Annotated in this window: 162 protein-coding genes, 1 pseudogene and 1 other annotated feature; of the genes and pseudogenes, 72 read left to right on the top strand and 91 right to left on the bottom strand. The window is 58.4% G+C overall.

The genetic code is table 11. From position 1 onward, the window contains the following. The 3 genes from ACE1BR_RS10105 to sohB all read right to left on the bottom strand — a co-directional run. Positions 1-483, bottom strand: a 483-nt coding sequence (locus ACE1BR_RS10105; protein ID WP_374869881.1) for an MFS transporter, incomplete at its 3' end; no start/stop codon positions are given. A gap of 148 nt (positions 484-631) precedes the next feature. Next, positions 632-1,852 carry an MFS transporter gene (locus tag ACE1BR_RS10110; RefSeq protein ID WP_374869883.1) on the bottom strand — a complete coding sequence of 407 codons (1,221 nt, stop codon included), beginning with the start codon at positions 1,850-1,852 and terminating at the stop codon, positions 632-634. A gap of 180 nt (positions 1,853-2,032) precedes the next feature. Further along, positions 2,033-3,040 (bottom strand): protease SohB, encoded by a 1,008-nt coding sequence (gene sohB, locus ACE1BR_RS10115; RefSeq protein ID WP_374869884.1) that lies wholly within the window; start codon positions 3,038-3,040, stop codon positions 2,033-2,035. Between the two features lie 222 nt (positions 3,041-3,262). Between sohB and ACE1BR_RS10120 the strand changes: the two genes are divergently transcribed. Then, the gene (locus tag ACE1BR_RS10120) at positions 3,263-4,018 is read left to right on the top strand and encodes a YciK family oxidoreductase (protein ID WP_374869886.1); all 756 of its coding nucleotides are present in this window, start codon (positions 3,263-3,265) and stop codon (positions 4,016-4,018) included. A gap of 174 nt (positions 4,019-4,192) precedes the next feature. Continuing rightward, a complete protein-coding gene (locus ACE1BR_RS10125; RefSeq protein WP_374869888.1) occupies positions 4,193-5,092 on the top strand; it encodes a LysR family transcriptional regulator in 900 nt (299 codons plus the stop codon). 6 nt (positions 5,093-5,098) lie between these two features. Here the strand turns inward: ACE1BR_RS10125 and ACE1BR_RS10130 are convergent, their stop codons facing one another. After that, the gene (locus ACE1BR_RS10130) at positions 5,099-6,271 is read right to left on the bottom strand and encodes an MFS transporter (RefSeq protein ID WP_374869890.1); all 1,173 of its coding nucleotides are present in this window, start codon (positions 6,269-6,271) and stop codon (positions 5,099-5,101) included. A 192-nt stretch (positions 6,272-6,463) separates the two neighbouring features. On the opposite strand from ACE1BR_RS10130, the gene ACE1BR_RS10135 reads away from it, so the two are divergent. Next, positions 6,464-7,609 (top strand): MalY/PatB family protein, encoded by a 1,146-nt coding sequence (locus ACE1BR_RS10135; RefSeq protein ID WP_374869892.1) that lies wholly within the window; start codon positions 6,464-6,466, stop codon positions 7,607-7,609. A gap of 81 nt (positions 7,610-7,690) precedes the next feature. Continuing rightward, complete coding sequence (locus ACE1BR_RS10140) at positions 7,691-9,118, top strand: TAXI family TRAP transporter solute-binding subunit (RefSeq protein WP_374869894.1); 1,428 nt, start codon at positions 7,691-7,693, stop codon at positions 9,116-9,118. 124 nt (positions 9,119-9,242) lie between these two features. On the opposite strand, the gene ACE1BR_RS10145 is transcribed toward ACE1BR_RS10140, so the two are convergent. Then, the gene (locus tag ACE1BR_RS10145) at positions 9,243-10,157 is read right to left on the bottom strand and encodes a LysR family transcriptional regulator (protein ID WP_374869896.1); all 915 of its coding nucleotides are present in this window, start codon (positions 10,155-10,157) and stop codon (positions 9,243-9,245) included. 171 nt (positions 10,158-10,328) lie between these two features. Between ACE1BR_RS10145 and ACE1BR_RS10150 the strand changes: the two genes are divergently transcribed. Together ACE1BR_RS10150 and ygjK are read left to right on the top strand one after the other, a co-directional pair. Then, positions 10,329-11,585, top strand: coding sequence for an adenylosuccinate synthetase (locus ACE1BR_RS10150; RefSeq protein WP_374869898.1), 1,257 nt, complete (start codon positions 10,329-10,331; stop codon positions 11,583-11,585). 297 nt (positions 11,586-11,882) lie between these two features. After that, the gene (gene ygjK, locus ACE1BR_RS10155; protein WP_374869900.1) at positions 11,883-14,360 is read left to right on the top strand and encodes an alpha-glucosidase; all 2,478 of its coding nucleotides are present in this window, start codon (positions 11,883-11,885) and stop codon (positions 14,358-14,360) included. Between the two features lie 235 nt (positions 14,361-14,595). Here the strand turns inward: ygjK and ligA are convergent, their stop codons facing one another. The 3 genes from ligA to ACE1BR_RS10170 form a co-directional block, all read right to left on the bottom strand. Further along, complete coding sequence (gene ligA, locus ACE1BR_RS10160) at positions 14,596-16,602, bottom strand: NAD-dependent DNA ligase LigA (RefSeq protein WP_374869902.1); 2,007 nt, start codon at positions 16,600-16,602, stop codon at positions 14,596-14,598. Between the two features lie 99 nt (positions 16,603-16,701). Beyond that, entirely contained in the window at positions 16,702-17,862 is a 1,161-nt protein-coding gene (zipA, locus tag ACE1BR_RS10165) for a cell division protein ZipA (RefSeq protein WP_374869903.1), read from the bottom strand. 15 nt (positions 17,863-17,877) lie between these two features. Further along, complete coding sequence (locus tag ACE1BR_RS10170) at positions 17,878-21,252, bottom strand: AAA family ATPase (RefSeq protein ID WP_374869905.1); 3,375 nt, start codon at positions 21,250-21,252, stop codon at positions 17,878-17,880. A gap of 226 nt (positions 21,253-21,478) precedes the next feature. Between ACE1BR_RS10170 and cysZ the strand changes: the two genes are divergently transcribed. Together cysZ and ACE1BR_RS10180 are read left to right on the top strand one after the other, a co-directional pair. Continuing rightward, positions 21,479-22,243, top strand: coding sequence for a sulfate transporter CysZ (cysZ, locus tag ACE1BR_RS10175; protein WP_033136123.1), 765 nt, complete (start codon positions 21,479-21,481; stop codon positions 22,241-22,243). Positions 22,244-22,389: 146 nt separating this feature from the next. Further along, entirely contained in the window at positions 22,390-23,004 is a 615-nt protein-coding gene (locus ACE1BR_RS10180) for a trimeric intracellular cation channel family protein (protein WP_005338456.1), read from the top strand. A gap of 84 nt (positions 23,005-23,088) precedes the next feature. Here the strand turns inward: ACE1BR_RS10180 and ACE1BR_RS10185 are convergent, their stop codons facing one another. The 4 genes from ACE1BR_RS10185 to ACE1BR_RS10200 form a co-directional block, all read right to left on the bottom strand. Continuing rightward, positions 23,089-23,340, bottom strand: coding sequence for a DUF3862 domain-containing protein (locus ACE1BR_RS10185; RefSeq protein ID WP_374869908.1), 252 nt, complete (start codon positions 23,338-23,340; stop codon positions 23,089-23,091). A gap of 47 nt (positions 23,341-23,387) precedes the next feature. Continuing rightward, complete coding sequence (locus ACE1BR_RS10190; protein ID WP_374870154.1) at positions 23,388-23,933, bottom strand: DUF882 domain-containing protein; 546 nt, start codon at positions 23,931-23,933, stop codon at positions 23,388-23,390. Between the two features lie 164 nt (positions 23,934-24,097). After that, positions 24,098-25,582: a murein L,D-transpeptidase gene (locus tag ACE1BR_RS10195; protein ID WP_374869910.1), complete on the bottom strand. Its 1,485-nt coding sequence runs from the start codon at positions 25,580-25,582 to the stop codon at positions 24,098-24,100. 79 nt (positions 25,583-25,661) lie between these two features. Further along, on the bottom strand, positions 25,662-26,426 hold the full coding sequence (locus ACE1BR_RS10200) for a substrate-binding periplasmic protein (protein ID WP_374869912.1): 765 nt from the start codon (positions 26,424-26,426) through the stop codon (positions 25,662-25,664). A 327-nt stretch (positions 26,427-26,753) separates the two neighbouring features. Between ACE1BR_RS10200 and ACE1BR_RS10205 the strand changes: the two genes are divergently transcribed. From ACE1BR_RS10205 to ACE1BR_RS10225, 5 genes are all read left to right on the top strand, one after another. Beyond that, positions 26,754-27,299, top strand: coding sequence for a hypothetical protein (locus tag ACE1BR_RS10205; RefSeq protein WP_374869914.1), 546 nt, complete (start codon positions 26,754-26,756; stop codon positions 27,297-27,299). A gap of 53 nt (positions 27,300-27,352) precedes the next feature. After that, a complete protein-coding gene (locus ACE1BR_RS10210; RefSeq protein WP_374869916.1) occupies positions 27,353-28,372 on the top strand; it encodes a glycosyltransferase family 2 protein in 1,020 nt (339 codons plus the stop codon). After that, positions 28,369-28,740, top strand: a complete 372-nt coding sequence (locus tag ACE1BR_RS10215) for a GtrA family protein (RefSeq protein ID WP_184155631.1) — start codon at positions 28,369-28,371, stop codon at positions 28,738-28,740. The genes ACE1BR_RS10210 and ACE1BR_RS10215 overlap by 4 nt, the downstream gene beginning before the upstream one ends. After that, positions 28,740-29,906 (top strand): hypothetical protein, encoded by a 1,167-nt coding sequence (locus ACE1BR_RS10220; RefSeq protein ID WP_374869918.1) that lies wholly within the window; start codon positions 28,740-28,742, stop codon positions 29,904-29,906. Before ACE1BR_RS10215 ends, ACE1BR_RS10220 begins: the two co-directional genes overlap by 1 nt. A gap of 227 nt (positions 29,907-30,133) precedes the next feature. Next, entirely contained in the window at positions 30,134-32,245 is a 2,112-nt protein-coding gene (locus ACE1BR_RS10225) for an alpha-amylase (protein WP_374869920.1), read from the top strand. 75 nt (positions 32,246-32,320) lie between these two features. On the opposite strand, the gene ACE1BR_RS10230 is transcribed toward ACE1BR_RS10225, so the two are convergent. Then, a complete protein-coding gene (locus ACE1BR_RS10230) occupies positions 32,321-32,947 on the bottom strand; it encodes a glutathione S-transferase (protein WP_374869922.1) in 627 nt (208 codons plus the stop codon). A 170-nt stretch (positions 32,948-33,117) separates the two neighbouring features. On the opposite strand from ACE1BR_RS10230, the gene ACE1BR_RS10235 reads away from it, so the two are divergent. The 5 genes and pseudogenes from ACE1BR_RS10235 to ACE1BR_RS10255 all read left to right on the top strand — a co-directional run bounded on the left by ACE1BR_RS10235 (position 33,118) and on the right by ACE1BR_RS10255 (position 36,772). Continuing rightward, the gene (locus tag ACE1BR_RS10235; protein WP_181222817.1) at positions 33,118-33,762 is read left to right on the top strand and encodes a response regulator transcription factor; all 645 of its coding nucleotides are present in this window, start codon (positions 33,118-33,120) and stop codon (positions 33,760-33,762) included. A 31-nt stretch (positions 33,763-33,793) separates the two neighbouring features. Then, a pseudogene (locus tag ACE1BR_RS10240) lies at positions 33,794-33,868 on the top strand (DNA-binding response regulator); the annotation flags it as partial. 113 nt (positions 33,869-33,981) lie between these two features. Then, positions 33,982-34,563, top strand: a complete 582-nt coding sequence (locus ACE1BR_RS10245; protein ID WP_374869924.1) for a TetR/AcrR family transcriptional regulator — start codon at positions 33,982-33,984, stop codon at positions 34,561-34,563. Positions 34,564-34,634: 71 nt separating this feature from the next. After that, a complete protein-coding gene (locus ACE1BR_RS10250) occupies positions 34,635-35,513 on the top strand; it encodes an alpha/beta hydrolase (protein ID WP_374869926.1) in 879 nt (292 codons plus the stop codon). A gap of 113 nt (positions 35,514-35,626) precedes the next feature. After that, a complete protein-coding gene (locus tag ACE1BR_RS10255; RefSeq protein ID WP_374869928.1) occupies positions 35,627-36,772 on the top strand; it encodes a patatin-like phospholipase family protein in 1,146 nt (381 codons plus the stop codon). A gap of 32 nt (positions 36,773-36,804) precedes the next feature. Here ACE1BR_RS10255 and ACE1BR_RS10260 read toward each other — a convergent pair whose 3' ends face one another. After that, on the bottom strand, positions 36,805-38,757 hold the full coding sequence (locus ACE1BR_RS10260; protein WP_374869930.1) for a cation:proton antiporter: 1,953 nt from the start codon (positions 38,755-38,757) through the stop codon (positions 36,805-36,807). A gap of 129 nt (positions 38,758-38,886) precedes the next feature. Between ACE1BR_RS10260 and ACE1BR_RS10265 the strand changes: the two genes are divergently transcribed. After that, positions 38,887-39,789 (top strand): diguanylate cyclase domain-containing protein, encoded by a 903-nt coding sequence (locus ACE1BR_RS10265; RefSeq protein WP_374869932.1) that lies wholly within the window; start codon positions 38,887-38,889, stop codon positions 39,787-39,789. Between the two features lie 92 nt (positions 39,790-39,881). Here the strand turns inward: ACE1BR_RS10265 and tilS are convergent, their stop codons facing one another. Further along, a complete protein-coding gene (gene tilS / locus ACE1BR_RS10270) occupies positions 39,882-41,240 on the bottom strand; it encodes a tRNA lysidine(34) synthetase TilS (protein ID WP_374869935.1) in 1,359 nt (452 codons plus the stop codon). Between the two features lie 205 nt (positions 41,241-41,445). On the opposite strand from tilS, the gene ACE1BR_RS10275 reads away from it, so the two are divergent. Next, on the top strand, positions 41,446-43,479 hold the full coding sequence (locus tag ACE1BR_RS10275; RefSeq protein ID WP_374869937.1) for a M13 family metallopeptidase: 2,034 nt from the start codon (positions 41,446-41,448) through the stop codon (positions 43,477-43,479). A 120-nt stretch (positions 43,480-43,599) separates the two neighbouring features. Further along, on the top strand, positions 43,600-44,037 hold the full coding sequence (locus ACE1BR_RS10280) for a PliI family lysozyme inhibitor of I-type lysozyme (protein ID WP_374869939.1): 438 nt from the start codon (positions 43,600-43,602) through the stop codon (positions 44,035-44,037). Positions 44,038-44,097: 60 nt separating this feature from the next. On the opposite strand, the gene ACE1BR_RS10285 is transcribed toward ACE1BR_RS10280, so the two are convergent. Next, positions 44,098-45,573: a PLP-dependent aminotransferase family protein gene (locus ACE1BR_RS10285; RefSeq protein ID WP_374869941.1), complete on the bottom strand. Its 1,476-nt coding sequence runs from the start codon at positions 45,571-45,573 to the stop codon at positions 44,098-44,100. 125 nt (positions 45,574-45,698) lie between these two features. On the opposite strand from ACE1BR_RS10285, the gene ACE1BR_RS10290 reads away from it, so the two are divergent. Beyond that, positions 45,699-46,964: a 4-aminobutyrate--2-oxoglutarate transaminase gene (locus ACE1BR_RS10290; RefSeq protein ID WP_374869943.1), complete on the top strand. Its 1,266-nt coding sequence runs from the start codon at positions 45,699-45,701 to the stop codon at positions 46,962-46,964. A 297-nt stretch (positions 46,965-47,261) separates the two neighbouring features. Beyond that, positions 47,262-48,503 carry an aromatic amino acid transport family protein gene (locus ACE1BR_RS10295; protein WP_374869945.1) on the top strand — a complete coding sequence of 414 codons (1,242 nt, stop codon included), beginning with the start codon at positions 47,262-47,264 and terminating at the stop codon, positions 48,501-48,503. A gap of 135 nt (positions 48,504-48,638) precedes the next feature. Here ACE1BR_RS10295 and pdxY read toward each other — a convergent pair whose 3' ends face one another. From pdxY to ACE1BR_RS10330, 7 genes are all read right to left on the bottom strand, one after another. Beyond that, on the bottom strand, positions 48,639-49,499 hold the full coding sequence (gene pdxY / locus ACE1BR_RS10300) for a pyridoxal kinase PdxY (RefSeq protein WP_374869947.1): 861 nt from the start codon (positions 49,497-49,499) through the stop codon (positions 48,639-48,641). 93 nt (positions 49,500-49,592) lie between these two features. After that, positions 49,593-51,725, bottom strand: a complete 2,133-nt coding sequence (locus ACE1BR_RS10305) for a lysine decarboxylase CadA (RefSeq protein WP_166463379.1) — start codon at positions 51,723-51,725, stop codon at positions 49,593-49,595. A gap of 77 nt (positions 51,726-51,802) precedes the next feature. Beyond that, on the bottom strand, positions 51,803-53,137 hold the full coding sequence (gene cadB / locus ACE1BR_RS10310) for a cadaverine/lysine antiporter (RefSeq protein ID WP_374869949.1): 1,335 nt from the start codon (positions 53,135-53,137) through the stop codon (positions 51,803-51,805). A gap of 722 nt (positions 53,138-53,859) precedes the next feature. Then, entirely contained in the window at positions 53,860-55,395 is a 1,536-nt protein-coding gene (cadC, locus tag ACE1BR_RS10315; RefSeq protein ID WP_374869951.1) for a lysine decarboxylation/transport transcriptional activator CadC, read from the bottom strand. A 398-nt stretch (positions 55,396-55,793) separates the two neighbouring features. Continuing rightward, entirely contained in the window at positions 55,794-56,438 is a 645-nt protein-coding gene (locus ACE1BR_RS10320) for a lactate utilization protein C (RefSeq protein ID WP_374869953.1), read from the bottom strand. Further along, the gene (locus tag ACE1BR_RS10325; protein ID WP_374869955.1) at positions 56,439-57,863 is read right to left on the bottom strand and encodes a LutB/LldF family L-lactate oxidation iron-sulfur protein; all 1,425 of its coding nucleotides are present in this window, start codon (positions 57,861-57,863) and stop codon (positions 56,439-56,441) included. It abuts the gene before it with no gap. Continuing rightward, the gene (locus ACE1BR_RS10330; protein WP_374869957.1) at positions 57,856-58,617 is read right to left on the bottom strand and encodes a (Fe-S)-binding protein; all 762 of its coding nucleotides are present in this window, start codon (positions 58,615-58,617) and stop codon (positions 57,856-57,858) included. The genes ACE1BR_RS10325 and ACE1BR_RS10330 overlap by 8 nt, the downstream gene beginning before the upstream one ends. A gap of 286 nt (positions 58,618-58,903) precedes the next feature. Here ACE1BR_RS10330 and ACE1BR_RS10335 point away from each other — a divergent pair, with 286 nt between their 5' ends. The 4 genes from ACE1BR_RS10335 (at position 58,904) to ACE1BR_RS10350 (ending at position 62,452) form a co-directional block, all read left to right on the top strand. Beyond that, positions 58,904-59,809 carry a LysR family transcriptional regulator gene (locus ACE1BR_RS10335; RefSeq protein WP_374869959.1) on the top strand — a complete coding sequence of 302 codons (906 nt, stop codon included), beginning with the start codon at positions 58,904-58,906 and terminating at the stop codon, positions 59,807-59,809. Positions 59,810-60,101: 292 nt separating this feature from the next. Further along, positions 60,102-60,956, top strand: coding sequence for an ATP-binding cassette domain-containing protein (locus tag ACE1BR_RS10340; RefSeq protein WP_374869961.1), 855 nt, complete (start codon positions 60,102-60,104; stop codon positions 60,954-60,956). Continuing rightward, complete coding sequence (locus ACE1BR_RS10345; RefSeq protein ID WP_374869963.1) at positions 60,872-61,837, top strand: ATP-binding cassette domain-containing protein; 966 nt, start codon at positions 60,872-60,874, stop codon at positions 61,835-61,837. Before ACE1BR_RS10340 ends, ACE1BR_RS10345 begins: the two co-directional genes overlap by 85 nt. 75 nt (positions 61,838-61,912) lie before the next feature. Then, positions 61,913-62,452 carry a GNAT family N-acetyltransferase gene (locus tag ACE1BR_RS10350; protein WP_374869965.1) on the top strand — a complete coding sequence of 180 codons (540 nt, stop codon included), beginning with the start codon at positions 61,913-61,915 and terminating at the stop codon, positions 62,450-62,452. Positions 62,453-62,503: 51 nt separating this feature from the next. Here the strand turns inward: ACE1BR_RS10350 and yjeH are convergent, their stop codons facing one another. Next, positions 62,504-63,784 carry an L-methionine/branched-chain amino acid transporter gene (yjeH, locus tag ACE1BR_RS10355; RefSeq protein ID WP_374869967.1) on the bottom strand — a complete coding sequence of 427 codons (1,281 nt, stop codon included), beginning with the start codon at positions 63,782-63,784 and terminating at the stop codon, positions 62,504-62,506. A gap of 88 nt (positions 63,785-63,872) precedes the next feature. After that, complete coding sequence (locus ACE1BR_RS10360; RefSeq protein ID WP_374869969.1) at positions 63,873-64,772, bottom strand: LysR family transcriptional regulator; 900 nt, start codon at positions 64,770-64,772, stop codon at positions 63,873-63,875. A gap of 156 nt (positions 64,773-64,928) precedes the next feature. Here ACE1BR_RS10360 and ACE1BR_RS10365 point away from each other — a divergent pair, with 156 nt between their 5' ends. Further along, positions 64,929-65,969 carry an MBL fold metallo-hydrolase gene (locus tag ACE1BR_RS10365; RefSeq protein WP_374869971.1) on the top strand — a complete coding sequence of 347 codons (1,041 nt, stop codon included), beginning with the start codon at positions 64,929-64,931 and terminating at the stop codon, positions 65,967-65,969. A 67-nt stretch (positions 65,970-66,036) separates the two neighbouring features. On the opposite strand, the gene ACE1BR_RS10370 is transcribed toward ACE1BR_RS10365, so the two are convergent. Further along, positions 66,037-67,329, bottom strand: a complete 1,293-nt coding sequence (locus ACE1BR_RS10370) for an HAAAP family serine/threonine permease (RefSeq protein WP_374869973.1) — start codon at positions 67,327-67,329, stop codon at positions 66,037-66,039. Between the two features lie 494 nt (positions 67,330-67,823). Here ACE1BR_RS10370 and ACE1BR_RS10375 point away from each other — a divergent pair, with 494 nt between their 5' ends. Continuing rightward, a complete protein-coding gene (locus tag ACE1BR_RS10375) occupies positions 67,824-68,762 on the top strand; it encodes a LysR substrate-binding domain-containing protein (protein WP_374869975.1) in 939 nt (312 codons plus the stop codon). A 73-nt stretch (positions 68,763-68,835) separates the two neighbouring features. Beyond that, positions 68,836-70,248 (top strand): MATE family efflux transporter, encoded by a 1,413-nt coding sequence (locus ACE1BR_RS10380; protein WP_374869977.1) that lies wholly within the window; start codon positions 68,836-68,838, stop codon positions 70,246-70,248. Positions 70,249-70,410: 162 nt separating this feature from the next. Here the strand turns inward: ACE1BR_RS10380 and tyrS are convergent, their stop codons facing one another. Continuing rightward, complete coding sequence (gene tyrS, locus ACE1BR_RS10385; protein ID WP_374869979.1) at positions 70,411-71,610, bottom strand: tyrosine--tRNA ligase; 1,200 nt, start codon at positions 71,608-71,610, stop codon at positions 70,411-70,413. Positions 71,611-71,719: 109 nt separating this feature from the next. On the opposite strand from tyrS, the gene ACE1BR_RS10390 reads away from it, so the two are divergent. Together ACE1BR_RS10390 and ACE1BR_RS10395 are read left to right on the top strand one after the other, a co-directional pair. Beyond that, entirely contained in the window at positions 71,720-73,048 is a 1,329-nt protein-coding gene (locus tag ACE1BR_RS10390; RefSeq protein ID WP_374869981.1) for a peptidoglycan DD-metalloendopeptidase family protein, read from the top strand. Between the two features lie 107 nt (positions 73,049-73,155). After that, the gene (locus tag ACE1BR_RS10395) at positions 73,156-74,274 is read left to right on the top strand and encodes an anhydro-N-acetylmuramic acid kinase (protein ID WP_374869983.1); all 1,119 of its coding nucleotides are present in this window, start codon (positions 73,156-73,158) and stop codon (positions 74,272-74,274) included. 202 nt (positions 74,275-74,476) lie between these two features. Here the strand turns inward: ACE1BR_RS10395 and ACE1BR_RS10400 are convergent, their stop codons facing one another. Further along, the gene (locus ACE1BR_RS10400; RefSeq protein ID WP_374869985.1) at positions 74,477-76,279 is read right to left on the bottom strand and encodes a sulfatase-like hydrolase/transferase; all 1,803 of its coding nucleotides are present in this window, start codon (positions 76,277-76,279) and stop codon (positions 74,477-74,479) included. 1,011 nt (positions 76,280-77,290) lie between these two features. Here ACE1BR_RS10400 and ACE1BR_RS10405 point away from each other — a divergent pair. Then, a complete protein-coding gene (locus tag ACE1BR_RS10405) occupies positions 77,291-78,556 on the top strand; it encodes a RidA family protein (RefSeq protein WP_374869987.1) in 1,266 nt (421 codons plus the stop codon). Positions 78,557-78,736: 180 nt separating this feature from the next. Here the strand turns inward: ACE1BR_RS10405 and ACE1BR_RS10410 are convergent, their stop codons facing one another. Both ACE1BR_RS10410 and tkt read right to left on the bottom strand, forming a co-directional pair. Continuing rightward, positions 78,737-79,135 (bottom strand): hypothetical protein, encoded by a 399-nt coding sequence (locus ACE1BR_RS10410; protein ID WP_374869989.1) that lies wholly within the window; start codon positions 79,133-79,135, stop codon positions 78,737-78,739. A gap of 283 nt (positions 79,136-79,418) precedes the next feature. Continuing rightward, on the bottom strand, positions 79,419-81,410 hold the full coding sequence (gene tkt / locus ACE1BR_RS10415) for a transketolase (RefSeq protein WP_374869991.1): 1,992 nt from the start codon (positions 81,408-81,410) through the stop codon (positions 79,419-79,421). Positions 81,411-81,759: 349 nt separating this feature from the next. Between tkt and metK the strand changes: the two genes are divergently transcribed. From metK to gshB, 5 genes are all read left to right on the top strand, one after another. Then, positions 81,760-82,911: a methionine adenosyltransferase gene (metK, locus tag ACE1BR_RS10420; protein ID WP_374869993.1), complete on the top strand. Its 1,152-nt coding sequence runs from the start codon at positions 81,760-81,762 to the stop codon at positions 82,909-82,911. 68 nt (positions 82,912-82,979) lie between these two features. Next, on the top strand, positions 82,980-83,507 hold the full coding sequence (locus ACE1BR_RS10425; protein ID WP_374869995.1) for a SprT family zinc-dependent metalloprotease: 528 nt from the start codon (positions 82,980-82,982) through the stop codon (positions 83,505-83,507). 73 nt (positions 83,508-83,580) lie between these two features. Next, a complete protein-coding gene (locus tag ACE1BR_RS10430) occupies positions 83,581-84,285 on the top strand; it encodes an endonuclease (protein ID WP_374869997.1) in 705 nt (234 codons plus the stop codon). A gap of 115 nt (positions 84,286-84,400) precedes the next feature. Then, positions 84,401-85,132, top strand: a complete 732-nt coding sequence (gene rsmE, locus ACE1BR_RS10435; RefSeq protein ID WP_335815036.1) for a 16S rRNA (uracil(1498)-N(3))-methyltransferase — start codon at positions 84,401-84,403, stop codon at positions 85,130-85,132. 120 nt (positions 85,133-85,252) lie between these two features. Then, positions 85,253-86,206 carry a glutathione synthase gene (gene gshB, locus ACE1BR_RS10440; protein WP_374869999.1) on the top strand — a complete coding sequence of 318 codons (954 nt, stop codon included), beginning with the start codon at positions 85,253-85,255 and terminating at the stop codon, positions 86,204-86,206. 89 nt (positions 86,207-86,295) lie between these two features. Here the strand turns inward: gshB and ACE1BR_RS10445 are convergent, their stop codons facing one another. Next, positions 86,296-87,921: a methyl-accepting chemotaxis protein gene (locus tag ACE1BR_RS10445; protein WP_374870001.1), complete on the bottom strand. Its 1,626-nt coding sequence runs from the start codon at positions 87,919-87,921 to the stop codon at positions 86,296-86,298. Positions 87,922-88,049: 128 nt separating this feature from the next. On the opposite strand from ACE1BR_RS10445, the gene ACE1BR_RS10450 reads away from it, so the two are divergent. After that, on the top strand, positions 88,050-88,604 hold the full coding sequence (locus ACE1BR_RS10450; RefSeq protein WP_374870003.1) for a YqgE/AlgH family protein: 555 nt from the start codon (positions 88,050-88,052) through the stop codon (positions 88,602-88,604). Between the two features lie 43 nt (positions 88,605-88,647). Then, on the top strand, positions 88,648-89,070 hold the full coding sequence (gene ruvX / locus ACE1BR_RS10455) for a Holliday junction resolvase RuvX (protein WP_005343821.1): 423 nt from the start codon (positions 88,648-88,650) through the stop codon (positions 89,068-89,070). Positions 89,071-89,127: 57 nt separating this feature from the next. Here the strand turns inward: ruvX and dtpB are convergent, their stop codons facing one another. From dtpB to ACE1BR_RS10480, 5 genes are all read right to left on the bottom strand, one after another. Next, positions 89,128-90,633, bottom strand: coding sequence for a dipeptide/tripeptide permease DtpB (gene dtpB, locus ACE1BR_RS10460; RefSeq protein WP_374870005.1), 1,506 nt, complete (start codon positions 90,631-90,633; stop codon positions 89,128-89,130). 575 nt (positions 90,634-91,208) lie between these two features. After that, positions 91,209-92,180, bottom strand: a complete 972-nt coding sequence (gene yidZ, locus ACE1BR_RS10465; protein WP_374870007.1) for an HTH-type transcriptional regulator YidZ — start codon at positions 92,178-92,180, stop codon at positions 91,209-91,211. A 792-nt stretch (positions 92,181-92,972) separates the two neighbouring features. Further along, a complete protein-coding gene (locus ACE1BR_RS10470) occupies positions 92,973-93,296 on the bottom strand; it encodes a Bor/Iss family lipoprotein (RefSeq protein WP_374870009.1) in 324 nt (107 codons plus the stop codon). Positions 93,297-93,771: 475 nt separating this feature from the next. Further along, positions 93,772-94,734, bottom strand: a complete 963-nt coding sequence (yidZ, locus tag ACE1BR_RS10475) for an HTH-type transcriptional regulator YidZ (RefSeq protein ID WP_374870156.1) — start codon at positions 94,732-94,734, stop codon at positions 93,772-93,774. An 18-nt stretch (positions 94,735-94,752) separates the two neighbouring features. Beyond that, on the bottom strand, positions 94,753-95,925 hold the full coding sequence (locus ACE1BR_RS10480; protein WP_374870011.1) for an MFS transporter: 1,173 nt from the start codon (positions 95,923-95,925) through the stop codon (positions 94,753-94,755). 535 nt (positions 95,926-96,460) lie between these two features. Here ACE1BR_RS10480 and ACE1BR_RS10485 point away from each other — a divergent pair. From ACE1BR_RS10485 to ACE1BR_RS10495, 3 genes are read left to right on the top strand one after another with little or no spacing between them, the layout of a single operon-like run. Beyond that, on the top strand, positions 96,461-97,381 hold the full coding sequence (locus ACE1BR_RS10485; RefSeq protein WP_374870013.1) for an AAA family ATPase: 921 nt from the start codon (positions 96,461-96,463) through the stop codon (positions 97,379-97,381). Further along, positions 97,381-98,376 carry a DUF58 domain-containing protein gene (locus ACE1BR_RS10490; RefSeq protein ID WP_374870015.1) on the top strand — a complete coding sequence of 332 codons (996 nt, stop codon included), beginning with the start codon at positions 97,381-97,383 and terminating at the stop codon, positions 98,374-98,376. The genes ACE1BR_RS10485 and ACE1BR_RS10490 overlap by 1 nt, the downstream gene beginning before the upstream one ends. Continuing rightward, complete coding sequence (locus ACE1BR_RS10495; protein ID WP_374870017.1) at positions 98,363-100,336, top strand: transglutaminaseTgpA domain-containing protein; 1,974 nt, start codon at positions 98,363-98,365, stop codon at positions 100,334-100,336. Before ACE1BR_RS10490 ends, ACE1BR_RS10495 begins: the two co-directional genes overlap by 14 nt. 46 nt (positions 100,337-100,382) lie before the next feature. On the opposite strand, the gene ACE1BR_RS10500 is transcribed toward ACE1BR_RS10495, so the two are convergent. Continuing rightward, positions 100,383-101,813, bottom strand: a complete 1,431-nt coding sequence (locus ACE1BR_RS10500; protein WP_374870019.1) for an alanine/glycine:cation symporter family protein — start codon at positions 101,811-101,813, stop codon at positions 100,383-100,385. A gap of 709 nt (positions 101,814-102,522) precedes the next feature. Between ACE1BR_RS10500 and tal the strand changes: the two genes are divergently transcribed. Both tal and ACE1BR_RS10510 read left to right on the top strand, forming a co-directional pair. Next, entirely contained in the window at positions 102,523-103,473 is a 951-nt protein-coding gene (gene tal, locus ACE1BR_RS10505) for a transaldolase (RefSeq protein ID WP_374870021.1), read from the top strand. Between the two features lie 159 nt (positions 103,474-103,632). Then, the gene (locus tag ACE1BR_RS10510) at positions 103,633-103,815 is read left to right on the top strand and encodes a DUF3545 family protein (RefSeq protein WP_374870023.1); all 183 of its coding nucleotides are present in this window, start codon (positions 103,633-103,635) and stop codon (positions 103,813-103,815) included. A 310-nt stretch (positions 103,816-104,125) separates the two neighbouring features. On the opposite strand, the gene accA is transcribed toward ACE1BR_RS10510, so the two are convergent. The 17 genes from accA to rpsB all read right to left on the bottom strand — a co-directional run bounded on the left by accA (position 104,126) and on the right by rpsB (position 123,440). Further along, a complete protein-coding gene (gene accA, locus ACE1BR_RS10515) occupies positions 104,126-105,076 on the bottom strand; it encodes an acetyl-CoA carboxylase carboxyl transferase subunit alpha (protein ID WP_374870025.1) in 951 nt (316 codons plus the stop codon). A 15-nt stretch (positions 105,077-105,091) separates the two neighbouring features. After that, entirely contained in the window at positions 105,092-108,571 is a 3,480-nt protein-coding gene (dnaE, locus tag ACE1BR_RS10520; protein ID WP_374870027.1) for a DNA polymerase III subunit alpha, read from the bottom strand. A gap of 38 nt (positions 108,572-108,609) precedes the next feature. Beyond that, on the bottom strand, positions 108,610-109,200 hold the full coding sequence (gene rnhB / locus ACE1BR_RS10525) for a ribonuclease HII (RefSeq protein WP_374870029.1): 591 nt from the start codon (positions 109,198-109,200) through the stop codon (positions 108,610-108,612). Positions 109,201-109,320: 120 nt separating this feature from the next. Then, on the bottom strand, positions 109,321-110,460 hold the full coding sequence (gene lpxB, locus ACE1BR_RS10530) for a lipid-A-disaccharide synthase (RefSeq protein ID WP_374870031.1): 1,140 nt from the start codon (positions 110,458-110,460) through the stop codon (positions 109,321-109,323). After that, positions 110,453-111,244, bottom strand: a complete 792-nt coding sequence (gene lpxA, locus ACE1BR_RS10535; protein ID WP_374870033.1) for an acyl-ACP--UDP-N-acetylglucosamine O-acyltransferase — start codon at positions 111,242-111,244, stop codon at positions 110,453-110,455. The genes lpxB and lpxA overlap by 8 nt, the downstream gene beginning before the upstream one ends. A 5-nt stretch (positions 111,245-111,249) precedes the next feature. Further along, the gene (gene fabZ, locus ACE1BR_RS10540; protein ID WP_374870035.1) at positions 111,250-111,711 is read right to left on the bottom strand and encodes a 3-hydroxyacyl-ACP dehydratase FabZ; all 462 of its coding nucleotides are present in this window, start codon (positions 111,709-111,711) and stop codon (positions 111,250-111,252) included. Between the two features lie 24 nt (positions 111,712-111,735). Further along, positions 111,736-112,755, bottom strand: a complete 1,020-nt coding sequence (gene lpxD / locus ACE1BR_RS10545) for a UDP-3-O-(3-hydroxymyristoyl)glucosamine N-acyltransferase (RefSeq protein ID WP_219263302.1) — start codon at positions 112,753-112,755, stop codon at positions 111,736-111,738. Between the two features lie 3 nt (positions 112,756-112,758). Further along, positions 112,759-113,271, bottom strand: a complete 513-nt coding sequence (locus ACE1BR_RS10550) for an OmpH family outer membrane protein (RefSeq protein ID WP_005338563.1) — start codon at positions 113,269-113,271, stop codon at positions 112,759-112,761. 149 nt (positions 113,272-113,420) lie between these two features. Continuing rightward, positions 113,421-115,952: an outer membrane protein assembly factor BamA gene (bamA, locus tag ACE1BR_RS10555; RefSeq protein WP_374870037.1), complete on the bottom strand. Its 2,532-nt coding sequence runs from the start codon at positions 115,950-115,952 to the stop codon at positions 113,421-113,423. 34 nt (positions 115,953-115,986) lie between these two features. Then, entirely contained in the window at positions 115,987-117,339 is a 1,353-nt protein-coding gene (rseP, locus tag ACE1BR_RS10560) for a sigma E protease regulator RseP (RefSeq protein ID WP_374870039.1), read from the bottom strand. Continuing rightward, positions 117,339-118,532, bottom strand: a complete 1,194-nt coding sequence (ispC, locus tag ACE1BR_RS10565) for a 1-deoxy-D-xylulose-5-phosphate reductoisomerase (RefSeq protein WP_374870041.1) — start codon at positions 118,530-118,532, stop codon at positions 117,339-117,341. Before ispC ends, rseP begins: the two co-directional genes overlap by 1 nt. Continuing rightward, positions 118,532-119,389, bottom strand: coding sequence for a phosphatidate cytidylyltransferase (locus tag ACE1BR_RS10570; RefSeq protein ID WP_374870043.1), 858 nt, complete (start codon positions 119,387-119,389; stop codon positions 118,532-118,534). Before ACE1BR_RS10570 ends, ispC begins: the two co-directional genes overlap by 1 nt. 27 nt (positions 119,390-119,416) lie before the next feature. Beyond that, entirely contained in the window at positions 119,417-120,193 is a 777-nt protein-coding gene (gene uppS / locus ACE1BR_RS10575) for a polyprenyl diphosphate synthase (RefSeq protein WP_374870045.1), read from the bottom strand. A 72-nt stretch (positions 120,194-120,265) separates the two neighbouring features. Next, positions 120,266-120,823, bottom strand: a complete 558-nt coding sequence (gene frr, locus ACE1BR_RS10580; RefSeq protein WP_374870047.1) for a ribosome recycling factor — start codon at positions 120,821-120,823, stop codon at positions 120,266-120,268. A 96-nt stretch (positions 120,824-120,919) separates the two neighbouring features. Further along, positions 120,920-121,654: a UMP kinase gene (gene pyrH, locus ACE1BR_RS10585; RefSeq protein ID WP_374870048.1), complete on the bottom strand. Its 735-nt coding sequence runs from the start codon at positions 121,652-121,654 to the stop codon at positions 120,920-120,922. 71 nt (positions 121,655-121,725) lie between these two features. After that, positions 121,726-122,607: a translation elongation factor Ts gene (tsf, locus tag ACE1BR_RS10590; RefSeq protein ID WP_374870050.1), complete on the bottom strand. Its 882-nt coding sequence runs from the start codon at positions 122,605-122,607 to the stop codon at positions 121,726-121,728. Between the two features lie 104 nt (positions 122,608-122,711). After that, on the bottom strand, positions 122,712-123,440 hold the full coding sequence (rpsB, locus tag ACE1BR_RS10595) for a 30S ribosomal protein S2 (protein ID WP_033137946.1): 729 nt from the start codon (positions 123,438-123,440) through the stop codon (positions 122,712-122,714). Positions 123,441-123,810: 370 nt separating this feature from the next. Between rpsB and map the strand changes: the two genes are divergently transcribed. From map to ACE1BR_RS10615, 4 genes are all read left to right on the top strand, one after another. After that, positions 123,811-124,599: a type I methionyl aminopeptidase gene (map, locus tag ACE1BR_RS10600; RefSeq protein ID WP_182933682.1), complete on the top strand. Its 789-nt coding sequence runs from the start codon at positions 123,811-123,813 to the stop codon at positions 124,597-124,599. 87 nt (positions 124,600-124,686) lie between these two features. Further along, positions 124,687-127,323 (top strand): bifunctional uridylyltransferase/uridylyl-removing protein GlnD, encoded by a 2,637-nt coding sequence (glnD, locus tag ACE1BR_RS10605; protein WP_374870053.1) that lies wholly within the window; start codon positions 124,687-124,689, stop codon positions 127,321-127,323. Positions 127,324-127,496: 173 nt separating this feature from the next. Next, positions 127,497-128,324 (top strand): 2,3,4,5-tetrahydropyridine-2,6-dicarboxylate N-succinyltransferase, encoded by an 828-nt coding sequence (dapD, locus tag ACE1BR_RS10610; protein ID WP_033116099.1) that lies wholly within the window; start codon positions 127,497-127,499, stop codon positions 128,322-128,324. A 127-nt stretch (positions 128,325-128,451) separates the two neighbouring features. After that, positions 128,452-128,835: a DUF3461 family protein gene (locus tag ACE1BR_RS10615; protein WP_005303475.1), complete on the top strand. Its 384-nt coding sequence runs from the start codon at positions 128,452-128,454 to the stop codon at positions 128,833-128,835. A gap of 255 nt (positions 128,836-129,090) precedes the next feature. On the opposite strand, the gene ptsG is transcribed toward ACE1BR_RS10615, so the two are convergent. The 6 genes from ptsG to ACE1BR_RS10645 all read right to left on the bottom strand — a co-directional run bounded on the left by ptsG (position 129,091) and on the right by ACE1BR_RS10645 (position 135,440). Continuing rightward, a complete protein-coding gene (ptsG, locus tag ACE1BR_RS10620; protein ID WP_374870055.1) occupies positions 129,091-130,521 on the bottom strand; it encodes a PTS glucose transporter subunit IIBC in 1,431 nt (476 codons plus the stop codon). 422 nt (positions 130,522-130,943) lie between these two features. Beyond that, positions 130,944-131,870: a MalM family protein gene (locus tag ACE1BR_RS10625; protein WP_374870057.1), complete on the bottom strand. Its 927-nt coding sequence runs from the start codon at positions 131,868-131,870 to the stop codon at positions 130,944-130,946. A 152-nt stretch (positions 131,871-132,022) separates the two neighbouring features. Further along, complete coding sequence (locus ACE1BR_RS10630) at positions 132,023-133,261, bottom strand: maltoporin (protein WP_111899949.1); 1,239 nt, start codon at positions 133,259-133,261, stop codon at positions 132,023-132,025. A 529-nt stretch (positions 133,262-133,790) separates the two neighbouring features. Next, positions 133,791-134,231, bottom strand: a complete 441-nt coding sequence (locus ACE1BR_RS10635; RefSeq protein WP_374870060.1) for a flavodoxin — start codon at positions 134,229-134,231, stop codon at positions 133,791-133,793. 103 nt (positions 134,232-134,334) lie between these two features. Then, positions 134,335-135,108, bottom strand: coding sequence for a tRNA pseudouridine(65) synthase TruC (gene truC / locus ACE1BR_RS10640; RefSeq protein WP_374870062.1), 774 nt, complete (start codon positions 135,106-135,108; stop codon positions 134,335-134,337). Beyond that, positions 135,105-135,440 carry a YqcC family protein gene (locus ACE1BR_RS10645; protein WP_033137937.1) on the bottom strand — a complete coding sequence of 112 codons (336 nt, stop codon included), beginning with the start codon at positions 135,438-135,440 and terminating at the stop codon, positions 135,105-135,107. The genes truC and ACE1BR_RS10645 overlap by 4 nt, the downstream gene beginning before the upstream one ends. Before the next feature lie 276 nt (positions 135,441-135,716). On the opposite strand from ACE1BR_RS10645, the gene ACE1BR_RS10650 reads away from it, so the two are divergent. The 5 genes from ACE1BR_RS10650 to ACE1BR_RS10670 all read left to right on the top strand — a co-directional run bounded on the left by ACE1BR_RS10650 (position 135,717) and on the right by ACE1BR_RS10670 (position 138,932). Continuing rightward, on the top strand, positions 135,717-136,757 hold the full coding sequence (locus tag ACE1BR_RS10650) for a DUF3549 family protein (protein WP_374870064.1): 1,041 nt from the start codon (positions 135,717-135,719) through the stop codon (positions 136,755-136,757). A 110-nt stretch (positions 136,758-136,867) separates the two neighbouring features. Further along, a complete protein-coding gene (locus ACE1BR_RS10655) occupies positions 136,868-137,167 on the top strand; it encodes a DUF3301 domain-containing protein (RefSeq protein ID WP_374870066.1) in 300 nt (99 codons plus the stop codon). A 359-nt stretch (positions 137,168-137,526) separates the two neighbouring features. Next, the gene (locus ACE1BR_RS10660) at positions 137,527-137,763 is read left to right on the top strand and encodes a DUF2789 family protein (RefSeq protein WP_042058408.1); all 237 of its coding nucleotides are present in this window, start codon (positions 137,527-137,529) and stop codon (positions 137,761-137,763) included. Positions 137,764-137,846: 83 nt separating this feature from the next. Next, positions 137,847-138,143, top strand: coding sequence for a DNA-binding protein (locus tag ACE1BR_RS10665; RefSeq protein WP_374870069.1), 297 nt, complete (start codon positions 137,847-137,849; stop codon positions 138,141-138,143). Between the two features lie 3 nt (positions 138,144-138,146). Continuing rightward, positions 138,147-138,932, top strand: coding sequence for a Zn-ribbon-containing protein (locus ACE1BR_RS10670; protein ID WP_374870071.1), 786 nt, complete (start codon positions 138,147-138,149; stop codon positions 138,930-138,932). A gap of 111 nt (positions 138,933-139,043) precedes the next feature. Here the strand turns inward: ACE1BR_RS10670 and syd are convergent, their stop codons facing one another. Continuing rightward, positions 139,044-139,592, bottom strand: coding sequence for a SecY-interacting protein (gene syd, locus ACE1BR_RS10675; protein WP_374870073.1), 549 nt, complete (start codon positions 139,590-139,592; stop codon positions 139,044-139,046). A gap of 189 nt (positions 139,593-139,781) precedes the next feature. On the opposite strand from syd, the gene queF reads away from it, so the two are divergent. The 7 genes from queF to ACE1BR_RS10710 all read left to right on the top strand — a co-directional run bounded on the left by queF (position 139,782) and on the right by ACE1BR_RS10710 (position 148,929). Continuing rightward, positions 139,782-140,630: an NADPH-dependent 7-cyano-7-deazaguanine reductase QueF gene (gene queF / locus ACE1BR_RS10680; RefSeq protein WP_374870075.1), complete on the top strand. Its 849-nt coding sequence runs from the start codon at positions 139,782-139,784 to the stop codon at positions 140,628-140,630. Between the two features lie 133 nt (positions 140,631-140,763). Further along, complete coding sequence (locus tag ACE1BR_RS10685) at positions 140,764-143,043, top strand: hypothetical protein (RefSeq protein WP_374870077.1); 2,280 nt, start codon at positions 140,764-140,766, stop codon at positions 143,041-143,043. An 83-nt stretch (positions 143,044-143,126) separates the two neighbouring features. Beyond that, a complete protein-coding gene (locus ACE1BR_RS10690; protein WP_374870079.1) occupies positions 143,127-144,743 on the top strand; it encodes a diguanylate cyclase in 1,617 nt (538 codons plus the stop codon). Between the two features lie 148 nt (positions 144,744-144,891). Next, positions 144,892-146,247, top strand: a complete 1,356-nt coding sequence (ppnN, locus tag ACE1BR_RS10695) for a nucleotide 5'-monophosphate nucleosidase PpnN (protein WP_270794684.1) — start codon at positions 144,892-144,894, stop codon at positions 146,245-146,247. 139 nt (positions 146,248-146,386) lie between these two features. After that, positions 146,387-147,187 carry a flap endonuclease Xni gene (xni, locus tag ACE1BR_RS10700; protein ID WP_374870081.1) on the top strand — a complete coding sequence of 267 codons (801 nt, stop codon included), beginning with the start codon at positions 146,387-146,389 and terminating at the stop codon, positions 147,185-147,187. A gap of 159 nt (positions 147,188-147,346) precedes the next feature. After that, positions 147,347-148,354, top strand: a complete 1,008-nt coding sequence (locus tag ACE1BR_RS10705) for an isocitrate dehydrogenase (RefSeq protein ID WP_268011936.1) — start codon at positions 147,347-147,349, stop codon at positions 148,352-148,354. Positions 148,355-148,470: 116 nt separating this feature from the next. Further along, entirely contained in the window at positions 148,471-148,929 is a 459-nt protein-coding gene (locus tag ACE1BR_RS10710; protein ID WP_374870084.1) for a hypothetical protein, read from the top strand. Between the two features lie 81 nt (positions 148,930-149,010). Here the strand turns inward: ACE1BR_RS10710 and rlmM are convergent, their stop codons facing one another. From rlmM to dinB, 6 genes are all read right to left on the bottom strand, one after another. Further along, positions 149,011-150,105 carry a 23S rRNA (cytidine(2498)-2'-O)-methyltransferase RlmM gene (gene rlmM / locus ACE1BR_RS10715; protein WP_374870086.1) on the bottom strand — a complete coding sequence of 365 codons (1,095 nt, stop codon included), beginning with the start codon at positions 150,103-150,105 and terminating at the stop codon, positions 149,011-149,013. Then, a complete protein-coding gene (locus tag ACE1BR_RS10720) occupies positions 150,098-150,484 on the bottom strand; it encodes a DUF423 domain-containing protein (RefSeq protein WP_058052208.1) in 387 nt (128 codons plus the stop codon). Before ACE1BR_RS10720 ends, rlmM begins: the two co-directional genes overlap by 8 nt. 51 nt (positions 150,485-150,535) lie before the next feature. Further along, positions 150,536-151,165, bottom strand: coding sequence for an alpha/beta family hydrolase (locus ACE1BR_RS10725; protein ID WP_374870088.1), 630 nt, complete (start codon positions 151,163-151,165; stop codon positions 150,536-150,538). Then, a complete protein-coding gene (locus tag ACE1BR_RS10730; RefSeq protein ID WP_042058376.1) occupies positions 151,158-152,078 on the bottom strand; it encodes a transcriptional regulator GcvA in 921 nt (306 codons plus the stop codon). The genes ACE1BR_RS10725 and ACE1BR_RS10730 overlap by 8 nt, the downstream gene beginning before the upstream one ends. Before the next feature lie 284 nt (positions 152,079-152,362). Further along, positions 152,363-154,504 (bottom strand): methyl-accepting chemotaxis protein, encoded by a 2,142-nt coding sequence (locus ACE1BR_RS10735; protein ID WP_374870090.1) that lies wholly within the window; start codon positions 154,502-154,504, stop codon positions 152,363-152,365. Positions 154,505-154,574: 70 nt separating this feature from the next. Further along, positions 154,575-155,630, bottom strand: coding sequence for a DNA polymerase IV (dinB, locus tag ACE1BR_RS10740; RefSeq protein WP_374870158.1), 1,056 nt, complete (start codon positions 155,628-155,630; stop codon positions 154,575-154,577). A gap of 133 nt (positions 155,631-155,763) precedes the next feature. On the opposite strand from dinB, the gene ACE1BR_RS10745 reads away from it, so the two are divergent. Further along, positions 155,764-155,970 carry a hypothetical protein gene (locus ACE1BR_RS10745; protein WP_374870092.1) on the top strand — a complete coding sequence of 69 codons (207 nt, stop codon included), beginning with the start codon at positions 155,764-155,766 and terminating at the stop codon, positions 155,968-155,970. A gap of 114 nt (positions 155,971-156,084) precedes the next feature. Here the strand turns inward: ACE1BR_RS10745 and ACE1BR_RS10750 are convergent, their stop codons facing one another. Then, the gene (locus tag ACE1BR_RS10750; protein ID WP_374870094.1) at positions 156,085-156,645 is read right to left on the bottom strand and encodes a DJ-1 family glyoxalase III; all 561 of its coding nucleotides are present in this window, start codon (positions 156,643-156,645) and stop codon (positions 156,085-156,087) included. Between the two features lie 29 nt (positions 156,646-156,674). Then, positions 156,675-157,616, bottom strand: a complete 942-nt coding sequence (locus ACE1BR_RS10755; RefSeq protein ID WP_374870096.1) for a ketopantoate reductase family protein — start codon at positions 157,614-157,616, stop codon at positions 156,675-156,677. 199 nt (positions 157,617-157,815) lie between these two features. Between ACE1BR_RS10755 and ACE1BR_RS10760 the strand changes: the two genes are divergently transcribed. Continuing rightward, the gene (locus ACE1BR_RS10760; RefSeq protein ID WP_005338634.1) at positions 157,816-158,298 is read left to right on the top strand and encodes a YajQ family cyclic di-GMP-binding protein; all 483 of its coding nucleotides are present in this window, start codon (positions 157,816-157,818) and stop codon (positions 158,296-158,298) included. Between the two features lie 112 nt (positions 158,299-158,410). Here ACE1BR_RS10760 and ACE1BR_RS10765 read toward each other — a convergent pair whose 3' ends face one another. The 5 genes from ACE1BR_RS10765 to ACE1BR_RS10785 form a co-directional block, all read right to left on the bottom strand. Next, positions 158,411-159,253 carry an outer membrane protein OmpK gene (locus tag ACE1BR_RS10765; protein ID WP_374870098.1) on the bottom strand — a complete coding sequence of 281 codons (843 nt, stop codon included), beginning with the start codon at positions 159,251-159,253 and terminating at the stop codon, positions 158,411-158,413. Between the two features lie 156 nt (positions 159,254-159,409). Beyond that, positions 159,410-160,789 carry an MFS transporter gene (locus ACE1BR_RS10770; protein WP_374870100.1) on the bottom strand — a complete coding sequence of 460 codons (1,380 nt, stop codon included), beginning with the start codon at positions 160,787-160,789 and terminating at the stop codon, positions 159,410-159,412. Positions 160,790-160,964: 175 nt separating this feature from the next. Beyond that, entirely contained in the window at positions 160,965-161,540 is a 576-nt protein-coding gene (locus ACE1BR_RS10775; RefSeq protein ID WP_374870102.1) for a peptidylprolyl isomerase, read from the bottom strand. 2 nt (positions 161,541-161,542) lie between these two features. Then, positions 161,543-162,127, bottom strand: coding sequence for a YajG family lipoprotein (locus ACE1BR_RS10780; RefSeq protein WP_374870104.1), 585 nt, complete (start codon positions 162,125-162,127; stop codon positions 161,543-161,545). Between the two features lie 18 nt (positions 162,128-162,145). After that, on the bottom strand, positions 162,146-163,279 hold the full coding sequence (locus ACE1BR_RS10785; RefSeq protein ID WP_374870106.1) for a methyltransferase: 1,134 nt from the start codon (positions 163,277-163,279) through the stop codon (positions 162,146-162,148). Between the two features lie 204 nt (positions 163,280-163,483). On the opposite strand from ACE1BR_RS10785, the gene ACE1BR_RS10790 reads away from it, so the two are divergent. From ACE1BR_RS10790 to nqrM, 9 genes are all read left to right on the top strand, one after another. Continuing rightward, entirely contained in the window at positions 163,484-163,798 is a 315-nt protein-coding gene (locus tag ACE1BR_RS10790) for a BolA family protein (RefSeq protein ID WP_374870108.1), read from the top strand. A 448-nt stretch (positions 163,799-164,246) separates the two neighbouring features. Next, positions 164,247-165,590, top strand: coding sequence for a Na(+)-translocating NADH-quinone reductase subunit A (locus ACE1BR_RS10795; protein WP_374870110.1), 1,344 nt, complete (start codon positions 164,247-164,249; stop codon positions 165,588-165,590). A 3-nt stretch (positions 165,591-165,593) separates the two neighbouring features. After that, positions 165,594-166,823 (top strand): NADH:ubiquinone reductase (Na(+)-transporting) subunit B, encoded by a 1,230-nt coding sequence (locus tag ACE1BR_RS10800; protein WP_374870112.1) that lies wholly within the window; start codon positions 165,594-165,596, stop codon positions 166,821-166,823. Continuing rightward, positions 166,813-167,601, top strand: a complete 789-nt coding sequence (locus tag ACE1BR_RS10805) for a Na(+)-translocating NADH-quinone reductase subunit C (RefSeq protein WP_374870114.1) — start codon at positions 166,813-166,815, stop codon at positions 167,599-167,601. The genes ACE1BR_RS10800 and ACE1BR_RS10805 overlap by 11 nt, the downstream gene beginning before the upstream one ends. Beyond that, positions 167,594-168,226, top strand: coding sequence for an NADH:ubiquinone reductase (Na(+)-transporting) subunit D (locus ACE1BR_RS10810; protein ID WP_374870116.1), 633 nt, complete (start codon positions 167,594-167,596; stop codon positions 168,224-168,226). Before ACE1BR_RS10805 ends, ACE1BR_RS10810 begins: the two co-directional genes overlap by 8 nt. Positions 168,227-168,229: 3 nt before the next feature. After that, positions 168,230-168,826 carry an NADH:ubiquinone reductase (Na(+)-transporting) subunit E gene (gene nqrE / locus ACE1BR_RS10815; protein WP_374870118.1) on the top strand — a complete coding sequence of 199 codons (597 nt, stop codon included), beginning with the start codon at positions 168,230-168,232 and terminating at the stop codon, positions 168,824-168,826. A gap of 32 nt (positions 168,827-168,858) precedes the next feature. Continuing rightward, positions 168,859-170,082: an NADH:ubiquinone reductase (Na(+)-transporting) subunit F gene (gene nqrF, locus ACE1BR_RS10820; RefSeq protein WP_374870120.1), complete on the top strand. Its 1,224-nt coding sequence runs from the start codon at positions 168,859-168,861 to the stop codon at positions 170,080-170,082. Positions 170,083-170,085: 3 nt separating this feature from the next. After that, positions 170,086-171,123 carry an FAD:protein FMN transferase gene (locus ACE1BR_RS10825; protein ID WP_374870122.1) on the top strand — a complete coding sequence of 346 codons (1,038 nt, stop codon included), beginning with the start codon at positions 170,086-170,088 and terminating at the stop codon, positions 171,121-171,123. A gap of 9 nt (positions 171,124-171,132) precedes the next feature. Beyond that, entirely contained in the window at positions 171,133-171,357 is a 225-nt protein-coding gene (gene nqrM, locus ACE1BR_RS10830; RefSeq protein WP_005338668.1) for a (Na+)-NQR maturation NqrM, read from the top strand. 73 nt (positions 171,358-171,430) lie between these two features. Here nqrM and ACE1BR_RS10835 read toward each other — a convergent pair whose 3' ends face one another. From ACE1BR_RS10835 to ACE1BR_RS10915, 17 genes are all read right to left on the bottom strand, one after another. After that, positions 171,431-171,994, bottom strand: a complete 564-nt coding sequence (locus ACE1BR_RS10835) for a DUF3833 domain-containing protein (protein ID WP_374870124.1) — start codon at positions 171,992-171,994, stop codon at positions 171,431-171,433. 14 nt (positions 171,995-172,008) lie between these two features. Further along, positions 172,009-172,551, bottom strand: coding sequence for a chalcone isomerase family protein (locus ACE1BR_RS10840; RefSeq protein WP_374870126.1), 543 nt, complete (start codon positions 172,549-172,551; stop codon positions 172,009-172,011). Further along, complete coding sequence (locus ACE1BR_RS10845; protein ID WP_374870160.1) at positions 172,508-172,726, bottom strand: TIGR02450 family Trp-rich protein; 219 nt, start codon at positions 172,724-172,726, stop codon at positions 172,508-172,510. The genes ACE1BR_RS10840 and ACE1BR_RS10845 overlap by 44 nt, the downstream gene beginning before the upstream one ends. Next, complete coding sequence (locus ACE1BR_RS10850; protein WP_374870128.1) at positions 172,726-173,202, bottom strand: DUF2878 domain-containing protein; 477 nt, start codon at positions 173,200-173,202, stop codon at positions 172,726-172,728. Before ACE1BR_RS10850 ends, ACE1BR_RS10845 begins: the two co-directional genes overlap by 1 nt. Positions 173,203-173,204: 2 nt before the next feature. Further along, positions 173,205-174,461 carry a class I SAM-dependent methyltransferase gene (locus ACE1BR_RS10855; RefSeq protein ID WP_374870130.1) on the bottom strand — a complete coding sequence of 419 codons (1,257 nt, stop codon included), beginning with the start codon at positions 174,459-174,461 and terminating at the stop codon, positions 173,205-173,207. Continuing rightward, complete coding sequence (locus tag ACE1BR_RS10860) at positions 174,461-175,243, bottom strand: DUF1365 domain-containing protein (RefSeq protein ID WP_374870132.1); 783 nt, start codon at positions 175,241-175,243, stop codon at positions 174,461-174,463. Before ACE1BR_RS10860 ends, ACE1BR_RS10855 begins: the two co-directional genes overlap by 1 nt. Then, positions 175,240-176,499, bottom strand: coding sequence for an NAD(P)/FAD-dependent oxidoreductase (locus ACE1BR_RS10865; RefSeq protein WP_374870134.1), 1,260 nt, complete (start codon positions 176,497-176,499; stop codon positions 175,240-175,242). The genes ACE1BR_RS10860 and ACE1BR_RS10865 overlap by 4 nt, the downstream gene beginning before the upstream one ends. Then, positions 176,496-177,230 carry an SDR family NAD(P)-dependent oxidoreductase gene (locus ACE1BR_RS10870; RefSeq protein ID WP_374870136.1) on the bottom strand — a complete coding sequence of 245 codons (735 nt, stop codon included), beginning with the start codon at positions 177,228-177,230 and terminating at the stop codon, positions 176,496-176,498. Before ACE1BR_RS10870 ends, ACE1BR_RS10865 begins: the two co-directional genes overlap by 4 nt. Continuing rightward, positions 177,227-177,655: a nuclear transport factor 2 family protein gene (locus ACE1BR_RS10875; protein ID WP_374870138.1), complete on the bottom strand. Its 429-nt coding sequence runs from the start codon at positions 177,653-177,655 to the stop codon at positions 177,227-177,229. The genes ACE1BR_RS10870 and ACE1BR_RS10875 overlap by 4 nt, the downstream gene beginning before the upstream one ends. A 1-nt stretch (position 177,656) precedes the next feature. After that, positions 177,657-179,078 (bottom strand): deoxyribodipyrimidine photo-lyase, encoded by a 1,422-nt coding sequence (gene phrB / locus ACE1BR_RS10880; protein ID WP_374870139.1) that lies wholly within the window; start codon positions 179,076-179,078, stop codon positions 177,657-177,659. After that, positions 179,075-179,962, bottom strand: coding sequence for a MerR family transcriptional regulator (locus tag ACE1BR_RS10885; RefSeq protein ID WP_374870140.1), 888 nt, complete (start codon positions 179,960-179,962; stop codon positions 179,075-179,077). The genes phrB and ACE1BR_RS10885 overlap by 4 nt, the downstream gene beginning before the upstream one ends. A 69-nt stretch (positions 179,963-180,031) precedes the next feature. Then, a complete protein-coding gene (locus ACE1BR_RS10890; RefSeq protein WP_374870142.1) occupies positions 180,032-180,979 on the bottom strand; it encodes a YbgA family protein in 948 nt (315 codons plus the stop codon). A gap of 181 nt (positions 180,980-181,160) precedes the next feature. Next, a complete protein-coding gene (locus tag ACE1BR_RS10895) occupies positions 181,161-181,817 on the bottom strand; it encodes an autotransporter (protein WP_374870144.1) in 657 nt (218 codons plus the stop codon). Between the two features lie 189 nt (positions 181,818-182,006). Further along, entirely contained in the window at positions 182,007-182,579 is a 573-nt protein-coding gene (locus tag ACE1BR_RS10900; RefSeq protein WP_374870146.1) for a DUF3157 family protein, read from the bottom strand. A 103-nt stretch (positions 182,580-182,682) separates the two neighbouring features. Continuing rightward, the gene (locus ACE1BR_RS10905; protein ID WP_374870148.1) at positions 182,683-183,519 is read right to left on the bottom strand and encodes a hypothetical protein; all 837 of its coding nucleotides are present in this window, start codon (positions 183,517-183,519) and stop codon (positions 182,683-182,685) included. Positions 183,520-183,598: 79 nt separating this feature from the next. After that, positions 183,599-183,877: a DUF6482 family protein gene (locus ACE1BR_RS10910; RefSeq protein WP_374870150.1), complete on the bottom strand. Its 279-nt coding sequence runs from the start codon at positions 183,875-183,877 to the stop codon at positions 183,599-183,601. Positions 183,878-183,895: 18 nt separating this feature from the next. Beyond that, on the bottom strand, positions 183,896-184,507 hold the full coding sequence (locus tag ACE1BR_RS10915) for an HAD family hydrolase (protein WP_374870152.1): 612 nt from the start codon (positions 184,505-184,507) through the stop codon (positions 183,896-183,898). A 170-nt stretch (positions 184,508-184,677) separates the two neighbouring features. Then, positions 184,678-184,799, top strand: a sequence feature (Phe leader region). Positions 184,800-184,939 lie beyond the last annotated feature (140 nt).

Consider the following 184,939-nt stretch of genomic DNA (forward strand, 5'->3'; position numbering starts at 1 on the left):
CCCCACCATCACCCCAATCAGTGGACCCACCCCTGCCCCCACGTTGAGCAGAAAGTAGCGCAGGTGCTGGGCCAGTTCCCGCGCCTCCTTCTCAGGCAGCAGATCCCCCATCAACGCCTTGCCCGGGATATCGATAAAGGCGTAGGAAAGGCCAGAGCCGAACACCCCCAAGGCGATAAGCCAGAGGGAGTGACCCAAGCCAAGCAGCAGATAAGCACCACACGACAAGAGACAGCCGAGCAGCAGTATGGCGCGTCTGCCGATCTTGTCGGAGAGCCACCCCACGTAGAAGCCGATAAGGCAGGAGAGCACAGCCGCCACCCCGAGCAGCATCCCGATACCGGAGGCGGAGAGGTCATACTCCCGATACAACAGGATGGAAAGGAAAGGCCAGACCATGAAAAAACTGGTTCGCACCATAAAAGTCCCCAGAATGACGATCCAGACCAGAAGGGGAAATTGCCTGAGGGTATTCCATGGCATAACAAAGCTCCGTGGCACCTGGGCCAGTTTATAAGTGATATAGAGGGGCAAACCGCACCAAAAAGAGTCTCAATAGGAGCAGCTCTTATCGCCAAGAGGAAACCATCTCCGGCATCTGGCAGGTCGCTATTACAGGAACGGAAGGTGCTCACACCACCTTGCCAGTCTCTTCCTTGTGTCGTGTACGATAACGGGAACCAGATTCATACAGCGAGAAGGTGACCACACAGAGTACGGCCATCAGCATATAGAGCCATGACCCACTCCACCGCTCGATGATCCAGCCCCCCAGCAGCGCTCCTGCCGCGCCCCCCAGCCCCGCCAGTGCACTGGCACCAAAGTAGCTGCCCTTGAGATGAGACGGTGCCATCTGGTCGATCAACACGTTGAGCAGTGGAAAGAGGATGGTCTCGCCGATACTGAGCAGCACCACGGCGGCAAACCAGTGGCTGCGCACATGTGGATCCCCTGCGGCAAACAACAACTGGGCCGCCAGAAAGAGTGCCATACCGATATGGAGCCGCACCCGCACCGGCCAACGCGATAACAACCGCAGCAACGGAAACTGCAGCAGCACCACAGTCAGCGCATTGGTCGCCACCAGCAGGGCGATCAACTCTGCCACCTGCGGCATACCGGCCCGGGTCAGATACTGCACCAGCGGTGAGTGAAACTGGGAGTAAATCAGCACCATCAAGAGGTTGGCCATCACCAGCAGCAGAAAAGCCCGATCTGCCAGCAATACCTTGATGGCATCCCGCAGCCCTGGCCCCGCCGCACCCGGCTTGCCACTGTGGCCAGCCTGGCGAAATCCCCAGCCAAAAGCCACTCCCAGCAACAGATAACTCACCACCAGAAACAGGAAGGTCTCCTGCTGGGCATTGATCCCCAGCGTCACCCCGAGCAACGGCCCCAGCGCAGCGCCAAGATTGAGCAGGAAATAACGCAGATGCAGTGCCAACTCTCGCGCCTTGGCCGAATCCAGACTGTCGGCCATCAACGCCTTGCCGGGAGCATCAATGAGCCCCGACGAGAGGCCACTCCCCATCACCCCGACCCCAAGCCACAACACGGTGTGGGAGAAGCCGAGCAGACCGAAACAGAGCATGGCGACCAGACAACCCGCCAGCAGAATATTGCGCCGCCCGAAACGATCAGATAGCCAACCGCCATAGAAGCTCACCAGCGTGGAGAGGGCCATCGAGCTCCCCAGCAGCAGGCCTATAAGACTCGCCGAGAGGGCGTACTCCCGATAGAGCAGAATGGAGAGAAACGGCCATACCATGTAGTAACTGGTACGCACCATAAAGGTACCCAAAATGACGGTCCAGACCAGCGGGGTAAATTGCCTGAAAGTGCTCCATGGCATCGGCATGCTCCGAGACCCGATGGGGCCAACAATAAATAAGGGGAAGCCTTCTGTTGTAACAGAGGGCTTCAATAGAAACAATGCTCGTTCGCCATTGAGACACAACGGGATGCAAAAAAGCCAGCCGGGTTACCCCGACTGGCCTCGCTCACGCGTATTACACCCGTTACGGGTAAATGTTCAGCGCCACGGGCTCTGTTGCCACAGACGACCCAGCCCGGCCTCCAGCGCCTGAGCACCCTGCTGTCCCAGCTTCTGGGTCAGGCTTTTGGGTTTGCGATAGCTGATACCGACCACCTTGTGGTGGCTGGCCTGTGCCAGCAGATAGTCATCGCTGGTACAGAGGGTATCCACCAGACCCAATCCCTTGGCCTGGCTCGCCAGCCAGTGCTCGCCGGTCGTGACCTGATCAATATCGAGTTGCGGTCTGTGCTCGGCTACGAACCCCTTGAACCGCTCGTGGATCGCCGCCAACTCCTCGCGAAACTTCTCACGGCCCAGATCGTCGTTCTCGCCAAACATGGTGATGGTGCGCTTGTATTGACCAGCGGTGTGCATCTCGAACTCAATGTCATGCTTTTTCAGCAGCTTGTTGAAGTTCGGCAACTGGGCAATGACCCCGATGGAGCCGACGATGGCAAAGGGAGCAGCCAGGATCTGATCTGCCACACACGCCATCATATAGCCGCCACTGGCAGCCACCTTGTCGATGGCCACGGTGAGCTTGATCCCCTTGTCGCGCAACCGCTGCAACTGGGAGGCCGCCAGGCCATAGCCATGTACCACGCCGCCACCGGATTCGAGGCGCAGCAGCACCTCGTCACCAGGTTGGGCCACGCCGATCACCGCGCTGACCTCTTCGCGCAGGGAGGCAACCTCTTTGGCATCCATGCTGCCGTTGAAATCGAGCACAAACAGGCGACTACGCTCATCACCCGCCTTGGCACGCTTTTTCTGCTCCTCTTTCTGCTGCTTTTCCAGCTGCTTGCGCTCCACCTTGCTGGCCAGCGTGCTCTTGAGCCGGAACTGCCCCTGCTCCAGCTCGCTCGAGAGATCGGTCACCACCAGCTCACCCTTGCGGGCCTTCGGCTGGCGGCTGCTGACGATCACCAGGATGATGGCGCCGATGGCCAGCAGGAAGGTCACGGTCTTGGCCAGAAACAGGCCATATTCGGTCAGAAATGTCACGATGGACTCCACAATGGATCGGTTTTCGTCACATTCTAGGGAGTTTGGCGTATGTGCGCAAAAAATCGCAGCCAGCGCCCGGAAAAACCAACCTGACCATCACAATCTCTCTATTTTCTTCACATTTTTCTTGCCGCTGGCTGGCCAAACTGGCGCACGGATCAGTACACTTGGCGCCGATTGCCATGCACTTATGGCCAGAATTTGTTAACAGGAGTTGTCATGCTCGATTATCAGGCACCAAGCGATCTGCTCAAGGATAAAGTCATTCTGGTCACCGGTGCTGGCGACGGGATCGGTCGTGAAGCCGCCCTCACCTACGCCGCCCACGGTGCCACCGTGATCCTGCTCGGCCGCACCAGCGCCAAACTCGAAGCCGTGTATGACCAGATTGAAGCGGCAGGTTATCCGCTGCCCGCCATCGTGCCGGTGGATCTTAAAGGGGCCACCGCCGCCCACTACCGCGGCATGGCCGACACCTTTGCTCAGCAGTTTGGCCGCCTCGACGGCGTGCTGTTCAACGCTGGTCTGCTCGGAACGCTCTCCCCGTTTGAACACATTCAGGAGAAGGAGTGGGACGAGGTGATGCAGGTCAACGTCAAATCGGAATTCCTGCTGACCCAGGCGCTGCTGCCACTCATTCGCCAGAACGCCAAGGAGCAGGGCGATGCCTCCATCGTCTATACCTCCTCCAGCGTGGGGCGCAAGGGGCGCGCCTACTGGGGTACTTATGCCATCTCCAAATTCGCCATCGAGGGGATGATGGAAGTGCTGGCCGACGAGCTGGAGAATACCGGCGTGCGGGTCAATACCCTCAACCCGGGTGGCACCCGTACCAAGATGCGGGCCAGCGCCTTCCCGGCGGAAGATCCCATGAACCTCAAGACCCCGGCCGATTTGATGCCGCTCTACCTTTACCTGATGGGGCCTGACAGCCGCGGCAAAACCGGTCAGACCTTTGTGGCCCAGCCAAAATAGACAAACGGCACAGCCAACAGAGGTAACTGGGGAGAGCCGACATAAACCGGAACGTGGCCCACCCCAAATAAATCAACAAAATAACCAGAGTATTGTGCGACAGGGGTTAAATTGAATAGGGAGCTGATGCTCCCTGTTCGAACCCCTGACCCCTATCTCCAATCAGGTTGAACTATGTTTCGTCCCAAAAGCACGTTTGAGCAATGGCGGATCTTTCAGGCGGTGGTCGACTGTGGCGGCTACGCCCAGGCGGCAGAAGCACTGAACAAGAGCCAGTCCTCCCTCAATCATGCGGTTGCGAAGTTACAGCAGAGTCTGGGGGTCCCCTTGCTGGAGGTGCGTGGCCGCAAGGCGGTGCTGACCCCGGCAGGAGAGATATTCCTCAAGCGGGCTCGCCAGTTGAGCCAGCAAGTAGAAGAGCTGGAGAATCTGGCCAACAACCTGGAGCGACAGTGGGAGCCGCAGATCAACCTCTATGTCTCGGCGTTGCAGCCAAGAGATCGTCTCTACCGGGCGCTGGCCCACTTCTATCCCCGCAGTCGGGGTTGCCGGGTTAACCTGCACGAACGCATTCACTGCCATTTCAACGCCCTGCAGCCGGGGGATCTGATGCTCTCCGAACACCTGCCCGGTGATCGCACCGGCCTGTTGCTGGACGAGGTGTGTCTGCTCCCCCTGTGTGCGGCAAGCCATCCGCTGGCAAAAGCAGGGAACGGGATCAGCAACGATAAGTTGGCCAGTTACAACCAGCTCAGCCTGCATCCCCCCATTCACCGCTCGGTGGACTGGAACGATGCGGATGACACCGGCTGGAAGGCCACCCACTATCACGAGGTAATTGCCATGCTGCACCTCGGCCTCGGCTATGCCTGGCTGCCACGCCATCTGGTGGCGCGGGATATGGCAGAGGGCTCGCTGGTACAGCTGGATCTGGAGAGCGGCAACGAGCGCCACCTCTATACCTATCTGCTGACCCTTTCCGCCGAAGCACTGGGCCCCGCGACCGAACTGCTGCTGCGCTGCCTGCGCAACGAGTATCAGGGCGAGCAGCCACAGTCCCGACCAGAGAAGTAACCCCCGTCAGACGTTGGGCACCCGCCAGCAGGCCGCCAGAGCCACCAGCGCCAAGACCAGCGCCACCATAAAGACCCCGTGGAAACTCCACACCTCGGCCACCACACCGGCAATCGCCCCCGCCATGATGGAGCCGGTGCGGATACTGTTGGCAAACAGGGTGGTCGCCACCCCTGCCCGCCCCGGCATCAGATCCTGGAAGTAGGACATGCCAATCCCCGCCACGATACCGATGAAGATGGCGTTGAACAGTTGCAGGGAGATCAGGGCGTATTGATCGGTGAGCGTCACCAGACCGGTGTAAAAAGCGGCTCCGGCCAGTACAGCCAGCAACATCATGGGGCGCTTGCCAAAGCGAGCCGTGTAGTAACCCGCCAGCAGCATGAAGGGGATCTCGAGAGCGGCCGCCGTCCCCATCAAGATACCGGCAAGCTTCTCGTCCATCCCCAGCTCACGGGTGATATAGAGCGGCATATTGATGAGATACATGCTGTTGCAGGTCCACATCAGGGTGGAGGCGATAAAGAGCGCCCGTACCGCCGGATCCCGCCAACTGCTGACCCGCTCAACCTCCTCGGCCAGGGTGGGTAGCGGCAGGGAAGGCAACCAGCGCCACACGACAAAGGCGCACAGCAAATAGGCTAGCGCGGAGGCGAGATACATCAGTTCGAAGCCATAGCCGATGGCCAGTGCGAAGGCGATGGGCGGGCCGATGACCCAGGCCAGCGAAAACTGGGCCCGCATCACCGAGCTGAACATATCCGCCCGCTTGTTGCGGATGTCGGAGTACTCCCGCGCCAGCGCAAACAGCTGGGGGCTGGCAGTGGCGGCCAGCGCCGCCAGCATGACCCCCAGACTTGCCAGCAGCCAGTAGTTGCGGTTCCAGGCAAACAGCAGCGAGAGTGCCACACCGGCAAAGCAGCAGCGCAGGATCAGCCGCTTGCGCTCCCCTTTATTGTCGGAGCGATGGCCCAGCCACTGGCTGACCAGAATGCCCACTACCGCGTTGATGGTATAGAAAAGCCCGACCAGAAAAGGGCGCACCTGCACCTCTTCGGCCAGAAACAGGCTCAAGGTTGGCACCTGCAGCGCAACCGCAACCCCGGTCATAAAGGTCACGGCCAAAAACGAAAGAGAAACAGGGTCCGGGCGTTTGATCGCCGTTATCGACAAGCTCATAGGGTTACCACTGATTGGGAGGGAAGTACGGGCCAACGCGCGGCAACCGTATAAAATAGCGGCATTTATCTTATGCCAATATCAAGATCAGGCTCAAGGATTGCATCAGGTGATATGAGAGGGCATGCGCCTTGCGAGGGAGGCCGCGACCCCGTAGAGTGAAAGCCCATTCGGCCAGCACAAGGAGTTCGCATGTTTGATTTTGATCGGGAAATAGACCGCAGTGGCACCATGAGCCTGAAATGGGACAAGTACAAGGGTCAGGACGTGCTGCCCATGTGGGTTGCTGATACCGACTTTGTCTCTCCACCATCCGTGATTGAGGCGCTCACCCAGCGGGTCGCCCACGGCATTTTCGGCTATTCACGCCCCTCGCCCCGCCTGATCGAACTCATTATCGAACGGATGGCTGCCCGCTATGGCTGGACCATCCAGCCGGAGTGGTTGGTCTTCCTGCCCGGCGTGGTGCCGGGGCTCAACCTCGCCTGCAAGGCGTGGAGTCAGCAAGGCCGCGGTATCATCACTCCCAAGCCTGTCTACTACCCCTTCCTGCTGGCCCCCGGTTTCAACGACCGCCCACTGCTTACCGTCCCCATGATTGAAAAAGAGGGGCGCTGGGTGCTGGATCTGGCAGAGCTGGAGCGGCAAGCCCCCTCGGCGGATCTGCTGCTGCTCTGCAACCCTCACAACCCGGGCGGCACCATCTTCACCCGTGACGAGCTGCTGGCCATAGACGCTATCGCCGCCCGCCACAATCTGGTGATCTGCTCCGATGAAATCCACTGCGATCTGCTGCTGGATAAAAACGCCCGCCACATCCCCTATGCCGCCATCAGTCCGGAAGCGGCCGAGCGCTGCGCAGTGATGATGGCCCCGAGCAAAACCTTCAATATTGCAGGTCTCTGCTGCTCCTTTGCCGTGGTGCCCAACGCCCGTCTGCGCTTCCGCTTGCAGCAGGCAATGCGTGGCATCAGCGCGGACGTTAACCTGCTGGGCTTCGTGGCCGCCGAAGCGGCCTACGAGGGTGGCGAACAGTGGCTTTGCGAGCAACTCGACTATCTGACGGCCAACCTGGCCCTGATCCAGCAAGCGGTTGCCCGTTGGCCCGGCGTCAAACTGGCCAGCCATCAGGCCACCTATCTCGCCTGGATCGATGTAAGCGCCCTTGATCTTGCCGATCCGGTCGCCTTCTTTGAACAGGCCGGGGTCGGCCTCTCAGCGGGGGCCCAGTTTGGCAATGGCCAGTTTGTGCGGCTCAACTTTGGCTGCACCCGGGCTCGCCTTGCCGAAGCACTGGCACGGATGGAGCGGGCGATCCTCAGCCACAGCAAGCCCTAACCAGACAACAGCGGGATGGGCAACTCCCATCCCTTTTACCCGGCGTCATCAGCCAGCGGTCAACCCAGGCAACGGTCAATTATGTCTCTACGGATTTTGCGTCACCTTCTGCTCCCTCTCTGTGCGCTATCTGCCCTGCACCCTGGCAGCAGCCAGGCACTGACCATAGGTACGGGCCCGCTTAATGGCGTCTACTACCCCACCGGAGGCGCCATCTGCCGGGTGCTCAATACCGACCATGCCCTGCATGGCGACAGCTGCACCGTCCAGAGTACCCGTGGCTCGATGGCCAATCTCAAGGCGTTGAACAAGGGCGAGGTACAGCTGGCGCTGGTGCAGTCCGATGTACTGCATCACACCCTGCATGGCACCGGCCCCTTCAGCGGGCAAGGGGCCAACCACCAGCTGCGCAGCCTGTTTCGTCTCTATCAGGAGTCGCTAACCCTGTTGGCCGCCCCCGATAGCGGCATCACTACGCTGGCGGATATCGAAGGGAAGCGGGTCTATCCGGGCAACCCCGGCACGGGTGAAAGGACCACCAGCCAGGCCCTGATGGCGGCCATGGGGTGGCAGCCCGGACAATTTAAAGCCTACCAGCTCAAATCACCCGCTACACCGCTGGAGGGACTGTGTGATGGCTCTCTGGATGCAGCCTTCGTCGTCGAGGGACACCCCAGCTTATCCATTGGCGATTTGATTAGCCGCTGCAAGGTACGCCTTATCCCCATCGAAGGGGAGCAGGTCGACAAGCTGCTCAAGCAACACCCCTACTATCAGCGCAGCCGCATCGCTGCCAACCTCTATCCGGGTCAACTCACCGCCATCAACAATATCGGGATGAGTGCCGAACTGGTGGCGCTGGCCAGCCTGCCGGACCCCATAGTGCGAACCGTGCGCGACACCCTGCTGGCCAGGGTCAAGCAGTTCAGTCGGTTGCATCCGGCCCTGAGCAAAGTGACTCCCGAGCAGTTACAAGCCCAAACCGAGCTGCCTCTGCATCCGGGCATGTCGGATCAGCCACCAGAGCCGTTGCCACTGACCCCCGAGCAGTTAACGCCGGAACAATTGACGCCAGAGCAGTTAGCTCCGGAGCCATCGACCTCAGATGCGGCACCAACAGCGGCGCAGGTGAGTGCCGCCACCGGGACGACAATACTTCCCGCAGCCCCCTCCGATGCCACCGCGACCAGCAGTGCGGCGATAACGCCAGAGGCAACCCCCTTACCCGAAGCCTCTCTTGAGGTCACCCCTGAGGTGATTGCGCCATCTACCGAGGTTGAGAGTGAGGCCAGCATAGCCCCCTCTGCCTCTTCCGCGGCGTCAACGGCTCCTGCACCATCGGCAGCACTCTCGACTCAATTGCCGCAGACCGCCTCTGCGGCCAGCGAGCCACAAGAGCAGAAGCCCCTCCCTGCCAGCAACGCGGCGACAGGCGAAACCCCACAGCAGGATAAAGCCGACACGGCTCTATTACCCGCCACCAGCGCAGCCACGCCGCTGCAACCCTGAGTGATCAGCACCAACAAATGCATCAGGGCAGCCTCGGCTGCCCTGATTGTTTACGTGCGTTCGATAGTGGCGCAACTGATGGTGGCGCAATCACCTTGATTGGCCTGCTCACCTTGCCACCCGGCTACGGCTCCAGCCCTCTGGTCAGATAGGGATTGGGTTTCTGGATCTCCTCCTCCACCCAGTGCAGCAACTGCTTGATAGCCCGCGACAGCACCTGATTCTGGCGCACTACATAACCCAGGCTGGTGCAGGGAAAATCGCTCAGGCTGGTGACCGGCGCGGTGAGATTGAGGCGCGGATGCAGGGAGAAATCCGGCACGATGGCAACGCCAAAGCCCGCCTCGGCCCAATCCAGCTGGGCATCGACACTGCCCACCTCCATGATGCGATAAGGGGGCAATGTCAACAGCGGCAGAGAAGGGTCGATGAGCGCCCGAGTGCGAGTGTCATGGCCCAGCAGGATCAGGGTCGGTTCGTCGAGGGGATCGCTCTCTCCCGCCACCGCCCGCGCCTGCCAGCGGGCGAGGCCATGACCGAGCGCACACCAGGTCACCTGCTGCAACTCGGTATAAAAGAGCGGCTCGCTGCGTTTTTGCGCCATCACGAAGCCCAGATCAGCCCTGCCCGCCTTGACCAGCTCTGCGGCCTGATCCGAAGTGGTGTTGAACAGAGTGAGATCGATGCCGGGGAACTCCCGCTTGAAGCGCTGAAACGGCTGGATCAGCAGCAGGCGCGAGATGATGTCGCTGGCGGCAATAGCCAGGGTGCCCTGACTGAGCTGGTTGAGTGCATTGAGATCGGACTGACAGAGCTGCAACTCGGCGATGGTGCGCTCGGCACTTTGCAGCAGCCGCTCCCCCGCCTGAGTCAGGCGAAACGGGCTGCGCTCGATCAGCCGCACCCGGGTCGCCTGCTCCAACCGCTTGATATGCAAGCTGACATTGGGCTGGGTCATGTGCAGCTCGGTGGCGGTCTGGCCAAAATGTTGCAATCTGGCCAGGGTGACAAAGGTTTGCAGCCAGTGAATATCCAGCATAAGAGTCCCTCAACCCGCTATTGGTGCGGGGCTGCACGGTAAAATCGGGCGACTTGTCGCTTAATTGGCCACGATTATATGTTTCTCTTATCGGAATTATAAAGATAATTAATTTTTCTAATCCGCAGCAGACTCCTAGGATGGACGCCTAACGTCTTAGGAGAAAGAGTCATGTCGTCTATCGTAGTCGTAGGTGCTAACTGGGGTGATGAAGGCAAAGGCCGCATCGTTGATTATCTGGCAGGTCAAGCTGGCGCCAGCATTCGCTTCCAGGGCGGCAACAACGCTGGCCACACCGTGGTCAACGATCTTGGCACCTTCAAGCTGCATCAGGTTCCGAGCGGTGTCTTCAACCCGGATTGCCTGGTTGTCCTCGGCCCGGGCATGGTGATCAGCCCCGAGAAACTGACCGTCGAACTGGATGAAGTCAAAGCCTCCGGCGTGACTCCGAAGCTGGCCATCTCTGACCGCGCAACCCTCTGCCTGCCGCTGCACGCACTGGAAGATACCCTGGAAGAACAACGTCTGGGTGACGGCGCCTATGGCTCCACCCGTCAGGGCATCGCTCCCGCCTACGGCGATCGCGTGATGAAGAAAGCGATCCTGGTCGGCTGGCTGAAACAGCCGGACGTGCTGGTCGAGCGCATCCAGTTCATGCTGGACTGGAAACTGCCGCAGATGAAGGCGCTGTATCCCTCCTTCGAATTCGCCCAGACTGCCCAGGAGATGGCCGACTGGCTGCTGGAAGTCTCTGCACCGTGGATCGACTCCGTTTGCAACGTCAGCATGCCGCTCAAAGCGCTGCAGGCTGAAGGCAAGACCCTGCTGTTCGAAGCGCAACTGGGTGCTGGCCGTGACCTGATCTATGGCGAATACCCCTGGGTCACCTCCTCTCACGTCTCTGGTGCCTACGCCGGCATCGGTGGCGGCCTGCCGGGCCTGCGTCCGGAGCGCATCATCGCTGTCGCCAAGGCGTTCAGCACCTCCGTCGGTACCGGCACCCTGCTGACTGCCATGGAAAATCAGGACGAATTCCGCAAGATCGCCAACGAGTTCGGCGCCACCACCGGTCGTCCCCGTGACGTAGGTTACTTTGATGCCGTTGCCACCAAGAACGGTGTCGAGCTGCAAGCGGCCAACGAAGTTGCCCTGACCAAGCTGGACTGCCTGACCGGTCTGCCGGATCTGAAAATCTGCGTGGCTTACGAAGGTGCCCACACCGAGAACCCGATTTGGCCGCAAACTGCCGGTCTGAAGCCGGTCTACGAAGTGATGGAGAGCTGGAGCGAAGACATCACTGGCTGCCGCACCTTCGAAGAGCTGCCGCGCGCTGCCCAGCAGTACGTGCTGCGCATCGAAGAGCTGCTCGGCGTACCGGTTCCGATGGTTTCCGTCGGCCCGGGCCGTGACGAGATGATCCTGCGCTAAGCCGCACCTCTCATCGTCAAACAAAAACCGGCATCAATGATGCCGGTTTTTTATTGCCCGCAATATAAAGAATCGCCAGATTGGCTGGTCAACCTCAAGTAAAACATTACTAAATATAAATCTTGTGTAACCTGATGTAACCCGGTGATCCCGCTCACATCACCCCCTCTTCATAGTGTGATCTCGCCCCAGCGCCGCCCATTCCCGATGCCATACAATGGCCAAGCAAACGCTTTCACTAAAAATACGCGTAATAAGCGCCTCTTTTTAACCTACAAAAATGGAATTGGAGCGAACATGTTTCGTAAAAGTTTACTTTCCCTTGCCCTTGGTACAGCCCTGTTTGGCCTGACCGCCTGTAATGACAACGAAAGCGATGCCACTACGGCAGCAAGGCCGGAACAGGCGATCCAGTACAAAGACGTGATCGACCGCCGGGGAACACCGACCCAATTCCGCGACTTTGACAGCTACTCCAACCTCAAATACAACCCGCTGCTCGATCTGGGCGCCTGGCACGGCTTCCTGCTGCCAGCCAGCGACAAGGAGTGGGGGGGATTCACCGGCCCCATGGTCATCTCGGAGGAGTACAGCCTCTTCTTCGCCAGCGAGTTGGACAAACTCACCCTGAGCGATGCGAACGGTCGGGCTTTCCCGCTCACCAGCGCCAACAAGCAGGAGGTGTACGCGATACCGGGCGCACTGGTACAGCGCTTCGAGTTCGAGCCGTTCACGCTGGAGCTGGAGCTGCGCTACGGCGATGCCCGCACGGCGCTTATCCGCACTCGGCTCGTCAACCAGACCGATGCGCCGCTCACCCTCAACCTCAACTGGCAAGGGGAACTGCTCAACCAGTGGGATACCAAGAGTACGATCGCCGATCAATATCCCGACTGGACCCGCACCATCAGCCAAAACGATCAGGGAGTCGAGTTTCAATTCGGCAAGCTGCGCAGTACCTGGAACATCATGCAGAGCGGCAGCGCTCGCTACCGCATCGAGCGGACCCTGCCAAGCCGCACCACCCTGGACGAAAAGGCACTGGGCTACCAAAGCGAAGCCACCATCCAGCTGGCGGCCAAGGGGAGCGAGGATATCTATACCCTGCAGAGCTACCTCCACTCCGCCGAGGATGCCAGCCGCTACCAGCAGAGCCGCCAGGCCCTGCTGGCCAACCCGGCGACCTACTTTGCCGACTCCGTACGCCGCTGGGAAGGCTACCTTGCCGATGGACTCTCCAATAAGGGGATCCCGGAATCGGAACGACGCATCGCGGTCAAAGCGATGGAGACCCTCAACGGCAACTGGCGCTCACCAGCGGGCGCCATTCTGCACGACGGGGTGACCCCTTCCAATACCGCTCGCTGGTTTGATGGCGTCTGGGCCTGGGACAGCTGGAAGCACGCCTACGCCATGGCTCATTTCAATCCGGAAGTGGCCAAAAACAACGTACGCGCCATGTATGACTATCAGATCCAGGCCGATGACCCGGTCCGTCCACAGGATGCTGGCATGGTGATCGATGCTGTCTTCTACAACAAGCAGGGGGATCGCGGTGGTGATGGCGGCAACTGGAACGAGCGCGACACCAAGCCGCCCCTCTCTGCCTGGGCTATCTGGGAGATCTACAGCGCCACCAAGGACAAGGCATTCATTGCCGAGATGTATCCCAAACTGCAGGCCTATCACGACTGGTGGTATCGGGCACGTGACAACAACCGCAACGGCATCATCGAATATGGCGCGACCAAGCACGTCGAACATAACGACGAGTACGGCAATATCACCTTCAAGGTGCAGTACGCCAACAGCACCCCGCCAGCCCTGACAAACACCTGCACCCCCGAGGCTAAAAGCTGGTTTGCTTGTAGCGGCATGTCGCTCTACCGGCAGGTATTGAGCGTTGGCGGCTACAGCGATATGGATATCGGTGCCCAGCACGGCGCAGGCTGGGAGTCCGGCATGGACAACGCCGCCCGCTTCGGCTTTATCGAACCGGGCCAGCTGCAACGCTATGCCGACAAGACCTATGGCGGAGATTTGGCCAAGGCGCGTCAGGACTGGAACGTCTTCTTCTTTGAAAACCATCAGGACAATGGCGATCTCATCGGCTTCTCCATCGATCAGGAGTCGGTGGAGCTGAACGCCTTCCTCGCCAAGGAGAAACGCATTCTGGCCGATATGGCCGACCTGCTTGGCAAATCGGACGAAGCGAGCCGCTACCGCGATGGCGCCACCCGGCTCGCTGGCTACATCAACAGCTGCATGTTTGATGAGGCCTCCGGCTTCTATTACGACCGTCAGATCGCCACAGGCGATGTGGCCGACAGCAACGGCTGCGTCGGCAAGTTGCTAACCGCCCGCGGTCGTGGTCCGGAAGGGTGGAGCCCGCTCTGGGCCGAGGTGGCGGATAAGGAGAAGGCGGCGCGGGTGCGCGAGGTGATGCTCAACGCTCAGGAGTTCAACACCAAAGTGCCACTCGGCACGGCGGCGCTGACCAACCCGGCCTACGACCCCGACATCTACTGGCGCGGCCGGGTCTGGCTGGATCAGTTCTACTTCGGGGTAAAGGGTCTGGAGAACTACGGCTATCGCAGCGATGCCCAGATGCTGGTCAACAAGCTGTTTGCCAACGCCGAGGGGCTGGCGGGCAGCGGCCCGATCCGCGAGAACTACAACCCGGAGAGCGGTGCCATGCAAGGAGCCAGCAACTTCAGCTGGAGCTCGGCACACCTCTACATGCTCTACCGCAATTTCCTCAAACCACAGGAATAAATCCAGGGCCAAGATGCAACAAGCCTTCAGCTGGACGCATCAGGTAACGTTGTATGAAGTCGGCATTCTGAGTGTCACTGCAATCGGCATTCAGAATGCGGCTTGTACGGCTATTTTTCCCTGAATATGATGGCCAAGCATCCACTCTTATTCCCCAAAAATGAATATTGCGGAGATAAAAAACAACCCGGCATACATGCCGGGTTGTTTTTATCAGATGGAAGCGACGCCAATCCTAGCCTTGCAGTGCCTGCTGCAACTCCTCTTCGGTCCAGATGGTGATGCCGAGCTCCTGCGCCTTGGTCAGCTTGGAGCCAGCGGCTTCCCCTGCGACCAGCACATCGGTCTTGGCCGATACCGAACCTGCCACCTTGGCCCCCAGCGCCTGCAGTGCCGCCTTGGCATCGTTGCGCGACAAGGTAGTGAGAGTACCGGTCAGCACGAAGGTCTTGCCGGCAAAGGGCTGATCGCTTGCCTCTTTCTTCTCGATGGCTGGCCAGTGAATACCGGCGGCCAGCAAGGCTTCCAGCACCTCCACGTTGTGGGGCTGACGCAGGAAGTAGTAGACATGCTTGGCTACCACATCCCCCACATCGGCCACCGTTAGCAGTTGCTCCACCGAAGCAGCGCGCAGGGCATCCAGGGTAAGAAAGTGATTGGCCAGATTGAGGGCGGTCGCCTCCCCCACTTCGCGGATCCCCAAGGCAAACAGGAAGCGCGGCAGGGTGGTGCTCCGGGCCGCATCGATGGCCGCCACCAGATTGAGGGCCGATTTTTGCCCCATCCGCTCAAGACCTGCCAGCTGGATGGCGTTGAGGCTGAACAGATCGGCAGGAGTCTTCACCAGTCCTTTGTCCACCAACTGTTCGACAATCTTGTCGCCAAGGCCATCCACATCCATGGCGCGACGGGCGGCAAAGTGCTTGATCGCCTCCTTGCGCTGCGCCTCGCAGAACAGGCCGCCGGAACAGCGGGCAACCGCTTCTCCCTCCAGTCGCTCGACGGCAGAGCCACAGACCGGACACTCGGTCGGAAAGAGGATCGCACGGGCATCGCTTGGGCGCTGCGCCTCCACCACGGCAACGATCTGCGGGATCACGTCACCGGCACGACGCACGATCACGGTATCGCCGATCATCACGCCGAGCCGTTCAATCTCGTCGGCATTGTGCAAGGTGGCGTTGGAGACGGTGACGCCGCCGACAAACACCGGCTTGAGCTTGGCCACCGGGGTCACGGCGCCGGTCCGACCGACCTGAAACTCAACGTTCTCAAGCTCCGTCATCTCCTCCTGAGCCGGGAACTTGTGAGCAGTCGCCCAGCGCGGCGCTCGGGCCACAAAGCCCAGCTCCTCTTGCAGCGCAATGGCATCCACCTTGTAAACCACACCGTCAATCTCATAGGGCAGCTCGCCACGGCGAGCCAGAATGTCATCGTGGTACGCCTGACAGCCAGCCGCCCCCTCTTTGAGCTTCACCTCAGGACTGAGCGGCAGCCCCCACGCTTTGAGCTGGTTGAGACGACCGAAATGGGAGTCACCCAACAGCTCGCCCCCCACGCCCACACCATAGGCGTAAAAGCTCAGGGGACGGCTGGCGGTGATGCGTGAATCGAGCTGACGCAGGCTGCCAGCGGCGGCATTGCGCGGGTTGACGAACACCTTCTCGCCTGCGGCCAGCGCCTTGGCGTTCATCGCTTCAAAACCGGCCTTGGGCATAAAGACTTCGCCACGCACCTCAAGCCGCTCGGGCCAGCCTGTGCCACGCAATGTGAGCGGAATGGCCTTTATGGTGCGCACGTTTTCAGTGATCTCCTCACCGGTGGCACCATCGCCCCGGGTGGCAGCCTGCACCAGCTGACCATCCACATAGAGCAGGCTCACCGCAAGACCATCGAGCTTGGGCTCGCAGCAGAAGGTGAAACGCACCTCACGCTTGAGGCGATCGCTCATCCGCTGTTCGAACGCCTGCAGCTCTTCGCTGCTAAAGACGTTGTCCAGACTGAGCATGGGGATCTCGTGGCGTACCTGACTAAAGGCAGTCAGCGGCTGGCCGCCGACCCGTACGCTGGGGGACGCTGAGGTTTTCAGCTCGGGGTGGTCAGCCTCCAGCGCGATCAGCTCGCGCATCAGGCGATCATATTCGGCATCCGGTACAGTCGGGTTATCCAGCACATAGTACTGATGTCCGTATTCGGTAAGCAGTTCACACAATTGACGGTGGCGGGAGAGGGTTTCGCTCATGAAAAAGTCTCGAAGTGTGATTGAAAATTCGGCCCGGGGTAGAAACAAAAATGCGGTACCAGGGTACCGCACTTTGATTCATTCGACCCGCATGGCGTATTAGTCGCGGCTGGCCTCGTAGGCTGCCAGCTCATGACGGTAACGGGCGATAGTCTCGTCGCTCAGCGGGCTGCGCTCCATATCGGTCAGCATCGCATCGAGATCGCTGGCCAGCTGATCGGCTGCCTGCAGCATGTCCTCGAAGGCAAACGCGGCATTGCTGCGCAGCGGCAACTGCATGAACAGGGAGACACCCGGCGTAGTAAACTGCTCCATCCGGTACGGGTTGAAGGTGCCCGGCTTGACCATGTTGATCATGGAGAAGAGCACTTCACCCTTGCCATTGGCATCTTCGTGCCGGTGGAAGATATCCATCTCGCCAAACTTGAAGCCCAGCGCCATCAGGGAAGAGAGCAGGGTCGCCCCTTGCAGCTCGTGGCCCGGACGGCCCATCAGGTTGATGACATAGACATCCTGCCAGATCTTCTCGACCGGCTGGGCAGCTGCGCGCGGCTCTTCGACGGGCGCTTCATAGACCGGCTCCTGGTAAGCAGGCTCTGGCACCACATGACGGGGCTGCGGCTGGTATTCCTGCTCGGCAGCACGCACCGGTTCGGCACGCACGCTTTCGCTGCGAGCAGCCTCGGGGCGGACACCGAATGTCGGTGCAGTCGCATAAGCGGGCTCGACCAATGGCTCCTCATCCAGCGACTGCATCATGGGCTCACGCTGGGGACGGGAACGGTAGACCGGGGTGCGACGATTGACCTGCGCAGGTTTACGCACCGGCGCGGCGGGTGCCTCGTCAATCTCCTCAGGCAGCGGTTCATCGAACGCTTCCTCTTCTTCATAGACAGGAGGCGGCGGGGGAACCGGACGGGCAGCAGGCTTGCGCACAACGGGTGGCGGCAGATCGTCCTCGTCATCTTCATCATCAAAGTCGGGCACAGCGGGGCGACGAGCAAGCTCCGGCTGGCGGCTCTCCTCGCTACGCAGCTTGGGCTCGGCACGACGGCCTGCACTGACCACACGCACCTGACCGATGCCATCGCTGTCGAAGGCATCGTTATCACGATCCCGCGACTTGGAGTCCATCCGTCCAATCGGTTTCTCTTTGATCGGTGCCTGACGATTCTTTCTGTTGCTCCACAACCCGTGAATGAGCAATGCCGCGATGGCAATACCGCCCAGGGCAACCAAGATGTAACGCAATTCCTGCATTAGCTGCTTCTCTTTCTAGTTTTGCTCAGCCAAAGCGACGGCTTCACCGATATCGACTGACACAATGCGCGAAACCCCAGGCTCTTGCATCGTGACGCCAACCAGCTGCTCAGCCATCTCCATGGAGACCTTATTATGACTGATGTAAACGAACTGTACTGTGCTCGACATCTCTTTGACAAGAGAACAGAAGCGACCGACGTTCACTTCATCGAGCGGTGCATCCACCTCATCCAGCAGGCAGAAAGGTGCCGGATTGAGTCTGAAGATGGCAAAAACCAGCGCAAGCGCAGTTAACGCCTTCTCCCCCCCGGAAAGCAGGGCAATGGTAGCATTCTTCTTACCCGGAGGTCTCGCCATGATGCTCACTCCGGCCTCCAAAAGATCATCGGAGGTAAGCTCAAGCCAGGCACTGCCCCCACCGAACACTTTTGGAAACAGGGATTTTAAATCTTCATTGACCTTATCGAAAGTATCCCGGAACCGTATTTGTGTCTCTTTATCAATTCTTTTAATGGCTTGGCTCAGGGTTTCCAGCGCTTGCTCGAGATCCTGACACTGATTTTCGAGATAAGTTGAGCGCGTTTTGGCCTCTTCGTACTCTTCCAGTGCTGCCAGGTTGATGGCACCGAGTGCCTCCACCTGCCCCTCCAGGGTCTGGATCTCCTGACGCAACTTGCCCCGATCAGCGGCAATAAGCACCGCCTGATCGAGATCCACCAGCCGAACTCCCAGCTCTTCGAACTGTTCGTGCAGCCCCTGTCGACGGGTGAGGTTGCGTTCGCGCTCAAGGCGCAGGGTCGCCAGCTTCTCTTGTATCTGCACCAGCTGTTTGTGATCGGCGCTTCTGGCCTGCTCCAATTCGCTTAACTGGCGCTCCAGTTCACTCAGTCGCTGATGACAGTCGAGCTGCTGCGCCTCCAGATGACGCTGCTCGGCCAGCAGTGGCGCCAGATCCGGCACCGCCTCGCTATCCGGCCCCTTGAGCCCGGCCAGCTCCAGTCCAAGTCTTGCCAGCTCCTCTTCACCCAGCGCAATCAGCTGGCGCAGATTGCCTTGCTCAAGTTGCAAACGCTGGCAGACCGCTTGTTGCTGCTCGCGGCGCAAACGTGCCTCGTCAACCGCCCGCTCGCAGCGGGTCACCCGCTCCTGAGCGACCTGCAACCCTTGTGTCAGCGGCTCCCCCTGCTCCTGCAACTCGGCAAGGCGCGCCTCATCGAGTTCCAGCTGTTCACGGGCACTGGCCAGCCGCTCTGCCTCTTCAGCCTGCTCCTGATCGAGCCGGATCAGCTCTTCGCCGAGCTGGCCGAGCCGCTGCAACCGCTCCTGCCGTTGCCCCTGTTGCAGGCTCCAGGCTTCACGCAGTTGTTGCCATTTCTGCTCTTGCTCGCGCAAGGTTCGCTGCGACAACTCCTGCGCAGTGGCAAGCTGGGCGCGCCGCGCATCGGCGGCGACAAGTTGCCCGCTCAGCTGTACCAGCCCTGCGGCCACCTTCTCCTGCTCGGTATGCAACCGCTCACGCTCACCGAGCAGCGCCATGGTGCCAAGCGCCGCCCCCTGTCCAATATCCGCCCAGTTCGGCCCCAACCAGTCGCCGGCAGGAGTCAGTACCGACTCACCGGCTGCAAGGCTCGGTTGGCGGGCCAATGCGGCCTCCCGGCTCTCGACCAGCCAGATGGCATTGAGGAAGGCAGGAATATGCTCGCCGCCCAGTTGCGCCGCCAGGGTACCGGCAACCGCCGGTTGCGCCGGGCCAATCCAGAGTCCCTCTTGCGCCAGATTGCACTCATCCGCCGGGGTCGCGGTGAGCCAGCGGCCCAGCACTTTATCGAGCGCCGGTGCCCACTCGGGGGCAACGTGCAGCCGATCGGCCAGGGTCGCCCCCTCCATCTGCTCCCCGAGGATCTGATCCAGGGTCGCCAGCCGCGCCTCCAGCTCCCGCTGCAGGCTCAACTGCTGGCCATGCTGCTGCTTGAGTTGTTCATGGGCGTCGACCGCCTGCGCCAACTGCTCGGCCAGCTCGCCATTGGCGGCCCGCGTCAGCTCCAGCTGACCGCTCAAATCATCGAGGGCCGGTTGCAGGTCATCGGCCTCTGCGCCGAGAGGGCCAGCGCGTTCATCCTCCAGCTTGAGACGGGCCAGCCGGGTCTTGGCTTGCAGCTCCTGCAGGCCGCCCAATCGGGTGCGGGTCTGGTTGAGCTGGCCCTGTAACCCGGCCAACTGTTGTTGCCACTGTTGCTGCTGCAGACGGGCCTGCTCCAACCCTTCACTGGCCTGCTGGCGAGCCTCCTGCTGTTCGGTGAGCAACTGCTCACACTGTTCCAGTCGGGCGCTCTCCTGTTCAGCGCGCAATACTCCTTCGGTCAGCTGATCCTGCTGGCTGGCCAACTGCGCCTTGCGAGTGGCGATCCGCTCGCCCAGCACCTGCGCACGGGCTTGCCAGTCGCGCCCCAGTTCACTCTGGTGCAGCTGTTGTTGCTCAAGGCGGGCGATGGCCTGGCCGCCGAGAAAAATCTGCTGCTGGCGGCTCGCCTGCTCGGCTTGCGCCTCCTGCCTGGCAACCGACAGGGTGACGTGGCGTCCCTCGTCGGCGGTGCGCTTGGCATCAAGTGCCGCCAGCGCCTGCTCGGTCTGTGCCAGTTCTGTTTTGGCCTCGCCGAGGCGCGTCTCCAGCGCCCACAATTCGGAGCCAATCAACTCGGCGCGAGCGGCGCGCGAACGACTCTTGAGCTGTTTGTAGCGCTCGGCCGTTTCAGCTTGGGATTTGAGGTGCTCGAGGCGCGAACCCAGCTCGCCGCGAATATCACCGAGGCGCTCCAGATTCTCCTGGGTGTGGCGAATGCGCTGCTCGGTCTCGCGGCGCCGCTCCTTGTAGCGGGAGACCCCGGCCGCCTCCTCCATAAAGAGCTTGAGATCGGCTGGGCGCGACTCCACCAGTCGGCTGACGGTGCCCTGTTCGATGATGGCGTAGCTGCGGGGGCCCAGGCCGGTACCGAGGAAGAGATCGGTGACATCCTTACGGCGGCACTTCTGGCCGTTGATTTGATAGTGGTTGGAGCCGTCGCGCAGCACTTCACGGCGCACCGAGATTTCGGTAAAGCGGCCGAACTCGCCGGGCACCCGGTTGTGGGGATTGTCGAACACCAGCTCGACCGAGGCACGCCCGTGCGCACTGCGGTTGATGGAGCCATTGAAGATGACATCGGTCATGTTCTCGCCGCGCAGATGGCGGGCAGAGCTCTCCCCCAGTACCCAGCGCACCGCGTCGATAACGTTGGATTTACCACAGCCATTTGGGCCCACCACGGCGGTCATGTCTGCCGACAGTTCGATGCGGGTCGGCTCGACGAACGACTTGAAGCCGGCGAGTTTGATCAGTTTCAGACGCATGGCGACCTGTATCAGTGGCTAAATAAAGAGGAGGCGGGCAGGTGACTTTACCAAATCCAGACCCGGCTTTGTTTGTAATATGCAGGCATCATCCCCATCCAATGCCCGGTTTTCCATCGCAACGGCAGTCGCCACGGCACGAAATAAGGAATAGTCGGCGACTTTACCAAATCAAAGGCTTGTTTGTAATATGCTGGCAGTTCTCCCATGCATAGATGGAGCTCACATGAGCCAATCACCCCATATGGTCAAAGATTCAATCAGCGGTGCAGACTATTTCCTGCGCGGGTTTTCCCTTATTCGTCAGCCAGGCATTCGCACCTTTGTGCTGATCCCCCTGCTGGTCAACTTCGTGCTGTTTGCCGGGGCCTTCTATGCCCTGCTGCTACAGCTCGATGGCCTGTTCGCCTGGCTCCATCAGCAGATCCCCGCCTGGCTCGACTGGCTGGACTATCTGCTGTGGCCCATCGCCCTCATCACCATACTGGTGGTCTTCTCCTTTATCTTCAGCTCGGTTGCCAACTGGGTAGCCGCCCCCTTCAACGGCCTGCTGGCGGAAAAGGTGGAGCAGATCCTCACCGGCCAGCCCGCCAATGACAGCGGCATGCTGGATATCGTCAAGGATGTGCCACGCACCTTCGGCCGCGAATGGACCAAGCTGAAGTATTACCTGCCCAAAGCCATCGGCTGCCTGATCCTGTTCCTGATCCCGGTGGTAGGCCAAACCCTGGCGCCGGTGCTCTGGTTCCTGTTCAGCGCCTGGATGATGGCCATCCAGTATGTGGATTATCCGTTCGACAACCACAAAATCGGCTTTATCACCATGCGCGATGCCTTGAAACAGCGCCGTGGCAAATGCCTGAGCTTCGGCGCCCTAGTTACCCTCTTCTCCGCTATCCCGGTGGTGAACCTCTTTGTTATGCCGGTCGCCATCTGTGGCGCCACCGCCATGTGGGTTGATCACTACCGACAGGAGCAGTTAGGCCGCTAACCCTTGAACATTGATTAGAAAAAGGCACCCGAAACGGTGCCTTTTTACTGATTAGCATGAATTAATCTAATGTGTATATTGGATTACTTGTCCCATATAAAGCGAGTTGGTAGGATGCTGGCCTTTCTCGTTCCCTGGGATATCTCATGTTACATGCACTCTTCTTGGTCGGCCTGGTGGCTGAAGGGATGACCGGCGCGCTGGCCGCGGGTCGGCGACGGATGGATCTGTTTGGGGTGGTGATCATCGCCTCGGCGACGGCCATCGGCGGCGGTACCATTCGCGATGTACTGCTGGGCCACTATCCGCTGCTCTGGATTGAACATCCGGAATATGTGCTGCTGGTTGCCGCAGCTGCGATGGCTGGCGTGGTCTCCGCACCGCTGATGCGCTATCTCGGCAAACTGTTCATGGCCCTCGATGCCCTGGGACTGGTGGTCTTCTCCATCTTCGGCGCAGCTCGTGCGCTGGATATGGGTCACGGCGCTGGCATTGCCTGCATCATGGCAGTGGTGACCGGGGTATTTGGCGGAGTGCTGCGAGACCTGCTCTGCCAGCGTATTCCGCTGGTATTTCGTCGCGAACTGTATGCCGCCATTTCGCTGATCACCGCAGCCCTCTACTGTCTGGCGCTGGATCAGGGGTTACCCACCAACTGGGCCGCATTCGGCTCAATCGGGATCGGTTTTGTGCTGCGACTGCTGGCAGTTCGCTTCAAGTGGGGGCTGCCCACCTTCAACTATCAGTACGCCACCCACTGAGTACGCCAGTTTCTGGCCAGGTGGCATGAATTGCGAACAACAAAAAAGCGCCCGAATGGCGCTTTTTTGTTGCGGCTCTGTGGCTCAGTTAATGCCTTCCGAGCTGAAGAAGGTCGCCTTGTCGGCGATAAAGCGGATCTTGATATTCTTCCCTTCCCCACCCCAGATGCAGCTGGTGGTACCGAGTGCATCGTCACAACGCTCCGCCTTGCCAAGGATGACGCTGGCTTCAGCGTAACTCATCCCCATTTTCAGCTGGTCGTAATTTTCACGGTTGAGCTTGCTGCAACCGGTCAAAAGCAGGGCGATCAGGCCGCCAATCACTATCTGTTTCATCGCTATCTCCTCACTGAAGCGAAGAGCTTGGCAGCTTGCTCAGCCGTTTACCAGCTGCGGACCGGGCCGGTATCAAGGTGCACAAAGTTATCATGAGGATAGTAACCGACACCGCCCACCTTCAGATTGAGGGCTGCTTTGCGCAGATGGGCCAGTTGCACGCCCGGGATCCGCACATCTACCGCCTGGCCAAGAGTGTGGTAGCTGTGCTTGGCCACACCACGACTCTTGTGGCGCTTCTGGCGATTGGTCGCCGGTGCACGATAACCGGATATCAGCTGGATTTCGCTGCGGCGGCCCAACTTGTGCTGCAACAGAAACAGCTGATCAAACAGCTTCTTGTCGATGTTGAACACTTCATTGCGCCGGTAATCGCGGAAGATGTGGTTAAGCTCGGCCAGCCCGTCATTGAGGTAGTGGCCATTTTCCCAATAGCTGGCACGCACACGCTCACCGGTATTGAGATTGAAGAAACTGAGTTCACGCCCGCTGGTACTGCGGCTTGCCAGGGCGGGGAAGGAGACCAGCGAGCTACCCAGCAGGCAGCCAGCACCCAGCAGCAGACGACGTCGACTTATCTCTTGTTCCAGCATAAGGGGTCCGTCCATCGCAGATTCAAGCGAAAAATGTTGAATGAGATCACTCAATGAATTCGATACAGGCGTTTGAAACTACCCTTCAGCAGGGGGCAATGTCAAACCACAATCGCCCATAGAAAAGCCCGGCACAGGCCGGGCTTGTTACTCTGTGGCTGGGATCACAACAGACGGCTCTGGAAACTGATCCGATCAAATCCGTAGATGTCGTTGCGAAGTTGCTGACGACCTTCATCATCGATCCAGCTGCTCCAGTAGACGGTAAAGACCGGGATGGGCTTGGTGAGCGGCAGCCACTTGGTCTCGCTCTCTTTGAGGATGGAGGCCACTTTGTCCGGCTGATAGCGAGAGTCCGCCAACAACAATTCTGCCAGATCATCGGCATGCTCGACCCGGATACAGCCCGAGCTGAAGGCGCGAGCTCCCTGCTCAAACAGAGACTTGCGGGGGGTCGAATGCAAATAGATCGCCTCATTGTTGGGCAGGTAGAACTTGTAGCGCCCCAGGGCATTGTGATCGCCCGGCTTTTGCCGCAGACGATAGGGGAAACCCGCTGCCAGCGCCTGTCGCCATCCCTCTTCGGTAAACTGCACCGGATTGCCCTCACCATCGATCACTTCAAACTGTTCCCGATTCAGATAAGCAGGATCGCGACTCAACTTGGGCAAAATATCCTTGCTCAGAATGGAGCGCGGCACATGCCAGGAGGGGTTGAGCACGATGGAGCGAATTTCGCTGGAAAGGATGGGGGTGGCACGCTGTTCCTTGCCAACAATCACCCTGCTGGTGAACACCTCGTTGCCGGACTCCACCACGCTCAGACGATAATCAGGGATATTGACCAGCACATAACGGCTACCGGAGAGCTGATCCACCAGATCGCGCCGCCACAGGTTGCGTAGCAACAGACTGGCACGCACTTGTGGGCCGGTATTAAGCCAGGAGCGCGTCTGACGACCTATGATGCCGTCAGCCGTAAGGCCGTGACGACGCTGAAACTGCTTGATGGCCTGCTCGGTATCACCATCATAAATGGCATCACCATGCAATGGAGCACTATCGCCCAACTCGTTGAGCATGGTACGAAGCTGAGCCAAAGCCGTCGAGCTCTCCCCCGCCCTCAATGTCGGCATATCGAGGGTGGGCCACTTGCTGGCCATCGGCATCGCCAGCAGCGCGTGCACCTTGGCCCGCACCGCTTCGTATTCCGCCACCTGAGGACGCAGCGATGTCACCTGCGCCAACAAGTCATCGCCAGCTGGTGCAATAGCGACCGGCCGGTTCAAGTCCAGCTTGAGGGTCTTCATCTGCTCGCGAGAGACCAGATCCATGGCTCGCCAGGCGTGCTGAAAACGAGCCAGTTTGGCAAAGACCTCGTCATAGATGGCGCCACGCTTGGCTGCCGGTGCTGCCTGCAGCCGCTTCCACAACGTGAAGAAATCGGGATGGAGCTGGGCCAATACGGCCTCTTGCAACTGTTGCTCCAGCTCGATGCGGGCCTGTTCTGCCCGACTGCCCTGATACCACTCATGCCGCGTTTCACTGGCAGCCACCACCACGTGTGATTCGGCTGCATGTACCACGCCCGCGGGCAAACATCCCAGCCACATCAGGTTGGCAAGAGCCAGCCAATACTTCATCCCCATGGACACCTCAAAACGGTTTATGCACTTGGTCAGACCCTATGGTCAGGCCGCTCATGATGCGTGAATGGCTATTACTTTGCTAGTTCCCCGGGGCATAGCGCCGCAAGATAATGTCATACTCGTCGCTGGCCTGAAATTCCGCCAATGCCTGGTTGAAATGCTGCAAAAATTGCGGAGAGATACTTCGCTTGCTCATCATGAAAAAGCCTGGAGATTCATATACCACCATGGGGTGATATGAGAACTGGCCGCTCATCCCCTCCTTTTTGAGGCCACTGGGGGTCGCCAGCATGTCACCGAGGAATCCATCAATCCGTCCACGAGCCAACTTCTCGTAATTCTGTTTGTCGCTCACCGCACTCACTTGGCTGGCATAACGGCTGAGCAAAGCCATCACCTCATCACCGTAAAAATACTCCTTGGTGATCCCCAGCAGATATCCCTTGGCAAGCCAACTCGCCAGATCCTGCTCCTGATAATGGCTGCCCTTGCGGACCCACAACAAAGTCCGCCCCGGATTATAGGGGGATGAGAAATAGGCATAACGGCTGCGCTCTTCGTTGATGTTGGCTTCCATCGCCATATCAACACGACCGAACTCCAGTTCATGGAGTATTCGCTTCCAGGGCAACTCCAGGTAGTCGATTTTGCAGCCCATCTTGGCAAGCACCGCAGAGAGCACCTCGGCAGCATAACCCCGCACCTGCGAGGGGGAGTCCGCCTCGTAATAGTGATAGGGAGGCCAGTTATCGAAACCAACCTTGATGGGAACGGGACAAAGGCTGGCTGCAGAGGCTAACGGAGCCCAGCTGGCAAGCAGCCACACATAAAATAACCTCTTCATAAGTCGTCCTTGACAAAAAGATGCGCCATCATAAATCGGCACCTGCAAAATGGCGATAGACCCTGCATCACAGCCAACATCCGCAAGAATATGACGCAGCAAATTGCCAGTGCCTTACTGTATGCCAAGCCTAGCCCTACCTTTGTAATCAGCAACTTCCCGCCTGTTAGGATTATCAATAACAAAGAGCGCAACGTTTGGCGCAGAGGGCAAAAGGGGTTAATATGTGACCAAATATTTTTTTGTGATCCACTATGCTTTTTTTGCAATTGGATTAGCATATGCGCGACATCAGCCTACCAATTCCTGTCAGGCGTAGAGAGTGATATGACGTATAAAAAGTTTGGTTTTCTGACCGCCATCCTGGCGCTGAGCGGTTTCTATCTTTACACCCTCTATCTGGCGGCTCACCCCAACGTGAGCTTGGCCTACAAACTCTATTATCTGGAAGGCAAGACCCGCTTCTGGGAACACAACTCCAGCATGACCTATCAGCCAGGTAACGAGCTCAATCTGACCAAGCCGAGCCGTTTCCTCTCCAGCGAAGGCTGGGCCAAGAAGCCGAGCGATGAAGGCACCCAGCTGAGCGGTAAGGGCGGCCTCTACTTCGTGCTACCCAAACAGGCTGCCAATCCGGAAGAGCTGACTATCCACGCGCGCGTCAACAGCCCGCAAGCCGGTGCTCTGTTGCAGGTTGCTCTGGGTCACGACTTTACCACCACGGTCAAACTGGCCAAGGCGGGGATTAATGAAATCCGGCTCAGCCTGCCGGGGGATTCACTCACCGCAGATCCCAAGCGCCCCAATTTTCTGGCGCTCTCGGCACCAACCCCCATCAACGTTCAGTCGGTGCGTTTGACCGTTGCCCAATGATATTTGCGCTGAATACCGTTTTATAAAAACAACTATCCAATAAGGACGTTCTTATGTCGTATCCAGATTTTCGACTCTCTCTGGTCGTTCCCGTTTACAACGAGGAAGAGAGCATCGATGCCTTCATCAACGCGATAGACAACGAACTGGCCCCGCTGAAAGACCAGCTTGAGATTGTATTTGTCAACGATGGCAGCCGTGACCGCACCCGTGAAGTGGTCGAACAGGCCATCGCCCGCGACCCGCGTGTGACCCTGGTCAACCTGGCACGCAACTTCGGTAAAGAAGCTGCCCTGACAGCCGGTCTGCACCAGGCCAAAGGGGATGCCATCGTGCCGATGGACGTGGATCTGCAAGATCCCCCCGCCCTGATCCTGGAATTCGTCAAACTGTGGCAGACCGGTGACTATGACACCGTCTACGGCATCCGCGTCGATCGCAGCGCTGACACTCCGATGAAACGCGTGACGGCCGGTGGCTTCTACCGCTTCTTCAACGCCCTCTCCACCAGCACCAAGCTGCCGGAAAACGCCGGTGACTTCCGCCTGATCGACCGTCGCGTGGTCGAAGCGATCAAGCTGCTGCCGGAGCGCAACCGCTTCATGAAGGGTCTGTTTGCCTGGGCCGGTTTCCGTGCCGTTGGCGTCCCCTACGAGCGCCCTGCCCGTCACGCCGGTGAAACCAAGTTCAACTACTGGAAACTGTGGAACTTCGCCCTCGACGGTCTGCTCAGCTTCTCCAGCTGGCCGCTGCGGGTCTGGAGCTATGTGGGTGTCGGCGTCTCCTTCGTCGCCTTCCTCTATATCCTCAAGATCGTCACCCAGGTGGTCTTCTTCGGCATCGATGTGCCCGGTTACGCCTCCCTGATGTCCGTGGTGCTGTTCCTCGGCGGTATACAGCTGTTGTCCCTCGGCATCATCGGCGAGTACATCGGCCGCATGTTTGTGGAAGTGAAACAGCGCCCGGTCTACCTCATTGAAGGGATCTATGGCCAGTATGCCAAGCAGGATGCGGCCAAGCCGCAGAGCGCAGCAAGCAACCCGCAAGAGCAGCAGGAGCAAGCGCCTCAATGATCTCCCGCGAGGAATTCTGGCGGCTGGTACGTTTCGGTTTTGTCGGCGGGGGGGCAACCCTCGTCGACCTTGGCACCTCCATCGCCCTGTTTCATACCTGGCCAACCATCTCGGAGCACCTGGTCACCACGCTGGCCTTTGCCATTGCGTTCTGGTTCTCCTTCTTCGGTCACCGCTACATCACCTTCCAGAAGCAGGGAGCCGCCAGCAAGTTTCTGCTGGTCGCCCTCTTCTCGCTGGTGGTGCGTAACCTGATCCTGAGCGGCCTGCTGTTTGCGGGGCTCTCCGGTCTGCTACCGGTGGTCATCGCCACCCTGACCGTTACCGTCCTCACTTACGTTCTCTCTCGCGTCTGGGTTTTTGCCTGATGAATGATATGACCAATACTGCCCCGCTCACCGGGGCTGCACTCCCCTATCGCCCGTCACTGCGTATCAGCGGCCGTGACTGGCTGATGATCATCGCCGCCTTCATGCTGAGCCGGATAGCGCTGTATGGCATGGGCTACTTCGGTGTCCAGCTCTATGGCTCCCCCGATATCGGCCCGCTGCAGGCCTATTGCCAGTTCGACTGCGTCTGGTTCCAGCGCATCATCGAAAACGGCTACGACCTCTACCCGCGCTGGCTGAGCAAGGGCAATGCGGCCAACTGGGCCTTTATGCCGCTCTATCCGATGGTCTCCGGTGCCATCTCCAACCTGTTCAATGTCGAGAGCCTGATCGGCCTCATCATTGTGGCCAACGCCTCCTTCTTCGCCAGCCTGCCGCTGATGCTGCTGGTGCTGCGTCAGCTCAAGCTGGGTGACGATACCGCCCGCTTCGGCGTCTGGCTGCTCGCCTTCTCCCCCTTCTCCGCCTATTTCGTCTCCGGTTATACCGAGTCAACGTTCATGGCACTGATGCTAGGGATGTTCCTGTTCGCCTATCGGGAACAGTGGCTGATGGTTGCCGTGCTGGGGGTCTGTATCTCCGGTACCCGCAACCTGGGCGTGATGATGGTGTTCCCGGTGCTGATCCTGGCACTGCAAGCCTACGGCTGGCGGGAGTTTTTCCGCTTCACCGAGCGCGCCTTCAAGGTAGTGTTCACCCTCTGGATGATCCCGTTTGGCCTGTTTGCCTACATGGTCTACCTCTATCACCTGACCGGCGATGCCATGGCCTTCAAGCACATTCAGGTGGCGTGGGGTCGTTACATGGACAGCCCGCTGGACTGGTGGCTGAGCGGTTTCGAGCTGGGCGGCCGCAAGGCTTACCTCTCCATCATGGTGATCTTCGGCTGGTGTCTGAACGGGTACCTGTTCAGCCAGAAGCGCTGGGCCGAAGCGACCCTGATGTTCATCTGCTGCACCATTCCGTTGATGACCGGCCTCAACGCCATGCCACGCTACATGTTCGGGCTCTACCCGACCTTGCTGGCCATCATTCTGCTGACCCATCGCTGGCCTGCCATCCGCCCGGCGGTGCTCTGTCTGAGCGGCATGGTTGCCTCCTTCATCGCGGTGGCCTTCGTCAACTTCAAGTTCTTCACCGTCTGATGTAACAACGATGCCTGAAACGCCAAATGCCGGTCACCTGACCGGCATTTTTTATGGCCGATACTTTTTATCGACAGAGCCCCACCTCCTTCCCGTCACACTTTCCTCGCCTTGAAAACGTAACCATTTGAACTGATGTCACAAATCAGCATTTTGCCGATCCAAGGCTCTCTTTGCTGCTCCTAGAATGGGCCCTTGTCCGAACTGCCCTGCTCAAGGAATGGCTTATGCGTCGCGCTCCCAACTTATCCCCTCTCTGGCTCGCCCTGCTGGCCAGCCCTCTGCTGATCGGTCAGGCCATGGCCGCCCCGGAGGTACACCTCTATGTGGATGGCCAACCGGTGGCAACTCCGATCGCACTGGACAAGGGGACGGTCGAGCTGACCCACACCCTCACCAAGGGGAGCCACCAGATCCGCATCAGCGATGCAGGCAACAGTTGCGGCACCAGCTTCGGCCCGAGCGAGGCCAAACCGCTCCCCTTCGGTACCGCCCAGCCGATGGACAAGTGCAACAAGGGGCAGAACTTTAACCTGCGAGTAATGCTGGCGGGGGAGTATCAGTTCACTTTCAACCCTGATACCCCCAGCCTCAAGGTGCTGCGAGCAACCAAGAAGATCGAATTCAAGCGCCAGCCGCCAGAGGAGTCCTGCATCAGCTGGGATGGCGGCCCGGTCACGGTGTCGCTGAAAGGGGTCTGGCCCGACGGCACCCGACTGCGGGATGCCTACTCGAAGCAAGAGGCGGTGGTCAAACAGGGCAAGCTGACCCTGACCCCGGTCAAGGAGAGCGGCGGCCTGCTGCTGCTCGAGCCAGTCAAGGCGGCCAAACCGGCGCCCTTCAGCTGGGATCAGGCGAACGTCTATTTCCTGCTGACCGATCGCTTCAACAACGGCGATCCCGCCAATGACCACAGCTTCGGCCGCCAGAAGGACGGTCAGGATGAAGTGGCCACCTGGCACGGCGGCGACTTCAAGGGGTTAACTGCCAAGCTCGATTACATCAAGCAGCTCGGCATCAACGCCATCTGGATCACCCCCATGGTGGAGCAGGTGCACGGCTTTATCGGCGGTGGCGAGCAAGGCAACTTCCCCTTCTACGCCTACCACGGCTACTGGGCGCTCGACTTCACCAAAATCGACCCCAACTACGGCGACGAGGAGAGCCTCAAGACCCTGGTGGACGAGGCACACAAGCGCGGCATGCGGATCATCCTCGACGTGGTGATGAACCACGCCGGTTACGCCACTCTCGCCGACCTGCAAGATCTCGGGCTCACCGAGCTGACCCAGAACAGCGGCAAACTGCCGACCGTCTGGAACCAGTGGCGCCCGAGCGGTGGCCTCAACTGGCATGGCTACAACCAGTTCATCGACTATCAATCGCCAGCGTGGAACAAGTGGTGGAGCGGTGACTGGGTACGCGCCGGCCTGCCCGGCTACCCGCAGCCGGGCACCGATGATGTGACCGGCTCGGTGGCGGGGCTGCCGGACTTCCTCACCGAATCGACCAAGCCAGTTGGACTACCGCCACTGCTGGCCGCGAAAAAAGACACCCGCGCCAAGGCGCTGCCCAACGCTAGCGTGAGCGACTACCTGATCGCCTGGCACACCGACTGGGTGCGCCGCTTTGGCATCGACGGTTTTCGGGCCGACACCGTCAAGCATCTGGAGCCCGAGGTATGGGCCCGCCTCAAGCAGGCTGGCACCGCCGCCCTCAAGGATTGGAAAGCCGCCAACCCGACCAAAAAGCTCGACGACCTCCCCTTCTACATGGTGGGCGAGGTGTGGGATCACGGGGTCGCCAAGGATTTCTGGTATCAGAACGGTTTCGACTCGCTGATCAACTTCGACTACCAACGCGAGTTCGCTCTGCCCCAGGCCCAGTGCATGGCGGGCGCCGAACCCACCTACGCCAGCTACGCCAGCCGTATCAATCAGGATCCCGAGTTCAACGTGCTGAGCTATATCAGCTCCCACGACACCAAGCTGTTCTTCGGCGATTATCAGGATGTGCCGCTACAGCGCAGAGTAGCCAACAGCTTTATGCTGCTGCCGGGCGGCATCCAGATCTACTACGGTGACGAGTCCGGCCGCGGGCTGGCCAAGGATGGCGGGGTGTTCGATCAAAGCTTGCGCTCGGACATGAACTGGCAGGAGCTGGCCAGTGGGGACAAGGCAGAACTGGTCAAGCACTGGCAGCGGCTCGGCCAGTTCCGCGCCGCCCATCCGGCAGTGGCTGCAGGCAGCCATCAGAAACTCTCGGATGCCCCCTACGCCTTCGTGCGGGAGAAGGGGGATGACAAGGTGGTCGTGGTCTTTGCCGGTCGGCAGAAGTAACCCTGAAGCCACATTCACCAGCAACAGAGAGGGGAGCCAGTGGCTCCCCTCTCTCGCTTATCCATCTGCCACGGTTCACTGTGACTGACGCGCCGCCACCGGCCACTGCAAGCGCGCCTTGAGCAGGGTCTCCTGCCACAAGGGCCAGGCCAGCAACGCCTGCTGATAAACTCCGGCCTGACCGGGCAACAGGATACCGTAGCTGGCCAGCCGATAGGCCATCACGGCATAGAAGGCATCGACAATGCCCGCCTCGCCAAAGTAAAAGGGACCCCGCGCCTGCGACCAGATCTCCTGCAAGCGAGCCAACTCGCCGACCGCTTCCACCGGGGGATCTATATGGGTTGGCGCGCCAAGGAAGAAGGGGAGCAGAGAACGGATCTGCCGAAATCCCGCGTGCAGCTCGGCGCAGAGACTGCGAGCCAGTGCCCGCTCGGCCAGCGAAACAGGATAGAGCTGGCGGTCGGGACAGAGCTCGTGCACATATTCGGCGATGGCCAGCGAGTCGTGAACCCGCACGCCGTCGTGTTCGAGCCAGGGCACCAGCCCGGCCGGTGCCAGCCGCTTGAGCCTCGTCAACGACTTGGCATCCTCCAGATCGAACACCTGCTCCTGCCACGTCAGCCCGCTCATGGCGAGCACCAGTGCCGCCCGCATCGCCCAGGTGGAGCCAGTGCCCACCGTCAATACCAAGGATCCCATCTCTTGCCTCCTGCATGAGTTGTTTGCGACCAGCCGGTCTGCCCTGATGGCAATACATCCGATGGTCGCTTCACATTTGCGCACCGGCGGGTTTGACCCTCTTGGTGAGCGATGCTAGTTTGATTTTTCAAAACAATCAGTTAGCAACAATGTGAGCCATTAACCGAAATATGGACAGCCAATTTACCATCGTCATCGCAGATGACCACCCCCTGTTTCGGGGCGCCCTCTACCAAGCGGTGCACATGGCAATCAACGACGCTCAATTACTGGAAGCGGACTCCATCGACAGCCTGACCAGCCTGCTCGGCGAGCACCCCGAGGTTGACCTGCTGCTGCTCGATCTCAAGATGCCGGGGGCCAATGGCTTCGAAGGACTGGCCCACCTGCGCGGTCAGTATCCCGACCTGCCCATCGTGGTGGTCTCCGCCTCGGAAGATACGGCCATCATCCAGCAGGTATTGCGGCTCGGCGCACTCGGTTTCATCCCCAAATCAGCACCAATGAAGGAGCTGGTCAATGCCCTCAATACGGTGATCGGGGGGGATAACTGGGTGCCGGAAGGCATCTCGCTCCATCCCGAATCGGAAGATGGCCCCGATTTCGCCAGCAAGCTGGCCAGCCTTACCCCTCAGCAATACAAGGTGCTGATCATGCTGCGCGATGGCAGCCTGAACAAGCAGATCGCCTGGGAGCTCAATGTCTCCGAAGCCACCATCAAGGCGCATATCACCGCCATCTTCAGAAAACTGGGCGTCAAAAACCGTACTCAGGCGGTCATTGCCCTGCAGCAGCTCGATATCAAGGAGAGCTGAGCCCTCCAATCAGGCCCATATCACCACAACCTTCCGCAAGCTCGGGGTCAAGAACCGCACTCAGGCGGTCATTGCCCTGCAGCAGCTCGATATCAAGGAGAGCTGAGACCCGCGCGCAGCGAGACATTCAAGATGAGGTAGCCAGCCGTGCTGGCTATTTGTTGCTCGACAATTAGCACGATCGTACTTTATGCTGCCAGCGCCAACGAGGAGAGAGCGATGAGCAAGGGGCGCCTGACCCGGGAAAACATTTTGCAGACTGCCTTTGAACAGGCGAGCCTGCAAGGGCTGGAGAGCCTGACCATCGGCTCGCTGGCCAATGCCTGCGAGATGTCCAAAAGCGGCCTGTTCGCCCACTTCCACTCTCGCGACAATCTGCAGATCGCCGTACTGGAGTACGCCGCCGAAGTGTTTCGGGCACGGGTGATCCAGCCGGTACGCCAGCAGGAGCACCAGAGCCAGCACGACAAGCTGATCGCCCTGCTGCAGGCCTGGCTGGCCTGGAACCAGAGCTTCGCCGGTCGCTGCATGTTCCTCGATGCCTGGACTTCGGCGCAGGAGGGTGAGGTGCAGCAGGCCGCCCGCCAACTGGTGCGCTTCTGGCTCGACTATCTGGCTCGCCAGGTGACACAGGGACAGGTAGAGGGGGAGTGGCGCGAGGGGATGGATCCCTGGCGTGCCGTCTACCGCCTATATGGCCTCTATCTGGCGGATCAGGTGTTCAACGCCCTCAATCTGTGTCAGGATCCGGCCCGCCACTTCTGGCCCGAAGTGGAAGATCTGCTCGCCAGCTGGCGCTGATCTCCTGGCAATCCTTTTTTAAAACCGACAAAAAAGCACGACCGTTCGAACATAAAAACTACAGGATAACCATGAGCAGCAAGATCTACTTCAACACCCGCCGCTTCAGCCCGAGCAAATGGCTGCTGGGGATCGGCACCCGGTTGCACCACAGATTCGCCCCCACCCATGCCAAGCGCACCGCCAGCAAGTTGCTGCTCACCCCCCAGCGCAACCAGCGGGACGGCAGCGAACCTGCCGGTCTGGTAAAACAGGCCGTTCATACCAGCGAAGGGGGGCTGATGAGCTATCGGCTCGGTCAGGGGCCACTGTGGCTGCTGATGCACGGCTGGTCCGGCAGCGCCAGTCAGTTCTATCCGCTGATGAGCCATATCGCCGCCCAGGGTTTCACCGCCATTGCCTACGATCAGCCGGCCCACGGCCAGAGCGCAGGCAGCACCGGCCACCTGCCCCGCTTCGTGCGCGCCTTCGACGAACTGGCGACCAGGTTGGCCAGCGAAGTGGGCCCGCTGCACGGGGTCATCGCCCACAGCATGGGGGGCGCAGTCACCCTCTCCAGCCATCAGCCGGGTATCGATACCCTGCCGCTGCTGTTGATTTCGCCGGTACTCGACTATGTGCCCCAGCTCTACGGCATGGTGGCACGATCCGGCTACTCCATCCGGTTGTTTGATGCGGTGGTCAAGGAGATTGAACAGGAGTACCAGCACCCCTTGAGCACGGTCGATCCGCTGGGCCGACTCGCCAGCCGCAGCGGCGCGGCGATGATCGTGCACGACGAGGAGGACAGATTTGCCCCCCACGACGACTCCCTGCGGGCCAGCCAGGATGGTCATACCCGGCTGGTGAGTACCCGGGGTCTGGGCCATGGTCGTATCCTCGCCAGCGCCCCGGTATTCGCCGCCTTCGATCAGCTGGCGCGGCCGGAAAATCCTCACCGCGCCCTTTGACAGGGGACCATGAAAAAAACGGGCGAGCGCCCGTTTTTATATTTGATACAGCGCCTTATAGTTAACTTGTCAGTGGGAACGCCCCTCTCGGGCCAACAATAAGGCGCCAGCATATGGCCAGACCCAATACAGCGTTGTTGCTCACCGGTGGCGGTGCTCGCGCCGCCTATCAGGTCGGTGCCCTCAAGGCGATTGCGGAGCTATACCCGCGCAATCTCGGCATCCCTTTTCCCATCCTGTGTGGCACTTCGGCGGGGGCCATCAATGTCACTGCGCTGGCCTGTTACGCCTCCTGCTTTCATCTGGGGGTACGCAAGCTGGAGTGGGTCTGGCGCCGCTTCGAGACTCACCACATCTTCGATTTTCACCCTGGTCGACTACTGTGGCGGCTGATGTACGAAGGCTCGGCGGGGCTGATCAATCCCCACACCAACCACGCCTTTCACCTCTTTGACAACGCGCCGCTGCACCGCCTGCTGGATCAGCTCATCGACTACCATCGCATCGATGACAATATCCTCTACGGCAGTCTGGAGGCGCTGGCCATCACCGCATCGGATTATGATGACGGTCTCTCCACCACCTTCTTTCAGGGGCGGGCCGACCACCATCCGTGGGAGCGGGCCAGACGGCGCGGGGTGCGCACCCTGCTCACTTCGGATCATCTGCTCGCCTCCTCGGCACTGCCCTTTGTCTTTCCGGCCACCCACATCGGCGAGAAATTCTATGGCGATGGCTCTATCCACCAGCTGAGTCCGCTCAGCCCCGCCATCCATCTGGGGGCGGAGCGGATCCTGCTGATCACCCTGGATCCACCGGCGCACTCGGCGCCGACTCATCATCATGGCCATCTCACCAGCTCCAATATCGCCAGCCACCTGCTCGATACCGTCTTTACCGACACCCTCAACTCCGATCTGGAGCGGCTGTGGCGCATCAACCAGACTCTGGACCTTATCCCGGAGCGGGAGCGCAATCGGCTGAAGCTGAAACGGGTGGAGACCTGCGTGCTGAAACCGAGCCAGGATCTCGACACCATAGCGCTGGCCTACCTGCGCAAGCTGCCGCTGCAGCTGCGCCGCCTGTTGCGGGTGCTGGGGGTGAAGGGGGATGAGACCAGCAGTCTGGCCAGCTTTCTGATGTTCTATCCGGGTTACTGCCAGCAGTTGATCAAGCTGGGCTATCAGGACACCCTCAAAGAGCAGGAGCGAGTGGCCGCCTTTCTCGATATCGAGGTACCACCTACAGAGAGGATATAAGCGAAGGACAAGCAAGAAGGAAGCAAGAGGATTCAGTACCCCTCCAGCAGGCGCTGCTCCGCCTGCTCCATCGCCACCACGGTACCGAACAGAATTAGCCGATCTCCGGCCGCCAGCACCAGCTCGGGTCTGGGCTCCAGCGTCTGCTCGCCGCGCTGGATCTCCTTGATCCTTATCTCCTCCAGAGGTAGCTCTCGCACCTCACGCCCCACCGCCCATGCCTGATCGTGCAGCAACAGCGGATGAAGGCGTTCCAGCAGCTGATCCGCTTCCAGATTGCTGGCGCTCTGATCTCCCCAATAGAAGCCATGTAAAAACCGATACTGGCTGCTGCGCTCGTGTTCCATGCGCCGGATCACCCGACCGATGGGGATGTCGCAATTAACCAGCAGGTGGGAGACCAGCATCAGAGCCCCCTCTTGGGATTCGGGGATCACCTCAAACGCCCCCGCCTGCTTGTACTGCTCCAGAAAACTGTCATCCCGGGTGCGCACCAGCACCTTGAGCTCCCCCGCCAGTTCGCGGATCAGCGCCAGCATCGCCTCGACCCGCTTGCGGTCGTCGAAGGTGATGATCACCAGTCGGGCCCGCAGCAAACCGGCAGCCAGCAGGATATCGCGGCGACTGGCATCGCCAAAGGCCACCTGCTCACCCGCCAGCTTGGCCTCGCTCACCCGCTCGGGGTCAAGGTCGAGCGCCAGAAACGGGATCTCTTCAAGCTTGAGAAAGCGGGCGCAGGTCTGCCCGGCCCGACCAAACCCGGCGATGATGACGTGCTGATTTTTGCTTAACCCCGACTGGGCGACCTCGGAGCGGGTCAGCAGTGCCGGATCGGTCAGAGTGCGGGCCAACGAATGGGCCTGGGTCACCAGCCAGGGGGTCATGGCAATGGAGATGATACCCATGCCGATCAACCGGGAGACCAGTTGCTGATCCAGCAGACCGTGGTGCAGGGCCAGCGCCAGCAGCACGAAACCGAATTCCCCCACCTGACTCAACATGATGCCTGCGGCCATGCTGTCGCGCTTGCGCTCCCCCATCAGTCGTCCGGCCAGCAATACCAGCAGGGATTTGCACAGCACCAGCAGCACGACACAAAGCAGCACCTGCCACCATGCCTGCGCCACCAGCACCCAGTCCATGTTCATGCCGATGGTGATGAAAAAGAGCCCCATCAACACGTCGCGAAAGGGCTTGATGTCCACCTCCAGCTGATGACGATAGTGGGACTCTCCCAGCATCATCCCCGCCAGAAAAGCCCCCAGCGCCATAGACAGCCCCAGCGAGTAGGTCATATAAGCAGCGAGCAGCGCCACCAGCAGAGCGCTCAATACGAACAGCTCATCGGAACGAGCCCACGCCACCTCGTGAAACAGCAAAGGCAACAACCATTTGCCTACAGCGAGCAAACTGAACAGGGCGAACAGCCCCTTGAGAGTGGCCCAGGAAATCTCTGCCAGCAGTGCACTGCCCTGCACCTCGGGTTGGGCCAGAATCGGGATCATCACCAGCAGGGGCACCACCGCCAGATCCTGAAACAGCAACACGCTCACTCCCAGCTGGGCACGGCGGGTATGGAGCTGCTTCTGCTCACCGAGCTGCTTGATCACTACCGCCGTGGAGGAGAGCGCCAGCGTCCCCGCCACCACCAGCGACTGTGCCAAACCCAGGCCCCACCACCAGGCGATAGCGAAGAAGAGCAGGGAAGTAAGCAACACCTGCAATCCCCCCACCCCCAGCACCAGCAACCGCATCGCCAGCAGCTTGGGGAGGGAGAACTCCAGCCCCAGTGAAAACATCAGGAAGACGATCCCGAGCTCGGCGATGGTCTGCATGATCGATTGACCGGTCATCACCGCCAGTCCGTGCGGGCCGAGCAACACGCCGGCAATAAGGTAAGCGAGGATCACCGGCAGCCCGAGGCGCCGGAAAGTTGCCACCAGCAACACGGCGGCGAAGAGCAGGATCAGCAGGTCTGTGTACAAATTTTCCCCTCCTTTTTATCGACTTAAGTCTAGTCAGCCGATCCTTTGGTCAGGAAACATATATTGGGCATGCCAATTGCAGAGAAAAAGGTCAGTAAGAGCAGCAGTCAGGTACACAGGTGGAAGACCATGGAAAATACCTCCTCACTTAATGGCTTTAGCCATGGCATCGAACAGTGGGTTCGCCAGATGGAGCGGCTCACACCGTTGCCAAGCGTTGAGCGCAGTCAGTTGCTGGAGCAGCTGTTGGGACAGAGCGATCTCGACAGCCTGCTGACAACTTTTGCCGATCGAGCGGCAAGAATTGTCAGGATCCATGGCCTCTATCTCGATTGTGGCCAACCTCATATGCTGATCCAGCACCAGCCGCTGGCCACCCTCAACGTGTACAACTATCCGTTCGAGCTGCGCGGTCAGCACGGCCAGTTGCTGGGTCAGCTCAACTACGAGCTGGAACATCCCCTCAGCGGCAGCCAGCAACGGGTACTGATGCAATACCATCAGCTGCTCTGCCTGCTGCTGCCTCTCTATCTGCGGCTGGAAAAACTGGATCAGCAGGTACGACTTGATCACCTGACCGGACTTGGCAACCGCTCCTACTTTGACGAGGCCATCGGTCGCGCCATCGAGCAGCATAGCCGCGAGCATCATGGGCTGGTACTGGTGTTGCTGGATCTCGATCGCTTCAAACAGATTAACGATACCTGGGGCCACCCGGTGGGGGATCTGGTGCTCAGCCGGTTTGCCCAACTGCTCAAGGGGTGTATACGCAACACGGATCAAGCCTTCCGGCTCGGAGGAGATGAATTTGCCCTGTTGCTGCAACCGGCAGATCCCGAAGCATGGCGCCCGGTCTGGTTGCGACTGCAACATATGCTGATGACCAACAAGGAGCTAAGTACCTTCTCGGTCGGTTGCTCTCTTGGCGCCGCCAGTTGGCAATCAGGTATCGATGTCCGTAGCCTCTACGAAGCCGCTGACAGCCACCTCTACGCCCGTAAAAAAGCAGGCAGGGCGACTCTTCACGAATAATCCCGAACTCTTCTTTGCTCCGGCACATGCAAACCATGTGACCGGAGCTTCTTTTTTTGGCGGGGCTAACGCCCGCTCACTCCGATATCAAGTCAGGCAAGATCCTGCTCGGGCAGGATGGGGGCAGCATCGCGTCCTTGCCAGTGGCACACCAGTCCGGCCCCCTGCGCCATAAAACCGTCGCAAACAAAGAGTCCCACCACCGCCGCCACCTGCTCGCCATAATAGAGGATCGGGATGCGCCCCCGCTGCCATGAGGGCACGCCATACTCTTGCAGCAACTTCTTCATCCGCCGACTGCCACCACGTCCCACCGGCTTGAGCGGGATCCCGGGCGCCACCTGAAAGCGCACCGAAAGCGGCTCATCTTGCCGGGGGGCTCGCAGCAGCCCCTCCCCCGCCTCCTTCCAGCGTACCACCAGCGCACCCAGTCCGTCTGGCAGGGTCAGTGGCTCACCCGGAGTCAGCGGCAACATGTGATGGCAAGGATGCAAATCAGGACTAACCAGATAGAGCCGCTCCTGAAAACGACGGCAGCTCTGACGCCCCCAATTGAGCTGGGGATTGGCATCCCCCCGCGCCAGCGCCACCTCCTGCCACAGCAGGGCAAGCTGCTCACGGGAGGGCATCTCGCCCCCCTGACGGCGGATCCAGTAGCGCAGCAAATTGTTGCGCCGGGTGGGTGAGAGGTCGTGGAGCGGGCCAATATGGAGCGCCTCCCCCTCGCCCGCCAGATGCCAGTCACTTTCGGCCAGCTCATCCAGCAGCGCCTCCTGCTCGGCGCACAACGCCATGCTGCGTGCCGCCGTCTGGGCCATGGCGGGCCAGCGCGCCTTGAGCTGGGGAATAAGCTGCTGGCGCAAAAAGTTGCGATCATAGCTCACGTCCTGATTGCTCTCATCCTCCACCCAGCCAAAGGGGAGAGTCGTCGACGCTTCGGCCAGTTCGGCGCGACTGATATCGAGCAGCGGGCGCAGCAACAGGCCACCGGCAAAGGGCTGGCTTGGCAGGATCCCCGCCAGACCGCGCAAACCTGCACCGCGCTTGAGGGCCAGCAGCAGAGTCTCCAGCTGATCGTCCTGATGGTGGGCGGTGAGCAGCCACTCCCCCTCCCCCATGTGCGCCATCAGCCGCTGATAGCGAGCCGTGCGCGCCTGTGCTTCCAGACTCTCGCCATTGCCACGAGCAAGGGTCACCCGCTCGACGATGAGCGGCACCGCCAACTGCTGACACAGGGCTCCACAGTGAGCAACCCACTCATCGGCATGGGGGCTGAGACCGTGGTGTACGTGCAACGCCCGAAGCGGCAGGTCATGTTCGCGAGCAAACTGCGCCGCAAGTACCAGCAGCAGGGTGGAATCGAGGCCGCCGCTAAAGGCCACCAGCAGGCGAGTTGAACCTTCCGGCGCAGGCATAGTCTGACAAAAGCGAGAATAAAGATGAGAAATCATAGGCTTCCCCAAAACGGACCGGCCGATCTTAGCAGAGTCACGCCTGGCAAGCTTCCCCCTGACAATCAGGGGTTCGCTTGGTGCCAATCATCCTGGCAATGCCACTTGCACCGATACGGCAACCCACCCTAGAGTAGGGCTCGCCTGCGCAGACCCGAGGGCTCTCAGGCAGGGAAGCAAACAACTCGAATTGGAATCAAACAAGATGAACAATAAGAAAAGCATACTGGCTGGCCTAATCGGGCTGGTCCTGCTGGCTGGCTGCAGTCAGGCACCGCAAGAATCCCCCAAACACTCCGGACTGGCGCTGGCCAATATGGACACCCGGGTCAAACCCGGCGATGACTTCTTTCGCTATGTGAATGGCAAGTGGCTGGCTACCGCCAAGATCCCCGACGATCGCCCCGCCGACGGTGCCTTCTACATGCTGCGGGACAAATCCCTCGCCGACGTGCGAGTGCTGGTCGAGGGGCTGGCAAAGGAAGATGCCGCCACCGGTACACCGGCCCAGCAGATCCGCGATCTCTACGCCAGTTATCTGGACCAAGCGGGCCGTGATGCCAAAGGGCTCACCCCGCTGGCACCGGCCCTTGCCGACATAGAGAGGATCCATGATCAGGCCACATTGGCCCGCGCGTTTGCGCAGGCAGGCAAACAGGGTGGCGGTGCGCCGTTCGGTATCGGGATCGATGCCGATGCCAAGGCCCCCGACCGCTATGCGGTCTACCTCTATCAGGGTGGCCTGGGGCTGCCGGATCGGGACTACTACCTCAAGCAGGATCCTGAGAGCCAGGCCCTGCGCCAGAAGTACCAGCAACATATCGCTGGCATGCTGAGTCGCCTCGGCGAATCTGACCCGAGCGGCAAAGCCAATCGTATTGTTGCCCTTGAAACCCGGCTCGCCACCATCCAGTGGGACAACGTGGCCCTGCGAGATCGGGAGAAGAACTACAACAAGCGCCCCGTCAGCGAGCTGGCACGTTTAGCCCCTCACCTCGACTGGCAGGCCTATCTCGATGCGGCTGGCATTGCCGCTCAGCCGGAGCTCATCATCGGTCAGCCAACCTATCTGAGCGCACTGGATCAGGTGATGGCCCAAACCCCCATCGCCGACTGGCAAGCCTACCTCAAATGGCAGTTGCTGACCGACTACGCCCCCTATCTCGACAGCGAGACCGACAAGGCCAATTTTGCCTTCTACGGCACCACCCTGAGCGGCACGCCCAAACAACGCGCCAGCTGGGAACGGGCCCTCGGCGTACTGGACAACCATCTGGGTGAAGCGGTCGGCCAGCTCTATGTGGCCCGTTACTTCCCGCCAGCGGCCAAGGAGCGGATGGAGCAGCTGGTGGAAAACCTGCGCACCGCCTATCGCCAGAGCATTGAAGAGCTGGACTGGATGTCGCCGGAGACCAAGACCCAGGCACTCGAGAAACTGGCCAAGTTCCGACCCAAGATCGGCTATCCGGACAAGTGGAAGGATTACAGCGCCATCGCCATCAAGCCGGATGATCTGGTAGGCAACCTTCAGCGTTCACAGGCATTTGAATACGCAGATAATCTGGCCCGACTCGGCAAACCGGTCGATCGGGAGGAGTGGCACATGTCGCCGCAGACGGTGAACGCCTACTACAACCCGAGCAACAACGAGATCGTCTTCCCGGCGGCCATTTTGCAGCCCCCCTTCTTCGACATGACAGCAGATGACGCAGTCAACTATGGCGCCATCGGCGGAGTCATTGGCCACGAGATGGGCCACGGTTTTGATGATCAGGGGGCAAAATCCGACGGCGACGGCATGATGCGCGACTGGTGGACGCCCCATGATCTCAAGGAGTTTCGCTTCCGCACCAGCCGGTTGGTGGCCCAGTACAACCGCTTCGAACCCATCAACGGCCAGTTCGTCAACGGCCAGTTCACTCTGGGCGAGAACATCGGCGATCTGGGCGGCCTCACCATCTCCCACAAGGCCTACGAGCTGTCGCTGGATGGCAAGGAGGCACCGGTGCTGGACGGCTTCACTGGCGAGCAGCGCTTCTTCCTCGGCTGGGCGCAGGTGTGGAAAGGGATGTATCGTCCCGAGCTGATGCAGATGCTGCTGCGCTCCGACCCCCACTCGCCACCCGAGTACCGGGTCAACGGCGTGGTGCCGAACATTCCCGCCTTCTACGAGGCATTCAACATCCAGCCGGGGGACAAGCTCTATCTGCCGCCCCAGAAACGGGTGAAGATCTGGTAAAGCACGCCTCTTGTGAGGCATAACAGAGGGGCGGATGCCATGTGTCGGCACCGCCCCATCTCCATACGTTGACGTCAGTGAACGGCCATGCCGCTCACCGCAGTAACAAGGGTAACGCCTATGAAAACCTTGCTGATGACACTCGGTCTGCTCACTCTGCCCTTGACCGGCCAAGCAGCGGAGAGCTTCTTCAAACAGCTGACACTCCCCTCCGGTCAGGTAATCACGGTGGCCGAAGGACGCGGCGAACCCGCCTCCATCGGCAGCTACGATGTGCGCCTCTACTCCGGCGCCAATCCCCAATTCCCGCTGGATCAGTTCATCGATGGCAAGGTGCTGCCGCGCGATGGCTCCATCAAGGAGCTGAAATTGCTGGATCTCAACGGCGACAAGCAGCCCGAGCTGGTGGTCATCATGGAGAGCGCCGGCAGCGGCGGCTACCTGAGTGCCGACGCCTTTACCATCAGTGGGCAGGAGGGGCTCGACACCTTCAACCATGTCGAGGGACTCGGGCCCAAGGAGGATGTGATCGAGGCGCTCAAAGATCCCAAGGACTGAGCGCCCCACCCACTGCAACGGGCCACAGCGATAACCACACTGCCGAAAGCGTGAATACGCTCAGACGCGACCAGCGTGGAGACACTCCAGCAAGATGTTGAATGCCGTGGCCATCTCCTCTTCCGGCACAGAGGCAAACCCCATCAACAAACCACGCCGATCCGTTGGCAACATGTAATAACGCGACAATGGCCGCACCAGCACGCCTCGCTGGTTGGCCGCTGTCGCGATGGCGACATCATCAGCCTCTGCAGGCAAGTTAAGAACCAGATGCAAACCGGCATTGCTGTTGAATCTGCCCAGCGCCTTTTTTCCCAAATGTTGCTCAATCAAGGAGGTGAGAAACCCGCGCCGCCTGGCATACAACAGCCGCATACGCCGAATATGAGCCGTATAGTGGCCCTCCCGAATAAATTGCGCCAAGGCACTCTGAATAATCAGATGACCACCGCGATAAAGCTCACTGTGGGCTGATTTCAACTCGTTCATCAACGGCTTTGGCAACACCACATACCCCAATCGCAGGGCCGGATAGACAGTTTTACTGAAAGTGCCGATATAAATGACCGGAGCATCTGCCTCCAGTCCTTGCAAGGCAGGGATCGGCTGACCGGAAAAGCGAAATTCGCTGTCATAATCATCTTCCACGATCCAGCCACCTGCTGCTCGCGCCATGCCCAGCAAGCGCTGCCGACGGGACAGACTCATCACGGAGCCCAGCGGATACTGGTGGGAAGGGGTGACGAAGATCAACCGTGGCCGCCCGGTCACTTGCTCAGGTGGCACCATGCCTGCCTCATCCACCGCCATCGGGCAGATATTCACATTATTGACCCGCAAAATATTGCGAATACCCCAATAACCTGGCTCTTCAATCCAGGCATCGTCCCCCGGATTGCACAACATGCGGGTGACCAGATCGATAGCTTGATGCACCCCTTCGGTTATCAGGATCTGCTCTGGTTCACAGTGAACCGAGCGCGATACGCGCAGATAGTCCACTAACGCGCGCTGCAACTCCGGGCTCCCGCCCTGATTGCTGTAGGTCAGACATTGCACGGTCGGCTGGCGGCTGATATGAGCCTGGATCTTGCTGAGAATATGATGGGGGAATGCATTGACATCCGGGACGCCGGGGATAAATACCCCCCATTGTGCCGGACAGGCACTCGCATGTTGCAACAGCAAAGTACCCCGTTGCGACAATTCGGCTCGCGGTGGCTCAGCGCACACCCCAATCGGCGCAATGGTGGCAGACAAGCAACGGTCTGGCACGATTTCCGCGACGAAAGTGCCACTTCCCTGACGTGAATATACATACCCTTCAGCCTGCAACTGCTCATAAACCGTTAACACAGTGTTACGTGACAACCCCAGCTCTTGTGCCAGATCCCGCGACGCCAGCAGACGGCTGGCGGGAGGCAGGCTACCGTCCAGAATAGAGGTGCGAATGGCGTTATAGAGTCTCTTATGCAGCTTGTCAGCAGGCTGTTCACCGAGACGCTGCAGCAACAGGTCACCACTTAATGTGTGCAATTGGCCCTCTGAATTAATCAAAATTGGCTCTGGATTATAGAGCCACACCCTGTGTAAATAAAGACAACTGTTTCACCAGTGTTAACAATTTAACTTTCGCGCTATCTGAAATATGGAGAAAACTGATGCAAAATGCAGAACTGAATCAACGACGTCTGGCGGCTACCCCGCGCGGGATTGGTGTGATGTGCAGCTTTTACGCAGAGCGAGCCGACAACGCGACCTTGTGGGATGTGGAAGGCAATGAGGTGATCGATTTTGCATCAGGGATTGCCGTGCTCAATACTGGCCACCGTCACCCGAAGGTGATCGCCGCCATTGAGAAACAGTTGAAATCATTCACCCATACCGCTTACCAGATTGTGCCTTACGAGAGCTATATCTCGCTGGCAGAACGGATCAACGCCTTGGCCCCCATCGAAGGCATTTGTAAAACTGCCTTCTTCACTACCGGGGCAGAAGCCGTCGAAAATGCCGTCAAGATTGCCCGTGCGTACACCGGTCGCCCGGGTTTGATCACCTTTGGCGGGGGCTTCCATGGCCGCACCTACATGACCATGGCCCTGACTGGCAAAGTGGCCCCATACAAATTGGGTTTTGGCCCCTTCCCCGGCTCGGTATTTCACGGCCAGTATCCCAATGCGCTCTATGGCGTAAGTACCGAAGATGCCATACAGAGCCTGGAGCGCCTCTTTAAAGCCGACATCGACCCGCAACAGGTTGCCGCAATTGTGCTGGAGCCGGTTCAGGGGGAAGGTGGCTTTAACATTGCCCCGGCCGAGTTCATGCAGGCGCTGCGCTCATTGTGCGATCAACATGGCATCTTGCTGATTGCAGACGAGGTGCAAACCGGATTTGCCCGCACTGGCAAACTGTTTGCGATGGATCACTATGCGGTAAAACCGGACCTGATCACCATGGCGAAAAGCCTGGCAGGTGGCATGCCGTTATCTGCCGTGGCGGGCCGTGCTGATGTGATGGATGCTCCGGCTCCGGGTGGACTGGGTGGCACTTATGCCGGTAACCCGTTAGCTGTCGCCGCCGCGCTGGCCGTGCTGGATGTGATAGAAGAAGAACAGCTGTGCCAGCGGGCACAACGCCTCGGCCAGCACCTTGTGGAGACCCTGCAACAGGCCCGCAACCACTGCCCGGCCATTGCTGATATTCGGGCGCGAGGTTCCATGGTCGCCGTGGAGTTCAACGACCCGGCGACCGGAAAACCCTCTCCGGAGTTTACCCGCGAGGTACAGCAAAAAGCGCTGGAGGCTGGCCTGCTACTGCTCAGTTGCGGTGTAAACGGCAACGTGATCCGTTTTCTGTATCCACTGACCATTCCCGATGACCAGTTCAATCAGGCACTGGCGATCTTGTCGCGCATCCTGAACCAATAACCGTCATCCCCTGACAAACACCCACTCCCGACCTGCGACAAACAGCGTGCCTGCTTAATGGAGGGTTGCGTACCGAAGAGTCTGGAATATGACATGGCAGGCGTTAACCGCACGCTGATTTCCGACGACATGGCCCCGGCTGGTGACCTCACACCATCGGGGCCATGGGGGAAAGATTGCGGGTCGGCATCGACGAATATCTGGCACTTGAATACCAGCATATCGATGCAAGCAGTTAACCCTGACGATGCCACTAGTCACCGATGGCCCATGCCATCGCAGCTCAAAGGATGAGTTATGTCTTACGAAAATACCTGTATTTCTCCGGCAATGGCCGGGGAGCAGGCTTCTGCTCCCGCGAAATCACTGAGTTTCATCGAAGGCGTGGCAATGATTGTCGGCACCAATATCGGCGCTGGCGTGCTTTCCATTGCTTACGCGTCCAGCAAGGCAGGCTTTTTACCCTTGCTGTTCTGGCTGGTACTGGTTGGTTGCCTGACGACGATCACCATGCTGTACGTGGCTGAATCAACCCTGCGAACCCGCGACCATCTGCAACTGACCGGACTTGCCCAACGATATGTTGGTCACTATGGATCCTGTCTGATGTTTGCCTCGGTCTGTGTCAACAGCGTGGGGGCACTCACCGCCTACATGACCGGCAGCGGGAAATTATTGCAATCGCTGTTCGGTATTTCCCCGGCTCTTGGCAGCCTGTTATTTTTTATTCCGGCAGCGCTGGTGCTCTACCTGGGCCTGAAAGCAATCGGCCGTGGCGAAAAATTTATCAGTATTGGCATGGTCGTCATGCTCACAGTGCTGGTTGTAGCCTCCTTGTTGAAAGAGTCTGCCGAGATGCGCCATCTGCTGGATGGCGACTGGCGCTTTATGGTCCCGGTCTTCAACGTGGTGGTGTTCTGCTTCTCGGCTCAATATATTGTCCCCGAGATGGCTCGCGGCTTTGGCGATAAACCCGCGCAACTGCCCAAGGCCATTATCGTTGGCATGATCACGACATTTGTCATGCTGGCCGTCGTGCCCATGTCGGTCATTGTGCTCGGGGGGCAGGAGAATATATCCGATGTAGCCACCATCTCCTGGGGCCAGGCATTGGGGGAGTGGGCATTTTTCTCTGCCAACCTGTTTGCACTGTGCGCCATGCTCACCTCGTATTGGGGATTGGGCGGCAGCTTTCTAACCAATATTTTCGACAAATTCCAGCTGGGTGATGATGAGCAGCCACTCAAGCGTTTTGGGGTGTTATGCTTGGTGGTAATACCGCCGCTGTTTTTGGCTTATGGTGGTCTGGTCTCTTTTGTCAATGCACTCTATTTCGCCGGCGTATTCAGTGGCGTCATTCTGTCGGTCATGCCGATGCTGATTTTACGCGGGGCACGCAAACAGGGCGATCAAGTGCCACTCTGGCAATGTAACTGGATCACCCACCCCTTTTTACAGGCCAGCATTGTACTGCTCTATTTGGGTAGCGCCGTTTATGCCATCGCTTCACTATTTGGTTACTTGCCAGCGGGTTGGTGATTGCACGGTTAAAACAGGCAGCAGCCATCATGGCGGGTACGTCCAATAACCTTTAACCTTCTGGCGCCCTTGTCCGCATGTTGCGAGGCTGGACAGCAAACGGGGTTGCTTTGCCACAGCTCACCGCTTGCGCAATCAGAGGCGAGTCGCCCGCATGACAACCTGTGGCAGCGCCAGCTCATGCTGGGCCGCCACCAGTTGCAGCTCGTAGGCCCCCGCCAGCCAGGTCTGGGCCAATACCGCATCGACGCTGGCGTTGGTGCGCTCGAACGCCGCCACCGGGGTGCAACCGGCCAGCAGATTGGCCAGCATGGTGGCGCTCAGCTGATCGCCCACTCCGATGGGATGGCGAGCAAAGGGGTAGAGCGGGCGGGAGAGGTGAAACGTCCCCTCCTCGCACACCAGCAACATTTCGAAGCGGTCCATGGCAAACCCGGCCTTGCCCAGATGCTTGACCATCACCAGCTTGACCCCTTGTGCCCGCAGCTGCTGGCACGCCTCCACCGCCTCTGGCACATTGCGGATATCGCGGCCGGTGAGCTGTTCCAGCTCCAGCAGGTTAGGGGCCAGTATATCGGCGCAGGAGATCGCCCGGTTTTTCAGAAAATCGGCGACGCCGGGTGCCACTATGCACCCCTTGTCGGGATGACCCATTACAGGGTCACAAAAATAGAGGGCGTTTGGATTGAACGCCTTCAGTCTGGCCACCGCCGCCAGGATCTCCTCCCCCTGCTCGGCCGAGCCAAGGTAGCCGCTCAGCAACGCATTGCACTGTGCCAGTACGCCAATTTCCGCCAGCCCGTCCACCAGCTGGGCGATATGCCCCGCAGGCATCACCATCCCCTGCCAACCGGCGCTGTACTGGGTATGGTTGGAGAACTGCACCGTGTTCATCGGCCACACTTCGATGCCGAGGCGACGCATGGGAAATACGGCGGCGCTGTTGCCAGCACAGCCAAAGACTACGTGGGATTGAATGGAGAGCACTCGCTTCATGGTTGGCGACTCACGCAATAAGAACAGGAATTCCGGAGGGAAAAACGGGCCTTGCGGCCCGTTGTTGTCACTTTCGACTGTTGTCACTGTCGATTAACGCAGCACCTTGACGGTGTAGCTGCCATCGGCCTGACGATAGAGGCCGTGGATGTCGGTCTCGAAGCCCGGGTAGTGGGCACCGATCTCGCACAGCATCTCGAGGAACTCGAGCACTGGCAGAGAATCCTTGGTCACCATCTCGCCCGGCAGCACCAGCGGTACTCCCGGCGGGTACGGCAGGATCATGTTGGCGCTGATGCGGTCAACCATGTCACGCAACGGCACCTCTTCCAGATTGCCAGCCAGCTCCTGCTGCCAGGCGGCGTGCGGGGTCATCTTCATCTCCGGCAGCACGTCGAACGCCTTGAACATCAGCTCCGGCAGACGGTACTTGCTGGTCAGGTCATGAATCCGCTGCGCCAGCTCCTGAATGCGCATCCCTTCGTAGAAGCTCGGGTCTTCACGATAGAGGCTCGGCAGGATGCTCTTGATGGTCAGGTTCAGGTCATAGCCACGCTTGAACTCGGTCAGGGCGCGCAGCAGCTGCATCGCCTTGGACTGATCGATACCGATGGAGAAGAGGAACAGCATGTTGTACGGGCCGGTCTTCTCAACCACGATACCGCGCTCGTCCAGGAACTTGGAGACCAGAGAGGCAGGGATGCCCTTCTCCAGCAACTGGCCGTCACGCCCCATCCCCGGAGTCAGCAGGGTGACCTTGATCGGATCCAGGTACATGTGGTCATCGTCGATGCCGTTGAAACCATGCCAGTCATCTTTCGGATCCAGCTTCCAGCACTCGACGGTGTCGATGTTGTCCGGCTGCCATACGTCGAAGAACCAGCCTTCGCTCTGATCACGCAGACGCTTGATCTCTTTGCGGAAGGAGATGGCGCGATCGATGGAGTCCTTGATCAGACGCTTGCCGGTGTTGCCACGCATCATGGCGGCGGAGATCTCGGTCGATGCCACGATGCCGTACTGCGGCGAGGTGGAAGTGTGCATCATGAAGGCTTCGTTGAAGGTCTCTTCCTCCACGTCACCCTTGATGTGGATCATCGAGGCCTGGGAGAAGGCCGCCAGCAGCTTGTGGGTGGACTGGGTTTCGTAGAACACCTTGCCCGGCATCGCTTCACCGCTCATGCCGCACTTGCCTTCATAGATCGGGCTGAAGTTGGTGTAAGGCACCCAGGCACTGTCGAAGTGGATGTAAGGAGTATCCAGCGCTTCCTTGATGAAGCCGGTGTTGTAGAGCAGGCCATCATAGGTGGAGTTGGTGACTACGGCGTAACGGGGAGCCTGGGCACCCGGCGTCGCAGCAACCTTGGCAGCGATGGTGTCGCGGCTGAATTCGCTCTGCGGGATACCACCCAGAATGCCGTAAGCATTGCGGGTCGGACGGAAGTAGATCGGGGTCACGTCGTTCATCATCATCAGGTGAGTGAGCGACTTGTGGCAGTTACGGTCAACCAGCACAGTGCTGCCGGCTGGCGCGGAGTACATGCCGACGATCTTGTTGGCAGTGGAGGTGCCGTTGGTAACGATATAGGAGCGATCGGCGTTGAAGGTACGGGCGATGTACTCTTCGGCTTCCTTGTGCGGACCTGAGTGATCCAGCAGGGAGCCCAGCTCCGGCATGGAGATGGAGACGTCGGCCTTGAACGCGTTCGGGCCGTAGAAGTCATAGAAGATGCTGCCGGCCGGGCTCATCTGGAAGGCGGTACCGCCCATGTGACCCGGAGTACAGAAGGTGTATTTACCCTCTTCCACGTACTTGAACAGCGCCTTGGTAAACGGCGGCAGCAGGGCGTTTTTATACTCTTCGGTGGCCTGACCCATCTTGAGGGCGATGTCATCAGCCATGCCGAGACGGTACTCGAAGAAGTGCACGTTCAGACGCAGGTCGGTCAGGTGAATATCCAGGGTGGACTGGTCGTTGGCGAAGGCGAAGATCGGCAGCTTCTCGTTGCGATCGTGGATCTCCTTGCACAGGCCCAGCGAGTATTTGTCCCAGTCGAAGATGGCGCCGCAAACGCGGGGGTTCTTCTCAATCAGCTTCAGCAGATCGGCCACATCGACCGGATAAACAACCTCAAAGCCCTTGCGCTCGAGGGAGGCTTGCAGCTGGCGAATGGGTTCTTCTTTAAAGAAAACGCCCAGGTGGTTGAGGATGGCAATGATATTCATCGTAATGCTCCACACGTAAAGGGGCGCTCTCCATCAGGGATGGTGAGTGAAGAGCGCTCGGAAGATAAAAGGGGGATTTAGTTGCTGGGCTGTTCGTTCAGCAGTGCATCGTGCTGACGCAGACCCAGTTTTTTGGCGTAGAACATCAGGATGATGAGCGACACCACGAAGGTAGCTGTGAGGTTGGAACCCTTGGCACCCATCAGGGCTACCAAGCAGAAGACGCAGGCCACACCGGAGAAGATCATCGCGCCGATGCTGCGGGAGGTCATGCCCTCAAAGCGGATCAGGTTAATGCTGGAGTAGAAGTAGGGCAGCATGGTCAGCAATACCGCATCGGTGGTCAGCACGTTGAACAGATCGGCAGCGTGAGCGGACTGGGAGGTGAAGGCGGTCAGGCCGATCATCAGGGCAGTCATCTTGAGGGAGCCGAGGATCAGACCCTTCTTGGCCACACCGTTCTGGTCCAGTTCGCCGTAGATTTTCGGGAAGTTGCCATCATTGGCTGCACGCTTGCCCGCCTCGCCCACCAGCATCATCCAGGAACCGAGCGAGGTGAAACAGGCCAGGGCAGTGAAGGCGGAGACGAACGGAGCAGTCCAGCTGCCGAAGATGGCAGAAGAAGCCATGGCAAACGGGGCGCCGGAGGCGGCCACTTCACCGGCCGGGAACATGCCGCTGATCACCTGGGTAGAGAGGATGTAGATAACCCCCGCGATACCGGTACCCAGCATGGTGGCGAGCGGTACGGTGCGCTTCGGATTCTTCACCATGCCGGAGGAGACGGCGGCAGACTCGACGCCGACGAAGGACCACAGACAGATCAGCACGGCGCTGATGACGGCATGCAGATCGCTGCCGCTGGTAGTGTTCCAGTTCTGGCTGTAAATCGCGGAATCAAAGTGACCCCAGCCCACCAGCGCTGTGCCCACCACCGGCAGCAGGATCAGCACCAGACCCAGAGTACAGAGTCGGCTCACCCAGCTACCGCCAAGCAGGTTGACGAAAGTGAAGACCCAGACCGCCGCGATGGTGGCGATAGCTGCCGGGATCGGATCGTTGAGGATCGGGAAGAAGACCGAGAGGTAGGAGACGCCGGTAATGGCGATGGCCAGGTTACCGATCCAGTTGGCATGGTAGTAAAGCACACCGGTCTGGAAACCGAACACCGGAGAGATCTCGCCAGCGTAAGCAATGGGGCCACCCTCTTGCGGGTTCTTGGTAGCGAGGCGGGCAAATACGAAGGCGAGGCCCATGGCGCCTACCAGACAGATTGCCCAGCTAAAGACAGAGATGGAACCGATGGTGGCCAGTGCGGAAGGCAGCAGCGCAATACCACTCCCCATCATGTTGCCGGCCACCACACCTGTACAGGCGATAAGGCCAATCTTCTTGCTCGTATCTTGGGACATAAGATCTCCGGTTCTATAAAAGGTCGGGTCGTCACATACACATTTGGCGGAATGCCCCGCCAAAGAATGGGCACAGACTAGGCCTCTCATCCCCGAAAAACATAAGGAGCAGCTAACGGATAAAAATATGAGCCAACTTTTTTTGACGCCATTACCAATTAGATAAAAATCATTTAAAAACAGCACCTTGACGGTAGTGCATAGAGTTTTCCTGATAAAACCTTGATATCCGGCGAGCCAGTTTGGCGTTCTTGATAAGCCCCTTATCTCGCCGTCTTGATATTTTTCCTGATAACTCGCCGGATAAAGGGTCTCGCATAGCACCGACCACATCGTACCTGCCACATCCTTCGCGCACTCATGCCATCTCCAATAGCCACAATGGGCATGAGCATCGGCGCATATCGCCTCCACCGGTATCTGCCCGCGCTATCCCACCCGAGGTCGGCACAGCCCCCCCTGCGCACGCCCAACCCAGCGCGCCCAACAGGCAGCGGTTCTCCCGGGGGTCAGTGCCGCACAAGAAACTGCCACAGGGCAATATGGCCGGGGATAGCGGGCCAGATGGACAAGAGAGGAGAACAACCAGCAGATCAGCAGGGCGGCGAGTCAGTTCGATAGCTGCGCTGCGACAGGCCACAAAACAGCACAGGCCGCCCAAAGGCAGCCTGTGTGGGGGCCAGCCAGCACGACGCTGGCGGGCAAGTTGGTTATCAACGGGATTAGAAGAGCTTCACTTTGCTCTGACCCAACGCATTGAACAGTGCCGGAGCAAGGGTTTCCATATTGCTGTAGAAACCGAGTTGCTGGCAGAGCAGATAGGTCTGCTCGGTTGCCTCCATCAGGAAGGCCTGACTGTAGGCATCCCCCGCTGCCTCGGGGCGGCCATCCAGCTCCGCCAGCTTGCCCTGCAATATGTAGTAGAGCACCGAGCGACCGCGGCTTGCCGTCTTCTCCAGCAGATAGTCGGCCTGTTGCTGCTGACTGTTGAGAATGGCCTGCAGCGTCAACGCCTCCCACACCCGAGCAGGCAGCATACCGCTGTTTTGTACCACTCGGGCAAGGTGGGTGCCGATATCCTGCAGCCGTTCACTCTCGGATTGCCCTGCCAGCGTAGCCAGCGCCTCGCCAGCCAGATAGCGCTCCGCCAGCAGCAACGCTTGATCCGGCTGTGTGAGCAACGCCTGATCGAGCAGCTCGATGCCGCGCTTGAGCGCCACCGGATCCCGGCTGTTGATATAATACTGGGCCTCCATCATCGCCATCAGCGAGGCATCGTCGGTGGGCCAGCCGATACCCGGCTCGGCATCCGGCTGATCGAGCGCCCGCATCAGATCCCGGCTGCTCGCCTGCAGCACGCTATGCACGTTGTGGCGGCTGAACTGGTACTGATGGCTGAACAGTACCCGGTTGGTGTTGATGTTGCGGTACTCCAGATCGAGGTAGGTGCCTCGTGGCTGGCGGGTGACCCGCACGCTCAGCTCCTTGCCGGGCATAATGCCCCCCATCAGGTTGGTGGCACCATATTGCACCCGCAGCGGCGTGGCAGCGGCCACCTCCCCCATCAGGGCGCGGGTAATGCCGTCGGCAAGGCGCACGTTCTCGTTGTTGTCATCCATGCCGGAGTGAAAACGAAACACAAGCAGATTGGGATCCAGCATGGCATGCACCTGGGGGCTGGTGTGCTGATAGCCAAGCAGGCTGACGATGGTGACCAGCACGACCACCACGAATATATCAAAACCGATCAGCTTCCGGCGGCTGCGGGCATCCTTGGCATGGTTGGAAATGGCCCGGGTCAGTGGCCCGGCCGGGAAGGGGGTCACGGCCATTTGCGACTCGTCGACATCATCGAGTTCGGGCAAGCTCCCCTCGCAGAGAGTCGTATTGGGGAGAGGTGCAGGCGGCTCGTCAGCGCTCACCGCAGAGGGATCCTGCAGCGGGCGAACCGGCGCCACCAGCTTGTAGCCGCGCTTGGGCACGGTGACGATATAGTCGGTCGCATCGGTACGACCATCTTTGAGGATCTTGCGCAGCTCGAAGATGGACTGGGTCACCACCTGATCGGTCACCTCGGCGCCATCCCACACTTCGTTGATCAGCGCATCGCGACCAAACACGATACCGGCATGACGAGCGAGAAACCGCAGCAGATTGACCAATCTGGGTTCGAGGTAGACCTCGCGGTCGGGGCGGCACAACATGTTGTCGTCCACGCTCAGGGTCCAGTCATGGATCTCAAAAACCGATTCGCTCATGATTCACTCGCTACAGATGGTGACAATGCTCGATGAGAGTGACGCAGAACCTGGGCTGACTGAACGGAACAAGGCGCTGTCACCCAGAGGCGACAGATGAAAAGAGAACCGGAACAGTAACATCGCTGTGAGTCAGTCTGGCCAGGCCATCCTGTTTACGTCTGAAGGGCATCCTTGCGGGCATTCCGACCACCGGGATCGGAAAGCAGCACTTTAAGCAAAACGGGAGATGGATCCCACTTTTTTTGGCTATAAATCGCCGCTGAGTTGATCAGGCTCAGGTGATTTAGCAAAAAACGCGCCAATTGGTGCCAAGTGGGTAATGACAAAATAGCAGATAGCGGGGGAATGCCCCGCTATCTGGCTAGCAGCCTGGCTTTGCCAATAGCAAAGCAGGATCAGCAGTCCGCAATCACCACCACCAGCAACCGGCTTGGACCATGGGCACCATAGGCGAGGGTGCGCTGAATATCGGCCGTTTTGGAGGGGCCTGAAACCAGCAACAGATTGGTGGGCATGGCTTGCTGCCAAGCACCCTCTGCAACCCGATCGGCAAAGTTGTCGGAGATCGCCGAGGCGGCCAGCAACGCAATGTGGCAAGGGGGCACCAGCGAGAGGGTGCGCGGCTCGCCCTGATCGGGCCACAGCAACAGGGTTCCGGTATCGGCAATCGCCCCCAGGGTGTGAGTGATCCCCACCTGACAGGTCTCAAACAGGATATCTTTCCACTGTTCGAACGGACCATTGGGCACCAGCACATCTCGCCCGATACAGGCCCGTTGCACTGCGGATTCCCAGCGCCCGCCCCGACCAATTACCAGATGCTCGAACCCCTCCTGCTCCAGCCAGGCAGCCAAACTCTCGGCCAGCGTCGCCTCGGTCACGGTCAGAAGTTCGGCATGGGCCGCAGCAATGGTGGAGCAAAAACGGGTCAACCGCTCCTCGTCACTCGCACCGCGCCACGGACGCCAACCATGGGGCTGCAACGGCTGCGGCTCGACCACGCCGCGCAAGCGGTTCAAAATTGTCTCTCTGCTCGACATCTATTTCTCCTTGCGACGGCGCATGATCTGATTAAGGCTCACCGGAGCCGGTTTTGGCGCCTCGCGGCAAGAGGTCCAGGGCCCCAGATTGCTTGGCATGAGACCCCGTAACTTGCCCGCCATCCCCGCTGCGGTGTGATAGAGGCGAGGATGCGTCGCAGCAAATGCAAAGCCCCCCATCGCCATCTTCTCGATCCGGCTACCAGCCACCCCCTGCCCGCGCAGTGGTTCATGGGCCTTGAGTGCCTGATGTTTGGCATCGTGACGCAGCCGCTGCAGCAGATCCGGAATGGGGATCCGCACCGGACAGACATCGGCACAGGCGCCGCACAGCGTCGAGGCCGTCACCAGATCGCTGGTCTGCTCCAGCCCCAGCAGATGGGGTGAAATGATTTTGCCAATCGGGCCCGGGTAGACGGTGCCATAGGCGTGTCCGCCAATACGGGTATAGACGGGGCAGTGGTTCATGCAGGCCCCGCAGCGGATGCACTGCAGCGTCTTGATCAACTCCTCGTCACGGTAAGCCTGACTGCGGCCGTTATCGAGCAGCACCAGATGCACTTCATCCGGGCCGTCGAGTTCACCCTCCCGACGGGGGCCATTGATCATATTGAAATAGGTGGTGATCCGCTGCCCGATGGCCGAGCGGGTCACCGCGCTATAGAGCGGCGGCACATCGGCCAGCCACTCCACCACCTTCTCGATACCGGTGATGGCGACATGCACCTTGGGCACAGTGGTACACATGCGACCATTCCCCTCGTTCTCCAGCAGACAGAGGGTTCCGGTCTCGGCCACCGCAAAGTTGACACCGGAGAGCCCCATGCGAGCCGTGCGAAAATGCTCCCGCAGCACCCGCCGTCCGGTCTGGATCAGGGAGTCCACATCGGTGGTCGGGGTGAAGCCATCGAGATTCGCGGCGAAGGTATCGCTCACCTCCTGCTTGTTCTTGTGGATCGCGGGCATGATGATGTGAGAGGGGGTATCGCCATCAAGCTGAACAATAAACTCCCCCATGTCGGTCTCGAGGCAGTTCACCCCGTGGCGAGCCATCTCGTGGTTGAGCCCCACCTCCTCACTGACCATGGATTTGCCCTTGACCACGGTCGGTGCGGCGTGGCGCTTGGCAATATCCAGGATGATGCGGTTCGCCTCGGCCCCATCGACCGCCCAGTGCACCTGAATCCCATTTTTCTTGCAGTTGGCCTCAAGCAGCTCCAGCAACGCCGGCAGCTTGCTCAGACAACGCTGACGGATCTGCTCGGCCGCATCCCTGACCGCGGTTTCCTCTGCGGGATCAGGAAATGCCTCGCGACGCTTGTCGCGCAGATAGTCCATGGCACCGCGAAAGTTTTCGCGCAGCACCGGATCAGCCAGCGCCGCCTTGGCCTGGCCATGGAAACGCAGCGGAGAAAAATCAGCCATGGGTCACCTCCGGTTCACTGTGGTGCAGCAGAAAGCTGGCCAGATGGAGAGCAGGCAGATGCTGCCCCTGATAGGCAAGCGATCCCTTGATATTGAGCAGGCAACCCCAGTCGGCACTCACCAGCACCTTGGCTCCCGTGGCCAGCAGATGACGACTCTTGTCCTCGACCATCGCCTTGCTGATATGAGGGTGACGCACCGCGAAGGTGCCACCAAAGCCACAGCATTCGCTCTCATAATCCTGCTCGCACAGCTCAACCTGCTCCAGCTGGCCAAGCAAGGCTCGGGCCGTGGTATGCACCTGCATCTCGCGCCGCGCAGAACAGGAGGTATGCATCACGATCTTGGCGGCCTTCACCCCATGCCAGCGCACGCGGCAGACCTGAACCAGAAACTCGGTCAACTCGAATACCCGGTCACAAAACGCATTCACCTCGGCACTGCCCGGGAAAAGACGGCGATAGTCATGATGCATCATGCCGCCGCAGGAGCCCGACAACACCACCACCGGCCAGGGCTCGGGGAACAGCGCCATCTGGCTGGTCGCCACCTGGCGCGCCTCATCTTCATAACCCGAGGTATAGGCAGGTTGACCACAACAGGTCTGCTTCTCGACAAAATGGACCCGGATACCTTCGCGCTCCAGCAGCGCAATCGCATCGAGACCGGCCTCGGGATCAAACATATCCACCAGACAGGTGGCATAGAGATAGACATCGGTTGGCTTGACCGGATAGATCCGCCTTACATTCATCAACGGCACTCCTTCACTAGCAACAACAGCAACACATCCGGCGGACGGTCGCAGTGGGACGGGGCCAGTCCGGCGGCCTGCGGACAACAGGGACGCGGCAGGGGTCTGTTGGAGAACGTCTATCGACCACCTGCCGCACCGCTGTCATCTCTTATCGGGGCATCCCGCCCGGAGGAGATATAACGAGCACATCAGATACATGGTTAATGCGGAAACGACCTTACTCTGTTCATTTTTTGCGATATATGGAAATAATGAATAACATTTGTTCCAAAAAGTGTCATATATGGCCAGTACAGACGACTTGATCCTGTTCGCCCAAGTGGTTGAATGCGGCTCGTTCAGCAAGGTTGCAGAACAAAATTCCCTTACTAATTCAGCAGTTAGCAAACGCATCGCTCGTCTGGAAGAGGAGCTGGGGGTGCAACTGCTCTACCGGACGACCCGCCGCCTGACCCTCAGCGAGGCGGGCAAGACCCTCTATCAGGGTGCCAGAAATGTGAAGGCTGCCGCATTTGACGCCTTCAATACCGTCGTCGGTTTTGGCGAAAATATCAGCGGACATCTGCGCATGTCTGTGCCGACCATCTCGGGGGAGCTGTTACTGGCCGATACCGTGGCCGAATTTTGTTCCCTGCATCCGGGCCTCACCGTCGAAATGTCCCTCGACAATCGCTTCGTCAATCTGCTGGAAGAGGGGTTCGATCTGGTGATCCGCACCGGCCATCTGGAGGACTCCAGCCTGATCGCCCGCCATATCCTCGACTCGCAGTGGGTGATCTGCGCAGCGCCTGCCTATATCCGTCAGTTCGGTTGGCCCAAAGCTCCGGAAGAGCTGCAGCAGCACAACTGCCTGCGCTACGCCTACCAAAGCAGTGGCGCCTCGGAGTGGGAGTTCAAGGGGGGGCGAGGCAACTACATGGTTTCGGTCTGCGGCAACTTCTCGACCGACAACGCCAGCGCACTGCGCAAGGCGGCTCTGGGCGGGCGCGGCATCGTCTATGTGCCACGCTGTCTGGTCTATGACGATTTGATGGCCGGGGATTTGGTCGATCTCTTCCCCGAGCAGGTGGGCAAGCGGCTCGGTGTCTACGCGGTCTACCCTTTCACCCGCCAGCCACCACGCAAGATCCGCCTGCTTATCGAACATATCCGCCAACGTTATCTGGCCATCGAGCACATCTTCATCTGAGAGGCTCACAGACCGTCTTCAATTGCAGCGCGGTTCGGCAGTTCATATAATCGACGCACCGTGCCATAACAAAACACAAGGAGGTAAAAAATGGTTATCCAAGCGTGTCCGATGTTCTCGGCTCGCCTGTTCGGCACATTCGCCTGCTCTTGCCTGCATACCATCGCGCTGCGATAGCGGGTTCGAGCAAAGCCGACTCCCCTCCATACCGAGACTTTTCTCGACTCTGCCGTTGTCGCCAGCGCTCCTGATGACAGGGATTTCCGATCCCGCGATTTAAGAGAGCAAGAGCATGACAACCCTGATGAGTACCCATTCCCTGCAGATGAGTGCGGGGCACCTTCCGTTATTTGACCATATCGAACTCGGCATTCGTGCAGGCGATAGGCTCGGCCTTGTCGGTGCCAACGGCTGCGGCAAGAGCACATTGCTGACGCTGCTGGCGGGCGAGCGCACGCCTCAGGCCGGTCGGATCGTGCAGGCCGCCGCCTGCCGCTGCGAGTTCGTGGCCCAGCAACTGCCCGCCAGGCTTTCAACCCTCAGCACCCGCGCCGTGCTGTTTGACGCGCTGGCCAATGACCCCGCCGCCGAATGGCAGGTGGATAAGCTGCTGGCCGAGCTGCAGCTGGAGGCCCAGGCCGCGCTGCCGGTCAGTGCCCTGAGCGGCGGCCAGCACAGCCGGCTGCAGATAGGCCGCGCCCTGCTGCGCCAACCCAATCTGCTGTTGCTTGATGAGCCCAGCAACCATCTGGATCTGCCCGCCCTGCTCTGGCTCGAACAGTTTCTGCTGGGCTGGCGCGGCGCCTTCGTGCTGGTCTCCCACGACGGCCGTCTGCTGGACCGGGTCACCGAGCAGACCCTGATCCTGCGCGATGGCCAGTTGCACCGCTTCGCCCTGCCCTGCAGCCAGGCGCGGGCGATGCTGGCCGCCGAGGATGAGCAGGCCCGCCTGCGCCGGGCCGACGAGCAAAAGGAGATCGACCGTCTGAGCGCCAGCAGCAAGCGCCTCGCCATCTGGGGGCGGGAGCTGACAACGAGAAGCTGGTGCGCCAGGCCAAGTCCATGGAGAAACGCATCGCCCGCCTGCAGGAGGAGCAGAGCCAGGTCGCGGCGCTGGCCCCTTGGCGGCTCGAGCTGCGCGGAGTGAGCCTGCCTGCCGACACGCTGCTGCGACTGGAGGCCCTCGACGTATCGCCAGCGCCAGCATTGCCGCCGCTGCTGCGCGCCGAAGGGCTCTGGCTGCGGGCGGGAGACAAGGTCGCCCTGCTCGGCGCCAACGGCACCGGCAAGTCCTCCCTGTTGCGCCAGTGCTGGCGCGAGCTGGCCACGCAGAGCCCGCAGACAGGCTGGTACTGCCACCCCGGTGCCAGCATCGCCTATTACGATCAATCCCTGCAGCAGCTGGCTGACGACGCCCCCCTGATTGACGCCCTCTACCCGCTCGCCCCTCTGCCAGAGCCCACGCGGCGTCAGGCGCTGATCCGGGCGGGCTTCCCCTATGCCCGCCACGGCCAGCAGGTGCACACCTTGAGCGGAGGCGAGCGGGCACGGCTGCTGTTTCTCGCCCTGTCGCTCGGCAGCCACCATATGCTCTGGCTCGACGAACCCACCAACCACATGGATCTGGCGGGCAAGGAGGAGCTGGCCGAGGCCATTGCCGCCTTCCCCGGAGGCGTGTTGCTGGTCTCCCACGATCGGGAGCTGATCGAGCGCAGCTGCAACCGCTTCTGGTTGATCAGAGACGGCCGCATCCAGGAGGCTCACAGCGCTGAGCGCGCCTATGCCGAACTGCTGGACGCAGAGGTCTCGCCTCTGCAACCGACCAGCGATACGCAAACAGCCGTGCACCTCCGCTCTACCTGCCAAGGGGAGGATGAAGAGATGCTGCTGGCACGCTGGTATGAGCTCGACGCCCTGCTCACCGCCGATCTGGCCCGCAAGCCGCGCCACCAGACTCCGCGCCTGCAACAGCAGTGGCGTGACGAACTGCGGCAGCTAAGCGGTTTGCTGGGCTTGAGCCATCGCTGAGCCATACCGCCATACCTCTGTACAACCGCTTACTGACACGGGTGGCCAGCGTTGGCCACCCACAAGGAGAAGAGAATGAACACACTGCAAGGGGACGTCATCCGGCTCGACCCTGTGATGGATGCCGACCTGCCCCATATCTACCGCGGCCTGTCGGATCCACGGGTCGTCGCCTATTACGGCGTCAGCTACAACAGCCTGACCGCGTGCCAAGCCCAGATGGAGTGGTATGCCGAGCTGACCCGCACCGGCCGCGGCGCCTGGCACCTCGTTCGCGACCGGCACACGGGCGAACCGCTGGGCGCCATCGGCTACAACGATGCCGACCCGACTCACCGGCGAGCCGAGCTGGGCTACTGGCTCTATCCCGAGCATTGGGGCAAGGGGGTGATGAGTGCGGCGCTGCGGCTGTGGCTGCCGCTCACTTACCGCACCACCGAGCTGCACCGGCTGGTAGCTGTGGTGGAGGAGCCCAACCTCCCCTCCGCCCGCCTGCTCGAGCGGGTCGGCTTTCACTATGAAGGCACCGCGCGGGAGTGCGAACGCAAGGGGGATAGCTTCATCTCCCTGCGCCACTACGCCATCTTGCGCAGCGACCTGCCCGCCAGCCTGTAACCAGCAACAAAAGCCCCGCACCTGGGGACTGCGGGGCTTTTTGTCGGTCGGCTACTTGATGGCGCAGACACCCTCATCGGACGCCGAGCGGCGGCGTCTGCGCCGCCACAACGAGAAGCCGCCATAAGCCAGACTCAGCACGACGGCATAGAGCACCTGGGAAGCGAGCGCCACCAGCACCAGAGCACAGAGCAGCACACTCACCCCCGCCAGCCCCTTGCCCACGCCACTCAGCAGGCGCCAGCCCGCCGCCATGCAGAGCAGGTAGACCAGCACGAAGTTGCCGTTGGCGTAGCGGATCAGCTCATCGAGGGGCAGTCGCAGCCAGATGATGAGGGTGATGCAAAGCAGACAGATGGCGAGCACCAGACCGAGCGCCCGCAGCGGCGCACCGCGCGCAGTGAGGCGGGCCAGCGAGACCGGCAGCTTGCCTTCGCGCGCCATGCTCCAGATCAGCCGGGCAAAACCCTGAATGTAGATGTTGATGCTGGCAAAACAGGAGAGGTAACCGAGCACCGCCACCAGCCACTTGGCGGTGGGGCCAAACAGCAGCGCCAACAGGGAGGGAATGGCGGTGGCGTTTTTCGCCTCATCGCCATAGAGGCCATATTTGAGCACCACCAGCGAGTGGATCCAGTAGATGAGCCCCGCCAGCAGCACCCCGCCGAGCAGGGCGATGGGGTAATCCCGCTCCGGCCGTTTGAACTCCTCCCCCATATGGGCGAAAGCTTCCAGCCCGACGAAACACCAGAACATCACCGCCAGCGCGGTAGCCATGGCAGGCAACTCGTCCGTCGTCGGCAGCGGCCGGACCGCATCGCGCCAGCTCACCTCCCCCTTGAACCAGATAAGCAGGGTCAGCCCCAGAATGGCCAAGGCGATCAGCAGTTGCAGGTTGCCAGAGGAGCGCGCCCCGCGCAGCCCCAGCAGAAATACCCCGAGCAGGGTGAGCAGCTGGATGGCCCACAAGGTCCACTCCCCCATCTCGAACAGGGCGTGCCAGAAACCGGCGGCAATCATCAGGGCGGCGGGCAGGCCCACCGGCAGCACCGCCAGAAAGAGGAAGGCGGAGAAGCGCTCGGCGCCGTTGCCAAAGGCGAGGCCAATCAGATGCGGCGCCCCGCCCGCGTGGGGATAACGGCGGCCGAGGCGAGCGAAGGTAAAGGCGATGGGCAGTACCAGCGCAATCAGCAGCAACCAGGCCCAGAGCGAGGCCCCGCCCGCCAGCGAGGCGGCGGTCGCCGGTACCACGAAGATCCCGGTGCCGAGCAGCGAGGTGGCGAGCAGCCCCATCCCCTGCCAGAGCCCGAGATCCTTTTTCAACCCAGACATATCCTTTTGTCCTGACTAAAAAAACATCCCGCCATGTTAGGCCTGCCCCGCCCCTTTGTTAAGCACGATGGCGAGAATATGCACTGCTTTATTCAGGCTCGGGTTCCGATTGCAGGGACTCGGCCAGAAAATCTCCCAGCAGGGTGATCTTGAGCACCTGACGGCGCGCCGCCGGGTAGATGAAGTAGAGAGTCTTGGCAGGGATCCGGTAGCGACTGAGCAAGGGGTGCAGACGCCCCATGGCGATATGGTCACGCACCTGATCGGCTGGCTGCAAAGTGATGCCAGCCCCTGCCAGTGCGGCAGTCAGCAGTGCTGGCCAGTGGTTGATACGCAGGCGCGAGGCGACCCGCACCTCCTCGCTCTGGCCATCCTCGCCAACAAACTGCCAGCGCTCGTGCTCGCCCCAGTTGCCGTGCAGACACTGGTGGCGAGCGAGATCGGCAGGGTGACGGGGCACGCCGTGGCGATTGAGGTAGTCGGGCGCCGCGCAAAGGCGGTAGTGCTGGGTCAGCAGCGGGCGGGCGATCAGCGCCTCATCCTGCGGACGCAGGGTACGGATGGCGGCGTCGAACCCCTCCTCCACCAGATCAACCCAGCGCGGGGTAAGTTGCAGATCCAGCTCCAGCTTGGGATAACGGTCGAGGAAGGCGGGCAGCAGCGGCAGCAACCGGTGGTGGCCAAAGCTGAGGGGGGCGGCAATGCGCAGCCGTCCGGCGGGCTCGGCCAGCAGGTTCTGGGTCAGCGACTCGGTCTGTGCCAGCTCCTCCAGCACCCGCTGACAACGGGCCAGAAAGAGCTGACCCAACTCGGTCAGGGCTTGCTGGCGGGTGGTCTTGTGAAACAGCTTGCCCCCGAGCCACAGTTCCAGCCCCTGCACATGTTTGCCCACCATCTGGGGGCTGATCCCCTCCTCGCTCGCCACCGCGCTGTAGGAGCCGAGATCCACCACCCGGGTGAAGATACGCATGCTGGTCAATCGGTCCACAACCCCTCCTTTTTACCCGTTTCAAGGCCATTTGGCCCGCCACAAGTGCCCAGATTCACAACTGATAGTTTAGTAAGAAATGGATTTTAGCCAATTTATCGCATGTTTAGTTACCAATATAGTGGCCAGCAACGTCACCCAACAGGACATATATCCATGAAAAGTACCTATCTGGCCGCGCTACTGGTCGGTCTGCTGGCCAGCGGTGTCAGTCAGGCTGCCGAAAGTCGCTTTATCAACACCCAGCAGAATGCCCCCGTTGCCGCCACCCTGACCAAGACTCAAGCCCAGCCCGATATCTTCCGGGTCAGCCTGCTCGGCACCGGCACCCCGGTGCCCCAGATCAGCCGGGGCGGTTACAGCACCCTGGTCGAGGCGGGCAACCAGAAGCTGGTGTTCGACTTTGGCCGCAACTCCACCACCCGATTGTGGCAGTTGCATATTCCCATCGGCCGGGTCAACGCCTTCTTCCTCACCCACTTCCACTCCGACCACACCAACGGACTGGCGGATCTCTGGCTGACCGGCTGGCTGCAACCGGCCTATGGCCAGCGCCACGCGCCGATGGAACTTTACGGGCCCAAGGGCACCACCGCCCTCGCGAGCGGCCTGCAGCAGGCCTATGCCACCGACATCGCCACCCGGGTCAAGGATGAGGGAACGCCGCTGGACGGAGTGGAGATCAACAGCCACGAGGTCACCGCCGGGGTGGTCTACAACCATAACGGAGTCAAGGTGACTGCCTTTGACAACGACCACGGGGTCAACATCAAGCCGTCATTCGGCTATCGCATCGACTACCACGGCCACAGCGTGGTGCTCTCCGGCGATACCCGCTACAGCCCGCAGGTGGTGAAAGAGGCCAAGGGGGCGGATCTGCTGGTGCACTGCGTCTCCATGACCTCCGCCGCCCGGATGAAAGCCAACCCCGGCTATAAGGCGATCGCCGGTCACCTTGCCTCCCCCGAGCAGGCAGCCCGCGTTCTCAACGAAGCCAAACCGGCGCTGACCGTGTTCAGCCATATCGGTCTCAATGGCCAGATCACGGTGAAGGATTTGGCGCAGGATCTGCGTACCCGCTACTCGGGTCCCTTCGTCATCGGCAATGACCTGATGCAGATTGACCTGCCCACCACGGCCTCCGGCAAGGGCTACGCTCTCTGGCAAGCGGAGAACATCGACAACGCCCAGCCCTGAATTTCGGCCAGAAAAAAAGCCGCCTCTTGCGAGGCGGCTTCTTCATTCAACAAGGTAATCGAGGTTATCAGGCAATCAGCTTGTAGATGATACCGGACATGGCGATCAGGCCAATCAGGGTCACGAAGCCGTTGCTGATGTTGCCAGCGTATTTGCGCATGGCCGGAACCTTGGCGATGGCGTACATCGGCATCAGGAACAGCAGCATTGCGATGATGGGGCCGCCCAGGTCTTCGATCATGCCGAGGATGCTCGGGTTGATGGTGGCGATAGCCCAGGTGGTCAGGATCATGAACACCGCAGTGATTTTGTTCAGCTGCTTGCTGTCAACGTTCTTGCCCTTCTCACGCAGCGCCTTGGCCATCAGGCCGTTCATGCCCTCTTGCGCACCCAGGTAGTGACCCAGGAAGGATTTGCTGATGGCAACCATGGCGATCAACGGAGCCACAGTGGCGATAACCGGGTTGTCGAAGTGGTTGGCCAGGTAGGACAGGATGGAGATGTTCTGCTCTTTGGCAGCAGCCAGGTCAGCCGGGGAGAGGCTCAGTACGCAGCTGAATACGAAGAACATAACGGTCATCACCATCATGACGTGGGCGCCCAGCAGGATGTTGCTGCACTTCTTCTCGGCACCTTCACCGTAACGACCTTTGTTGTCCACCGCGAAGGAGGAGATGATCGGGGAGTGGTTGAAGGAGAACACCATAACCGGGATAGCCAGCCACAGGGTCTTGATGAAGTCACCGTTGAAGGCGTCACCCAGAGCCGGAGCTTCAGTGATGATGGCACCGTTCCAATGCGGGATCAGGTAGAACGCCAGACCCATCAGGGTGATCACGAACGGGAATACCAGCACGCTCATCGCTTTGACGATAACCTGGCCGCCCAGACGAACAACCGCCATCAGACCGAGGATCAGCGCCAGTGACAGAACGGCACGGGGAGGTGCAGACATGCCCAGCTGGTGAACAATCACGCTCTCGACGGTGTTGGTGATGGCAACTGAATACATCAGTACGATCGGGTAGATGGCGAAGAAGTAGAGCAGGGTGATGAATTTGCCTGCGGTCTTGCCGAAGTGCTCTTCTACTACTTCAGTGATGTCGCCATCACGGGTAGAGCCGGACAGCACGAAGCGAGCCAGACCACGGTGAGCGAAGAAAGTCAGCGGCAGAGCCAGGATCAACATGGCAACCAGCGGCCACAGACCACCTACACCGGCGTTGATTGGCAGGAAGAGCACACCGGCACCGATCGCGGTACCGTACAGACCCAGCATCCAGACCACATCGGCCTTGTTGATGCCACGGGAAGTGTTGCTGGCTAAACGACCATCAGCTGCAATATTCATGTCAGACATACGTTGTTCCTGTCATCTAGGAAAAATGGGATTCTTGTTTGTTCGAGCCTTGGCCCGGTTCCATCTCCCTGGAACGCCTGCTTTTCATCCTTGTTGCTCTCACGCCCCGGCAATCTGGTCATCACTCCATGTAACAACAAGAATGCAACAAACAACGGCATGAGTTTTTGACTCTGAGGGAGGACTCCTGCTTGCCTTAACAACTCGACAACATGCGTCTCTCTCGATGGGGTGACTTTAATTAAATGACCCTATTAATCACAGCGTTTTTTTGAATTAATCAACCAAAGTTTGATTGGGGTCGCCTTTCGGACGACCTGGATCACATTGAAAACGCCATATTGTGAGTTTTTTTTAACATTTCAATTTAGTTTCACAAGATTCAATGGATTTTGAATGACTACATTTACGCAACATTCACTCATTTTCGAGTGGATTGTGTGCAGCACGCCCATGGCGTACCCTTGTGATTCACGCCTATTTGTTGATTGATGATGACTATTACCCGTACCGATCTCGCCGAACTGGCGGTGTTTGCCGCCGTCGCCCGCCACCGCAGTTTCAGCAAAGCCGCCCTCGAACTCGGGGTCTCCGCCTCTGCCCTGAGCCATAGCCTGAAAGGATTGGAAGAGCGGCTGGGAGTGCGGTTGCTCAACCGCAGCACCCGCGCCGTAGTGCCGACCGAAGCTGGCCAGCGGCTGCTCAAGCAGTTGTTACCCACCCTTAACACTCTGGAAGAGGCGCTCAGCGAGCTGGCCCGCAACAGCGACGAACCGGTGGGGCGACTCAAACTCTGCGCCCCGCGTGGCGCCATCGACAGCCTGCTGGCGCCGGTGCTGATCGACTATTTGCGCCGTTATCCGAGAATGCAGGTGGAGGTGGTGGAACAGGAGCTGATGCCCCGGCTGATTGAAGATGGCTACGATGCCGCGCTTTTTTACGGCGATCTGCTGCCCAAGGAGATGATCGGCATCCCCCTCGGCCTGCCCCAGCGCTATCTGGTGGTGGGCTCCCCCGCCTATCTGGCGAAGCATGGCGCACCAGAACATCCGAGCGAACTGAGCCGCCACGCCTGCATCGGTTATCGCCTTACCCCGCACCACCACTATCGCTGGGCCTTTGCCGCCGACGGCAACATGCTGGAGATTGAAGTGACCGGGCCGCTCACCACCAGCACCCCGGCACTCTATCTGGGGGCCGCCGAGGCGGGGCTGGGACTGGCCTATTGCCTGGAAGAGGAGGTGAGCCAGAAAGTGGCAGAGGGGAAACTCATCACGGTGCTGGAACCCTGGTGCCCCACCTTTGCCGGTTTCTACCTCTTCTATCCCAGTCGGCACCAGCTCGGCAGCGGCCTGCGCATTCTGATCGACATGCTCAAGGCCCACTACCAACACCCCGGATTAATGAGTGATACTCAGCAATTCATCAAGTGAAACCCTGATTATCATCAAATAAGTATTAATCTAGACTAACTGTTCGATAATCGAGCTCCCCGAGAGAACAGATATGTCAGCTTATTTAACACTGCGACAACGGGCGATGACCCGTCGCTTCTGGGCTTACGCCCTCCCCTCGATCCTTGCCATGCTGGTGTCGGGGGCCTACTACCTCATCGACGGCATCTTCGTCGGTCACTATGTCGGCGCCGCAGGCCTCGCCGGGATCAACCTGGTCTATCCGGTCATCATGGTGCTGATCGGGCTGGCCGCCATGATCAGCATGGGGGCGGCCACCGCCATCTCCTTCCAGCAAGGGGCGAAAAACGACACGCTGGCTCGTCAGGCGCTGGTCAATGCCCTCTGGCTGCTGGCCGGGCTCGGGATCATTGCGCCGGGTCTGCTCTATTACACCCACACCGATATCCTGCTGGGGCTCGGGATTGAACAGGGCACCGACACCTGGAAACAGGCGAGTGACTACCTCACCTGGATCGGCGGCGGTACCCTGCTGCTGGCCAGCAATCTGGCGGTTCCCTATCTGCTGCGCAACGATGGCCGCCCGAAGCTGGCCATGGTGCTGGTGAGCGGCGGCGCCGTGCTCAACATCCTCCTTAACTATGTGATGGTGGCCCAACTGGGATTGGGCTTGATCGGTACCGCCCAGGCGACCCTGATGGCCGAAGGTGCGGTGAGCCTGATCGGCCTTGGCTACGTCTTTACCCCCTGGGCCCGACTGCGCCTCAGCTGGCGAGATCTGGTGCCCAACCTCCCCGCCATGCCGAACCTGCTCTTTACCGGTTTGCCGAGCCTGATCGCCCAGTTCAACCTCGGGCTGCTGCTGATGCTGCACAACAGCCAATTGATGGTGTATGGCAATGTGAAGGATCTGGCTGGCTTTACCGTGGCCGGTTACACCGAGGCGGTCTTTATCGTTATCCTGCAGGGGCTGGCCTTCGGCATTCAGCCGCTCATCAGCAAGGCGGCGGGGGCCAAGCGCCATCGCAACCTCAAGTACCTGATGGAGATGGGGCTCAAGTTCACCTTTATCTACGGCATGGTGGTGTGGCTCACCATCCAGCTGCTGCCGGGACAGGTCGCCATGCTCTATACCGGCGACAAGGATCCCGAACTGCTGGCCGCCGCCATCAGCAGCCTGACCCTCAACCTCGGCGCCATTCCGCTGGAGGGGATCATCATGTTCGGCATCGTGCTGCTGCAATCCATGGCGCGCACCCGACAGGCACTGGTCATCTCCATCGCCAAAACCGTGCTGCTGCTGCCGCTCATCTTCCTGCTGCCGCAACAGTGGGGGCGTGATGGGGTGCTGATGGCCCAGCCCGCCACCGTACTGCTGCTCACCCTGCCGCTCTGCTGGCTGCTGTGGCGCGAGTGGCTACGCCTGAAAGTGGCTTGCGCGCCAAAAGCCAAGCGCCGCCCGCAACCGGCCCGTGCTCGCGCTGCCGTCCAACTGGTCCGCTGAGGCAGTCATAGAACCAATAAAAAACCGGCATCCTCTGATGCCGGTTTTGCTATCTAGACTTCCCGTCCATCGCGTACCTATAAAGAAGCCTCCACAAGGGAGGCTTCTCTTATTTTTTGGGTCAGCCCGATCTGGCTGTCACCGCTTGCAGGGCGTCGCTGTTTACTTGACAGTCACCCGGGCAAACTTGCGCTTACCGACCTGATAAACGGCGGTACCGGCACCGATGAGTGCCTTGCCATCTTCCAGCTTCTCGCCATCAACCTTGACCGCGCCCTGCTTGATCATCCGCAGTGCTTCGGAGGTGGTAGCCACCAGATCGGCATCTTTCAGCAGGTTGGCAATGGCCAGACCTTCCCCTTCCAGAGCCAGCTCCACTTCCGGCATTTCGTCCGGAATGGCGTTCTTGGAGAAGCGCTGAGTGAAATCTTCGTGGGCCGCTTCGGCCGCCGCTTCGTCGTGATAACGGGCGATGATCTCTTTGGCCAGCCAGATCTTCACGTCGCGCGGGTTGAGAGTACCGGCGGCGATGCCTGCCTTGAACCCTTCGATTTCAGAGAGCGGACGGAAGGAGAGCAGCTCGTAGTAGTTCCACATCAGATCGTCGGTGATGGACATGATCTTGCCGAACATCTCGCCCGGGGCATCGTGTACGCCGATATAGTTGGCTGCGGACTTGGACATCTTCTTGACGCCATCCAGGCCCACCAGCAGCGGCATCATCAGCACGCACTGGGTCGCCATGCCGGCATCTTTTTGCAGCTCGCGGCCCATCAGCAGGTTGAACTTCTGATCGGTACCGCCCAGCTCGACATCCGCCTTCAGCGCAACCGAGTCATAGCCTTGCAGCAGCGGATAGAGGAATTCGTGAATCGCGATGGATTGGCCGCCGGTGTAGCGCTTTTTGAAGTCATCGCGCTCCATCATGCGGGCCACGGTCTGCTTGGCCGCCAGCTTGATCATGCCGGTCGCGCCCAGCTCACTCAGCCAGGTCGAGTTGTACTCGATGCGGGTCTTGGCCGGATCGAGGATCTTGAACGCCTGCTCGGCATAGGTGAGGGCGTTGTGCTTGATGGCCTCTTCGGAGAGCGGCGGACGGGTCGCATTCTTGCCGGAGGGATCGCCCACCATGGCAGTGAAATCGCCGATCAGCAGGATCACTTCATGGCCCAGATCCTGGAAGGTCTTCAGCTTGTTGAGGATCACGGTATGACCCAGGTGAATGTCGGGGGCCGTCGGGTCCATGCCCAACTTGATGCGCAGCGGGCGCCCTTCCTTCAACTTGGCGACAAGTTCTTCTTCAACCAGAATTTCTTCCGCTCCGCGCTTGATCTCGGCTAGCGCCACCTCGAGCTGGGACATTTTTTGACTCTCCATCACGATTCCACAGGGCCAAACATCTTACTGGAATGGCGGGCCAATTGGAAAGGCTGTAAAATCTGTCCATTCTGCCCGACTTCATCAACTTTCCATGGTTATTTGGCACGCCTTCAACTCCCTCCCCCACTGGCACCGCAAGATGGTGCTGATTTTGAGCATCATGATCATGATGCTGGCTGCCTGGCCAAGCGAACAGGCGGTGGCAACACGGGTCGATGAAAACGGCAACGAGATTGCGCTGCAGGAAGAGGGCTCGGACGATAAGCAGCCCTCTGCCGACATCAGCGCCGATGCCCAACAACCGCTCACCCCGCCCAAGCCCACCTATATCACCAAGCAGGTGAAGGTACGCAGTGGCGACAACATGGGGGTGATCTTCCAGCGCATTGGCCTGAGCACCACCGATCTGCACCTGATCGATCAGCTCGATGGCAGCGATCCCCTGCGCATGCTGCAACCGGGACAGGAGCTCACCTTCAAACTGACCGAAGATGGCCAGTTGCACAGCCTCTACTACCCCCACAGCCTCGAACAGGCGCTCAAGGTGAGCCGCAAGGACGATACCTTCGTCGCCCGCAACGTCAAGATTGCCCTCGACACCCGCGAACAGGTCAGCAAGGGGGAGATCCGCTCCAGCTTCTGGGGCGCGGCGGTCGATGCGGGGATGACCGAAGATCAGATCATGGACTTGGCCGCCATCTTCGGCTGGGACATCGACTTTGCTCAGGATCTGCAACCGGGGGACAGCTTCCGGGTGGTCTACGAAGACAAGTTCCGCGACGACGAGCGGGTTGCCTCCGGCGATATTCTGGCTGCCGAGTTCGTCAACCAGGGCACCGCCTACCGCGCCGTGCTCAATGAAGATGGCAACTACTACACCCCGGAAGGCAAAGCGATGCGCAAGAGCTTCCTGCGCGCGCCGGTCAACTTCAAATACATCAGCTCCAACTTCAATCCGCGCCGCCTCCATCCGGTGACCGGCAAGATCCGCCCCCACAACGGCATCGACTATGTGGCGCCGGTAGGCACCCCCATCATGGCGGCAGGCTCTGGCAGCGTGGTGGCCGCCGGTTACAACCAGTTCAACGGCAACTACGTCTTTATCAAGCACGCTGGCAACTATGTGACCAAGTACCTGCACCTCTCCAAGCGAACCGTCAACAAGGGGCAGCGGGTGAAGCAGGGCCAGACCATTGGTCTGCTCGGCGGTACTGGCCGGGTCACCGGCCCCCATCTGCACTACGAGTTCGTGGTGGGCGGCGTACACAAAAACCCGCGCACCCTTACCCTGCCGCAGGCGGAATCCCTGAGCGGCCGCGAGCTGGCCAACTTCAGAAAACTGGCGACACCGCAACTGGCCAAGCTCGCCAGCCCCGAGCTGCAGCTGGCCCAGAACAAGCGGGAGAGCCGCGGTAGTTGAGCGACCACGGGCTCTCAATCTCACACAACAGGTCTACAACGGCAGAGCGGGAGATCCCCCCTCTGCCAAGCAGCGCGTTTTCCCGAAAACAAGGTTGAGGAAAGTTCATGGCTGAGCGTTATATCGGATTGATGTCTGGCACCAGCATGGACGGTATCGACGCCGTGCTGGTGCAGATCGACGGGGATCAACTACGGGTCGAGGCGGCCCTCAGCCACCCCTGGCCAACCGCGCACGAGCTGCATGAGCTCTGCACCCCGGGCGACAACGAGATCGACCGCATGGGGGTGGCCGACAATCAGGTGGCCCGCGAATTTGCCGCCGCCACTCACGCTCTGCTGGCCAAAGCGGGTCTGACCCCCAAAGACATTCGTGCCATCGGCAGCCACGGTCAGACCATCCGCCACCGCCCCCAGCTTGGCTTTACCCTGCAGATCGGCAACGCGGCCCTGCTGGCGGCGCTGACCGGCATCGACGTCATCGCCGATTTTCGCACCATGGATATGGCCCTCGGCGGTCAGGGGGCACCGCTGGTACCCGCTTTCCACCAGGCCTTCTTTGCCCGTCCTGGCGCGCTGCGGGTGGTGCTCAACCTCGGCGGCATCGCCAATATCTCGGTGCTGCCGGGCCACGCCAACGGGGTCTATGGCTTCGATACCGGCCCGGCCAACACCCTGCTCGATGGCTGGTATCGCCGCCATCACCCCAACGGCGCCAGCTATGATGCCGGCGGCCAGTGGGCGACCAGCGGCCAGCTCATTCCCGAGTTGCTGGCGCAGTTGCTGGTTCACCCCTACTTTGCCGCCCCACACCCCAAGAGCACCGGGCGGGAGATGTTCACTCTGGCGTGGCTCGATGGCGAACTGGCTGGCCGCCCCTATGCCCCGGCCGATGTGCAGCGCACCCTGCAGGCGCTCACCTGCCACAGCATCGCCCGCCAGTTGCCCGTTCTGCCCGAACAGTTCGGTACCAACCAACCCCAAACCGAGCTGTTTGTCTGCGGCGGCGGCGCCCATAACACCCCGCTGCTGGCGGAGCTGGCCAACCTGCTGCCCGGCTGGCGCATCGCCAACACTGCCGAGCTGGGGATTGCCCCCGACTGGATGGAAGGGGCGGCGTTTGCCTGGCTGGCAGAGCGCTTTATCCACCGCAAGCCCGGCAACCTGCCCGCCGTTACCGGCGCCAGCCGACCGGCCGTGCTGGGGGCACTCTATCCCGCGGGATGACCTCGCAATAGTCGTACATTGTTTCACCAACAATACAGTCAGAATGACTTATGTTGCACTGGCGTAACAATGCTGGCAGGAGCCGCGCCACACCCCGCCAAAAAACAGACCCCCGCTCGGTCAGGAGCGGGGGTCCAGCAGGTGCCGTCAGGCGTCAAGCGGGCAGCGACCAATGCCATCTCGCTTTTTGCATCTTCACCTCTTACAGATCGATGGCCGACATGGCCCAGTTGATACTTTCAAACGCCGGCATCTCGCGACCGTCATCGATCCCCATCTCGGCGGCGATTGCCTGATTAAGTTGCCCGTTCATGGCAAGCAGTTGGGGAGTCTGGCCAGGATCCTGCGCCAGATTGACCTTCTCCTGCGGATCACTCACCAGATCGAACAGCTCCAGATCGTTCCAGCGCTGCAACTGCTCCAGCGAGGTCGGCGTATTGCGCTCGATGGGGGCGAAATAGCGGCTGAATTTGAAGCGACCGTCGAAAACAGTGCGCAGACTGCCCCGCTTGCGCAGATCGGGGCGATAACCGGTCTCGCTCAGCACGGTCTGGGGTGACTTGCCGCTGGCCTTGCCCTCGGCGATCAGACGGATCAATTCGCTGTCATTGGTCGCCAGCCCGCTGTAGGTAAAGAGCACCCGCTCGCGCACCGTGTGCAGCTCGCTGGCCGCCACATTGCCAAGTGCACGGCCAATCTCCTGCCCCGGCAGCACCCGACCAGCCAGTTCATGCATCTTCTCGCGCGGCATGCCGCACAGGGAGAGCAGACTCGGCACCATGTCGATGTGGCTGGTGAGGGATTGGCAACGCTGCCCACCCGCGACATCGGGGTGACGGATCATCAGCGGTACATGAACCGACTCCTCATAGGCAAATGGCCCCTTGCCACGCAGGCCATGAGCGCCCCCCATCTCACCGTGATCGGAGGTAAAGACCACCATGGTGTTCTCCTCCAGCCCCAGCTGTGCCAGCTCGTCCAGCAGCCGCACCAGCTGATGGTCCACCGACTTGAGCGAGTTGCAGTAGAAGTCGTTGAAGCGCTGCCAGCGCGCATCTTCATTGGGGATCCGGCCAAGGGTATGGCTCCAGGCAAGGTCAAACTCGCGGTGAGCAGCAGGGCGATCCGGCGTGGTCAGACTCTGGTAGCGGGTCGCCGCCAGCGGCAGCTCCCAGCGGCGACGGTAGTCCGGGTGATCCGGAGCCCGGGTGGCGTGCATCAGCAGGTTACCCGGATCCTGACGTGCCTCGCCCGGCGCATCGGTGTTGAAATACATGATGTCGTGCGGGTTGACCAGACTGACGAACAGCGCCCAGGGCTTGCCCTCCTGACTCAGAGCCTGACCGGTTCCCCGCAACCAGGAGATGGCGCTGCCCGCCACCATATGGTCGTTCTTGTAGCCACCGAGACTGTGGGCCAGCACATCCCCCGGCCAGACGAAGTCGGCAAAACCGTAGGCCTCCATCTCGGCGCTAAAGAGTCGGGAAGGCGTATCGGTATCAAAATCGCGATTGAGGTGCCACTTGCCCTTGTAGGCGGTGTAGTACCCCTGCTGACGCAGCAGGGTGCCAACAGTCGGGATCTTGGTCGAGAGCGCCTTCACATAGGGCATGTCGACGTTCTCGAACATGCCGTTGTCGCAGGTCTGCAAGCCAGTCATCAGCACGGCACGCGAGCTGGTACACATCACCGCCGAACTGTAATGGTTGGTAAAGGTGGTGCCGCTCTCCATCAGGCGACGGTGCCCCACCAGTGACAGCGCACCGGGCAAGGTGGGGGAGTAGCGCTCCTGATCGGTAAAGATAAACAGGATATTGGGTCGACTGCGCAGTTGGGTCGACCCCGCAGGGCGCGGACGCGGTGCCGTGACAGTCGCCTCTTTGGCCTCCCCATCCCGGGGCCAGATCCCGGTCGCGGCAGCAGCCATCACGCCGCCAGCCATCCCCATAAACTCGCGTCGGGTCACATTGCTGGCCCCGCCAGGCAGATCGATTTTCTCGCTCATTCAGTCACCCCATCATCTCTCATTCAGCAACGGAGCCCGCACCCGGCGGGTCATAAAAGCACCAGAATATGGCTGGCCAACTGGATAGTAAGAGGGCGACCAAAAAATGTACATGAACCGAAGCTTAAGCAATGGAAAGTCTATTTAAATCTCAAACGAGGCTCTTGATATGCCCACATAGCGACACCCATCCCGCCAGCCACACAAGGGTGAGCAGAGGCTGGATGGCCTTCTCCCCGCTGGCCGTCGGTCCACGCTATTGGGCCCAGAGGCTAATGACAGTCACTGTCCACTCATCAGCTATTTCATCTGCATTTCATCAGGGAAAGATGGCTGGCTCGTGGTAGCGAGCCCATCGCCAAAAAATACATCACGAAAACTTATGGCATATTCAGCAGACTATTTTTCGAGGATAATTCCCTCAAGCATGGTGCTCGCTGATTATTAACCAGTAATAACCACAATAGAGCACATGCAGCCGGCTTGAATTATATTTCAACTACATCTTTAGCTCCGCAGTGCGGGGTTCTCGTTAGCATATTTTTGCTGTTTAGCATAGCGCTCTGAAAAAATGCAAAATACATATCTATGCATAATAAAATGGTTTGGCAGCACGTTGCCGCATAACATTAACGCTTTAGTCACAGCCTGGCCCCATAGCGCTCATCTGCAAACCCCTTGCCAGACAAGGCTGCCAGCCGATGTCAGCTGGCAGAAACCGGCCCCCGCTGCTATGCAGGGTGAATTGAATGGCAATAAAATTAAATTTGCGACCATTGAGCCATATCATATAAATGCAATTACGGTTTGCATCCCCTGCAGCCACCTCATAGAATCGCAATGTCTGAAATAATTCATCCTGTCCCTCCCTCTCTTATCCAATTCAGCTAATGAGTGGATTGCAACTAATAATCGGGAATGCCGCCACTGGCATGATTGCTATGGCGCATAAAAAAGATGGGGTAAATCTGCACCTGAGTTAACAACAAATATTAAAGAAGGATTATCAATATGAGTGGCACTATTATCAAATCCGCAAGAAATACCACCAACGCCCCCCAGAATATGGGGCCTTATACTCAAACGGTGGCATTTTCTCATTATAATAATATTTCTGCCCAGCTGCCGGTTGACCCGAAAACCGGCAAAATGGTGGGTGGTGATGTCAAGGTGCAGGCCAGACAGTGCCTGAGCAATCTCAAAGCCATCGTCGAAAGCATCGGCCATGTGATGGACGATATGGTGAAAGCGACCATCTTCCTGAAAGACATGGCGGATCTGGAGGCGGTCAATGCCGTCTACCGCGAATTCTTCCCAAGCTATCTGCCCACCCGTACCGTACTGGCCGTGGCCGCCCTGCCGCTGGATGCGCAGGTACAGATCGATGCCATCATCTCCAATGGCGAAGGCACCTTCCCGCAAGCCCCCTGCCCGCTGGTCAAACTGGCCCGCAATAGCGACAAGGCACCGCAAGACCCGTTCTCGACCCATACCGTCGCCTTCTCCCACTACAACAATATCGGTGCCCAGCTGCCGGTCGATGCCACCTCGGGCCAGCTGGTCGCCGGTGACGTCAAGGTGCAGGCCGCTCAGTGCCTGCGCAATATCAAAACCGTTCTGGAGAGCATTGATGTGCCCTTCGACGATATCGTCAAGGTGACCGTCTATCTGACCAATCTGGCCGATCTGGATGCCGTCAACGAGGTCTACACCACCTTCTTCCCCGACTCCGCCATTGCCCGCGCCGTGGCCTATCTGCCTGCCCGCTCGGTGGTCAGTGCCACCGCCCTGCCCATGGGAGCCCAAGTGCAGATGGATGCGGTGATCTCCCACGGTGACGGCACCCCGCCGCAACTGGTAGAAGATCGCCACAATCTGGTGATCCGCGCCCGCAATACCGACAAGGCACCGCGCAGCCCGTTGCATACCCAAACCGTCGCTTTCTCTCACTACAACCATCTGACCGCACAACTGCCGATCGATCTCGCCACTGGCAAGATCCTGGCCGGTTGCATCCGCGAGCAGACCGCTCAATGCCTCAACCAGATCAAGGCGATTGTGGAGAGCATCGACCATGTGATGGACGATATCGTCAAGGTCAATATCCAGGTGAAAAACATCGCGGATCTGGCGGAGGTGGATGCCATCTATACCCGCTATTTCCCGAGCTACCAGCCCGCCCGCACCGTAATTGGTGTTGGTGAACTGCCCGCCGGTGCACTGGTACAAATTGATGCGGTGATGTCCAACGCAGAAAGTACCCCACCGCAGGCGTAATACGTATTGATGATAAAAAGACACCGGCTTAACGTCGGTGTCTTTTTATATAATTGGCAGGAACATGGTTTTTAATAAAACTATTTCAATGAGCGCACTATTTAGCCTGACAATACATGGATCGGGTTGGACGAAATTCAGAATACGCCCAGCCAATCTAACCTGGCACATCAACCTCAGCTAAAGGTAGTGCTTCAGCTCCACTTCCCGGGTCTTGAACATCTGGTAATCAACAACCGTGCGCCCCTTGGCTGCGGTAAACCACTGCACACCGACTTCATCTGAATATCTAAACTCCAATCTGAACTCATATTTGCTACTGATAAATAAAGCAATACAGGCACCAATCAAAAATGCTATCACCGGGAGTACTTCCGTAATCACCTGACCGTTTTCATCCGTCGGGATAATGATAAATAACAGACTCGACGCAATGGCACCGATGATGAACATATTGAGTAGTTTATCTTTCCATGAGAGCTTTCTGACTTGCACATTCGATATTTTATCCAGGTCATAACTGTTTTTGTTGACCCACAGTTTTTTTGCTGATGGATCGATAGAAATAGAACAGGACATAGGAGACTCCATCTTGATGACACATCAAATGATGTTTTTGTAATTAAATGCACCCATCGCGAACAGGGGAATGCAATAACGAAAGTATCATATGAAGCCACGAATGGCATTACATGCAAAAGAAAAACGAGCTCGATCAACTCATCACTCGGATGTCACAACATATCAGCCCCCCCTGATACATTGGCAGTACCCAATGCCATGAAAAACGCCCCCCATCTTGCGATGGGGGGCGTTTTATTTTCCAGCTATTGGGCCAAGACGACCCAATAGTCAGCAGCTTTTACAGGGACTCAGCGGTCGCAACCACGTTTTCCACGGTAAAGCCGAATTCCTTGAACAGCAGCTCAGCCGGAGCAGACTCACCGAAGGTGGTCATACCGATGATCTTGCCGCCAAAACCGACGTACTTGTACCAGTAGTCAGCGATACCCGCTTCGATGGCTACACGCTTGGTGACGGACATCGGCAGGACGGACTCTTTGTACTCGGCAGACTGAGCGTCGAACACGTCGGTCGCTGGCATGGAGACCACGCGCACGGCATGGCCCTTGGCAGTCAGCTGCTCATAGGCGGCAACGGCCAGTTCCACTTCGGAACCGGTGGCGATCAGGATCAGCTCCGGCTTGCCAGCGCAATCCTTCAGCACGTAACCACCCTTGGCGGTGTCGGCCAGCTGCTGGGCAGTACGGTCCATCTGGGCCAGGTTCTGACGGGAGAAGATCAGCGCAGTCGGGCCGTCGGTACGCTCGATGGCGTGCTTCCAGGCGATGGCGGATTCAACCTGGTCACACGGACGCCAGGTGCTCATGTTCGGGGTCAGACGCAGGGACGCGATCTGCTCAACCGGCTGGTGAGTCGGGCCATCTTCACCCAGACCGATGGAGTCGTGGGTGTAAACGAAGATAGCGCGCTGCTTCATCAGGGCGGCCATGCGCAGGGCGTTACGAGCGTACTCCATGAACATCAGGAAGGTGGCGCCGTAGGGGATGAAACCACCGTGCAGGGCGATACCGTTCATGATGGCGGACATGCCGAACTCGCGCACACCGTAGTGGATGTAGTTGCCGGAAGCATCGTCGTTGGTCAGAGACTTGGAACCGGACCACATGGTCAGGTTGGACGGGGCCAGGTCGGCAGAACCGCCCATGAACTCCGGCAGCAGCTTGCCGAACGCTTCCAGAGAGTTCTGGGACGCTTTACGGGTCGCGATCTTGGCCGGGTTGGCTTGCAGGGTTTCAATGATCTTGGCAGATTCAGCAGCCCAGTTGGCAGGCAGTTCGCCAGTGGTGCGGCGCTTGAATTCGGCAGCCAGGGTCGGGTGAGCGGCTTCATAGGCAGCGAACTTGGCAGCCCAGTCGGCTTCCAACTTGGCACCCTTCTCCTGACCGTTCCACTCGGCAGCGATGTCGGCCGGGATAACGAACGGCGCGTGGTCCCACTTCAGGAAGGCGCGAGCAGCGGCGATCTCGTCGTTGCCCAGCGGTGAGCCGTGGCAATCGTGAGAACCGGATTTGTTCGGGGAGCCGTAACCGATGATGGTGCGGCAGCAGATCAGGGTCGGCTTGCCGGTCTCGGCCTTGGCGGCTTCGATGGCGGCATTGATAGCTTCCGGGCTGTGACCGTCTACCGCCGGGATAACGTGCCAGCCGTAAGCTTCGAAACGCTTGGGAGTATCGTCGGTGAACCAGCCTTCAACGTGACCGTCGATGGAGATACCGTTGTCATCCCAGAACGCGATCAGTTTGCCCAGTTGCAGGGTACCTGCCAGGGAGCACGCTTCGTGGGAGATACCTTCCATCAGGCAGCCGTCGCCCATGAAGGCGTAGGTGTAGTGGTCAACGATATCGTGGCCCGGCTGGTTGAACTGCTCAGCCATGGCTTTTTCGGCGATCGCCATACCAACGGCGTTGGTGATGCCCTGACCCAGCGGGCCAGTGGTGGTTTCAACGCCCGGTGCATAGCCGTACTCCGGGTGACCCGGGGTGCGAGAGTGCAGTTGGCGGAAGTTTTTCAGATCGTCGATGGAGAGGTCATAACCGGAGAGGTGCAGCAGGGAGTACAGCAGCATGGAGCCGTGGCCGTTGGAAAGAATGAAACGGTCGCGGTCGGCCCACTTGGGGTTGTTCGGGTTATGTCTGAGGTGGCTACGCCACAGCACTTCGGCGATATCCGCCATTCCCATGGGGGCGCCCGGGTGACCGGAGTTGGCTTTTTGAACGGCATCCATACTCAATGCACGAACGGCATTGGCAAGCTCTTTACGAGAAGGCATCTGAATCTCCTGCGATTGCTTCATTTGATGGCCAAGATTAAGGCGCGTTATTGTCCCAGCAGGGGGCGCGACGTGCAAATATTATCTGGACGAATAAAGTGGCTTTGGGAGGACAATCGCTTTTCTTGGCCTCTTTTGCCTAAAGAGAACAAGAGAAAACGTTTGATTTCCATCCCCTTGGGGATAGTAAGGAGCCAATGGTAACCCGCTGCCCATGACTCGACAAAATAGTGCTGGCAATCGCAGGGGGGGCTAATTAAAATAGACGTCCAGATGTAGATACCTCTACACCATCCCATTCACCCGGTTATTGCTGTGGCGATAACCCAGACAAGCAGAGAGTCCTATCATGGCAAAGCTGTTTACTTCCGAGTCGGTCTCCGAAGGCCATCCCGACAAGATTGCGGACCAGATCTCCGATGCGGTCCTGGACGCCATCCTCAAGCAAGATACCAAGGCCCGTGTTGCCTGTGAGACCCTGGTCAAGACCGGGATGGTCATGGTCGCCGGTGAAGTAACCACCACCGCCTGGGTCGATATCGAAGAGATCGTGCGCGATACCGTGCGTGAAATCGGCTACACCCACTCCGACATGGGCTTCGACGCAGACTCCTGCGCCGTACTGAACGCCATCGGCAAGCAGTCCCCGGACATAAACCAGGGCGTTGACCGCAGCGATCCGCTGGAGCAGGGCGCGGGCGACCAGGGCCTGATGTTCGGCTACGCCACCAACGAAACCGACGTGCTGATGCCCGCCCCCATCACCTACTCTCACCTGCTGGTGAAGCGTCAGGCTGAAGTGCGCAAGAACGGCACCCTGCCGTGGCTGCGTCCGGATGCCAAGAGCCAGCTGACCTTCGCCTACGACGACGCAGGCAAGATCATCGGTGTAGATGCCGTGGTGCTCTCTACCCAGCACGCTGAATCCATCAGCCACAAAGACCTGGTTGAAGCGGTGCGCGAAGAGATCATCAAGCCGGTGCTGCCGGCCGAGTGGGTCAACAAGGACACCAAATACTTCATCAACCCGACCGGCCGTTTCGTTATCGGCGGCCCGATGGGTGACTGCGGTCTGACCGGTCGCAAGATCATCGTCGACACCTACGGCGGCATGGCTCGTCACGGTGGTGGCGCCTTCTCCGGTAAAGATCCGTCCAAGGTTGACCGTTCTGCTGCCTACGCCGCCCGCTACGTTGCCAAAAACATCGTTGCCGCCGGTCTGGCCGATCGCTGTGAAATCCAGATCTCCTACGCCATCGGCGTGGCCGAACCGACCTCCATCAGCGTCGAAACCTTCGGTACTGCCAAGGTTGCCGAGGATCTGCTGGTCAAGCTGGTACGCGAGCACTTCGAACTGCGCCCGTACGGCCTGATCCAGATGCTGGATCTGAAGCGCCCGATCTACCAGGCTACCGCTGCCTACGGTCACTTCGGTCGCAACGAGTTCCCGTGGGAGCAGACCGACAAGGCCGAACTGCTGCGTTCCGCCGCTGGCCTGTAAGGCTCGCTGTGGTGATAAAAGGGGAGCCTGGCTCCCCTTTTGCTTATCCGCTACCTGACGAGATGTTGATGTCTGCCACCCCTGCCCAACTTGCCGCCCTGCTGCAACAACGCGTAGAAGCCTGTTTTGTGCAGGCCGAAGCGCACCTTGGCCGCACCTTTTCCCGCCCGCGGATCTACTGCAATATGCGGGGCCGGGCGGCGGGCTCAGCACGGCTGCAAACCTGGGAGCTGCGCTTCAATCCCGCCCTCTATCAGGCCAACCAGCAGGCGTTTCTGACCGAGGTGGTGCCCCACGAGGTGGCCCATCTGCTGGTTCACGCCCTGTGGGGTGAAGGGCGTGGCAAAAACCGGGTGTTGCCTCACGGCAAGCAGTGGCAGTCGGTGATGCGGGAGGTGTTCGGCCTTGAGCCCCGAACCACCCACAGCTTTGATCTGGCTGTTCTGGCCCAGCGCACCATCCCCTATCGCTGTCACTGCCAGCAGCATCAGCTCTCTATTCGCCGCCACAACAAGGTGGTGCGTGGCGAGGCGCGCTATCACTGTCGCCGCTGCAAGCAGCCGCTGGAGCGGGAACGGCCGGAGCCCCAACAGTAAGCCAGCCTGTGTCGCGCCCCTGTGTTAGGGTGCCCGCCATCGTTCGTCTATCATCCCGTTTGCAAGGAATCCCATGCGTTTTATCTCTTCCCTCGCCCTGACCCTGCTGGCCGGTTTGCCGCTGCTCAGCGCGCCCCTGCACGCCCAGACCTTTCGCGAAGCCAAGCAGGATCTGGTGAAGCTCTATCGTAGCCAACCCAATGCCACCACCTTCTACTGCGGTTGTAACATCAACTATCAGGGCAAGAAGATGAGCCCGGATCTCGCCAGCTGCGGCTACGAGCCGCGCAAACAACCCAAGCGCGCCGCCCGCATCGAGTGGGAACATGTGGTCCCCGCTTGGGAGTTCGGCCACCAGCTGCAGTGCTGGCAGGATGGCGGTCGCAAGAACTGCGAGAAGGCGAGCCCCGAGTTCAACAAGATGGAGGGGGACATGCACAACCTCTTCCCCGCCATTGGCGAGGTGAACGGCGATCGGGCCAACTACCGCTTCTCCGACTGGAACGGCAAGCCGGATCAGTACGGCCAGTGCCAGATGCTGGTGGATTTCAAGGAGCGGCGGGTGCAGCCACCCAAGGGGCCGGTACGGGGCCAGATCGCCCGCGCCTACCTCTACATGAGCCAGCAGTATGGGCTGCGTCTGGCGGCGCAACAGCGTAAACTGTTCGAAGCTTGGGACAGGCAGTACCCGGCAAAAGGCTGGGAGTGCGAGCGCAACCGCCGCATCGGCACGCTGCAGGGCAATACCAACCCCTTTATTGAAAAGCAGTGCCAATAACCCCATTTGACCAGGGAGGGGATTGCCCCTCCTATCATGAAGCCCTTCCCCACTGCCGCGTGAGCCTTGCAGTAGGATATTGAAGGGTTTCCAAGCAAGAGACTGACAATCAGCCATGCGTATTCCACGTATCTATGAACCGGCCACCCTGCAAGTTGGCCAGACCATCGCCCTGTCGGAAGACGGCGCCAACCATATCGGCCGGGTACTGCGCATGCAGCCGGGCCAGCAGCTCGAGCTGTTCAATGGCGATGGCAATCAATATCCCGCCACCATTGCCAGCGTCGGCAAAAAGTCGGTGGAAGTGACCATCGACCGCTGCGATGCCCAATCGGTGGAATCCCCCTTCGCCATCCATCTGGGTCAGGTGATCAGCCGTGGCGACAAGATGGATTTCACCATCCAGAAATCGGTGGAGCTGGGCGTCACCTGCATCACCCCGCTCTTCTCCGAGCGCTGCGGCGTCAAGCTGCCGGCCGATCGACTGGATAAGAAGCGCGAACAGTGGCAGAAAGTGGTGATCAGCGCCTGCGAACAGTGTGGCCGCAACGTGGTACCAGAGGTGCGCATGCCGATGGAACTGGACGCCTGGCTGGCGGAAGAGACCAAGGAGCTCAAGCTCAACCTGCACCCGCGCGCCGAATACAGCATCAACACCTTGCCCGTACCCGAGCATGGCGTGCGCCTGCTGATTGGCCCGGAAGGGGGATTGTCGAGCGACGAGATCGCCCGTACCGTGCAGGAAGATTTCAAAGAGATGCTGCTGGGGCCGCGAGTGCTGCGCACCGAAACTGCCGCCCTGACTGCGATTACTGCGCTGCAGTGCCGCTTTGGCGATCTCGCTTAATACCATCGGGCAATGTCGATAAGCTGTATGGCGGCATCGAATGATGGCAGCCTCAAACGGCCGATTACGCTGCGCTAATCGACCCTACAACCCTATCGAGCCATTTAAAAGGAACAGCGGATGACCATTAAACTCGGCATCGTGATGGACCCCATCTCGGCCATCAACATCAAGAAAGATTCCAGCTTTGCCATGCTCGAAGAGGCGCAAAAGCGCGGCTATGAGCTCTTCTATCTGGAGATGAAGGATCTCTACATGGAAGCCGGTCGCGCCTTTGGCACCATGCGTCCGCTCACCGTCAAATATGACTATGCCGACTGGTACAGTCTGGGTGAGGTGGTGGATCAGCCCCTATCCAACCTCGATGTGATCCTGATGCGCAAGGATCCGCCGTTCGACACCGAATTTATCTACGCCACCTACATACTGGAGCGGGCCGAGGATGAGGGTTGCCTCATCGTCAACAAGCCGCAGAGCCTGCGCGACGCCAACGAGAAGCTCTACACTGCCTGGTTTGCCGAACACACCCCGACCACGCTGGTGACCCGCCGCGCCGACAAGCTGCGCGCCTTCCACGCGAAGCACAAAGACGTGATCCTCAAGCCGCTGGACGGCATGGGCGGCGCCTCCATCTTCCGCATGAAGGAGGATGACGCCAACGTCGGCGTGATTATCGAGACCCTGACCGCCCACGGCAGCCAGTACTGCATGGCGCAGACCTATCTGCCCGCCATCAAGGATGGCGACAAGCGGGTGCTGGTGGTGGATGGTGAACCGGTGCCCTACTGCCTGGCGCGTATTCCGGCGCAGGGTGAGACCCGTGGCAATCTGGCGGCCGGTGGCCGTGGCGAAGCGCGTCCTTTGAGCGAAGCTGACTGGGCCATCGCCCGTGCAGTGGGCCCGACCCTGAAAGAGAAAGGGCTCATCTTCGTTGGCCTCGACATCATCGGCGATCGCCTGACCGAGATTAACGTCACCAGCCCGACCTGCATCCGCGAGATTGAAGCGGCCTTCGACGTGCACATCACCGGCATGCTGATGGACGCTATCGAGCGTCGGCTGGCGCAAGCCTGAACGGCCAGTCGCTAAACGGCAATAACAGAGAGGCGGCCCTTGGACCGCCTCTCTCTTTTCACTCTATTGGCGCGGTTGTCACTGCCTGATTAACAGCGGAACTGCCCCACTTTCAGCTTGAGGTCACTGGAGAGTTGCTCCAGCTCGTGACAACTCTGGTTCATCTCGGAAGCTGCCGCCGTCGACTCGGTGGCAATCTGGGCAATATTGACCACGTTGCGGGTGATCTCCTCAGCGACCTTGCTCTGCTCCTCTGCGGCAGTGGCAATATGAGTGTTCAGCTCGTTGATCACATCGACCGAGCTGACAATCTCGCCAAGCGCCTTGCCACAGGCCAGCACGGTGCGGTTGGACTCTTCAACCTGATCCAGCCCGCGCACCATGCTATTGGCCGCCTCGCTGGCCCCTTGTTGCAACTTGATGATGGTCTTGCCAATCTCCTCGGTTGAGCGCTGGGTACGCTGGGAAAGGGTCCGCACCTCATCGGCCACCACCGCAAAACCGCGCCCCTGATCCCCCGCCCGCGCGGCTTCGATCGCCGCATTGAGCGCCAGCAGGTTGGTCTGCTCGGCGATGCCTCGGATGGCATCCATCACACTGCTGATATCGCGGCTGTCGTCGGCCAGCTGGGTGATCATCGCCGCCGTATCCTGAATATGGGAGGAGAGCGCCGACATCCGGGCGATGGCATCCTCTACCACCACATGACCATGACGGGCACTTTCGTCAGCGACCCGAGCCGCATCTGCCGCACCGGATGAGCTACTGGCAACCTCGGCCACGGTAGCACTCATTTGATTCATGGCGGTCGCGGTCTGATCGGTTTCGGCTTGCTGTTGGGCAAAGCGCTGGCGACTCTCGACCCCGATATGGGCCAGTCGAGCCGACTCTTTGGCCAAATGCTCCGCCATGTCGTTGATCTGGTTGATCAAGCCACGAAAGTGGCTAATGACCTGATTAAGTGAAAGCGCCAGCGCCCCCATCTCATCCTTGCGCAAGACCGGAGCCTGCTGACTCAGGTCAAGCTCGGTTTGCATGCCACGCAGCACCTGACTCATCGCCGCCAGCGGCTGACTCACACTGCGCCCGGCCCACACCCCGAAAAACAGCACACACCCGCCACCGACCAGAAACAGCAACAGGAAGATCTGGAATAACCGATCCTTGAGTTGGGCAAGCTCAGTCATGCTCTGCTCTGCCGCGGTCAGTTGATACTGCACCAGGGCACTTACCGCATCACTGAGGGGATCAATGGCACCATAGAGGGGCATGATCTGGGCACCAAGGTGAGCACTCACCTGCTCCGGACCACCATCGAGCACCTTTACCACCGCAGCAATCTGCTGATCGGCCGCTGAAAAGAGCATCTGTACCTTGTCAGCCTCCAGCTTTTCGCCCTGATCCATCGCCATATTGCGATAGTTCTGCCAGCTCTGTGCCACATCGCGCTGAGCCTGCGTGATGGCAGCCTTTGCCTTCTCCGGGGTAAAACCGCCCACATTGGCTTTGTTGGTCGCATCAATCACGTTGACGGCATAGAGATCGGCAATCTGTTTCAGCTCTTTGAGCTGCACCACCTCTCCCTGATACATGCCGTTCATCCCGGCCATCAGCTGGGACATCGCCTGGGTTGCGCCCACCAACAATGCCAGCAGAGCCAACAGTGGCACCACGCACCCCAGGATCAACTTCTGTCTGATTGAAATGCCTTCCATGGTTTTCTCTCCTGCATTAATTGACGACTGGGCAAGGTGTTGCCGATAAAAAGCGGTTTTGCCCAAAGTGATGAACTGCCATAATTGCCCTATTCACTTCCCAACGACCTTTGCACTATTTGGCCCCTATGCAAACACTGCAAAATCACTTCCTGCTTGCCATGCCAAGCCTCTCTGACCCTTACTTCGAACGCTCGCTGGTCTATCTGTGCGAGCACAACGAAGAGGGCGCCATGGGGCTGGTTGTCAACATTCCGGTGGAGATGTCGCTGGAAACCATGCTGACCCAGCTTAAACTCTCCCCACCCGCCAACCAGGAGCTCAAGCAGCCGGTGCTGCAAGGGGGACCGGTTCATGCCGACCGTGGCTTCGTGCTGCACAGTTTTCGTCCCGGTTTCAACTCCACCCTGCAAGTGGGGGATGAAATGATGGTGACTACATCCAAGGATATACTGGAAACGCTGGGTACGAGTGAAGCTCCTGCGCATTGGCTGGTTGCCCTTGGTTATGCCGGCTGGAGCGCTGGGCAACTGGAACAGGAGCTGGTTGACGGCGCCTGGCTGGTGATCCCCCCCAATCCGGATCTGGTATTCAAGACTCCCATTCACAAACGTTGGCAACAAGCCGCCGCCAGCATAGGGGTGAATCCGGTTCATCTCTCCAGCGATGTCGGCCATAGCTAACCTATCGGCAACGCGGCCTGCGTTGTATTTCGAGGATTTTTTCATGTCATCACGCAGCATCATGGGCTTTGATTATGGCACCAAGAGCATAGGTGTCGCCATCGGTCAGGAGCTGACTGGCACCGCCCAACCCCTGCGCGCCCTCAAGGCCAACGACGGCATTCCCAACTGGGACGAGATTGAGAAGCTGCTCAAAGAGTGGCAACCGGACCTGCTGGTGGTCGGTCTGCCGCTAAATATGGATGGCACTGATCAGGAGATAACCGTACGGGCCCGCAAATTCGGTAACCGGTTGCATGGCCGTTTTGGCAAACCGGTAGAGTTCAAGGATGAGCGGCTCACCACCACGGATGCCCGTGCCCGCCTGTTTGAGCGTGGCGGCTATCGCGCGCTGGAGAAAGGCAGTGTGGACGGGGTATCGGCACAGCTGATTGTCGAAGCCTGGATGGAAGAGCAGTACAACTAAACCATAAACAACCAGGCAAGGGTCAATGCCCTTGCCTTGTCTCGTACTATCCCTTCATTACGCCTGTGACTGACCTGGCACCAGTGCCTCGGCCTCTGTCGGGCTCGCATTCATCATCCGGTTCAGCCAGGGCACCATCAGCCCCATCACCACTGCGATCAGCAGGGTCGCCATCCCGATTTTGCCAAATACCCCGGTGTAGATGGGCAGGGTCTGCAGCGGATCGGTCACCCCTTGCGGCACTGCGGTAAAGGTGGCCACATAACCCCCCAGCAAGGAGGCCATCGCCTGGGTCAGGAACCACATCCCGAGAATGAACCCCATCAGACGCTGCGGTACCAGCGCGGCCACCATCGCCAGACCCAGGGCACTGATCATCAGCTCACCGATACTCTGGAACAGATAGATAAGTACCATGAACCAGGGTGAGGTAAGCCCCTGCTCATCGGCAAACCACCAGCCGGACGCCGCCGCAGTCAAAAAGCCCAGCGAGCAGAAGAACATTCCGAGGGTAAACTTGAGCGGCATGGTGAGATCCTGCCCCTTGCTCCCCATCCGGGTATAAATCAGTGCCAGCACCGGGCTACCCACCACCACCCAGAAGGGATTGAGCGCCTGGAAGCTGATGGGGTTGACGCTCATGCCCAACATCTCGTGATGCATGTTATTGATAGCAAAGAAGTTCAGGGAAGTCGGCATCTGGGCGTAAAGCACATAAAAGAGTACCGCCTCCAGCATCAGCACGAAGGCCACATACATCTTGTTGCGGCCCACAGTGTCGAGCTTGAATGCCTCGCGAAAGAAGACGATCACCACGGCGATAGTCACTGTCATCAGCACCATATTGGCGATCACCACGTGGTGCATCAACCAGGCACAGAAGAAGACCATAGCGACTGAACCCAATATCACCAGCAGCAACTTGCTGTAATTGAGCGGCAGATGATCCGGTTCGGAACCGATATCCTTGACCATATTGCGGCAGGCAAAAAAGGTGAGCAGCGCAATAATCAGCCCGACCCCGCACAGGTTATAAGTCACGGTATAGCCGTAGTGATCGGCAATCACCGGAGCAAGTGAAAGGGAGATAAGGGAGCCGATATTGATCGACATATAGAACAGGGTAAATGCCCCATCCAGGCGAGGGTCCTTTGGTTGGTAGCACTTGGAAAGCAGACTTGCCGGGTTGGCCTTGAATAGACAATTACCGACCGCGATAGTACCCAGTGCGTAGAAAATAAGGTCAGGATTATAAATAGATAGGCCAGTCATGAAATAGCCTATCACCAGCACGATGGCCCCCAGCACCATGGTCCGCTTGGTACCAAGGACATGGTCACCGACATAGCCACCGACCGAAATCAAGCCATATACCAACGCCGAGAAGGCACCAAAGGTAATAAAGGATTGTTCTTGGGAAAATCCCAGCTGCTGCACGAAGAAAACTGCCAGAATTCCCTGCACCCCGTAATAACCGAAGCGCTCCCAGAGTTCGACAAAAAAGATCATGAAAAAGGGTTTTGGTTGTTGTAATAAGCCCGATGGAGCTGTTGCTGGACGCATATTAACCTGCCTTTATTGAGGTTTATTTTTATTGAACTGGTCGTGGCTACGCACGCACTATTTATCGTGCCCAACTATGGCAATAGATGAGGCACGATGAGCCAACCTGCCTGGATATTTTTTGGGTGCACGCACCCCGTTCGATGAAAATAAATTTCATCCAACCAATTTCAGTAACATGCTATCAAGTGGTAGTGAATGGGGTTGTGGCTTGCCAGCACCCAAGATGCTGGAGCCCCGTTACTCAAACCGGTTCATCAACCCTGATACACAATCACCCCGTCATAAGGAGGTAAAATAGACGCAATATACTTTTACTCCGCCATTTCAAGGGTTGCCATGCTATATCACTGGTAATTACCATTCTTAATGATCGATCACACTTTAAAAGTAACCATTAGTGAAGTTTTCTAATGCAACTACATTAATTTTTTTCGTGCAAGTAGCTCCACACGAGACGTGCACTCAACACCAAGCTGTGCTTGGCGATGAGACAAGATGAAGCGCAAGAGGGGCCGAAGAGGGCGGCAAGAGAGCAGAGATAAAAAAACCGGAGCATCTGGCTCCGGCTCGATTTACATGGCCGAGGGCTTCGACTCCCGATGATAAAGGCTCCGTATCTCGTTAAGCAGCCACATCACCTTGGCGTCCTGATTGTGGCGTTTATGCCAGAGCAAGATAAAGGTCAGCTCCAGTTGCTGATAGAGCTCCTCTGGTAACGGAAGTGGCATGGTGATCAGATTGGGATGATATTTGGCTGCGTGTCCAGCACAGTAAGACGGGGCCACCGCGATCAGATCATTGTCGGGTTGCGATGCGATATGCAGTGATTGTTCGAAGCTGGAAACCATGATGGGAACCTTGCGAGCCATCCCCTCATCCTCCAGCAGCAGATCCAGCCCCCAAGTCTCCAGCACCTCCATCACCACACTGCAGTGTGAGCAATCCAGAAAATGCTCCAGCGACCACTCTTGCTGAAGCAAGGGGTGATCCTTACGCAAAAAGACCACGGGCCGATCGCAAAACAGCACCTCGTGATTGATGTAATAGGGCAGATTGCGGAGTTTTAGCTGGGAGCGGCTATAGCTCTCGCGGACACATACCCCAAGATCGGCATCACCGTTAACGATGTCATTGAGAGAATTACGATGCCACCCCAACATCTTGACCACGGAATTGGGATACTTGTCATGGATAGCCATCGGCAGATCGCCTAGCAGACTATTGTAGAAAGGGGATTGCATCACCAGATTGAAACGGGCGCCATCGGGTATCGCCTCACTATTGAGTGCAGCGATCCGCTCGGTAAGTGGAAACCAGACCTTCAACTCCTCTTCCAGGGTCAACGCCAAATGGGTTGGCTGTAGCCCTTTGCGTCCTCGCACAAAGAGCGGATCAGCAAACCACTCTCTCAATTTGGCCAGCGACTTGCTCACTGTCGGAGGGGTCACGTTGAGCTGCTTGGCCGTCCCTGCCACACTGCGTTCGGCCATCAGGTATTTGAATACCACCAGCAGGTTCAAATCGAGTTCACTCAGCGTACGCATACTTCCCCTCATCAAGTTCTCTGCAAATTTGCACGACGGCTAAATGCAAATCCTGCAAACACAATCCACAGAGTACATTGCCTATTTTCTGCCTGCGACACCAGTAACAACCAATCTGCTGAATCTGATATCTCCCGCTCACGCAGTCTTATCCCACCAAGCTACAACAGACTACCGGAGGCACCATGGTGGCAGTCATCTCATCACCATTAGAGAGCCTCTGAATTGCCCAACATATTAGTGACAAGTTAGCTATTCTGCTGTCAGCTGGCAGTATTGGCAAGACCGGTTTGGACTGATATCAACATCATGCGATCGATGTCAATTTTTATACATCGAAAGCCCTGTTACGAGCAGTAACGAATGGGGCGCTAGCGGATCCTTTTTGTTTTTATTGTGCTCGCAGAAACTATCACAATGCCATTACTGAATGGCATTAATTAATATCAATGGTGCCATTTCCATTTATATAATGTAAATGCATTACCCAAAAAAATTAATATACCATAGCAACCTATCAATTAACTCCGTGATTAACTCACGCACTTATAAAAATACAATCAACCAGCTTGGATTATGCATTTTATAAATTCAGCTTAATCATTGGCATGATGATAATCAAACAACGTGGATTGACAACAGATGCGACCACAGGTGGCGGAACTGCAAGCTTGCCCTGTTTTACAAGGCTTTATGCTTATCTATCCAGCCACCCGAACTATATATTGGCGACAACATTTATCGCCATCGATAAAATAACCCCTGCAAGCCATGATTATTTGGCTTATCTCATTATTTAGCGCAATAGACTGTGACCGTGCGAGGCGAATACATAGTCAAGGTAAAATAATTATACATGGAATCCCAAAAACCAATTCTGGACTCAACCCGTACAACATTCTCTATTCCGCCACAGACGGCAGCAAGATCAATGGTGTCGTTCATGCCGAAATCGACGTTGGCAAAGAAAAAATGGCTGGTAATTTCTTTTGAGCTGACAATCGCGGCTTTATTAAACGCAAATGCTTGCGTCCCATCTGAGTGCACAGGATTCTTGGCACAACCACTGAGCAATATAACCAAGCCAATGGCCGCAATCGTTTTGTAATTCATCATTTAAAAACCTTTTTAACTCCATTACCAACTACTTCTGGCTTTAACGAAAATATGCTGGGCTGGCAGCAAGAATAGACAACCGGCAGGATAAAGCTATAAAAAAGTTGTAATGATTTATGTCATGAGCGTTCAGTTGTTAATAGATATTCTCTGTACGTACATCCAAATGTAAAAACAGAGTGATAATATCAAAACAAACATATATTGTTTATGTTCAGCTACCGGTTGATACCCTGTATCACCCCAGTAAAGCCAAGATACTTTATTATGAATAACAGTATGTAACAGCAAGGCAGGGGACGTCTACAGCAAAACAGGAAGCTGAAAAATTCCATTATGGAACCGCAGTTAATATTTTGTTTCAATAGTTAAATGCAATGACATCAATAGAGTTAATCTCCAGCGCAGCTGTTTTCAGACCATAACAAGCCGAAACGCATGATCCCGGCTGATTCCTTTGAGCATTTTTACGACATTATTTATCTGTCTCAAGGCGATAGAGCCGCTTTATTTCGTTACGCAGCCACATCACCTTGGTGTCCTTATTATGGCGTTTATGCCACAGCAGGATGAAGGCTATCTCCAACTGCACATACAGCTTCTCAGGTAGCGGCAGCGGCATGGCGATCAAGTTGTCGTGATGCCGGCTTGCATAACCGGTGCAGTAGGAGGGGGCCACAGCAATCAGCTCATGGCTCGACAGGGAAGCAATATGCAGCGCCTGCTCGAAGCTGGACACCATAATCGGCACCTCCCGCTGCAACCCCTCCTCCTCCAGCAAATTGTCGAAGGCCCAGGTATCGTTGGCTTCCCACACCATGCTGATCTGGGGGCAGGCCAGAAAGTTCTCCAGCGACCACTTCTGCTGGAGCAGAGGGTGGTCCTTGCGCAAAAAAGCCACCGGACGGTCAGTAAACAGCACTTCATGATCGATGTAGTAGGGTAGCCGATTGACCTTGGCGTGAGAGCGGGCATAGGTCTCACGCGCACAAAACCCCAGATCAGCATCCCCGTTGACGATATCGTTCAGAGAGTTGTGATCCCAACCCATCGTCTTGACCACCGAGTTGGGGTACTTCTCATAGATGGTCATGGGCAGGTTGCTCAGGAAACTGATATAGAAAGGAGACTCCATTACCAGACTGAAGCGGGCACCATCCGGAATCGCATCACTATTCAGTGACGTAATGGTATCGGTGAGCTGAAACCAGGCGTTAAGCTCCTCCTCCAGCGTCCGGGAGAGGTTGGTGGGCTGCAACCCCTGCCGCACCCGCACAAAGAGCGGATCATCAAACCAGTCCCGCAGCTTGGCGAGTGACTTGCTCACCGACGACGAGGTGACGCAGAGCTTTTTGGCCGCACCAGCCACGCTGCGCTCCTGCATCAGATGCTTGAAAACCACCAGCAGGTTCAGATCGAGTTCACCCGGATTGCGCATATCCCCTCTCATGTTTCGTTATCCCCGCGACCGAGCTTCGCGGACGGCGAACCATGGTACCAGCCCTTTGACGGCCAGGTAACTGAGCATTGCCAGACACAGCGCATAGATCAGCATCTCGGATGGAGCAAAGCCAAGATGGCCCATCAACCAGATATAGAGGCCAGAGAGACTGATCTGCATGATGCAGAGCACGGCACTGGCAAACGCCACATTATGCTGACAGCCATCGAGCGCCTCGCCCATCGCCACCCCGAAGCCACAGGAGAAGCCGATGCAGATCAGGGCAAATCCCGGCAACAGCAGATGGATATTGCCCCCCAGCTGCCAGCACCCGAGCAGGGAGCACGCCGCCAGCAGATAGGCCAGATGGGAGAGTGCAATCACCTTGTGTTTGCCCAGCCAGCGCAACAGCAGCGGCGTCACGAAGGAGGTCGACATACTCACCCCGGCCATCACCATCATCACGATGGAGTACTGCTCGGTGGTAAAGCCAAACTCCTTCATCAGGATCAATGGTGACACGCTGACATAAACCAGGATGGCGGTCACGCTGGCACTGGTCAGCAACGACAGCAACATGAAACGTGGCGAGCGCAGCAGGGAAAATGGCAACACAGCGCTGCTCTCCTGCGAGCTGACAGGACGGGTCTCCTTGAGCAGCAGCAGGTTGACCAGACCACTGAGCAGGGCCACCAGCGCCATTGTCACGAAGATCCCGCGCCAGTCGAAATGCGACAGGATGAGATAACCGAGCACCGGCGCCAACACCGGGATCACGCAAATCACCCCGTTGATCATGGAGAGTGCCATCGCCAGCCGCTCCTGACTCAACACATCGCGCAATACGGTAAACGTCATGATGTAGAGCGCTCCGGCCCCAACCCCCTGCCAGAAACGACCGAGATAGAACTGGTGGATACCCGCCGCATTAGCTGCAACCAGTGACGCGATAACAAAGATAAGGGCGCCACCCAGCACTACCCAGCGACGGCCATAACGATCAGCAATCATGCCACCCAGCAATACGGTCGCGGCCATGCCAAACAGATAAATGGAGAACGCAGTGTGGATCTGCGCCTCGCTCGCCTGCAGGGTATCGGCGATCTGGGGCACGGCCACCAGATAGAGATCGATCCCGACCGGATAGAGAATAATCATCAGAAAACTGCAGAGCAGAAAAATACGCATGGGCACTCCGTAACAGATTGTCCCACCAGCTCAAGGGGTATACAGACGGGATGGCGGGTCAAGGCAAGGGACGATGGGGTGAACTATATGAGCACCCCCCTCCCCGTACCTAATGAAGAGATGGCGATCGGTACATTCCAATATGGAAAGATGGGTTTTAGGATTGTGCCGTTTGAGCAGCACACCACATCGCCTCCGACAGCGGCGCGGCAGCCCTTCCCTGACGCTGATACTCCCTGCAACCCGGCGATTACTGTGGTCAGAGGAGCCTCTCGGCGAGCATCAGAACCAGCACAAGCAGCAGGGAGCCCTGCGTCCGCGGCAAGATCGCACCGAGTAAGTGCATGTGGTTATTCTCCCGGCGAATGAAACTGGCATCATCATAAATAGGGTGCATATGCTTACGATGCCCAAGGCGATGTCTCTGCGACACCTCGGGAGATGGCCGATAGTCGCACACTTGTTCAGCGATGAGCCCTGCCACCGCCTGCTGGCGTATAAGCTGTAGGAGCAAAGAGAGCCACGGAGGGCGCAGGTGAGATCACAAAAGCACATCAAAGGGCTGCTGGCCGCACTGGAACAGGTCATTCTGGGCAAACCGCTGCAGATCAGAATCGCGTTGGTGACCCTGCTGGCCCGCGGCCACCTGCTGATCGAGGATCTGCCCGGCATGGGCAAAACCACTCTGGCTCAGGCACTGGCACAGGTACTGGGGCTTGCATGCCGACGCATGCAGTTCACCGCCGATCTGCTGCCCGCCGACCTGCTCGGCTTGCAGATCTTTAACCCCCAACAGCAACAGTTTCACTTTCATCCCGGCCCCATCTTCACTCAGGTGCTGTTGGCGGACGAGATCAACCGTGCCAGCCCCAAGGTACAGAGCGCCCTGCTGGAGGCGATGGCCGAGGGCAAGGTGAGTATCGAGGGTCACACCCATCCACTCCCCGAGCCGTTTTTCGTCATCGCCACCCAGAACCCGGCAGATCAAGCGGGCACCTACCCGCTGCCGGAGTCCCAGCTCGACCGTTTCGCGGTGCGGTTATCGCTGGGCTTTCCGCCACGGGAGGCGGAGCGCCAACTGTTGCGCGGCCACCAGCCGACAGGCCCCCTCCCCGCCATGCTGGATACCACCGAGCTCGCTGCGCTGCAGGCGGAGGGGGATGCCATCCATCTCTCTGATGCCACCCTCGACTACCTGCTGGCGCTGGTGGAGCAGAGCCGTTTTGATGGCGAGCTGCCCCAGCCCCTCTCCCCCCGGGCGGCCAAGACCTTGCTGGCGGTAAGCCGGGCCTGGGCGCTGGTCGCGGGGCGGCGCTTCGTCACGGTGGAAGATGTGCAGGCTGTGTTTCCCTATGTCGCCGAGCACCGGTTGCGGGGCAGCTTTGGCGTGCAGTACGGCGAAGCCTGCCCCCTGAGCCAGCGGCTGCTGGCCAGGGTCGATCCGGACCATCCCTGATGAGCCACCAGCCAACCCGCTGGCAGCAGTGGCGCGATAGCTGGCAGCGACGCTGGCTCGCTCGTCGCATTCCCCCGGCGCGCCAGATCACGCTGGAGACGCACACCCTCTTCATCCTGCCCACCCGCATGGGGCTGCTCTATCTGCTGGTACTGCTCGCCATCTATCTGCTCGGCACCAACTACCAGAACAATCTGGTGCTGCTGGTGGCCTACTGCCTCGGCAGCCTGTTTATGGCCGCCATGTGGCTCACCCACCGCAACCTGCTGGGGCTGGCGTTGCTGGGCGGCCCGCTGGTGCAGGGGGAAGCGGGCAGCCAGTTGCCCATCCGGTTGACGGTGCAGAGCCCACGCCCGGTGCGGGCACTCCGCTTTACTCTCAACGAAGGCACTCTCTGGCTGGCACAGGCCGATCCGGTGCCCCGCACCTTGATCCTGCCAGTACCGGGTAAACGCCGTGGCCCACTGCCCCTTGGCCGATTGCGGGTGGAGAGCCGCTACCCCCTCGGCCTGTTTTGCTGCTGGTCACTGCTGGATCTGCAACTGGAAGGATGGCTCGCTCCCAAACCGGAGTTCGGGGTGCGGAGGGGGGAACTGTCGGGTGAAAGCAAGGGGCTCCATGGCCAACCAGCTCCGTCGCCCCTCGGAGACTTTGATACCTTGCGGACCCATCAAGCTGGCGAGTCCCAGAGCCGGATAGCCTGGAAACAACTCGCTCAAGGGCGCGGCCTGCTGACCAAGCAGTTCCATGAACCGTTGCAGGATGACACTCACCTCACCTTGCAGCGCGTCGCGGGCGGGGATCTGGAGCAGCGACTGGCGGTGCTGGCCTGGTGGTGCACCGATTACGGCAAGCGGGGCATCCCCTTCACCCTGACGCTGACAAACCAGACGCTGGGGCCCGATAGCGGCACCGCCTTTGTGCAGCGCTGCCTGCTGGCAATGGCCCAATTCGATGCCAAGCCTCCGGAGATCACGCCGGATGCTGCTCGATAACCGCCGCCTGCTGCCGCTCATCGCCCTGCAGCAGTTGCTGCTGATCGCGGCACTCTGGCCCCAGTTGCAACTCTGGGTGGTGGCGGTAGGCACTGCTACCCTCGGTATTCGGGCCATGATGCTGTGGCGCGGCTGGCCGCCTCTGCCTGCCCGCTGGTTGGCGCTGCTGGCCATCACCACCGTGCTGTTACTTGGGCTGCAGTGGCGTACATTGGGCACCCTGCCCGCCCTGATCAATCTGCTCTGGCTCGGCTATAGCCTGAAAATAATTGAAGTGCGGCGCGAGCGGGACATCGAGCAGGTGCTGCTGCTCGCCTTCTTTCTGATTGGATTGGCACTGGTGCAGCGCCAACACATCGGCTGGGCAGGGGCGATGGTGGCAGCCCTCTGGCTGGCGGTGACCGCACTGGTGACCGCCATCGCCCCCGAGCAGAAACGGCCGTGGCGCAGCGCAGGCGGCGCTCTGCTGCTGGCGATCCCCCTGCTCATCACCCTGTTTTTGCTGCTGCCAAGGCTCCCGCCCCTCTGGCAGATGCCCACCACCAGCCGCGCCCTGTCGGGGCTCTCGGAAGAGGTGGCCCCCGGCGATATCAGCGAGCTGGTCAACTCCTCGGAACTGGTCTTTCGCGTCACCTTTGCCGACGGCCCGCCCCCTGCTCGCGAGCGTTATTTTCCAGTGATGCGCCAGGAGATTTTCGATGGCCAACGCTGGCAGCTGAGTGCCGAGGTCAAGGCCTGGCAACGGAGCGTATCAGAGCAAACCGCGCTCAATCCGCTGCCGGAAAGCGCCCTGCCCGCCGGAAGCTACGAGGTCATTGCCGAGCCCCAACGCCATCGCTGGGCTTTTGCGCTGGCCACTCCCCGCGTGCTGGGCGGGCCCGTCATGGCCACCCCCATTGCCACTCTCTATCGGCAGGGGAGCGGTGAGGCAGCCATCCGCTATCGGGTGAGCACAGCAACCGGCCCTCTTTTCAGCGATCCACAGAGCAAGGCCCGTAACCTGCAGTTGCCCAGCCATGGCAACCCGAGAGCACGGGCCTATGGCCAAGCCCTGGCCGCCCGCTACCCCGATCACAGCGCACTGGTCGCCGCTCTGCTCGACCAGTTTCGCAGCCAGCCCTATTACTACACCCTGACCCCGCCACGCCTTGGCAGTAACGGCGTAGATGAATTCCTGTTCGATACCCGGCGCGGCTTTTGTGGCCACTACGCCATGGCGACCGCCTTCGTCCTGCGCGCGGCGGGCATTCCGGCACGGCTGGTCACCGGCTATCTCGGTGGTGAATGGAATCCCCGTGGCCACTATCTGGCAGTACACCAGTTCGATGCCCACGCCTGGGTGGAATATCTCGATGAAGGGGGAATATGGCGGCGAGTTGACCCCACCGCAGCGGTGGCGCCAGAGCGCATTGAAGGCGACGTGACGCAGGCCCTGAACGACCAGTTCACCGCCGCGGATCCGCTCTCTTTGCAGCGTTATCGCAACTGGGCCCTGCTCAACCAGCTGCGCTGGTGGGGCAGCAACATCGACTACCAGTGGAGCCGCTGGGTGATCGGCCACGATGCAGGTCAGCTTTGGCAGCAAATTGGTCAGCGCTGGCCAGCACTGGCGGGGCATACCCCCTGGTTGATCCTCGCCAGCCTGTTGCTGGTCACTCTGCTGGTGAGTCTGCCCCTGCTGTTGCCTGCGCGGCTACCGCCCGAGCGGCGGATCTGGCTGGCGCTGCGCAAGCGCGGGACACGTAGCGGCTGGCCCCCGATCCCGCCCGAAAGCATGGCACAGTGGTGTGAACGGTTGGCTCGGCTACGCCCCGACCTTGCCCACGCTCTGCTGCAGGCGGCATGGCTCGCTCGCCGCTGGCGCTATGCGCCCCTCAGTACACGACAGCGACAACGCAGCTGGCGCCAGTTGCAGCGACGGCTGCGCCAAATCGTCCGGCGATGGGATCACCACAGATAAAAAGAGGGGAGCCACTGGCTCCCCTCTGCGGTTTGACTCACCGTGACTATTTTTGGCCAGGATTGTCCCAGATACCCTCTTCCAGCTGGGAGCGGATCTCGGGGTACTTGTTGGCATCAAAGGTGGGCACCTTGCCCAGCTTGAGCTGATCGTTGTAATCCTTGGCCAGCTTGATGGCCACGCCGGAGAGCAGCAGGATCGCCACCAGGTTGACGATAGCCATCAACCCCATGGAGACATCCGCCATCGCCCACACAGTCGGCAGCTCACCCACAGAACCGAACATCACCATGCCGAGCACGAACATCCGGAACAGCATCAGGCCGCCCTTGTGATTGTGCTCGAGGAATACCAGATTGGTCTCGGCATAGGAGTAGTTCGCCACGATGGAGGTAAAGGCGAAGAAGAAGATGGCTGCAGCGATGAAGATATTGCCGCCATGGCCAATCTGGGAAGAGAGCGCCCGCTGGGTCAGCTCAACCCCGGTCACACCGGAGCCCGGCTCAAACTGGCCGGACATCAGGATGATGGCGGCAGTACAGCTACAGATGACGATGGTGTCCATAAAGACCCCCAGCATCTGCACATAGCCCTGAGAGGCCGGGTGCGGCGGATAGGGGGTCGCGGTCGCCGCTGCGTTCGGGGCCGAGCCCATCCCCGCTTCGTTGGAGAAGAGACCGCGCTTGATGCCGTTGATCATCGCCTGGGAGATGGCATAACCCAGCGCCCCGGAGCCTGCCTGCTCAATGCCAAAGGCTGACTTGATGATCAGCATCATCACATGGGGCAGCTCGGTGATATTGAGGGCAACGATGACCAGCGCCAGCAGGATGTAAGCCAATGCCATGAAGGGCACCACCAGCTCGGCAAAACGGGCGATGCCACGAATACCGCCGAAGATAATCAGGCCAGAGAGCGCCACCAGCGCCAGGCCGCTGGCCCAGTCAGGAATACCGAACGCGACCTTCATCGCCAGACTGATGGAGTTGGCCTGCACCGCGTTGAACACCAGACCAAACGCCAGGATCAGGCACAGTGAAAACAGCACCCCCATCCAGCGCATCCCAAGGCCTTTCTCCATGTAGTAGGCAGGGCCACCGCGGTAGTTGCCATCCTCGTCTTTTACCTTGTAGAGCTGGGCCAGGGTACTTTCGACGAAGGCGGTCGCCATGCCGATAAAGGCGATCAGCCACATCCAGAAGATGGCGCCGGGGCCACCCAGATAGATGGCAACGGCCACGCCGGCCAGGTTGCCGGTACCGACCCGGGCAGCAAGACTGGTACAGAGTGCCTGGAAAGAGGAGATCCCGGCGTTATCCGATTTGCGGCTGTTTTTCAGCACGGAGAACATGTGGCCAAAATGGCGGACCTGGATAAAGCCCAGTCTGAAGGTGAAGAAGATCCCGACCCCGATCAGCAGGTAGATGAGCACGGCTCCCCACATCAGGTCATTTAACATCGCAATCAAGGTGTCCATAATTCTCTCGTTGTTATTCACATCCATGGCCAGCACATCTGCGTACGCTGGCCGCTTTCTGTCTGTCGTTTAATTAGCGTGTTGCTAAAGGGGCGGAATCTAGCACAGCGGGAGAGCCCGGAATAGTGATCCCGATCACCGCCAACACAAAAAACGAACGGATAAAGCCTATAAAGCTCCATTTAAATCGCAAACTTTCAACAAATCCAATAATTTAATCAGACAGGAGGTCGTAGTGCTCCATATGGAATCCTTTTTGCGATATCTCTGCCCTGTTGTCTGAAATAGCAAACGCTTGCATGAAATGGCTTTCATATCGGGATATTCCGATAAACGTTTTCCATGTAATTAAATTTCAAGTATGCAATTGGATAATTTATGTGATCGATGACACAAATATCGATATTTGCGAAAAAAACTGGCCTGGAAGCAAACCGGAAAAGTGCTGGAACGAAATACAAAAAACCTTATTAATCATATAGTTTCATGTGATAAAACGGAATTTCTCAACAGTCTGAATATTTAACAGCCAAGTCCCCCTATTGCAGGAAGCACCACATAAGTATTAATTAGGCAGGCAATGACGATGGGTCACCCCCATCGCGCTTTTCTGAGCCTGAGGCACCAAGATCCTGTAATTTTATTTCAGAACCACCGTCTCAAGCCCGCAACCCAGGGATGACTCCCTCATTAAGAGATGATATTCGCTATGGCCGATAAACTAACCCAGCTGAAAGCCCTGACCACTGTTGTTGCCGACACCGGTGATATCGAAGCCATCAAACGCTATCAGCCCATCGATGCCACCACCAACCCCTCTCTGGTTCTGAAGGCCTCCGAGATCCCCGAGTACGCACCGCTGATCGAAGACGCCATCAACTGGGCCAAATCCCAGAGCCAGGACAAGGCACAGCAAATCATCGACGCGGGCGACAAGCTGGCTGTCAACATCGGTCTGGAAGTGCTGAAGATCGTTCCGGGCCGTATCTCCACCGAAGTGGATGCCCGTCTCTCCTTCGATACCGAAGCCAGCATCGCCAAGGCCCGCAAACTGATCCGCCTCTACAACGAAGCCGGTATCAGCAACGACCGCATTCTGATCAAACTGGCCTCCACCTGGGAAGGGATCCGCGCCGCCGAGGTGCTGGAGAAAGAGGGTATCCAGTGCAACCTGACCCTGCTGTTCTCCTTCGCTCAGGCGCGTGCCTGTGCCGAAGCCGGTGCCTTCCTGATCTCCCCGTTCGTGGGCCGTATCCTCGACTGGTACAAGGCCAAAAATGGCCGTGATTACACCGCCAGCGAAGATCCGGGCGTGGTCTCCGTTACCGCCATCTACAACTACTACAAACAGCACGACTACCCGACTGTGGTCATGGGCGCCAGCTTCCGCAACACCGGCGAGATCCTGGAACTGGCTGGCTGTGACCGCCTGACCATTGGCCCGGCCCTGCTGGAAGAGCTGAGCAAAACTGAAGGTGCCGTGGTACGCAAGCTGGACTACACCGGCGAGCGTAAAGCCAAACCAACCCCGATGAGCGAAGACGAATTCCGCTGGGAACTGAACCAGGATGCCATGGCTCACGAGAAACTCGGTGAAGGGATCCGTATGTTTGCCGTCGATCAGGGCAAGCTGGAAACCATGCTGGCTAGCCGCCTGTAATCGGTTAATTTTTATACTAAAAACCGGGCTTCCCCAAAGGAGCCCGGTTTTTTTGTACCCGACTTTTAGCTCGGTCATAGAGCTGTAACGAAAACGTTTTATTTTCAGTCTTGTTATGTTATACGGGTGGTGAAAACGATAAAAACCAAGGAGGGAGCCATGGAAATGTTCAACTTCGATTATGACGAGGTAGTTGAACTCGGTTCGCGTAGCCGCGGGACAACGGGAAAAAAACGTAAATGGCGTGAAATCGAGGCGTTGAAAGACAAACACCGCCTGCAGAAGGAGCTGCAATCAATCGATATCGCCTATGAGGGTCTTACAGACGAATTTGAACTGTAATACAACCTGACACCTCTAAAAGCGCCCCGCACAGACGGGGCGCTTTTTTATGCCGCAAGCGGCTTGTCATGCCATCGCTAGCGATGCCACTGGATGCAGTGGACAAGAGACAGACCAGCCACTGACAAAGCGTACCGCCCTCCTCTGCCTGCCCCTGACAGCCATCGCCAGCAGCATGGTATCCAACCTGCGAATAGAGACCAGCGCTGTTTCAGGGCGCGTTGGGGCAATCACCGCAAGACAGGTAATCTGGCAATAAAAAACCCCCGTATAAGACGGGGGCTTGGACACTCGGGGTTAACGGCTGCGCTTAGCAGTAACCGTAGCCCAGCAGACGCTGGTAGCGCTGCTCCAGCAGTTGCTCGGTCTCGAGCGGACGCAGGGCATCCAGATCCTGCTTGATGCGGGCCTTGAGGTTTTTGGCCATCTTCTCCACATCGCGGTGGGCACCGCCGAGGGGCTCGTCGATCACGTGGTCGATCAGCTTGAGCTCCTTCAGACGCTGAGCAGTGATCCCCATCGCTTCGGCAGCCACGGAAGCCTTGTCGGCACTCTTCCACAGGATGGAGGCACACCCTTCCGGCGAGATGACGGAGTAGGTGGAGTACTGCAGCATGTTGACGCGGTCACCCACGCCAATGGCCAGCGCACCACCGGAGCCACCCTCACCGATCACGGTGCAGACCACCGGCACGGTCAGACCGGCCATCACTTTCAGGTTGCGGGCAATCGCTTCAGACTGGCCACGCTCTTCGGCACCGACGCCGGGGTAGGCGCCCGGGGTGTCGATAAAGGTGATGATCGGCATCTTGAAGCGCTCGGCCATCTCCATCAGACGCAGGGCCTTGCGGTATCCTTCCGGACGCGGCATGCCGAAGTTGCGCTTGATCTTCTCTTTGGTCTCGCGACCCTTCTGGTGACCAATCACCATCACCGGCTCGCCGTCGAGACGGGCGATGCCGCCGACGATAGCCTTGTCATCGGCATAGGCGCGATCGCCAGCCAACTCGTCGAAATCGGTGAAGATATGCTCGATATAGTCAAAGGTGTAGGGGCGCTGGGGATGACGCGCCATCTGGGATACCTGCCAGGCACCCAGATCACCGAAGATCTTCTTGGTCAGCTCTTCGTTTTTCTTCTCCAGCCGGCGGATCTCGTCTTTCAGATCCACGGCGTGATTGCCTTCACTCACATGTTTGAGTTCATCAATCTGCGCCTGCAACTCGGCAATCGGCTGTTCAAAATCCAGAAAAAGACTCATAGGGCCTTAGAACCTCTAATCAAAAACCAATTCAACCCGCTCTCGTCCAAGCAGGACTCGCAAGTCATCTATCAGTTGATCGGTGGGCGTCACCCGCCACTCGGTACCGAGCGTCAATCGCACCCGAGAGCCGGGGCGACGATAGTTTACCTGAACCGGACAGACTCCGGCACGGGTGGGCTCCAAAATCTCGCACAAACGCGGGAAAAAGCGATCATCAATCCGCTGTTCATCAAGGGAGATGCGGATTGCTCTGGCAAAACGCTCCCTCGCATCGTTGATATCCAGTAATTCTCGAGCCGACATTTTAAGGCCACCGGAGAAGTCATCAAAGCTGACCTGTCCAGAAACCACCAAAATACGGTCTTTTTGCATCAATTCTTCATATTTTTCCAGCGCTTCACTGAACAGGGTCACATCGAGGCGACCAGAACGGTCGTCCAGGGTGAAGATCCCCATCTTGTTGCCACGCTTGGTCACCATGCTGCGGGCCGCAATCACCAACCCCGCCGCCGTGGTCACGGTATCGCGGGAGGTGGGATGCAGATCGCACAGGCGACCCGAGGTATAACGACGCAATTCGCCGCTGTACTGGTTGATGGGGTGACCGGTGAGATAGAGCCCGAGGGTCTCGCGCTCCCCTTCCAGCCACACCTTGTCAGGCCAGTGCGGCACGTTGGCAAACGCCTTCTTAACGTCGTCAATCTCTTCGGTAAGCACGCCGAACATGTCGACCTGACCCACCGCCTGCGCCTTGGCGTGCTGCTCGGCGGCACGCATTGCCTCCTCCAGCGTCGCCATCAGGGCGGCGCGGTGGGGACCGAGCCGGTCCATGGCACCGGAGAGGATCAGTTTCTCCATCACCCGCTTGTTAAGCTTCTTGATATCGACCCGGTTGCAGAAATCGAACAGGTCGCGGAACGGGCCATCCTGATCCCGGGCGCTGAGAATCGCGTCGATAGGACCTTCACCGACCCCTTTCACCGCGCCGATACCATAGACGATATGGCCATCTTCGTTGACCGAGAAGCGATAGCGACCGGTGTTCACATCCGGCGGGATCACCGTCAGCCCCATCCGCTGACACTCGTCCACCAGAGTCACGATCTTGTCGGTGTTGTCCATATCGGCGGTCATCACCGCCGCCATGAACTCGGCCGGGAAGTGGGTCTTGAGCCAGAGGGTCTGGTAGGAGACCAGCGCATAGGCGGCGGAGTGGGATTTGTTGAAGCCGTAGCCCGCAAACTTCTCCACCAGATCGAAGATTTTCATCGCCAGCTCGCCGTCGACGCCGTTTTGAATGGCGCCCTCCTCGAAACCGGCCCGCTGTTTGGCCATCTCCTCGGGCTTTTTCTTACCCATGGCACGACGCAACATGTCCGCGCCACCCAGGGTGTAGCCCGCCAGGGTCTGGGCGATCTGCATCACCTGCTCCTGATAGAGGATGATGCCGTAGGTCGGTTCCAGAATGGGCTGCAGGCTCTCGTGCTGCCACTTCTCGTCCGGATAGGAGATCGCTTCATTGCCGTGCTTGCGGTCGATGAAGTTATCCACCATGCCTGACTGGAGCGGGCCCGGTCGGAACAGGGCCACCAGTGCGATCATGTCCTCGAAGCAGTCAGGCTTGAGCCGCTTGATCAGATCCTTCATGCCGCGGGATTCCAGCTGGAATACCGCGGTAGTCTCGTAGCGCTGCAGCAGGTCGAACGACTTCTTGTCATCGATGGGGATGGCGGCGATGTCCACCGGCGGCTTGCCCTCTTTGGCAAGACGCGGGTTTATCATGCCGAGCGCCCAGTCGATGATGGTCAGGGTCCGCAGGCCGAGGAAGTCGAACTTCACCAGACCCGCGTACTCCACATCGTTCTTGTCGAACTGGGTCACCGGGTGATGACCCTCGTCATCGCAATAGAGCGGCGCAAAATCGGTGATCTTGGTGGGCGCGATCACCACGCCACCGGCGTGCTTACCGGCGTTGCGCACGACCCCTTCGAGGCGGCGAGCCATGTCGATGAGGTCTTTGACCTCCTCATCCTGCTCGTAGAGCTCGGGCAGTTTTGGCTCGGCCTCGAATGCCTTGGCCAGGGTCATGCCCGGATCCGGCGGAATCAGCTTGGAGATACGATCGACAAAGCCGTAGGCGTGGCCCAATACCCGGCCCACGTCCCGCACCACCGCCTTGGCCGCCATGCTGCCGAAGGTGATGATCTGGGACACCGCATCCCGGCCATACATCTCGGAGACGTGGTCGATCACCTCGTCGCGCCGATCCATACAGAAATCGACGTCGAAGTCGGGCATGGATACCCGCTCGGGGTTCAAGAAACGTTCGAACAGCAGGTCAAATTCCAGCGGATCGAGGTCGGTGATCTTGAGGGCATAGGCCACCAGGGAGCCCGCCCCCGAGCCCCGGCCCGGGCCAACGGGAATGCCGTTGTCCTTGGACCACTGGATAAACTCCATCACGATGAGGAAGTAACCCGGGAAGCCCATCTGGTTGATCACTTTCAGCTCGATGTCGAGACGCTCGTCATATTCGGGACGGCGCTCGGCTCGCACTTGCGGATCCGGGAACAGGAACTCAAGCCGCTCCTCCAGACCCTCTTTCGACTTGGCCACCAGAAAATCTTCAGTGGTCATGTCGCCAGTCGGGAAGTTGGGCAGGAAATACTCACCGAGGCGCACCGTCACGTTGCAGCGCTTGGCGATCTCCACCGTGTTCTCCAGCGCCTCGGGGATGTCGGCAAACAGCTCCGCCATCTCCTCCTGACTGCGCAGGTACTGCTGCGGGCTGTAGCGACGGGGGCGGCGTTTGTCCATCAGGGTATAGCCATCGTGGATGGCAACCCGGATCTCGTGGGCGTCGAAATCATCGGCAGAGAGGAACACCACCTCGTTGGTGGCGACTACAGGCAGCTCGAACTCGGTGGCAATCGCCACCGCCATGTGCAGGTAGACCTCTTCGTCGGGTCGACCGGTCCGCAACAGCTCGAGGTAGTAGGCATCGGGAAAATGGGTCTGGTAGAAGGCAAGACACTGCTCGGTCATCTGCCGGTTACCCTTGAGCAGGAACTTGCCCACATCCCCTTCACGGCCGCCGGAGAGCACGATCACCCCCTTGGCATGCTCGGCGAGCCAGCTCTTGTCGATAACCGGGCGCCCCTGCACGTGGCCGCGCTGGTAGCCGCGAGAGATAAGCAGGGTGATGTTCTGGTAGCCGTCATTGTCCATGGCCAGCAGGGTGAGACGGAACTGCTCGTCGCCAAGCTCGTCGCTCTGCACCCAGAAGTCGGCACCGACGATGGGTTTGATCCCCTTGCCGTGGGCCGATCCATAGAAACGCACCAGACCGCACATGTTCATCTGATCGGTCAGCGCCAGCGCCGGCATGTTATTGGCCGCCGCCGCCCCGACGATGGGGTTGATCTTCTGCAGGCCATCGACCATGGAGAAGTCGGAGTGGACTCGCAGGTGGATAAAACGGGGTTCAGCCATCGTCATCTCCTCTCGCTGCTCAAACTAAATGGCATGGTCTACTCGATCCCCAGTGCGCGGCGCACCGGTTTGAAGCTTTTGCGATATTCGGGCAGCGGGCCACGCTCGGCCAGAATAGCGAGGTGCTCAGCGGTCGGATAACCCTTGTGACGGGCAAAACCATACTCGGGATAGCGGCTGTCCAGCTCGGTCATCTCCGCATCGCGGGTCACCTTGGCCAGAATGGAGGCGGCACTGATGGCGGCCACCAGGCTATCGCCCTTGACCACGGCGCGTGCTTCCATCGGCAGCGCCGGGCAGCGGTTGCCATCGATAAAGACCAGCTCGGGGGTGACCTTCAGCCCTGCCACGGCACGCTGCATCGCCAGCATGGTGGCGTGCAGGATGTTGAGCTCGTCGATCTCCTCCGGGCTGGCACGCCCGATGGCAAAGGCCAGCGCCTTCTCTTTGATTTCGTCAAACAGGGCGAGGCGCTTCTTCTCGGAGAGCTTCTTGGAGTCAGCCAGCCCGACAATCGGGTTGGCGGGATCGAGAATGACCGCGGCGGTGACCACGTCACCCACCAGCGGGCCGCGACCCACTTCATCCACACCGGCAACCAGCTTGTCGTCAGGAATATCGATCATCATCTTGTAGCCTTGAATCAAAACAGGCCCCGTGGGGCCTGACATGGGGTCAACTGGCGCGGTATCACCGCTCAGGTAATAGATTAACGGGTAGCGCGGCGCAATCGACGATCCGAAATAGCGTTATCTGCCGAGCAGATCAGCCACCGCGTCGGCGGCCTGCAAATCGGCATTGCAGCGGATCAGCTGGTGCAACTCGGTGAAAGTGTTGACCAGCGCACTGTTGTCGTGCTCGAAATATTTGCTCACCTCTTCCACCAGATTCTCCGGGGTGCACTCATGCTGGATCAGCTCCGGCACCAGCATGCGCCCGGCCAGCAGGTTGGGCAGGGAGACAAATTCGGTCTTCACCAGTCGCTGGGCCAGCCAGTAGCTGAAGGGTTTGAGCTTGTAGCCCACCACCATCGGCTTTTTCACCAGCATGGCTTCCAGTGCCGCAGTGCCGGACGCCAGCATCACCACATCGGCAGCGATCATCGCCTCGCGCCCCTGCCCTTCCAGCAGCACCATCTCGAGATCCGGCGCCACTTCGGCCTTGATGGCCATGAATTGCTCACGCCGCTTCTGATTGACCAGCGGCACGATAAAACCGAGATCCGGATAGCGTACCGTCAGACTCTTGCACGCCTCGAGAAAGAGAGGGGACATAAAGCCCACTTCTGCAGTGCGACTGCCCGGCAGTACCGCCAGCCAGCGGCGGTTGGCATCGATGCCCAGCTTGCGGCGCACGGCAGCCTGATCCGGCACCAGTGGAATATCATCCGCCATGGTGTGGCCGACAAAACGGCAAGGGGCCTCGAAACGGTCGTAGAAGGCTTTCTCGAACGGCAGGAAGGCGAGCACCATGTCGGTGGCGGCCTTGATCTTGTGAATGCGGTTCTGACGCCATGCCCACACCGAGGGGCTGACATAGTGAACCGTCTTGATACCGGCGCGGCGCAGTTTCAGCTCCACCCCGATATTGAAATCCGGTGCATCCACGCCGATGAAGATATCGGGCGGATTGGCGATAAAGTGGCGCAGCAGTTCGCGACGAACCTTGAGGATGCGCGGCAGACGGCCCAGCACCTCGGTGATCCCCATGACGGAGAGCTCTTCCATCTCGAACAGGGCCTTGACGCCGAGAGCCTGCATCCGCGGCCCGGCGATCCCTTCGAACTGCGCATCCGGGTAGCGGGTCTGCAGCTCGCGCACCAGACCGGCAGCAAGAATGTCGCCGGAGACTTCTCCGGCGACGATACCGATACGAACCGGATCAGGCACGGATGATCCCGCGCTCGTTATCTTTGAGGAAGTCCACATAGAGCTGGACGGCCGGCTCGGCTTGCGCCATCTCGATCAATACCGGCAGCACCTCTTCGATGGTCTTGCCGGAACGGAAGATCTCTTTGTAGGCACGCTTGACGGCAGAGATAGCCTCAGGCGTATAACCGCGACGGCGCAGCCCTTCAGAGTTGACCCCGAACGGCTTGGCGTAGTTACCAGCGGCCATCACGTAGGGCGGCACATCCTTGTTCAGGGCGGCACAGCCACCGACGAAGGCATGGGAACCGACACGGCCGAACTGGTGAATGGCAGAGAGACCACCAAAGATCACGAAGTCACCGATCACCACGTGGCCCGCCAGGGTCGCGTTGTTGGCGAAGATGCAGTTGTCACCGATGATGCAGTCGTGGGCAACGTGAACGTTGACCATGAACAGGTTACCGCTGCCCACCTTGGTCAGGGATTGATCCTGAATGGTGCCACGGTGGAAGGTGCAGTTCTCGCGAATGACGTTGTTGTCGCCAATCTCGAGGAAGGTACGCTCACCAGCGTACTTCTTATCCTGGCAATCCTCGCCGATAGAGGTGTGCTGGAAGATCTTGTTGCCGCGACCAATCTTGGTCGGGCCCTTGATCACCACGTGGGAGCCTACCCAGGTGTTGTCGCCGATTTCTACCTCGGCGCCGATGACAGAAAAGGGGCCGATTTCAACCCCTTTACCGATCACGGCAGACTCATGGACGATAGCAGTATCGTGAATGGTGGCAGTCTGATCGATCACGTGTGTTAAACCTCGCGTTTGGCGCACATCAGCTCGGCGGTACAGACCACTTCACCGTCGACGGTGGCGACACCGGTGAACTTGGCAATACCGCGACGCTCTTTCAGGAACTCCACGTCCAGCACCAGCTGATCACCGGGGCCGACCGGGCGCTTGAAGCGAGCGTTGTCGATTGAGGCAAAATAATAGAGTTCGTTGGGAGACGGCTTGCCCACCATGGTAAAGGCCAGGATACCGGTGGCCTGCGCCATCGCTTCCAGGATCAGTACGCCCGGGAACACCGGCTTGGCCGGGAAGTGTCCCTGGAAAATTGGCTCGTTGAACGAGACGTTCTTGATGGCACGCAGGGTTTTGCGCTCATCGCTGATCTCGTAGTCGTCGACCCGATCCACCATCAGGAACGGATAACGGTGGGGCAGCAGATCCATGATTTCCTGGATACCCAGGCTCTTCTTTTCAGTATTCAAAACAGTACCCTATACCAATCGTGATTATTCTTGATCCAGCTTCTTCTCAAGCTTGCTCAACCGCTTGTGCATCTCTTCGATACGCATCACCCGGGCGGCGGTCTTGCGCCACTCTTTATTGGTTTGCAGAGGGATGCCGGAAGAGTAGACACCGGGCTCGGTAATGGGTCGCATCACCATGGCCATACCGGTGACGGTGGCCTGGTCGCAGATCTCCATATGCCCGTTAAAGACGGAAGCGCCGCCAATGATACAGTATTTGCCGACCTTGAGACTACCAGCCATCACGGTGGAACCCGCCACGGCGGTGCCGTAACCGATCTCCACGTTGTGGGCGATCTGGCACTGGTTGTCGATGATGACGTTGTCAGCGATGCGGGTATCTTCCAGCGCACCGCGGTCAATGGTGGTACAGGCACCGATCTCGACCCGGTTGCCAATCGTCACGCCGCCGAGCTGGGGGATCTTGATCCACTCGCCACGCTCGTTGGCATAACCGAAACCATCGGCCCCGATCACTGTGCCGGATTGAACCAGACAGTCGGTACCCATGGTCACATTGTGATAGAGGGTGACGTTGGCCCACAGCCGGGAGCGAGCTCCCAGCCGGGTGTTCTTGCCAACGAAACAACCCGGGCCAATGCGTACATCGTCACCCAGCACGACGCCGGATTCGATCACTGCATTGGCGCCGATGGCCACTCTCTCGCCCAGTTGCACGTCAGCCGCGATGACGGCGCTCGGATGGATATCCGTGGCCGGTTGCGGCGTGGTGTCCAGCAGTTGGGCTACCCGGGCAAAACCCACGTAGGGATCCTTGAGCACCAGCGCATTGGTGGGACAGAAAGGGAGATCCGCCTCTGTAATGAGCACGGCGGTCGCCTTGCTCTGCTCCAGATAAGAGCGGTACTTCTTGTTGGACAGGAAGGTAATCTCACCCTCCCCGGCCTTTTCCAGTGTCGCTACCTTGCGGATTTCCAGGGTTCCGTCGCCATGGACCTGGGCCCCCAGTTGCTGGGCCAGCTGTGCGAGAGTAAATGCCATCAATTAGTTGCTCTTGCTTACCTGAGAAATAACCTGGCCGGAGATGTCCAGCTTGCTGGCTGCATACGGGGCGGCGTTGCGCTCCAGCACCAGATCGTAACCATTGCTCTTGGCGATGGAATCGATGGCAGCCTGCACCTTGGTCAGGATCTTGTTGCGCTCTTCGGACTGACGGCGACCGTTGTCCTGCTCAAAGGCTTGACGCTTCTGGTTGAACTCCATCTGCAGCTTGGCCAGTTTTTCCTGGTTCTGCTTCTTCTGCTCGGCGCTCATGAAGGCTTCATCCTTGCGGAACTTCTCGACCAACTTCTGGCCTTCCTGTTCCAGCTTCTGCAACTCACGCATACGCGGCTCGAATTCACCTTTCAGCTTGGCTGCAACGGCTTCACGCTGGGGCAGCTTTTGAAAGACTTCGCCCATGTCAACCACGGCGATCTTGGTCTCAGCGAAGGCAGAACCCATGCCGGCAGCCATCAGTGCAAAGCTCAAACCAGCTACTTTCAACGCTTTATTCACACTTACTCCTTGTTCCCTCATGGTGAGGGCTACCTGATTTACCTGATTATGCAAGCGGCGTTAGGGCCATCTTGTTACCTGGTGAGGCACGCATACCGCGCGTCCCATCATTAAATACCCCCACCGCATGGGTGGGGGTGAGACACGAATTAGAAGGTGCGACCGATGTTGAACGAGAAGAACTCGGTGCGGTCACCCTCATATTTCTTGATGGGCTTGGCCAGCGCAAACACCAGCGGGCCCATTGGCGAGAGCCACTGCAGCGAGACACCGGCAGAGACCCGGATATTGCCCGGGTTGGAGTAGTCCTGGCTCATATAGTTGCAATCTGCCCCGGCCGCGCAAGGATAGGCACCATTGGCAAAATCGGTGCTCCAGACCGTACCGGCATCAATAAAGGCGGTAGAGCGGATCTGCGGACGATAGGTCTCGGAAACAAACGGGGTCGGGAAGACCAGTTCGAACGAGGCGACCGCCAGTGCGTTGCCACCGACCGAGGTGTCGGAACCTTCGTAATAGCCGGTCTCACACGGCTGATTGCCAGTACAGCCACCGGTACCCGGCTTGGTATAGGTCTTGTAGATAGCTTTCGGACCAATGGTGTTGCTCTTGAAGCCACGCACCGTATCGAAACCACCGGCATAGTAGTTTTCGAAGAAAGGCAGCATGGAGTCATCGCCATAGCCATTACCGTAGGAGACGCGCCCCTTGCCGATCATGACCCAGTTGTGGTCTGCATCGAGCGGGAAGTAGTGAGCATCTTCAGCAGAGAGCTTGTAGTACTGCAACTCCATGCCCGGTACAGTCACCTTGGCATTGACCCGTTGACGGTCACCGGCGGTCGGGAACATCCCTTTGTTCAAGGTTGAGCGGGTCCAGCCTGCGGTCAGGTCGACGGTCACAAAATCAAGATTGGAGCCATCCTGCGAATAGATATTCCAGAACTGATCCATCTGCACTGACTGGCGGTTGTCGTTCCATTGATCCCAGCAGTAGGTGTTACCGTCAGTATCCGGGTTGTCTTTCAGACACTCCTGATAGTTCTGGGCATTGAACGACGGACGACTCAGCTTGGTACTCTCGACACCGGTACTGAAGTCCAGTCGGTTAAACTCGTTGACCGGGAAGCCACTGGAGAGACGGAAACCGATGGTTTCATTCTCGTAATCAACGATATCGGCATCATCGGCACGGAACTGGTTGTAGTAGACCCGGCCACCCAGGCTGACGCCATCGACGGTGAAGTAGGGGTCGTTGTAGCTCAGATCAACGTTCTTGGAGTAGTCGTTGGTGCTGGCATTGATGGCAACCCGCTTGCCGGTTCCCATAAAGTTGTCTTGGGAGATCCCAGCCTGCAGGCTCAAACCTGACTCGGTGCCGTAACCGATACCGGCGTTGATGGAACCTGCTGGCTGCTCCTTGACCTTGAAGTCGAGGTCAACCAGATCATCGTTGCCCGGCACTCGCTTGGTATCCACTTCGACGCTCTCGAAGTAGCCAAGGCGGTTGAGACGGCTCTTGGACTGCTCGATGTTGTCGGAAGAGAGCCAGGTCCCCTCCATCTGACGCATCTCGCGACGCAGCACCTGATCTTCGGTGGTGGCATTGCCGGTGAAATTGATGTTGCGCACATAGACACGGGGGCCCGGCTCAACGTTGACGATGAGCTCGACTTCCTTGGTCTTGTCGTTGATCTGCGGGAAGGTGACCACTTTCGGGTAGGCATAGCCGTAACGACCGAGGAACTTGGAGAGCACCTCTTCGGTATGGGTTACCTGACTGGCCGAGTAGACACTCCCACCTTCGATGGGGATCAGCCCCTTCATCTCGCCGCCCCGGTCGATCAAATCGCCCTTGAGCTGAATGCCGGAGACCTTGTACTGCTCCCCTTCCTTGATGTTGAGGGTAACGTAGACACCCTTTTTGTCCGGGGTCATGGAGACCTGGGTAGACTCCTGCTGGAAACGGATGTAACCACGGTCCATGTAGTAGGAACGCAGGGTTTCGATATCACCGGCCAGCTTCTGCTTCTGATAGCGCTGATCCGCGGTGAAGTTCCACCAGGGCACCTCATCACGCAGGGAGAGCTGGGCAATCAGTTTGTCTTCCGGGAAGACGCTGTTGCCCACGATGTTGATCTGCTGGATCTTGGCCGCCTGACCTTCCAGGAAGGTGAACTTGAGGTCAACCCGGTTGCGCGGCAGCGGGGTGACGATGGCCTTGACCTTTGCGGAGTATTTGCCCACACCGTAGTAGAAATCTTCCAGCCCCTTCTCGAGGGAGGTGAGTACGGTACGATCCAGCGGATCGCCGACACGAATACCGGAGGACTCCAGACTCTGGGTCAATTGCTCCTCTTTGATATCTTTATTGCCGGAAAATTCGATGCTGGAGATGGTCGGACGCTCCTTGACCATCACCTGCAGCACCTGACCATCGCGGTAGACCTTCACATCCTCGAAGTTACCCGAGGAGTAGAGTTTCTTGATGGCACTGGCCAGGGCCACGGAATCAACCGTGTCGCCAACCCGGATCGGCAAATTCAACAGTGCGGCACCCAGGGTCACCCGTTGCAAACCTTCGACCTGGATATCTTGCACCACAAAAGAGGCAGGGGCCGCCTGGGCCAAGAAACTGGCACCCAGCAGGCAACTCAACACCAATGCTTTTTTAACAGCCATTTTGTTCTTATGTGTCCTTGTTGATGCTCTGACCTCAGAGGCGAGCGAAATCGTTAAACAGCGCAATACCCATCAATAACATCAGAATGGCGGCGCCGATCCTGAAACCCACTTCCTGTATTCTCTCAGATACGGGCTTGCCGGTGACCGCCTCGATCAGGAAATAGACCAGATGGCCGCCATCGAGTACCGGCAGGGGGAACAGGTTGATGATCCCCAGGTTGACGCTGATCAGCGCCAGGAAACTCAGGAAATAGACCAACCCATAATCGGCACTGCTACCCGCCCCCTTGGCAATAGAGATGGGGCCACTCAGGTTATCCAGCGACACTATGCCGGCAACCAGCTTGCCAATCATGTCAAAGGTGAGCGTGATCAGGCTCCAGGTCTTGTCAGCACCATGCCACAGCGCCTGCAAAGGCCCATACTGTAACAGAATTCGATATTCATCCGGTAATGGAACCAATTGCGGTGAGAGACCGACGAATCCAACCAGCTTGCCCTGCACCTTTTTCGTGTCCGGCGTCAGCGTCACGCTCACATCACTGTTATTGCGCACCACCACCACCTGCAATGGCTCACCCGGAGCCTGTTGCACCTGTTCGACAAACTGGGTCCAGTCAGTGATCGGCTGCTCACCGACCTGCTTGATGCGATCGCCTACCTGCAGCCCCGCTTTTTCACTGGCGCTCTTGGGTACCACGGCGGCAACCACGGTCAATACCTTGCCGCCCAACGGCACTATCCCCAGACTGCCTATGGGTGACTCTTTATCCGGATCGAATGTCCAGCTGGCAAGCGACAGGGTTTTATCGGTGGCATAGCTGGTATTGGGCGCCTGCACCTTGAGGGTGACCGATTGATCACCCAGATGGCTGATGAGAGCATAGGTAACGCTCTCCCAGTCGCCGGTCTGCTCATCGCCGACCCCGACGATCTCCATCCCTGGCTGCACACCCGCCTCGGCCACGATGGATGCGGGACGCACCTCACCGATCACCGGCTTGACGCTCGGCACCCCGATGATAAACATCAACCAGAGGGCAAACAGGGCAAACACGAAGTTGGCCATGGGGCCAGCGGCGACGATGGCCATCCGGGCCCAGACCGGCTTGTGATTGAAAGCGTGCTGCTCGTCGCCGGGTTTGAGCTCATCGACCCGGCCATCGAGCATCTTGACGTAACCCCCGAGCGGGATCAGTGCCAGCACATACTCGGTACCATCCTTGCCCATCCGGCGCCAGATCGCTTTGCCAAAACCGATGGAGAAGCGCTCTACACGTACGCCACAACGGCGGGCAACCCAGAAGTGGCCAAACTCGTGCACCGCAACCAGCAGGCCCAGCGCAACGACAAAGGCGCCGATATTCCATAACATGCCGCCCATCAACCAAGCTCCTCAATCAGGTGGTGAGCACGGGATCTGGCCGCACCATCTAGGGCAAACAGATCATCGAGCGAGTTCACGGCACTGCTCTCCAGTGCCAGCATCACCGCCTCGTTGATCCGGGCAATATCCATAAAACCGATGCGTTCCGCCAGGAAGGCGGCAACCGCCTCTTCGTTGGCGGCATTAAGCGCAGTGGTCGCCGCCTGTCCCTTCTGACAGGCATTGATGGCCAGCGCCAGACAGGGGTAGCGGTCGTAATCAGGCCGGATAAAGCTGAACTCTCCGACACTGAAGAAATCCAAAGGTTCCACACTGGAGGGAATGCGATTGGGATAGGCCAGTGCATGAGCGATGGGTGTGCACATATCGGGGTTACCGAGCTGGGCCAGCACAGAGCCATCCTTGTACTGCACCATGGAGTGGATCACCGACTGCGGGTGGATCACCACCTGGATCTGCTCGGGCGTGGCGTTGAACAACCAGCGCGCCTCGATGTACTCCAGCCCTTTGTTGATCATGGTGGCGGAGTCGACCGAGATCTTGGCCCCCATAGACCAGTTGGGATGAGCAATGGCTTGTGCCGGTGTGACATGGGCCAGCTCGCCAATCTCGGTATAACGGAACGGGCCACCAGAACCGGTCAGCAGAATTTTGCTGATCCCCGCCTCCGCCAGATCGCAAAAACCTGGCTGACGCTGCACTGCGGTCGGCAGACACTGGAAGATTGCATTGTGTTCGCTGTCGATAGGCAGCAGCTCGGCGCCATGCTCACGCACCGCGTCCATGAAGAAGGCCCCGGACATCACCAGCGCCTCCTTGTTGGCCAGCAGAATGCGCTTGCCGGCACGCACTGCAGCCATGGTCGGGGCCAGACCCGCGGCACCGACGATGGCTGCCATCACGCTGTGGGCATCGGGATGGGCCGCCACGTCACATAAGGCAGCCGCACCAGACATGACCCGTGTCGTACTACCGTGAGTCTTGAGGCGAATGGTCAACTCGCGGGCGGCCTCTTCATCAACCATCACGGCGAAACGGGGAGAGAATTCAAGGCAATCCTGCAGCATGGCGTCCACACTGCGGGCGGCGGTCAATGCCAACACTTGCCAACTGCCCGGATTATGGCGCAGCACCTTCAGGGTACTCTGACCAATGGAACCGGAGGCCCCCAGAATCACCAGGTTGCGCATCAAAACTCCTGACTAAGTAGCAGATAACTGAGCAGAAATACCGGCAATGCGGCAGTCAGGCTGTCGATCCGGTCGAGAATACCGCCATGACCCGGCAGCAGGGTGCCGGAGTCCTTGATGCCAGCTTCGCGCTTGAACATGCTTTCGGTCAGATCGCCCAGCACGGAAGCCAATACAGCCAGCAGGGAGCAGAACAGTACAATGACCATCTTGGCAGGTACAAATCCCATCGACCAGGTGACACCAATCGCGAGCAGGCTGGCGGTGAAGAGACCACCACACATCCCTTCGATGGTTTTACCCGGGCTGACAGCGGGTGCCAGCTTGTGTTTACCGAACGCCTTGCCGAAAAAATACGCGCCAGAATCTGCCGCCCAAACCAGTCCCATTACGAACAACAGGATCCAGGCGCCCATCATGGGGTCGTGATAGAAGTTGTAACCACGGATAGCGACCAGCGACCAGAAGAAGGGCACCAGGGTCACCAGACCAAACAGGGACTTGAGCCAGACTGACTCTTTCCACAACTTGGCGCTCTGGGGATAGCGCAACACCAGCAGCAAGCCGAGCAGCCACCAGCTGACGGCTGTCCAGAGCACCCCCATCACCAACGGATGCAGATGAGGGGTCCAGAGCTGCTCGACCGGCAGCCAAAAGAGGCTGGCACCGAGCAACAGACAAAACACGATGGGCAACCATTGCTGCGGGGCAGCACAGACAAACCCACTCCATTCGCGACTGGCCAACAAAAACACCAGCGCAGCCAACAGGGCAAAAAATTTCAATGGCAGAAAGAAGAGCGCCCCCAACACCAGGGGGATCAACATCAAAGCAGTAATAATTCGTTGTTTTAGCAAAAGAAACCTCTCTCTTGGGAGCGGGGTTTAGCCGGTCTGCTGCTCGGCGATCAATTCCCGTATCTGTTCACCCGTGCAGCCAAAACGGCGCTCGCGGGCAACGAAGGAGGCGACAGCCTCACTAAACTCGGCCTCGTTGAAATCGGGCCACAATACCGGGGTAAAATAGAGCTCGGCATAAGCGAGCTGCCATAACACAAAGTTGCTGATGCGATGATCGCCACCGGTACGGATCAACAGGTCCACGGGTGGCAGATCGGCCATACAAACCTCGCGGGTCAACATGGCCTCATCAATGTCGTCAGCCGCCAGCTCACCGGCTGCGACCGCCCTGGCCAGCTTGCGGGCCGCCTGGGCGATATCCCACTGGCCGCCATAGTTGGCCGCAATATTCAGGGTCAGACCCTTGTTATTGGCGGTGAGGGCCTCCGCCTTGGCGATTTTGGCCTGCAACCGCTCACTAAAGCGAGCAGTATCGCCAATCACCTTGAGCCGGATCCCGTTGTTATGCAGTTTTTGCACCTCACGACCCAGCACGGTGATGAACAGTTCCATCAAGGCACTGACCTCCCCTTCCGGGCGGCGCCAGTTCTCGCTGGAGAATGCAAACAGGGTCAATGCCTCGATCTTGGCACGCGCAGCAAAGGTAACAGCCTCGCGCACTGACTTGACGCCCGCCTTGTGGCCATAAACCCGCATCTTGCCTCTGCTTTGGGCCCAGCGACCGTTACCATCCATGATGATGGCGACGTGACGGGGTAAAGACGAGTTGGCACAATCACCCAACGCAGCCAAAAGCGACATGTAATTCTCCCACAAAGACAAAAGCGCCGTGCAGGGGCACTACACGGCGCTCGTAATATACCTTTCAGGCGCTTAGATTTCCATTAGCTCCTTCTCCTTTACGGCAAGGGCCTCATCGACCAGCTTGACGTAGGAGTCGGTCAACTTCTGGATCTCTTCCTGGGCACGACGGTCGTCGTCTTCGGAGATCTCTTTGTCCTTCAGCAGTGCTTTCAGATCGGCGTTGGCGTCACGACGAATGTTGCGCACGGCAACACGGGCATTTTCCGCTTCGGCGCGGACGATCTTGGTCAGGTCACGACGACGCTCTTCGGTCAGCGGCGGCAACGGCACACGCAGGGTCTGGCCATTGCTGGACGGGTTCAGGCCCAGATCGGAGGTCAGGATCGCCTTCTCTACCGCCTGGATCATGGAGCGGTCAAAGATAGAGATGGAGAGAGTGCGAGCATCTTCTGCCACTACGTTGGCCAACTGTTTCAGCGGAGTGGCCGCACCGTAGTACTCAACCTGGATGCCGTCGAGCAGGCTCGGATGAGCACGACCGGTACGGATCTTGGACATTTGGGTCTTGAGCGCTTCTACGCTCTTGCCCATGCGCTCCTTGGCGTCGTTTTTAATCTCGTTGATCACAGTGGTTTTCCTTTTGGCGAACGAGCCGTCGCACGGCCCGTGTCTATCTTATTTACTGACGTAATGGATAAGAGCGCCTGGTGGCTCACTTTTATCTTATTTACCAGTGTGGCGGATCAGAGTGCCTTCCGGCTCACCCATGATAACCCGACGCAATGCACCCGGTTTGTTCATGTTGAAGACGCGGATCGGCAGATCATGGTCACGTGCCAGAGTAAAGGCAGCAAGATCCATTACCTTGAGCTCTTTTTCAAGAACTTCATCATAACTCAGTTCATGATACAGCACGGCATCCGGATTCTTGACCGGATCCTCGTTGTATACACCATCGACCTTGGTCGCTTTCAGCACTACGTCAGCTTCGATCTCGATCCCGCGCAGGCAAGCTGCAGAATCGGTAGTAAAGAAGGGGTTGCCGGTACCGGCAGAGAAGATAACAACTTTACCAGCGCGCAGCTGGCTGATTGCCTCGGCCCAGCTGTAGGAGTCGCAGACACCCTGCAGAGAAATGGCAGACATCAGACGGGCATTCACATAAGCACGATGCAGGGCATCACGCATGGCCAGACCGTTCATCACGGTTGCCAACATACCCATGTGGTCGCCCACCACGCGGTTCATGCCCGCTTTGGCAAGACCGGCACCACGGAACAGGTTGCCGCCACCGATGACCAGACCGACCTGAACACCCAACTCAACCAGTTCTTTGATCTCTTGGGCCATCCGCTCCAGCACCGCCGGATCAATGCCGAAACCCTCGGATCCTTGCAGGGCTTCACCACTCAACTTCAGAAGAACACGTCTGTATGCAGGTTTGGGATTGGTACTCATGTCACTGATTCCTGGTCATATAAAGACCGCGACATAAGTCGCGGTCTGGGGAAACGGAAAAACCGGTTCGATTAGGCCTTTTGAGCGGCCGCGATTTGGGCTGCAACTTCAGCAGCGAAATCGGTCTCTTGCTTCTCGATGCCTTCGCCCACTTCGAAACGGGTGAAGGAGACAACGTCAGCGCCTTCTTTCTTCAGCAGCTCGGCAACGGTCATGGAAGGATCTTTCACGAACGGCTGACCAGTCAGGGAAACCTCACCGGTGAACTTCTTCATGCGGCCTTCAACCATCTTCTCGGCGATCTCTTTCGGCTTGCCGGAGTTGATGGCGATGTCGATCTGGATTTCGCGCTCTTTGGCAACGACTTCAGCAGACACGTCTTCAGGCTTGACGAATTGCGGGCTGTTAGCAGCAACGTGCATGGCCAGATCTTTGGCCAGCTCGGCAGAACCACCGGTCAGCTTGGTGATAACACCAATGCGGGAACCGTGAACGTAGGTACCCAGGTTGTCACCTTCAACCAGCATCACGCGACGCAGGTTCATGTTCTCACCGATCTTGGCGATCAGGTTGGTGATGGTCAGCTCGACGGATTCGCCGTTACCGAAGTCAGCGGCTTTCAGCGTGTCAACGTCAGCAATTTTCTGGGTCGCAGCGATGTCAGCAATCTTCTGGCCCATTGCCATGAAGCTGGCATCTTTGGCGACGAAGTCGGTTTCGCTGTTCAGCTCGATCATGACGGCAACGTTGCCTTCGGTGCGAGCAAAGATAACGCCTTCAGCGGCGATACGGCCCGCTTTCTTGGCGGCTTTGGCCTGACCGGATTTGCGCATGTTCTCGATTGCCAGCTCGATATCACCAGCAGCTTCTTCCAGTGCTTTTTTGCAATCCATCATGCCAGCGGCAGTGCGCTCGCGCAGTTCTTTTACCAGGGCGGCAGTAACGTTAGCCATGTCCAGTATCCTCGGTCTTCAATTGACAAGAAACAGGGGCCACAAGGGCCCCTGCTAACCAATTACATCAGCTTGGTTAATAAGGGCTTTACAGTCCTTATCAATTACTCAGCTTCAACGAAGCCATCTTGTTCAGCTTGAACAACGATGTCCTGTTCGCGAGCTTCCAGTACGGTGTCAGCAGCAGCATTCAGATACAGCTGTACGGCACGGATAGCGTCGTCGTTACCCGGGATGACATAGTCAACGCCGTCCGGGTTGGAGTTGGTATCAACGATGGAAACTACCGGGATACCCAGGTTGTTGGCTTCTTTGATAGCGATGTGCTCGTGGTCGGCATCGACAACGAACAGAACGTCAGGCAGGCCGCCCATGTTCTTGATACCACCCAGGCTCTTCTCCAGCTTTTCCATTTCGCGAGTACGCATCAGCGCCTCTTTCTTGGTCAGCTTTTCGAAGGTACCGTCCTGGCTCTGGGTTTCCAGATCTTTCAGACGCTTGATGGACTGACGAACGGTTTTCCAGTTGGTCAGCATGCCGCCCAGCCAGCGGTGGTTAACATAGAACTGGTCGCAACGCTCAGCGGCTTCTTTTACGGCTTCAGACGCGGCACGCTTGGTACCTACGAACAGTACCTTGCCTTTCTTGGCAGCTACGGAGCTGATGAAGTTCATGGCATCGTCAAACAACGGAACGGTTTTTTCCAGGTTGATGATGTGAACCTTGCTGCGGGCACCGAAGATGTAGGATTTCATTTTCGGGTTCCAGTAACGAGTCTGGTGACCGAAGTGAACGCCGGCTTGCAGCATGTCGCGCATAGAAACTTTAGCCATTTTATACCTCTGTATGGGGTTAGGCCTCCACACATCCCATATAACCGACCTGTTAAGGCACCCCGGTATATGTGTCGATGTGTGTGTGTTATTGATTAAGGGTGATGAAATGGTGGACGCAAGTTCCCCATTCCGGCGCGCTTTATACCATAACTTTGCTCATGACACCACCGGACTACACCCTAAAGTGGTGTAAAAATGGATCCCGTCGGGGGATGCTGCGACGCCGATTTGACGCTGTGATGACAATCACACTGGAAGTACGCGGGGGTTGCGGATAAAATTTTGGCCTGATTGCAAACGCATCTATTTTTCATTACCTGTCCTGCCTGCCCTTGCAGACCCAGCGGCAGGCCGCAAGAGAGATCCCATGTCCATTAAAATCAAGACACCGGAAGAGATTGAAAAGATGCGCGTTGCCGGCCAATTGGCCGCCGATGTGCTGGTCATGATTGCGCCCCATGTCAAAGCTGGCGTCACCACTGACGAACTGAATACCCTTTGCCACGACTATATGGTCAACGTTCAACAGGCGGTTCCGGCTCCGCTCAACTACCACGGTTTCCCCAAATCCATCTGCACCTCGGTGAACGATGTTATTTGTCATGGCATCCCGAATCACAAGAAGCTGCGCGATGGCGACATCATCAACCTGGATATCACCGTCATCAAGGATGGCTACCACGGCGATACCTCAGCCATGTTCATCGTCGGCGAGACCACCCCGCTGCGCCGCCAACTCTGCAAAGTTGCGCAAGAGAGCCTCTACGCTGCCATCAAAAAGGTGCGTCCGGGTGCCTGCATCACCGAGATCGGCGCAGTTATCCAGCCCATCGTCGAGAAAGCCGGTTTCTCCGTAGTGCGTGACTACTGTGGCCACGGCATCGGGGCCGAATTCCACGAAGAGCCGCAGATCCTGCACTACCGCAACAGCGGCAAGCAGGAGCTGAAAGCGGGCATGTGCTTCACCATCGAGCCGATGGTCAACAGCAAGAAGTATCACTGCAAGGTCAATCCGAAGGATGGCTGGACCGTGACCACCAAGGATGGCGGCGACTCTGCCCAGTGGGAACACACCCTGCTGGTGACCGAGGATGGCTGCGAGGTGCTGACCCTGCGCCCCGACGACACTATCGACCGCTTCATCAAACACAGCTAACATCGAACCCCGGCCCTGAACTCCCAAAGCGCCGGGGTTTTTACTGCCCGTTTCAGCCATTTGCCTGCCACTTGCGTGTGAGATGCCATGGACGCCAGCCTGCTTTCCCCCCAACTGTTACCCGACGATCAGCTCACCCGCGACAACTGCAAAGAGTACCTGAGCCGCTTTCTCGGCTGGCTGCACGCCCGCTTCGATGCCGGTGACAACATTATCGAGCTGGTCGCCACCCGCTCTGAGTACATGGATCAGCTGCTCATTCGGCTCTGGCAAAAGTTCGGTTTCGACAAGAGCGACCTCACCCTGATCGCCGTGGGGGGCTATGGCCGGGGCGAATTGCACCCCCACTCAGACATCGACCTGCTGATCCTCTATGACGGTGACGAGCTGGATGAAGTGCTGGGGCTGCGCATCGGCGAGTTCATCACCTTGCTGTGGGACCTCAAACTGGAGGTGGGTCAAGCGGTGCGTAACGTGGCGGAGTGTATCGAGCAGGGCAAGGCCGACATCACGGTCGCCACCAACCTGATCGAGGCGCGCTATATCACCGGTCGCCAAGAGGGATTCCTGCAGCTCAAGGAGGCCACCAAACCGGAACATTTCTGGCCGAGCGAAGCCTTCTTTCGCGCCAAACGGCAGGAGCAGGCGGAGCGCCATCAGCAGTTTCTCGGCACCGCCTACAAGCTGGAGCCCGACCTCAAGAGTAACCCGGGCGGTCTGCGGGATATCCAGACCCTCGCCTGGGTCGCCCGGCGTCACTTCGGCGCCACCACATTGTTCGAGATGACCAGCCACGGCTTTCTCAACCGGGCCGAATACCGCGAGCTGCTCGACTGCCAGAATTTCCTGTGGAAGGTGCGCTTTGCCCTACACATGGCCATCAACAAGGGCGACAACCGCCTGCTGTTCGATCGCCAGCGCACCGTGGCCCAGATGCTGGGCTTCGAGGGCGAAGGCAACGCCCCGATCGAACAGATGATGAAGCGCTTTTACCAGACGGTGCGGCGGGTCTCCGAACTCAACGAGATGCTGTTACAGCTGTTTGACGAGGCGATCCTCGGCAACACTGCCATGGATGTACGCCGCCTCTCCGACGAATTCCAGCTCCGCGGTCGCCTTATCGACTCGGTGGATGCCGAGCTGTTTGGCCGCGAGCCAGCCGCCATCTTGCGCCTCTTCTATCAGATGGCCCAACATCCCGAGATTATCGGTATTCACTCGGCCACCCTGCGCCAGTTGCGCGAGGCAAGGCGCAAGCTCAACAGCTGGCTGCAAGACTTGCCGGAGTGCCGCCGCCTGTTCATGGCGCTGCTGCGCCACCCCAACGGCATCGGCCTGCCGCTGACCCTGATGCACAAATACGGCATCCTCGCCGCCTATCTACCACAGTGGAACCTGATCGTCGGCCAGATGCAGTTCGACATGTTCCACGCCTATACCGTGGATGAGCACACCCACCGGCTGCTCAAGAACATTCATCAGTTTCCCAATCCGGCCAGCCGCCAGAGTCATCCGCTCTGCCACGAGGTGTTCACCCGGCTGCGCAAACCGGAACTGCTCAGCATTGCCGCCCTGTTTCACGATATCGCCAAGGGGCGGCGCGGCGATCACTCCGAGCTGGGCGCCGTCGATGCGCTGGAGTTCTGCCAGTTGCACGGTCTGGATCGCTACGAGAGCCGACTGGTCGCCTGGCTGGTACGCCACCACCTGCTGATGTCGGTCACCGCACAGCGCCGCGATATCTACGACCCGGATGTTGTCACCGACTTTGCCCAGAAGGTGCGTGACGAGCAGCACCTCGACCTGCTCTACTGCCTCACCGTGGCCGACATCTGCGCTACCAACGACACCCTGTGGAACGACTGGAAGGGCACCCTGCTGCGGGAGCTCTACTTCGCGACCCAGAAAGCGCTGCGCCAGGGGCTGGAAAACCCGCCCGACATGCGGCTGCGCATTCGCGAGAACCAGCGGCAGGCCAAACAGATCCTGGCGCAACGCGACGTGCCGGAGGAAGAGATCAACCAGCTCTGGGCCGACTTCAAGGCCGACTATTTCCTTCGTCACAGCCCGGAGCAGATAGCCTGGCACTGCCGCCACATCATCGAACATGGCGACAACCCGACACCGCTGGTACTCATCGGCAAACATCCGACCCGTGGCGGCAGTGAGGTGTTCATCAACTGCCGTGACACACCGAACCTGTTTGCAACCGTTGCCTCGGCGCTGGATCAGAAGAACCTCAATATCCACGACGCCCAGATCATGAACTCGCGCAGCAACTATGTGCTCGATACCTTCGTGGTGCTGGAGCCCAACGGCGAACCCATCAGCCCCAACCGCACCGCCACCATCAAGAAGGCACTGGAGAAAGCGCTGCAGGAGCCGGGCAAGCTGGTGCTGCGCAACAAGCCACTATCACGGCGCCACCGCCAGTTCAGCGTGCCAACCAGGGTGGTCTTTTTGCCTCATAAAGGGGAAAGCCGCCACACCCTGATGGAGCTGACCGCCCTCGACACTCCCGGCCTGCTGGCGCGGATCGGTGCCGTATTCCAGCAGTGTGGTCTGTCGCTGCACGCAGCCAAGATCGCCACCTTCGGCGAGCGGGTGGAGGACTTCTTCAGCCTGACCAGCCTCAATGGCGAGCCGTTGACAGTGGAGCAGCAACAGCTGTTGGAGGAGCGGCTGGTGCATCAACTCAATCCGCAGCAATTTGCCATGGAGTGAGTGCAATCTGATTCGAAAGAGGCTGTTTTCACCTCCGTTTTCCCATAACAAACAAATGGTTGGACGGGAAATATGAAAGAAATGGTCGCTGGTCGGAAGAATTCCGGTCATCCACTTAAAAACAGTCGGAAAAGTGTGATACAACAAACAGAATTTTTTAAAGGAAACCTGTCATGACCGAGTTGCAACAGATCATTGAAGCGGCCTTCGAGCGCCGCGACACCATTACCCCGAGCACTGTGGACAGCGCTACCAAATCCGCCATCCTGCAAGTCATCGAGCTGCTGGACTCCGGCAAGGCTCGGGTTGCCGAGAAGATCGCCGGTGAGTGGGTTGTTCATCAGTGGCTGAAGAAAGCAGTACTGCTCTCGTTCCGTATCAACGACAACGGCATCATCAAGGGTGACGACGCCCAGTACTACGACAAGGTTCCCCTCAAGTTCTCCAACTACACCGAAGAGCAGTTCAAGGCTGCCGGTGTACGCGTAGTGCCGCCGGCGACCGCCCGCAAAGGCTCCTTCATCGCGCCGAACACAGTGCTGATGCCCTCCTACGTCAACATCGGCGCCTACGTTGACGAAGGCACCATGGTCGATACTTGGGCCACCGTCGGTTCTTGTGCCCAGATCGGCAAGAATGTACACCTCTCCGGCGGCGTCGGTATCGGTGGCGTATTGGAGCCGCTGCAAGCCAACCCGACCATCATCGAAGACAACTGCTTTATCGGTGCCCGCTCCGAAGTGGTTGAAGGGGTGATCGTCGAGGAAGGCTCCGTCATCTCCATGGGCGTCTTCATCGGCCAGTCCACCCGCATCTATGACCGCGAAACTGGCGAGATCCACTACGGCCGCGTACCGGCAGGCTCCGTAGTTGTCTCTGGCTCCCTGCCCTCCAAGTGCGGCAAGTACAGCCTCTACGCTGCCGTCATCGTCAAAAAGGTGGATGCCAAAACCCGCGCCAAGGTCGGTATCAACGCCCTGCTGCGCTCCATCGACGAGTAAGCCGTTTTGCCGTGATTTAAAGGGCGCCTGATGGCGCCCTTTTGATTTTGGCGCCCCTGTCACAGGCAAGCAGCACCGACTCGGTTAAGATAGACAGGACAGGATCGTTTCAAACCGAGGAAGCCTGATGTACGAGAATCTGAAGAGCCTGGGGATCCAGGATCCCGCCTCCGTCGACAGCTACACCCTGCGCCAGGAGGCCAACCACGACATCCTCAAGATCTACTTCAAGAAGCAGAAAGGCGAATTCTTCGCCAAGAGTGTCAAATTCAAGTATCCGCGCCAGCGTAAAACCATGCTGGTCGACTCCGGTACCCACGAGTACAAGGATGTCACCGAGATCAACGCCAACCTCAAGTACGTGGTGGATGAGCTCGACAACCTGACCCAGGGCGTGCACGTGCAGGCCGACCCGGACATCAAGCAGAAGATCCTGCGCGACCTGCGCCACCTGGAAAAAGTGGTGCAGAACAAGATCAGCGAGATTGAGCGGGATCTGGAGAAACTCTAACCCTACCCACTCGACAACAGAGCGCCTTGATGGCGCTCTTTTTATTGGCGGGTTTTATCGGGCGATGGCGTTCGATAAGGTGAGCGAGGCACACCACCTTGCACACCGGGGCCAGCAGCATGCCTTTCATTCCACAGCGCACCTTGAGCAATACCACTTCCTGCCGCGCTCTGGCTCGCACTCTCCTGAACCGCAAATAGCAAGAGGGAGGCTTTCGCCTCCCTCTTCAAGAACTCTGGTATTCAGGCAACTGGATTAGTTGCTCTTCATCCAGATATCCATGTCGGTTTTCAGGTTGTCGGACTTGGTACCGAAGATGGCTTGTACGCCGGAACCAGCCACTACCACACCGGCAGCACCCAGTTTCTTCAGACCAGCCTGGTCAACTTTAGCCACATCTTTCACGCCAACACGCAGACGGGTGATACAAGCATCCAGAGAAGCGATGTTCTCTTTACCACCGAAGGCAGCAACCAGAGCAGCAGACATTTCGTCTTTGCCTTGGCCAACGGTCTCTTCAGCAGTCTCGTCTTCACGACCCGGGGTTTTCAGGTTCATGGCACGGATAACGAAGCTGAATACCACGTAGTAGATCGCTGCGTATACCAGACCCAGACCAACCAGCAGCATCATGTGGCTGGCACGCGGAGACTGAACAACAAAGTCGATAAAGCCGTTGGAGAAGGTATGACCGTGTACTACGCCCAGGGAGTTGGTCAGTACGTAAGCCAGACCAGCCAGTACAGCGTGGATTGCGTACAGAACCGGAGCGATGAACAGGAAGGAGAATTCAATCGGCTCGGTGATACCGGTCAGGAAAGAGGTCAGGGCAGCAGAGGCCATGATACCAACGATCTTGGCGCGGTTTTCCGGCTTGGCAGCGTGAGCAATGGCGAACGCAGCAGCAGGCAGACCGAACATTTTGAACAGGTAGCCACCAGCCAGCTGACCGAAGCCGTTACCGGCAGCGCGGGAAGCGTCATCAGCAGTCAGGAAGCAGGTCATGATACCGTGAACAGTCTCACCGGCACCGTTGACACAGGTACCAGCCTGATAGAAGAACGGTACGTTCCAGATGTGGTGCAGACCGAACGGGATCAGGGAGCGCTCAACCACGCCGTAGATACCGAAAGCCAGTACCGGGTTCTGGTTGGCAGCCCAATCGGAGAAGGTACCAATCGCACCACCCACTGGCGGCCAAATCACGGACAGGATGACACCCAGACCGATGGAAACGAAACCGGTAATGATAGGTACGGCGCGTTTACCGGCGAAGAAGCCCAGGTACTCAGGCAACTGGATCTTGTAGAAGCGGTTGAAAGCCCAGGCAGCAACACCACCGGCCAGGATACCACCCAGCACGCCGGTTTCGATGGTTTCAACACCCATCACAGGCGCCATGACCTTCAGAGTGGCGACCATGATGCCGTAGCCAACGATGGCTGACAGACCAGATACGCCGTCGTTATTGGTAAAGCCCAGAGCAACACCCACTGCGAACAGCAGGGCCATCTGACCAAATACAGAACCACCGGCCTGTTCCATCAACTGGGAAACAATTTCCGGCAACCAGCTGAAGTGGGCGGCACCCACCCCCAGCAGAATACCTGCGACCGGCAAGACTGATACTGGCAGCATCAGCGCCTTACCAACCTTTTGCAGATTAGAGAAAGCATTTTTGAACATTATGTGCGCTCCTGAATGGATTGTCGTCCCTGAACGATCTATCTGGATGAAATAACCACTAATTCATCCTGATATCTTCGATTCGGGCTTGTTTATTTTGACCATCAGAATATAACTCAGCAGTTCGTAAATTGCTGCTTTCGAAGAGAGGGGAATATTGAAATTGGAGGGAAGATCACAACTTATTCAGAAGCACAAAAAACAAATAAATATAAGTTAATAATCCGCACCATAACCTTATTACAAGTAAATATAAATTGCAGTTTCACTTTGTATTTTAATAATGCTATTCGCATCACCACGAAACAATACGTAACAGAATGTAACGGCGTTATTTTATTTATTACAGTCTACCGATTAAAAAGGCCTCCAACAAGGGAGGCCTTAATAAATATATCTGACCAGCAGAAGGTGGCATTACACTACTTTTGCGAGCGTTTTACTGCGTCAACAAACACCATTTTTGCTTTGGTTGAACCAGCACGCTCGGCCTCGTTCACCAGCTTCATCGCCTTGTCGATATCACCGGCTTTCACCGCCTTCTCGATCTGGCTCTGATAGAAGAGCTCGGTTTCACTCAGCATGGCAGGAGCTGGTTTGGTAACAACCGCAGTACTCGTTGCAACAGCCGCAGCGGTTGCTGTAGCGGCAGGAACGACCAGCTTGTTGGGTGTCGGATCTACGATCGGTGTGTTGGCATTGATCGCTTCCTGGTAAACCGGTTTGTAGAAGTTATCACCAAGCTTGCTGGCACTCATGTCTTCTACATCGACCGTGACCACGCCCCATGCGGAATGAGGAATTATCGGGTCCTTGGCACCATAGTCCTGAACACTCAGGGATTTGGCCATCATTTTGGAAGGGCTCATGGCCTGGGTGGTCTGACTCAGGGTGGCCTGAGTGGTGTAAATCACCATATAGGTTTCATTGTTCGGGTTGCCAACATAGGAGCGATCAATGGTAAAGACCCCCTCTACCCGATCACCATCCAGCATTCGGGCCGGCTTATAGGTAATGATGTCAGAACCTATGGTACGAGTCGGTTTGAACTGGGAGTCCAGCATCAATACGGTCGGATTGAACAGCGTCTTGTCGATCAGACCTGCGACCGTAATCTTGAGATCACCGGAATTGGTTGGCAGCTTGAACGCTGCGTAATAACTCTTGCCTTCCGGGAAGTTGAACGCAGGAGAGCTGCCATCGATGGCAATCACTCTTTTTTGCTCAGCAGTCAACGGCTGATACCGCAACTCATTGATACTACTGCAACATACTGTGGCGGTGCCGAGTTGCTGAAGAGCGCTGGCACGGCTATCGAGGATGCTCTTGTACTCCTGGGTGGGAGCCACTGTAGCCTCAAGAGACGCACACGCCGTCATCAGAGTGGAACACAAAATCGTCAACGCTACCTTGCTATATTTCATCTGCATACCCTACACGCCATCTTGAAAAAAAGAGCCCCCGACAAGCGGGGGCGACTTGAAATCAGGTGATGATGAGATTACCACCAAGCTTCGGCTTGTACACCGAAGTTCCAAGCATTGTCTTCTTTCAAACCACCAGCGGTGCTCGGACGGAAAGTATCATCCTGTTGCACATAGGAGGCAAACACACGGATTTCCGGACGAGCCCAGAAGCTGGAACCAGCAGACCAAGCCTGAGCCAAGGTGTACTTGGTACCGTCAGTACTCTTCTTGGCTGAACCAGTCTTCTCTACATTGTCTTTGTAGTAACCTACCTCGGCAATAGTCTTCATTACATCGTTCCACTTGTACATGGGACGAGCAACGATAGAGAAGGTATCCATATCGGTAGTGTCTTTATCAACACCGTTGGATTGGCCGTATACAATCTGGTGACCAAATTCAACCTTGTCACCGACCGGCAGCACACCCCAGTTAATCAAGCGGAAGCCATTACCACCATCGCCACTTTGACTGGTCCAGCCACCAGCTCCGTAGTAAACAGCATTGGTGCTGTAACTATCGGTAAAGTACTGAGCAACTGTCTTGTTGAAACCACCCAACATTGACTGAGTCAACTCGGCAGTCAACATCATACCGTCAGAACTGCTACCAGCGGTGGCACCCGTAGTTGGATCAATAACTTTGCCTTTCTGCTCTTCTGTATCATTGGCCAGAGCATAATCAATGCCCAGCTCCAATGAAGCATCAGTCCAGAGAGGGATACCGGCATAACGAGCATCCAGAATATTGGTGTTTACATCACCCTCATCACTACGAACCCATGCAAACGAAGCTTTACCAGGGCCCATCTCGATATTTTCTACGCCAGCACCAGGGCCAGATACGTTCCAGTAATAGAAGTCAGAGATATGGATGTCATGACGCTGATAGTAGCGCTTACCGGCCCACAGGGTCTCATTACCACCAAACATACCCTTGGCTTGAGCATTGAACTGAGCAACCACAAACTGAGTGTCACCACTGGTGGACTCCCAACCTGTTTTCTGGTTTGCAGTCATGGCAACCATTGAGTCTACATAGAAAGTCTGGTTGTTCTTGTTGTAGACCTCTTGGCCCAACTGAACTTCACCATAGGTGTCGTTCTCATTTCCCAGACGACCTACTTTCTGTTTGCTGACATCGGTCTGCATATCCCCGTTGTCGGAAACACCAATACCGGAACGGAAGTAACCGTGGAAATCTACGGCAAAGGCGGCTTGGGAAGCCAGGGCGGCAGTAACGGCTGCTGCAATCGGGAGCCACTTCATTTTCATTGTCATATTCCTTATTTCCCGCAGTGAGGAGTGTGATCCTGAATATTCAACTTCTTATCACCATGTAATCCTGTTGGTGATAACCGGGGTCGATTATAGGGAGGGCATTTCACGACAAATATGAAGCGACTCACAAAATGGTGACAAATCGCTCGGCAAACGATCGCCACAACACAACAAGGTTAATTAACAGAAAAAACAGCAATAAAAACCCCAAAAAACAGCAGGCCGAGCAAACATGATCAACCTGAAACCGTTATCAGCAATTAATTCGCAACGGAATTTAAGTCTATATCTTTCAATTCAATGACAAAAACATGACTGAGATCGCTTTCAAGATTGAACTTTTATTTGAGGCGCTGGTCGACAATGCCGTTGTGTATCATCACTAGATTGGAATACCGGGAGGGGAAATATCCTTCGGTCATACAAGGAAATAGGTTCGATACAAAAAACCGTAGTTGTACAAATATCAATCCCCAGAGAGGTAAGCGTCAGGGGATTGATATGGCTCTATTTCAGAGAATATTCAGGGCTGAATATTCCACTTTTGCAGCCAGCTGAGTGCCACCCGTTCCGGTTCATCGTGCACGGTGGCATCCAGCTCCAGCGAGGGAATCACTCGCGTGGCCCCCAGTTCTTGCAGCAATCCGTCCAGCCGACGACCCGCGCCACAAAAATGGTCATAGCTGCTGTCACCCATGGCAATCAGGGCATAACGCAGCCCTTTGAGCCAGGGGGCCTTGTCGGCCAGTTCGCTGGCAAAGGGCTGCAGATTGGGTGGAATATCCCCCTGCCCGGTGGTGGCACTGACCAGCAATAAAAAACGGCCGGGGTCGATGTCCGCCAGCCGTGCTTCTTCGTGCAGGGAACAGTGATGCCCCTTGCGTTCCAACTCATCTGCCAGAGTCTCGGCCACCAGTATGGCTGCGCCGTAGACACTCCCTACCACGATATCGATCTGCGCCATTCTCCCCTCCCAGCTTTAGTCACTCTTTTGAGCAACGCTCGTGAGCAACTCTATCAGCAAGCTGGCGTCAGATGCCACCCGTTCAGGGCCGAGGATCAAACGCTTAGTAGTCGCTCTCGCTGGCGGGCCAGCCCAGTTCGGCAAACAGGCGCAGCACATCCTGACCGAGCGGCGCCTGGATCCGCATCGGTACCTTCAACACCGGATGGGTAAAGCTCAGGGTGCGGGCCACCAGCAGCAGCCGCTCACAGCCAAAGTGCTCGCGGAAGAAGCGGTTATGACGGCCATCCCCGTGAGTGGTGTCACCCACAATCGGGTGGAACAGATGATCCATATGGCGGCGCAGCTGATGCTTGCGGCCGGTCTTCGGAAACAATCTGACCAGACTGTAACGACTGGTGGGATGCTTCTTGGAGACCGCGTGGGGCAGCTCGACCTGATGCAGGCGACGGAAGGTGGTGACGGCATCCTGCGCCGGACGATCCGGGTTGCTCATGGCATCGGCAATCTTGTCCAGCTGCTCCTTGAGGGGATAGTCGATCACCCCCTGCTCGGGTGCCCAGCCCCGCACCAGCGCCAAATACTCCTTGTGTACCTGACGTTGGGTAAAGGCTTCGGTCAGTGCGCGGGCAATCACCGGATCGAGCGCAAACAGCAGCACGCCGGAGGTGGGCCGATCGAGGCGATGCACCGGATAGACGTGGCGACCGCCGATGAGATCCCGGGTCATCTGCATGGCGAAGCGGGTCTCGGCCTTGTCGAGCCAGCTGCGGTGCACCAGCAGACCGGACGGCTTGTTAACCGCCACCAGCCACTCATCCTGATAGAGCAGAGTCAGCTTCAGGTCACTATCTTCTCGGGTTTGCTCTGGCATCATTGTTCGATCACTTTACCGGAGAGCAGCAGATCGAAACGGGCGATCAAGCGCAGCAGGGCCGCCACCTCGGCCAGCTCCTCTTTATAGACTTCGCTGGCCATGGGATAGAGGGAGACGCTGGTGGGCAACGGCGCCTGCAACATCACCAGCTGCTCCATGCGCGGGATCAGCACGAACTGCAGCCACTGATCAAAGCTCAGGGTATCAACACAAAAAGGCAGGGTGCTTGCCAGGGCTTCGTCACCGGGATGGTCAGCTTGCCAGCGCTCGAGGCGCTGCAACTCGGCGGTGAGTTCCCCCAACAGGCCAGCTACCAGCAAATATTGATTCATCTCGCTCTCTTCCTCATAACCACAGATTGATCCACTGACCCGACAGGATCAGCCAGGATGCCGATACATTCAGTCGCGCAGCACCGGCGGTTCAGCCGGGTCGTCGACATACAGGGCAGCCAGCGCGGCCTGCCGCCGTTAAAAAAGGGCGATACTATACACCTCCCCCCGCATGGCTGCCATGTTGATATCTGCCGCAGCACACGTCTGCTGCCACTGGCTATCCTCGGCAAGGGCCTTATAATCGGCCCGCATCACCATTAGCCGGATCTCACCATGTCTGCGACGCCTACTGCCATCAATACCTTGACCGAATTTCTGACTCAGGCTGGCACCCAGTTCCAGCTGTTTGACATGGGCCGCCAGGTGCGGCCACTGGCAAGCGATACCTTTGTCCGCATCGAACAACAGCAGGAGCCCTACCCCTGGCCGCTGCAACAGCACGCCTGGCTGGGTGTGCACTTCTTCCAACCGAGCGAGTCTCGCCACTACCTCTGGTTCCTCAAGTTTGCCCTCGATGAGCGCGGCCTGCTGATGTCAAACGGCCCCAAGCTGTTTATGGATCAGGTGGTGGAGACCCTGGGCTACAAGCTCACCGGTGACCTTGATGAAGAAAAAGCCCAGCGCTTGGCCGACAATCCCTACACCTTCCGCCCGGCAGAGGCAAAAATGGCCAGTCTGCACGCCAAGCTGGCGCGCCAGCTGGAGCAGGCACCCTCTGCCTATTACGATGCCCTCTGCCACTATCTGGCCGCCCCCAACGACACCGGTTGGCAGACGCTGGGGCTGCAGGGCTTTGCCGATCTGGCCGAGCGGCTGCATGATGAGCGCAATCTGGCGCTGATCTGCAAGGCACTACCCAAACTGCCGCAAGAGCCGCTCTATGCCCTCTGCCAGAGCCTTGAAAACGCCCCGCTGCCGCCAGCAGTACAAGGCGCCCTGCTTGAGCGGATCGGCAAGGAGCAGGAGTGCGCCACGCCCAACCCGGAGACCCTGGCCTACCTCTGCCGCGCCATGGCCTCCTGCCCCGGCAGCGCACTGCGCAACAACAAGCTGCTGACCCTGCTGCAAACCCAGCCGAGCCCGGCACTGCTGCTCGCCATTGCCGGGCGACTCTGGCCCGATCTGAAAGATGCCAATCTGCTCAGCCACTATCTGGAACAGCTGGCGCTGCAACCGACCCAGTTCTTCAATCAGGTTTTTGCCGAGTTGGTCACTTTACCGGCCCTGCGCAATGATATGCTGGCCAGACTGCGCGACCCCGAGCGCAGCGAGGCGCTGGGCAAGGCCATCGGCCGTCTGTTTGCCTCGGCCTGATCCCTCGCCTCCCCCTCACGCCACGAGGCAACACGGCGGGAAATAGAAAAGGAGACTGGGAGTTCCAGCAGGACTCCCGGTTATCGACATCACGATAAGGAAGCCCGCCTATGGGAGAGATGCTCGGAATTCTGTTGCTGATTGCCATTGCCGGCCTGTTCTGGCTGCAACGCCAACAGGCAGAAGTCGCCTGGCAATATATGCGCCGCTACTGCCAGCACCATGATCTGCAACTGCTGTCGCTGGCCCGTAACCGGCGGGAGCTGGCCCGCCATCCCCTGCGGCTGCTGACCCACTATCAGTTTGAATTCTCCAGCGATGGCGAGAGCCACTATCAGGGCACCCTCAAGATGCAGGGGCTGCACGTCGTGGGCGTCGATCTGCCACCCCATCGCATACCTGCCATCTGAATATCGCCATCTAACCCTTGTCAGCTGACCGTCCCTGCCACGGCAGGGACACTGATCTCTCCCCGCAGGACCTGATACAACCTGACCGCTCAATCGTCACGGGATCGGACCTTGGCCTCCGGGGGCCACTGGGGCGATAACGCGCCGCTGATGAGGTGTCCCAGCTCGGTATAAGTTAAAATGTGGGCATTTGGCAAAACACCATAAATTATATTTATAGTGGCCTGCAGACCTGCCAGACACCGCTCTCACCGGCCATCCAGCCTCAATCGCACCGCTTCCCGCTGATGATAAAACCCCGACCGGGCAAGGGGAAATGCCTGTCTATAATCTCAGGGATAAGTAAAGGGAGAGACGAGATGGAACCCCTTGTCCACGATCTGCCAGCCCTGTTTGCCCAGCTCGGGATGGCCAACGACGAGCTGAGCCTGCACCGCTTTGTGCACGACCATCACCTCGACAACGAAACCCTGCTGCCGGAAGCCAGTTTCTGGAGCGCCGCCCAGGCCAGCTTTCTGCGCGACGCCTTGTGGCACGACTCCGACTGGTGCGAAGCGATCGACCAGCTCGATGTAATGCTGCGCCAGCCCCGCTAAGCCGCCCTCCCCTTTCCTCCCCTGCAGGGTTTGGTTAAGATCCCGCCCCGATATCGATCCCCTTTCTCACCCAGAGCATGCTTATGTCCGCCCACGAGATCATCCTAATTGCCAACGAGCTGGCCGCCAAGGGCCTGACGCCCACCACCGCCATGATCAAGGCCCGCCTCACCCAGCCCGTACCGATGGCCGAGCTGTTGAAAGTGCTGAGCCAGTGGAAGCAGCAACCCGTCGCGACCACCGAGAGCGAGAGCCTGCCAGAGGCGGTGCCCCAGCCAGCGCCTGAGCTCACCCTGCAGCAACTCGCCGAGCAGCTCGCACGCATCGAACAGAAGGTGGATCGGCTGACCGACCTGCTCATCCAGCAGGGGCAGCGCTGAGCCATGTACATCGTCGAACTCTGCTTTGAGTGCTACCGCGACACCTCCCTGGGTGAAGCCGAGCGAGCCATCGTCAACTACCTCGACATGCTGCGCTATCAGGGCCAGATCCTCGGCCGCGAGTTTCCCACCAGCATGCACGAGGGCTATTTCGTCAGCCGGGTAGTCTGCCCGGAGCAGGACAGCCTGCACCCGGACAACCAGAGCGATCAGGTCAAACTGGCCGAGCAGCAGCTCAATCAGGCCGGGCTGCTCGCGCCGAAACTGCAGCTGCAGGGGGCGGATTTACTGTCTGACAGTACCGACCCTTGCGGCGAGCAGGGTGAACGACCGAGCTGGATGCTGCTCTATACCAGCTTTCTGCACACCTGCTCGCCGCTGCGCTGTGGCGACCACTTCGCCCCCATCCCGCTCTACCAACTGCCCGCCGTCGCCAATGGCGATCAGAAACAGATCATCAAGTGGCAGGAGGATTGGGAGGCGTGCGACCAACTGCAGATGAACGGCTCCATCGCCGAACATGCAGCGCTGCACGAGATCGGCGAAGTGGGCAGCCGCCTCTACCGGCGCGGCAGCGATCTTGCCAAACGGCTGGAGGTGCTGAGCGGCATTCCCACCTACTACTACCTCTACCGGGTAGGCGGGCTGAGCGCCGCCGAGGAGAAGGCGCGCCCCTGCCCCAGCTGTGGCGGTGAGTGGGCACTGGCAGAACCGCTGCACGAGATCTTCGACTTCAAGTGCGACAGCTGCCGCCTGGTCTCCAACCTCTCCTGGGATTTCAAGGATTAAGCTCGTTCCCAGCACGTGACGCCATAAAGCCATAAAAAAGAGCCTTGCCGCATGGCAAGGCTCTTTCGTTTCGATATCTGTTCCGCGAAGCGACAGTGGCTCGAACAGGCGCTATTGCGGCAGCGTTTCCAGCCGCGCCAGAAACGCCGGAAGAGAGGGCGCCAACGGCAGCCTGCGGCCGGAGTCGAGCCACTCCAACCACACCTGACCACTCTCGTTATCCAGCGAGATGAGCGTCATCTCGTTGCGGGTGGTGGCAATAAAGATGGATGGGGTGCGCTTGAGCTTGCGCAACATCAGCAGGTGGCCGATGAGGTTCTCCTTGAGCAGGTCGAGATCCGCATCGTTCCACGGCAAGATCAGTTCAAGGCGCAACCCCTTGAAGAGACAGGGGATGGGGCGACTGAACCAGTGACCAAACAGGGCTGTGGCACTGGGGTGCAGAGTCAGCTCAAGGGCATCAGCCATGGCCGAAAAATCAGCTGGCTCGGGACGATGGTAAGGACGCCAGGCCACCCGACCATCAAGCGGCTCACCCAGCTGGCAGGGGGAACGCCAGTCCGCCTCCCACTCGCACAGGGGCAGGCCTCGTCTGGCTTCGCCATCCCGTTGCCAGCGGGCAAAAAAGTGCTCCAGGGCAGACAAAACTTGATCCGACATCGAAAATCCCCACAATTGCTGGCAAAGTTCGCTATTGCACCATCAAACAGGGTGACAAACAAGGTTGCCAGCCGACTCGCATCCCATGAGGCAAACCGGGCGGCGCCCAGGTAAAACGGCGGCAACGATCTGCCCGTGCCATAGCCCATTTCATTTCCATCATCATGAACACATTAGGTAAGCAAACCAGTGAGCAAACAAGATAGATACGCAGGGGCCAGCGCCCTGACCGGCCTGAGCCTGGGCCAGCAATCCGATTACATCAGCCAGTACACACCCTCCCTGCTGCAACCGGTTCCCCGCAGTCTGAACCGGGATGACCTCCAACTGGGCGATAACCTCCCCTTTCAGGGCTGTGATGTCTGGACCCTCTATGAACTCTCCTGGCTCAATGCCAAGGGCAAGCCGATGGTCGCCATCGGTGAGGTGACCATTCCGGCCACCAGCGCAAATCTGATCGAATCCAAATCCTTCAAGCTCTACCTCAACTCTTTCAACCAGACCCGTTGCGACTCCATCGAAGCGGTCGCCGCCATGTTGACCAAGGATCTGAGCAGCTGTGCGGGTGAAACCGTCAAGGTCACCCTATTCCCCCTCGATCATGCTCCGCACCAGATCGCCCTGCTGCCCGGCGAGTGCATCGACGAACAGGATATCGAGGTAGACCATTACGAGTTTGATGCGGCCCTGCTGCAAGGAGCAGCCAGCAGCGAGCAGGTAGAAGAGACCCTGCACAGCCACCTGCTAAAATCCAACTGTCTGGTGACCAGCCAGCCGGACTGGGGGTCAGTGGTGATCCGCTACAAGGGGCCAAAGCTTAATCGTGAGAAGCTGCTGCGCTACCTTATCTCGTTCCGCCAGCACAACGAGTTCCACGAGCAGTGCATCGAGCGCATTTTTATCGACCTCAAGCACTTCTGCCAGCCTGAGCAGTTGACCGTCTATGCCCGCTATACCCGTCGCGGTGGCCTTGATATCAATCCGTTCCGCTCCGATTTCGAAGCGGTCCCCGCCAACCTGCGCCTGATCCGGCAGTAAACGCGATACACCGCTGAAGGGAGGGGCGGCATAACCGCCCCTCCCCCAAGCCAGCTTGCCCCCACAGTAAAGACTGGACTCACAGGGGGGGGCTTGGATAACATGCCATCACCTCCGCGCCGCCCTTAATCCAATGAATCAACTGTTTTTTCTGGCCATGATGATGTCTTCCCTGTCCGCCCCGAATCTGGAGCTGGACAAGGAGCAGCTATCTATCGACCTGCAACAGGCGCAGTCTCTGGTGCTGGCCGATCCTGCCAGATGCGTGCAAATCACCTCTGCTTTTCTGACTCGCTCGGCCAATAATCCCCAACAAATCATCAGTAATCGCCAGGAGTTCGGCTATCGCGAGCCCATCCTGAGCTACAGCACCATTGCCCAGAACATCGGGGCCCATCTGCTAAAAGGGGAGTGTTTACTGCAACTGGGTCAGTACCAGGCGACTCAAAAAGCTCTCGATACCGCAATGACGCTAGCTGATAAAGAGCAACAACTTGAACTCAAAGCACACGGGCTCTATCTCAAGATCCGCAGTCAGGGGCTCAGACCCGATGGTCAAAACAGCAGTCGCACCCTGCTGGAACAACTGGAGACCCAGCTAGCGGCACCAGGGCTCAAGCAAAGCCAGCTGCAAATCTATAGCCGCCTGCAACGCACCAGCTATGACATTGAAAATCAGCACTTTGACGATGCCAAAGCGCATCTGGCCGAGGCGCGGATCTGGGCGGCCAAAGTCGTCAACCCACTGGCCAGTGCCTGGGTCAGCGCCATCAGCGGCGATCTTTATCGCGCTTTGCAGCAACCACAGCTGGCGCTGGGGGAGTATATCGATGCCCAGCAGCAGGCCAAAAACCTCAATGACCCTCTGTTTCTCGGCCTGCTATCGAATCAGATCGTCAAGCTCTATCAACAGGAACAAGAGCCACAGAAAGCACTGCAGTATGCCAATGAAGCTGCCAACTATTTTCACTCTATTGGCAACCCGTCACTACTCTGTGACTCGCTCATCGTACTGGCTCGGCTCAACCGTGATCAGGGCGACCTCAATATGGCGCTGGTCTACTTCTTCAATGCGCTGGATCTGCTCAATGACAAGAGCAGCCGACCACAAGCTGCCCTGCTCAAGTACGAGATCGGCAAGACTTACCTGCAAAGTGGCAATCTCTCGCTGGCCAGCAACTACCTCAATGCGGCGCGCCAGTCCCACGAGCTCAATGATGCCAAAGAGCCGCTCATCGATACCCTGCTGCTGCTCGGCGAGCTCTATCTCCAGAAACAAGAGGCGGCCATCGCCATCCTGCAGTTGGAAAATGCCCGGGCCCTGGCCAATCAGATTGGTGATACCCGCCGTCAGTACGAGGTATTCCGGCTGCTCTCGCTAGCCTATGAACAGAAGGGATACCTGCGCCAGGCACTCGACAGTTACAAACGCTTCCACCGTTTGGGGGAAGAGGTACGCCAGCAGGAGATTGCTCAGGAGCAAGCCGCGATCCGCGACAACTATGTCCAGGTCGAGCGGGTACAGCATATCAAGGAGCTTGAGCAGCGTCTGAGTACCAGCCAGCACCAACAGGAGCGTTATCTCTGGTCGAGCATCACCACCAGTCTGCTACTCGCCCTCTTTATCTACCTCTTCTTCACTCTCTGGCTCAAATTGCGTACCGCCCGTCTGCAACTCAAACGCACCGGTGAAGCCTTGCTGCTTGAGCCCCGCTCGGGACTGGCCAACTGGCAGCGTCTGATGAACCGCTGGCCACGAGAGATGGCCAAGCGCCAGCTGAAGTCGGATCGCTGGTATCTCAGCGACACCCCAACCAGCGAGTTCGATGACAAACTGCACTACCTGCTGTTTCGGGTGCCCTTTCTGGTCAACACCCTTGAACGCCACGGCTATCAGGCTAGCCGCGAGATTGAACAGGCATTCGGTGCCTATATGGATACTCTGACGCCGCAAGATGGCCGTATCTATGACCTGCGTGAAGGACACATGCTCTATGTCGTGCCGCAGCGCCATGTCACCAATTTGCATCAACTGGCTGGTGACCTGCTGACGGCCATCGCCGCCTTCCCCTGCAACTATCCACTGGATCGCCGGATAAGCCTGGGGATTGTCAGTCACCCCTTTTTGCCCAAAGCGGCCACCGCGCTCGATCACAATGGCCTGTTTGATCTCTGCTATCTCGCCCTGTCGGGAGCCATTCAGCTCAGCGAAAAATTCCAGCAAAACGCCTGGCTGGAGCTCGCTGCCATCGATTGCCAACAGGCTGCATTTTTTAATGGGGATGTGTGGCAATGCGGCCTGATGGCAATTGACAAGGGGCTGGTAAAAGTCAATTCTTCTCATGAAAAGCAATGGGTTAATTGGCACAGCCTGGCAAGGAAGCAAGCGGCTAATGACCTGCAAGCAATATAGATAACAGACGAGGCTCGAAGCCAGGTTCGACCACTGTTGCTATCCAACACCAAAAACAATAATGACAACAGGGCGACCTGATAATGAATGACATCGCTGCCGTAGCAGGACAATTGGCCAGGCTCAGGGAATCCCTTCAGCAGAAACAGCTGGAACTGGACGGCGTTCTCTCGTTCTCCGATGCCGAGCGCGCTCGTGGCATCCAGTTCATCAATAAATTGATGCTCTCCTGCCGTGGCTTCGATCGCGAGCTGGACAATCGCTTCGCCAAGCTCAAGCTGAAGCTGGATAATAATCCCGCATTCACCTCGCTGGATGCCGATCTGCTGGCCATTGAAAAACTGCTACAACAGCACAGTAATGCCCTGGAAGAGTCGATAACCCTGACTCAGGCGGCCATCGACCTGGGATCCAGGCAACTCAAAACCATCAAGGGCTTCCCGGAAGATACCCGTAAATCCCTCAAGGAGTTCTTGGCCAGCCCCGCAGGTTACGGCATTGCCGATCATCAGAAAAAGGTGATCAAGCTGCTGGAATTCTACCAGCAGGCGATCAAGATCCAGCTGCTGCCAAGCCAGCCACTGCTGGCACCATCAGGGAGCCAGCAGCCAGAGAGTGAAACGACCAGCAACGACACACAACCCGATGTCGATCCATTCGATCTCAAAGATCACGCCCGCATTGCGGACGAGCTGCAACGCCTGATCACCGAACTCGATTTCGCCGGGACCATAGGTGAAAGCCTGAGCGATATCCGTCGCCAATTGCTGATCGGGGTCAACCCCACCATGCTGGCAGAAACCTGCCTACAGGTGATCGAACTCATCATCGAAGGTACCCGCGAAGAGCGCAAAGCCTCCCGCGCCTTCCTCAGTACTCTCAACGAGAGCTTGTCAGCAGTACATGTCGGGTTTACCGAATCCCTCGATGAGGGGCGCGCGCTGCAAAACGAAACCCGGGAAGCCCGCGAAGCGCTGGTCAATGAGCTGCAGGCCATCGATCACTCCCTGACCAGCCATAACTCTATCGACGCACTCAAACAGACCATCGGCAGCCATATGGGGGCCATCAACCAGCTATTGCAGGAGCGTGAAAGCACGGCGGCAAGGGAGCGTCATCTGCTTACTCGCCTCTCCACCATGGAGTCCAAGCTGCGGTTGATGAAAGAAGAGACCGCTGAGTACAAGAAGCGGCTGACCATCCAGAAGCACAAACTGTTCCTCGACAGCCTGACCCAGGTACACAACCGGGCCGCCCTTGATGAACGGCTGGAGCAAGAGTACAAACGTTGGCTGCGCTACCGTACCCCGCTCTGTATGGCGATTATCGACATCGATCACTTCAAGAACATCAATGACAACTACGGTCATATGGCGGGCGACAAGGCGCTGAAAGTAGTTGCCAAGGCACTGCAAAGCGCCCTGCGTGACACTGATTTCATCGCCCGTTTCGGTGGCGAAGAGTTCGTGGTGTTGCTGCCCAACATTAACCCGGACAAGTTCCAGAAGCCGCTGGAGACATTGCGCCAGACCATCAAGAGCATCCCGTTTCGTTTTCGCGATGCCAAGGTGGAGATCACCATCTCCATCGGCGCCACCCTGTTCAAGGAGGGGGATAACCCTTCCGATGTGTTCGAGCGGGCAGACAAAGCGCTCTACCACTCCAAGAACAACGGGCGGGATCAGGTCACACTGGCCTGACAAGCGGCGAAAAAAACAGCGAACAGTCGCAACCCTATTTCCCTCCCCCCTCTGTTACCACTACTATCGATCTCAGGGGATGCAACATGGCGTCCCCTTTTCTCCCCAGGGAAAAACACAACGATAACAAGTGAGTAAAGGGGAACCTATGATTACGCACATCAATCCCGTCGGCAGCATGGATTTGCTGTCACAGCTTGAGGTGGATCGCCTCAAGCAGACTGCCTCCAGCGATATCTATCAACTGTTTCGCAACTGCTCGCTGGCAGTGCTCAATTCCGGTAGCCATACCGACAGCTCCAAGGAGATCCTGGAGCGCTTCAAATCGTTCGATATTCATGTGATCCGGCGCGAGCGCGGGGTCAAGCTGGAACTGTTCAATGCCCCCGAGCACGCCTTCGTCGATGGCGAAATTATTCGCGGCATTCAGGAGCACCTCTTCTCGGTGCTGCGCGACATTCTCTATGTCTCCAATCAGCTCGAGTCCAACCGCCAGGTCAATCTGACCAACTCCACCCATATCTCCAACGTGGTGTTCGCCATCCTGCGCAACGCCAAGGTGATCCTGCCCGGCGCCGATCCCAACCTGATCGTCTGCTGGGGGGGCCACTCCATCAACGAGATCGAATACCAGTACACCCGCGCGGTGGGCAGTGAACTGGGCTTGCGTGAGCTGAACATCTGTACCGGTTGCGGCCCGGGTGCCATGGAGGGCCCGATGAAAGGCGCCGCTGTCGGCCATGCCAAACAGCGGGTACGAAACGGCCGCTACATTGGCCTCACCGAACCCTCCATCATCGCGGCTGAACCGCCCAATCCCATCGTCAACGAGCTGGTGATCCTGCCGGATATCGAGAAGCGGCTGGAAGCCTTCGTGCGTCTGGGCCACGGCATCATCATCTTCCCGGGCGGGGTCGGCACCGCCGAAGAGCTGCTCTATCTGCTCGGCATCATGATGAACCCGGCCAATGAACGCCAGCCGATGCCCATCATTCTGACCGGTCCGAAAGAGAGCGCCGACTACTTCCGCGCCATCGATGACTTCATCAAGGCGACCCTCGGCGAGCCAGCCACCCGGCTCTACCGGATCATTGTCGGCGATGCGCCGGAAGTGGCCCGGGTAATGAAAGAGGCGATGCCGAAGATCCGCGAATATCGCAAATCGGTTGGCGATGCCTACTCATTCAACTGGTCCCTCAAGATTGAACCTGAGTTCCAGCTTCCCTTCGAGCCGGATCACGCCAACATGGCCAGTCTGGATCTGCACCGCAACCAGCCGCCGCAGCTTCTGGCTGCCAACCTGCGTCGCGCCTTCTCCGGCATCGTGGCAGGCAACGTCAAGGAAGGGGGCATTCGCGCCATCGAGAAGAAAGGCCCCTTCAAGCTGCACGGCGACAAGGAGCTGATGCACCTGATGGACAAGCTGCTGGAGAGCTTCGTCAAGCAGCAGCGGATGAAGCTGCCGGGCAGCCAATATGTACCCTGCTACGAAATCGTCCGCTAGGGTACAGAAAGCACAATCATCGACAGAGGGGTGCATCGGCGCCCCTCTTTATTGACGCTATCCCTCCCCGAATGCCATCAATCCCCCATAAGGCGAGCGGTTTGTTACAATGGGGCGTCCCGACCGCCAAGAGTGCCCCATGTCAACTATCCGGCCACACCTGCTCATCATCGATGCCCTCAACCTCATTCGCCGTCTGCACGCGGTACAGGCCCAGCAGGCACTGACCCCCGCCCAGGCGCTGGTCGCCACCCGCGCCAACCTTATCAACACCTGCCGCAAGCTGCTGGCCAATAGCGAACCGACCCATGTCATCGCCGTCTTTGATGGCGAGGTGCACAGCTGGCGCAAAGAGGTCTATCCGGCCTACAAGGAGGGGCGCACACCAATGCCCCCCGAACTGCGTGAAGGGCTGGCGACCCTGCAGGATGCCTTCTGGGAGTGCGGTGTCGATGCCCTGCTCTCCGAGACCGACGAGGCAGATGATCTGATCGCCACTCTCGCCAGCGGCATCGCCAGCCACGGCCATCAGGCAACTATCATCTCCACCGACAAGGGTTTTTGCCAACTGATCTGCCCGCAGATCCGGGTACGCGACTACTTCAACAAACGCTGGCTGGATGCCGCCTTCGTCCAGCAGCAATATGGGGTAATGCCCGCTCAGCTGGTCGACTTCTGGGCCCTGACCGGTATCAGCGGTTCCAATATCAAGGGGGTACCGGGTATCGGCCCCAAGACCGCCACCCAACTGTTGCTGCAGTATGGCAATCTGGCGGCCATGCTCGAGGCCTGCCAGCAAGAAAATGCCACCAAACCACTGCTCAAGCTGCGTCAGTATCAGGATGAGGCGCTGCTAGCCCAGCGGCTGGTACGCTTGCAGCGGGATATTGTGCTGGGATTCAATCTGCGGGACATCCGCTACCCGCCCCAGCCGGAATAAATGGCCGAACAAAAATGCAGGCAAGGGCGCGAACCATGACGAGACTCACCCTCGCTGTTGATGAAAGTGAGTAGAATGTAAAGGAATGTGGTTGGTTTGCTGAGTAAATGCTATAAAGCAGCCCCATCCTCCCCTATACCCTGGAAGTGGAACCCTCTCATGTCCAAAAGAAAAATTACCGTGATCCCCGGCGACGGCATCGGCCCCAGCATCATTGAATCAGCCATCCAGATCCTGACCCATGCAGGCTGCGACTTTGAGTACGAATATGCTGACGCAGGTCTGGTTGCCCTCGAGAAACATGGCGAGCTGCTGCCCCAGGCCACTCTGGATCTGATTGAGAAGAACAAGGTGAGCCTGAAAGGGCCATTGACCACGCCGGTCGGCGGCGGTTTTACCTCCATTAACGTCTCCCTGCGCAAGAAATTCAACCTCTACGCCAATGTGCGTCCGGTTATCTCCTTCAAGGGCACCAGAAGCCGTTACGACAACATCGACATCATCACGGTGCGTGAAAACACCGAAGGGATGTACTCGGGTGCCGGTCAGAAGCGCAGCGATGACAACAAGAGCGCCGAGGCGATGAGCATCATCACCCGCGAAGGGGCCGAACGCATCGTCAAGTTTGCCTTCGAGCTGGCCCGTCAGGAAGGGCGCAAGAAGGTCACCATTATCCACAAGGCCAACATCCTCAAGTCGACCTCCGGCCTGTTCCTCGAAGTGGCCCGTGAAATCGCCAGCCACTACCCGGATATCCAGAGCGAAGAGATGATCGTCGATGCCGCCTGCATGAATCTGGTGATGTATCCGGAGCGTTTCGATGTCATGGTCACCACCAACCTGTTCGGCGATATCCTCTCGGATCTCTGCGCCGGTCTGGTCGGCGGTCTGGGCATGGCACCAGGTGCCAACATTGGTGATGGCGCAGCCATCTTTGAAGCGGTCCATGGCTCTGCACCCGACATCGCAGGCAAAAATATCGCCAACCCCACCTCGGTGATCCTCGCCTCCATCCAGATGCTGGAGTACCTCGGCATGCAGGATAAAGCAGAGCGGATCCGCGAGGCGGTACGAGCCACCATCGAATCCGGTGACCGAGTCACCCGCGATCTGGGCGGCAGCGCCTCCACCAGCGAATTCACCCAAGCCATCATCGATCGGCTATAAGCTAATCCATTGATTTGAAAAGGGAGCTTCGGCTCCCTTTTTATATTTATGAAGACTTTCCCACTCAGTGACGTGCAACTATGTTGTATAGACAAGGATAACAAGGAGAGTTGTTCATGAACGGGTATTGGTGCTATCTGGTTCCAGTCTGTCTGCTGCTGAGCAGCACGGCTGGCGCATTCGAATTGCCTGAACCAAATCAAACGGCAAGGCTGCCACTGGAAGAGAAACGCGCCGCCACCGAGGTTTGGCGTTCGACTCTGGATAGCAACGACCTGCTGAAGGCACCGCGCCCACTCTCGTTCGGGATCGAAGTCACCACCGACAACTATGGCAACCAGAAGGTCACCTCCTACCAGCAGCTTAATCTGACCCCGGAAAAGAGCGTCAGTCTCTCGTTCGATCGCTACAAACCCAGAGTCAAGTTCCGGGCTGGCAGTATGAATACCGCCATCAAGCTCAGAGGGGACGGGATCAAGATGCAGTTCAATCCGGTCGATAAAACCATCCCGCTGCAGATCGAGCTCAAGGTAACCGATGACGAGTCATCCCTGCGCGTCGATTACCGTTTCTGATTCTCCAAGCCCCCGAATAGCAAAAGACCGACAGGTTTCCCTGTCGGTCTTGCCATTTATCGTTCGAGCTGAACGCTTAGATCACACCTTGGGCTCGAGTTTGGAGACCCAGTACTTGTTGTAAACATGCACAGTGATCTCTTCACGATCGTGATAGAGCTGCTTGGCCTGGATCACGAACGCGTTGTCGATCTCCTTGAGCATCTCGCGCAGCACCTCAATATTGTGCACCGATTCGGCATAACGCTTCTTCATCGGCAGCTTGAGGTTGAACATCGCCTCCTGACAGTCGCCCTCACGGAACCAGTCCGCAATCATGTGAACGACCCGCGCCGGTTTATCGACCATGTCGCACACCAGCCAGTAGGTGTTCTTCTTACTCGGACGCCAGACGAAACCATCATCACGGATATGCTTGACCTGACCGGTATCCATCAGGGATTGGGCCATCATGCCGTTGTCGACCGCCGTCACCATCATGCCACGACGCACCAGCTGATAGGTCCAGCCGCCCGGGCAGGCACCCAGATCCACCGCCTTCAGACCGGAGCAAAGACGCATATCCCACTCTTCCCGCGGCACGAACACGTAAAACGCCTCTTCCAGCTTGAGGCTGGAGCGGCTCGGCGCATCGGCCGGGAAGCGCAGACGCGGGATCCCCATGTGGAATCCGGAGTTGTTGAACGAGTATGAGTAACCCAGCAACACATGGTCATTGGCCATGAAGAAGGCGTGGAACACCGGACGGTTCGGCGTCTCTTTCTTGGTCAAAATATCGTTGCTGCGCAGCGCCTGACGAAGCGGCACGGTGAACTTGCGGCAGAAGGCCGACAGCTCTTTCGCTTCGTTGGTGTCCGCGGTCTCGACTCGCAGATCGCCACAAATGGTGTATTCGCGAACTGCCTCGATGATGGGGGTGATCCTGTCTGCAACATCCAGCGCCTTCAGCTCATGGGTTACCACCAGCATCTGACGAATGAAGATGAGCTCCCGGAACGGCAGCTTGCGCGCCAGCAGGTCCGCCTGCTCCTCGTCATACAGTTCGAAGATCACATAACCGCTGTCGTCCTTGACCCGGGCAAAACCGTAGCACTGCATGTTACCGGCACGCTCGGTGATCTCTGCAGCCGCCTCTTTCTCAAAACCGGGGCGGCAATAAAGCAGCAGATTATTCATTTTTTCCTCCAAGACGACAGCCGGCCCAAATCAAAGCCGCCCATCCCAACATAAAACAGAGGCCACCGGCCGGGGTAATCAGCCCCAGCCCCTTGCTGCCAAGCAGCACCATGGCGTAAATACTGCCGGAGAATCCAATGATCCCCAGCACAAATGCGGTGCCAGCCAGGTGGATCACCTTGCTGCGCACACCACACCAGCCCAGAACCAGCAGGGCCAATGCGTGAAAAAACTGATACTGCACGGCGGTATTGAACGCCGCCAGACGCTCAGGCGTAATGCCGGTCGCCGCCAAGCCATGGGCGCCATAAGCCCCCAGCATGGTGGCCGTCAACCCGAAGAGACCGGCCAGTATCAGCCAATGTCGATGGATCTGCATCCTCACTCTCCCTCTCTCATCACGGCTGCCAATAAGGCCAGCCCTCTCTTGCTATCCGTGCCGGGCGACAAAATGGCTGATGGCCGCCGCCGCATACTGCATATTCTCCTGCTCACTCACGCCACTGGCTTTACGCGGTTTAAAACCATGATCACCATCGGTCAACCAATGGACCGATACGGCGGGTGAGAAGGGGAAATCGGCCAGATCGGCGCGACTACCGAAGGTATCACGCTCCCCCTGCAACAGCAGGGTTGGCACTGCAATATGCTTGAGTACCTCGCCTCGCCAACTGTCGGGCTTGGCCGGAGGGTGGAAAGGATACCCGAGAATGAGCAATCCTGCAGCATTCATCTCATCCTCTGGGTCATGATACAGCTCTGCCGCCATCCGTCCCCCCATCGACTTGCCCGCCAGAAACAACCGTGGATGGGCAAACTCGCGGATCATGTCGCGCCAACGAGCGAGCAGCACTGGCGCTCTGTCCGGCGGACGGCGCTTGCCATCTTCTGCCCGTTTGGTCATGTAGGGAAAGTTGAAGCGCACCACTTCGATGTCTGGCCCGGCCAGCAGACGTGACAGCTCGGCAAGAAAGGGGTGATCCATCCCGGCGCCCGCCCCGTGGGCCAGCAAAATGCGAACGGGGGCATCAACTGCCCCCTCGCGGATCACATCAGGCATCGGCGAGCCTTGCCCTGCGACGTGCCTCTTCCTGCTCTACCAGCTCCAGCATCCAGTCGCGGAAGGCAACGATCTTGCCCTGATCAGACTGCTGCTCCTGACACACCAGATAGAAGGCATTTTTGCTCACCAGTACCTGCTCGAACGGACAGATCAGACGACCGGCCTCAATTTCGGGTTGTGCCAGCACGCTGTGGCCGAGCGCCACCCCCTGACCGTGGATCGCCGCCTGGATCACCATGGTGGAGTGGCTGAAAATGGGCCCCTGGTTAACGTTGGGCGCATCGATATCGAGCTGGCGGAACCAGGCCTTCCAGTCGCGACGGGAGGTATCGTGCAGCAGAGTATGGAGGGTCAGATCTTGCGGGGTGCGCAGCGGTTTGGGCCCGGTCAGCAGCAAGGGGGAACAAACCGGGATCAGGTATTCGGTATGCAACTTGTCGCAACGCAGACCCGGCCAGTTGCCACGTCCGTAGTAAATGGCCACGTCCACATCGTCGGTGAGCGACCCTTCGTCGAGATCGACCGCCTTGATCCGTACATCGATATCAGGATGACGTTCGCTGAACTTGACCAAGCGCGGCACCAGCCACTGAATAGCAAAACTCGGCTGCAGGCTGACGGTCAACGCCCCCTTGGCACTGCGGGCTAGCAGCTTGTCGGTCGCTTCCGAAATGGAGGCAAAGATATCTTTGATATCGAGGAAATAGCCCTGCCCCTCTTCGGTCAGCAACAAGGAGCGGTTCTTGCGGCGGAACAGCTTGATGCCAAGATACTCCTCCAGCGCCTTGATCTGGTGACTGATGGCAGCCTGAGTCACAAACAACTCTTCTGCTGCGCGGGTAAAGCTTAAGTGACGAGCCGCTGCTTCAAATGCTTTAAGTGCATTGAGCGGAGGTAAACGACGAGACATGACACCAGCCGACGATGAGTTTTTCTAATGGAGCGCATTATAATTTGTCGGTTGCGGGTCGACCAGTGAATAAACATAATTCGCGCAGCAATCAGTTGTCATATGGCTCACTTTTTCTACTACATGTTGGTTTACATGTGTTTTTCGTGAGCTGTTAGCCTGTGATTGTGGTGTTGTGTTTCTTCCTCTGCGGGAAGAGGGGCTCAGATCTTCTCGATTTGACCCAGTCTGTCATCTGAATGTGTTTGGCGCCTCCAGCTGGATGGCGCCTTTTTTTGCACTTTTTATACCTTGAACTGTCCCACCAGTTGCTGCTGTTTGTCAGCCAGCGCGGATAGCTCGCGACCATTTTCAGCGGAGGTCGCCGCTTCAGCCCGGATGGTGTTGCTCACATCGCGAATGTTGCTGACATTACGGTTAATCTCGTCCGCCACCCGGCTCTGCTCCTGTGCCGCCCGGGCAATCTGCTCGTTCATTTGATGGATGGTGGAGACCGACTGGATGATCTGCTCCAGCACCTGTACCGAGAGATCCACCTTGGCCAGCGTCTCGTCAGCCTGGCTATGACCATCGCGAATAGCCTTGACCACAGCACCAGTCCCAGACTGCAACTGACTGATCAGATTCTGGATCTCGACGATGGCATTCTGGGTGCGACCAGCCAGATTGCGCACCTCGTCCGCCACCACAGCAAAGCCACGGCCCTGCTCACCGGCCCGCGCCGCTTCGATGGCTGCATTCAACGCCAGCAAGTTGGTCTGCTCGGCAATCCCCTGAATAACGGTGAGAATGTCATTGATATTGCCACTGTTGGCCGAGAGCCGCTCCACCACCGGCTGGGCATCGTTGATGATGGTCATCAGCTTGCGCATCGCCTCCTGGGTATCGGCTACCACATACTTGCCCTCTTGCGCGGCGGCGTCAGTGGTGTTGGCGGCTGCGACGGCAGAGCTGGCATTGCCAGAAACCTGCATCGCCGTAGCGCTGAGCTCTTCAAATGCCGTCGCCACCAGATCGATCTCCTGATACTGGGATTGCATGCCACTACTGGTACGTCCGGCCACCTGCGCCGCACGCTCGGCGCTGGCACGGGTGCCAGCAACGGTGTCAATAACCTGGCTGATGGTCGATTGCAGCTTGTTGAGAAAGCTGTTGAACCACTTGGCCAGCTCACCAATCTCGTCTTGCCGATGGATATCGATGCGCTGGGTCAAATCGCCTTCGCCAGTGGCAATATCTTTGAGACGGGCAACGACGGCGCGAATGGGGGCCACAATTTGACGAGCCATCAGCCAGATAAAACTCAATGCGACCAATGAAATCAGTAAACCAATCATCAGTTGCGTGGCAACACTGCGGCTGGCTTCAGCAGCCAGATCATCTTGCAACTGCTGGGCAGAAGCCAGTACCACAGCTCGTGGCAATTCAATGTAGATACCCCATTTGCGATCCGTACCACGCATGGATACCGGCACAAAGGTCTGTAACAGGGCGCCATCACGGCTCCAGCGAGTCAGCTCCTGGCCCTGACTGAGCCACCCTTTCAGCTCGGTTGCCAGGCCCTGATACTGCTGAGGCAACCCAAGCCCCAGCGTCACGTCAAATTCGTCAGCCCCCGCCACCCGGCCCTCATTGCTGACCAGCAATATCTTGCCTTTACCGGCATACAGTTCCTTATCCATGGCAGAGACCAGATTTTGCAACGTGGTCAGGGAGATATCGACCCCGACCATCCCCAGCACCGAGTTCTGCTCCAGCAAGGGTACGGAGACCGAGGTGATCAAGACTTTCTTGTCCCCTACGTCATCCATATAAGGCTCTAGTAAACAGAGCGCCCGGGTGCGGATGCTGCAACGATACCACTCGTTTTCAACACCTCCGGCTGCGGTCGGACTCTCATCAGCCAGCACATCTTCATTCTGCACTTCCGGCACTATCTTGCCGTTGTCATAAGCCCAGTAACTGGAGAAACGCCCCTTGTCGTTGGCTCCGAGATCGGTAGAACCCTGATAATTGCTATCTTCTCCATCCAGCTGATCCGGCTCAAACACGGCGTAAACACCGAGCAAATTGGTAGAAGACGCCGCCGCGTCGTGTAACTGTTGATTGATGGCGCTACGCAACGCCTCCGAATGGACAAAGTTGTCGGCCGCATTCTTGCGCTGGAACAGCACATCCTCGGCCAGCAAGGTCGCGCGGAAATAGGCTTCATCAAGATAACTGGTCACCTTGGCGGCCTGTTCTGCCCCCATCGCCTTCATCCAGTTCTCGGCAGACTGCTGGGCCTCTTGCATGGTGGCGTGCCGCACCTGTTCCTGCATCTTGCTGGCATTGTAAATAGAAGAGGCAACCAGCGCCGCCGCGGTGATCAACAGACAACAACCAGCAATCAGAGTGATCCGCCCCTGGACAGAAAGTGCGCTCATGCCAATATTCCTATGTCATACAGATAGCTATGGATTGATTATCGACTTTATAAACAAAAACTTAACCGCCTCACAGCAAATCGAGCGAAAGTTGGTTAACTTCTCCCTCTTTCGGCAGCCCGACCACCAGCCCCAGCAGGCGAACCGAGCGTCCCTTCGAACGCTGTAAACCCTCCTGAAGCATAGGAATGAACAATCCGGCTTGATAACCTCCCTGGCTACGATAGACGGTGGTCTGATGGAAGTCGGTAAACTTGAGTTTAATCCCTTGCCCCATCACTTGCTCGGCAGGACAGGCTAGCTGAAAGCGCCGCTCCAATTCCGGCAACAGCTGATACAATACCGTCAGGCAAGCATCCTCATCACACAGATCGCTTGCCAACGTGGTCTCCACCCCGATGGTTTTGCGGATCCGGTGTGCCTGTACCGGCTGCTCATCCCGCCCCCAGATCCGGCTGGTCAGCATCTCGCCCAACTTGCCAAAGCGGCTTTGCAGCTCATCGGCCGACAACCCTCGCGCATCCTCACAGGTGTAAAGACCCTGAGCCTCCAACCGCTCAGCGGTCTTGCGCCCGACTCCGGGTAGTTTCCCCAGAGGCAACTGGCAGACAAATTCGGCCACCTCATCGGGGCGAATGACAAACAATCCATCCGGCTTGCGTTGCTCCGAAGCAAGCTTGGCCAAAAACTTGTTTGGCGCCACCCCGGCCGAAGCGGTCAATCCCAACTCGGTAACAATGGCCTGCCGGATCTCTTTTGCCATCAGGGTAGCACTGCCACCGCAACAGCGGCTGTGGGTCACGTCGAGATAAGCCTCGTCCAGCGACAGGGGTTCAACCAGATCGGTGTAACGAAGAAAAATGGCCCTGAGCTGACGCGAGATATCTTGATAGAGCGACATTCGCCCCGGTAGCAATACCAATGGCGGACAGAGCTTTTTCGCCAATCCGGTGGGCATGGCCGAACGAACCCCGAACCGGCGTGCCACATAGTTGCAGGTCGAGATGACGCCGCGCCATTCGGAGGCCCCACCGATGGCCAGCGGCACCTCCCGCAGTGCTGGGTTATCCCGCATCTCCACGGCGGCAAAAAAACAGTCCATGTCGATATGGATGACCTTGCGCATACCACTGTATAAATAAACAGACATGACATCATCTTACCCCAAGGATGGAAACAGCTCTATCCCTCCTCATGGCGGCTAAAATAATAGACTCCAAAGAGACCTCATATTTAGCCATAAACAAGGAGCATGCGGGATGAGATACCTCTGGCTGGGACTCTGTTTGCTACCGCTGACAAGCATCAGCAAGAACAACCCGACGGCAGAGTGCCGCTGGCTTTACGATCGGATAGAGATACTGGAACAAGCCATCAAGAAAGGGGACAAACTGGGTACAGAGCAAGAACTGGCACGCTGGCGTGAGGAGTTTCGCAAGAAGGAGTGCAAACAGTATGACTACTGAGTCAGATCATTCGGCATAACTGACAACCGCAGATAAAAAAACAGGCCCCGGTCGACATGACCGGGGCCTGTTGTTCAAGGCATAGCCAGCTCAAGCTGCTTTATGGCCGTGCGGTTATGGCAGAACCATAGGAACCGCTACGGCCGTAGCCTGCTCATCTCCGCGCAGTACCCGCACCAGTTCAAGCGCAAACTCGATGGCGCTACCCGGTCCCTGGCTGGTGATGAGACGATGGGCTTCATCCCTGACCACCCGCTCCTGTGACAGCAAAGATGCAGGCAGCTGGGTCTGAAAACCGGGGTGACAGGTGACGCTGGCCCCATCAAGCAAATCATGGTGCTGCAACACCACCACGGGCGCTGCGCAAATCGCGGCTCGCCAGCGGCCGAGGCGAGCCTGCTCTTTGAGCAGATCGATGGCCAGATGGGTATCGCGGATCACTTCGCTACCCGGCAAGCCCCCGGGCACCACGATGGCCTCAAAATCCCGGCGGGTTAGTTCATCGATATGGCAATCAGCCACCAGCTGAACCCCGCGCGACGCCTTCACCTGCCGCAATCCGGCAGGACAGCAAGAAGCCAGCACCACCTCAATCCTGGCGCGCACCAGGGTATCGACAATGGCCACCGTCTCTATCTCTTCCGACCCCGGGGCCACCAACACCAGTACACTCATCTTTGCCTCCTTGGCTACCTAGCGATTAATCAAGCTGCCTGGCTCTTCTCTTTAACCGCCTGATAGAGCCCCTGATTGACCGGCACAGCAATACCGTGCTCCGCCGCCTTGGCCAGCAGGAAGCCGGTGATGGCCTCAATCTCGGTCTCTCGTCCCTGCTCCATATCCTGATACATGGAGGAGTAATTATCAGCAGTCAGCTCCACCACGGTCATCACCCGACGTTGCAGCTCTTCCGCCGTGGTGGCAATGCCTTCGGCACACATCACATCCGCCACTTCCACACATATCTGTTGCAACGCATCAGCGAAACGGGGGCCTGCCAGCTCGCCATTCTTCAGCTTGTAGAGAGCGGTAAGCGGATTGATAGCGCAGTTGATGGCCAGCTTTTGCCACTGCCGCACCAGTATCTGCTCATCCCAGCCAGCCTGACCCAGCGCCAGCGCCAACTCATCGGCAAGTGCAACATGAGCGTTGGCGGCCTCATTGATCGGGCCAAGCCAGGTTTCACCCTTGCCGGTATGACGGAAGACAAAATGGCCGCACTTCATGGCGCCATGACTGGTGACCCCGCCAATCACCGGATTGTGCGGGAACATGGCGACGACCTGCTCGGCAATCCCCATGCCGTTATGCAACAGCACGATCGGCACACCGGCATCCAGCTTGCCCACCAGAGGCGTCAACGCATCAAGCACTTGATTGGCTTTGGTCATTACCAGCAATCGCTTGATTTTACCGGGATTGCTAACAAATCCCCGCTCGATATTGAGTAGCTGAACGTGCCCTTCCAGCGAGGTAAAGTCGATCCCCGGATGCAACGTTGACTGGTGATGCTCGCGCAGCAACGCGCGGGTTGATTGACCACTGATGGTCAACAAGGAGGCAAAAACGCCGCCGAGAGCACCGCAACCCAACAAGGACCACTGTGGAATAAGGGGTTGTCGGGAATTTTTTAATCCGCTTGGCATGGTGTGACTCTGTCAGGGTAAGGGTTGCAATCCTCTCAACCTGTTACCGGGGATAAGTGAAGATACTTTTGATGGACACTAACGGGTCCGCCCGTCATGTGCGCAGGGGATTCTAGCAGAGCAACCCCATCAAAATCAGCAAATTTGCCCGTTTTCTGGTAGATTGCCCCCCGATAACGCAACATGAGGAGCTTCGGCTATGCCGTCATTCGATATTGTCTCTGAAGTCAAAATGAACGAGGTGTTGAACGCTGTCGACAACGCCAATCGTGAACTGGCCACCCGTTTCGATTTTCGTGGGGTAGAAGCCAGCTTCGAGTTGAACAAGGAAGAGGTGAAACTGGAAGCCGATGCCGATTTCCAGCTCAAGCAGATGGTCGAAATCCTGCGCGGCGCCCTGCTCAAGCGCAACATCGAAAACAGCTCGATGGAAGTCGGCGACTCTGTTCACTCCGGCAAGCGCTTCCACCTGACCGTCAAGTTCAAGCAGGGGATCGAAAAAGAGATCGCCAAGAAACTGGTGAAGCTGATCAAGGACTCCAAAATCAAGGTTCAGGTTGCCATTCAGGGTGATGAAGTTCGTGTCACCGGCAAGAAACGCGACGATCTGCAAGAGACCATGGCGCTGGTCCGTGGTGCCGAATTGGGTCAACCGATGCAGTTCCAGAATTTCCGCGATTAAATGAACTTATATAATGGCGCTTGTCTGTCGACTCGGTCACATTATTTAACACGCCATATCAGAAATAAAAAAACCGGAGCAAAGGCTCCGGTTTTTTGTACCCCAAGTTTTATTAGAACTTGTAGGTTGCGTCGAAATAGTGACCCACACCAGATGTTTTCTGGTTGAGGCCTGGGCCATAAGAAGCACCATCTTTGAAGAAGGCCATGTTGTTATAAACCTTCAGGCCATAACCCAGGGCAAAGCGATCGTTGTGCCAGTAAATACCGTTGAACCACTGCAGTGATTCAGAGGTGCGAGTGGCATCAGTTTTTTCCAGCTCATCGGCGCCGAACATGTAATCCAGATAGCCCTGATAAGCGATGAAAGAGCCATTGGAGAAGTTGTATACCGGTTTGAACCAGGTGGTGCTAACCATGTAGCCATCCCATTTACCTTCGTTAGTAGCACCGTAGTTTTCGCGCACATAACGAGAGTAGAGATTCAGGCCCATCTTGCCCATGTAAGGCACTTCAACGTCAGAACCCAGACCAATATATGTTTCAAACAGGCCCTTATCGCCAACGTTTGTAACGCTAGCAACATAAACCTCTTTCACCGGGCCAAAAGAGAGGTCTTTACCGGTCAATGCATCAATGGACATGCGTGGTGCGAACTTCATGAAGAAGTTATCGCCACCATGGAAGTTATCTTTGCCTTCGTTGAATACATCCAGTACGTCGATGTAGCCGTAGAGATCGAAAATACCGGAGCGGCCACCAAATTCCATCTCAAAATAGTTGTTATCAGCGTTGTCGGAGAACGGCAGCTTGTTGTTCTCACCATGCATAATATTGAACTGGAACCACTTGAAGTCATTCTTGTGGATATCACCACTGTAATCAGCAGCAAAAGCCGGAGTGGCGGCAGCCGCCAGCAGACCGGCAGCGATCAGAGTCTTGGTAAATTTGGCCATTTTATTGGTCTCTTGTGCGTTAGTTGAGGTTTTCCGTAGCCTGCCCACAAGGAGCGAAAGGAATTCTAATCAAATAAAATATTAGGTGAAACAACTTATCTGGAACTTTATCCGGAATTGTGAATCTAATCACCCCTGGCTATGTGCCAGCCCTTGCTATTTATCTGCCACTGAGAGCAGCTTTTTTCCCTTTCTCGCCACCAGCACAATCAACAACAATACCGGCAATCCCAGGATGCTCGTCCCGATAAAGAAGGCGCTGTAGCCAATCTGCTCCACAATTTGCCCCGAAAAGCCGGCCAACAATTTGGGCAACAACAACATCACCGAGCTAAACAGCGCGTACTGAGTTGCCGAAAATGCAACATTGGTAAGACTTGAGAGGTAAGTCACAAAGGCCGCTGCCGCGATACCGGCACTGAGATTATCCAGCGAGATGATAAGGGTCAGTAACTCCAGGTTGTGGCCTACCTGATTAAGCAGGGCAAACAGCAGATTGGTACTGGCGGTGAGCAGAGCCCCGAGAAACAGGATCCGGAGTGTGCCAAAGCGCATCACCAGCACGCCCCCAAATGCAGCGCCAACCAACGTCATGATGACACCAAACACCTTGGTAATGGTGGCCACCTCGGTCTTGCTAAACTGCATATCCACATAGAAGCTGTTGGACATGACGCCCATCACCACATCGGCAACCCGATAGCAGGCGATCAACGCCAGGATCAGCAGCGCCGAACTGCCATAGCGACGAAAGAAGTCGGCAAACGGGCTCCAGATCGCCTCATAACCCCAGGCTCCAACACTCGCCAGCAGATTGGGCCACCCCTTCCCCAGCAACAGTGCCTTGCGTTCTGCCTGTTGCCGGCCCTGCCCTGCCAGGTCGATATCGGGTTCGTGGCAGAACAGGGTGGTGATCACCCCGAGTGACATCAGACCGGCCATCACCAGATAAGTGATCTGCCAGCCCCGGTAGTCGTAATGGCTGTTGCTGCCAAACCAGGCTGCCAGCGCCAGCGCACCGGCACCGGCGATGATCATGGCAAGTCGGTAGCCGGTCATGTAGGAGGCCGCCATCGCAGCCTGCAACCGCTCCGGTGCCGACTCGATGCGATAGGCGTCGATCACGATATCCTGAGTCGCCGAGGCGAACGCCACCAGCAAAGCGAATAGCGCCAACTGGGTCAAACCACTTTTGGGATCGCAAAATGCCATGCCGACCAGCGCCCCGGCGATCAGCAGTTGGGAGAAAAACATCCAGCTGCGGCGACGCCCCAGCAAAGTAGAGAGCAGTGGCAACGGCATGCGATCCACCAGTGGTGACCACAACCATTTAAAGCCATAGGCCAGCGCCACCCAGCTCATGTAGCCGATATCGGTCAGGCTGACATCCGCCTCTCGCAACCAGTAAGAGAGAGTGCCAAAGACCAGCAATAGCGGCAGACCCGATGAAAAGCCCATGGCAAAAAGGATCAGCACTCTGGGTTCGAGGTAAACGGCGAGGGACTCTCGCCAGCTCGGCTTGCGGATCATGTTCAACTACCTGACGAATCTTGGAAAAGTGCGTCATTTTGGCAGGTTGATGAACGATAGCCAAGGCAAGCTGGGAGATAGGATGAAATAAGCGCAGGTAGAGAAAAGGCCCATCCCGAACGGGATGAGCCTTGCATGCTAGCGTGACCGGACGTGGCCGATGGCCTGTGCCTGACGAGGATTATTTACCCGCTTTTTTGTCCGCTGGCGTTTCCGCCAACAACACTACCTTCTTCAGGATAATGGGGCTGGTCGGCACATCGTTGGCCCGCAGAATGGAGCTGTAACCCGTCTGCACCTGAGCCAGTTTGTCGAGTACCTCCATCCCCTGCACTACTTGGCCGAACACGGTATAACCGGCACCGGCATTGGCGTTGAGGTTATTGTTGTCAACCAGATTGAAGTAGAACTGGCGAGTGGCACTATCGACCGCCTGGGTACGGGCCATGGCAATGGTGCCACGCTTGTTGGGCAGACCACCGCGAGACTCGTTGGCTACCGGCTCATAGGCGGGCAATTGCTGGAACTGCTGGTTATAGCCGCCCCCCTGCACCACGAAGTCCTGAATCACCCGGTGGAAGATGCTGCCGTCGTAGCTGCCATCAGCCACATAGCGCAGGAAGTTTTTCACCGTCTGCGGTGCCTGTTTTGATGCCAGCTCCACCACGATATTGCCGTGGTTGGTCTCCATCCTCACTTTTGGGCCAGCGAACGCCAATGGCGCGATCAGCATGGCCAGCAACCAGAGTTTTTTCATTATCAGACTCCTGCGCCGTTCGGCTGACCCTTCAGATAACCGCGCAATGCATCATCCGCCATGATCTGCTGCAGTACGCTACCCAATTGCAGATTCAGAGTGGACTCCAGATCGGCCATGCTCGGCTCGCTCGGGCTCTCTTTGCTGGAAGACATGTTGAACTGCTTGGTCAGACGATTGCCCTGGAAATCGGCGATTACCTGCAAGCTGACACGAGACTTGGTGACATAGGTGAAGGTCTTCTCTTCCACATTGACCGCTGCATTGGAGATGACCAGCGTCAGGTTGGTGGTACCGCTGTTGGCAACGGTCAGACCCTGGCTGCGCAACCCTTCCGCCAACCGCTCGGCCATCAGCAGATTGAGTGGACGCTCGCTATTGACCAGCACCGGCGCCTTCTCCTTGTGCTTGATGGAGAAGACATAGGCGGCCTCACGCTTGTCTACCCCTTCCATGGTGATGCGATTGCCAGAGTAGTATTGCTGGTTGGCGGGGATCACCTGCGGATTGAGCAGCGCTGTCTCCGGCCAATGAGTGGCACACCCGCCCAGCATCAGGGCGGCCAGCAGCAAGAGTGACTTTTTCATCATGGTTTTCCTTTGGCTTTAGCGTTTAATGGCTTTCAAAATAACGAATTTGCTGTTCGACGCAACGACTTGAGCGTTGGCAAACAAGCGCTTGAGTTTGTTGTGATAGTCCAGATGACGGTTGCCTACTATCCAGAGTTCACCCCCCTGAGGCAACACCCGGTGCGCATCGCTGAACATCTGCCAGGCAATATGATCAGTGATCGCCTGCAACTGGTGGAAGGGCGGATTGCAGAGGATCCGATCCGCCGAACCGACCGCGACGCCGTCGAGACAGTTGTTGACCATAAAGCGGGCCCGCGGCATGGCATCGGGCAGATTGTGCTCGACGTTGAGCCGGGCCGAGGCGACCGCCATATAGGATTCATCGATAAAGGTCACCTCGACCTCGCTGTCTTTTGCCAGCAGCGAAAGTCCCAACACCCCGTTGCCACAGCCCAAATCGATCACCTTGCGGGCGCTGTGAATGGGTAAGTTGTCTAGCATAAAGCGGGCACCGATATCGAGACTGGTGCGCGAGAAAACGTTGGCATGGTTGTGAATGAGCATGTCAGTTCCCTCCAGCGGCCACACGGTCGGGAAGGGATTGGACAGCGCTGGCCGCTCTGCCTGCGGCTCACAGTGAATGAGGCGCGCTTTTTTCCAGGCCAGCGAGGTACGGGTCGGGCCCAGATATTTCTCGAACAGCTTGAGCGTGGAGGTATGAATATCCTTGGCCTTGCCAGCGGCAATGACCCGGGTCGCAGGTGTCACTACATCCCGCAGTGCCAGCAGTTGCTGCTCCAGTAGCGCCTGATATTTAGAGACCTTGATCACCACCAGCGCAGGGGCATCGGGCAGCGGCGCCAGCGCATCCTGCAGCGTGATGCCGCCAGTTTCCAGTCCGTTCTCGGCCAGATTGGCCAGGATCCCGCGCTCACTGATGTAGGAATCGGTCACGCAACAAGGGGCATGGGCGTGCAAAAAGGCGGTCAACGCCCCGAAGCTGTCGTTCATGATTATGACGGGGCCTGCCTGCTCGAGCGGCGACTCCGCCAGGGTACTGATCAGATACTCGTCTGCCGCATCCCAGGCTTGCAGGGTCTCCTGGCCAAGACGCGGATAGCGATAGAGCCTGAGCTGGCAATGGGGCATGTCGAGAAGGGTTTGCATAGAAAGAGTCCAACCTCGGCTTGATTCATTTAACGGGCGCCAGGGGCGACGCAAAGTGGCGCTATTCTAGCGAGGCCAAGGAATTTCACCAGTTGGAAGAGCGCCAATCAGGCAATTCAGCGCGGCTATCTCTCCATTCAAGGGGCTTATTCCATCTCGCGACTGCCGATAGAATGGCCCGACATTCACTCTGGAAGCAGACCAATGACCATTCAACAACAGATTGAGGCCAAGCTGGCCACCGCCCTCTCCCCCAGCGTGCTGGAGGTGATCAACGAGAGCCACATGCATCGGGTGGAGCCGGGCTCGGAGAGCCACTTCAAGGTCATCATCGTCAGTGAGCAGTTTGCCGGACAGCGCCTGCTGGCCCGCCATCGTCAGGTCAACGCTATTCTAGCCGACGAACTGGCTGGTGCCGTCCATGCACTGGCACTGCATACCTACACAGAAAGTGAATGGCAGGCAAAAGGCCATGCCCCGCGCACCCCGAGTTGTGTCGGCAAGCCCTCGTTCTCCTGATCGCTCCGCTTGTCGCCCATGGCGCTCACACATTGCGCCATGGGTGACAAGCACACAGAAATTAAACAAAAACTGCTCGTTTCTACCGAAAAGACCCATCGAAACAGGTTTTTTACCAGATTATTTTTTCTAACTTGTCGTTAGCTCACACCAAATTACCCCTATAGGGGTAATAAAATAAAAAAACCTTTAAAACCACTACTTACAAGGGGTTTGGGCATTATTCATTGCAGGTTAATTTTGTGATGGCACAGGGATTTTGCCCATTTTGCATGGAAAAAAATGCACCTTAAGTGGTAAACTCAGGCGCTTTTGAGTGACCTCGCATGTTGAATAATTGTTGGGCCTGACCATCAGGCGCAACCACAACATCGACTCATTCAACCACCCGTCGTGATGTATTTCTCGGCGCTAACCAACCTCTCCCGTAACGGTAGTGCAATTGAGTATGATTACAATCAAAAGAGGACTGGACATCCCCGTACTGGGTGCGCCAGAGCAAGTAATCTACGATGGCCCCGCCATCACCCGTGTTGCGACACTGGGCGAGGAGTTTGTGGGGATGCGACCTACTATGTTCGTCAAAGTAGGTGATCGCGTCATCAAAGGTCAGGATCTCTTCGAAGACAAGAAGAATCCGGGCGTTAAATTCACAGCTCCTGCCACCGGCGTCGTTTCAGAGATCAACCGTGGTGCCAAACGTGTTCTCCAGTCCGTGGTCATCGACCTCGACGGCTCTGATGAACAGGTGACCTTCGAGCATTTTGCTTCTGCAGAGCTGGCCAAGCTTGAGCGCAGCAAAGTGCAGGAGATCCTGCTCGCCTCCGGCCAATGGACCGCCCTGCGCACCCGCCCATTCAGCAAAGTTCCCGCGGTAGGCACTGCCCCGCGCGCCATCTTTGTCACTGCAATGGACACCAACCCGCTGGCAGCCAATGCCGAGCTGATTATCAAGGAGCAGTCTCAGGCGTTCCTCGATGGTCTGGCCGTATTGACTCGCCTGACCGACGGCGCCGTCTACGTCTGCAAAGGCGAAGGCAGTCTGCCCCACTCTCCGCTGGCTCAGGTCAAGGAAGAGATCTTCGTCGGTCCGCACCCTGCCGGTCTGCCTGGTACCCATATCCATTTCCTGGATCCGGTCAGCAACACCAAGGTGCAGTGGCACATCAACTATCAGGATGTGATCGCACTCGGCAAGCTGTTCACCACCGGTGAGATCTGCACCGACAAGGTGATCGCGCTGGCAGGTCCGAACGTGCTCAAGCCACGTCTGCTGCGTACCCGTATGGGTGCCTGCATCAGCCAGCTCACCAACAACGAGCTGCGTGCCGATGAAAACCGCGTCATTTCCGGTTCTCTGCTGAGTGGTGCCAAAGCCGAAGGGGTTCACGACTACCTGGGTCGCTACCACAATCAGGTTTGCGTGCTGGGTGAAGGTCGCGAGAAAGAGTTCCTGGGCTGGATCAACCCCAGTGCCAACAAGTTCTCGATCACTCGCACCACCCTCTCTCATCTGATGAAGGGCAAGCTGATCAACTTCACCACCACTACCAACGGTAGTGACCGTGCCATGGTGCCGATCGGCAGCTATGAGCGGGTGATGCCACTCGACATCCTGCCAACCCTGCTGCTGCGGGACATGATCTCTGGCGATACCGACGGTGCGCAAGCACTGGGTTGCCTGGAGCTGGATGAGGAAGATTTGGCGCTCTGTACTTTTGTCTGCCCCGGCAAGACTGAGTACGGCCCGATCTTGCGTGAGTGCCTGACCAAGATTGAACTGGAAGGTTAAGCGATGAGTTTCAAGCAACTTCTTGAAAATATGGAACATCACTTTGAGCCGGGCGGCAAGTACTCCAAGTACTACGCCCTGTTCGAAGCGGCGTACACCCTGTTCTACACCCCGGGTACCGTTACCCGCAATGCTGCTCACGTCCGTGATGCGCTCGATCTGAAGCGCATGATGATCATGGTGTGGCTGGCCGTGTTCCCGGCCATGTTCTGGGGCATGTACAACGTGGGCAACCAGGCGATTGCCGCCATTGCCCATCTGGGCACCACTGCGGGTGCCAGCAGCTGGCAATATGCGCTGGCGACCATGCTGGGTGCCTCCCTCGATCCCGCTGTTGCCGGTATTGGCAGCAAGATGATGATCGGTGCCACCCACTTCTTCCCGATCTACCTGACCGCGTTCCTGGTCGGTGGTTTCTGGGAAGTACTGTTCGCCATGGTACGCAAGCACGAGATCAACGAAGGCTTCTTCGTGACCTCCATCCTGTTTGCCCTGATCGTGCCGCCCGAGCTGCCCCTGTGGCAAGCTGCCCTGGGTATCACCTTCGGTGTGGTGATGGCTAAAGAAGTGTTCGGTGGTACCGGCAAGAACTTCCTGAACCCGGCCCTGGCGGGTCGTGCGTTCCTGTTCTTCGCCTACCCGGGCCAGATCTCCGGTGATGCAGTCTGGGTTGCCGTCGACGGCTTCTCCGGCGCAACCGCCCTGAGCCAGTGGGCCCAAGGTGGCCAGATGTCGCTGATCAACGGTGCAACCGGCCAGGCAATCAGCTGGATGGACGCTTTCCTGGGTAACCTGCCGGGTTCCATCGGTGAAGTCTCCACCCTGATGATCCTGCTGGGTGCAGCCATGATCGTCTACATGCGCATCGCCTCCTGGCGCATCATCGCCGGCGTGATGATCGGTATGATCGCCACCTCCCTGCTGTTCAACGTCATCGGTTCCGATACCAACCCCATGTTCAACATGCCGTGGCACTGGCATCTGGTTCTGGGTGGCTTCGCCTTCGGTATGGCCTTCATGGCAACCGACCCTGTCTCCGCTGCCTTTACCAACAAGGGCAAGTGGTGGTACGGCGCACTGATCGGCGTGATGGTCGTGCTGGTTCGCGTGGTCAACCCTGCGTTCCCGGAAGGCATGATGCTGGCCATTCTGTTTGCGAACCTGTTTGCTCCCCTGTTTGACCACTTCGTCGCTCAGGCAAACATCAAGCGGAGGATTGCACGTGGCGTTTAATAAAGATTCAACCCTCGGCACCGTCAGCGTGGTAACCGGCCTCTGTCTGGCCTGTTCCATCGTGGTATCCGTTGCTGCCGTGGGCCTGCGCTCTACCCAGCAGGAAAACAAGGCGCTCGACAAGCAGAGCAACATCCTCGCCGTAGCCGGTGTGGACGTGAGCGATGTAGCCAAACGCGATCTGGCCAAGCTGTATGGCGACAAGATCGAAGCCCGTCTGGTGGATCTGACCACCGGTGACTTTGTTGACGGCGATGCCGACAACTTCGACACCAAGCTGGCCGCCAAAGATCCGGCCCGCAGCATCCGTCTTGCCGCCGCTGACGACAAGGCCAGCCTGCGTCAGATCTCCAAGCAGATCCCGGTATTCTTCGCCAAAGATGCCGAAGGCAAAATCGACAGCATCATCCTGCCCATCTACGGTCAGGGTCTGTGGTCGACAATGTATGCCTTCGTCGCCGTTGCCGCTGATGGCCAGACCATCAAGGGCATCACCTACTATGACCACGGTGAAACCCCGGGTCTGGGTGGCGAAATCGAGAATCCGGCCTGGCAGGCACTGTTCAAGGACAAGAAACTGTTCGATCAGGATGGCATGCCGGCGCTGCGCGTCATCAAAGGCCATGCCCCGGAAGGTTCCGAGCATGATATCGACGGCCTGTCCGGCGCGACCCTGACCGGTAACGGCGTACAGCATACCTTCGACTTCTGGATGGGTCCCAAGGGCTTTGGTCCTTTCCTGGCCAAGGTTCGTGCAGGAGAAATCAACAATGGCTGACAAGAGCGAAATGAAGAAGTTGCTGTTGACGCCTGTGCTGGGCAACAACCCCATCGCACTGCAGGTGCTGGGTGTCTGTTCTGCACTGGCGGTTACCAGCCAGATGAAAACTGCGTTTGTAATGACCCTCGCGGTCATGGCGGTCACCGCCTTCTCAAACCTGTTCATCTCCCTGATCCGCAACCATATCCCCAACAGCGTGCGGATTATCGTGCAGATGGCGATCATCGCCTCACTGGTTATCGTGGTTGACCAGGTGCTCAAGGCTTACGCCTATGACATCTCCAAGCAACTGTCGGTGTTCGTGGGTCTGATCATCACCAACTGTATCGTAATGGGTCGTGCTGAAGCCTATGCCATGAAGAGCGCCCCGCTGCCCTCCTTCCTGGATGGTATCGGCAACGGTCTGGGCTATGGCGCCATTCTGCTGAGCGTTGCGACCGTGCGTGAACTGCTGGGCTCCGGCACCTGGTTCGGCATCGAGCTGCTGCCGCTGGTGAACAACGGTGGCTGGTATGTGCCCAACGGCCTGCTGCTGCTGCCGCCGAGTGCATTCTTCATCATTGGTCTGATCATCTGGGGCGTTCGCACCAAGGATCCCAAGCAGGTGGAGGCGAAGGATTAAGGTATGGAACACTATCTGAGTCTGTTGATTAAATCGATCTTCATCGAAAACCTGGCACTCTCCTTCTTCCTGGGGATGTGTACCTTCCTGGCGGTGTCCAAGAAGGTAAAGACCTCCATGGGTCTGGGTATTGCCGTTATTGTGGTGCAGACCATCGCGGTTCCTGCCAACAACCTGATCTACAACTACGTGCTTAAAGATGGCGCTCTGGTATCCGGTCTGGATCTGAGCTTCCTGAGCTTCATCACCTTCATCGGTGTGATTGCAGCACTTGTACAGATCCTGGAGATGGCGCTGGACAAGTACTTCCCGGCTCTCTACAACGCCCTCGGCATCTTCCTGCCGCTCATCACCGTGAACTGCGCCATCTTCGGTGGCGTCTCCTTCATGGTGCAGCGTGACTACAACTTCGTCGAATCTGTAGTTTACGGCGTGGGCTCCGGTGCAGGCTGGATGTTGGCGATCGTTGCGCTGGCAGGTATCCGCGAGAAGATGAAGTACTCCGATGTTCCACAAGGCCTGCGCGGTCTGGGCATCACCTTCATCACCGCCGGCCTGATGGCGCTGGGCTTTATGTCCTTCTCTGGTATCTCCCTGTAATCGGCTTTCCTGCAATCAGAAAGGAACGATAGATGGAAATTATTTTGGGTGTGGTCATGTTTACCGTGATCCTGCTGGCACTGGTGGCAGTCATTCTGTTCGCCAAGTCCAAGCTGGTAACCGCGGGCGATGTGACAATCAGCATCAACGGTGACCCGGCCAAGGCTGTGACCAGCCCGGCCGGTGGCAAGCTGCTCGGCGTGCTGGCCGGCAACGGCATCTTCATCTCCTCCGCATGTGGTGGTGGTGGCTCCTGTGGTCAGTGCAAGGTACGGGTGAAATCCGGTGGCGGCGACATTCTGCCGACCGAACTGGATCACATCAGCAAGGGCGAAGCCCGTCATGGCGAGCGTCTGGCCTGTCAGGTTACCGTTCGCTCCGACATGGATATCGAACTGCCGGAAGAGATCTTCGGGGTGAAGAAGTGGGAATGTACTGTTATCTCCAACGATAACAAGGCCACCTTCATCAAGGAGCTCAAGCTGCAGATCCCCGATGGCGAGAGCGTGCCGTTCCGCGCCGGTGGTTATATCCAGATCGAAGCCCCGGCTCACCACGTGCACTACAAGAACTTCGATATTCCCGAGGAGTATCGCGGTGACTGGGATCGCTTCAAGATCTTTGAGCTGGAGTCCAAGGTCGATGAGCCAATCATCCGTGCCTACTCCATGGCCAACTATCCGGAAGAGTTCGGCATCATCATGCTGAACGTGCGTATCGCTACGCCGCCGCCCAGCAACTGGACTGCCCCTCCGGGACAGATGTCCTCCTATATCTTCAGCCTGAAGGCTGGCGACAAGGTGACCATCTCCGGTCCGTTCGGCGAATTCTTCGCCAAAGAGACCGATGCCGAAATGGTATTCATCGGTGGTGGTGCAGGTATGGCGCCAATGCGCTCCCATATCTTTGACCAACTGCGTCGCCTGCACTCCAAACGCAAGATGAGCTTCTGGTACGGTGCCCGTTCCAAGCGCGAAATGTTCTATGTCGAAGACTTTGACATGCTGGCCGCCGAGAACGAGAACTTCACCTGGAACGTCGCCCTGTCTGATCCGCAACCGGAAGACAACTGGGACGGCTACACCGGCTTCATCCACAACGTGCTCTACGAGAACTATCTCAAGAACCACGAAGCGCCGGAAGATTGCGAGTTCTACATGTGTGGACCTCCGGTGATGAACGCTGCCGTCATCAACATGCTCAAAGATCTGGGCGTTGAAGACGAAAACATCCTGTTGGATGACTTTGGTGGTTAATCCATGCACAGTGTTGTAAAGACCTGGCTAGCCTTCGGGCTAGCCTTTTTCTTGACTGGGTGCGGTCAGGAAACGGTCCAATCCAAACCGGAGATCCACATCACCGGTAGCACCATGGGCACTTACTACTCCATCAAGGTGGCGGACAACGTCATCAGCGATCCGGCCAAGTTTCAGGCCGAGGTCGATGTTTTGCTGGAGCGGGTCAACGATCAGATGTCCACCTATCGCCCCGATTCCGAACTGTCGCGCTTCAACCAGCATCGCAGTGCCACCCCGATCGTGGTGTCCCGTGACACCGCTCGGGTTGTCACAGAGGCCATTCACATTGGCCGTGAGAGCCAGGGGGCGCTGGACGTCACCGTCGGCCCCTTGGTCAATCTGTGGGGCTTTGGCCCGGACAAGAAACCGACCAAGATCCCTTCCGACGAGCTGATCACCCAGACTCGCCAGAAGACCGGTCTGGGCAACCTGCACGTGGTGACCTCGGTAGATGCCGATACCCTGCAAAAAGACATTCCGGATCTCTACGTCGATCTCTCCGCCATTGCCAAGGGCTTTGGTGTCGATAAGGTCGCCGAGTATCTGGAGTCCCTCGGGGCGCGCAACTATCTGGTGGAGATCGGCGGCGAACTGCGGATCAATGGCGTCAACGGCAAGGGTCACCCCTGGCGCGTTGCCATCGAGAAACCCACCGCAGGCACCGGCACGGTACAAGAGGTGATCGTTCCCGGTGACAACGGGGTGGCAACCTCCGGCGATTACCGCAACTACTATGAACTGGATGGCCAGCGCTTCTCTCACACCATAGATCCACGCACCGGCAAACCGATCCAGCACCGTCTGGTGTCGGTCACCGTGATCCACCCCTCCTGCATGACCGCAGACGGGCTGGCCACCGTGTTTATGGTGATGGGTACCGAGAAGAGTCTGGCTTATGCCAAAGAGCGAGGCCTGGCGATCTTCGTGATCACCAAGACCGACAAGGGCTTTGAAGAGGCCTACTCCGAGGCCTTCAAGCCCTATCTGGTCAAGAAGTAAGAGGTAGAGATGCAGATTTTTCTGATCACCTTCGGGGTATTCATGCTGGTGATAGCCGCCATGGCTATCGGTTACATCTTCCAGAAGAAGACCATCTCCGGCTCCTGCGGCGGTCTGGGTAGCGTCGGCATCGAGAAAGAGTGCGATTGCCCCGAACCTTGTGACAACCGCAAGAAGAAGATGGCCAAGGAAGAGGCCCGTCGCAAGATGCTGGAAGAGAACCGGATCATCTGATGGCCCTGACCTTTCGGTAAACAAAAGCGCGCCATCGGCGCGCTTTTTACTGGGCGTTATCTTGCACTAGCCGTCAGGGCTGACGCTCGATATAGAGGATCACCTCCCCCAGATGGATACCGAACTTGCTGATGGCGGCGCGATTGATCAGGCGATCCTCATCCAGCAGATACATCCAGTCATCGAAGCTCACCCGCACCACTTTGCCATCCGGCAGCGCCAGATCGAGTTGATAGCGCCAGTTGAGAGCAAACCCTTCACTCTTGCCCACTGCTTCCCCTACCACATCCGATGCCGTACCGCGCCAGTGGCCATCCGCCCCCTTGCTCAGATGCCAGGTGCGAGTCTGCTGGCGACCATCGTCAAAATAGAACTGTTCGAACAGCTCACCCTTGTCACCCTGCCAATGGCCTACCATCTCGACCCGAAAGCGACTGGTCACTGCGCCGCTGCGGTCAGTTACCAGACCGTGGGCCACCAGCTTGCCATTGAAGAAACGGGCGAGATCCCACGCCGGACTCAGGCCCCGATAACTGTCGAGACTGGCGCCACAACCACTGAGCAGCAGGGCGAGGCACAATACAAATAGACGCCGCCCGGGTAGCAGAGGCCGTAACAACGACGGGATACACAGCATGGCAGACTCCACTATCAGGATTGGCCGCGCAAACGGCGGGTCAGTGCAGGATCCAGACTGTTGTCAGCCAGCCAGATGGCGAGAAAGGCGGCGGAAAATCGGGGATCGTCGAGGGAACCAAGGCGCGTCTCCTGCCACCAGAAGTGACCATGCCCCTCCTCATCGACATAGAAGGTAAGCCGATCGCCCGCAGCCACATCCGGCCAGATTGCGGCGAGTTGCTCCAGCCACTGCTTGCGCTCGGCATCGCTCCCCACGCCGAGTCGCTGCCACTCGGCGGCGGTGGCGCTCAGCAGATCGTCCCGCTCGATGGATCTGGCATAGGTAAGGGTCAAAGCCTGTGGGTAGTGGCCGGGCTGATAGCGCCCGCTCGCACTATAGAGGGTGGCATCGTAGAGCTTGAACCAGAGCCAGTTCATCTGCCCCTGTCCGACCGGACGCAGCTGCTGCCAGGGTGGCGTTGCCGCGTCGCTGGTCGTAGCGACGAGCAGGCTCAGTGCGGCAAGGTGGAGGCTAACTCCACCCCATATGCCAGTGGTTGGGGTCTTCCAGTTCATGCCAGTCCATCTCCTGTTCCTGCAGGGTATTGATATCCTGCATCACCACCTGCACCAACTGACCCTGCGCATTCCGCTGGCAGGCAACCACCAGATAGAAGCGATCCGTCAGCTCGTGCTGGCTCTCTTTGGTCCATTTGGAAAAAAGCAGCGTGTCGGTCGAAAAGGAGTTCATCATGACTCACCCTCCAGCTTGACCATTACCCACAGGAGTACGGGTAACCACCACATCCAGATCACTGCCAGCAACACAGCACTGACCCCGATGCCCCAAGGTAAGTGTACAGCCCCCATGGCGGCCCCCGCCACATAGGAGGAGGTGCCACCGACCATGCCAAACAGCGCCTGCTGCCAGCGGGGCAGACGTAGCAGCCAGCGCATGCAATGGCCCAGCGTCAGGGCAAAGCCGAGCCAGAGCAGCACCAGCCAGAGGGGAAAACCGGCGGGAAAGCGGAACAAGCCGAGCTGCCAGAGCAGGGCATCCAGCAGACAGCCGGCCACCGCGATGGGAAGCAGCCGCCAGTCACGCTGGCGGCTGGGTGAGAAGAGAAAGTGCAGCAGCAAGATCACCAGCAGCGGGCCCGGCTGCTGCCACTTCACCGCCAGCAACCAGTAGAGGTTGAATCCCAGCAGGTGAGCCCACTGCCACATGGTCAGTGACCGCTTACTGGCACATCACCCGACCAGCCAGCAGGCCCCGGCTTGGCGGCCTCCAGCTGCACCAGACTGATGCTGCGCTCCCAGAATCCCCCCTCGCAATAGGCGAAGTAGAAGTGCCACAGCCTGATGAAATCCTGGCTGTAACCGAGCTTGGGCAGCTCGGGCGCCAGCGCCAGAAAGCGCTCGCACCAGTGAGCCAGGGTGCGGGCATAGTGATGGCCGTGATCGTGCAATCGCACCAGCTGCATGTCGGTCTCCCGCGCCAGCAACCCCGCCATCTGGGAGACGCTGGGCAGGCAGCCACCGGGGAAGATGTAGCGCTGAATAAAGTCGACCCCGCGCAGATATTGGGCGTGGCGCTGATCGGCGATGGTGATGGACTGGATGAGCAGACGACCACCGGGCTTGAGCAACCGTGACAGCTGGCGGAAATAGTCGGGCAGGAAGGCGTGGCCCACCGCCTCAATCATCTCGATGGAGACCAGCTTGTCATAAGTGCCCTCCAGTTTTCGGTAATCCTCCAGCAGCAAGGTGATGCGATCCCCCAGCCCCTCCCGCGCAATCCACTCCTTGGCATAGTCGTGCTGAGCCCGGGAGATGGTGGTGGTGGTCACCCGGCAGCCATAGTGGCGGGCGGCATAGACGGCGAGGCCGCCCCAGCCGGTGCCGATCTCCAGCAGATGATCGTCAGGCCCCAGCGCCAGCCGCTCGCAGATGGTGCGCAGCTTAGCCTGCTGCCCCTCTTCCAGCGTGGCCTCGGCGCTCGGATAGATGGCGCTCGAGTACTGCATATGACTGTCGAGAAAACCCTGATAGAGGGTATTGCCGAGATCGTAGTGGGCGGCGATGTTGGAGCGCGAGCCGGTCAGGGTATTGCGATTGAGCCAGTGGCGCACCTTGTTGAAGGGGAAGCTGAGCCAGCCGAGGCGCCGCTCGAGGGAGTCGAGCAGGGTCAGGTTGCGGGCCAGCAGCCGCACCAGCGCCACCGGATCCGGGCTGGTCCAGAGCCCCTCCACCCAGGTTTCTCCGGCGGCAATGCTGCCCCCCAGCAGCAGACGGCGATAGAAGGCGGGATCCTGCACCACCAGTTCGGCATGCAGAGCGGTACCCGCGACGCCAAAGCTGTGGCGCTCACCGCCATCCCACAGCAGCAGCTGGCCATGTTCGAGACGACCCAGCAGTTTGAGCAGCAATTGCCTTGCACTTTTATCGATGAATGAGGCTGAGAGGGTAGATTGAGCAAGTTCCATTAGCGGCTCTCCGGATGGGTAAATATTGGTGTTCGTTTGATAAAAAGACGCAGGGCCTGCCAGTAGATCCCGAGCAGCACCTTCATGGTCATCCATGGCCAGCGGGCCAGCAGGGCCACCAGCCCCTTGCGCGACAGCGGTTCGCGGTGCAGCGCCAACGTAGCGTCAAACAGCTTGGCTTCACCGGATACGGGATGACTCTCGATATGGATCAGTGTCTCCTGCGCGGGCGGCCTGATCCGCCAGTGATAACGCATCGCCAGCCCCATAAAGGGGGAGACGTGAAAATCCTTGTCATGGGGGGCCAGCGCCGCCAAATCCAGCAGGTAGTAGTGACGCTCGTTCCAGGGGGTGTTCGACACCTCCGCCAACAGATAACGCGCCTCTCCCTGCCGGTAGCAGAAGTAGAAGTTGACCGGGCTGAAGTAGAACCCCAGACAGCGCACATTGCCGAGCAGCAGCACCCGTCCCTCTGGGTCGGCATCGCCACCCAGTTCGCTCACCTTCTGCCACACCGCCTGCTTGAGGCTCCCCTCGCTGCCCTTGAGATAGTCATGGCGGTGAAACGAGAGCAACCCCGCCTTCTCTACTCCGAACCAGCGCCCCTGATCGAGCTGCGGCAGCTCGTCGAGATCCAGTCCCAGCATAAAGAGGCTGTAGGAGAAAGCGTGGGCCCGCGGCGCAAAACGGCGGTGGCGCACCGAACCCTGCCAGATGGAGCTAGTGATACTGGCCAGTTCGTCGGCACGCCCATGTTCGGTGGCCACGGTGGCGCCGTTCATAACTCGGCCCCGAAGCGCTGGGCGACATCCAGCGCGCTGCGCACCCCATCCTCATGGAAGCCGTTGTACCAGTAGGCGCCGCAGAAGTGGGTGTGCTGCTGGCCGCAGATCTCAGCGCGCCGCTGCTGGGCAGCAATGGAGGCCTGATTGAACACTGGATGGTGGTAGACGAAGCGGCGCAGCACCTTGCTCTCATCCACCTTGCCTTTGGGATTGAGGCTGACGCAGAAGGGCTCCGGCGAGTTCACCCCCTGCAGGATGTTCATGTTGTAGCTCACCAGCGGCCGCGCCTCGTCGTTGCCATCGAGCTGATAGTTCCAGCTGGCCCATGCCTTGCGGCGGGTGGGCAGGCAGCGCACATCGGTGTGAAGCCAGACATCGTTGGCCTGATAGGGCATGTCGCCGAGAATAGCCAGCTCCCGCTCGCCGGGATCAGCCAACAGCGCCAGCGCCTGATCGCTGTGGCAGGCGAAGATCACCTCGTCAAACCGCTCCTCGCCGTAACTGCTCTGGATCACCACGCCGTCCGCGTCCCGCCGTACGCTCTGCACCGGGCAGGCTAGGCGGATCTGCGACTGCCAACCCGCCGTAAGGGGGCCGATATATTCCCGCGAGCCACCCGGGATCACGTACCACTGGGGACGATTGGCCACATCGAGCAGGCCGTGATTGGCAAAAAAGCGCAGGAAGAAGCCAAGAGGGAAGGCGCGCATATCGGCCAGGGTCGATGACCAGATCGCCGCCCCCATCGGCAAGATGTAGTGGCGGGCGAAGTAGTCGCTAAACTCCCCCGCCAGCAGAAAATCCCCCAGGGTCAGCTCGGGACCAGCGCCCTGATGTTGACCATCCGCTAGCCAGGCGCGCGCCTCCCGGTTGAAACGCAAGATCTCGGCGACGAAGCCGTAGAAACGGGGGCTCAGCAGATTGCTGCGCTGGGCAAACAGGGTGTCGAGGTTGTGGCCGTTATACTCCAGCCCCTCCGGACTCTTTACCGAAAAGCTCATCTCGGCCGGTTGCCGCGCCATGCCGATCCGCGCCAGCAACTTCAAGAAGTTGGGGTAGGTGCGATCGTTGAAGACGATAAAGCCGGTGTCGATGGCATAGCTGCGACCAGCCAGATCCACATCGACGGTGGCGGTGTGGCCACCCAGGGTCGGCGCCGCCTCGAACAGGGTTATGTCATGGAGTTTGTGGAGCAGAAAACCGGCGGTGAGTCCCGAGATCCCTGAACCGACGATGGCGATCTTTTTCTTCATGAATGGCGTCCTTTCGATACGAGTGCGCGGCCAAGGCGCAGCCAGAGTCCCACCGGCAGCGCACCAAGCAGGCGCAGCAACCAGATGAAACGGCGGGGAAAGTGGATCTGGTGACGACCTGCGGTCAGCCCGTCCATGATGGTGCGGGAGGCCTCTTCCACCGTCACCAGACAGGGCATGGGAAAATCATTTTTGGCGGTCAGCGGCGTCTGGACAAAGCCGGGGCGGACAAGGGTCACCCCGATCTCTTTGCTGGCCAAATCGAGGCGCAAGGTATCCGCCAGATAGTCGAGGGCCGCCTTGGAGGCGCCATAGGCCTCGGCTCGCGGCAGCGGCAGCCAGCTCGCCGACGAGCTGACGATGGCCAGCCGTGATCCCGCCCCCAGCAGCGGCAGGAAGGCGGCCAGCGCATGGCCGGTGGCGGTCAGGTTGGTGTCGATGACACGGGCAAACAGCTCGCTGTCAAACCCCTCGGCCACATCCATGTACTCGCAGTTGCCTGCGTTGAGGATCAGCAGATCCAACGGAGGCAGCGTAGCGGCTATCCCGTTCATTGCGGCCAGATCCCTGGCATCGAACTGCAGCGGCGTGACGCCATGAAGCCCCAGCGCCTGCAGCCGTTCGCTATCGCGACCACAACCCCACACCTGCCAGCCTGCCCGCCGGTAATCGAGCGCCAGCTGGTGACCGATACCGGAGGTTGCCCCGGTGATGAGCACCCGGCCGCTCATGTGCCGAGCCTCATCTTGATAGTGCGCACCACGGGCCCGAGCAGCGGCAACTGCTCGTAGAGCATGGCGCCAAGGTCAAAATAGTCACGGTGCTGGCACACCTTGCCCGCCTCGTCGAACTCGAGGCGGGTGGCCCCCTCCACCGTCACCGGCTCACCACCACGCAATTTGGGGTGGGAGAAGGTCATGGTCCAGCCGAGCCAAGCCTGCTGCCCCTGTTGCTGCTGACTGGTGATGACGAAGCGACAGTAGGCGAGGCGCTGATAGAGGGCGGCAAAATAGTCGCCAAGGGCCACCAGTCCCTCGATACGGTGGGCAGGATCGGTAAAGACCACCTGTTCGGCATAGACCTCGGGCAAGCGGTGCAACTGCTGTTTGTCCAGTTGCTGATAGAGGCCAATAAAGCGTGCCAGCGGCTCGTTCATCCTATTTCTCCAGAGAGCGAAACATCTCGATGGCTCTCACCCGGGCAACGGCGTGATCCACCATGGGGGCCGGATAATCCTGCCGCCTCTTGAGCCGCAGCCAGTCGTGGGGCTGATGCACATAAGCGGCGGGAATATCGGCAAGTTCAGTTACCCAGGTACGGATAAACTCCCCTTGTGGATCAAATCGTTGCCCCTGAGTGGTGGGGTTGAAGACCCGGAAATAGGGCGCCGCATCGGCACCTGTGCCCGCCGCCCACTGCCAGCCGCCATTGTTGGCCGCCAGATCGCCATCGATGAGCCGACTCATGAAGTAATCCTCCCCGAGCCGCCAGTGGATATGGAGATCCTTGGTAAGAAAACTCGCCACTATCATTCTCAACCGGTTGTGCATCCAACCGGTGGCGTTGAGACAGCGCATCGCTGCATCGACGATGGGGTAGCCGGTGCGCCCCTCGCACCAGGCGGCGAAGGCATCCGGATCCCAGCTCCACGGCAGGGCCGCCGTCTCCGGTTTGAAGGGCCTATTCATGGAGAGGGTCGGGATCAGCACCAGCAGGTGGCGATAGAACTCGCGCCAGATGAGCTCATTGAGCCAGACAAAACCGGGCTGGGCCTTCGACTGGGGCCGATAGCCAAGCCGCTGCTGGAGCGCCGCCACACACTGGCGCGGGCTGATGATGCCCGCCGCCAGATAGGGGGAGAGCACGGAGGTACCCGCGATGGCGGGAAAATCCCGGGTCTCGCCATAGTCGAGCACCGCCTGCTCCAGAAAGTCATTCAGACGGCGGCTGGCCTCCGCCTCCCCCACCGGCCAGCGGGGGTCTGCCGTCAGCTCGCCAAGGGCGGCATCGACGAAGTGCCGCTCGGCCAGCGGCTGCCACGGCAGCGGCTCGCCACGGGGCGCAGGGGCGCGATGAATGACAAATCCATCCTCATCGAGTGCCTTGAGCCAAGCTCGACTGAAGGGGGTGAACACCTTGAACATCTCACCCGAGCCGGTCAGCACCCGCCCCGGCGGCAATACGCAACAGCCGTTGAGCCAGTGACAAGTCACCGCCTGCTCTGCCAGCACGGCGCTGACGGCATGGTCGCGGCGCTGCTCGTCGATCTCGATAGCCTGATTGGCATAGATCTGGGTCACCTCCAACTCGCGACATAAATCAGCCATCGCTGCGGGCACCTCGGCAAAGGTCTCCACTCGCAGCAGATGGAGCGGAATGCCGATCGCCGCCAACTCGCGGCCCAATTCATCCACCTGTGCCAACATAAAGCGCTGACGGATGGGGGCCATCTTGTGCTGCCGCCACTGGGTGGGAGAGACGATAAAGAGCGCGGCGACCGGCTCATCACCGGCGCAGGCATGCCGCAAAGCCGGGTTGTCGGCAAGGCGCAGATCGGTGCGAAACCAGACCAGTTTCATGACTTTTTCCTCCCGCGTCCGCTGGTGCCACCCGCAGCAGGCGTCTGCGCCATCAGCTCGGCAAGGCTCGCCTGCCAACCGTGGGCGTTAAGCCACTCACCATCGTAGAGGCGCCCCAGCTCACCAAAGAAGCGGGTACTGGCGGGCCACCCGGCGGCCAGATCCTGCTTGCCAAGGCCGGCCCCCAGCAGCACCAGCCAGGGGGTAACAGCACGTCCTTCCAGCAAGCTGGCATGGCGGGGCTCCACCGCCCCCAGCAGTTGCACCTCATAGCCCTGACCGATCAGCTCATATGCAGCCCAGACCAGATCGAGGGGGCCGACCTGTCCCCAGCTAGCCAGCGTGACCGGCACGCCCTTCTCCTGCTCGATCAGGTGGCGGGCGAAGCGGGTATGGAGCCAGCCCAGCCACACCTGTTGCAGCAGCTCGCCATCGGGCCGCTCGCGCCACAGCCCCAGCAGCCGTTCCACCAGCGGTTGCAGTACCCGGCTGCACACCAGCTCGAACGGGTAGCTTGCCAGCAGGTCGCTCAGCTCAGCCTCCGCCTTGCGCTGGTTAAAGGCGAGCAGCGCCTGACTGAACTGCTCCAGGGTCTGCTGCCAGTGATCGCTCACCGGCTCGGAATGGGGTTCGCTCAAGAGCCCCTTCACCTGCCCGATGCTCACCCCCCGCTCCAGCCAGCTCAGGATCTCGCCGATCTGGCGAATATCCTGCTCGCTGTAGAGGCGGTGGCCCTTTTCGGTGCGGGCCGGTTGCACCAGACCGTAGCGGCGCTGCCAGGCGCGCAGGGTCACGGCGTTGACGCCGGTGAGGCGGGAGACCTCGCGAATGGGGTAGATCCCCTCATCAGGCAGAGGGGCAACTTGTTGCGATAAATCAGACATGACAACGTCCATCAAACAGAGGGGTGAAGCACCCCGACGCAAGGCCTGCGCCGGGGCAACAGAACGGATTCAGAGCCCGTAACGCAATTTGAGCGTATCGGGGTGCGGATTGAGATAAACCTGCTCGGCGAGATAGGAATTGGGGTACTCGCGCAGGTAGTGGCGGATCAGGGTGAGCGGCACCAGCAAGGGGAAAATGCCGGTGCGGTACTTGTCGATGGTATCGGCAAGCTCCTGCTTCTGGGCCGGGGTCAGCACCCGCTTGAAGTAGCCCTGCAGGTGCATCAGCACATTGGTGTGGCTGCGGCGGTTGGCCCGCAAGGTCAGTGCAGCCATCAACCCCTTGATGTAGTTGTCGGCCACCTCCTGCAAGTTGGCGGACTTGCCCAGATTGCCGAGCAGCTTGCCGAGGATGCGGTAGTGGGTGGTGGCGTGGGAGAGCACCAGATACTTGTAGCGGGAGTGGAAGCGGATCAGCGCAGAGGCGGTGATGCCGCGGGCGCAGAACTGCTGCCAGTCGTGGTAGGCAAAGACCCGCAGCACGAAGTTCTCGCGCAGGATGGGGTCGCACAGGCGGCCATCCTCTTCAACCGGCAACAGTGGGTTCGCTTCCATCAGCGCCTTGGCAAACAGGCCGATCCCCTCCTTGGCGCTCCCCTCGTTGTTGGCACCATAAATTCTCACCCGCTCCATGCCGCAGCTGGGGGATTTGGCACAGAGGATGTAGCCGGAGATAAAGTCGAGCTGGCGCGCTTTCTGCTCGCTGAAGGCAATCAGCTTTTCGGTGACATCGAAGCTGCCGTTGCTCGCCTCGGCGCGGATCTCGCCATGGCGCTTGACCAGCCGGATGGCGGCGCGGGGCGCCCCGAGGCCGATAGCCATCTCGGGACAAACGGGGTGGTAGTCAAAGTGAGCGCCAAGATCCCGTTCGCAGAAGCTGGAGCGCTTGTGGCCCCCGTCGAAACGCACCTCTTGTCCCAGCAGGCAGGCACTGATACCGACTTTAATCTTGTACATGATGGCACTCCTTGTATAAGCATTGATTCAGTTATAGCAGTTATACAAATAAATGGAAGTTGTATAACTATTGCCAACTGATACGACACAAGGAGAAAAAGAGGATCACCGGAAAAACAAAAAAGCCCATGGCAAACGCCATGGGCCAAAACCAAGACACTACGGACTACGGGAAGGGGGATTAGAAGCTGTACTTCACACCCACACTGGAGATAGAGCCCTGTTGCACATCCCACTTGCGGTAGGTGTAGTCGGCAGTCAGTGCCCAGTTCTGGTTGAGCTTGTAGGCGCCGCCCACCTTGAAGTCATGCATATCGCCGGTCATGTTGGCGTAGCGGTACGCAGTGGAGAGCTCGATGTCACCGATGTCGTAGCGCAGGCCCACTTCACCGTACATGCTGCCACCGTCTTTACGCAAAATGGTATCCCAGCCCTTGTTGTCCACGTTGGTCTTCCACTCGCGTTCCATGGTGTAACCCATCACACCGGTTTCACCATAGAGGTTCAAGCCAGTGCTGAGCGGGGTGAAAACACCCAGACCCAGGCTGGCGATACCCATGCTGTCGTTGCCATCCTGAGCGGCAGTACCCTCGGAAAGCAGGCGACCATAGAAGTGGTCGGCAAAAGAGGTGGAGAGATCCAGCGTCATACCATTGAAATTACGTGTACCACCATTATCACGCGAGAAGGCACCCTCGAACGCATCGGACTTGAGATAGTCGGATTTGGTGTGAGCCCAAGTCAGACCCCCCTTGGCGTAGCTGAAAGCATCCTGCGCCATGGCGGAAGTAGAGGCGAACCCGGCCAGAACCAGAAGAGATACGGTTACTTTTTTCATGATGTTGACTCCATGTGATTGGGCCCGTTGCTAACGAGCTGGTATGGCGTCATTGTGCGGCGAAGTTCCCTGATCACCGAGTGGCAAGCTGTTGCAGAAGGATGTCAGATGTAAGCAGATATTGCAGGGGGTGTCAGTGGTAACAAGTTACCGGCCCAGACAGTGAATCCGGGCCGGACAGGCGGTAAATCAGCGGAATACCACCTCGTCAATTTCGACCCGCACCAGCGGCTGACCGGTCAATCCGGCGGGACGAGGGATCTCGATGACCCGCGATGGACGCGCCTGCCCCTTGCGCAGATAGGTCTCGGGCAGGCGGTTCTCGGCGACCCAGAAGCGTGCTTCCTGGCGGCTTAGTTGTACGCCCTGCTCACTAAAGAGGGTCACCCAGCCCCGCACCCCCACCACATTGCGACTACCGGTATTGCTGACCACGAAGGTCACCGCCAGTGGATCAGTCGCGTCAATCTTGTCGAGCTTGACCACGACCCCTTCGCGCGCCGCCTGTGACAGCAGTTCGGGGTGTGCTTTGGCCTGCTCGGTCAGCACAGGTGCCGCCACCGCAACCACGGCCCCCGCGTTTACCCCGTCCGCCACTGTCTTGACCTGCTCGGCCGGTTTGACCACCAGATACTCCCAGGTAAAGTCATCATTGAGCTGAACCTGGCGGCCATCAGGCAAGGTCACCTGAGAGAGAGGGGCGGCCTGTGCCAATACGGGGGAGAGGCAGAGGGCGACCAGCAGACGGGAAAAGGGTTTCATAAAGGGACGCTCGATAACGGGTGAAAGGGCGACAGTATAAACAGTCGCCTCGCCTCTTGCCTATGACAGCACTCACGTTCTGGCCAAGCCACTCAGCGGCAGGCTAGATAGCCAGTTCGTGCCGCTCTTTCTGGACCATATCCAGGGTCACCAGGTCGAACTCGGTGCCTTTTAGCGCCAACAGAATATCTGCTTGCATATCAAACGCCCGGGCCCGCTGGTGTTCGGGCAGCCGCACCCTGGCCAGGGTGGTCGTGCAGTCGCACAGGGTATGAAAAAAGACCTGCGCCTCGTCGAGCCCCATATCGGCCAGCATCTGCTCCGCCTGATCCACCATCCGCAGATAGCGCTGTTTGAGCAGTTTCGGATTGGAGAAGCGCTTGCTCAGACAACCGTTGCTCCCCTTGCCCCAGCGACCAAGCTCGCGCTTGTTGAAGCCGTAGCGGAAATCACGACCCGTCACCCCATTATCAGCAAACAGCCAGAGGGTATTGGCCGGAAGGGAGCCGAAATGGGCCAGATAGGCCTCTTTTTCTTCCGCGGCATCCGGGATCAGCAGAGGCAAACGCGCCCAATCGGCACGCTCTTGTACAAACTCATACAACCGACGCGCCGGATCAATCAGCCCATCGATGTGAGGCAAGCGATCACAGAAGACGATCTCGTCAGTCTTGATGATCCAGTGCTCGATACCATAGCGCTGGCAATAACGACGGGTACGCGCAATTTCACTGCGGCTGCGGGTCGGATTATCCAGGGTGATAGCGCGGATCTTGACGCCGCTGGCACGACACAGATCGATGCTGTAGCAGGATTCCAACCGCCCCGAAAAAGAGACAATCAGCTCGTCAAAACTCGCCAGCTGCTCGATCAACAGCTGTTCCCTAGCTTGAAAAGAGTGATCATATCCTTGATTCAGTACAACAACATTGGCACCCATTGAACAGCTCCCGATGATGAACAGGTGCGCTATTGTGCGGCAAAAAAGCTGAATGGGCCCTTAAAAATTCTGGTTAAAATTAAAACTTAATGATTATCTCCTGTGATTCTGCCGTCACATCTTCATTTTGTGCGTCATAAATTCGCAAACTGGCCTGATGAACCTGATGGGCGCGCAAAAAACCCTGCGCCTGATCCAGCGAGGTGAAGGTCAAACGCGCCCCCTCGCTATCGGTCAGACAGAGGCACTCCCCTTCCGCTTCGATGCAGAGCTGATAACCACTGCCATCCTTGCAGGCGATGATCAGGGTCGCCTCGGGATAGTGGCTGAGCCAATTGCGAAACCGGCTATGCTCCATAATCCTCCCAAAGGGGCATTACCCCTTGCCGATCGCGGGCAAACAGCCCAGCCCAACCAGCTGCTGGCGGCAACGTGCCGCGTCGGTGAAAACCATCCCCTTGATGCCAAGGGCCTCTGCCGCCGCGACGTTGGCGGGGCTGTCGTCAATGAAGATGCACTCTGCCGGTTTCAGATCGAATGACACCAGCAGGTAGCGGTAGATATCCGGCTCCGGCTTCATCATCCGCACTCGCGCCGATACCACCTTGCCGCTGAAGAAGCGCCAGAACGTCTGATGCTGCTCCAGCCAGTCGATGCTGGCATGCCCCATGTTGGAGAGGGCGTAGAGCGAATGGCCCGCACTGTGCAGTTCGGCCATCAAGGTGAGCATAGCGGGATCTGGTTGCAGCGAAGGGGGCACCGCCTGCAAAATCGCCAGGTTTTCTGCGGCGCTCAGACCGGTCCGGCTCTCCGCCTGGCGGGCCATGGTGTGCAGCGACATGGTGCCGCGGTCCACCTCCAGCCAATCCGGATGGTGAAAGAGCCGCTCCGCCAACTGGGCTGCCCCTTGCGACCCGCGCACCGAGCTCACTATGCCGACCGGATCCCAGCTCACCACCACCCGTCCCAAATCGAAAATAATCGCCATCCCGGCCTCCTGATGTGCAGAAAAACGGGCGGGATATTGGCTTCGAATAAAGCCAGACATACTCCCGCCACTTAACCGGATACCCTGCCCCCATCGCAGGGCGCGGGCAAGTTTTACTTGCATCGCAGCAGTAAATCCCTTAATGGTTAAGGCGTTAATATGAGGATCAAGACCATGCAAGCGACATTCTTCTTTGCTTTCTCGTTTATCCGGCCCGCTTGAGGGAAGGCCTGTCGTCGTGTAAACAGAAAGCAAAGACGAATCAAGCCTCCCCTAGCGGAGGCTTTTTTTTGCAGCAATATCAATTGATTAATTAGGATAGGGAACCATCATGGCCACGCTCGACGAGATCAGAGAAGACATCACCCGGTTGGATCAGGAGCTGCTTGCCCTGCTGGCCAAGCGCAAGACGCTCAGTATCGAGGTCGCCCG

Source organism: Aeromonas sp. MdU4, from assembly GCF_041929505.1.
Taxonomy (GTDB): Bacteria; Pseudomonadota; Gammaproteobacteria; order Enterobacterales; family Aeromonadaceae; genus Aeromonas.

Coding starts and splice junctions, on each gene's coding strand:
- ACE1BR_RS10110 (WP_374869883.1), bottom strand. CDS start 1,852: ATGCCATGGAGCACTTTCAGGCAATTTACCCCGCTGGTCTGGACCGTC.
- ACE1BR_RS10120 (WP_374869886.1), top strand. CDS start 3,263: ATGCTCGATTATCAGGCACCAAGCGATCTGCTCAAGGATAAAGTCATT.
- ACE1BR_RS10125 (WP_374869888.1), top strand. CDS start 4,193: ATGTTTCGTCCCAAAAGCACGTTTGAGCAATGGCGGATCTTTCAGGCG.
- ACE1BR_RS10130 (WP_374869890.1), bottom strand. CDS start 6,271: ATGAGCTTGTCGATAACGGCGATCAAACGCCCGGACCCTGTTTCTCTT.
- ACE1BR_RS10135 (WP_374869892.1), top strand. CDS start 6,464: ATGTTTGATTTTGATCGGGAAATAGACCGCAGTGGCACCATGAGCCTG.
- ACE1BR_RS10140 (WP_374869894.1), top strand. CDS start 7,691: ATGTCTCTACGGATTTTGCGTCACCTTCTGCTCCCTCTCTGTGCGCTA.
- ACE1BR_RS10145 (WP_374869896.1), bottom strand. CDS start 10,157: ATGCTGGATATTCACTGGCTGCAAACCTTTGTCACCCTGGCCAGATTG.
- ACE1BR_RS10150 (WP_374869898.1), top strand. CDS start 10,329: ATGTCGTCTATCGTAGTCGTAGGTGCTAACTGGGGTGATGAAGGCAAA.
- ygjK (WP_374869900.1), top strand. CDS start 11,883: ATGTTTCGTAAAAGTTTACTTTCCCTTGCCCTTGGTACAGCCCTGTTT.
- ligA (WP_374869902.1), bottom strand. CDS start 16,602: ATGAGCGAAACCCTCTCCCGCCACCGTCAATTGTGTGAACTGCTTACC.
- zipA (WP_374869903.1), bottom strand. CDS start 17,862: ATGCAGGAATTGCGTTACATCTTGGTTGCCCTGGGCGGTATTGCCATC.
- ACE1BR_RS10170 (WP_374869905.1), bottom strand. CDS start 21,252: ATGCGTCTGAAACTGATCAAACTCGCCGGCTTCAAGTCGTTCGTCGAG.
- cysZ (WP_033136123.1), top strand. CDS start 21,479: ATGAGCCAATCACCCCATATGGTCAAAGATTCAATCAGCGGTGCAGAC.
- ACE1BR_RS10180 (WP_005338456.1), top strand. CDS start 22,390: ATGTTACATGCACTCTTCTTGGTCGGCCTGGTGGCTGAAGGGATGACC.
- ACE1BR_RS10185 (WP_374869908.1), bottom strand. CDS start 23,340: ATGAAACAGATAGTGATTGGCGGCCTGATCGCCCTGCTTTTGACCGGT.
- ACE1BR_RS10190 (WP_374870154.1), bottom strand. CDS start 23,933: ATGCTGGAACAAGAGATAAGTCGACGTCGTCTGCTGCTGGGTGCTGGC.
- ACE1BR_RS10195 (WP_374869910.1), bottom strand. CDS start 25,582: ATGGGGATGAAGTATTGGCTGGCTCTTGCCAACCTGATGTGGCTGGGA.
- ACE1BR_RS10200 (WP_374869912.1), bottom strand. CDS start 26,426: ATGAAGAGGTTATTTTATGTGTGGCTGCTTGCCAGCTGGGCTCCGTTA.
- ACE1BR_RS10205 (WP_374869914.1), top strand. CDS start 26,754: ATGACGTATAAAAAGTTTGGTTTTCTGACCGCCATCCTGGCGCTGAGC.
- ACE1BR_RS10210 (WP_374869916.1), top strand. CDS start 27,353: ATGTCGTATCCAGATTTTCGACTCTCTCTGGTCGTTCCCGTTTACAAC.
- ACE1BR_RS10215 (WP_184155631.1), top strand. CDS start 28,369: ATGATCTCCCGCGAGGAATTCTGGCGGCTGGTACGTTTCGGTTTTGTC.
- ACE1BR_RS10220 (WP_374869918.1), top strand. CDS start 28,740: ATGAATGATATGACCAATACTGCCCCGCTCACCGGGGCTGCACTCCCC.
- ACE1BR_RS10225 (WP_374869920.1), top strand. CDS start 30,134: ATGCGTCGCGCTCCCAACTTATCCCCTCTCTGGCTCGCCCTGCTGGCC.
- ACE1BR_RS10230 (WP_374869922.1), bottom strand. CDS start 32,947: ATGGGATCCTTGGTATTGACGGTGGGCACTGGCTCCACCTGGGCGATG.
- ACE1BR_RS10235 (WP_181222817.1), top strand. CDS start 33,118: ATGGACAGCCAATTTACCATCGTCATCGCAGATGACCACCCCCTGTTT.
- ACE1BR_RS10245 (WP_374869924.1), top strand. CDS start 33,982: ATGAGCAAGGGGCGCCTGACCCGGGAAAACATTTTGCAGACTGCCTTT.
- ACE1BR_RS10250 (WP_374869926.1), top strand. CDS start 34,635: ATGAGCAGCAAGATCTACTTCAACACCCGCCGCTTCAGCCCGAGCAAA.
- ACE1BR_RS10255 (WP_374869928.1), top strand. CDS start 35,627: ATGGCCAGACCCAATACAGCGTTGTTGCTCACCGGTGGCGGTGCTCGC.
- ACE1BR_RS10265 (WP_374869932.1), top strand. CDS start 38,887: ATGGAAAATACCTCCTCACTTAATGGCTTTAGCCATGGCATCGAACAG.
- tilS (WP_374869935.1), bottom strand. CDS start 41,240: ATGATTTCTCATCTTTATTCTCGCTTTTGTCAGACTATGCCTGCGCCG.
- ACE1BR_RS10275 (WP_374869937.1), top strand. CDS start 41,446: ATGAACAATAAGAAAAGCATACTGGCTGGCCTAATCGGGCTGGTCCTG.
- ACE1BR_RS10280 (WP_374869939.1), top strand. CDS start 43,600: ATGAAAACCTTGCTGATGACACTCGGTCTGCTCACTCTGCCCTTGACC.
- ACE1BR_RS10290 (WP_374869943.1), top strand. CDS start 45,699: ATGCAAAATGCAGAACTGAATCAACGACGTCTGGCGGCTACCCCGCGC.
- ACE1BR_RS10295 (WP_374869945.1), top strand. CDS start 47,262: ATGTCTTACGAAAATACCTGTATTTCTCCGGCAATGGCCGGGGAGCAG.
- pdxY (WP_374869947.1), bottom strand. CDS start 49,499: ATGAAGCGAGTGCTCTCCATTCAATCCCACGTAGTCTTTGGCTGTGCT.
- ACE1BR_RS10305 (WP_166463379.1), bottom strand. CDS start 51,725: ATGAATATCATTGCCATCCTCAACCACCTGGGCGTTTTCTTTAAAGAA.
- cadB (WP_374869949.1), bottom strand. CDS start 53,137: ATGTCCCAAGATACGAGCAAGAAGATTGGCCTTATCGCCTGTACAGGT.
- cadC (WP_374869951.1), bottom strand. CDS start 55,395: ATGAGCGAATCGGTTTTTGAGATCCATGACTGGACCCTGAGCGTGGAC.
- ACE1BR_RS10320 (WP_374869953.1), bottom strand. CDS start 56,438: ATGTCGAGCAGAGAGACAATTTTGAACCGCTTGCGCGGCGTGGTCGAG.
- ACE1BR_RS10325 (WP_374869955.1), bottom strand. CDS start 57,863: ATGGCTGATTTTTCTCCGCTGCGTTTCCATGGCCAGGCCAAGGCGGCG.
- ACE1BR_RS10330 (WP_374869957.1), bottom strand. CDS start 58,617: ATGAATGTAAGGCGGATCTATCCGGTCAAGCCAACCGATGTCTATCTC.
- ACE1BR_RS10335 (WP_374869959.1), top strand. CDS start 58,904: ATGGCCAGTACAGACGACTTGATCCTGTTCGCCCAAGTGGTTGAATGC.
- ACE1BR_RS10340 (WP_374869961.1), top strand. CDS start 60,102: ATGACAACCCTGATGAGTACCCATTCCCTGCAGATGAGTGCGGGGCAC.
- ACE1BR_RS10345 (WP_374869963.1), top strand. CDS start 60,872: ATGGAGAAACGCATCGCCCGCCTGCAGGAGGAGCAGAGCCAGGTCGCG.
- ACE1BR_RS10350 (WP_374869965.1), top strand. CDS start 61,913: ATGAACACACTGCAAGGGGACGTCATCCGGCTCGACCCTGTGATGGAT.
- yjeH (WP_374869967.1), bottom strand. CDS start 63,784: ATGTCTGGGTTGAAAAAGGATCTCGGGCTCTGGCAGGGGATGGGGCTG.
- ACE1BR_RS10365 (WP_374869971.1), top strand. CDS start 64,929: ATGAAAAGTACCTATCTGGCCGCGCTACTGGTCGGTCTGCTGGCCAGC.
- ACE1BR_RS10370 (WP_374869973.1), bottom strand. CDS start 67,329: ATGTCTGACATGAATATTGCAGCTGATGGTCGTTTAGCCAGCAACACT.
- ACE1BR_RS10375 (WP_374869975.1), top strand. CDS start 67,824: ATGACTATTACCCGTACCGATCTCGCCGAACTGGCGGTGTTTGCCGCC.
- ACE1BR_RS10380 (WP_374869977.1), top strand. CDS start 68,836: ATGTCAGCTTATTTAACACTGCGACAACGGGCGATGACCCGTCGCTTC.
- tyrS (WP_374869979.1), bottom strand. CDS start 71,610: ATGTCCCAGCTCGAGGTGGCGCTAGCCGAGATCAAGCGCGGAGCGGAA.
- ACE1BR_RS10390 (WP_374869981.1), top strand. CDS start 71,720: ATGGTTATTTGGCACGCCTTCAACTCCCTCCCCCACTGGCACCGCAAG.
- ACE1BR_RS10395 (WP_374869983.1), top strand. CDS start 73,156: ATGGCTGAGCGTTATATCGGATTGATGTCTGGCACCAGCATGGACGGT.
- ACE1BR_RS10400 (WP_374869985.1), bottom strand. CDS start 76,279: ATGAGCGAGAAAATCGATCTGCCTGGCGGGGCCAGCAATGTGACCCGA.
- ACE1BR_RS10405 (WP_374869987.1), top strand. CDS start 77,291: ATGAGTGGCACTATTATCAAATCCGCAAGAAATACCACCAACGCCCCC.
- ACE1BR_RS10410 (WP_374869989.1), bottom strand. CDS start 79,135: ATGTCCTGTTCTATTTCTATCGATCCATCAGCAAAAAAACTGTGGGTC.
- tkt (WP_374869991.1), bottom strand. CDS start 81,410: ATGCCTTCTCGTAAAGAGCTTGCCAATGCCGTTCGTGCATTGAGTATG.
- metK (WP_374869993.1), top strand. CDS start 81,760: ATGGCAAAGCTGTTTACTTCCGAGTCGGTCTCCGAAGGCCATCCCGAC.
- ACE1BR_RS10425 (WP_374869995.1), top strand. CDS start 82,980: ATGTCTGCCACCCCTGCCCAACTTGCCGCCCTGCTGCAACAACGCGTA.
- ACE1BR_RS10430 (WP_374869997.1), top strand. CDS start 83,581: ATGCGTTTTATCTCTTCCCTCGCCCTGACCCTGCTGGCCGGTTTGCCG.
- rsmE (WP_335815036.1), top strand. CDS start 84,401: ATGCGTATTCCACGTATCTATGAACCGGCCACCCTGCAAGTTGGCCAG.
- gshB (WP_374869999.1), top strand. CDS start 85,253: ATGACCATTAAACTCGGCATCGTGATGGACCCCATCTCGGCCATCAAC.
- ACE1BR_RS10445 (WP_374870001.1), bottom strand. CDS start 87,921: ATGGAAGGCATTTCAATCAGACAGAAGTTGATCCTGGGGTGCGTGGTG.
- ACE1BR_RS10450 (WP_374870003.1), top strand. CDS start 88,050: ATGCAAACACTGCAAAATCACTTCCTGCTTGCCATGCCAAGCCTCTCT.
- ruvX (WP_005343821.1), top strand. CDS start 88,648: ATGTCATCACGCAGCATCATGGGCTTTGATTATGGCACCAAGAGCATA.
- dtpB (WP_374870005.1), bottom strand. CDS start 90,633: ATGCGTCCAGCAACAGCTCCATCGGGCTTATTACAACAACCAAAACCC.
- yidZ (WP_374870007.1), bottom strand. CDS start 92,180: ATGCGTACGCTGAGTGAACTCGATTTGAACCTGCTGGTGGTATTCAAA.
- ACE1BR_RS10470 (WP_374870009.1), bottom strand. CDS start 93,296: ATGATGAATTACAAAACGATTGCGGCCATTGGCTTGGTTATATTGCTC.
- yidZ (WP_374870156.1), bottom strand. CDS start 94,734: ATGCGCAATCCGGGTGAACTCGATCTGAACCTGCTGGTGGTTTTCAAG.
- ACE1BR_RS10480 (WP_374870011.1), bottom strand. CDS start 95,925: ATGCGTATTTTTCTGCTCTGCAGTTTTCTGATGATTATTCTCTATCCG.
- ACE1BR_RS10490 (WP_374870015.1), top strand. CDS start 97,381: ATGAGCCACCAGCCAACCCGCTGGCAGCAGTGGCGCGATAGCTGGCAG.
- ACE1BR_RS10495 (WP_374870017.1), top strand. CDS start 98,363: ATGCTGCTCGATAACCGCCGCCTGCTGCCGCTCATCGCCCTGCAGCAG.
- ACE1BR_RS10500 (WP_374870019.1), bottom strand. CDS start 101,813: ATGGACACCTTGATTGCGATGTTAAATGACCTGATGTGGGGAGCCGTG.
- tal (WP_374870021.1), top strand. CDS start 102,523: ATGGCCGATAAACTAACCCAGCTGAAAGCCCTGACCACTGTTGTTGCC.
- ACE1BR_RS10510 (WP_374870023.1), top strand. CDS start 103,633: ATGGAAATGTTCAACTTCGATTATGACGAGGTAGTTGAACTCGGTTCG.
- accA (WP_374870025.1), bottom strand. CDS start 105,076: ATGAGTCTTTTTCTGGATTTTGAACAGCCGATTGCCGAGTTGCAGGCG.
- dnaE (WP_374870027.1), bottom strand. CDS start 108,571: ATGGCTGAACCCCGTTTTATCCACCTGCGAGTCCACTCCGACTTCTCC.
- rnhB (WP_374870029.1), bottom strand. CDS start 109,200: ATGATGATCGATATTCCTGACGACAAGCTGGTTGCCGGTGTGGATGAA.
- lpxD (WP_219263302.1), bottom strand. CDS start 112,755: ATGGCATTTACTCTCGCACAGCTGGCCCAGCAACTGGGGGCCCAGGTC.
- bamA (WP_374870037.1), bottom strand. CDS start 115,952: ATGGCTGTTAAAAAAGCATTGGTGTTGAGTTGCCTGCTGGGTGCCAGT.
- rseP (WP_374870039.1), bottom strand. CDS start 117,339: ATGGGCGGCATGTTATGGAATATCGGCGCCTTTGTCGTTGCGCTGGGC.
- ispC (WP_374870041.1), bottom strand. CDS start 118,532: ATGCGCAACCTGGTGATTCTGGGGGCCTCCGGTTCCATTGGTCAGAGT.
- uppS (WP_374870045.1), bottom strand. CDS start 120,193: ATGTCGCTTTTGGCTGCGTTGGGTGATTGTGCCAACTCGTCTTTACCC.
- pyrH (WP_374870048.1), bottom strand. CDS start 121,654: ATGAGTACCAATCCCAAACCTGCATACAGACGTGTTCTTCTGAAGTTG.
- tsf (WP_374870050.1), bottom strand. CDS start 122,607: ATGGCTAACGTTACTGCCGCCCTGGTAAAAGAACTGCGCGAGCGCACT.
- rpsB (WP_033137946.1), bottom strand. CDS start 123,440: ATGGCTAAAGTTTCTATGCGCGACATGCTGCAAGCCGGCGTTCACTTC.
- map (WP_182933682.1), top strand. CDS start 123,811: ATGTCCATTAAAATCAAGACACCGGAAGAGATTGAAAAGATGCGCGTT.
- glnD (WP_374870053.1), top strand. CDS start 124,687: ATGGACGCCAGCCTGCTTTCCCCCCAACTGTTACCCGACGATCAGCTC.
- dapD (WP_033116099.1), top strand. CDS start 127,497: ATGACCGAGTTGCAACAGATCATTGAAGCGGCCTTCGAGCGCCGCGAC.
- ACE1BR_RS10615 (WP_005303475.1), top strand. CDS start 128,452: ATGTACGAGAATCTGAAGAGCCTGGGGATCCAGGATCCCGCCTCCGTC.
- ptsG (WP_374870055.1), bottom strand. CDS start 130,521: ATGTTCAAAAATGCTTTCTCTAATCTGCAAAAGGTTGGTAAGGCGCTG.
- ACE1BR_RS10630 (WP_111899949.1), bottom strand. CDS start 133,261: ATGAAAATGAAGTGGCTCCCGATTGCAGCAGCCGTTACTGCCGCCCTG.
- ACE1BR_RS10635 (WP_374870060.1), bottom strand. CDS start 134,231: ATGGCGCAGATCGATATCGTGGTAGGGAGTGTCTACGGCGCAGCCATA.
- truC (WP_374870062.1), bottom strand. CDS start 135,108: ATGATGCCAGAGCAAACCCGAGAAGATAGTGACCTGAAGCTGACTCTG.
- ACE1BR_RS10645 (WP_033137937.1), bottom strand. CDS start 135,440: ATGAATCAATATTTGCTGGTAGCTGGCCTGTTGGGGGAACTCACCGCC.
- ACE1BR_RS10650 (WP_374870064.1), top strand. CDS start 135,717: ATGTCTGCGACGCCTACTGCCATCAATACCTTGACCGAATTTCTGACT.
- ACE1BR_RS10655 (WP_374870066.1), top strand. CDS start 136,868: ATGGGAGAGATGCTCGGAATTCTGTTGCTGATTGCCATTGCCGGCCTG.
- ACE1BR_RS10660 (WP_042058408.1), top strand. CDS start 137,527: ATGGAACCCCTTGTCCACGATCTGCCAGCCCTGTTTGCCCAGCTCGGG.
- ACE1BR_RS10665 (WP_374870069.1), top strand. CDS start 137,847: ATGTCCGCCCACGAGATCATCCTAATTGCCAACGAGCTGGCCGCCAAG.
- ACE1BR_RS10670 (WP_374870071.1), top strand. CDS start 138,147: ATGTACATCGTCGAACTCTGCTTTGAGTGCTACCGCGACACCTCCCTG.
- syd (WP_374870073.1), bottom strand. CDS start 139,592: ATGTCGGATCAAGTTTTGTCTGCCCTGGAGCACTTTTTTGCCCGCTGG.
- ACE1BR_RS10685 (WP_374870077.1), top strand. CDS start 140,764: ATGAATCAACTGTTTTTTCTGGCCATGATGATGTCTTCCCTGTCCGCC.
- ACE1BR_RS10690 (WP_374870079.1), top strand. CDS start 143,127: ATGAATGACATCGCTGCCGTAGCAGGACAATTGGCCAGGCTCAGGGAA.
- ppnN (WP_270794684.1), top strand. CDS start 144,892: ATGATTACGCACATCAATCCCGTCGGCAGCATGGATTTGCTGTCACAG.
- xni (WP_374870081.1), top strand. CDS start 146,387: ATGTCAACTATCCGGCCACACCTGCTCATCATCGATGCCCTCAACCTC.
- ACE1BR_RS10705 (WP_268011936.1), top strand. CDS start 147,347: ATGTCCAAAAGAAAAATTACCGTGATCCCCGGCGACGGCATCGGCCCC.
- ACE1BR_RS10710 (WP_374870084.1), top strand. CDS start 148,471: ATGAACGGGTATTGGTGCTATCTGGTTCCAGTCTGTCTGCTGCTGAGC.
- rlmM (WP_374870086.1), bottom strand. CDS start 150,105: ATGAATAATCTGCTGCTTTATTGCCGCCCCGGTTTTGAGAAAGAGGCG.
- ACE1BR_RS10720 (WP_058052208.1), bottom strand. CDS start 150,484: ATGCAGATCCATCGACATTGGCTGATACTGGCCGGTCTCTTCGGGTTG.
- ACE1BR_RS10725 (WP_374870088.1), bottom strand. CDS start 151,165: ATGCCTGATGTGATCCGCGAGGGGGCAGTTGATGCCCCCGTTCGCATT.
- ACE1BR_RS10730 (WP_042058376.1), bottom strand. CDS start 152,078: ATGTCTCGTCGTTTACCTCCGCTCAATGCACTTAAAGCATTTGAAGCA.
- ACE1BR_RS10735 (WP_374870090.1), bottom strand. CDS start 154,504: ATGAGCGCACTTTCTGTCCAGGGGCGGATCACTCTGATTGCTGGTTGT.
- dinB (WP_374870158.1), bottom strand. CDS start 155,630: ATGCGCAAGGTCATCCATATCGACATGGACTGTTTTTTTGCCGCCGTG.
- ACE1BR_RS10745 (WP_374870092.1), top strand. CDS start 155,764: ATGAGATACCTCTGGCTGGGACTCTGTTTGCTACCGCTGACAAGCATC.
- ACE1BR_RS10750 (WP_374870094.1), bottom strand. CDS start 156,645: ATGAGTGTACTGGTGTTGGTGGCCCCGGGGTCGGAAGAGATAGAGACG.
- ACE1BR_RS10755 (WP_374870096.1), bottom strand. CDS start 157,616: ATGCCAAGCGGATTAAAAAATTCCCGACAACCCCTTATTCCACAGTGG.
- ACE1BR_RS10760 (WP_005338634.1), top strand. CDS start 157,816: ATGCCGTCATTCGATATTGTCTCTGAAGTCAAAATGAACGAGGTGTTG.
- ACE1BR_RS10765 (WP_374870098.1), bottom strand. CDS start 159,253: ATGGCCAAATTTACCAAGACTCTGATCGCTGCCGGTCTGCTGGCGGCT.
- ACE1BR_RS10775 (WP_374870102.1), bottom strand. CDS start 161,540: ATGAAAAAACTCTGGTTGCTGGCCATGCTGATCGCGCCATTGGCGTTC.
- ACE1BR_RS10780 (WP_374870104.1), bottom strand. CDS start 162,127: ATGAAAAAGTCACTCTTGCTGCTGGCCGCCCTGATGCTGGGCGGGTGT.
- ACE1BR_RS10785 (WP_374870106.1), bottom strand. CDS start 163,279: ATGCAAACCCTTCTCGACATGCCCCATTGCCAGCTCAGGCTCTATCGC.
- ACE1BR_RS10790 (WP_374870108.1), top strand. CDS start 163,484: ATGACCATTCAACAACAGATTGAGGCCAAGCTGGCCACCGCCCTCTCC.
- ACE1BR_RS10795 (WP_374870110.1), top strand. CDS start 164,247: ATGATTACAATCAAAAGAGGACTGGACATCCCCGTACTGGGTGCGCCA.
- ACE1BR_RS10800 (WP_374870112.1), top strand. CDS start 165,594: ATGAGTTTCAAGCAACTTCTTGAAAATATGGAACATCACTTTGAGCCG.
- ACE1BR_RS10810 (WP_374870116.1), top strand. CDS start 167,594: ATGGCTGACAAGAGCGAAATGAAGAAGTTGCTGTTGACGCCTGTGCTG.
- nqrE (WP_374870118.1), top strand. CDS start 168,230: ATGGAACACTATCTGAGTCTGTTGATTAAATCGATCTTCATCGAAAAC.
- nqrF (WP_374870120.1), top strand. CDS start 168,859: ATGGAAATTATTTTGGGTGTGGTCATGTTTACCGTGATCCTGCTGGCA.
- ACE1BR_RS10825 (WP_374870122.1), top strand. CDS start 170,086: ATGCACAGTGTTGTAAAGACCTGGCTAGCCTTCGGGCTAGCCTTTTTC.
- nqrM (WP_005338668.1), top strand. CDS start 171,133: ATGCAGATTTTTCTGATCACCTTCGGGGTATTCATGCTGGTGATAGCC.
- ACE1BR_RS10835 (WP_374870124.1), bottom strand. CDS start 171,994: ATGCTGTGTATCCCGTCGTTGTTACGGCCTCTGCTACCCGGGCGGCGT.
- ACE1BR_RS10840 (WP_374870126.1), bottom strand. CDS start 172,551: ATGAACTGGAAGACCCCAACCACTGGCATATGGGGTGGAGTTAGCCTC.
- ACE1BR_RS10845 (WP_374870160.1), bottom strand. CDS start 172,726: ATGAACTCCTTTTCGACCGACACGCTGCTTTTTTCCAAATGGACCAAA.
- ACE1BR_RS10850 (WP_374870128.1), bottom strand. CDS start 173,202: ATGTGGCAGTGGGCTCACCTGCTGGGATTCAACCTCTACTGGTTGCTG.
- ACE1BR_RS10855 (WP_374870130.1), bottom strand. CDS start 174,461: ATGGAACTTGCTCAATCTACCCTCTCAGCCTCATTCATCGATAAAAGT.
- ACE1BR_RS10860 (WP_374870132.1), bottom strand. CDS start 175,243: ATGAACGGCGCCACCGTGGCCACCGAACATGGGCGTGCCGACGAACTG.
- ACE1BR_RS10865 (WP_374870134.1), bottom strand. CDS start 176,499: ATGAAGAAAAAGATCGCCATCGTCGGTTCAGGGATCTCGGGACTCACC.
- ACE1BR_RS10870 (WP_374870136.1), bottom strand. CDS start 177,230: ATGAGCGGCCGGGTGCTCATCACCGGGGCAACCTCCGGTATCGGTCAC.
- ACE1BR_RS10875 (WP_374870138.1), bottom strand. CDS start 177,655: ATGAACGAGCCGCTGGCACGCTTTATTGGCCTCTATCAGCAACTGGAC.
- phrB (WP_374870139.1), bottom strand. CDS start 179,078: ATGAAACTGGTCTGGTTTCGCACCGATCTGCGCCTTGCCGACAACCCG.
- ACE1BR_RS10885 (WP_374870140.1), bottom strand. CDS start 179,962: ATGTCTGATTTATCGCAACAAGTTGCCCCTCTGCCTGATGAGGGGATC.
- ACE1BR_RS10890 (WP_374870142.1), bottom strand. CDS start 180,979: ATGTACAAGATTAAAGTCGGTATCAGTGCCTGCCTGCTGGGACAAGAG.
- ACE1BR_RS10895 (WP_374870144.1), bottom strand. CDS start 181,817: ATGAAAAAAGTAACCGTATCTCTTCTGGTTCTGGCCGGGTTCGCCTCT.
- ACE1BR_RS10900 (WP_374870146.1), bottom strand. CDS start 182,579: ATGAAACCCTTTTCCCGTCTGCTGGTCGCCCTCTGCCTCTCCCCCGTA.
- ACE1BR_RS10905 (WP_374870148.1), bottom strand. CDS start 183,519: ATGGGTGCCAATGTTGTTGTACTGAATCAAGGATATGATCACTCTTTT.
- ACE1BR_RS10910 (WP_374870150.1), bottom strand. CDS start 183,877: ATGGAGCATAGCCGGTTTCGCAATTGGCTCAGCCACTATCCCGAGGCG.
- ACE1BR_RS10915 (WP_374870152.1), bottom strand. CDS start 184,507: ATGGCGATTATTTTCGATTTGGGACGGGTGGTGGTGAGCTGGGATCCG.